Below are 225418 nucleotides of genomic sequence, written 5' to 3'. Positions count from 1 at the left end.
TTGGGGCGCATTCGCCTGCTGAAAGCACGTCAGCGCGTTGATGTGTTAACGAATTGGGCGCAAAGTTGCACCAGTAGATCCGGGCGGGGCACCAGCGCCGCGCAAGCCCGAGGGGACCACAAATGGACAGAATTCGCATCCGCGGAGGCAACCGCCTGAATGGCGAGATCCACATCTCGGGCGCCAAGAACGCCGCCCTGCCTCTCATGATCGCGAGCCTATTGACAGATGACACGCTGACCTTGCGCAACGTGCCGCGTTTGGCCGACGTCACCCTGCTCATGCGCATCCTCGGCAATCACGGCGTCGACATAAGCGTTGACGGCAAGCGCGCCGGCACAAACGGCATCCAGGGCGACACGATGCATCTCACCGCCCGCACCATCGTCGACACCACGGCGCCCTATGAGATGGTCTCGCGGATGCGGGCAAGCTTCTGGGTGCTGGGGCCGCTGCTCGCCCGTTGCGGCGAGGCGCGCGTGTCCCTGCCGGGCGGCTGCGCCATCGGCACCCGGCCGGTCGATATGCATATCCAGGCCCTCCAGGCGCTCGGCGCCGAAGTGGAGATCGATAAGGGCTACATCGTGGCCAAGGCCAAGAAGGGGCTCAAGGGCGACCGGATCACCTTCGAGAAGGTGTCGGTCGGAGCCACCCACGCGGCGCTGATGAGCGCGGTGCTCGCCCATGGAGAGACCGTCATCGAGAATGCGGCGCGCGAGCCCGAGATCGGCGACGTGGCAGACTGCCTCATCAAGATGGGCGCTCTCATCGAGGGCCTAGGCACCTCCACCTTGCGCGTGCAGGGGAGGGACCGGCTTCATGGCGCCACCCATGAAGTGCTGCCGGACCGTATCGAGACCGGCACCTATGCCATGGCGGTGGCTATGGCCGGAGGCGACGTCCATCTGCTTGGCGCACGCGCCGACTTGGTCGGCAACGTGATCAATGTCATGGAGCAGGCCGGTGTCTCCATGAGCCCGACCAACCAGGGCCTCAGGGTTTCGCGCAATGGCGCCGGGCTCAAGCCGGTCAGCGTGACAACCGAGCCTTATCCCGGCTTCCCGACCGATCTCCAGGCCCAGTTCATGGCCTTGATGACCCGTGCCGAGGGAACCGCCACCATAACGGAAACGATCTTCGAAAACCGCTTCATGCACGTGCAGGAACTCGCCCGCCTCGGCGCCGACATTCGGCTGCGGGGCGATAGTGCCGAAGTGCATGGCGTCACCCGGCTGCGTGGCGCCGAGGTTATGGCCACGGACCTTCGGGCATCCGTATCGCTGGTGATCGCCGGCCTTGTGGCGGAGGGCGATACGATGGTGCACCGGGTCTATCATCTCGACCGCGGCTTCGAGCGGCTGGAAAAGAAGCTCGGCGCCTGCGGGGCCGAGATCGAGCGCCTCGCGTCTTAGTTGGCGGGCGGTGAGACAAGCTCCCGTTCCGGCATACCCGCACCGATCGCCTGTGTGCTGGCGATCGTGATCAGGGATGGCAAGGCGCTGCTCGTGCGAAGGGCCAATTCGCCTGACCAGGGCAGATGGGGCTTCCCCGGCGGCAAGATCGATGCAGGCGAGACCGTGCTTGCCGCCGCCATGCGCGAGCTTGCCGAGGAGACCTCCGTGATTGCCGAAGCGATCGAGCCCCTGACCGTGCTCGATGTGTTCGAGCGCCGGGATCCGGAAAACCCGACCTCACCGCTCAAGCGGCACTTCATCCTGATTGCCGTGCGCTGTGCATGGCGGGCTGGCGAGCCACGCGCGGGCGATGATGCACTCGAAGCCGCTTGGTGGCCGCTCGACGAGATCGGTAAGCTGGACACGAGCCGCGACGTGGCGCGCGTGGCCTTCATGGCTGCGGCGCGACCGGGGCAACTAGGGTATGACCAGCTCGCTTCGAAAACGGCCCAGGGGCCACGCCCTTAGCGCAGCTGCGAAAGCAGCTCCGCGGTGGGGTAGCCGTCTGCCGGCAGGCCGAGCTTCAATTGCACGTCCTTCACGGCGGCACGGGTCTTGGCGCCGATGATCCCGTCGATCTTGCCGACATCGTACCCGCGCTGCACCAGCGCCTGCTGCAGCTGCCGTCCTTCCGCGAGGCCCAGGGCTGCCGGCGCATCGCCGCGGGTCAGCGGCGGCGCACCCGCCAGACGGGTCGCGAAGTAGCCGGCAGTCAGCGAATAGATCAGCGACTCGTTCCACTCCGTATAGACGCGGAAATTGTCATAGGCCAGAAAGGCCGGCCCTCTCCGCCCCATGGGCAGCACCAGCGAGGCCTGCAGGCTATCCGCGGGCAGCGACGCATTGCCGATCGGCTTGACCCCCCATTTCACCCATTGCGAGCGCGGGTGGCTGACATGCAGGTCGCTTTCGTGCCAAGGCATGTTGCCGGGAACCCGAACCTCCTGCAGCCAGGGCTGATTGGCTTTCCAACCCAGCGCGTTCAGGTAGTTCGCGGTCGAACCGATCACATCGGGTACGCTGTTGATGAGATCGCGCCGCCCGTCACCGTCATAATCCACGGCATATTTGAGATAGGTAGAGGCGAGGAACTGCGTCTGGCCCATCTCGCCGGCCCAAGGTCCCCGCATTTGCTCAGGCTTGAGGTCGCCGCGTTCGATGATTTTCAGGGCGGCCAGCAGTTCCTCCCGAAACTTCTCGGGCCGCCGGCAGTCATAGGCAAGAGTGGCCAGCGACCGCAGGGTCTGCTTATTGCCCAGATTGCCACCGAAATCCGTCTCCAAGCCCCAGAAGGCCACGATCACCGGGCCGGGAACCCCGAATTCCCTCTGCGCCCGGTCGAAATAGGCCTTGTACTTGCCGAGCAGCTGTTTGCCGCGATCCATGCGGTTCTTCGAGACCAGCCGGTCTACGAACGTGATGAAGCTCTGCGCGAAGACTGATTGCCCGCGGTCGGAGTTTATGACGCTCTGATCGAAGGTGATGCCGTCCAACGCAGACGAAACGACCTGTGGGCTGACGCCCTGAGCCACGGCTTCCTGTTTGAACTGCCTGAGCCAGCTATCGAAGCTGCCGGTATTCTGGCAGGCAGCCCAAGACTCACCGGTCGCAATGGCGGTTGCCAAATACGCCGCAACCCAAATCACGCTTTTCCGCATTTCCCCTACCGAAACTTCCACGCAGCCGTTGCTCACTGTGCTGCGCAACTCGTCAAGGTCAAGCGCCTATGCCTGACAATTTCGCGATTATTGTGGCCGTTGGGCGGTGTCAGCGGAAGAGGCCTCGTCGTTCTCGTCCAACTCGGCAAGCCGGGCGAGCTGTTGCTGAATGGTGAACGGCAACGTCTTCTCTGCCGCCTCACGCCATTCCGACTGCAGGCGCTGTCCGATCTTGCGCAGGGCAAGTCGGCCGACTTCGGGAACCTGAACTTCCATCTGACTGTCCTTTGGCTGACGATCACGGGCTGACCTGCTGGACGGCGTAGACGGCCCGTTCCGCCTCTTTCGAGGCGCCATGGCTATTCTCCTTCGAATGGACAACCAGGAATACGAACAATTGGTTCTATTTTCGTCAGCAACGCTTAACTATTGCCTAACCAACCGTAAACACACCCAAGCACTCCCGGCGCCCGCCCGCCACCGCGACGCGAGCGAACCTACAGAAGTTGGTGCAAATACCGGGCCAGCTTTGCCGGAGATCAGGCGCTGGAAGAGATCGGGAAGAACTGATAAAGCCAGGTTTCGGTCAAAGCATCGCCACCGGCCTTGCTCCTGAGATAGAGGCGGATGTCCACCGGCTCGCCGCCCTCCGCCTTGACATTGAAGAATGCGCGGAAGCGACCGGGATTATTGGCCAGAGGATAGGCGTCGAATAGGCCGAGCTCGCCACGTGACAGATTGACGACAGCGTCGATCTCGCCACGCTGATAGCGCTTAAGGTCGCCCCCTTCGAAGTCCACCACGAACTTGGTGACACCCGGGGGCCGCGGCTGACCGGGAATGCCGCCGATACCAGAAAATGTGTCCACCGCCCGGCCCAGGCCGGCGGAGAAGGGCTCGTCTGCCACCCAGTGCAGCCGGTATGAGAAGTCAAGCGGGGTTCCGGGCACCGCCGGCTGCCGCGGCACCCAATAGGCGACGATGTTGTCGTGGATCTCGTCTTCCGTCGGGATCTCCACCAGCTGAACCTCGCCTTCGCCCCAGCCCCCTTTCGGCTCCACCCACACCGAGGGCCGCTTGTCATAGAAGACGCCGTCGTCCTGGTAGTGATCGAAGTTGCGGTCGCGCTGCAGCAGGCCGAAGCCGCGCGGATCCTTGTCGAGGAAGCTGTTCGTCATGACCCGCCGTGGATTGTTCAGCGGCCGCCAAATACGCTCGCCCGTGCCGGTCCACATGGCCAGTCCATCGGAGTCGTGAATTTCCGGCCGCCACTCGACCGCCTGGCGGCGATCGTTCTCGCCATACCAGAACATGCTGGTCAGCGGCGCCACGCCGAGCCGCTTGATCGGCTTACGCGGGTGGAGCGAGGCATCGATATCCATGATCACGCCACCATCCTTCTGGCAATTCATGCGAAAGGCGCCGGCGATGCTGGGTCCATCCATCAGGGCATAGATGATGATGCGATCGGGCGTGCCGCCACTCTCGAGCCAAAAGCCGGTGAAGCGCGGAAATTCCTCGGGCGTCGGCAAGGCCGTGTCGATGGCCACCCCACGCGCCGACAGTCCGTACTGGTCGAGCGCGCCGGACGAGCGGAAGTAAGCGGCGCCGAGGAAGGCGAGCCAGTCCGTTTTCTGGGAGGGGGCCATCACCCGGAACCCGGCGAAGCCGATATCATCCGGCAGCTTGCGGGCGACATGGTCGTCCGGCATGTCGAAATAGGACTTGCGGTAGTGGATCTCGCGTGCTTGCCCGTTCTCGACAACGGCTATGGAGCACGGCTCCTGAAAATACCGCCCGAGATGGAACAACTGAACCGGCGGAGCATCGTCCCGGCTGCTGAACAGGCTTGCGTCACGCCGGAAAACGATCTTCTGGAACGCGTCATAGTCGATCCGTTCGAGGATCTCGCTGAATTGCGATCTGGGATCTTGCCAGGGCGAGGCGGCGAGCCTGCGCGCCTGGTCCTTCAGGTCGTCGAAGGAAAACGGCTTCGGCGTACCAAGAAACGGGCCATCTGCGGCGGCTTGTCCGGGACGGGGGGCCAAGGCTGTAAAGCCGAGGACACCAGCTAGGAAACCGGCAAGGACTTCACGGCGGTTTGCACTCATCTTGGCTCACACCTGGATATAAGGCGGCCGCTAATGATCAGCGGCCTATCGTGGGGATACGGATCAAGCCACCGCTGATGGAACAGTTGCTGGGCAAAAACAAGGCGGCGCGATCTCGACCGCACCGCCTTCAGCGCAATGGCCAGGAGCGAACTCGTCCTCTGGGCCGGGGGAGCATGTCTCCCGGCCCACGGGCGAAGCTGCTATTGCTGCTGTGTGCCCCCTGGCGTAGTCGTGCCCTCGGGCGTTGTGGTCGTGCCGCCTGGCGTTGTCGTGCCGCCTGGCGTTGTCGTGCCTTCTGGCGTTGTCGTGCCTTCGGGCGTGGTCGTGCCACCCGCGGGCGGCGTTGTGGCCGGCGGAGTTGTCTCGGGTTGGGTGGCTGGCGGCGTCGGCGACGTGTTCTCGGCCGGTGGCGTGGCAGGCTCGGTTGTGGTGGCGGGCGCCTGCGCCTCGGACTCCGGCTCCGTCAGTCCCGAAAACAGACCAGCTGCCCAAGCAATCAGCAGCAAGGCCACCACAGCTACGATCACCCAGATAGCAGTGGTTGTGCTGCTCCTACGAGGTTCCGTCGGCGTCATCTTCAGACTCCTCAGTCAGTTAGGCTCCGCGGAGTGATTACCGTGAAAGCGGTTATTTCTAGCACAGCTGCTCAGCAAAGCAGGAGAGTGAACCCATAATTCGCTAAGATTTTGTCAAAACAGTATCTGACCGGCCATGACGGCCAGCACCACGAACACAAGGCAGATGATTAGGAACACGAAGAACAGGATTTTGGCGACGGAACTCGCCGCCGAGGCGACGCCGGAGAAGCCGAGTGCGCCGGCGATCAGCGATATTACGAAGAAGATGAGAGCCCATTTCAGCATTTATCAGTCTCCACAACCCGCGCAACATGCCCGGCGCCGGATGCGCCGAGCCCCGCACGGTCAGGACGGACGGATAAAGCCGGCCGGTCGCGAAATGTTCCCGCCGAACCGAGGAAAAGCGGCGGGTCAGGACCCTGATGCGACGGGATGGCAGGCCGACGCCGCCTTAGGCAAGACACTCATCCGAGGCGCAGCTGCGACGGATCGGGGGCCTTCTTCATCTGGATGAGAGCATCGGGCCGGATATGCTGCCGCTCGATCTCCTGCCTGAGATAATGCTCCGTGATCTGGCCGCTTTCCACGCATTCCCGCAGGAGGCCGAAGAAGAACCGCTCCTGGTTGGGATCGGGATGTCGCTTGTAGCGGCCCGGCAGGGTGATGCCATTGCTGCCCAGCAGCTTTGCCAGCCAGTCCAGCTTGATGCGGTTGGTGAAATCGATGGGCAGTCCGGTTTTCCACGGCTGGGTCTTGCGTTTCGTATTGTGCAAAAGCCGGGTCTTGGCGGTGAGCCGGTCGAAGTCGTTCCACTCCGGCTCCAGCGCGCCGATCGTCTCGCGCGGCTCATAGGCGAGGATGATCCAATCCTCGTAATCCCGCTCGCTGCGGAACAGGGCAGCGAAATTCTCTTCCAGGTTCCAATGGCGCAGCTTCGCGCAATCCAGCAGCATGACGCTGCTGGCCATGTAATCGGGGCGCCCGTTGTGCCCTGGCCGGGGCCGGGCAAAGATCGCCTTGCCCTGCATGTCCCGCTGCAACAGCTCGTTGATGTCGCCGACTGCGAAAATATCGGGGTCCATGACCACGGCCCGGCCCTGATATCCCATCAGCTGCGGCGGCAGAAAGCGTAATGGCGTGAAGGACTGCAGATCGTCATTCACCCAGACCCGTTGGGTGCCTGCGCGAAGAAAGCTTTTGCCCTCATATGACTTGAACAGCGGATAATCCTCTTGCGTGATGATCCGCACGTCGAAGGCGTCAGGCGATTTCGAATTCCGCCGCAAGGAATGGGCCGCGACCAGCGCGCCAACCATCTGCTTGGCGTTGGTGTGGATGAAAACCGTGTTCTTCATTGCGACTTCCCGTTCCCGCCGCCCCGACTTCTGCATCTTCTGAGAGCAATAGAGCAAGAGCCACACGAGGATCAAGATCTGCGCGCGAGGCGTTGAGTGTCCAGCCACCGTTGCAATATCGTGACACCCCGCTGCATAGAACTGCCCAAATTCCACCTTAAAATCGAGATTTCAGAGCCCTAAAGAGGCGCAAAGGGCAGGCGAGCTTTGTAATATGGTTGACCAACAAAGACAGATATCCGTTTCCGTACTGATGACGGCGCGGGACGTGAGTGAGTTTATTGCCGAGTCTCTTCAGAGCATCCTCCGTCAGACTCATCAAGATTTCGAATTTCTTGTAGTTGATGATCAGTCTACTGATCAGACGGCTGACGTTATTCGTCGAATTGCCGCCGAGGATGATCGTGTCGTCCTGCTCTGCAGCTCGAAGCAGGGAAGGATCCCCGCCCTCAACACAGCGCTGGCCGCGGCGCGCGGCCAATACGTGGCCATAATGGATGCGGACGACTTGGCCGACCCGAGCCGGTTGGCGCTACAGAAGGCCTATCTGGACGAGCATCCAAATGTGGTCGCGGTAGGCTCTGCCCTGACCTATATCGGCCCCGACGAAACCGCGCCCATCAGCTTGTCTGGCCGCAAGGTCACGATCAAACCGGAGCAGCCGCGCACCATGCTAGGAGGCTGGAACGCCAGGCCGCTCGCCATCGTGCATTCCACCGCGATGATGCGGCGGGAGGCCGTAATCGCCGCCGGTGGCTACAGGCCGGCACTAATCCACCAAGAGGACACCGACCTCTTCCTCCGTCTCGAGGAGATGGGAGAGGTTCGTAACTTGCCGCAAATTCTCCATTATTATCGGCAGCACAGTGCAAATACGGGCCGTAGGCATCTTGTCGCACAATGTGCGGCGTGGCGGTTGGCGCTCGCGTTGGCTGAGCGGCGACGGAGCGGCCAGACAGACCCTGCGTTCTTCCACGGTCGGGCCGCAGTTTGGACGCATCTCGCACTCCGAGCACCTGGGGCAGCTCTTCGTCTGGCGTTGTGGGTGACGGTGGAGGTCATGCGGCGGATGCGAAAGCGCCGACGCTTGTTTCAGATGTTGAACCGCTGCAGCCGGGTGGAGGCTGAGCTGGCCCGTGAAGGCTTGGCATGAGCGAGGTCGTGTCGAAGTAGAAACCTCAACCCATCGCGTCACCCATCGCGTCCCGTTTACACCGGCATAATTCCTGCTGTCAGAGGGCGTTTCGGCGGTTGGACGAGAGGGCCAGTCTCTATCGAAATTAGACAGGTAGGCAATGAAAACAACTTATAGGGGAATTTGGGATTGGGTCTTCTTTGAATGGCCGCTCCCCTGGCCACGGCTGCGACGCTTGGCCTCCCATCTCGGCTTTCTCGCCATTGACGCAAAACTCAGAGCGGTACCCTGCCGTGATGCGGCTGAACTCTGGAAAGCTTTGCCCGAAATGTCGGGCCAGCTGCCGCCGGAAGAAGGTACCGATCCGGTATTGCTAGCTTTCGGCGATCCGCTGTTCGTTCGCCGCTTCGCGCCTGCACTCATCGCCTCGGTGGCGCGGAACAGTCCATCGACCCACGTGCACCTCCACGTCTTCGGCACGAACGGGCATGGCTTGCCTGAGATTCTTCCGGATCACGATCGTGTTTCCGTGACGTGGGAAAGTTGCGATCACGACGCGATGGGGACGCCGCAACGGATCCGGTTTTACCAATCCATGCGCTTTGTGCGCTTGGCGCAGCTGTTGGAGCGGAGCCGTCGGGCGTTCTTGGCCGTCGATATCGACAGCTTGGTGCAGCAGGACCTCAACCGGTACGATCATCTGTGGAATGGGGTGGACGTCGGGCTCATTCCTCGGTTCGAGCTTCTTGATCCCGGGAAGCGCATTCTCGCAGCTGCGGTTTTCGCTGCACCGACTCCCGCCGGCCGTCGGTTTTTCCAACGGGTTTCGGCCCGTCTGCTTCCTCACTTGCTCGGCGCTCCCTACACCGAGAAGCTCGACCAGAGGTGTCTCTATCTGACGCTCCATCATGACAGCACCGGCGTTCGGGTCGCTCCGCTGCCAATGAGCCTTGCCGCTATCTCGCCCGAGGATGCGATCATTTTGTCTTTCCGTGGCGAGCGGAAGGATAATCACCCCGGCTTGCCGGAAACCGAACGCTCCATCACCGCTGCCTGACTGTGGGGATGCGGCAACAGTGCCATGCAAACCGTTGAACCTGCCTGGCGGCAGCGCGTGCTTGCATTATGATTGAGTGCTCAGGGGCCACCCTGCATTTGCAGCTTCGGCAGGCTGTCATCTCGAAGGCGGGCGATGGAAGGAGTATTCAGACCTTCGGTGCTGGCCGCAATCGCCACCGCCATCGGGATCGGTTTTGCGCCGATACCCGCCTCGAGTTCCGGGCAGGAGCAGAGGCTGAAAACCATTCTGATCGGCACGGGCGGCGTCACCGGCGTCTACTACCCGGTGAGCGGTGCCATCTGCCGCCTGATCAACGAGAGACGTCACGATAATAGGTTGTTCTGCATAGCCGAGACCACGAGCGGCACGGTGGCCAATGTCGAGGGGCTTGATCGCGGGGAACTGCAGTTTGCCATCGTGCAGGGAGACATTGCCGCGCGCGCCTATGCAGGCAGAAGCGATCGGGGCCAACAGCCCGAAGGGCACTTGCGCACGGTGATCGGCCTCTATCCCGAGGTCGTGACCATCATTGCCCGTCGCAGTGCAGGGATTCGCGGTCTTGCAGATTTGCGGGGCAAGCGCGTCGGAATAGGCACAGCGGGCTCCGGCTCGCTCGCCACCTGGGAGATTCTCGAGGCGGCGCTCGGCTGGACGCGGGAGGATATCGAGGCCGTGGAACTCCAGTCGGCCGATCAGGCGCAGGCCCTCTGCGAGGACGAGATCGACGCCTATGTCTGGTTTGCCGGACACCCCTCCGCCAGCACCGAGGAGGCGCTGACCGGCTGCGATGCCCATTTGGTGGACGTGGCCGGGCCGGCGGTTGACGCCATCCTGAAGGCGCATCCGGAATATCGTAAGCTGACGATTCCCGCCAAGACCTATGTCGACCAGGAAAACAGGGTCGCGAGCTTCGGCATTATGGCCGCGCTTGCCACATCGGCCGAAATGGATGAGACGGTGGTGCGTGCCGTCGCCAAGGTGCTTCTGGACAATATCGAACGTTTCGCCGGGCTGCATCCGGCTCTTCATCATGTGACCACAACGAAACTGGCCCATGATATCGAGACGCCGCCGCTTCACCCTGGCGCGGCGGCCGCGTTCGCTGCGGCAGGCCTTTCCCCGTAAGCACGCGCGGCGCTTCGCGGGGAGGGGGATTCCCATCCGGCGGCAACACCGCTACCCTGGCCGGCTCCGAACGAACCGGGATGTTGGACCGATGGCTGATGATCAGCATGAGCTTGGCACAGCAGATGAACGCGCCCTGCTGCGGGCGATGCTCGATGCCGCGGTGAAGGCTGCCGATCCGCGCGCCGTGATCTCCACCCATCTTCCCAAGGCACCGGCGGGTCGCACGGTGGTGGTCGGCGCCGGCAAGGCGGCCGCAGCGATGGCCCAGGCGCTCGAGGATCACTGGCGCGGGCCTCTCGAAGGGCTGGTGATCACGCGATATGGCCATGGACTGCCCACCCGTTCGATCGAGGTGGTCGAGGCCGCACATCCGGTGCCAGATGCTGCAGGGCACCGGGCCGCGCAGCGGATCCTGAGCCTGGCCGCCGGCCTTGGCGAGGACGACCTCCTGATCTGTCTGATTTCCGGCGGCGGCTCGGCGCTGATGGCGTTACCCGCCGATGGCATCACCCTGGAGGACAAGCAGGCGGTCAACCGTGCGCTGCTCGCCTCCGGCGCGACCATCACCGAAATGAACTGCGTACGCAAGCACCTCTCCGCCATCAAGGGCGGCAGGCTCGCCCAGGCGGCCTGGCCGGCGCCGTGCGTTTCGCTGCTGATATCCGATGTTCCGGCTGATGACCCGTCCATGGTGGCATCCGGCCCGGGGCTCGCCGATGTCACAACCCGGGCCGAGGCGCTGGCGGTGCTCGCGAAATACCGCATCGAGGCACCGGAGTCCGTCCTGCGTTGGCTGCGGAATCCGGCCTCGGAAACGCCGAAGCCCGGTGATCCCCAGCTCGAGCGCAGCAAGGCCCGGATCATCGCCGCGCCCAGCATGTCGCTGGCGGCCGCGCGCACGGTGGCGGAGGCTGCGGGTTATACCGTGGTCGATCTGGGCGACCGCGTGGAGGGCGAAGCTCGGGACGTTGCCTTTGCCCATGCGGATTTCGTCCGCGAGCTGGCGGCCGGCCGGGTCCCCGTTCGCCCGCCCGCCGTGATCCTGTCCGGGGGCGAGACCACCGTCGCGCTCGGAGGCGCAGGCGGTGGCGGCCGGGGCGGGCGCAACGCCGAATATGCGCTTGCCTTGGCCATCGGCCTGGATGGCCTGCCCGGCACTGCGGCAATCGCTTGCGACACCGACGGCATCGACGGCAGCGAAGACAACGCGGGGGCGATCGCCACCCCCGATACCTTGAGCCGCGCTCGCCTGCTCGGCCTCGACCCCCGAGCCGCGCTCGATGCGCACGATTCCTACAGCTTCTTCGCGGCGCTAGGCGACCTCGTCGTCACCGGCCCCACCCACACCAACGTCAACGACTTCCGGGCGGTGCTGATTAAGGGCTAAAGCATGATCCCGAAAAGTAGAGACTGGTTTTCGGCAAAGATCATGCTCAAACAAACCGACCTCACCCTTCGTCCGCCAACACCCGCTGGCGCTGCTCGCCCAGGCCGTCAATGCCGAGGGTCATCACGTCTCCCGCCCTGAGGTACCGCGGCGGCTTCTTGCCCATGCCCACGCCGGGAGGCGTGCCTGTGGCGATGATGTCGCCCGGCATCAGGGTCAAGAACTTGGACGTATAGGCCACGATCTCCTCCACCCCGAAGATCATGGTGGCGGTGTTGCCGGTCTGCATCCGCTCGCCATTGACGTCGAGCCAAAGATTGAGGTTCTGCGGGTCGGGCACCTCATCGGCGGTCACCAGCCAGGGCCCGATCGGCCCGAAGGTGTCGCAGGACTTGCCCTTCATCCATTGGCCCTGCCGCTCCAGCTGGTATTCCCGCTCGGAGATGTCGTTGACCACGCAGTAGCCGGCTACGTAGTTCAGAGCCTGGCCCTCCTTCACATATTTCGCCTGCTTGCCGATGATGACGCCAAGCTCGACCTCCCAGTCGCTCTTTACTGAGCCGCGCGGCAGGATGACGTCGTCATAGGGACCGTTGACGCAGTTCAAGTGCTTCGTGAACAGGATCGGCTCCGAGGGCGGCGTGGCCCCGGTTTCCGCCGCATGGTCCGCATAGTTCAGGCCGATGGCCAGGAACTTCTGCGAGCCGGCGATGCACGGGCCGATGCGCTCCTCGGTCTTTACGATCGGCAGCCCCTCCGGATCCTGCTCGAGGATGCGGTCGAGGTTCTTCGGGTGGAACGTGCCCGGATTGATATCGTCGACGAAATCCACCAGCTGGCGGAGCCGCCCTTCCGCATCGATCACGCCCGCGCGCTCCTTACCCTTCTCCCCATAACGAACCAGCTTCATCAATTCCTCCGGTTTAAGATTATCTGTGCTCGTCAGCGCCCGCCGACGATGATGACATGCAGCCGGCGCGGCCCATGGGCGCCGAGCTGAAGCGTCTGCTCGATATCCGCGGTGCGCGATGGGCCGGTGATGAAGTTGACCGTGCGCGGCATGACGCCCCTGCCATTCAGATAGCGCAGCCGCTGCCAGATATCCTCGTATGTTCCGACGATGCGGTCGGCCTCGACCACGACGATATGGTTCTCGGGCAGGAAATTCAGGGTCACCGGGTTGGCGGGGCCTGAGAGCATGGCGAGGGTGCCCGTCTCGGCGACCGCCCCGAAGGCGCGGGCCAAGGTCGTTTCGTCGGCCGGTTCCGCCGGGCCTTCCAGCCGGGTGAGCGAGGGCATGCGATACCAGGGCAGGGCGCGCAGGTAACCGTCCTTGCCCATGCGGAACCGCGGCTCGAGATTGTGCGAGCGCAGGAAGGCGGCAACCGCATCCGGCACCTCCTCCAGCCGCGCCACGTCGGTGAACGAGCCGTCCGCGCTCAAGAGCATCTCCCGGAACAGCTGCACGCGCTTCTGGTCCGGCAGCTGCCCCCGCTGCGGAACGAGATTGCGCGGCGCGTGCGCAAGGCGATCGTTGACGGCGGCGATGCGCTCCGCTTCCTCGCCGGAGACGGCCAGGGACCGGCGGACCGCGCCGAGAACCGCCGAGCGATTGCGGATCGCGTCAGCCATGACGGCGGCGCTCCTTCCACAGCTCATGGAAAGTCTTCCCCTCGGGCGCCGGAAAATCGCGATAGCGTGTCCAGCCGGAGGCCAATGGCAGGCGTCGGAAGCCCCCGCGACGCCCGGCCAACAGCCGCAACGCTCGCGCGGCCACCGAGGCCAACCGGCGGTAGATGTTCGGCCGCGTGGCGGCCCACGCCCACAGGTTCAAGCCCTTGCGGTAGGAGAGGGGCGTGAGGTGGCGCTCATATTCCCGCTCCCGCCAGTGCCGCATCATCTTCGGCAGCGGAATGCGCATGGGGCAGACCTCTTCGCACCGCCCGCAGAAGGTGGAGGCATTGGGTAGGGGGCCCGCCTCTTCCACCCCCACCAGCGATGGCGTGAGCACCGCGCCCATGGGTCCGGAATAGACCCAGCCATAGGCATGACCGCCGACCGCCTGATAGACCGGGCAATGGTTGAGGCAGGCGCCGCAGCGGATGCACCGCAGCATATCCTCGAACACGGTGCCGAGCAGGGCCGAGCGGCCGTTGTCCAGCAGCACCACGTGGTATTCCTCCGGTCCGTCCGGATCCTCCGCTCGGCGCGGACCCGTGGAGAAGGTGGTGTAGGAGGAAAACTCCTGGCCCGTCGCCGAACGGGCGAGCAGGCGCAGGATGGTGGAGACGTCCTCCAGTGTGGGGACGATCTTCTCGATGGAGGTGACGACGATATGCACCTTCGGCAGCGACTGGGTGAGATCGCCATTGCCCTCGTTGGTGACGATGACCGACGATCCCGTTTCCGCGACCAGGAAGTTGGCGCCGGTAATGCCGATATCAGCCTCGAAATATTTCTGCCGCAGCATCGCCCGCGCTTCGGCCACCAGCTCCGGCGCCTCGCTGATCATCCGGTCCGGCGGCAATGTCGTGTGGACGCGGCGGAAATCGGCCTCCACCTGGTCGCGGGTCAGATGCACCGCCGGCGCGATGATGTGGCTCGGCGTCTCCCCGCGCAGCTGGATGATGTATTCGCCGAGATCGGTCTCCACCGGCGTGATCCCCGCCGCCTGCAACGCGTCGTTGAGCCCGATTTCCTCGCTGACCATGGACTTGCCCTTGGTCACCAGCCGGGCACCACGATCTTTGCACAGGTCGATGATGATGCGCCGGGCGTCTTCCGCTGTGGGCGCCCAGTGCACATGTCCGCCGCTCTCGTGCACCTTGCGCTCGTAGGCCTCGAGATAGAGATCGAGATGGGCCAGGGCATGCTTCTTGATGGCGACCCCTTCCTCGCGCAGGGCGTCGAACTCCGGCAGCCGGTCGCGGGCGCGGGCGCGCTTCTGCACGAAGCCCGTCGGCACGTTCAACAGCGCGCGCTGCAGCTTTTCGTCATGCAGTGCCCTGGCGGCATTGTCCTTGAATGCGTGGGAGGTAGGCTGCATGGCTATGTGGCCGGCTCCTTCGCGCTGCTGGGCTTTTCGCCGATGGCCGGGGCGGACAGTTCCTGCGCCAGCACCTCGGCCACATGCCGCACAGCGATCGGGGCGCCACGCCGCTTGAGCTTGCCGGCCATATTCATCAGGCAGCCGAGATCGCCGGCCAGCAGCAGGTCGGCTCGCGTGGCTTCGATATTCGCCGCCTTCTTCTCCACCATGTCATTGGAGATGTCGGGATACTTCACGCAGAAGGTGCCGCCGAACCCGCAGCACACCTCCGAATCGCGCATCTCGACCAGCTCGAGCCCGCGCACCGTCTGCAACAGCTGCCGCGGTTCCCGATGGATTCCGAGCTCGCGCAGGCCCGAGCACGAGTCGTGATAGGTCACCCGGCCCTCGAAGGCTGAAGGCACCGCTTCAACGCCCATGACATGGGTGAGGAAGGACACGAGCTCCCAGCTCTTCTCGGCCAGTGCCTCCGCGGCCTGCCGTTCGGCTGTGCCGGCCGCGAACAGCGAAGGATAATGCTTGTGCAGCATTCCGGCGCAGGAGCCGGACGGCACGACCACGTAGTCATAGGGGGCGAACAGCTCGATCACCTGCCGGGCGATGGCACGCGTATCGGCGCGGTCGCCGGAGTTGTAGGCCGGCTGCCCGCAGCAGGTCTGAGCCGCTGGCGCATCCACCTCGCATCCCGACCATTCCAGCAGCTTGACGGCGGCAAAGCCGACCGATGGCCTGAATAGATCGATGAGGCAGGTCACGAACAGACCGACATGTGGCGGACGAGCGACCATCAAAACTCCTGAATTCTCAACCGGGCGCGCAGACTATACCGTTGGGGCCGAGAACGCACCAATGTATAAGGGTGCGATGAGGGAGCAAGGCGCGTGACCATCGGAAGGGTACAGACGATCTGGCGCTATCCCGTCAGTTCGCTCGGCGGGGAAAGCCTGGATGAAGCAGAGCTCGACGCAACCGGCGTCGTGGGCGACCGCCTGTGGGGCATCGTCGATGCCGAAACCGGCGCGATCGCCAAGCCCGAAGCAGAGAAGCGCTGGCGGGTGACCCCGGAAGTGCTCGCGCGCCTCTCCGCCTCCGAGATCGAGGTGCAGATCCCCGGGGGCGACTGGATGCGCGCCCGCTCCGATGCCGCCGAACACGCCCTGGCCGACCATTTCGGCTTCCCCGTCAAGCTCAAGCGGCATGGACCGGCTTTCGCCTCGCCCGACACGGTCGAGCCGCGCTATAGGCGTTCGCCCATCCATCTCATCACCAGCGCGTCTCTCGAAGCGCTCAAGTCCATTCTCCCCGACAGCGTGATCGACCCGCGGCGCTTCCGGCCCAACCTGGTGATCACCCTGCCCGACGATGCGCCCGGCTTTGCGGAAGGCAAGTGGATGCGAAGGGAAATCCGGATCGGTCCCGTCAGGCTCTATGTGAACGAGCCTTGCGACCGCTGCGCCTTCACCATGCTCGGCCAGCGCGACATTCCCTTCGACAAGGCGGTCCTGCCCGCCATATCCGCCATGAACGGCAAGAGCTTCGGCATCTATTGCGCGGTGCTCGAAGGCGGCCGCATCGCGGCAGGCGACCCGGTGGAGGTGATTTAAATCAAGGTGCCGCACGTTCGTGATATGGGCCCGGCGGGCCTGCTGACAACCGGGAAGGCGCTGCGATGAGCGGCCTTGCCATGCCGGCACCGGACCGCAATGTCCTGGCCCGCCGCGCCGAGATCGTCCGCCGCCTGCGCGCCATCGTACCCGGCGAGGGGGTGATCGACAGCGCGGACGAGCTGCGCGTATTCGAAAGCGATGGACTGACCGCCTACCGCCAACTGCCGCTCGTGGCCGTGCTGCCGAGCACGACGGCCCAGGTCTCCGCCATCCTGAAGTACTGCCACGAGGAGGGTATTCGCGTGGTGCCCCGCGGCGCCGGCACCTCGCTCTCCGGCGGGGCCCTGCCCTTGGCCGATGCGGTGCTGTTGGTCATGGCCAAGTTCAACCGGATCCTGGAAGTGGATGTCGCCAACCGCTGCATCATCACCCAGCCGGGTGTTACCAACCTGGCCCTTAGCGAGGCGGTCAAGCCGCTGGGCTTCTACTATGCGCCGGATCCCTCAAGCCAGATCGCCTGCACCATCGGCGGCAATGTGGCGGAGAATTCCGGCGGCGTGCACTGCCTGAAATACGGTCTCACCACCAATAACGTGCTCGGCGTCGAACTCGTGCTGATCGGGGGCGAGGTGGTGCGGGTCGGCGGCAAGCATCTCGATGCGGGTGGGCTCGACCTGCTCGGCGTGATCGTCGGCTCCGAGGGCCTGCTGGGTGTTGTGACGGAAGTGACGGTGCGGGTCTTGCCGTTGCCGGAAACGGCGCGGGCGGTGCTGGTCGGTTTTCCCACCAGCGAGCAGGCGGGCCAGTGCGTGGCCGATATCATCGGCCGCGGCATCATTCCCGCCGGCATCGAGATGATGGACAAGCCCGCCATCCACGCGGCCGAAGCCTTCATCGGCGCTGGCTACCCTCTGGATGTGGAGGCCCTGCTGATCATCGAGCTTGATGGGCCGGAGGCTGAGGTCTCGCACCTGATCGAGGTTGTGAGCGAGATCGCCGAGGCAAACGGCGCCACCACCATGCGCGCCAGCACGACGGAAGCCGAGCGGTTGGCCTTCTGGGCCGGTCGCAAGGCGGCGTTTCCGGCGGTGGGGCGGATTTCGCCGGACTATTACTGCATGGACGGCACTATTCCCCGCCATCGGCTGCCGCAGGTGCTGCAGCGCATGAGCGAATTGTCCAGTCACTACGGCCTGCGGGTGGCCAACGTGTTCCATGCAGGCGACGGCAACCTGCACCCGCTCATCCTCTATGATGCAAACGTGCCGGACGAGCTGGAGCGGGCGGAGGCCTTCGGTGCGGATATTCTGCGCCTATGTGTTGAAGTGGGCGGCGTACTCACCGGCGAGCATGGGGTCGGCGTCGAGAAGCGAGACCTCATGCCCGAGATGTTCGACGACCACGATCTTGACCACCAGCAGCGCCTCAAATGCGCCTTCGATCCGCAAGGCCTGCTCAATCCCGGCAAGGTGTTTCCGGTGCTGCATGCCTGCGCCGAGCTCGGCCGCATGCATGTGCGGCAGGGGCAGCTGCCCTTTCCCGACATCCCGCGGTTCTAGAGCATGATCCCGAAAAGTAGGCACCGGTTTTCGGACAAAATCATGCTCGAGAGAAAAGCATAAAAGACATGCCCTCGACCTTGAAACCGGCAAGCCTGGCCGAGCTGAAGGACGCGGTCGCCTGGGCCGTCTCCGCCAAGGCTCCGCTGGAAATCATCGGCTCAGGGACCAAGCGTCGGATCGGCCGCCCGGTCGAGGCGGCCTGGCTGCTCGACGTGAGCGCTATGGCGGGAATCACCCTCTACGAGCCGGAGGAACTGATCATCCGGGCGCATGCCGGCACGCCGCTCGACGAGCTCAAGGCCGTGCTCCAAGCCCATGGCCAGCAGCTGGCCTTCGATCCGCCGGACCTCTCGTTGCTCTTGGGCAGCCAAGGAGATCCCGGCCACAATGCCAGCGGCACGCTCGGCGGCATGGTGGCGAGCAATCTTGCCGGCCCGGCCAGGATCAAGATGGGCGGAGTGCGCGACCACGTGCTAGGGTTCAAGGCGGTTTCGGGTCGCGGCGAGGCCTTCAAGGGTGGAGGCCGGGTGGTGAAGAACGTGACCGGCTATGATCTCCCTAAGCTGATGGCGGGCTCGTGGGGAACTCTGGCCGTCCTCGCCGAAGTGACCCTGAAGGTGCTGCCGCGCCCGGAAGCAGAGGCAACCCTGGCCATTCCGGGCCTTGCCGATGACGAGGGCGTAGCCTGTCTGGCGCGCGGCCTTGGCAGCCCCTGCGAGGTGGCGGGTGCGGCCCATGTCCCGGCCGATCTGGCGCAGGCTTTTCCGCTGGCCATGCGCGGCGGCCTCAGCGAACCGCTCACCGTCTTGCGGCTTGAGGGCTTCCGCCCCTCTGTCGACTACCGCCTGCGCAAGCTGCGCGACCGGGTGGCCCGCGGCAGGCCGTCGCTCGTCTTGGGGGCTGACGACTCGGCCGACCTCTGGCGTGAGATCCGTGACTGCAGCCTGCTGGCGGGGGCGCCGGAACGGGCGGTGTGGCGGATCTCGGTGGCCCCCAGCAACGGGCCAGCCGTCCTGGCCCGGCTGCGGCAGTCGGCCGGTGCGCGCGGCTTTTACGATTGGGGCGGCGGGCTTATCTGGTGCGATGTCCCCGCGGCTCCCGACGCGCAAGCGCGCGCCGTGCGCGCCGCGGTGGCAGGCAAGGGTCATGCGACGCTGATTCGGGCGCCGCGCGAGATCCGGGCCGCGCTCGACGTGTTCGACCCGCTCTCGCCGGGTGTTGCAGCGCTCACCGCGCGCATCAAGGCGAGCTTCGATCCATACGGCATTCTCAATCCCGGCCGAATGTATAGAATCGAGTAAAGATGCAGACGAATTTCACAGAAGCCCAGCGCGCCGACCCGAAGATCGCCGAAGCGGAAGCGATCCTGCGCTCATGCGTGCATTGCGGCTTCTGCACCGCCACCTGCCCCACCTATGTTTTGCTGGGCGATGAGCTCGACAGCCCGCGCGGCCGCATCTACCTCATCAAGCAGATGCTGGAGGAGGACAAGCCGGCGACACCCGAGGTGGCTAAGCACATCGACCGCTGCCTGTCCTGTCTCGCCTGCACCACCACCTGTCCTTCGGGCGTGGACTACATGCACCTGATCGACCAGGCGCGTGTGCGCGTGGAGCAGACCTACCGCCGGCCGGCGCCGGAACGCTTCCTGCGCGCGCTGGTGGCGCACCTGCTGCCGGAGCCGAAGCGCATGCGCACGGCGCTGAAGCTTGCGCGCTTCGCCAAGCCGCTGGCGCCGCTGCTGGAGGTGGCGCGGCCGCTGCGGCCGGCGGCGGCCATGCTGCGCCTCGCGCCGTCGCGATTGCCCGCGGCCCAACCGGTTGAAGCCTCACCGGCAACCCAGTACCGCGGCCGGGTGGCGGTGCTCACCGGCTGCGCACAGGGCGTGCTCGCGCCTTCGATCAACGCGGCGACCTTCCGCCTGCTCCAGCGTATGGGCTTTGTACCGGTGGTGCCGGAGGGCCAAGGCTGCTGCGGCGCGCTCACCCACCACATGGGCCGCGAGGACGATGCCCTTCAACGGGCGCGCCGCAACATCGACAGCTACATGGCCGAGATCGAGGGGGAGGGGCTTGAGGCCATCATCATCAATGCCTCGGGCTGCGGCACCACGGTCAAGGACTACGGCCACATGCTGGCGCGCGACCCGCGCTATGCGGCCAAGGCGGCCAAGATCTCGTCCCTCACGAAGGACATCACCGAGTTCGTCGCCGTTCATGGCCTGCCGCCGGGCGAGACGCCGCTGAAGGCGCGCGTTGCCTATCACGCCGCCTGCTCCATGCAGCACGGCCAGAAGATCCGGACCGAACCGAAGGCGCTGCTGATGCAAGCGGGGTTCGAGGTGGTGGAACCAGCAGAAGCCCATCTCTGCTGCGGCTCAGCCGGCACCTACAACATCCTGCAGCCCGAAATCGCGAGCAAGCTGCGCGACCGCAAGCTCAAGCATCTGGCCCGCATCCGCCCCGACGTGATCGCCACCGGCAATATCGGATGCATGACGCAGCTAGCCTCCGGCACCGAGATTCCCCTGGTGCACACGGTGGAGCTGCTCGACTGGGCGACGGGCGGCCCCCGGCCCGCCGCCATGGTGCGGTAGAGCATGATCCCGAGAAGTGGATGCCGGTTCTCGGAAAAGATCATGCTCCAGCAAAGGATTGGAACGGGATGACGATTCGGAGATAAGTCATCCCGATCTAGCATTCTTGCCGCTGTGGCGTTGATCCGGTAGAACCCGCCCGCAAGGCGAATAAGCTTCGACAGCAGGCGATTTTCTCGATGACAAAGCCGGAGAAGGCACCAGTGCCCAAGGCACACAGGCCCAAGGCACGGGTTGCAAAAGGCTTCCGCGATGTGGAGGCCCAGGAGATCCGTGCACTCAAGCGCATGCTGGCCACCATTGAGCAGGTCTATGAGCTCTATGGCTTCGACCCGGTGGAAACGCCGACCATCGAATATACCGATGCGCTCGGCAAATTCCTGCCCGATCAGGATCGGCCCAATGAAGGCGTTTTCTCCTTCCAGGACGATGACGAGCAGTGGTTGTCCCTGCGCTATGACCTGACCGCGCCGCTGGCTCGCTACGTGGCCGAGAATTACGACCGCCTGCCCAAGCCCTATCGCAGCTACCGCGCCGGCTGGGTCTACCGCAACGAGAAGCCGGGGCCAGGCCGGTTCCGGCAGTTCATGCAGTTCGATGCGGACACGGTAGGCACCGACAACCCCGCGGCGGATGCGGAAATCTGCATGCTGGCGGCCGACACGCTGGAGAAGCTTGGCATCCCGCGCGGCGCCTATGTGATCCGGGTGAACAACCGCAAGGTGCTCGACGGCGTGATGGAGGCTATCGGGCTCGGCGGCGACGAGAATGCCGGCCGGAGGCTCACGGTCTTGCGGGCGATCGATAAGCTCGACAAGATCGGCATCGAAGGGGTGCGTGATCTGCTCGGCAAGGGCCGCATGGACCCGAGCGGCGACTTCACCCCGGGCGCCGGGCTGGACCCGGCGGCAAGCGACAGCATCTTGGCCTTTGTCAATGCAACGTCGGGGGCCACCAATGCCGCGACGGTCGAGAACCTGCGCCAAGTGCTCGCCAACAATCCGGTGACGGCTGAAGGGCTCGAGGAGCTTTCCGCGATTGCCGCTCATGTGGATGAATCCGGCTACGGCGACCGGGTGCGGATCGATCCCTCCGTTGTGCGCGGCCTCGAATACTACACCGGCTTCGTCGTGGAGGCCGAACTCACCTTCGACATGCGCAACGAAGACGGTGAACTCGTCCGCTTCGGCTCGGTCGGCGGCGGCGGGCGCTATGACGGCCTGGTCGAGCGTTTCCGCGGCGAGAAGGTGCCGGCCACCGGCTTCTCCATCGGGGTCTCCCGGCTGTATGCCGCGCTCAAGCATCTCGGCCAAATCGAGGAGGACACAGTCGCAGCCCCCGTCGTGGTGCTGGTCATGGACAAGGGCCGCGTCGGCGATTACCAGGCCATGGTCCGCGAGCTGCGCGACGCCGGCATCCGCGCGGAGATGTATCTCGGCACATCGGGCATGAAGGCGCAGATGAAATATGCCGATCGCCGGGGAGCTGCCTGCGCGGTCATCCAGGGCAGCGACGAGCTTGCCGCCGGCGAGGTGCAGATCAAGGACCTCATCGCCGGTGCGGAGGCTTCCCGCGCCATCGAGAACCGCGACGAGTGGCGCGAGGCGCGTCCCGCCCAGGTGACGGTGAAGCGGGGCGAGCTGGTGACGGCGGTGCGCGATATCCTGGGGCGCTACACACCGTGACCAGCAACGACATTCCCGGCAGATCGCCCGTGGAGCGGGCGCGGCTGGAGGCCCAAAATCAGCCCATGCTCGCCTTGCTGGTCGAGGCGGGCTTCGCTCAGATCGAGCCCGACATCCTGCAGCCGGCCGACCTGTTCCTCGACCGCTCCGGCGAAGACATACGCACCCGCACCTTCGTGTTCACCGATCCGGGCGGACGCGAGTTGTGCCTCAGGCCCGACCTCACCGTACCCACCTGCCGCTACCATCTGGAGACCGCAACTGACGTGGCGGCGGAAGCGCGCTACTGCTATTGCGGCCCGGTATTCCGCCACCAGCCGCTCGGCGCCGACCCCATGCACCCCCGCGAATTCGTGCAGGTGGGCATGGAATGGTTCGGCGACACCGATGCACCCGCCGCGGAGGCCCAAGTCTTCGCGCTCGTGGTCAGGGCGCTCGAAGCGGCCGGCTTGAGCCGCTACCGGGTGAAGCTGGGCGACCTCGGCCTGTTCACGTCGCTGCTTGACAGCATCGACATGCCGCAGCGCTGGCGACAAAGGCTCAACCATCAGTTCTGGCGGCCCCGCGCCTTCCGCGAGCTGCTGGACACCCTGGCCGGGCGCCGGCCCCGCGCGCGGTCAGAGACCGAAGATCTCCTGTCGCGCTTGAGCCACGCCAGCGAGGAGCGCACTGTGGCCCTCATCGAGGAGGTGCTGGAGCTCGAAGGCATTCCCCTGGTGGGCGGCCGCTCCATCGCCGAAATCGCCAGGCGCCTGCACGAGCGCGCCCGTGACCGCGAGGAAAAGCCGCTGCCGGCCGAAGCGGTCGCGCTGATCGAAAGCTATCTCGATATCACCGGATCCCCGGACGAAGCCGCTGCCGCCATGCGCGACATCGCGACCCAAGCGGGAGCACGCTTCACCGAAGCCCTGCAGCGGTTCGAGCAGCGCTTTGCCCATACGCGAAAGGCGGGGCTGGACATCGACACCCAGCGCTTCTCCGGCGTCTTCGGCCGCCATCTCGAATATTATTCCGGCTTCGTGTTCCAGGTGGAGGTGGAAAGCCCCACCGGTTGGATTCCCTTGGCTGGCGGCGGCCGCTACGATGGCCTGCTGTCCGCCCTCGGCAGTCCCAAGCAGGTGCCGGCCGTGGGCTCGGCCATCCACACCCAGCGGCTCACGATCGCGCTGGAGGCTCAGGGATGAGCCGGCCGCTGACCATAGCATTGCCCTCCAAGGGCCGGCTCATGGAGCAGGCCGCCGCCATGTTCGAGACGGCGGGCTTCACCCTCGACCGCACCGGGGCAGGGCGCGGCTATCAGGGCAAGCTCAACGGTATCGACGGGGTGGACGACATCGAGATCGCCTATCTCTCGGCCACCGAGATCGCCCACCTGCTGCGCGAGGGCAAGCTCGATCTCGGCATCACCGGCGAAGACCTGCTGCACGAGTACATCCCGAACATGGCCGATGCCATCGATATCCAACGGCGGCTGGGCTTCGGCCGGGCGGACGTCGTCGTGGCCGTCCCGGAATGCTGGCTCGACGTGGCCACCATGAGCGATCTCGACGAAGTGGCGCTCGCCTATCACGCCCGGCATGGCCGGCGGCTCCGGGTGGCAACCAAATATGGGAACCTCACCCGCCGCTTCTTCGCCGAGCACGGGGTGCGCGGCTATCGCATCGTGGAAAGCCTGGGGGCGACGGAAGGCGCGCCCGCCGCCGGCACCGCGGAGGTGATCGTCGATATCACGTCCACCGGCGCCACCCTCGAAGCCAACCATCTGAAGATCCTGGACGACGGCGTGCTCCTGCGCTCGGAAGCGGTCATCGCCGTGCACCTGAACGCTATGAGTGACCCGCGCCTACACGCCATCCTGACAAAATTGGGATAAAACCGGGCCTCACGAGATAGTGCAAAGCCCGTCGCGTCGGAACTGTGGCGCGCCGAGCGGCTTCAGTGATTGAATGGCTCCGGACTTCAGGAGAGCGCCATGATCACTCATCGCCACGCCACTCTCGCCTTCGCTTTCGCTCTTGCACTGCTGCCCGCCGGGCTTGCCGAGGCCCATCACGGCTGGAGCAGCTATGACGCCAATACGGTGCTGCGCTTCGAGGCGCCGATCCAAGAGGTGAGCTATCAAAGCCCGCACGGCCTCCTCGTCGTCGAACATGATGGCAAGCGATGGGAAGTCGTCCTGGCACCCCCCTCGCGCATGCAGGCGCGCGGGCTGCCGCGCGAGGATCTCACCGTGGGGAAAACGGTGATCATCGAGGGCTATCCCAGCCGGCGTGATGAAGGCGAACTGCGCGCCGAGCGCATCACCGTCGACGGCCGAACCGTCGAGCTGCGCTAGACGCCGGCCATCCGATGGAAGGACATGGCAGCGCGCCCAACTGGGCCGTGGCATTGGAGTCCACCGCGTTCGCGCATGCGATCCGCGATTCGCTCTGGTATTATCCCGCCGCCAATCTCGGCCATATCCTGGGGCTTGTCCTGCTGGCCGGTTCCATCATCGTGCTCGACCTGAGGCTGCTGGGCTTCGTCCGTTCGATCGATGCCGCAGCCCTGTCGCGGCTCGTGACGCCTCTGGCCATAGCGGGCTTCATCATCCAGCTCATATCCGGAAGCCTGCTGTTCGCGGCCGACGCCCGTGCCATCGCCGGCAATGCGGTGTTCTGGATCAAGATGATCCTGCTCGGCCTCGCCATCCTCAATGCCGGCCTGTTCCGCAGGCTGTGGAATGCGCGCCTGCCGGATTGGGAGAGGAAGGCGCCGGCGCTGGCCCGCGCCCAGGCTGTCCTGTCGATCGGCCTGTGGATTGGCGTGGCCGCTGCCGGCCGGCTGATCGCCTATTTCTGAACCGCGAAGGAAAAGGCCGCCCGGATCGCTCCGGACGGCCTCATTTCCCCTGCGCGCGTTCTGTCGGCCGGATCAGAAGTCCATGCCGCCCATCCCGCCCATGCCGCCCGGCATGCCGGCCGGCGCCGCCGGCTCCTTCGGACGCTCGGCCACCATGGCCTCGGTGGTGATCAGCAGGCTGGCGATGGAGGCCGCATCCTGCAGAGCAACGCGGACCACCTTCGTCGGGTCGATGATGCCGCGCTCAACCAGATCGGTGAACTCCTCATTCTGCGCATCGAAGCCGAAGTTGCCGTCCTTCTCCAGCACCTTGCCGACCACGACCGAACCCTCGGCGCCGGCATTGTCGGCGATCTGACGAATCGGGGCTTCCAGCGCCTTGGCGACGATGTTGATGCCCGCCCGCACATCCGGGTTGTCGCTGGTGAGCTTGCCGACCGCGGTCTTCGCCCGCAGCAGGGCCACGCCGCCACCGGGAACGATGCCTTCCTCAACCGCCGCGCGGGTGGCGTTGAGCGCGTCGTCGACGCGGTCCTTCTTCTCCTTCACCTCGACCTCGGTCGCGCCGCCGACGCGGATCACCGCAACACCGCCGGCGAGCTTCGCCAGCCGCTCCTGCAGCTTCTCGCGGTCATAGTCGGAGGTGGTCTCCTCGATCTGCTGGCGGATCTGGCCGCAGCGAGCCTCGATGTCCGAGCGCTGGCCGGCGCCATCGACGATCGTGGTCTCGTCCTTGCCGATGCGCACCCGCTTGGCCCGGCCCAGCATATCGATGGTCACGTTCTCCAGCTTGATGCCGAGATCTTCGGAGATGACCTGGCCGGCGGTGAGGATAGCCATATCCTCCAGCATCGCCTTGCGCCGGTCGCCGAAGCCCGGAGCCTTCACCGCGGCCACCTTGAGGCCGCCACGCAGCTTGTTCACCACCAGCGTCGCCAGGGCCTCACCCTCGACGTCCTCGGAGATGATGAGCAGCGGCTTGCCCGTCTGCACCACCTGCTCGAGTACCGGCAGCATGGACTGCAGGTTGGACAGCTTCTTCTCGTGCAGGAGGATGTAGGGATCCTCGAGCTCCGCCACCATCTTCTCGGCATTGGTGACGAAATAGGGCGAGAGATAGCCGCGATCGAACTGCATGCCCTCGACCACGTCGAGCTCGGTATCGGCGGTCTTGGCCTCTTCGACGGTGATCACGCCGTCATTGCCGACCTTCTGCATCGCCTCCGCGATCATATCGCCGATGGTCCTGTCGCCATTGGCGGAAATCGTGCCGACCTGGCTGATCTCGTTGGAGGAGGAAACCTTGCGCGAGCGGGCCTTCAGATCCTCGATTGCTGCGGCCACGGCGAGGTCGATGCCGCGCTTCAAGTCCATCGGGTTCATGCCGGCGGCCACCGCCTTGGCGCCTTCCCGCACGATGGCTTGGGCCAGCACGGTTGCGGTCGTCGTGCCGTCACCCGCGAGATCGTTGGTCTTGGATGCGACCTCGCGCACCATCTGGGCGCCCATGTTCTCGAACTTGTCCTCAAGTTCGATCTCCTTGGCCACCGTCACGCCGTCCTTGGTGACGCGCGGCGCGCCAAACGACTTGTCGAGCACCACGTTGCGGCCTTTCGGCCCCAAGGTCACCTTGACCGCATTGGCCAGGGTGTCGACGCCGCGGATCATCCGCTCGCGGGCGTCAGTGGAAAAACGCACGTCTTTCGCTGCCATGTGAACCTCTTGTCAATTTGCCAAGACGCGATGTCGCGCCGGAATCCATCGTAAGCGTGCGGGCTCAGCCCTCGATCACGCCCATGATGTCGCTTTCCTTCATGATCAGCAGCTCTTGTCCGTCGATCTTGACCTCGGTGCCCGACCACTTGCCGAACAGCACCTTGTCGCCGGTCTTCACGTCAAGCGGGGTGACCTTGCCGTCTTCGCCGCGGGCGCCAGGGCCGACCGCGATGACTTCGCCCTGCTGCGGCTTCTCCTGCGCCGTGTCAGGAATGATGATGCCGCCGGGCGTTTTGGCGACCTCTTCGATGCGCCGCACGACGACGCGATCATGCAATGGGCGGAAAGACATAGTCCGAAGCTCCCTGACTTGCTGACCCCTGACGGGGCACGAATTCGCGGATCTGCAACCATCACCGCAGAGCCTGCCAGCGTCCTGTTGATGGTCTTGGGTTGGCACTCTTACAGGTCGAGTGCTAATGGCAGGCTAGATAGGTGCACCACGCCCACGGAGTCAAGAGGAAGGTGGGATGGATGGCCAGCGGTGAGCCATGCCCCCGATCGGCTGCCATATGCAAGATCCGGTAAGCCCCTCTGAACGTCAAGACTGGGCTTACCGGCACAAGTCTGCAGAGGTGATCAGGTCACGCGAAGGTAAAATCGCTATAGGCCTTGTGCAGCTCCGCCCGCATGTCCGGATCAGCAATACCGTCGACGGGCAGATTGTGCGAGTGCTCGAATTCCCGGATCGCGGCAAGGGTCGCGCGGCCGAACTTGCCGTCGACGTCGAGCTTGACCTCCGCCGTCTCGTTGATCTTGTTGAGCTCCGTCTGCAGCTGAACGATATGGTCCCCGCGTTCGCCAGGACCCCAGAGATCCTTCACCTGGGCAACCTGGTCGTCAAGTCCGCCCAAGGCCTCGCCGGCCTTCTCGAAATAGTATTTCCGATTGGCAAAGCCATTGACGCCGCCGTTGATTTTGCGGGTGATGCCGATGAAGTCGTTCTGATCCGCAAGGCCGTTCAGGTCCCGATCCTTCCAGTATTCGAGCGCGATCTTCACCGAGATTGCCGGCTCCGCCGCCTTCTGCGGATGGCCTACGAGGTCCTCTCCGATCTTCTCGCCAAACCGCGCATAGTTGTTGCGGCCAGTGAGCATGAAGATGCCGCGCCCCTTGAAGGCCACCCCGTCGCCGGGCTCGGTATTGCCAAGGTCCAGCCGCCCTTCATAGGCACTGCCCGAAGCATACTCTTCCGTCGCCTTGAACCCGTCTGACTCATGCGCCGCCTGCGCCAGGAAATGCGCAATTCTCAGAGGCGTGGTAACACCATACGCGTCACCCTTGTCGCGCAAGACGTCGACCACGGCCTCCAGGACCGCGTCCTTGCCGCGCGGTGCGATGGTCTTGAGTTGATCCAATGTGAGAGAAACCATCCCGATCTCCTACTGAACAATCAAATGCGCTCTTGATATTCAGGGGGATGGGCGGCTCTGCGGCCAAAACGCGGATCTGCAGGGGCGGTCCGAGCTTCGTGCGATTTGCCCTGTCGACTTGTCCTCTGATAGGATAATCAGGGTTCGGCGCCGCAGCTTGCGCAGCGCCAATATCCGACACTGGAGAATAATCATGTCCGAAGCCTATGCGGTGAATGCGGCTTGGGAGCCCACGCCGAATAACCTGCAGTCCTATTGGATGCCCTTCACCAGCAATCGCGCGTTCAAGCAGAGCCCGCGGATGATCTCGCGCGCCAAGGACATGTTCTACTACTCAACCGACGGCCGTGCGATCATGGACGGCACCGCAGGGCTGTGGTGCTCCAACGCCGGCCATTGCCGCACTCCCATCGTGGAGGCGATCCAGCGGCAGGCCGCCGAACTCGACTATGCCCCCAACTTCCAGTTTGGTCACCCGAAGGCCTTCGAGGCCGCCTCGCGGATCGCCACCCTCGCGCCGGGCGACCTCAACTATGTGTTCTTCTGCAACTCGGGTTCCGAGGCCGCCGATACCGCCCTCAAGATCGCGCTCGCCTACCACAATGTGCGCGGCCAGGGGCAGCGGACGCGGCTGATCGGCCGGGAGCGCGGCTACCACGGCGTCGGCTTCGGCGGCATCAGCGTCGGCGGCATCGTCAACAACCGCAAGTTCTTCGGCTCGCTGCTCTCCGGCGTCGACCATCTCCCGCACACCTACAATCGCGCAGAGCAGGCCTATTCCCGGGGCGAGCCCGCTTGGGGCGCCCATCTCGCCGACGACCTCGAACGCATCGTCGCGCTACATGATGCCTCGACCGTTGCCGCGGTCATCGTGGAGCCCATGGCCGGCTCGACCGGCGTGCTGCCGCCGCCCCAGGGCTATCTCCAGCGCCTGCGCGAGATCTGCGACAAGCACGGCATCCTGTTGATCTTCGACGAGGTGATCACGGGCTTCGGCCGTCTCGGCTATGCCTTCGCGGCGGAACGCTATGGCGTGGTGCCCGACATCATCACCTTCGCCAAGGGCGTCACCTCGGGTGCTATCCCCATGGGCGGCGCCATCGTGCGCGACCACGTCTATGAGGCCTTCATGACCGGTCCGGAGAACGCGATAGAGCTGTTCCACGGCTATACCTATACGGGCCACCCTGTGGCCGCCGCGGCCGCCCTCGCCAGCCTCGACGTCTATCGCGACGAGGGTCTGTTCGAGCGCGCCCGCTCGCTCGAAACCGCCTGGGCGGATGCCGCGCACGGCCTGAAGGGCTTGCCCCACGTGACCGATATCCGCACCATAGGGCTTGTCGCCGGGATCGACCTCGAGCCCCACAAGGACGGCATCGGCAAGCGCGGCTACCAGGCCATGAACCGTGCCTTCCACGAACAGGACATGATGATCCGCATCACGGCCGACACGATCGCGCTGTCGCCGCCGCTGATCATCACCGAAGCGCAGATCAGCCAAATTTTCGACAAGCTGGCAAAGCTGTTGAAGTCGCTGGACTGAACTTGGCCTTGGACCCTTCCCGCAAGCGGGCGCGCCGCGGCGGGTTGGGCCGTCACTCCCGGATTAACGAATGGCCGCTATTCTCGACGGCATCTCGCCTCTAGCGGGACGGCACAGCCTTTGGCTGTGCGACATATGGGGCGTGGTGCACAACGGTGTCGCCGCGTACCCTGAGGCAGTCCATGCCCTGCAGAGCTTCCGCCGGCAGGGCGGCATCGTGGTGCTGATCACCAATGCGCCCCGGCCGTTCGAGCCGGTAATCGCACAGCTCGACCGTCTTGGCGTGCCCCGCGATGCCTATGACCGTGTACTCGCCTCGGGCGACGTCATGCGCCGCCTGGTCGTCGAGCACGGGCATCCGGCGGTGCATTTCTTGGGGCCCGCACGCGACCATGGACTGATCGCCGGCCTCGACATCGCCGAGGTGGGCATTGACGAAGCCGAGATCGTCTTGTGCACGGGTCTGATGAACGACCTCACCGAGACGCCGCAAGATTATGTTCCCATGCTCGAGCGCATGGCCGCTCGCGGGCAGATCCTCTATTGCGCAAACCCGGACAAGGTGGTGCAGAAGGGCGACCGTCTGCTCTACTGTGCCGGCGCCCTGGCGGAGCTCTACGACCAGCTCGGGGGAAAAGTGGTGTTCACGGGCAAGCCGGACGTTCTGATCTATCATGACGCGCTGGAGATGGCGGCCGAGATCGCCGGCCGGCCTGTCGGCAAGGGCGAAGCCCTCGCCATCGGTGACGGCATGGAAACGGATATGCTTGGCGCCGCCCTCAACGGCATCGACGCGGTCTTCGTGGCTGGTGGCATTCATGCCCACGAGCTGGAGGAGCTGCATCAGGGCCATCCGGAGGCATTGGCGCCACTGCTCAACAGGCTTGACGAAATCGCTCCCGGTTTGCGCCTCGAGGGGATTATCGCAAACCTGCGCTGGTGATGTGGTTTTTCCGCATTGCAGCACGATGGTCCTGTCTATAAAGTCCGGCCGCGCCCGCGCTTTCCGCAACGGCCCTCCCGGAACGTCCACAGGTCGACCTCATGACGGCAATCCAGTCCTACAGCATTGACGATCTGAAGGTCGGCATGACCGCCACTGTGAAAAAGCTGGTAGATGACAACGCGATAAAAGCGTTTGCTGATGTCTCAGGTGATTTCAACCCGGTGCATCTGGACGAGAATTTCGCCGCCACTACCCGGTTTGGAACCCGCATCGCCCATGGCATGCTGTCGGCCAGCCTGATTTCCACGGCGATCGGCATGCACCTGCCCGGTCAGGGAACCATCTATCTGTCCCAGACGCTGAGCTTTCGCGCGCCTGTGCATTGCGGAGACGAGGTGACCGCCACGGTCGAAATCACTGAGATCGACCCGCGCCGCAGGCGCGTGACGCTGGCCTGCGTGGTGCGGGTTGGTGATACCGTGGTGGTCGACGGAGAGGCCAGAGTGCTGGCGCCGGCCGCACCCTCAGTGTCCTGACGAGAGCCTATGGTCACCCTTCATGGCAATACTCCCGTGCCCGTCTCCTGCCGCGGGGCGGTCGTGGCCATCGGCAATTACGATGGCGTGCATCGCGGCCATCAGGCGTTGCTGGCCACCGCTCGGGAAGAAGCCCAACGCTGCGGTGCGCCGTTCGGCGTGCTCACCTTCGAGCCCCATCCGCGTACCTTCTTCCGCCCGGAACAGCCGGTGTTCCGGATCACGCCCGCCGAGCTGAAAACTAAGCTTCTGCACGGCTGTGGCGCCGATTTCGTATCGATCCTGTCCTTCGATCGCACGCTCGCCTCGCAGGAGGCCGAGGCCTTCGTCCGCGACGTGCTTGTCCGCCGACATGGCGCCGTCCATGTGGTGACAGGCTATGACTTCCACTTCGGCAAGGGCCGCAAGGGCTCGCCGGACCTCATGCGCCGCCTGGGCGAGGAGCTCGGATTCGGTGTGACGGTCGTGGAGCAGGTCACGGATGACAGCGGCGTTGCGCCCTTTGCCTCCAGCGCCATCCGCCACGAGCTGCGCCATGGCGATGTGGCGGTCGCCGCCGAACAGCTCGGCTACCGCTGGACGGTGCTGGCCAAAGTGGTGCCGGGCGACCAGCGCGGCCGCTCCCTCGGCTTTCCCACCATCAATATAAAGCTGGAGGAAGGCTGCGAGCCGGGGGAGGGGATCTACGCGGTACGCGTGCGGCGGGGGCAAACTGTCTGGCGCGGAGCGGGCTATATTGGCAAGCGCCCCACCTTCGGCAAGAATGATGTCGCCCTTGAAGTCTATCTGCTGGACTTCTCGGGCGACCTCTATGGCGAGCAGGTGGCCATCGAGTTCATCGACTATATCAGGCCGGACCGTGCCTTCAGCGACGCAGCTTCTCTGACCGCGCAGATGGAAAGGGACGTCGCGGAGATCGACGCGGTGCTCGCGCGTATCGAGGCGAACGATTCCGTAGCCCGCTTCCCTCTGGGCCGGCTGCAAGTGGAAGGCAGGCTGTAGGTCTGCCGGCGTGTCGCCTCTCTCGTCATTGCCGCGCTTGACGCGGCAATGCAGGGGCCAAGCGGGAAGGCGCGTGCCCTGTGGCCTGGATGCCGGCTCAGCGCCTAGGCGCGGCCGGCATGACGGAACCAGTTACTCCATCACTGGCTTGGCCCCGGCGATCGCGTGCCGCGGGGGCTGTCCCAGCTCAGACACCATCCGTATCCGGATCGAGCAGCCGATGCAGATGCACGATGAAGTAGCGCATCTGAGCGTTGTCGACCGTGGCCTGCGCCTTGCCTGCCCAGGCCTTCTTCGCCTCCGCGAAGTTCGGGTAGATGCCGACGATGTCAAGTTCGTCGAGGTTCTTGAACCGGGTGCTGTCGAGGCTCTCGAGTTCACCCCCGAATACCAAATGAAGAAGCTGCTTGTCCTGAGCCGGGGAAGGTGTGCTCACGGGATCTCTCCTGAAGTGTCCTGCCGTTGGCGCTACCCTGAAAACTGCGGCAGCCGGTCCATGAACTGCCGGTGCAGCGCCGGACCGGACGCCACCACGCCCGCGTGACGGGTGCGCACCTGGTTATATAGGGGAACCGCTCCGGACAGGGTGGTGACGATCCCGCCCGCTTCAGCCACCACCAGATGCGCACCGGCAATGTCCCAGTCCGACGTCTCGCCGAGCGCGAAGCTTGCGTCGAAAACGCCGGCGGCCACCAGGCACAGGCGCAGCGCGATCGACTTGCGCATGTCGAGCTGCATCCTCGGCCAGGCCTGCCCGGCCCAGCGCTTGGCGACGAAGGCGCTTTCCCTGGCCAATATGCGGGCGCCGTCGATGTCAGCGCAATCGGACACCACGATCCTGCTGCCGTTCAGGGTGGCGCCGCGATCCCGCGCGGCAAGATAAAGATGATCCGCCGGCGGGCAGTAGATCGCGGCAGCCACGGGCCTGCCGGCGTCCACCAATGCGGTTGCGATGCACCAGTCGTTAAGCCCCGACATATAGGAGCGCGTTCCATCGATCGGGTCGACGATCCAGACCCGCTCATGCCGGAGCCTCGCCTTGTCGTCGGCCGTTTCTTCCGACAGCCAGCCGTAATCGGGCCGCGCATCCAGCAGCCGGGTCCTGAGCAGCCGGTCCACCGCCAAGTCGGCGTCGGTCACGGGCGTGCCGTCGCCCTTGTTCCAGGTCTCGATGCCCTTGGCGCGCAAGTCCATCGCCAGGGCGCCGGCTTCGCGGACCGCCTCGGTCAAAACCTGAAGATCAGCGTCCGGCAATCGTCATGCCCTCGATGCGGACCGATGGCGTGTCGATGCCACCGCGATACTCGATGTCATCGGCCACCGCGAGGCTGCGGAACATGCTCCTGAGGTTGCCGGCTATGGTGATCTCCGCCACCGGATAGGTGATCTCGCCGCGCTCGATCCAGAAGCCCGCAGCGCCCAGACTGTAGTCGCCCGTCACCAGGTTCACGCCGCTGCCCATCAGCTCCGTCACCCACAGGCCGTCATCGATATCGGCGATGAGCTCGGCACGAGAACGGCTGCCGGGCCGCAGGGTGACATTGGTGGGCGAAGGCGAGGGCGGCGAGCTTGCGCCGCGCGCCGCGTGCCCGGTGGAGGTGAGCCCGAGCTTGCGGGCCGACCGGGTGTCGAGAATCCAGGTCTTAAGGACGCCGCCTGACACCAGCTCGCGCGGCGCGCCCGCCAAGCCCTCGCCGTCGAACGGACGGGAGCGCAGGCCGCGCGGCTTTCTCGGGTCGTCCACGATGACGATGTCATCGGGCAGGATCGGCGTGCCCATGGCATCGATCAGGAAGCTCGTGCCGCGGGCGATGGAGGAGCCGTTGATGGCCGAGAGCAGGGCCCCGACGAGGCTGCGGGCGATGCGCGGCTCATAGACCACGATCCCCTTGCGCGAGCCGACCTTGCGCGGCTTGAGACGTCGCACCGCGCGCTCGGCCGCCACACGGCCGATCTCGTCCGGGCTGCGCAGATCGGCCAAATGCACCGCGGACGACGACTCGTAATCGCGCTCCATGCCAGTGCCTTCACCGGCCACCACCGAGCAGTAGACGCTGAACCCCGAGCGCCGGTAGCTGCCCGCGAAGCCGTTGGAGGTGACCAGCGCCAGGCCTGCGATGCTGTGCGATGCGCCCGCCCCGTCGGAATTGGTAACGCCGGGCACGGCAAGGGCCACATCTTCCGCCTCGCGCGCGAGGGCCTCGATGTCCGCCGCTGAAGGAGCAGTGCCGTCGAACAGATCGAGATCGGCCAGGTGCTTTGCGTATGCCCCCGTGTCGGGAAGTCTCGACATTGGATCGGGCGGGCTCACGCGTGCCATGGCCACCGCGCGCTCGGCGAGGGTCTGCAACGTGGGATCGGAAAAATCATTGGTGGAGACGATGGCTTGGGACTCGCCGACGAACACCCGCAGGCCCAGGTCCTGACCTTCGGATCGGTCGAGCTGGTCGAGCTTGCCCAGGCGAACGTCCACCGAGGTGGATTGCGCTTCGACGATGACCGCGTCTGCCGCGTCGGCGCCGAAGCGTTTCGCGTGCTGGACGATACGGTCCGCAATATCGAGGAGGTGGTTGGTGTCCGTCTCTGCCATGAGCTTCAAATCCGCATAAAAATGCTGTCGGCCGCCAGGCCCAGGAAAATGATCAGCCCGAAATCGCGGTTGGAGCGGAACAGAAGCAAGCACCGCGCGGGATCATCTATGTCGAGCGTCGAGATCTGCCAGACCGCGTGCGCCAAGGCAAGCAACCATGCTGTGAGGAAGATCGTCCCGGCCCCGGCCGCCAGCCCCGCTACAGCCAGACCTGCCAGCGCCAGCCCGTAGAAGAGAACGAGCCAGCGCCGAGTCGACCTCCCGAGCTTCAAGGCCGTCGACTTGACGCCGATCAGCGCGTCGTCCTCCTTGTCCTGATGGGCGTAGATCGTGTCATAGCCGAGGGTCCACGCTATGCCGGCGACATAGAGAATGACCGCTGGCCAGCCGAGGCGCCCGTGCAACGCCGCCCAGCCGAGCAGGGCGCCCCAGTTGAAGGTGAGCCCGAGCACCATCTGCGGCCAGTAGGTCACCCGCTTCATGAAGGGATAGGCGGCCACCAAGAGCAGAGATGCGCAGCCGAGCAGGATGGCGAAACCGTTGAACTGCAAGAGCACCGACAGGCCGATCACGCACAGCACCACCATGAACGCCACGGCTTGGCGCACGCTGACTTGCCCGCTCGGGATGGGCCGCGAGCGCGTGCGGGCAACCTTCGCGTCGATGTCCCGGTCGACAATGTCGTTATAGGTGCAGCCGGCGCCGCGCATGGCCAGGGCACCGATGGCGAACAGCACCAGCAGCAATATGCTCGGCAGCCCGCCACCCACGGCGATCTGCGCAAGCGCCACCGACCACCAGCAGGGCAGCAGCAGCAGCCAGGTGCCGATCGGCCGGTCGAGCCGCGCCAGCCGGAAATAGGGCCGCAGCGCCATGGGCGCGTAGCGGTCCACCCAATTGCGCCTCACCGCGTCCGCGACGGAGCCAGGTTGCGAGTGGTCGATGCTCATATCCGGCATTTAGCGTGCGAGTCCGGCGAAGGCAAAGGGGTCACCGGCTCAACAGGTGGTTTCAACCCGAAATCGCCGCAAGACCAAGCCAGTAGAAAAAAACGGCCAGACTCAAGCCGAGCAGGCTGAGCAACGTGAGCACGATCCCGGCGAACCGCAGCGGCACGATATGGCGCTGGCCCGCAACGCCTCCCGCGTGAAGCACCCGGCCGAGCACCAGCACGATCCCGAGCAGGTGCACCAGCAACTTGGGTGCGCCGATCACTTCGAGGATGACCAGCAAGATGAGCGCGAGGGGCACATATTCTGCGAAATTGGCTTGGGCACGGATCACCCGCTCGAAATCCTCATCACCCGCTGCCCCGAACATCACCCCATGCTGACGGCGCAGATACATGACGCGCCCGCACAACACCAGGAACAACAGCCCCAGCAAGGCGGCATAAGGCGGTGCGGCGGTCAGCATCAGCGCGCGCATCACGACTTCTCCTGTTTGACAAGGTCCCGCGCCGGAGCGGCGCTTGTGTCAACCGCCCCAATAGGCGTTGGTCTTGAACACTGGATCGACGCTCTCGTTCCAGGCGCCGTAGTAGCGGTCCAGCAGGTCCTCGGCCGCAGTCCGCCCCGTCTCCACCACGTCCTGGATGGCGTCGAGGTAGCGGGCCTCCGTATTGCCGAACCCGTCCTGGCGGTCGCGGTTGATCAGGCCTTCCCGGGCGATGGCCATCACTTCGCGCGCGATGTCCTGCACCTTGTAGCGCCGGAACCGGGTCTGCAGCGCCGTCTTGGGCACGGCATCGCGCAGATCCTGCCGCTCATCCGCCGACCAGCCTTTGACCACGTCCCAGGCCGCATCCAGCGCGGTCTGATCATAAAGCAGGCCCACCCACAGGGCCGGCAACGCGCACAGTCTCGACCATGGGCCGCTGTCGGCGCCGCGCATCTCCAGATAGCGCTTGAGCCGCACCTCCGGGAAGATCGTGGTCACATGGTCCGACCAGTCCTGCATGGTGGCACGCTCGCCGGGCAGCTGTGGGAGCTTGCCCGCGATGAAGTCGCGGAAGGACGCGCCGCTCACATCGACATAGGCGCCGTTGCGATAGACGAAATACATCGGCACATCGAGCGCGTAATTGACATAGCGCTCGAAATCGAACCCGCTCTCGAACACGAAGGGCAGGAGACCGGTGCGGTCCGGGTCGGTATCGCGCCAGACCTCAGAGCGGAAACTGAGAAAGCCATTGGGCTTGCCCTCGGTGAAAGGAGAATTGGCGAAAATAGCCGTGGCGATCGGCTGGAGTGCCAGGCTGGTGCGTAGCTTCTGGCGCATGTCCGCTTCGCTGGAATAGTCGAGATTGACCTGCACGGTGCACGAGCGGAACATCATGTCGAGACCGTGGCGACCAACCTTCGGCATGTAGGCGCGCATGATCTTGTAGCGGCCTTTCGGCATCATCGGCGTCTCTTCGAGCGTCCATTTCGGCGAGAAGCCGAGGCCGAGGAAATTGATGCCGAGATCATCACCGACCGCATGGACCTGCTCCAAGTGCACGCCGACCTCTTCGCAGGTCTGATGCAGGTGGGCGACGGCGGCGCCGGAAAGCTCGAGCTGACCGCCCGGCTCGAGCGACACGGTGGCCCCGGTGTTCGGCTCCTTCAGGCCGATAATGTTGTCGCGCTCCATCACCGGCAGCCAGTGAAAGCGCTCGTGCAGGCCTTCCAGGAGCGCCCGGATGCCGCGCGGCCCCTCATAGGGGACGGGCCGCAGCCCGTCCGGGTGAAAGCCGAACTTCTCGTGCTCTGTCCCGATCCGCCAGGTCTCCGGCGGCTTGCAGCCAGCCTCGAACCAGGCAACGAGCTGGTCCTTCCGCTCCACCGGAACCCGGCTATCAGGACTATCGATGACTTGCGAACTCACGGGCGATCGGGCTCCGGCTGAGGATGAGACTCTGAATATAGGACGGCAAACCGAAAAGGCTTGCTCTAGACAGGTCCGCGGGCGAGGGCAAGCAGACTGCGGGCGGGATCATCGCCAGTCTCCGCAAGCCGCCTGCACCAGCGTCAGCGCGGCAATGGCTGCGGTATCAGCACGCATCACACGTGGGCCTAGGGAAATGGCGGTCACGTCGGGATGAGCGCGCAATCGCTGCTGCTCCTGGGCCGAGAAGCCGCCTTCCGGCCCGACCAGGACCGCCAATGGCGGAACGGGACCCCCGGGGCCGGCCAGCCCCTGCAGCGCGGCCAACGAATTGCCGAGGGGGGCGGCCTCGTCGCAATAGATCAGCCGGCGCGAGGAGTCCCACGTATCCAGAACATCGCTGAGATCTTGTGGCTCCACTACCTCGGGTACGGCGAGGAGATTGCATTGCTCCGCCGCCTCCACCGCATTGGCGCGCAGGCGGTCGAGATTGACCCGACGGGCGACGGTGTGCGCGGTGAGCACCGGCGCCAGTCGAGCAGCCCCGAGCTCGGTGGCCTTCTGGGCCATGTAATCGAGGCGCGCATGCTTCAGCGGCGCGAACAGGTAATGGATGTCGGGCAGCCCTTCCTGACGGCGCAGCTGCCGCCGCGCCTCGAGCTTCCCGCGCTTGCGGCTGAGCTCGGCGACGGCTGACAACCATTCCCCGTCACGCCCATTGAACAGGCGCACGCTATCGCCCGATCCCAAGCGGAGGACCGAGGCGAGGTAATGAACCTGATCGGCGAGAAGCTCCACCATCGCACCGGCGGCAAGCGGCGCGTCCACGTACAGCCGAGGCGATCGCCGCAGGTCAACTGACACGGATTGGATCCACGGAAAGGCTATTCAGCTGCGATGAGGGCCGGACCCGTCCGTGTTCGCGACAGGCTTTCCGTCACATGCTCGGCAAGAGCAAGCTGTGGTCCGCCCTGCATGCCCGGGGCGCGTACCAGTGCAATCTGGAACTCGCCCAGCCGCGGAAACCCATCCGCTTCAGTCAGCACCCGCATGCCGGGACGAACGAGGAATTCCGGAATGGCGGCAACCGCAAGCCCCGACGTCACCGCGGCGGAGATCGCCACGCTGTTCGAGCTGGCATAGGCGATGCGGTATGGCCGGTGCCAATCAGAGAGCGCGTCCGTCGCCATCTGTCGCCACGAGCAGTTTGGCGTCGAGACCGCCAGCGGCACCACCTTCTGGTGATGCACGTCGTGCCTGGCGGAGGTGGCCCAAACCAGGGGCTCGCTGCGCAGCACCTCGCCCGCGAACGAATTAGGCTGACAGGTGATGATGGACATGTCGAGCCTGCCGCTCATGGTATTCTGCGTGAGCTGGCCGCTGGCCTGGCATTCGACTTCCACCTGGACCAGCGGGTGGGTCCGCGAGAATCGCGCCAGGATCTCCGGCAGCAGGCAGTCCGCATAGTCATCCGGTGTCCCCAGCCGTACGATGCCCTGAAGCTCCGGCTGGCTGATCGCGGTCAGCGCCTCGGCCGACAGGCGTATGATCCGCCGGGCGTAATCCAGCAATTGCTCGCCGTCGCGGGTGACCATGTTCTTTCGCCCGTCGCGAACGAACAGCGGGCGGCCGACAAGATCCTCCAGCCGCTTCATCTGCATGCTGACGGCGGATTGGGTACGCCCCACCTCCTCGGCGGCGCCGGCGAAAGAGCCCGTTTCGACAATGGCGATAAACGTCTTCAGCAGATCCAGATCGAGTGTGGCTTCCATGGCTCAAGCTTCACTTCAAAACCCTTGAAGAGACATATTAGATTAATTCGATTGATGTATCAATCAGAAATCATCATTCTCTTCGTATGAAAACCATCTGAGGCCGCCCGCGAACCGCGGGAGTGACGGTGCGGTTCCAGCCGTGCCGCTGGAGGATTTGTGCCATGATGCAGTGTGAGATCGAAAGGACCGCCCAGCCGTCGAACCCGGTCTATGCCAGGCTGGCCAAGACCGCCCTGACGCTCTTTCGCAATTGGTCTGCGCGGCGGAAGGTCAGGTCCCTCGTACAGCTCGAAGACGCCACCCTGCGGGATATCGGATTGACCCGTGGCGATGTCCTCTGGGCATCCAGCTTGCCGGTCCGAGAAAATCCGATTCGGGCTCTCAGCGAGGTGAGCAAGCGCCGCTACAGATGAAGTCGAACTTTCGGCTGCGGAAGTAGGATTGTTTCCCGAGGAAATAATGGCGGCATCTTGGCGAGAAGAGCCTATTTCTGGACCAAATAGTTAGGGGTCGGCTCCGGGTTCTCCTGCGGCAAATAAAAATCAACGATATGCCGCGGGCAGGTCATCTTGGGGAAAATATACCGCCTAACTTGCCGGCTAACGTCCCAACGCTACGAGGGAGGGCTGTAGCAAGGAAGGACCAAGACATGAAAGCCCAAGATATTGAAAGCAACCCCAAGACAGCAAAGCAGTGGCCGAGCCTAAGCGTTCTCTTGGCCAACTGGCGGGCCCGACAAGGCTTGAAGGACCTGCTGGCGGCAGACGACTGGCTGCTGAAGGACATCGGCCTGACGCGGAACGAGGTCGCGTGGGCCATGCGGTTGCCGCTTTCGGTCAATGCGGGCGAAGAGCTTAACCGCATCGCCAAGCGCGGCAGGGCCTGGCGGCCGACCGGGCGCACAAACAGGCGCCGCGACGGTGAAGCTGGGGTTGCCCCGGAGCAAACGGGCAAGGAGGCGGCGAAAACACACCAGGCCTCCTCGGGGCCAGCCGCGGGCAGCGTGCCAGTCCATGCGAACGCGCCGGCGCCCGCGCAGGCACCGGTCGCCCCAGCTCAGCGCACGGCCGCCCGGTATCCGCGGAAACAAGTTCCGTGTTGAGATTGAGCCAATCGAGACTGACCGCTGGCGGGGCAGGGGCTGACGGCATGCCGCCGAGGATTCACCCGGTCCCGCCAACGGTGATCGCGTTCAGCCGTATGGTCGGCTGTCCGACCCCGACCGGCACCCACTGACCTTGCTTGCCGCAAGTCCCGATGCCGGGATCGAGCTTCATGTCATTGCCGACCATGGCAATTCTCGTCAGGGCATCGGGGCCGTTGCCGATCAGGGTTGCGCCTTTTATGGGTCGCCCCACTTTCCCGTTCTCGATGTGGTAGGCTTCGGTACACGAGAACACGAACTTGCCGCTGGTGATGTCCACCTGGCCACCGCCGAACGAGACGGCATAAAGCCCCTTCTTGACCGAGGCGATGATCTCGTCCGGAGCATGCCCGCCATTCAACATGTAGGTGTTGGTCATCCGTGGCATCGGCATATGCGCGTGAGACTGCCGCCGGCCATTGCCCGTAGGCGCGACGCCCATAAGCCGGGCGTTCAGGCGGTCCTGCATATAGCCTTTGAGGATGCCGTCCTCGATAAGAACGTTGTAGCCCGAGGGCGTACCCTCGTCATCGATCGTGAGGGAGCCCCGCCGCTGCCCGATGGTCCCGTCATCGACCACGGTCACGCCCGGCGCGGCAACCCGCTGGCCGATAAGCCCTGCAAAGGCGCTGGTTTGCTTGCGGTTGAAATCGCCCTCCAGCCCGTGGCCAACCGCCTCATGCAGAAGAATTCCGGGCCAGCCCGGGGCAAGAACCACGTCCATTTCGCCGGCAGGAGCAGGGCCAGCCTCCAGATTGATCAGGCTCTGCCGCAAAGCCTTGTCCACGGCGCCGCGCCAGTCCGCTTCGCCGATGAATGCGCCGTAGCCGCTGCGGCCGCCAAAGCCGTAGGTGCCGGTCTCGCGGCGGTCACCCTCCCGGCAGACGATCGACAGATGCAGGGCCACCAGCGGGCGCACATCGCGACTGGTCGAGCCGTCCGGCCGGATGATCTCGACCACCTGCCAGTCGCCGCTCAGCGAGGCCGTGACCTGCGCCACCCTCGAATCGAGGGCACGGGCATGGGCGTCGATCGCCTCCAACAGCTTGACCTTCTCGGAGAAGGAGACTTCCTCCACCGGATTGTCGGGGCTGTAAAGCTGCCGGTTGGTACCGGGCGGAGCGGCGGCGATGATGCCCCCGGCGCCTCGCCGCACCTGGCTTACCGCTTCGGCTGCACGCCGTAGAGCGGCCTCGGAAAGCTCTGAGGAATGGGCAAGGCCGGTGGTCTCGCCGGAGACGGCGCGCAACCCGAAGCCTTGGCCGGTATCGAAGTTGGCCGTGCGCAGCACGCCATCGTCGAACACCAGCGTTTCATGCTGGTTATATTCGAGGAAGAGCTCGCCGTCGTCGGCACCGGCCAAGGCGCCGGCGAGGATGCGCTCGGTCCTGGCCCGGTCGAGGTCGGTGCGCGAGAAGAACAGGTTCTGCGTGTCAATCGGCAAGATCAAATCTCCTTAAAGCGCGGGCCGCCGGCAAGCGCACCGCGAGCCCAAGAATATGGGAGCACGCATGAGCGAATACAGGACCATGCCGCCCATTTTCGTGCCAAGGAGGTGCCGTGCACGTGGCAGGATCAGGACGACTGCTTCTCGAGTTCCGCGAGCGCGGCGGTGAAGCCCTTCAGGGAGATGTCGAGGCCGATGCCCATCCCCGGTGCAGCATAGATGATGAAATTGGCCTTCGACCCTTTCTTGAGCTTTTCCAGCGTCTCGGGCGTGGCCTCGGCGAAAGCCATGCACAGCTGGGGGATGCACTGGGTGAATGGCACCCGGCCGACCGCGTTGCCATCGATTTCGAGCGCGACGCCCGTGGGCAGATAGACCCCGATCGGCACCAGGATGCGCATCATGGTGATCATGTTGTCACCCTGGGGCTGGCGCACCAGCACGAGCGTCATCCCGACATTCTGCTGCTCGGTGCTGCGGGCCACCTGAATCATGCCGCACTGCCGGATGACTTGCGCCGCGCCGGTGGTCGACCCGGCGGCGTCGCTCTTGCCGCTACTAGCGGTCTGTGCCGGCTTTTTCTCGGCATTGTCCGCACCGCCATGCGCCGCCGCCGGATTGGCGAAATCGCCACACTGGATCTCCCACTCACCGTGCTTGGCAACCAGCTGTGGCTTCGGCCCCGCCTGCTGGGCCGGCTGGCCGGGCTGGGTCGCTTGCGCCTGTGCACCGCCCGCTCGTGGACCGAACTGCGGCGTCTGCGGCGCCTGTTGGGCGCCGGCCGGCACCGCTGCGGCAAGCAGCGCCAAGCCGGTGGCGACGATACCAGCGGCGCGACGCGCATGATCGAGAATCGGTGAAGTGATCAAGTCCTACTCCCAGATTAAAGGTCTGCCGAACGGAAGCAATATCCCATGCCTACACTGGCCTCCCGCGCAGGCGCCCACGGCGGCGACCTCGACCGCGGCTGGCCCGCCGCGGCGGCGGATGAATCCATGTGGTCGCGAACCTGTCATGCCCTTTCGCCGCCCGATGCCCGCCAAAGTCAAGGCAAATCTACGCCAGCTTTTACTGCGGCGAAAGCTGGTGTCAAAAGGTCGCAACCGCCCCGCCGCCCCGATTCTGTTTGGTTCTTCATTCCCGGAGCCACGCGAGCAGCCGTTGATCCGAGAGGAATGAGGCAAAATTCCGGTCATGGACACGACCGCCTCGAGCCCGATTCGCCGCGGTGGCCGGGATCGCCTGTCAGAGCGGCTCGCTGCGCGAAAATATGACGCGCCGGTCCTCATTGCGGTGCGCGGCTGATTGTGATTGAGAACCATTCCAAGAGGGCGGCACTGTCCTCTTTGCTTTGTCGGCGACAAAAGGGATATACCCAGGCGGAGGGGGATAGGTCGATCCTTCTCCAGATTTCGGGGAAATAGCTGCGGCTCGGGTCTGCGACCGGGCTGCCGGCATGAAGGAGTTGGCGGACGATGCGGTTGAGGATGGCATGGGGGCTGCTGGCGGGAGCGGCTCTGGGCGTGGGTTTTGGGGGAGCGACGCCGGCGTTCGCTGCTGGGCTCGGCCAGCCCTTCGACTGGCAGCTGGGCTTCCAGGAAGCGGCGACCCAGATCATGGACAATATCCATATCTTCCACAACCAGATCATGCTGCCTCTGATCACGGCCATCGTGGCACTCGTCCTCGTGCTGCTCGTCCTGGTCATGGTGCGGTTCAACGCCAAGGCCAACCCGATACCGTCGAAGACCACGCACAATTCGCTGATCGAGGTGATCTGGACCGTGGTGCCGGTCCTCATCCTCGTGATCATCGCGATTCCCTCCTTCCGCCTCCTCTATTTCGAACGGACCATTCCCGATGGCGACATGACCCTGAAGGCCATCGGCAATCAGTGGTATTGGTCATACGAATACCCTGACCAGGACAACCTCAGCTTCGATTCGCTGCTGCTCGATGGCGATGCGCTTCAGGCCCGGCGCCAGGTCGATCCCAGCGCTCCACGCCTATTGTCGGTGGACAACCCGGTCGTGTTGCCGGTGAACAAGACGGTTCGGCTGATCGTCACGGCCAATGACGTCATCCATAGTTGGACCATCCCCTCCTTCGGGCCGAAGATCGACGCCATTCCGGGGCGCTTGAACGAGGCTTGGTTCAGGGCGGAAAGGGAGGGCATCTTCTACGGGCAATGTTCGGAACTCTGCGGCCAGGGCCACGCCTATATGCCCATAGAGGTCCGCGTTGTGTCTGAAGCGCGATTCGATGCCTGGCTGAACCAGGCCAAGGCGGAAGGTGTGGACAAGGCAAATGCCGCGCTGATCGCGGAAATGGCGGCACAGTCGCAGAAGCTGGCGGAGGCGAAGGCCGCGGCGGACTGAGACCGAGGCTTGTGGGCCAGCCACTCGGGGGCTTGCCTCCGGCGCGATCAAAAACGGGATTATCGGGTGCCGTCCCTCTCGTGCGGCACGGCAACTCGCAAAGAGTAGAATCAGAGGTCGACCTATGGCTAACGCGGCAGCGCATGCGGATCACGCAGATCATCCGACGGGGTGGCGCCGGTACGTCTATTCGACGAACCACAAAGACATTGGCACCATGTATCTGATCTTCGCGATCATCGCGGGGACCATCGGCGGCCTGCTGTCCGTCGCCATGCGCATGGAGCTGGAAGAGCCGGGCATCCAGATCTTCCATGGACTCGCCTCGATGATCTTCGCCGTGGACTCGAGTGCTGCCGTCGACATGGGCAAGCACGTCTATAACGTGTTCGTGACGGCCCACGGCCTGATCATGATCTTCTTCATGGTCATGCCGGCCATGATCGGCGGCTTCGCCAACTGGTTCGTGCCTCTGATGATCGGCGCGCCCGACATGGCCTTCCCGCGCATGAACAACGTGTCGTTCTGGCTCTTGCCGCCGGCCTTCGCTCTGTTGCTGATCTCCATGTTCGTCGGCGGGCCTCCCGGCATGTACGGCAATGGCGGTGGCTGGACCATGTACGCGCCCTTCTCGACCACGGGCCAGCCCGGTCCGGCCGTGGACTTCGGCATCTTGGCCCTGCACATCGCCGGTGCCTCGTCGATCCTGGGCGCGATCAACTTCATCACCACCATTTTCAACATGCGCGCGCCGGGCATGACCATCCACAAGATGCCGCTGTTCGTGTGGTCGGTGTTGGTGACCGCATTCCTGCTCCTGCTGTCGCTGCCGGTCCTCGCAGGCGCCATCACCATGCTGCTCACCGACCGCAATTTCGGCACCTCGTTTTTCGAGGCGTCCGCCGGCGGCGATCCCGTGCTGTTCCAGCACCTGTTCTGGTTCTTCGGCCATCCTGAGGTCTACATCCTCATCCTGCCCGGCTTCGGCATGATCAGCCATATCGTGTCGACCTTCTCGAAGAAGCCGGTGTTCGGCTACCTCGGCATGGCCTACGCCATGGTTGCCATCGGGCTCATCGGCTTCGTGGTGTGGGCGCACCACATGTATACGGTGGGCCTCGACGTCGACACCCAAGCCTATTTCGTGGCCGCGACCATGATCATCGCGGTGCCGACCGGCGTTAAGATCTTCTCGTGGATCGCCACCATGTGGGGCGGGTCCATCGAGTTCAAGACGCCCATGGTGTGGGCGATCGGCTTCATCTTCCTGTTCACCATCGGCGGCGTGACCGGCGTGGTCCTCGCCAATTCCGGCGTCGACCACTCGCTCCACGACACCTATTACGTGGTGGCCCATTTCCACTACGTGCTGTCGCTGGGCGCGGTCTTCGCGATCTTCGCGGGCTGGTACTACTGGTTCCCGAAGATGTTCGGCTACATGTACAACGAGGGCATCGCGAAAGCCCATTTCTGGATCACCTTCATCGGCGTGAACATGATCTTCTTCCCGCAGCACTTCCTCGGGCTCGCGGGCATGCCGCGCCGCTACATCGACTACCCCGACGCCTATGCGGGTTGGAACCTGATCTCCTCGATCGGCTCCTATGTCTCGCTGCTCGGGCTGGTGGTCTTCTTCATCGGGATGGCCGAGGCCTTCGCGCGCAAGCGGCGGGCGGCGGACAATCCCTGGGGCGCAGGCGCCACGACGCTCGAATGGACCCTGCCGTCGCCGCCGCCGTTCCACCAGTTCAACACGCTGCCTGTGATCAAGTAAGGCGCCGCGGGCTGGGAGATCATCTGGGTCCGGAGGAGTGATCCTCCGGACCGTTGAGAGTTGAGGCAATGAGCCGAATGAGCACCGATATCAGTGAGGCGAGGCTAGCCCACCCCGACGTGTCATCGGGCGCGGGTGCCGTTGCGGCCGATATCGAGGATTACGTCGCGCTGCTGAAGCCGCGGGTGATGTCGCTCGTGCTCTTTACCGCCTTTGTCGGGCTGATGGTGGCGCCGGGGCACATCCATCCCTGGATAGGGCTCGTCGCGCTGGTCTGCATCGGCCTGGGTGCCGGCGCCGCGGGCGCCTTGAACATGTGGTATGACGCCGACATCGACGGCCGCATGCGGCGCACCGCTGCCCGTCCGATTCCGCGCGGGAAGATCCAGCCCGGAGAGGCGTTGGGCTTCGGCACGGTGCTCGCCATAGGCTCGGTGATGATGATGGGCACCCTCGTCAATTGGACGGCCGCCGCGCTGCTGGCCCTGACCATCGCCTTCTATGTCTTCATCTACACCATGTGGCTGAAGCGCCGCTCTCCGCAGAACATCGTGATCGGCGGCGCCGCTGGGGCGTTCCCGCCCATGGTGGGCTGGGCCGCCGTCACCGGCACCGTGAGCCTGGAAAGCGTCGCGCTCTTCCTGATGATCTTCATGTGGACCCCGCCGCACTTCTGGGCGCTGGCGCTGTTCCGCTCCGAGGACTATGCGCGGGCGGGTGTGCCCATGCTCCCGGTGGTGGCCGGCGCCGATGAGACCCGCAGGCAGATCCTGATCTACACCGCGCTGCTCGTGCCGGTGACACTGCTGCCTTGGGCCTTGGGCTTTGCCGGTGCGGTCTATCTTGCGATGGCGGCGGTGCTCGGCGCGCTGTTCCTGGGATGTGCGCTCGACGTCTTCCGGCGCCGCGAGGGTGAATTGGCCGAGCGCGCCGCCAAGCGGATGTTTGCCTATTCCGTGCTGTATCTTTTCCTGCTGTTCGCGGGGTTGCTGGCGGAGAGCCTGTTGCGGCTGGCGCCGGGCACCCCGGGATGGCTGTAGCGGTGAGGGATATGGAACCGGACGATGAGGGCCGCACCCTTACCCCTGAGGAGCGCCGCCGCCGGCGCCGGCGCAATCTCGCCTTGGCGTGGTTTCTCGTGCTGCTGGTCGTCCTGTTCTTCGTTACGACGTTGGTGCGGCTTGGCGGTAATGTCGCCAATCGTCCGCTCTAGGATGTGCAATGACCGGGTCCAGTGATCGCAATCGGACGACGCTTCTTCGCAGCAATGGCGGCATTGCCGCGCTGTGCATCGCCGTGGTCGTGGCCATGGTCGGCCTGTCCTATGCGGCGGTGCCGCTCTACCAGCTGTTCTGCCAGGTGACCGGCTATGGCGGTGCCACCAAGCGCGCCGACGCGGCTCCAGCCAGCGCGTCCGACAGGACCATCAAGGTGCGATTCGACGCCAATGTCGCACCCGACATGCCATGGCGGTTCGAGCCGGTCGAGCGCGAGATCGAGGTCAAGCTGGGCGAGCAAAAGCTCACCTACTACCGCGCCACAAACTTGACGGACAGGCCCGTGGTCGGCATGGCGACTTACAACGTGACCCCGGGACAGACGGGTTATTACTTCAACAAGATCTCCTGCTTCTGCTTTAATGAGCAGGTGCTGCAGCCCGGCGAGACCGTGGATATGCCTGTTCTGTTCTTCGTCGATCCGGAATTGGCGGAGGACGAGGACACGGCCAATGTGCACACGATCACCCTGTCCTACACGTTTTTCAGGAAGGAGCCGGCCGCGAAGAGCGCTGCGGCGGCTGCCGAAGGTGCGAAGCGGAACGAATCCCAATCCGGAAAGGCCGATGCTGGCCGATCGCAGGCCGCACCGAACGAGCCGAACGACATGACGAAACGGGGCGGAGCGCCGGTGGGTGGTGCTCCCGTGAACACTGGAGCTGAGGGACATGGCTGATAGCCACGCCAAGAATCATCCATACCACCTGGTCAATCCCAGTCCGTGGCCGGCACTGGGCTCGCTGGCTGCCTTCGTCATGGCGGTCGGCGCCGTGCTGTGGTTCCACGGCTCGGCCCCGTGGATCATGATCATCGGCGGGGTGGCCGTTGTCTACACCATGGGCATGTGGTGGCGCGACGTGATCCGCGAAGGCCATCAAGGTGATCACACGCCGGTGGTCCAGCTGCACCTGCGCTATGGAATGCTGCTGTTCATCGCCTCCGAGGTCATGTTCTTCGTGGCCTGGTTCTGGGCTTTCTTCGATGCCAGCCTGTTCCCCCACGAGGCGATCCAGGCCGCCCGTGTCGAGGCCACCGGCGGCGTGTGGCCGCCCAAGGGCGTCGAGGTGTTCGATCCCTGGCACCTGCCGCTGATCAACACCTTGATCCTGCTCACTTCGGGCACCACCGTCACCTGGGCGCATCACGCGCTGCTGCACAACGACCGCAACGGCTTGAAATGGGGGCTGATCTGCACCATCGCCCTGGGCCTCTTGTTCACCGCCGTGCAGGCTTATGAATACAGCCACGCCCATTTCGCCTTCAGCCGCTTCAACAACGGCAACATCTATGGCTCGACCTTCTTCATGGCCACGGGCTTCCACGGCTTTCACGTCATCGTCGGGACGATCTTCCTGATCGTGATCCTGCTGCGGGCGCTCAAGGGCGATTTCACGCCGCGCGCCCATTTCGGGTTCGAGGCTGCCGCCTGGTACTGGCACTTCGTCGACGTGGTCTGGCTGTTCCTGTTCGCCGCGATCTATATCTGGGGATCGCACGGCGCCTACTGACACCCCGGCGGAACGGCCGGTCTCACCGGCCGTTCCGCGCGGCCTTTCAAGAGCTTATCGGTCTTTGTTGACTCTGGAGAAAAACGCTTACCATCCGCCACTTAATCCGGTCGCGACAGGGCTGCGCGCCCGTTGCCCGAGATGCGGCCAAGGCCGGCTGTTCCAAGGATATCTCGGGCTTGCCAAGCAATGCCCAGCCTGCGGACTGAATTACGATTTCGCCGATGCCGGCGACGGGCCTGCTGTATTCATCATTCTCATCGCCGGTTTCGTCGTGGTCGGCGCGGCCCTGTTCACCGAGGTCGCCTATCAGCCGCCCTATTGGGTGCACGCCATACTCTGGCTGCCGCTGATTCTGGCTTTGACGCTCGGCCTGCTGCGGCCCGTTAAAGGCATTCTGATCAACCAGCAGTTCCACGCGGGAGCGCAGGAAGGACGCCTCGGCGGCGGAGACGAGGCGGCTTGAACAAGCCTCATCCCAGGCTGGTTTTAGGGGAGTGACATGAGCGTGTCGGACCGGTGGCGCCTGCGCAAGCTATGGCCCGTGACGGTCGCCAGCATTGTCTGCTTCGCCGTGCTCATGGCGCTGGGCTTTTGGCAGCTGCAGCGGCGTGAATGGAAGCACGACCTCATCGCTCGCATCGATGCGGCCTTGGCGGCCGAGCCGGTGGAGCTGACCTCCATTATCGGCAGCGGGCACCCTTGGCCGCAGGATTTCACCAAGGTGCGTGCCACCGGCAGCTTCGGCCGAGCCGAGCGGCATCTCTTCACCACCTTCGACGGGGCGCCGGGCTGGCGCGTGATCTCGCCCTTCATGCTCGCCAACGGGCAGGCTGTGCTTGTGGACCGAGGCTTTGCGCCCCAGAGCGTCAAAAACACCGTGCAGCACCTGCCGGAGGGGGAGGTGACGATCACCGGCGTGGTGAGGCTGCACGACGAGGGCAAAGGCCTGTTCACGCCCGAGAACAGGCCGGCGCAGGACCAGTGGTACTGGTGGGATCTGCCGGCGCTCGCCAAGTCCCTGGCCGATACCACCGCCGGCTACGATATGCTGCCGCTGGTCATTCAGTTTCTGCCGGGGCAGCGCAAGCAGGGCTGGCCCATGGCAATACCGGCGCGGCCCGACCTGTCGGACCGGCACCTCGGCTATGCCATCACCTGGTTCGGCCTGGCAGCTTGCCTCCTGGCGGTTTACGCAGCTTTCGTGCGATCTGTGCTGCGGGCCGGCTCGCCGCCATGAATGTCGACAGAGAGCACCGGCTTGTCTATGTCTACCTCGCCCAACAGCCTCTAAGGATATCTTGAGCGTGCGCTATATCTCGACCCGCGGCCGGGCGCCGACTCTCAGCTTCGCCAATGTCGTGGCAACCGGGCTTGCCAGCGACGGTGGGCTCTACGTGCCCGAGAGCTGGCCGCAGATCGGCCTCGACGAACTGCAGGCTCTGCAGGGCCGCACCTATGCGGAGGTGGCTCTCGCGGTTCTGAGTCAGTTTATCGATGAAAGCGTGCCGCCGTCGGCGTTGGCGGCTTGCATCGACGAGGCCTACCGGGATTTCGGCCACGAGCTGGTGGCCCCGCTGGTGCAGTATGGACCGGACCAGTGGCTGCTCGAGCTGTGGCACGGGCCGACGCTGGCCTTCAAGGATGTGGCCATGCGGCTGCTGGCCCGCTTGATGGAGGCGATTCTCAGGGACCGCGGCGGTCATGCGACGATTGTCGGCGCGACATCGGGTGACACGGGCAGCGCCGCCATCGATGCGTTCCGGGGCCTTGCCGCCGCCGATGTGTTCATCCTCTATCCCCATGGGCGGGTCAGCGACGTGCAGCGGCGGCAGATGACGACAGTGCCCGACGCCAATGTGCACACGGTTGCGGTTGACGGCACTTTCGACGACTGCCAGGCCCTGGTGAAGGCCATGTTCGCCGACGCGGCGTTCAACCAGCGCATGCACCTTTCCGGCGTCAATTCGATCAACTGGGCCCGCATCATGGCCCAGACGGTCTACTACTTCACTGCGGCCCTTGCCCTGGGTGCTCCCGAACGACGGATCAGCTTCGCCGTGCCGACCGGCAATTTCGGCGACATCTTTGCGGGCTACGTGGCAAAGTGCATGGGCCTGCCGGTCGGCGATCTCGTGATCGCCACCAACGTCAACGACATCCTCGACCGGACGCTGAAGAGCGGCCGTTACGCCATGCAGGGCGTGGTTTCCACCTCCAGCCCCAGCATGGACATCGAGATTTCCAGCAATTTCGAGCGCCTGCTGTTCGAAGCGGTCGGGCGCGATCCGGAGAAGGTGCGGCGGCTGATGGAGGGCCTCAAGCAATCGCGTGCCTTCACCCTCGAAGAACAGGCGCTCGGCCATGTCCGGGGCGTATTTGCCTCCGCGCGCGCCGATGAGGCCGAGACCCGGGGGATGATCGCCTCGATATTCGCCAGAACCGGGCTGCTCGTGGATCCCCACACCGCGGTGGGCCTGGTCGCAGCCGCGACGGTGCAGCGGCGGCACCCCGGGCCGATGGTGGTGCTGTCGACCGCCCATCCCGCCAAATTCCCGGAAGCAGTGGCCGCCGCCACCGGCGTCAAGCCGCGGCTGCCGGCGCGCCTGGCAGACCTTCTCGACCGCCCGGAGCGGATCAACCGGTTGCCCAACGACCTCACGGCGGTTGAGGATTTCATCGCACGGCATGCGCGTGCGCAGCGGATGCCGCAGGGGAACACATGAGCGTCAGAACGACCGTCGTCGACAATGGGGTGACCGTGGTCACCCATGACATGCCGCACCTCAAGACCGTCTCGCTCGGCATATGGGTGAAGGCCGGCGCCCGCAACGAGCGGCTCGAGGAGAACGGCATCGCCCACCTCCTGGAGCACATGGCCTTCAAGGGCACCAAGCGGCGCAGCGCGCGTCAGATCGCCGAGGAGATCGAGGCGGCCGGCGGCGAGATGAACGCGGCCACCGGTATGGAGAACACGGCCTATTACGTGCGTGTGCTCAAGGAAGACGTGCCGCTGGCCCTCGACATCCTCTCGGACATCCTGATCGAGCCCGTTTTCGCCGAGTCGGAGCTGGAACGCGAACGGGAGGTGATTCTCGAGGAAATCGCCGCGGCCGAAGACACGCCCGACGACCTCGTGTTCGAGCTGCTGCACGATGCCGCCTTTGCCGACCAGCCCCTGGGCCGGCCGATTCTCGGCACTGCCGAGCGGGTGGCCCGTTTCGCGCCCAGCGATATCTCAGGCTTTCGCGATCGCCATTATGCGGCCGACCGCACGGTCGTTTCTGCAGCCGGGGCGATCGATCACGACGCGCTCGTGGAGCAGGTGAGGCGGGCCTTGTCGCCGCTGCGCCGCACCAGTGCGCCCGACTGGCCGCGGGCGGCCTTTACCGGCGGCATGCGCACTGCTGCAAAGCCGCTGGGCCAGGTCCACCTGGCGCTTGCCTTCCCAACCATCGGCTATCGCGACGACGCCATCTACACCCTGCAGGTTTTGTCCAACGTGCTGGGCGGGGGCATGTCGTCACGCTTGTTCCAGGAGGTGCGGGAGGCGCGCGGCCTGTGCTACTCCATCTTCTCCTTCGTGTCGGCCTTCGACGATGTCGGCCTGCTCGGGGTCTATGCGGCAACCGGCGCGCGCCGCATCGCCACGCTGACCGATGTTGTCGCCCAAGAGCTCATGGGCATTGCCGATGCGGTCACCGAGGAGGAGGTCGCCCGCTCGCGCGCGCAACTCAAGGCCTCCCTGGTCTCTGCCCTGGAGAGCTCGTCTGCGCGGGCCGACCAGATCGCCCGACAGCAGATGGTCTTCGGCCGCATACCGGAGGTGGAGGAGCTGGTCGCGAAGATCGAGGCCGTGGACCGCGAGGGGGTCAGCGCGCTCGCCCGGCGCCTGTTCCACGGTGTCAGGCCTGCCGTCAGTGCGGTCGGTTCATTGGAAAACCTTGCAGCCTATGACAATATCGCTGCAAAATTTAAATAGGGCCACGAAAGCGCCGACTCAAAACAGCATGTCTTTCCTTCGCAGTGTGACGCTGAGCGATGCCGGTCCGATGGTGCGGGGCGCCGGCGTGGTGCTGCGCGTTCCGCAGATGTCGGACTATGAGGAATGGGCCGCCCTGCGCGAGGCCAGTCGGTCGTTCCTGGTGCCTTGGGAGCCGACATGGCCGGCGGACGACTTGACCCGCAGCGCTTTCCGCCGGCGGCTGCGGCGCTACTGGCGCGATGTGCGGGAAGACCAGTCCTACCCCTTTTTCGTGTACCGCTTGCCCGACGAGGTGCTGGTCGGCGGCTTGACTTTGAGCAATATCCGGCGCGGAGTAGCGCAGACCTGCTCGTTGGGCTATTGGGTCGGGCAGCCCTATGCAAGGCGCGGCTATATGTCCGCGGCGGTACGTGCTGTCATTCCGTTCGTGTTCGACACGCTGAGGCTGCATCGGCTCGAAGCGGCATGCCTGCCGACCAACGAGGCCTCGATCCGGCTGCTCCGGAGCTGCGGCTTCACCGAAGAAGGCTACGCGCGAGGCTATTTGCAGATCAACGGTGTCTGGCGGGATCATCTGTGTTTTGCGATACTCAGCACTGATTCCCGGCCTTGACCAGAATTGTGTTCGTTGCGGGCAGGATGAGCCCGCCTGATGCGTGCAGCAGGTGCAACCTGCCCACAAGCTTTCGGCCTGAGTTGGCGTAACGGTCGGTGATTGGGGTTGTGCCGGCCTCGATGCGAGAGTACCAAGACACACCAAGAGTTTATGCAAGTTGCTTGAGCGCCTGTTTGCAGTAGGGATGGGACTGTCCCGCTTGCGACGCGCTCCAGGTAGGAGACCGAGCGGCTCAATGTGGCTGCGTGCACCATTCCTTCTGGTCGTGCTCGGCTGGATCTTCACGATGGCGACGGTGGCTGACGCACGAGATGTGGTCGCCACCAACTTCAATGCGCCGAGCGTCGACCTGACCGGAGTGATCGAATACCTGAATACGCCGGACCGAGAGATCGTCGTGCCCGTGCCGGGAGGCGATGGCGAGCGCGAAACGGCGATGACGGTGACCGCCAAGGGGCCTGGCGAGAATCATCATTTCGCGGCCTTCACGCTCTACAACGAGGAGCCGCTTCCGCGGGATTTCGTGCTGGTGGCCCGCTGGCCGGGCTATGTGGGGTCGGGCATCCTATGGCCTAAATTCGGCGCCGCGCAGGTTCTCAACATGCAGGCTGCCCCAGGGCTGCAGCCGCAAAGGCTCAGCCAGCCGCATGCCGACACATACGCGCTGCGCCTCAGTCCCGGCGAGACGGTCACCTATGTGGCCGAGCTGACCGGGGCGCACCTGCCCAACCTCACGCTCTGGCAGCGCGCCGCTTACGACAAGCAGCAGCAGCAGCTCTCTTTCTTCAGGGGCGTCGTGCTGGGCATCGCCACCCTGACGGCCGTGTTCATGCTGTGCCTGTTCGTCATCAGGATGCAGTGGGCATTCCCGGCGGCGGCGCTGTTTGCTTTTGCCTCGGTTGCCTTCATTGCCCTCGAGTTCGGCTATCTGCCGACGGTGGCCGCGGTGCTTCCCAATGTGGCCGGCCTCGAGGTGAGGATACGAGGCGTCGTCGAGGCGCTGATGGCCGCAGGCGCCTTGGCCTGCCTGCTCACGTTTCTCGATCTCACCCGCCGCGCGCCGGCTCTGGGCTATGCCGTTCTCGGCACTTTCGTCGGAAGCCTGATTTTGGCTGTCGTGGCGTGGTTCTCGCCTGCCGTGGGCACCGGCCTTGCGCGCATATTGCTGCTTATCACCGCGATAGGCGGGCTCGCCGCCATCATCGTATTCTGGCGCCGCGGCATGATCCGCGCTCAAGCCTCCCTCGTGAGCTGGTGCTTCCTGCTGCTTTGGACCATCTGCTCATTTGCGGCCGCGCTTGGCTGGATCGATATCGAGATGGTGGGCCCGATCCTGGCCTGGGGGCTGGTCCTGGTGCTGCTCACCATGGCTTTCACCCTGACCCAGTTCGCCTTCAATCAAGGCGTCATCAACAGCCGCTTCTTCGAGGATAGCGGCCGGCGTGGCCTCGCTCTGGCTGGGGCCGAGCAGATCGTGTGGGACTGGAACGAAGATACGGGGTCCCTTTTTGTCGGGCCGGAGCTCGAAAGGGTTCTGGGCCACGCCAAGGGCCGCATAGATCGAGGAGGGTTGAAGGGATGGCTTGAGCTCATCCATCCCGCCGACCGCGGCGCCTATGTCGGCGCGATCGAAAGCGCCGTGCAGCGCGGTCGCGGCACGTTCTCGCAGGACTTCCGCCTGCGGCGCGGCGATGGGACCTATCGCTGGTTCCAGCTGCGGGCACGCTCCTTGCCTGGCGACCTGGGCCGGGCGGTGCGGTGCATCGGCACACTGTCGGACGTCACCGGCAGCAAGCGTTCAGAGGAGCAGCTTCTCTCGGACGCGGTTCGCGACCGCATCACGGGTCTGCCGAACCAGGCTCTGTTCATGGACAGGCTCGAGCGCGCGATGCGCCGCGCCGACCTGGCGGGCAACGGGGGCATCTACCTGATGCTCGTCGATCTCGACCGGTTCCGGACGGTCAACGACAGCCTTGGCTTTGCGGTGGGCGACAGCCTGCTGCTCACCATTGCCAGGCGGCTCACCTCCCTCGTTGGATCGACTGACACGTTAGCCCGGCTGCATGGCGACCGCTTCGGGATCATCCTCGATACCGAGCAGTCGGGCGTGGCGCTCGAGGCTTATCTCGACAGCTTGCGCAAGCTGGTTGCCCGCCCGGTGCCGCTCAGGCCGCAGGAAGTGTTCCTCACCGCATCCATCGGCGTCGCGCGCTATCTGCTCGACAAGAGCCGCCCGGAGCAACTGCTCAAGGACGCGGAAATCGCCCTCTATGAAGCCAAGCGGCAGGGGAAGGATTCCCTCGTCACCTTCTCGCCGGAGATGCGCAACAGCCAGCCGGTGCTGCTCGACCTGGAAGCAGGCCTGCGCCAGGCACTGGATCGCAACCAGATCGAAGTGGCCTACCAACCCGTCATGCGCCTGCACGACCGCGCCCTGGCGGGGTTCGAGGCACTGGTGCGGTGGCGCCACGAGAAATACGGCGTGCTGGAGCCGGATGCGTTCGTCAAGTTGGCCGAAGATCTCGGGCTGATGAACGAACTCGGCCGCTATGTCCTGTCCCAGGCGGCGCGCCAGCTCGGCATCTGGCAACGGGCATACCGGTCCGAGGAGCCGCTGTTTGTCACCGTCAACGTGTCCTCCCGCGAGCTGATCAACCGCGACCTCATCGACGAGGTGAAAACCGTGCTCTCGCGCGAGGACCTGGTGCCAGGCACCCTCAAGCTGGAGCTGACCGAGACGGTTCTCATGGAGAACCCGGAACTTTCGGTCAAGATCTTGCAGCGGCTGCAGCAGATGGGCGTGGGCATCGCCTGCGACGACTTCGGCACGGGCTATTCGGCCCTGGCGCATCTCAGGCGCCTGCCCTTCGATACCATAAAGATCGACCGCTGCTTCCTCGAGGGAGAAGCGGACGATGAAGCCGCCCAGATCATTCTCGAGTCGATCGTGCTGCTGGCCCATGACCTCGGCATGGATACGGTGGTCGAGGGCATCGAAACCGTCGATCAGGCGGATCGGCTGCGCGAGATCGGCTGCGATTTCGGCCAAGGCTTTCTCTTCGGCGAGCCGATGAGTGCCAGGCAGGTGATGGAGGTGTTCGGGGGCAGCCGCTCGATCGCTGCCAAGGCCGGGCGGGGAGCCCGTTCCGCTTCCCTCTGGCAGCGCTTGATCAAACGCGGCGAGGAGCCTGAGGATCGCGGCGAGGCAAGGCGCGAGCCGGCACGCGTGCCGGAAGCCCGCTCCATGCCAGAGCCCGCCAGAGCGGCGCCGGCGTCTCAGCTCGAGAAGGGGGAAGCCGCGCCCGCCGAAGGGCTGCTGGCCGCGCAGGCTGTGGATGCACCGGTTCCGGGCGAGGCCGAACGGCAGCCGACGCAGCCGGTCTCTGCCGCTGCGCCGCAACTGGCTGCAGCCGCGCAGCAACCGGCCGCAAAACTGTCAGCTGCGGCAACCGGTGCCGGTGTGCCGCCGGCTGGGCCGCCCGCATCCGGCCCAGGCCCCAGCCGCACGGTCCCCGCCGGAATGCCGGTCAGGCCGGGAATGCCGCCTGTCCGTCCTGCTGCGGTGCCACCTGCCGGGACGAATGGCGGGGCGCCGCCGGGCAGGCAAACGGCTGCCGCGCAAACGCCAATGGCAACCGGAACCGGTATCCGTCCGGACGTGACGCCGGCCGCCGCCGCCCCCCGCTTCGGCGCTGCAGTCGCACCACCTGCGGCAGGGCAGGGGCCGGCCGCAGCAGGGCCAGTCGAGTCGCCGCTGCGTAGACTGGGCGGGCCATTGCCTCCGACCGGGCAACCGTCCATTGGTGTGGGCTCGTCGCGCAGCGAGTCGGGCCGCCACAAGATTATGACGGCCATCGATCTTTCGGGCCCGACACAGCCAGCACCGGAGCACGCGGGCGCCCGTGACCAGAGGCGTGCAGGCTTTGCCATCGGCTTGCGCGAACAGCCGATTGACCCGGCATCCCGTACCGGTGACCACCGCGCACGGGAAGCTTCTCCAGAAGCTGCAGGCGGCTCCCCGCCACCGGCTGACGCCGCGCAGCCCGGGCCCTCCGGCGCCGCCGTGCCTGAGAGGCCCACTGCAGCACCGCCACCGGCGCCAGTGCAGCCAGCGGCGCGGCCGGCCGCGGCCTTGAGCTCGAGAGAGCCCTCGACGGGAGCCTCGCCGCAGCGGCCAGTCCCGCCGGTTCCACCCTCGCCTCCGGCAATTGCGCCGCCAGCCCCCACGAGACTCAATGCGGCCGCGGGCGGCGGCGAGGTCGGGCAAGACTCATCCACCAAGTCGGATCAGCCGGAGCAAGGGCCGCCCAAGACCGCACGAGCGGCCGAGCCCAAAACGGAAGCTGCCGCTGGATCGAAAGCCGAGCCAGCCGAGGTAGAGCAGCGCGCCGTGCCCGGCGAGCAGAGCCTCGGCCGCGAAAGCGAGCCGACGACGAGCACGGGCAAGGGCGCGGCGGCCAAGCCGGCAAAGAAGTCCGAGCCGGAAGCGGCTGCGCAGCTGGCCGAGGCCGCAAGCGCTCCGGTGCCATCTGCTGCCGGGGATCAGCAGACCGATTCCACCTCTGATGGGGCAGCCAAAAAGCGCTCCAGATCACGTGCGGCAACCGGACCGTCCCTTGACGAGGGCGAGCCCGTTCCTGGCTCATCCGCCGAGCCCGCCGCACCGAACGACAAGGCGCCGCGCGACAAGACGCAAGGCGACAGGTCACGGAGCGGCAAGTCACAAGGCGACAAGCCACAAAGTGACAAATCACAAGGTGACAAGCCAAAAGGCGAGACGTCACTAAGTGATAAGAAGGACGACAAGGCAGAGGGCGACAAGCCATCCAGCGTCTCGGTGTCCGACGTTCCGACGCCGGCGGCTCCTGCACCCGCCGCGGCAGACGTCGATGGGGCTGGGGATGGCCAACGCGGCGCGATGATGGCAAAGGCCATCGGCGAGTTGAGGGCGGTGGGCGAGCAGCCGGCCCAGCAACAGATCAGCGTGGTATCTGAAGAACCAGCCCCGGCATCACAGGCGGCCACCAGCCCTGATCCGGAGCAGTCCGACATCGCGCAGAACGACGATGCGCCTGAGCGCAAACCAGCGCCGGCCAAGGAGCAGGCAGCCGAAAGCGACGCCGATCGAGCGCAGTCCGGACGGCAGCAGAGGGAGGCTTTGTCGGCCGCTGCGCGCTCACTGGACAATGCGGCAGAACCTGTTTCGACAGCATCTGCCCCGAACACCCAAGCACAAGCCTCTGCGAAGTCGCAGGCCAAGGCGGCTGAGGAGGCCGCTGCGCCGCCGGAAGGACGTCCGGACGCGACGCCTCCCCCAATCTCCAAGCTGGTGGATCAAGCTGCCGTCGCGGCGGTGGTCACGGTCGCCGAGACCGTGGCCGGCGTGGCCAAGGCGGTCCAGTCGGCGGCCCGGTCCAAGGAAGGAGCCGGTACGTCTTCCGGATCCGCAGGCGTTGCCGATAGCACGCCGCTGGTGGGCATCAAGCAGGCTGCCCCGCAGAACAAGCCGGCCGAGACCGATGGTCAGGAAGGCCAGCCAGTACCTTCACCGACGGCGGAACTGTCGAGCCCGCCGCCTCCGCCCCCTCCACCCCCGGCGCGGCGGGCGGCCGCCACGGAGGGAACGGCGGAGAAGCTGGTGGCAGAGCCGCCGGGCGAGAGCAATGCTATGGCAAACGGCCCCGTCGCCGGCGCGCCGCTGCGCGACCGGCCGCCGCCGCCACTGAAGCGTCTGCTCAGGCGCCAGAAGCCGCCGGCAAAGCCGCCGAGCTGAGGCGTGAACGGCTTGGCAGCGCGTTCCCGGTCGCCCTGGATCACCGGCTCAAGGCCGGTGATGAAATCAGGTTTGAAAAGGAAACATCATGCCCCGGCTTGACCGGGCGTCCAGGGCCTGAACAAAAAAGCTTTCTTTGGACTCCAGCTTCCGGATCGCAGCCGGGCGATGACGCGGATGGTTGACGCTGCCTTGACCCTGGCGTCCAGGATCAAGCGTGGCCGATATCGAGGGAAAGCAGCCGCGGGTCGACGCCGATCTTGTGCATGGCCCAATCATATTTGCTGGCGAGATCCGACGCGAAGAGCAGCTCCTCGTCCGGTTCGCAGTGGAGCCAGCCGTTCTGGTAGATCTCCCGTTCGAGCTGGCCGGGGCCCCAGCCGGCATAGCCGAGCGCGAACATGGCGCGACGGGGCCCACGCCCCTGCGCAATGGCGCGCAGCACGTCCAGCGTGGCGGTGAGCCCGATGCCTTCATCGATGGGCAAGGTACAATCGCTGGCAAAATAGTCGGAGGTGTGCAGCACGAAGCCACGCCCGCTTTCCACCGGCCCGCCGAACTGCACCGGCTTGCTGCGGATCTCGGGCGATAGGCTTATGCGCTCGCCTGCCGGAAGCACGTTCACCCGCTCCAGCAGGTCGGGAAACGTTATGTGATCGGCGGGCTTGTTGACCACGATGCCCATCGCGCCTTCGGCAGAATGGGCGCAAACATAGACGACGGAGCGTGCGAAACGGTCATCGCCGATGCTCGGCATGGCGATTAACATCTTGCCGTCGAGATACTCGTCCGACTTCATGAAACCACCTCCAGAACACCACCTAAGATATAGCGAATTCGCCCCAGCGAAAAGACTTTGGCCGGCGATTGGATCCCTTGACACAATCGTGACTTCGCCTTTCTTCATAGCGCGGCAGAATTCGCATAAGGATTGGCCGCGTCGAAAGAGGATCCTGGGCACCGCATGCAACGGGGCATGGTAAGCAGAAGATGGGCACTTGCCGCGGCGTTCGCCGCAGCCAGCATACCATGCGCGGCATCGGCCGGTTGGGCTGGGCAGCCCATGCTGCAGCCGGCGGCAGCCGCCGGATCGGCTCACAGCACCGTCCGCCTCATCGTGAAGGATCAACCGGAACGCGACGGGCGCTTGCTGGCTGGCGTCGAGATCAAGCTGCGTCCCGGTTGGAAGACATACTGGCGCACGCCGGGTGAATCCGGCATTCCGCCGAGCTTCGACTGGTCCAACTCGGATAATGTCGAAGCCGCCGAGGTCCGCTGGCCGGCGCCGCAGCGCTTCAACGACCACGGTGAGACGATCTTCGGCTACCGCGACGAGGTGATCTTTCCGGTTGCGGTCAGGCCCAAGCGGGCAGGCGAGCCGGTGAGGCTCTCGCTCGCGCTGTTTTACGCGGTCTGCAGGGACGTGTGCGTGCCGGTTCGGGCGGAAGTCACGGTCAAGACCGATCAGACGCAGGCCGATCCAGCCGATATCGTCGCTCTGGAGCGCTTCGAGGCGAAGGTGCCGGCTGGAAAGGCCGACGGGCTCGACATCCGTTCCGTTTCCGTGCGCCGGACAGGTCGGGCAGTCGCGCTCGACATTGCGGTAGCGGCGGCCGACTCGGCAACCCCGGTCGACATCTTCGTTGAAAGCGAACAGGCTGGCTTGGGCTTCGGCGCGCCGACCTTGGCACGGGACGAACAGGATCTGCACGTCTACGAGGTGCCGGTCGACGGCGCCATGGCGGACGGGGCTCCGAACCGGCTCGGCCGCGTGACGCTCACGCTCGTCCAGGGCGAGAAAGCCCTCACGCGGACAGTGCACCTCGATTAGCGTTGCACGGCGCTGGGCCGCCTGTGCTATGGAAGACGCCGCTTTTTCATTTCGGGGTAGAGAACATGACCATTCAGGTGGGCGACCGTTTGCCGGAAGCAACTTTCACCGCCGTGACGGGAGACGGCGTCAAGAAATTCACCACCGACGAGATTTTCGCCGGCCGCAAGGTGGTGCTGTTTGCCGTGCCCGGTGCCTTCACGCCGACCTGCCATCTCAAGCATCTGCCCGGCTTCATTCGGCACGCCGGCGACATAAAGGCCAAGGGCGTCGATACCATTGCCTGCGTGGCCGTCAACGACGCCTTCGTACTGGACGCGTGGGCCAAGACCACAGGCTCGGAAGGCAAGATCCAGTTTCTGGCCGACGGCAATGCCGATTTCACAAGGAAGCTCGGCCTCGAGCTCGATGGCTCCGGCTTCGGCCTGGGCATCCGCTCGAAGCGCTATGCCATGGTCGTTGATAACGGCGTGGTGAAGGCGCTTCATGTGGAGAAGCAGCCGGGCGAGGCGACCGAGAGCGGGGCAGAAGCGATCCTGTCCGTGCTGTAAGCTGACGCGCTAAGTTACGCCAGCAGCTTGTACATGATGGTGGTGGCCTCCAGACGGCCGTCGATCGCATGCCTGCTGAAATTAGGGATGACCCCGACGGTTCTGTAACCCAGGCCGGCATAAAGCGGCTCGCCATGGTCGCCTGTGCGGGTATCGAGCGTGAGCAGGCTGCGGCCCAGGCGGCACGCCACCCCTTCGAGCTCCGCCATCAAGGCCCTGGCGATGCCCTGGCGGCGGAAAGCAGGGTGCACCAGCAGCTTGCGCACTTCGGCCCGATGCGGCTGATTGGGTGACGTATCATGGTCGAGCTGCACGGATCCCGCGATTGCATCCCCATGTTGGGCCGCCAGCAACGCCATGCCGCCCCTGCGCATGGCCGGCAGGACCTTTCCGCGCCAGAACGCTTCGCTGTCTTCCAGGCTGAACGGCAGCACGAAGCTGACACTGGCCCCCGCATGCACACAGGCATGCAGCAGCGCGGCGAAGTCCGAGAGACGGCGTGCAAGATCATCGGCCGAGAATTCACTGATGACGATCCCACGTGCGTCACTGTCCATTGTCACGACTCCGATTTGGCATGAGGCAATTGCCGATGGTCCTGCAGCACTCGCAAGAGGGAGCAGACGAGGAAGCCGCTGATGCATGGGCCCCTCGATCCAAGCGCGGCAGTTCCCACTTTACAGCCGCTGCCCTGTGGCTCCAAATCCGGTCATGGATACTGACCTAACTGCCTGGCTGCTTTCGGTTGCCGGCTTTGCCGCCTCCATGAGCGGATCACCCGGCCCGAACAACACCATGGTTGCCGCATCGGGCGCCAATTTCGGCTTCTCCCGGACCATACCGCATATCCTGGGGGTCACGATCGGCTTTCCCGTCATGATCATGGCTGTGGCGCTCGGCGCGGGCGACCTATTCAGGGCCTATCCGCTCATTCACGATCTGCTCAAATGGATCGGCGCGGCCTACCTCCTGTGGCTGGCCTACAAGATCGGCACCGCACGCCCGGCGATCGGAACCGCCGAACTCCGCGATGGCAGCGTCCGTGCCGCGTCCCGCCCGCTGTCTTTCCTCCAGGCCGCTCTGTTCCAGTGGGTCAATCCGAAGGCCTGGGTTGTCTCCCTGAGCGCGATCGCCACCTTCACCAGCGCAGACGGTCCCGCGATCACCCTGCAGGCGTTCGTGCTGGCCCTCATTTTCTGCCTCGTCACCGTACCCAGCCTCGCCTTCTGGACCTTGACTGGCATCGGTGCCGCGCGCCTCCTGAAGACCGCCCGGGCCTTCCGCATCTTCAACCTGAGCCTCGCGGCATTGCTGATCATCTCGCTGGTGCCCCAGGTGATAGGACACTGACCGGACGGCCCCTAAACCGTGGAGGAGGGCGGGGGAGGCTCGGCCGGCTTGCGGCGGTAGGGGGCAAGGGCCGCGCGCGCCAGCGCATCCGCACGCTCATTCTCCGGATGGCCGGCATGTCCCTTCACCCAGTGCCAGGTCACCGTATGGCGCGCCAACGCATCCGCCAGGCGCTGCCACAGCTCCGCGTTTTTGACCGGCTTGCCGTCGGCGGTTCGCCAGCCATTGGCGCGCCAGCGATGAATCCACTTCATGATCCCGTCGCGGACGTAGTTGGAGTCGGTGTAGAGGTCGACGGCGCAAGGCCGCTTCAGCGCGGAAAGCCCCTCGATCGCGGCGGTGAGCTCCATGCGGTTGTTCGTGGTCTCGGGCTCGCCGCCCGACAGCTCCTTCTCCACATTGCCATAGCGCAAGACCACACCCCAGCCACCCGGCCCGGGATTGCCGGAGCAGGCGCCGTCCGTGAACATCTCAACCCGGGAAGCGGACATAGAGAGGTGAGCGGAGCCCTACTGCGCCGCGGCCTGGCGCAGCTCGCGCGGCAGCTTGAAGGAGACGTTCTCCTTGCGCGTCTCGATGGTTTCCAGGGCCACCTCGAAACGCTCACGGAAGGCCGCGACAACCTCTTCGACCAGTACCTCCGGGGCCGAAGCGCCTGCGGTGATGCCGAGGGTGCGGACGCCCCCGACTTTTGACCAGTCGATCTCGTGGGCCCGCTGCACCAGCATGGAACGCGCGCAGCCGCTCTTCTTGGCAACCTCGACGAGGCGCTGGGAATTGGAGCTGTTCGGAGCGCCCACCACCAGCAGCATATCGCAGCGGGGCGCCATTTCCTTCACCACCTCCTGGCGGTTGGTGGTCGCATAGCAGATATCGGCCTTGTGCGGCCCCACGATATTGGGGAAGCGGCGGTGCAGGATCTCGACGATCTCCCTCGTGTCGTCCACCGACAGGGTCGTCTGGGTGATATAGGCAAGTTTGCTGGAATCACGCGGCTCGAAGCTTTCCGCCTCCTCCGGCGTTTCCACCAGAATGATGGCACCTTCCGGCAGTTGGCCCATGGTGCCGATCACCTCGGGATGGCCCGCATGTCCGATCATGACGATCTGCAGCCCGCGCTCGTGGTGCCGTTCGGCCTCCATATGCACCTTCGACACCAGCGGACAAGTGGCGTCGAGATAGAAGAGATTGCGTTGCCGCGCCGCCGCCGGCACGGACTTCGGCACCCCATGAGCCGAGAAGATCACTGGACGGTCGCCGTCCGGCAGCTCGTCCAACTCTTCAATGAAGATCGCGCCCTTGCGCTCGAGATCCTCCACCACATAGCGATTGTGCACGATCTCGTGACGCACATAGACCGGCGCGCCGTAGCGCTCGAGCGCGAGCTCGACGATTTCGATGGCGCGGACGACGCCGGCGCAGAAGCCGCGAGGCGCACCCATCAGGATGGTCAGCGACGGTTTTTCGGACACGGACATCGGCACGGGTCTCCGCGGCTAAAGTGTCAGGCCATATAGGGGAGGTGGCCTGCGAAATGTCAAGGTTGCGCGACCTCGGGCCCCATGCGACGCGGCCGGTCATGGTTACCCGAGTCCATGGGCGATGATCTTGCGCATGATGCTCGGCAGGGCCTCGCCCGCCAGAGCCGAGCTGGCGACCCACCGGTAGCTTTCATCGGGCGGAGGCTGGGTCTCCTTGGCCTCTCCATGCCAGACCTCCATGATCAGATGGAAATGGGTGAAGGTGTGCTCCACGCGGCCGGCCACCGGGCGCCAGGGTCCATTCATCGGAGCGTGCTGCGTCGGGACGGCGGAAGGCTTGGCCGCCCAGGGCGTCGATGGCACCTCCAGCATGCCGCCCAGCAGACCGCGCTCTGCCCTGCGCCGCAGCAGCACCGCCCCATCCGCCCTCGTCACCAGGAATGCCGTTCCGTGCCGAACCGGCCGGGACAGCTTCTCGCGCTTGCGGGGCAGGGTCTCAGCAATGCCGAGCGCTCGCGCCTTGCAGGGCGCGCTCCAGGGGCAGATCAAGCAATTCGCCTTGCGTGGCGCGCAAATGGTCGCGCCGAGATCCATCAGCGCCTGGGCGAAATCGCCGGGCCGCCGCGCAGGCACGAGACCGGAAGCAAGCCCCTTCAGCGCGGGTTTGGCATCGGGCAAGGGTGTCTCGATGGCAAACAGCCGGGCCATCACCCGCTCCACATTGCCATCAACCGCGACATGGGGCTGGTCGAAGGCGATGGCGGCGATCGCACCGGCCGTGTACTCGCCGATGCCGGGCAAAGATTTCAGAACCGCGAATTCGTCCGGAAATCTGCCGCCATGGTGCCGGGCGACGATGCCGGCGCATTTGTGCAGGTTGCGCGCCCGGGCGTAGTAGCCCAGGCCTGCCCAGGCCTTGAGCACATCCTCGAGCGGCGCGGCCGCCAGGTCCGTCACCGTGGGCCATCGCAAAAGGAACTTGCGGAAATAATCCCGCACCGCCGCAACTGTTGTCTGCTGCAGCATGATCTCGCTGAGCCAGACCTTGTAGGGATCCGGCTTCGTGCCGGCGGGCGCCCGCCACGGCAGGTCGCGGCGATGGCGGTCATACCAGGCGAGCAGTGCCGCGCTCAGCTGGTCGGCAGAGGCCGGGCGGTCGGGGAGCACCCCAGCACCGGCCTCCGAGCCGGCCTGTGCGGCAAAACCCTCCTTTGCGCCGCTGGCCACTTGACGCCTCACGCTCTATAGTCCTTCTGCATGGCTCCGTTCGCGCATAGCGCCGCTCGCCGGCATTGAGCATGGCAAAGCCGCTTTGGCAACATGTCGAGGCTTTAACGGCCAAGGTATTCGCCCATCACGGATTCGCCTATGGCGAAATCCTGTCGCGCTGGCCTGAAATTGCCGGACCGGCGCTGGCGGGTTACACGCTGCCGGAACGAATCCGCTGGCCGCGGGTGCGCAAGCCAGCGGATGGGCCAGAGGGAAAGGCGGGAGACCGCAAGCAGGGCGGTACCCTTATTCTGCGGGTCGCTCCGGGGCATGCGCTCACCCTGCAGCACGAGTTGCCGCGGCTGATCGAGCGCGTCAACAGCTATTACGGTTACGGCGCCATCGCCAAGATCAAGCTCACGCAGGACCCGAGCCTGCCTCTCGGCGAGGGCACACCCGAGCCGCCGCCCATCCCGCGCGACCAGCAACGGTTCGTCGAGGAAAGCGTGGCCCCCATCCGGGACGCCCGGCTGCGGCAAGCACTCGAACGGCTTGGCCGAGGGATCTTGCGCCGGCGCCAGAATGCTGCCACGAAACCGTGATTTCCGCTTTGGCGGCCGCGGCGCCAGTTTCCTGCGCATGAGATCGATGCGGCAGGCGCCTTGCCTGGCCGAATCGTGGCAAGCTGCAATGAACTGGGGTGAAGCTATGAAAACAGATCGTCGGTCCGTGGTCGTTGCAGGCACCATGGCCGGACTGGCCTTGTTGACCGGGAGCGCCCTGAATGTCGCGTCTGCGCGTGCAGACGTCTCGACCGAAGCCCTCGCGCAGCCAGGGCCGCTCGGCGACGTGGTGCTGGGGGCGGAGGACGCGCCCGTCACCATTGTCGAATACGCCTCGCTGACCTGCCCCCACTGTGCCGCGTTTGCGACGCAGACATTCCCGCAGCTCAAGGAGAAGTATATCGATAGGGGCAAGGTGAAGTTCATCTTCCGCGAGATGCCTTTCGACGACCTCGCGCTCGCGGCCGCCATGGTGGCCCGCTGTGCGCCGAAGGACAAGTTCATTCCCATGGTCGAGGTTCTGTTCGAGCAGCAGCAGCAATGGGCCACCCAGAATGCCCGGGAGGAGCTGTTCAAGATCGCCCGGCTGAGCGGCATGACCCAGGCACAGTTCGATGCCTGCCTCAAGAACGAAGAGATCGCCAAGGGCATCATCGACGCGAGCCAGCGCGCCACCAAGGAATTCGGCGTGAATTCGACGCCGACCTTCTTCATCAACGGGAAGATGGTGAAGGGCAATCAGAGCTTCGCGGAGATGGAAGCGCTGATCAAGGAGGCCCTGCCTAGCTGATGCGCCCAGGCACGGCCATAACAGCCTCTAGGCCATGAAGTTCTCCCGGCTCAGACTGGTCGGTTTCAAGTCCTTCGTCGAGCCGACGGAACTGATGATCGAGCCTGGGCTCACCGGCGTGGTCGGGCCCAATGGCTGCGGCAAGTCGAATCTGCTGGAAGCGCTACGCTGGGTCATGGGCGAGAACTCGCACAAGAACATGCGTGCCTCCGGCATGGACGACGTGATCTTCTCCGGCACCACGAAGCGGCCGCCGCGCAATATGGCCGAGGTGACCCTCACCCTCGATAACGGTGAACGCCGGGCACCGATCGTCTTCAATGACACCGATACCATCGAGGTGAGCCGCCGGATCGAGCGGCAGGCGGGCTCCACTTACCTGGTGAATGGGCGCGAGGTCCGCGCGCGCGACGTGCAGCTGCTGTTTGCTGATGCATCGACCGGCGCCCGCTCGCCCGCCCTGGTCCGCCAGGGTCAGGTCAGCGAGCTGATCAACGCCCGGCCGGAGCAGCGCCGGCGCATCCTCGAGGAGGCGGCGGGCATCACCGGCCTTTATACGCGCCGCCATGAGGCCGAGCTTCGGTTGAATGGGGCCGAGGCCAATCTCACCCGGCTGGATGATGTCATCGGCCAGCTCGAGACGCAGTTCGCCGCGTTGAAGCGGCAGGCACGGCAGGCACAGCGCTACAGGCTTCTCTCCGCCGAGATCCGCAGGCTCGAGGCGGCCATGCTCTACCGCGCCTGGGCCGACGCGAGCAACGCCGCCCGTGAGGAGGAGAGCCGGCTGCGGCAAGCGCTCACCGCCCTGGGCGAGGCAACCCGCGCCCATGCGGCGGCCGAACGGGAACGCAATGAGGCGGAGGTCGCCCTGCCTCAGCTCCGGGAGGCGGTGACCGTGCGTGCCGCGGTGGTGCAGCGGCTGCGGCATGAGCAGGGCGAGCTCAAGGCGGAAGAGACCCTGGCCGAAACCCGCCACAAGGAGCTGAAGGGTCAGCTTCAGCAAATCGAGCAGGACCTCGGCCGCGAGCAGGACCTGGTTGCCGACAGCGACGCCGTGCTCGGCCGGCTCACGTCGGAAGAAGCCGCCTTGCGTAGCGATGAGGGCAGTGACGATAGGGCCCGCGCCGACGCGCAAGCTGCGCTCAAATCCGCCGCCGAACGCATGGCGAAGGCCCAGGAGGCGGCGGACCAGGGAGCCGCCCGGCATTCGGAAATCATAGCCCGGCGGGGGGCGCTCGAGCGGAATTTGGCCGACCTCAACGCGCGCGCGGCGCGTCTGGTACGCGAGCATGGCGAGGCCTCGGCCAGTCTGGCCCAGCTCCAGCGCGACGACGACGAGGCCGCACGGTTCGAAGCATTGAAGGAGGAGCACGCGGCGCTGCTTCTGAAAATAGAGGCTGCCGAGCAAGCCTTGCGAGGGCTGGAGGAGGCGATCCGCGGCACCCGCGGCCAGGAGGCCGCCCAACGGTCGAGCTACGAGCAGGCGCGCCGCAGAGCCGATACCCTGTCTACGGAGGTGAGGACGCTCACCAAGCTGCTCAAGGTGAGCGACGACGAGCTGTGGCCGCCCATGCTCGATGCGGTCAAGGTGGAGACGGGTTTCGAGCAGGCAGTTGCCGCGGCCTTCGGCGAGGATCTCGATGCCGCGGCGGATACGGCTGCGCCGGTCCATTGGGCGTCGCTTCCGCCGTTTGAGGACTGCCCGGGATTGCCGGCGGGCGCACAGCCGCTGGCGAACCATGTGGAAGCCCCGGCCGCCATGGCGCGCAGCCTTGCTGCCATCGGCGTGGTTGCGGCGAGCGATGGGTCGCGCCTGCAACCGTTGCTGAGACCGGGGCAAAGCCTCGTCTCCCGGCAGGGCGACCTCTGGCGGTGGGACGGCTATACCAGCCTCGCCAGCGCACCCTCGCCAGCTGCCGTCCGGCTGGCTGAACGCAATCGGCTCGCCAGCCTGACCACCGAGGCCGAGCAGGCGGAGCGTGAGGCAAACGCCAGCCGCACAGCCCTCGACCGCGCCCGGGCGGAACTCGAAGCCCTGCAGACGCGCGAGCAATCGGCACGGGAAGAGCTACGCACGGCGCAGCGCCTGGCCGATGGCAAGCGTGACGAGGTCGCGGCCCTCGAACGGCGCATGGCCGAGCGCAGTGCCAAGCTCGACGCTTTGCAGCAACTGGTCGCCAAACTGGCCGGCGAGCGCGACGAAGTGGCCGCAAGCCAAGCCCGTGCAGCGGGCGAACTGGAGCAGCTGGAACGCCCCGATACCCTGAAAGCCGAGCTTGATCAGCTCCGCGCGGCGCTCGCCGATGCGCGCGCCGAACATGCGGAGGCGCGCACCAGGCACGACGGACTGGAACGGGAAGCACGCTTGCGGGTCGAGCGCCTGCAGAGCCTGACCCGCGAGCGCGAGGCATGGCAGGCGCGCACGGCCAAGGCCGCCGCGCAGATCGAGATCCTGGAGGGCCGTGCCACCAAGGCGCGCCAGTCGCTGGCCGAACTCGCCACGGTGCCTGCCCGCATCGAAGAGCGCCGCCGCAAGCTCATGACCGTCCTGAGTGACGCGGAAGCGCAGGAGAGGACGGCGCGATCGGCTTTGGACGCGGGCGAGAACGGCCTGCGAGAGGCGGAAAGGACCTTCCGCGCTGCGGCTGAAATCCTTGCCGCGGCCCGGGAAGAACATGCCCGCAGCCAGGCGAAGCTGGATGCGGGCCGCGCGCGTGTCGAAGAATGCGCCGAGCGCATTGCGGATGCGCTCGGCACGGCGCCTGAAGGCGCGCTGCGCGCCGCCGGCGTCGAGACCGCTGACGAACTGCCCGACCCCAGGCAGATCGGCGACAGATTGGCGCAGCTGAAAGGCGATCGCGAACGCCTCGGCGGGGTCAACCTGCGGGCCGAGGAGGAGGCGCAAGCGGTCGAAGCTCAGCTGAAGACGCTGGTGGCAGAGCGGGACGACGTCATCGAGGCCATCAACAAGCTTCGCCAGGGCATCCAGAGCCTCAATCGGGAAGGGCGCCAGCGGCTGTTGGATGCCTTCGACGTGGTGAACGCCAAATTCCAGGATCTGTTCGCCACATTGTTCGGCGGCGGCCAGGCCGAGCTACGGCTGGTCGAATCCGACGATCCGCTCGAGGCGGGCCTCGAGATCATGGCCAATCCGCCAGGCAAGCGGCCACAGGTGCTGTCGCTGCTGTCAGGGGGCGAGCAGGCGCTTACCGCCATCGCGCTGATCTTCGCCGTCTTTTTGACCAACCCCTCACCCATTTGCGTGATGGACGAGGTGGATGCCCCGCTGGACGACGCCAATGTCGAGCGCTTTTGCAACCTGCTCGATGCCATGCTGACCAGAGCCGACACCCGTTTCCTGGTGATAACCCACCACCCCGTGACCATGGCAAGGATGCACCGGCTGTTCGGGGTTACCATGGTGGAGCGTGGCGTCAGTCAGCTTGTCTCGGTTGACCTTGACGCGGCAGAGGCCATGCGCGAGGTCGGATAATGCCATCGGGCCAGCGCGTTAGACCAACAAAGCGAATCGAAATGCGAGGAAGGATCGGCCGCCCGGGCCGAGCCCGCCCGTTCTCCGGTTTTGTTCCCATTGACGATGCCTGATTTGCGGGGTGGCATGGCGGAACGATGTCCGGCTCCGGGCAATGTCGAGAGACCAATCTTCGGACCGGTGCTTATATCCAAGCATTTCAGCCACTTGCCGCCTATCCGGCTGTGCTTGACAGGGTGGGGTGCCGTCTCTATCTTGCGCGCGACTTTCCGGGGGGCGGACAATCCCTCGCGGAGTCATCGAGAGGTCTGTGGTGGCCGATGAACCTAAGGATCGTGGGTCCGGTGGGTCCAGCGACTTCACGGAACGTCTCGAACGTGCGCGGGCATCCATTCGGGCTCGGGAACAGACGCCAGGCCGCCGAAGAAGCGCTTACGACTTCGGGCTTCGCGTGGCCACCGAAATGGCGGTGGCCGTCGCGGTAGGGTTCGCTTGCGGCTGGTACCTGGACAAGTGGCTGGGAACCACCCCCTGGATGTTGCTGCTGTTTCTGCCGCTCGGCGCGGCTGCCGGCATCATGAATGTGATGCGCGCGGCGCGGGTCGAGGCGGAACGACAGCAGGCAGAGTTGCTGCGCAAGGATTTTGAGGATCAGGATCGGGGCGGAGGTAATAGGCCGGCCCCTGATTGAGCAGGACAGGAGCTGGCTGGTGGCTGCGCAGGAAGCTGGTGGTGGGCTGACGGAACACGCCGCAACGAATCCGACCGAGGCCGGGGGCCTGCACATCGATCCTATGCACCAGTTCGAGATCTCCTCGCTCGCCAAGATCTCGCTGGGCGACATCAATGCCGATTTCACCAATTCCAGCCTGTGGATGGTGATCACGGTCGTGGTGGCGAGCCTGTTGATGCTTGCGCCGGCCGCCCGCCTTGTCCCGGGTCGCCTGCAGTCGGTCGCGGAGATCGCCTACGAGTTCGTGGCCAACATGATGCGCAGCACGGTGGGCGAGGGCGGTCGGCCGTTCTTCCCTTTCATCTTCACGCTGTTCATCTTCATTTTGGTCGCGAACATGCTGGGGATGATCCCCTATTCGTTCACGGTCACCAGCCACCTGAGCGTCACCTTCGCCTTGGCGATTACCGTCTTCATCGTTGCCACCCTGGTCGGCTTTGCCAAGCATGGCGTCGGCTATCTCAAGCTCTTCGTTCCGTCCGGCGTGCCCGTCGTGCTGCTGCCGCTGCTGGTGGTCATCGAGGTGATCTCCTACTTCACCCGGCCGATCAGCCTCTCGGTCCGACTTTTCGCCAACATGCTGGCGGGCCACACCATGCTGAAGGTGTTCGGCGCCTTCGTCGTCGGCATGGGCGTGCTCGCTGGGTGGGTGCCGCTCTTGGTGATGGTCGGCATCACCGGTCTCGAAATCCTGGTGGCTTTCCTGCAGGCCTATGTGTTTGCGGTGCTCACCTGCATCTACCTGAACGACGCCATCAATATGCATCACTAACCAGAGTCTGAGGAGTTTCTCAAATGGACGCGGAAGCAGCAAAGTTCATCGGCGCCGGCCTGGCCTCGATCGCCCTGGTCGGGGCGGGCCTCGGCATCGGCATGATCTTCGGCAACTATCTGCAGGGTGCCCTGCGCAATCCGGCCGCGGCGCCCGGGCAGTTCGCCAACCTGCTTCTGGGCTTTGCCCTGGCGGAAGCCACCGGCCTGTTCGGCCTCGTGGTCGCGCTGATCATCCTGTTCGTGTTCTGATGCGCTGGCCCGCCGGGCGCGGGCTGATGACCGGCCGGACGGGGGGCGAGCTGGCCTCCTCGCCCCGGCCGCATGGAATGCAGGTCTGGCGGCCATTTCTTTACCCCGGCCGTCCCAAGCCAGGGCGTGACGATGCCACAGTTCGAATTCGAGACAGTTCCGCCTCAGATCATCTGGTTGGTGATCACCTTCGTTGCGCTCTATTTCATCATGTCCTGGTTTGCGCTGCCGAAGGTGGGCGGTGTGATCGAGCAGCGTACGAACCGGATTGCCGGTGACCTCGATGAGGCCGATCGCCTGCGGCGTGATGCGGAACGCAGCAGCGAGGTCTATCAGACCTCGCTGGCGGAGGCACGGGCCAGGGCCCACACCATTCACCAGGAAACCCGCGACGCCACCAGCAGCGAGCTGGAGACGATTCGCCGTGCGGTTGAGGCGGAACTCGAAGAGAAGCTGAGCGCGGCGGAAGCCCGCATTGCCCAAACCCGCGACAAGGCCCTGGCCGAGATCAAGGACGTCGCCATTGATACGGCCGGCGCCATCGTCGAGCGGTTGACCGCCCAGACCGTGGACCGTTCTGTGCTCGCAGCCGCCGTCGAGAGCGGACGGAGGACCTGATCCATGCTGACCACCCCGGAATTCTGGGTCCTCATTTCCTTCATTCTGTTTCTGGCGCTGCTGGCCTATGTCGGCGTGCATCGGCGCGTGATCGAAACACTGGACAAGCGTGCGGCCAATATCCGCGAGGAATTGGCGCAGGCGCAGCGCCTGCGGGAAGAGGCGCAGGCCATGCTGGCTGAGGCCCAGCGCAAGCAGCGCGAGGCCGAGAAGGAGGCAGCCGACATCGTGGCGCTGGCTCGTGAGGATGCGAAGGTTCTGGCCGAGGAGATGCGCCGGAAGCTCGACGAGCTGCTGGAGCGCCGGCGGGCGCTTGCGGAGACGAAGATCAAGCAGGCGGAGGATCAGGCGCTGAAGGACGTCCGTGCGGTTGCAGCGGATCTCGCTATATCCGCCGCCACTCAGGTCATCGCGGACACGGTGAAGGGTCCCAAGGCCGCCCAGCTCGTGGACGACAGCATAGCCTCGCTACCCGGCAAGCTGCACTGAGCAGCGCGGCAGCAGCGCGGCAGGATTTGTATGAAAAGGGCGCCTCAGTGGGCGCCCTTTCTTTTCGAGCTGTTGCCTCGCGGCGCCTACTCCGCCGCGTCGAGCTGCGGCAGAGGCTTGCGCCAGCGCAAGACGGGCTGGCGCGCCGCCCGTGTCTCGTCCAGCCGCCCGACCGGTGTCAGGTAGGGCGCGCCGGTGAAGCGCGCCGTGTCGCCTGACTTCGCCGCTTCCACCAGCTTGCGCAGGGTGGCGATGAACTGATCAAGGCTCGCGCGCGACTCCGATTCCGTCGGCTCGATCAGCATCGCCCCATGCACCACCAGCGGGAAATACACGGTCATCGGGTGGAAGCCTTCGTCGATCATGGCCTTGGCGAAGTCGAGGGTCGTAACGCCGGTGCCCTTTAGGAAACTGTCGTCGAACAGCACCTCGTGCATAGTGGGACGCTTGCCGAAAGGCAGGCTCATCAGGTCTTCGAGCCCGGCCTTCACGTAATTGGCGTTCAGCACTGCATCTTCCGAGGCGCGGCGCAGGCCGTCGCTGCCATGGCTCATCATGTAGCTCAGCGCACGCACGAACATGCCCATCTGGCCGTGAAAGGCGGTCATCCGCCCAAAGGCCTGACCGGCGGAGGGATCGCTCTCTGTCTCGACCAGTCGGAAGCCGTTCTCGCCGTGTACGACGAAAGGCAGGGGAGCAAAGGGCGCCAGCGCCGCCGAAAGCACCACCGGTCCGGCACCTGGGCCGCCGCCGCCATGGGGTGTGGAGAAGGTCTTGTGGAGATTGATGTGCATGGCATCAACCCCGAGATCCCCTGGCCGTGCTTTCCCGACAATTGCATTGAAGTTCGCACCATCGCAGTAGAAGAAGGCGCCGGCCTCGTGCACCGCATCGGCAATGGCGATCACATCCCGCTCGAACAGCCCACAAGTATTGGGGTTGGTGAGCATGATCGCCGCCACTTCAGGGCTGAGGCGACGTTTGACCTCCTCGGGATCTACCGTGCCGTCGGCACGCGCCGGCACCGACTGGACGGAATAGCCGAGATAGGTCGCCGTGGCCGGATTGGTCCCGTGTGCCGATTCAGGCACCAGCACCACGGAGCGCTTCTCGCCGCGCGCATCCAGCGCCGCCCGTATGGCCATCATGCCGCACAGCTCGCCATGGGCGCCGGCCTTGGGGCTCAGGGCCACGGCCGGCATGCCGGTCATGGTCTTGAGCCAATGGGCGAGCGTATCGATCAGCTCGAGCGCGCCCTGAACCGTGCTCTCCGGCTGCAGCGGATGGATGTCGCCAAAGCCCGGCAGCCTTGCCATCCGCTCGTTCAGGCGCGGATTGTGCTTCATAGTGCACGAGCCGAGCGGATAGATGCCGAGGTCGATCGCATAATTGCGGCGCGAGAGACGCACATAGTGCCGCATCGCCTCGGGCTCGGAGAGCCCGGCTAGCCCGATTGCGTTCTTCCGCGCTAATCCACCCAGGCGGTTCAGCGGCTGATCCGGCAGATCGATATCGACCCCGCATTTCTCGGGCCCGCCGATCTCGAACAGCAACGGTTCGTTGATCTCCAGCCCGCGGTTGCCGGTAAAGGTCGTGATCTGGTCCGCGGCCGCGGCCCCGCCGCTTGCCGGCGTGGTGGGGCGGCCTTCCCGATTCATCATGCGAGCACCTCCCGCAGTGCGGCCTTGTATGCCGCGCGGTCCTCATCCGTGTTCACCTCCGTCGCCGCCACGATGATCCTGTCGGCGAGCGCTGCCTCCTGGGGCACCAGGCGCGACGCCGGCACGCCCCCCAGGACCCCGCGCTCGGCGAGGCCAGCCACCACTTCGGCGCCTGGCCTGGGCGTACGAATGGTGAATTCGTTGAAGAAGCGCGAGGTGAGCACCTCGACGCCTTTGACCTCGGCAAGCGCGTCCGCGAGCAGACAGGCATTGTGGTGGTTGAGAGCGGCCAGCCTGCGAAGGCCCACGTCGCCGAGCAGGGCGAGGTGGATGGTGAAGGCAAGGCAGCATAGGCCCGAATTGGTGCAGATATTGCTGGTGGCCTTCTCGCGGCGGATATGCTGCTCGCGGGTCGACAAGGTGAGCACGAACCCGCGCCGGCCCGCCGCATCGACCGTCTCGCCACATAGACGGCCCGGCATCTGCCGCAGGAACTTCTCCCGGGTGGCGAACAGACCGAGATAGGGTCCGCCGAAATTCAGGCCCACACCGAGCGATTGGCCCTCGGCCACCACGATATCAGCGCCCATCTCGCCCGGCGGCTTCAGCGCGCCGAGCGATACGACCTCGGTGACCACCGCAACCAGCAGAGCGCCTTTGGCATGGGCTGCTTCGGCAATCGGGGCAAGGTCGATGATCTCGCCGAACACATTGGGGGTCTGCACCACCACGCAGGCGGTGTTGTCGTCAATGCGCGAGGAGAGTTCATGCACATCATCGACACCACAGGGCAGGTTGACGACGGCCGAGCCACCGAAATGGCTGAGGTTCTCCACCACCGCGCGATACTGCGGATGCAGGCCGCCCGACAGCACGGCCTTGTCACGCCGGGTCACACGCTCGGCCATGAGCACAGCCTCGCCGCACCCGGTCGAGCCGTCATACATGGAGGCGTTCGCCACCTCCATACCCGTGAGCAGCGCCACCTGGGTTTGGAATTCGAACAGATATTGCAGGGTGCCCTGCGAGATCTCCGGCTGGTACGGCGTGTAGGAGGTCAGGAATTCCGAACGCTGGATCAGGTGGTCGACGCTGGCCGGGATGTGGTGCTTATACGCGCCGGCACCGACGAAGAACGGCACCTGGCTTGCCGCCACGTTTTTCGCGGCCATCCGCCCCAGGATGCGCTCGACCTCCATCTCGCTTGCACGCCGCGGCAGGTCGAGCAGGCCGTCGATGCGGCCCCGGGCCGGGACATCGGTGTAGAGATCATCGATCGAGGAGACGCCGATCGCGGCCAGCATGGCCTGGCGGTCCTCGACATTCAGCGGCAGGTACCGCATCAGTGCTGCTCCTCGACGAAGGCCTTGTATCCCTCGCTATCCATCAGGTCATCGAGCTCGGCAGCGGCCGACAGCTTGAGCTTGAAGAACCAGCCTTTGCCCTCAGGGTCCTGGTTGATCAGGGCGGGCTCGCTCTCCAGCGCCGAGTTCACCTCCACCACTTCCCCCGACAGGGGTGCATAGACGTCGCTTGCGGCCTTCACCGATTCGACCACGGCGGCTTCGCCGTTCTGGTTGAGCCCCTTGCCCACCACCGGCAGCTCGACGAACACCACGTCGCCGAGCTGCTCCTGCGCATATTGGGTGATGCCGACCGTGGCGATGTCGCCCTCGACCCGAACCCATTCATGTTCTTTGGTATATTTCACGATGCTCATTATCGATCCTCGGACGTTGCGCTCAGCGCCTCACATAGCGATGGGGAACGAAGGGCAGGCGCACGACTTCCGCCGCAAGCGGCTTGTCGCGCACGATGATGGTCAGCGCCGTGCCCGGCTGGGCATAGGCAAACGCCACATAGGCCAGCGCGATGGGCAGCCCCAGGCTCGGACTGAAGCCGCCGGAGGTCACCTCGCCGATGCGGGTGCCATCGGGGGTCTCGACCGCCGCGCCGTGGCGGGCAGGGGCCCTGCCGTCCAGCTTCAGCCCCACCAGCCGGCGCGAGGGTTTGTTCGCCAGCTCGCGGGCAATCCGCGCAAAGCCGGGAAACCCGCCGCGCTCGCGCCTTCGCTTGCCGATCGACCAGACGAGGCCCGCTTCCACCGGGCTGGTGGTCTCGTCGATATCTTGGCCATAGAGGCACAGCCCGGCCTCGAGCCGCAGGCTGTCGCGTGCGCCGAGACCTGCCGGCTTCACCCGCGCGTCCCGTAAAAGGCTTTCGGCGAAGGCCGTCGCGATCGCGGCCGGCACCGAGAGCTCGAATCCGTCCTCGCCGGTATAGCCGGAGCGGCTGACCAGGACATCGCCCTCGATGCCGTCATGGCCGGTGAAGCGCGCATCCAGCGCCGTCATGAAGCTCAGCATGTCGATGTCGTTGATATAGGGCGCCAGCACGGCTGCAGCCTCCGGCCCCTGCAGCGCGAGCAGCGCGCGGTCTTCGATCGGGGTGAGACGGACAATGCCGTCCAGCGCCGTCGCGATGTGGACGAAATCCACCGCCTTGCGCGAGGCATTCACCACCAGGAACAGCCGCTCAAGTCCGTTGTGCGCCGCTGCCCGCGTCACCATGAGGTCGTCGATGATGCCGCCGTCATCGGTGGTGAGCTGCGTATAGCGGATATGGCCTTCATCCAGGCTCGCGATATCGCCCGGAACCAGCCGCTCGAAGGCCTCCGCCACCTCGAAGGGTGCGGTGAGCCATGCCTGCCCCATATGGGACACATCGAACAGCCCGGCATGAGCGCGCGTCCAGAGATGTTCCGCAATGATGCCGGTCGGATACTGCACCGGCAGGGCATAGCCGGCAAACGGCACCATGCGACCGCCCAGCCGCTGATGCAGCGCGAATAAGGGTGTTTGCAGGAGCTGAGCTGAGGGTTCGATCTGGGCCATGCAATCTCTCGCTGTATCTACAGAGGTACGGCGCCGGACATTGCCCGGCCCTGCCCCCTCTGTCTCGATACCTGAGAGATTTCGCCCAAACCGCTTACCACCGTCGTAACGGCGAGCGTCTGAGCTTACCCCATCGGTGAGCGGCCGTTGAAGCTGCCGCTGCTTTCCAGAGTTGCTGATGCCTCAACGGTCCTTTTGCCTGAGAGTTTCCGGGGCGGTTGCTCCTTCGGCGCCGGCGAAGCCGGTCTCTCCCGCTGAGGCAGGCATTTCACACAAGGTGCAGCTGCACCTTGCATGCATGTCGCACCAGAAGCACGACATGTCGTATTGAAGTTGGCGGGCAGGGTAGCAGCGACAGGAGTCCTGTCAAGGGCCCTGAGGTGCGATCCTGGAATCGTGTTCTCAGACCGAGGCCAGCTCGGCCCGCAGCTGCTGCCGCATGATGTCGATGGGCACCATGGTCGCGCCACGGTCCAGGTGCCAGAAGGTCCAGCCATTGCATGCCTCGACCCCCTGCACGTGAGCGCCGATCTTATGGATCGAGCCGGTTGCGTCCTTGGAGACCAGAGTGCCGTCGGCCCTGACCTTGGCGGCATGGCGGCGGGCCGGATCGAATAGGGTGGTGCCCGGCGCGATCAGGCCGCGCTCGACCAGCGCTCCGAACGGAATGCGCGGCTCCGCCCGGCGGCCCGTGGAAACCCGCACCACCTCGGGCTCCGCTGTCTTGACCTCGGCGATGCGCTTGTGCGCAGCCTCGGCATAGCGCGCATCCTGCTCTATTCCGATGAAGCTGCGCCCCAAGCGCTTGGCCACCACCCCGGTGGTGCCGGTTCCGAAGAACGGATCGAGGATTACGTCGCCCGGATTGCTCGAGGCGAGAATCACTCGGTGCAGCAACGCTTCTGGCTTCTGGGTCGGGTGCAGCTTCGCGCCATCCTCATCCTTCAGGCGTTCGCTGCCATTGCAGATCGGCAGCAGCCAGTCCGAGCGCATCTGCAGGTCGTCATTCAGCGCCTTCATGGCTTCGTAGTTAAAGGTGTAACGCTTCTGGTCCGCGCTCTTTGCGGCCCAGATCAGCGTCTCGTGCGCGTTGGTGAAGCGCTTGCCGCGGAAGTTGGGCATCGGGTTGGCCTTGCGCCAGACGATGTCATTGAGCACCCAGAACCCCATGTCCTGCAGCGCGGTGCCGATGCGGAAGACGTTGTGATAGCTGCCGATCACCCACAGGGTCGCCGTGTCCTTCATGATCCGGCGGCACTGCCCCAGCCAAGCCTTGGTGAAGGCATCGTACTGCTCGAAGCCGCCGAAGCGGTCCCATTCCGCGTCGACCCCGTTCACGCGGGAATTATCGGGGCGCAGGAGTTCGCCCCTGAGCTGCAAATTGTAAGGCGGATCGGCAAAAATGAGGTCGACCGACTTGTCCGGAAGCTGCGCCAAATGATCCAGGCAGTCGCCGACGAGAACTTGGTTTATGAACGAACGGCGACGTGCCTCGGCGATAATGCCCATCTCAGAACCCTATACTCACAAACTGGGTTCGCAGAGACTGGCCCTATGCCTGTAAAATTTGATTTAACCCGAGCTGCACCTTCTTCCTTGCAACCAACTGGTATGCTTACCAATTTCCTAATCCGCCGCAGCCGCTCGCTGTCTGGTCAGACGTGGTAGCTGTCGCTGTGGCTCAGCAGATGGTCGTGTGAGGTTTCGCCCGGAGGCGCGTCGGCGGTGGTCGGAAGACGAGAGTGGTGACCGTCCAGAAGCCCATGTTTTATGATGTAGTTGACCACGGTTTCGAGATTTGCGAGCCGCTGACGATCATCAAGAAGCACCGTGCTGATATCATCTGTCTTTTGATGGAGCTCGTCATGGACCTGCTGGATTTGATTGCCGTACTCGTCGATCACCTGCTTATCGTGTGCAAGGACATCATTTATCGTGTTGATAGCGTCATTTTGCTGGCCATCAACAGACGTATTGCTCCCAGTATCTTTATCACTGCTACCAAAAGGCCACCAACCCATCACTTACTCCTACCGCTACGAGCATGCCGCCTTGGATGCCCCTGAGTTAGCTCAATCGATTTTACTACATGTGATAGCATAAGGAACGATATGCAACTTAAGATAGTAAAATGTGGTTGAAGATTGGAAATGGCGGCTTGCGCGAGCGCGTTTAGCTCCGTCGATCGGCGTCGAAGGGTTCAGCCCAGATCCAGCGTCGTCTGGATCGACACCAATTCAGGTTCGAGAACGGCACGGACGGAAACGAAGCGGCGGCGGTGTTGCGGCGTCGGGCCAAGGCGGGCGAGAGCGGCGCGGTGCTCAGGCGTGCCATAGCCCTTGTGGCGTTCAAATCCGTAGCCGGGCCACTCCAGGCCGAGCGCATCCATAATTCGGTCCCGGGTCACCTTGGCGATGATGGATGCCGCCGCGATGGAGAGGCACAAAGCATCGCCATCGACGATCGCAGATGCCTCGCAGGGCAGCTTGGGGCAGAACTTGCCATCCACAAGGACATGGGCCGGCGGCGTCGCCAGCTTGGCGCAGGCCTCGGCCATGGCCCACAGGGTCGCGAAATGAAGGTTGTCGCGCTCGATCCGCTCGACATCCGCGATGCCGACGGCCCAGCAAGCCCGCGCGGTGATCTCATCATAGAGCGCTTCGCGCCGCTGCGGCGTCAGCTTTTTGGAATCATCGATGCCCTCAGGGATATCGGCCGGATCGAGAATGACGGCGGCGGCCACCACCGGTCCGGCCCAAGGGCCACGTCCAGCTTCATCTATGCCGGCGACCGGAGCGAGCCCCCGCGCCAGCGCCGCACGCTCGCGCTCGAAGCTGATCGTAACGACGGGCGACTCATGCTCCAGCATTCCGCATGTTTCGCAAAGGGGAGGGCGCGGCGCAAGAGCACAAGGCGTCGGGTTGAATGCCAGCCAGCAGCTATCCCCAGCAGAATGAAGGCGGCCAGCCTCAGCCGGCGGTGTTCACGCTGCACTTCGCTGCCGCTCCGAGCCAGATCACCATACGCAACGAGCCCGGCCCTGCCCCCCGGAACGATCAAAGCCCCTGATATCAGGACCTTACTGCAGATTTCCGAATCAAGTCAGATGAATGCGTCTTCGAAGCCTCGCAGCCGACAATTCCCGACGGCACAGCGCCACCGTTAGAACGCCACCGTTAGAACAAGGTCAGCTGGTCACCCGCCTGGGGCGGTCGGGAGAACTGGCTCGTGTCCATCTTCTGCCTCTCTTGGTTTAAGCCAAGCTTGGTGCAGGCGATCTCGAACCGCCGGCCAATGGTCCAGGCATACGGGCCCGATCCCTTCTGGCGAAGGCCCCAGGTCGAGTCGTAATCCTTGCCGTTGCGCATCCCGCGGATGAGAGACATGACCCGCCCCGCCTTGTCGGGCATCTCGCTTTCCAGCCATTCCTGGAAAATGCTGCTGATCTCCCGTGGCAATCGCAGCAGCACATAGCCCGCATGCACAGCACCTGCCGCGGCGGCTGCGGCGAGAATGGCCTCGATCTCGTGGTCGTTCACGGAAGGGATCACCGGCGCCACCATAACGGTGGTGGAAACGCCGGCTGCGCTGAGAACCTCCAGTGCCTCGAGCCTCTTGCGCGGGGTCGATGCCCGAGGCTCCATGCTGCGCGACAGCTTCGCATCGAGGCTGGTGACCGAGATCGCCACCCTGACCAGATTGCGCGCGGCCATCGGCTGCAGGATATCGAGATCCCGCAGCACCAGGGCCGATTTCGTGACAATGCCCACGGGATGGTTGAACTCGGCGAGCACTTCCAGGATCTGCCGCGTGATCCTATACTGACGCTCGACCGGCTGATAGGGATCCGTATTCGCGCCCAGCGCGATCATTTTCGGAACGTAACGCGGATCCGAGAGCTCGCGCCTGAGGAGTTCGGCCGCGTTCGTCTTCGCAAACAGCTTCGTCTCGAAATCGAGACCAGGGGAAAGTCCCCAATAGGCGTGGGTTGGCCTGGCATAGCAATAGGCACAGCCATGTTCGCAGCCCTGATAGGGGTTTATCGACTGATCGAAGGAGATATCCGGGCTGTCATTGCGGGTGATGATGCTCTTTGGCTTCTCCTCGATGACCGAGGTGCGTAGTTTCGGTAGTTCCTCGAAGGCCTGCCAACCATCATCGGCGAATAGCCGGGACAGCCGCTCGAACCGGCCTGATTCGTTCGACCGGGCACCGCGCCCGCGGGTCTGCCCGGGGAGGGCTGTTCCCACAAAATCATCGCTTTCACGATGCCTATGGTCGAAGATCGTTGCCATGTTCCGATCCTACGTGAAGGGTCGGAACAAATCAAGAACAAAGCGTGTGTTTACAGCGTGAGCTGATAGGTGGCTGGGACGTATCTGTATCCCTGGTCCATTTTCTCCACATACCCGATCGCCGGGAATGGCATGTGATAGCCGGTGAACGGCACCCGGTCCGCGGCGATCATGTCGAAGATCTTGCGGCGGGTCGCCGCGGCGGCTTCCTTGTCCATATCGAACCGGACGTGCCAATCGGGCCGCTGCAGCGAGGCCACATAATGATTGGCAGTATCGGCCGCCAGCACCAGTCTCTGACCGTTGCTCTCGATATTGAAGGCCATGTGGCCGGGCGTGTGCCCGAAGGCTTCAATCGCCGTGATGCCGGAAACCACGGAATCCCCGCCCTTGACGAATGTCGTCTTCTCTTTCAGGGGAACGACATTCTTCTGGACGAGGGCGGCGCCATTCGCGGTAGATCCTGAAGCGCGGTCCGGTGACGTCCAGAAATCGAATTCCGTCTCACCCATGACATAGCGGGCGTTGGGGAAGACCGGCTCACCGTTCTCCATCAGCCCGCCGATATGATCGCCATGGAAATGGGTGATCACCACGATGTCGACATCGCCGGGCGAGATGCCCGAGCCCACCAAGGCTTGCGCGAAATTGCCGGCCTCCGGACGGCGCTCAGCCCCGTTGCCGGTATCGAAAACGATGACCTCGCGGCCAGTGTTGACCACGACGGGCGTGTAGCCGTTGCGCATCTGATCGGCCGGCAGGAAATTCTGCTCCACGAGCTCTTTCACTTGCTCTGCCCCCACATTCGCGCCAAAGGTCGGATGGGGGCCCGGCGCAACGACGGAGCCATCAGACACGGTCGTGATCTCGAAGGCGCCCAGCTTTACGCGGTTGACGGTCGGTGTGGCGATTCCCCTCTGCTGGGCCGCCGCGCCGGCCGGCACCACCCCGCCGGCGAACGCAAACTGGCCAGCAACAAGAACAGCCGATCCGGCCATAGCGGTGCGGCGAGTGACGGTAAAGCTGCTCGACATGCGATCCTCCCTGAATGCCCGCGCCAGAATAACGGCTTTACGGCGGGCCGGCCCAGGGGCTCACGCACAAGTGAATCGAGACGAGGTTTTCGCGGCGGCGCCTATTTGCGGCGCAAATGCTCATCCAGCCGCGGCATGATCTCCACGAAATTGCACGGCATGTGCCGGTAGTCGAGCTGGTCCTTGAGGATGCCGTCCCAGGCGTCCTTGCATGCACCTGGGGAGCCCGGCAGACAGAAGACATAGGTGCCGTTGGCGACCCCGGCTGTGGCGCGCGATTGCACGGTGGACGTGCCGATCTTCTGGAACGAGATCATGTGGAAGGCGACCGAGAAGCCGTCGATCTCCTTGTCGAACAGAGGTTTCAGGGCTTCCGGCGTGACGTCCCGGCCGGTCAGGCCCGTGCCGCCGGTGGTGATCACCGCGTCCACGTCAGGTGCAGCAACCCAGGCCCGCACCTGCTCCCGGATAAGCTCAACCTCGTCGCGCACGATGGCGCGGTCCGCCAAGATATGCCCCGCCTCGGTGATACGGTCTGCGAGGATCTGTCCCGACCGGTCCTGTGCCAGATCGCGCGTGTCCGACACCGTCAGCACCGCGATGCGGACCGGGAGAAACGACCGCTCAGCTTCGGCCATGGAACACCCCGCTTTCCCGCATAGCCTGGTCGAGCGTCAGAAGATCGCGCCACCCCAGTCGCTTGTGCTCCGGTTGCCGCAGCAGATAGGCTGGGTGAAGCGTGGGCAGTGTCCGGTAGGTCTTGCCTCCGGGGCTCGTATAATCGGTCCACTTGCCGCGCAGCCGCATGATGCCCTGCGTGCTGTTCAAAAGTCGCGCCGCTGAAGTCGAGCCGAGACAAATCAGAAAGACCGGATCGACCAGCTCGATCGCCCGCTCGATGAACGGCATGCACATCAGCGTCTCCGCCTCCGTGGGCTTGCGGTTGCCGGGCGGCCGCCAAAAGATGCAATTGGAGATGAACACCGAGGCCAGAGGGTCCTCCGCATGGCGGGACAGGCCGATGGCCGCCAGCATGCGGTCGAGCAGCTGCCCAGACACGCCGACGAACGGCTTGCCCTGCAAGTCCTCGTCGCGCCCTGGGGCCTCGCCGACCAGCATAACGCGCGCCGCCGGGTTCCCATCGGAAAAGACGAGACTGGTGGCGGTGCGTTGCAGCGGGCAGGCTTCGAAATGCCGCAGCATCTCGCGCAGCTCCGCCAGACTGCCGCAACGCCGCGCCGCACTTCGTGCATCTTCCACGGCCTGGTCCGACGGCACCGCCGCCGCCCTCGGCGCCGCAGCCGCCCGGTCAGGGATCCGGGCATCGGTCTCGTCATCGAAGACCGGCTGAAAGCGGCGGGCGGAATCCTGCGCCGGGGCTGGCAGCTCCATCTCTTGCCGCGGCTCGGCTGCAGCGGAAGCGACCCGGCCCGGCTTGGCCGCTTGCGAGAGCGCAAAGCGGTCGATCGGGTGGTCGGCGATCGCCTCGTCCACCCCCATCTCCGCATACCAGCGCAAGAGCGCCGCACGCGACAAAGCAACACACTCGTTCAAAGACACTTTTTCGCCTGTAACAGTGTTTCCCAGCCTGCGGGATGTCTACTATAACGGCATGGGACCTTGTTCCGGGGGTAACGGCCCGGACAGCATGGTCCTGGGCAGATTAGCCCATCTTCCAGATAAGACCGATACCGTAAATCACCATGGGAGTGGCTGGGTTGAGTGAGGCGGACGTCGCGGCGATGCGCGAATGCATGGAATATGACGTGGTCATCGTAGGGGCGGGGCCAGCTGGTCTCGGCGCCGCGATCCGGCTGAAACAGCTCGCCGAGGCCGCTGGAACCGAGATTTCCGTCTGCGTGCTCGAAAAGGGGTCCGAGGTGGGCGCTCACATCCTCTCGGGTGCCGTCATCGATCCGGTCGCGCTGAACGAGCTTATTCCGGACTGGAAGGAAAAAGGCGCGCCGCTCAACGTGCCGGTGACCGAGGACCGCTTCTACATGCTCGGGCCCGCCGGCAGCATGCGCCTGCCCAATTTCGCCATGCCCAAGCTCATGGATAACCACGGCAACTACGCCGCTTCTCTCGGCAATCTCTGCCGCTGGCTCGCCACCCAGGCGGAAGGCATGGGGGTCGAGATCTATCCGGGTTTCGCCTGCTCTGACCTGGTCTATCGCGATGACGGCTCGGTCAAAGGGGTGGTGGCCGGCGTGATGGGCATCGGTCGCGACGGCAAACCCAAGCCGGACTTCCAGCCTGGCATGGAGTTGCACGGCAAATATGTGCTGATCGGCGAAGGCGCACGCGGATCGCTCGCCAAGGTGCTCATCAACAAGTTTCAGCTTTCCGCCGGACGCGAGCCGCAGAAGTTCGGCCTCGGCATGAAGGAGCTGTGGGAAATACGTCCGGACATGCATCGCCAAGGCCAGGTGACGCATACCATGGGCTGGCCGCTGGACAATGCGACCGGCGGCGGCAGCTTCATGTATCACCTCGAAGACAACCTCGTGTCGATCGGCTTTGTGGTGCACCTCAACTACAGCAATCCTTATCTCTACCCGTTCGGCGAGTTCCAACGCTTCAAGCACCATCCGCTGATCCAGCCGGTGCTGGAGGGCGGACGCCGCATCGCCTATGGCGCCCGGGCCATCACCGAGGGCGGGCTGCAGTCTGTCCCGAAACTGACCTTCCCGGGCGGGGTGCTGATCGGCTGCTCGGCGGGCTTCGTCAACGTGCCCCGCATCAAGGGTAGCCACAACGCCATGAAGACCGGCATGCTGGCCGCCGAAAGCGCCTTCGATGCCATCCAGGCGGGCCGCGAGGGCGACGAACTCGTGGATTACGAGCAGCGCTACCGCGACTCCTGGGTCTATCAGGACCTCCGCAAGGTGCGTAACGTGAAGCCGCTGTGGTCGAAGCTCGGTCTCGTGGGCGGCCTCGCATTGGGTGGCCTCGACATGTGGACGAACGAGCTGCTCGGCGTCTCCTTGTTCGGCACTCTGCGGCACGGCAAGGCCGATCACGAGACGCTCGTCCCGGCGGCGCAGGCCAAGCGGATCGAATATCCCAAGCCCGACGGGGCGATTTCCTTCGATCGCCTTACCGACCTGGCCTTCTCCGCCACCAACCACGAGGAGGACCAGCCCTGTCATCTCCAGCTCAAGGACCCCTCCATCCCCATCGACTACACGCTGCCGAAATTCGATGAGCCGGCCCAGCGCTACTGCCCGGCCGGGGTCTATGAAGTCGTCAGGGATAGCGACGAGAAGCCGCGCTTCCAGATCAATGCGCAGAACTGCGTTCACTGCAAAACCTGCGACATCAAGGATCCCCCGCAGAACATCAATTGGGTCACGCCGGAAGGGGGAGGAGGCCCGAATTACCCCAATATGTGAGTTACGGGCCCTTGCTAGCGATAACGTAACGGCCGACGCCTAGATTAGGCATGGGGCTCACGGAGATATGCGGGACAATTACGCCACATTGTTGTACGATCACAGTGGCTGCTGCTTTGGGATACGGGAGGAGAGCCGCCAGCCATCGCTCTCGCCAGCAAGCCCATTTTAGGTAACCTTGCCAGAACGGGGTGCGGCGGCGTTTGCGCGCTTGTGCGTCTATCCCGGCAGGATGCAGTGAACCCCGAGGAGATCAGGTGGAATGAGACGCGCCAAGCAGGCTTTATTCGGAACCGCCATGGCCTTGAGCATGGCCGCCGCAGCGGTTCTCGCGCCAGCGCTCGGTGATGCCCGCGAGCTTCGGTCGCTTTCGGGAAGCTATTTGGCCGGGCAATTCGCTTCGCAGACCCGCGACGTGGACCAGGCGGCGCGCTATTTCGCCGATGCGCTGGAACAGGATCCGAACAATTCTCTGCTGCTGGAACGGGCGTTCGTCGCAGAATTGGGCGCCGGCAACATCATGCGCGCCGAGGTTCTGGCGAAGCGGCTGGTGGCGATCAACTCGCGGCACCGGCTGGCCCATATCGTGCTGGGGGTCTCTGACATGCGGCGCGGCGCCCAGGCCGAGGCGCGCAAGCATTTCGAGCAGGCGGCCTACACGCCTATAGGCGAGTTGACGAGCGGCCTTCTGACCGCGTGGAGCTATGCCGCCCAGCGTGACTTGCTGAAGGCCACCAAGGCGCTGAACATCCTGGACCGTAACGAATCCTTCGGGATCTACAAGACGTTCCACGAGGCGCTGATTGCCGATCTGCTCGGCGTCAAGGCCAAAGCCGAGACGCTTTACAAGAAGGCTTATGACGAATCGTCGAATTCGCTGCGGATCGTGCAGGCCTATGGCAATTTTCTTGAGCGGCAGGGGAATGTTGAGAGGGCAAGGGATATCTACGAGACCTTCCTCACGGTGTCTCCCGACCACCCGGTGGTCGCGCAAACCCTGGCCCGCATCGGCCATGGCCAGCCCGCACCCTTCATCGGCGATGCCACGGACGGCGCTGCGGAGGCCCTGTTCGGCTTGGCGAGCGCGCTGACGGACGAATCGGGCATCGATCTGGCTCTGACCTATGCGCGGCTCACATTGAGCCTCAAGCCGAGCTTACCGGCCGTGCAGACCCTGCTCGGGGACATCTTCGAGAACATGAAGCAGTATCGGGCGGCGATCGCGGCTTACGAAAAGGTGCAGTTCGGCTCGGCGCTGCGGCCCAACGCGGATATCCGCATCGCCATAAACCTGAGCGAGCTCGATCAGAAGGACGAAGCGCGCGCGCATCTGGAGCGGTTGATCAAGCGCGATCCGAAGAACTACGAGGCGCTGGTGACCCTCGGCACGATCCTGCGCAGCCAGTCCAAGTTCGCGGAGGCGGCCACCTACTACACCAAGGCCTTGGATACCGTGGGCGAACTCACCCAGCGGAACTGGTCCGTGCTGTACTTCCGCGGTATTTCCTATGAGCGCTCGAAGCAGTGGGACAAGGCGGAGGCGGATTTCCTCAAGGCGCTGGAGCTCGAACCCGATCAGCCCCTCGTGCTCAATTATCTAGGCTATTCCTGGCTGGAGCAGGACCGCAACCTCGATGAAGCCATGAAGATGATCGAGAAGGCGGTCGAGCAGCGGCCCAACGACGGCTTTATTATCGACAGCCTCGGCTGGGCTTACTACAAGCGGGGCGATTATGCGCGGGCCGTCGAGGAGCTGGAGCGCGCGGTCGAGCTGCAACCCAACGACGCGGCGATCAACGATCACTTGGGTGACGCCTATTGGCGGGTGGGCCGAAAGCTGGAAGCCAAGTTCCAGTGGCAGCATGCCAAAGACAGCCAGCCCGAGCCGGATCTCTTGAAATCGATCGAGGCGAAACTCGCCAACGGCTTGCCCGACGCGGCGCCAGCACCCGAGGTGGCCACCCCGAATTCCGAGAAGCGGTCCTAGCGCGCTAGGGTTCTGCATGAGCACGGGAATGCTTGCGCCGTCAGGCACAGGAGCCGACGCCGACCATGAAGTCGCCTGCGCCAAGCTCAACCTGACGCTGCACGTGGTCGGCCGGCGCGACGACGGCTATCACTTGCTGGAGAGCCTCGTCGCCTTCACCCGCGAGGGGGATGTGCTTCGGTTCGCGCCGGCCGAAACCCTGTCGCTTTGCATAGAAGGCCCATTCTCCGCCGGGCTGGAGAATGACGATAGCAATCTCGTGGTGCGGGCGGCCAAGGCGCTGGGATTCCGTCACGGAGCGATCACGCTGGACAAGCGTCTGCCGGTGGCGTCCGGGATCGGCGGTGGATCGGCCGATGCGGCTGCGGCGCTGCGTGGGCTCATCCGCCGCCACGGGATTCGAATCGATCCTGGCAGCCTCGACCGGACGGCGCTGAGCCTCGGCGCCGATGTCCCCGTCTGCCTCCGCTCCAGGACCTGCTTCATGAGCGGCATCGGTGAGCACATTCGGGAGGCTCCGCCGCTGCCGGCGTTGGGCGTGGTGCTGGCTAACCCAAAGGTGGAAGTCTCGACCGCCGCGGTCTTCCGTGCTCTCGGGCTGCAGCCGGGCCAAAGCGCCGGGGCGGCTCACCCCCCGCTGCCGGACCGGTGGCAGGATGCCATCCATGTCGCGGACTTCATCCGCAGCTGCCGCAACGACTTGGAGCCGCCCGCCCGCACGATCGCCCCTGTCATCGGTATGGTGCTCGACCGGCTGGAGCGGGAGCACGGCTGTCTCGTGGCCCGGATGTCGGGGAGTGGCGCCACCTGCTTCGGCCTGTTCCCGAGCGAGGCGGAGGGACGAGAGGCAGCGGAGCGCATTCGACGCGCCAAGCCACATTGGTGGGTTCTGGCCAGCGGCGTGCAATAGGGCAGTAGTGTATGGGATGAGCTTGGCCGGCCAAAAGTGTGCGGCCAAGCAAGAGCTTAGAACGCACGCTCGATGCTGAACTCGACCGCCAGTTCCAAGGCGTGCTTGTGTGGCCCCGACGGAAAGATGGCCAGGGCTTCCGCGGCGATGGCACCATAATGCCGTGCACGCTCAATGGTGTCCGCAATGGCGCCGTGCTTCTCGACCAGCGAGATGGCCGTGCTGAGGTCTTCTTCGGCCTGCACGCCCTCCTGGAGGGTGCGCTGCCAGAACGCGCGCTCCGCGCTGTCGCCGCGGCGATAAGCCAGCACCACCGGCAGCGTGATCTTGCCTTCGCGAAAATCATCGCCGACCCGCTTGCCGAGCACCGCCTGCTTGCCCGAATAATCCAAGGCATCATCGATCAACTGGAAGGCAAGGCCGAGATTGCGCCCGAACGCCTGCAGCGCCTGCTGCTCGGCCCGTGGCCGCTCGGCAATGGCCGCGCCGACCTCGGCCGCCGACGAGAACAGGGCGGCTGTCTTGGCGTTGATGATGCGCAAATAGGCATCCTCCGTGGTCGAGGTGTCCTTTTGCGCCGCGAGCTGCAGCACTTCGCCCTCTGCGATGATGGCGGCGGCATTGGACAGGATTCGCAGAGCATCGAGCGACTTGGTCTCGACCATCATCTTGAAGGCTTGGCCCAGCAGATAATCTCCGACCAGCACGCTCGCCTGGTTGCCCCAGATCATCCGTGCAGCCTGCTTGCCTCGGCGCAACTCGCTCTCGTCCACCACATCGTCGTGCAGCAGCGTTGCGGTGTGCATGAACTCCACCGCCGCCGCCAGCTTGATGTGATGATCGCCGCGATAGCCGCACATCTGGGCAGCGGCGATCGTCAACATGGGCCGCAGACGCTTGCCGCCGCTATCGATCAGGTGGCGGGCGAGCTCCGGGATCATGTCCACGTCGGAATGGGCCCGCGCGAGGATCGCCTCGTTGACGCGCGCCATGTCGGCATCCACAAGGGCAAGCAGGGGATCAAGCTTGGCCGACCCGCTGTGACGGCTGTCGAAAGCGATGACCTGTCCCACGGAACCTCCTGTTTCGACTGGGCAAGGAGAGGCATGAACGCCGTTTGCCTCGGATCAAGTCCGCTTCACCCTGGTTCGTTGCGCGATCGAGTTGCGCGCTGGTGTCGAACTTGACCCGCACGAAAGCCATGCCGGTTTCTTACGTCCTGCGCTAGCATAAAATCGACGCGGGGCGACGTTCCCGGCGGGCGGTTGTGAGATGGCCGTAAGGTGATGCGGAGATGCCGATGCGTGAAGTGTTGAAGTCCAACGACATGGTCGCCCTGTCCTATGCCACGGCTCTGTTGCGGGATGCCGGCATCACGCATGTGATCTTCGATGCCAATATGAGCGTGGTCGAGGGAAGCCTTGGGATTCTGCCACGCCGGCTGATGGTCGACGACGATGAGGCGGACGCTGCCGTGGCGCTGCTTGCCGATGCGGGGCTTGTCCGTTGAGCGAGACCGGCGCCATCTCCACGGATGTAACCGAGGACCGCTTTCTGAACGGGCGGATCGTGCTGCGTCAGCCCAGAAAGGGATATCGCGCCGGCATCGATGCGGTGTTCCTGGCGGCGGCCATACCCTGCCGGCCGGGCGAGAGTGCCTTCGAAGCAGGGATGGGGGCCGGCGCGGCATCCTTGTGCTTGGCCGCACGCGTGCCCGGCGCGAGGGTGACGGGAATCGAGCGAAACGAGGTTTACGCCGCCCTCGCGCGGCAGAATATCGCCGGCAACGGCATGGGCGATCGCGTGCGCCTGCTGGACGGCGATGTTCGGGATCTCACCCGCAACCCCCAAGGGACCTTTCCGCCGGTCGCTTCCTTCGATCACGTGTTCGCCAACCCGCCTTATCATAAGCGGGAGGATATAACGGCCTCTCCCTCGGATCCGAAGGCCGAGGCTCACAGCATGGCTGGCGCCGAACTCGAAACTTGGGTGAAGATGCTGGCGGCCATGGCTCGCCCGCGCGGCACCATAACCCTCGTGCAACGGCCCGAGGCCCTTCCTCGGCTGCTGCAGGCGCTGGAGGGTCGAGCAGGGGATATCCGTATCGCGCCATTGTTCCCACGGCCGCATGAGGCGGCGTCTCTCATCATCCTTCAGGCCGTCAAGGGCAGCCGCGCCGCGATGCGGCTGCTGCCCGGCATGGTGCTGCATGGACCGGCCCACGGCTTCACCGACGCGGCCGAGGCCGTGCTGCGGCACGGCGCGGCCTTTCCGCTCCGGTGAGGGCGCACATTGGTCAATATCCCGTGTGCCGGAGGACCTGAGGCTTGCAAGGGTTGAGGCTTCCTTCTAAGTCGTGAGAGCAATGAGCCTTCTGCCCGCCTCACTTCGCGACCGCTTCGCCGCCTGGAAGGTACGGGCGTTCGACCGCAAGCCCATCATTCCGGTGGTGCGGCTGTCCGGCACGATCGGCATTGGCGGCTTGAGGCGATCGAGCCTCACGCTCACCAGCGTCGGCCCGATGCTCGAGCGCGCCTTCAGGATCAAGAAGGCGGCGGCCGTCGCTCTCCTCGTCAATTCACCCGGCGGGACGGCCGTGCAGGCCGGGCTGATCTTCCAGCGCCTGCGCATGCTGGCCGAGAAGCACGACCGCAAGGTCTACGTCTTCGTGGAGGACGTCGCCGCTTCCGGGGGCTATTACGTTGCTTTGGCCGGCGATGAAATCTATGCAGACGCAAGCTCGATCGTCGGTTCGATCGGCGTTGTCTCGGCCGGCTTCGGCTTCGTCGGGGCGCTCCAGAAGCTCGGCATCGAACGCCGTGTCTATACGGCCGGTGCGGACAAGGCGATCCTCGACCCGTTCCAGCCGGAGAAGCCAGAGGACGTGGAGCATCTCAAATCAATCCAGAAGGATATTCACGAAAGCTTCAAGGATGTGGTGCGGAATCGTCGCGGAGAGCGGCTGAAGGCTCCTGACGACGAGCTGTTCACCGGCCGTTTCTGGTCTGGTAGCAAGGCGCTGGAGCTTGGCTTGATCGACGGTTTGGGCGAGATGCACGCCATATTGGCCGAGAAGCTCGGCGCCGAGCCGGAGCTCCGCGTGATCGGCCCGCGTGAGAGCTGGCTCGTCAGGCGTTTCGGTAGGATACCTGGACTGCACGGAACGCGCATCGCTCCGCAGGATTTTACCGCAGTGATGGCGCAGGACATCATCGCCGCCATCGAAGACCGTGCCTTGTGGTCACGGTTCGGACTATAGTGGCGGGGGCCGCAAACGCGTATGGCGCTCTCGCGCGAGGCTCGCAAGGCAAGCCAGTCTGGAGGGAAAGGAATGATCCGATCCGTTGTCTTTGTCATCATCACCACGCTCGCGCTGATTATGTTCCGGCGCGTCATGGTGGAAGCGCAGAAGCTCGCCCAGCGGGCGCAGAGGCGTGTTTCTCCGCGCGATGGACGTGACGCGACGGACCCTCGTCGCTTGCCCACGCTGCGGCGCGATCCGGCCACGGGCGTCTACCGTGTTTCGGAAGATCGCCTGTAGACCAGGGGCCCCGGGCCGATCGTAACCATCGGCCGCAAAACCAGCTTCCCCTTTGGCCATTGGCGCACTAGTGTGCGGCGCAATCTGGCCGGCTAACCGGCCGCCCGCTCACTGAACGGCAGACCATGAGCCCTCAGCGCAACTCGACCGATCGGGCCACGGCGCTCAAGCCCGGCACCGCCTTCCAGGATCTATTGCTCACGCTCCAGCTGTTCTGGGCCAAGCAGGGCTGCGTGATCCTGCAGCCCTACGACATGGAGGTGGGCGCCGGCACGTTTCACCCCGCCACCACCCTGCGGGCGCTCGGCCCCAAGCCGTGGCGCGCAGCCTATGTGCAGCCCTCGCGCCGGCCGAAGGACGGCCGCTATGGCGAAAACCCCAACCGGCTTCAGCACTACTACCAGTTCCAGGTCATCATGAAGCCGTCGCCGCCGGATTTCCAGGAGCTCTATCTGCAGAGCCTCTATGCGATCGGCATCGACCCCAAGAACCACGACATCCGCTTCGTCGAGGACGACTGGGAGAGCCCAACCCTCGGCGCGTGGGGTCTCGGCTGGGAGGTGTGGTGCGACGGCATGGAGGTTTCGCAGTTCACCTATTTCCAGCAGGTGGGCGGCTATGACTGCATGCCGGTTTCCGGCGAGCTCACCTACGGGCTCGAGCGGCTGGCCATGTATGTGCAGGGCGTCGACAATGTCTATGACCTCAATTTCAACGGCCAGGCCGGAGACATGCGCATCACCTATGGCGACGTGTTCAAGCAGGCCGAGCAGGAATATTCCCGCTACAATTTCGAGCATGCCGACACGGAGATGCTGTTCCGGCACTTCTCCGATGCGGAGAAGGAATGTGCGAGCCTTCTGGCCGCGGGCGAACGCGACGGCCGCCACGAGATGGCGCTGCCGGCCTATGACCAGTGCATCAAAGCCTCTCACATCTTCAATCTGCTGGACGCCCGCGGCGTCATCTCGGTGACCGATCGGCAGAGCTACATCCTGAGGGTGCGCGAGCTCGCCAAGGCCTGCGCCGGCGCGTGGCTCAAGACCGCCGGAGGCGGCGCCGACGTGATGCCGGCGCCGGCTGCTGCGGAGGCCGTCCATGCCTGAGCTGCTGGTCGAGCTGTTTTCGGAAGAGATTCCCGCCCGCATGCAGCGGCAGGCGTCAGAGGACCTGCGCAAGCTCGTCACCGACGCGCTGGTGGAGCAGGGGCTGCTTTACGAGGGCGCCAAGGGCATGGCTACCCCGCGACGGCTGTCGCTGGTGGTGCATGGCCTGATCGGCCGCCAGCCGGACCGACGAGAGGAGCGAAAGGGCCCGCGGGTGGACGCGCCGCAGAAGGCGATCGATGGCTTCCTCGCCGCCGCCGGCGTGACGCTGGAGCAATGCGTGGTTCAGGAGGACCGCAAGGGCGCCTTCTACGTGGCCCGGATAGAGAAGCCCGGCCGCCCCTCGGAAGAGATCATCGCCGAGGTGATGCCGGCGGTCATCGCCAGGTTTCCCTGGCCGAAATCCATGCGCTGGGGTTCGGGCAGCTTGCGTTGGGTGCGCCCGCTGCACTCGATCATCTGCAGCTTCGATGGCGAGGCTGTGCCGTTTGCAATCGACGGCGTGACCGTGGGGCGTACAACCCGTGGCCATCGCTTCATGGCGCCGGAATCCTTCGATGTGCGCCGGCAGGAGGATTACGAGCGCGAGCTCAAGCGTCACAAGGTGATCATCGATCCCGAGGAGCGGCAGGACGTGATCCGCAACGCGGCCCGCAATCTCGCTTTCGCTCAGGGGCTCACCCTGATCGAGGACGAGGCGCTGGTCGCCGAGAATGCCGGCCTGACGGAGTGGCCGGTGGTGCTCATGGGCTCGTTCGATCCAAGCTTTCTCGACGTGCCGCCGGAGGTGATCATCACCTCCATCAAGGCGCACCAGAAATGTTTCGCCCTGCGCGATGGCAATGGCCGGCTCGCCAATCGCTTTCTGCTGGTGGCGAACCTTGAGGCCGAGGATGGCGGCCACCGGATCATCGAGGGCAACAACAAGGTCATCGCCGCGCGGCTGTCCGACGCCAAGTTCTTTTGGGACCAGGACCGCAAGATGCCGCTGGAGGAAATGGCCGCCAGGCTCGAAGGGGTGCGCTTCCACGAGAAGCTCGGCACCATGGCGGACAAGGTCCGGCGCATCGCGGCACTTGCCGGGGAAGTCGCCCAGCTTGTTGGCGCTGATACCGGCAAGGCCAGGGAGGCTGCGCGGCTGGCCAAGGCCGATCTTGTCTCCGGCATGGTCGGCGAATTCCCGGAGCTGCAGGGGCTGATGGGCCGCTACTACGCCCTCGACCAGGGGCTCGGTCAGGAGGTGGCCGAGGCGATCGGCGCCCACTACAAGCCGCAGGGTCCCTCGGATGCGATTCCACCTGCCAAGGTGGCGCAGGCGGTTGCCATTGCCGACAAGCTCGACACTCTGGTTGGCTTCTGGGCCATCAACGAGAAGCCAACGGGATCCAAGGACCCCTATGCGCTCAGGCGTGCTGCCCTGGGCATCATCCGCATGGTGCTGGAAGGCGGCCTGCGGTTGCCGCTCAGCAAACTCATCACAAAGCACCAGACCCACTTCGCCGGCGCGCCGGAAGGACTAAGCTCCGATCTCCTCTCCTTCTTCGCCGATCGCCTGAAGGTGCATTTGCGCGAGCAGGGCGCCCGCCACGACTTGATCGACGCGGTGTTCTCGCTCGGCGGCCAGGACGATCTGTGGCTGATCGTGCGGCGGGTCGAGGCGCTGGGCAGGTTCCTTGCCACGGACGACGGGGCGAGCCTCTTGGCGGGCGTCAAGCGTGCCGGCAATATCCTGCGCATCGAAGAGGGCAGGGACGGCCGATCCTACACCGGCGCCCCCGATGAGAGCCTGCTGCGGCAACCAGAGGAGAAGGCCTTGGCATCAGCCATTGCCAAGGCCGAGGACGAGGCTGGCCGGGCCGTCAAGGCAGAGGACTTCGAAGGCGCCATGCGGGCGCTGGCGGCACTGCGCGCCCCGGTCGATGCCTTCTTCGACCGGGTGACCGTCAATGCGGACGACCTCGCCCTGCGCGAGAACCGCCTCAAGCTGCTCAGCCGGATCCGCCAATCAACCCAGCAGGTTGCGGACTTTTCCCGAATCGAAAGCTGAACGCCGCCAGCTACTAAACATCGAAATGGGCATGGGCCTTCGCCAGGATGTCACCCAGCTCACGGGTGAGCTGCTCGGCATCCAAATGGAATTCTCTCGCCAGCGGCTCAGCCAATCCTGGCCTCAGATCGTCCGACAAGACCAGATGCGCAGAATTGTCGAAAATCGTTGTATGCGTGCGGACCACGTCGTTGAATCGGTTCGCAAGCTCGCGCAGGGTTGCTTCTGCTTCGCTGCCGTTGCCGGCGAGGTCGGCCTTGCCGAGATCGGCGCGAAAGAGAACATCCGCCACATGCCGCAAGGCGTTCATACGGGCTTCATCGGCCGTGTCGAGATGGTGAATAACGGCCGATCGCCAGCCTTCGCTGCCACGGTCGATCTTCGCCAGCGCCTCACTGAGCTGCTTGCTGGCGTTGATGGCCGCGTCTTCCAGGTTCGTGTATAGCTCGTGACGAGCATCTCCGTTCTCACTGAAGATCGCAAATTTTGGAAGCTGACCGAGATCATGGTCACGGATCTGGTCAATAGCTCCCACCTGGCGGTCAAGCGCTCTGTCCTCGGCGGCCCACGCCTTTAGATCGGCCCGTACCTGATCCAGCGTATTGACTTGATATTTCGTCCCAAACGCTTCCTTGAAGTCGTTCTCACTCATCCGGCCGAGAGTCTCGACCGGATTGCTCATCTTCTGCTCAGGGCCGAACGTCTGATTGAAGTCGTGATCGCTCAGCTGGCTGAGGCTTTCGACCGGGTTGTTCGCCTCCTGGTGGGGGGCGGGCACCTCATGGGCTCTATGATCGTTCGTGGACGCGAGATTCTCGACGGAGCGACCAGCCCCAGGCTCCGAGCGAAGCGACGCGGTGGATCCGTAGCCGCTGGATGAATCGAGGCTCTCGGCCGCCGGATGGCCGGCGAGTGCCTCGAACTTCTGTTTCAGCCTTGCGACCATGCCCGTTGCAGTGGCCGGCTTTTGCAGCTCAGGGTCTTCCAGAGGCCGATCTATGATTTTGAAATTGTTCTCTACTGTCTGGCTCGCAGCCGGGTTGCTCGTTTCATAGCTTGGCGGCTGTCTCAGATTGTGGTCGATCGGCGGGCCAATTCTGTCGGGATTGCCCCCGAGGCCTTCGAAAAATGCTTTGCGGGCTTGGACCAAGGACCCCCCGCTCGGTTTGATGCCAGGAGCGAGCTCCGATTCGAGAATGGTGGTCTCTGCGACCCTTTGCGGAGCACCGAACGGGCTCGACAGCGCCGCGGGTGAAAAAGTTGGCTCCCCAAAAGGCTCGGCTATGAGCCTACTTTCAATGGATTCCAGCGCTGCAACTTCGGATGCGACAGGGAGGGGCCCTTCAGGCGGTGACATGGAGCAAACTCTTCACAAAATTGACGAAGGTAACGGCTGGCTACAATAGCAAAGCCGAAATTACAACTTAAAGTTGTTATCGGGAAGATGCTTTTCAAGATGGCCAAGCGCGCGCCGGTGCCGCGGAACTTGACCGACTGCCCCGCATTATGGCTTTTCGCGAAGTCGTATGGCGCGTCCGGTGCCAACCCGCGCGACGGCAGGCCTCCTGCCGCGCCCCAAGGAAGGTGTGCAGATGAATCCGTCGGTCTCCAGCAGGTGGGTCTATAGTTTCGGAGACGGCCGTGCCGAAGGTACGGCCGGCATGAGGGACCTGCTCGGCGGCAAAGGCGCCAACCTGGCGGAAATGAGCAATCTCGGGCTGCCCGTCCCCCCCGGCTTCACCATAACCACCGAAGTTTGCACCTATTACTACCAGAATCAAAAGCGCTACCCCGAGGGCCTTGAGGCACAAGTCGAGCAAGCCCTGGCGCATGTGGGCCAGCTGGTGGACGCGACCTTCGGCGATGCCGCACGGCCGCTGCTGGTCTCGGTGCGCTCTGGCGCCCGCGCCTCCATGCCGGGCATGATGGACACCGTGCTCAATCTCGGCCTCAACGACGAGACGGTGGAAGGTCTCGCCACCCGTTCCGGCGACCGGCGCTTCGCCTTCGACAGCTATCGCCGGTTCATCCAGATGTATTCGGATGTGGTGCTGGGGGTTGATCACTCCCGCTTCGAGGATGTGCTCGAAAGCTTCAAGGAGGAACAGGGCTATACGCTCGACACCGAGATCTCGGCCGAACAGTGGCAGCGCATCATCAGCCGCTATAAGGCGATTGTGCGCGAGGAGCTTGGCGAACCCTTCCCGCAGGATGTCAAGGCCCAGCTCTGGGGAGCCATCGGTGCGGTGTTCGGCTCCTGGATGACGCCACGCGCCGTCACCTACCGCCAGCTCAACCAAATCCCCGAGGCCTGGGGCACGGCGGTGAACGTCCAGGCCATGGTATTCGGCAATATGGGCGAGACCAGCGCCACCGGCGTCGCTTTCACCCGCAACCCGTCCACGGGCGCGAAGGAGCTCTATGGCGAGTTCCTGGTCAATGCCCAGGGCGAGGACGTGGTCGCCGGCATCCGCACGCCGCAGAACATCACCGAGGCTGCGCGCATCGAGGCGGGCTCCAACGAGCCGTCGTTGGAGACGCTGATGCCTGCCGTGTTCGCCGAGCTGAGAACCATCTACGAGACGCTGGAGCAGCACTATCGGGACATGCAGGACATCGAGTTCACCATCCAGGACGGCAAGCTCTGGATGCTGCAGACCCGCTCCGGCAAGCGCACCGCCAAGGCGGCCTTGAAGATTGCCGTCGATATGGTGGAAGAAGGGCTGATCACACCCGAAGAGTCGGTGTTGCGGGTCGAGCCGCAGTCCCTCGATCAGCTGCTGCATCCCACACTCGATCCGCAGGCCAAGCGCGACGTGCTGGGCACAGGCCTGCCCGCGTCACCGGGTGCCGCCAGCGGCGAGATCGTGTTCGATGCGGACGAGGCGCAGCGGCTGAAGGCTCAGGGCCACAAGCTCATCCTGGTGCGGGTGGAGACGAGCCCCGAAGACATCCATGGCATGCATGCCGCCGAGGGTATCCTGACCACCCGCGGCGGCATGACCAGCCATGCGGCGGTCGTGGCCCGCGGCATGGGCAAGCCATGCGTCTCCGGGGCCGGCGGCATCCGTGTCGATTATGCCAGGGGCCAGCTGATCGCCGGCGACGTGGTGCTTCACCGCGGCGACGTCATCACCATCGATGGCGCTACCGGTCAGGTCATGCGCGGCCATGTCGCCACGGTGAAGCCGCAGCTCTCCGGCGATTTCGCCAAGCTGATGAGCTGGGCCGACGGCATCCGCCGCCTCAAGGTGCGCACCAATGCCGACACGCCGGCCGATGCACGCGCCGCCCGGGAATTCGGAGCGGAGGGCATCGGTCTGTGCCGCACCGAGCACATGTTCTTCGATGAGGATCGCATCGTTGCCATGCGCGAGATGATCCTGGCCGGCGACGAACAGGGCCGGCGCGCCGCCCTGGCCAAAATCCTGCCAATGCAGCGGGCCGACTTCATCGAGCTGTTCGAGATCATGTCCGGCCTGCCGGTTACTATCCGGCTGCTCGATCCCCCGCTGCACGAGTTTCTGCCTCATGCCGATGAGGAGATCGCGGAGGTCGCCGAAGCCACCGGCAAGAGCGTGGACGTGATCAGGGCCCGGGTCGCGGAGCTGCACGAGTTCAACCCCATGCTCGGCCACCGTGGGGTCCGGCTGGCCATCACCTATCCCGAAATTGCCGAGATGCAGGCGCGCGCCATTTTCGAGGCGGCGATCGAAGCGGCCGAACGCACCGGCAAGCCGGTCATCCCGGAGGTGATGGTGCCGCTGGTCGCGCTCAAGGCGGAGCTGGACATGGTGCGTGACCGAATCGTGCAGGTGGCCGAACAGGTCCAGGCGGAAAAGGGCCGCAAGATCGACTATCTCATCGGCACCATGATCGAGCTGCCGCGCGCCGCCTTGCGCGCCGCCGAGATCGCCGAAACGGCCGAGTTCTTCTCCTTCGGCACCAACGACCTGACGCAGACGACCTTCGGCATCAGCCGCGATGACTCCGCCCGCTTCCTCTCCGACTACACGGGGAAAGGCATCATCGAGGTCGATCCCTTCGTCAGCATCGACCGCGACGGCGTCGGCGAGCTCGTCCGCATCGCCGCGGAGCGGGGGCGCAAGGCTCGGCCGGATATCAAGCTCGGCATCTGCGGTGAGCATGGCGGCGATCCGGCTTCGGTGCGATTCTGCGACGAGATCGCCCTCGACTATGTCTCCTGCTCACCGTTCCGCGTGCCGATCGCCCGCTTGGCGGCGGCCCAGGCCAGCGTCACCTCCGATCGGAAAAATCCTTAACAAATTATTGCTAAAATGCTGGCGCGAAGCACAAATCTCGTGCTAGCTTCCCTTTGCGCCGATGAGGTGACCCCGCGCCGTCAGGGGCGGTGGGTCGGCGTTTAGACATTCTTATGGTTAACGTTTCGGAAATGGTTAACCCGTAGCTTAGAGGGGCACGGCGGTTGGGGGTTTACACGAGCGGGGAATTTCGCGGGTGAATTGGCTTCGACGCAAAAACTCAGACAGCCATCATCATTTCCTGTCCGGCGACGATCTCGCCGATGACCCCTTCGCGACGCTCGAGGCGCGGCCACACGAAAAGCGCCTGGACCAAGTGACGCCTTATATCCTGGCCGGCCTGGTCCTGGTCGCCGGGGTAGGCTTCTTGAGCCAATATCTCGGGCAGGATGCTGCGGCACGGGGATCGATGCCCACCGCCTGGGAAGATATCGGCAAGATCCCACGCACGGTGGTCGCCAAGTCGTCCCTGATGCGCACCAATGTCAGCGATCCCGACAAGGCCGGCTTTCCGCTCGTCGGTGACCAGGCGTCAAGCCGGTCCTCCAAGTCCGATTTCATCATCACCCTCGCCAGCCTGCCCAATCCTGAAGATCGCCTGTCGCCGGCCGAGACTCTGATCTTCTCGCCACCGATCGCGAAGCTCGAGCAGCGTTACCGCGATGCGCAGGTTGAAAAGCGCAAGATCCTCAATGCCCGCAAGGAACGCGCAGCCGAGGAGAGTTGCCTTGCCGTGGCCATCTATTTCGAGGCGCGCTCCGAATCGGAGCTTGGGCAGAAGGCCATCGCCAAGGTCATCATGAACCGGGTGAAGAACCCGGCCTTTCCCAAGACGATCTGCGGCGTCGTCTATCAGAACGCCAACAAGGGCAGCAATTGCCAGTTTTCCTTCGCCTGCGACGGCAACCCCGACCAGCCGAAGCCTGGCTTGGCTTGGGAAACCGCCAAGCGCGTCGCCGCCGACGCCATGGCCGGCGACTTCTGGATCAATGAGATCAAGGGCGCGACCCATTACCATGCCGACTACGTGAATCCGCGATGGTCGGGCATGCTCAAGCGCCTCGGCAAGATCGGTCGCCACATCTTCTATACCAAGGGCTGAGTCCAGCAGCGAACTCGGGTCTGGCGACGCAAACTGAAGGCTTCCAAAGCCCATGGGGCTTTCCCCCCAGCGGCGAACCGGCTATCGATCGTCCCACAAGTGGGATCAATGCGGTTTAGCCAATGTCGCACAACACCTTCGGCCATCTGTTCCGGATGACCACCTTCGGCGAAAGCCACGGGCCCGCTATCGGCTGCGTGGTCGACGGCTGCCCGCCGGGTATCCGGCTTGATGCCGCCGACATCCAGCGCGATCTCGACCGGCGCAAACCGGGCCAGTCGCGCTTCACCACCCAGAGGCGCGAGGCGGACGAGGTGCGCATCCTCTCCGGCGTGTTCGAGGATGACCGCACCGGGGGCCAGGTCACCACTGGCACGCCCATTGCGCTGCTGATCGAGAACACCGATCAGCGCTCCAGGGACTATGCCGAGATCCGCGATAAGTATCGCCCCGGCCATGCGGATTTCACCTATCAGATGAAGTATGGCGTGCGCGACTATCGCGGGGGAGGGCGCTCGTCGGCCCGAGAGACGGCCGCGCGGGTGGCGGCCGGCGCGGTCGCCCGCAAGGTGCTTGCCGGTGCCACGATCCGCGCCGCGCTGGTGCAGATGGGCCCCCACAAGGTCGACAGATCTCGCTGGGATTGGGACGAGGTCGAGCGCAACCCCTTCTTCTGTCCGGACGCAAGCGCGGCGGCGCAGTGGGCGGATTATCTCGACAGTGTCCGCAAGGCCGGCTCGTCCACCGGCGCGGTGATCGAAGTGGTGGCGGCGGGCGTAATGCCGGGGCTGGGCGCGCCGATCTATGGCAAGCTCGACCAGGACCTTGCCTCGGCCATGATGAGCATCAACGCGGTGAAAGGCGTGGAGATCGGGGATGGCTTCGCCGCCGCGGCCTTGTCCGGCGAGGAGAACGCCGACGAAATGTACCGGAACCGCAACCAAACCGCCTTCCGGTCCAATCACGCCGGCGGCATTCTGGGCGGCATCTCGACCGGGCAGGACATCATCGTGCGGTTCGCAGTGAAGCCGACTTCATCGATACTGAGCCCGCGGCATACGGTCACGCGCGAGGGCGAGGAGACGGACATCGTCACCAAGGGCCGCCATGACCCCTGCGTCGGCATTCGCGCAGTCCCGGTCGGCGAGGCCATGATGGCTCTTGTGCTTGCCGATCACCTGCTGCGCCACCGCGCCCAGGTCGGCTGACGGGCAGCGCCTACTTCAGGGTTTCGAGCACCGAGCTCGCGCCGGCGCCGCCGTCGCGCAGGGTCGACCTGAGCATCCAGATCGCCTTCTCATGGGCTTCAAGGCGGTCGTCCAGCATGCTGCCGGTGGCCGTGTCGCCCGCGTCCTCGATCAACGGCCGGATGTCCCGCATGGTCCGGACCACCGTCTCGTTATCGCCGATGAGCTGCGACAGCATGTCTTGTGCGGAGGGCACGCCGCGCTCGTCCGCAATGGCAGACAGCTCGGCGAAATCGGCCGGCGTGGCCGGCACGTAATGGCCCAGCGCCCTGATCCGCTCCGCGATCACGTCGACCGCTTCCCAGATGTCGCGATATTGCTCTTCCAGCAACAGGTGCAACTCGCGGAAGTTCTGCCCCTCGATGTTCCAGTGGAAGCCGTGAGTCTTCTGGTAGAGCTTGAAGCTGTCGGCGAGCACGCGGGCCAAGCCGTGGGCCAGCTTCTTCCGTTCCTCGGGGGAGAGTGTGTTGTCGTTGCGCATGAGGAGGCTCCTGCTGATGAAGCCGCGCCAGCTTACCCTTGGCCGATTGTCGAACAATGACGCTGTGCGGCCACGATGAATTCCTTGTTGCCGTCGCCACCGGTGATCGGCGACGGGGTCACGCCCAGCACATGCCAGTCGCGGCTTTCGAGAAAGAGCCGGATGCGTTCGCAGGTTCCGGCATGCAGTGTCGCATCCCGCACGATGCCGCCCTTGCCCAGCCCCTGCGGGCCAACCTCGAACTGCGGTTTGATGAGCGCAACCAGGTCGGCGTCTCCGGCCGCGAGGGCGAGGGCAGCCGGTAGCGCCAGGGTCAGGCTGATGAAGCTGACATCGCAGACGATCAGTTGCGGCATCTCCGGAATGATGGAAGGATCGAGATCGCGGGCATTCAGACCTTCGAACGCGATGACCCGTGGATCGCTCGCGATAATCGGATGGAGCTGGCCATGGCCCACATCGACCGCATAGACCCTTGCCGCGCCGCGCTCGAGCAGCACGTGGGTGAAGCCGCCGGTCGATGCCCCGATGTCCAGCGCGATGCGGCCGGCAACCGGGATGGCGAAATGATCGAGCCCATGCGCAAGCTTCAGGGCAGCGCGTGAGACATAGGCCAGCGACGGGTCACCGGTCAGCGTGATCTGCGCGTTATCGGAGACCATCGCCCCGGGCTTGCGGGCCACCTGGCCATCCACCTGCACGAGCCCACGCGCGATCGCTTCCTTGGCCCGCGCCCGGCTCGCCACCAGCCCGCGGGAAAACAGCAGGTGGTCGAGGCGGCATTTGCCGGCCATGTATCCGATTCCTCCGCCGGCTGGCGCATCACTCCACGTCGAGCGGCATGCTGCCCGCAATGGTTCCATCACCCTTGAGCGTTATGCGCTCGATGCGCGCTTCGGCGGCTTTGAGCAGCGCCTCGCAGTGCTTCTTGAGCGCGTCGCCGCGGGTATAGATGGCGATCGACTCCTCGAGATCGACCCGTCCGCTTTCCAGCCGGTCGACGATGGACTCGAGCTCCTTCAGCGCGGCCTCGAAGCTGAGCCCGGACGTATCGAGCAGGGCACTGCCGCTCTCGTCATTCATTCCGGCCATGCAACTCTCCTTACAGCTCTGCCGCGCGCATCAGCGTCTGCACGTGACAGCCCACCGAGCTCGCCAGCGCCCGCAGATCATAGCCGCCTTCGAGCAGCGAGACGACCCGCCCCTCACAGTGCTTGTCGGCGAGCTCGAGCAGACGCAAGGTGATCCAGATGAAGTCCTCTTCCGTAAGCTGCAGACTTCCCAGCGGGTCGTCGCGATGGGCATCGAACCCGGCGGACATCACGATCAGATCCGGCTCGAACGCGTCGAGTGCGGGCAGCACCACCGACATCATGGCCTCGCGGAACTGGGCCGAGCCGTCGCCCGCGCGCAGCGGAGCGTTCACGATGTTTCCGACCCCCGTCTCGGAAATCTCGCCGGTGCCGGGGAATAGCGGCATCTGGTGGGTCGAGCCGTAGAACAGGTCGCGGTCAGACCAGAAGATGTCCTGGGTGCCGTTGCCGTGATGCACGTCGAAATCGATCACCGCCACCCGGTCGGCATTGTGCGCCTCCCGCGCATGCAGCGCGGCTATGGCGGCGTTATTGAACAGGCAGAAGCCCATGGCCTTGTCCTGCTCCGCATGATGGCCAGGCGGACGGACGGCGCAGAACACGTTGGCGGCTTCGCCATGGAACACCGCATCCACCGCGCGGGTGGCGGCGCCAACGCCGCGCAGGGCCGCTTCCAGGCTCTTGGGGGACATCCAGGTATCCGCATCCAGCGCCCACAGATCCTCCGCCGGCACCGCCTGCTCTATTCGCGCCACATAGCCCTCGTCATGGGCAAGCAGCACCGAGCGCCTCAGGCCGCGCGGCGCCTCCAGCCGCTCCAGCGCCTCGAAATGCGGCGCCGCCAGAATCTGATTGATGGCGCGCAGCCGGTCGGGACGCTCGGGGTGTCCACGGGGAACGAGATGCTCCAGGCAGACCGGGTGGGTGATGAGCAGCGTCGTCACCAGACAGCCGCCTCGACAACCGAGCGCCCGCCTTCAGTGACGCGCCGCTTCAGCGCGCCCGATTCGGTCAGGACGTGCTCGGCGAAGAACCGGGCCACCGGCACGTGATCGTTACCGTTTGCGCGATCGGCAATGGCCCCCTTGGCCAGCCAAGACCCGCCGGCCGTCAGGCCGAACAGGCGCAGATAGGGAGTTGCAGACGCCAGGGCTTCGTCATTGTTGCGGGTCAAGGCCTCGAGCATCCAGGCGGTCGCGTGTTCGAGATCCGCGATGGCCTCTTCCAGGCGGTCGGCAGTTGAACCGAAGGCCGGATCGTTCACCGCGCGAGCCTGACCGGCGATGTCCCGGAACTGCCTGATCAAGTCCGCGACCACTGCGCCTTCGCCCATGGGCAGCTTGCGGCCGACCAGGTCGATCGCCTGCACGCCGTTGGTGCCCTCGTAAATGGGGGTGATGCGCGCATCGCGGTAATGCTGGGCCGCTCCGGTCTCTTCGATGAAGCCCATACCCCCATGCACCTGCACGCCGGTTGACGCCACGTCCACGCCCATATCCGTGGAGAACGCCTTGGCCACCGGCGTGAGCATCTGGCCGATCGCATCCCAGCGCGCGCGCTCCTCCGCCGTTTCGGCATAGCGGGCCATGTCGAAGGCAAAAGCCGTGGCAAAGCAGATAGCGCGGGACGCCTGCACCTTGGCGCGCATGTCGAGCAGCATGCGCTTGACGTCCGGATGCTCGATGATCGGCACCATCTCCGTGCTTCCAGGGCGACGGCCTTGGCGGCGTTCCTGGGCATAGGCCAGCGCCTGCTGGAAAGCGCGCTCGCCAACCGCCACGCCCTGCATGCCCACATGCAGGCGGGCCGAATTCATCATGGTGAACATGCAGTTGAGCCCGCGGTTCTCGGTCCCGACCAGCCAGCCGACGGCGTCCTCATAGGAGAGGACGCAGGTCGGGCTCGCATGGATGCCGAGCTTGTGCTCGAGGCCGACGCAGCTCACCCCGTTGCGCGCCCCCAGCGAACCATCGGGATTCACCAGCACTTTCGGCACCAGGAACATGGAGATGCCGCGGGTGCCTTCCGGCGCGTCCGGAAGCCGGGCAAGGACTAGGTGGATGATGTTCTCGGCGAGGTCGTGGTCGCCATAGGTGATGAAAACCTTGGTGCCGTTGAGGCGGTATGTGCCATCGCCTTGCGGTTCCGCGCGGGTCTTGATGGCGGCAAGATCGGTGCCCGCCTGCGGCTCCGTCAGGTTCATGGTGCCGGTCCACTCGCCGGTGGCCAGCTTCGGCAGATAGATCCGCTTGAGATCGTCGCTGCCATGCTTCTCGAGCGCCTCGGTCGCGCCTTGGGTGAGCAGCGGGCACAAGCCAAAGGCGAGGGCAGCCGTGTTCCACAGCTCCTGTGTGGCCAGCGACAGGGAGAGCGGCAGGCCCTGGCCACCCCATTCCTTTGGCGAGGGCAGGGCGCCCCAGCCGGACTCGATCCACTGGCTGTAGGTCTCCTTCCATCCCGGCGCCGTCACCACCGTTCCGTCATCCCTGCGCTTGGCGCCGTTCTCATCCCCCACCACATTCAGCGGTGCCACCAGTTCAGCGGAAAACCGGCCGGCCTCCTCCAGGATCTGGTCGAGCAGATCGCCCGACAGGTCCTCGATCAGCCCTTGGTCCACCAGCGAGCGAAAGCCTGTGACGGGGCCGAGCGCGTGTTTGAGATCATCGACCTGAGGGGCATAGGGCATGATGGCTCGTGTTCCTGTGGCTTGACCATGGCCGAGCGGCGCGCCATAGCAACCGCTCAAGATGTGCCTGCGAATTTAAGATGCTGAGCCCGATCGTCAATCACTCACACGGCCAAAACCGATCCTTTGCCGCGAGCTTCGGCGGGAGCGAGCACCGGCCATGATGGTGATCGACCGCGACATCGCTCGGGCAGCCGACATTCTCAGGCAGGGCGGCACCGTCGCATTTCCGACCGAAACTGTCTACGGGCTGGGCGCGGACGCGAGCTCGGACCGGGCGGTGGCCAAGATTTTCGCCGCCAAGCAGCGGCCGCAGTTCAATCCGCTCATTGTCCATGTGCCCGATCTCGCGGCGGCCGAGACGCTCGGCAGATTCGACGAGACTGCGCGCAAGCTTGCGGTGGCCTTCTGGCCAGGACCCCTCACCATCGTGGTGCCGCGGCGGGAGGGTTGCCCCATATCCATGCTTGCCTCTGCGGGATTGCCATCCATCGCCATAAGAGTGCCGAGGCACCCGACCGCCCAGGCCCTGCTCAGGGAATCAGGCCTGCCGCTCGCCGCACCCAGTGCCAACCGCTCCGGCCGCATAAGCCCCACGGCGCCGGAGCACGTCGCGAAAAGCCTGGGCGAGGCGGTGGACATGATCCTCACCGGCGGTATTTGCGAGGTGGGGCTGGAGTCAACCATCGTCTCTTGCCTCGGCGATGGCCCAGGCCTGCTGCGGCCTGGGGGTGTGCCGCGGGAGGCAATCGAGGCGATCCTCGGGCAGCCACTGGCGCAGGCGGCGCCAGATCCCGAGCGGCCCCAGGCGCCCGGCCAGCTCGTGAGCCACTATGCGCCGCGGGCCAGGCTGCGCCTCGATGCGGTAAAGCCGGCCGCGAGCGAGGCCTGGCTCAGCTTCGGCGAACATGAAGTCGCGGCCAGCCCCATTACACGCAACCTCTCACCATCCGGTGACCTTGTGGAGGCGGCAGCCAACCTGTTCCGCTATCTTCATGAGTTGGATGCCTCCGGTGTTGAGGTGATCGCGGTTGCGCCGGTTCCACGAAACGGACTCGGCGAAGCCATCAACGACCGGTTGCGCCGAGCCGCCGCACCACGTCAGGCGGCCCAATCAGAAGGCTAGCCTATGTCCTTGCTGCCGCCCTCTCCGGAAACCCTCGCCCGCTTCGCTGCAATCGTGGACGGGGCGAATGCCTTGCGCGGAGAGGCCGAACAGGCCCCCTTCCTCACCGAATGGCGCGACCTCTATCAGGGGCGCACCCCCATGGTGCTGCTGCCCGGCTCGACGGACGAAGTCGCGGCGATCCTGGCGCTCGCCAACGAGACCCGCACGGCCATTGTGCCCCAAAGCGGCAACACCGGACTGGTCGGTGGCCAGATCCCGAATGAAGGTGGCACCGAAATCGTGCTGTCGCTGAAGCGGATGAACCGTATCCGCGACATCGATCCGATCGACAACTCCATGATCGCCGAGGCCGGCTGCATCCTCAGTGACGTCCAGGCAGCGGCCCACGCGGTCGACCGGATGTTCCCCCTGAGCTTGGCGGCGGAAGGTAGCTGCCGGATCGGCGGCAATATCTCCTCCAATGCAGGCGGCATCAACGTGCTGGCCTATGGCAATACCCGCCAGCTGGTGCTCGGGCTGGAGGTCGTCCTCGCCGACGGCCGGATTTGGAACGGGCTCCGCCGCCTGAAGAAGGACAATACGGGTTATGACCTGAAGCAGCTGTTCATCGGTGCCGAGGGTACCCTAGGCGTCGTCACCGCAGCCGTGCTCAAGCTGCTTCCGAAGCCGACCGACCACGCGACAGCGATCATCGCGGTGGTAAGCCCTCGGCACGCGGTGGAGCTGCTCAACCTGATGCAACAGTCCACGGCTGGCCGGCTGACCGCCTTCGAGCTCATCCCCCGTATCGGCCTCGAATTCACCATGCGCCATGCAGACGTGGTGGACCCTTTCGCGACGACCTATCCTTGGTATGTGCTGGCCGAGCTCAGCGGCGGCGAACCGGCGGGCACCCTGGACGCCATGATGATGAAGAGCCTGGAAGCGGGGATGACGGCTGGCCTCGTGCAAGATGCCGTGCCGGCAAGCTCCGAGGCGCAGCGCAACCTGTTCTGGCGCATGCGCGAGGCCTTGTCCGAAGTGCAGAAGCACGAGGGCGGTTCGATCAAGCACGACGTGTCGGTACCGGTCGCGCGGATACCGGCCTTTCTCGACGAAGCGATGGCAGCGGTCGAACGGCTCGTGCCAGGCTCGCGTCCGGTACCGTTCGGCCACCTCGGCGACGGGAATATCCATTTCAACGTGTCGCAGCCGGTCGGCGCGGACAAGGCGGCTTATCTCGCCCGCTGGAGCGAGATGAACGACATTGTTCATGGCATCGTTCTTGCTCATGGCGGGTCGATCAGCGCCGAGCATGGAATCGGCCGGTTGAAGCGTTCCAAAATGGCTGACATCAAGAGCCCGGTGGAACTGGCCATGATGCAAGGGCTCAAGCGCCTGTTCGACCCGAACGGCATTCTCAATCCGGGCAAGCTCTTGCCGTAGATCCCGAGGCGCATTGCGGGACAGGCGATTCCGATTACGAGACGGACGTCCCGTTCTGGACAGACAAGAACCTGTTTTGAGCCAGCAGCCGATCCGGCGGGTTTGCGAGAACGATGTCATTAACCCGTCATTTTCCGGGCGCTGCGACGAGAGGCTCGATTTGCGCCTGCTGGCATGAGCCTTGCTTACTGGTTAACGACGAGGCGGGGCATTAACCTTCAGATTGATTAAAAATCGAAAGATCCCGTCGCGGTGCTACTATGAATTCTCGCGGAGTTTCGAAGGAGTGGCCATGGAAAAGCCGCCGTCAGATATGAGCCACAGCTTCGAGGAAGATACGAGGCATCGGGCGCTGCGCTATATTCTCGACGCCTGGGAAGAGGCGGTGAACGATGGCGTGGACCCGGACAATCTCGCGACGGCCGCCCTGTTTGCGGCGCTCAGCGACCTGGTTGCGGTCTACGGGGAAGAAAGCGTCGCCACCATGGCGGAGGGCTTGAGCGACCGCATCCGGTTCGGCGAGTTCACCATGAACCGCACCACCCAATGACGGCGGCAAAGCGCATCAGAAGCTGATTTGCCACAGGCTGCGGGCCAGCACGAAGCCGCCAAATCCGGCGATCAACCCGCCGGACACGGCGTTCACGATGCGCAGGGCCCGGCTCGACAGCCGATCGCGAAAGTGGCTGACGATCGCTGACAGCACGATCCACCACAGCAGGCTACCGCCCATGACCGCCAACACCAGAGCGGTCGCATGAGCATAGCTTTCATCTTCGGACACAAGGCCGCTGGCCGAGCTGAAGATGAAGATGAACCCCATCAGGGTGGCCGGATTGGTGATGGTGAGCAGCAGCGTGGTACCCAACGTCGCCACATGGTTGCCGAGATCGGGACGTGCCGGCATGGCGGCGTCCAGATTGTCGACCGAGAGCTGGGCCGGCGCCACCATGGTGCGGACACCGAGCACCAGCAGCACGACCCCGCCGAAGGCCGCGATCGCTCGATCATAATGCTCGATGAAGTCGGACACGGCGGTCAGGCCGAAGGCGGCGATCAGCGCGAAGCAGCCATCGCCGAGCACCGCGCCGCTGCCGGTGCTGACGCCCGAGCGGAAACCGCGCCGCAGGGCAGCGTTGATCACCATGACGTTGATCGGCCCGATCGGTGCGGCAACGGCTATTCCGATACCGATGCCGCTCAGAATGAGTGCCCAATCCATCGCGTTGCCAGTTCGGGGACTCCGATGACGAACACGGGGTCGACCGAATCGCTGATCCGGTAACCTGCATGCCTTTGACTCTGGAGAGGCCAGCCAGGCGTGCCCCTGGCCCGCCGACGCTCAGACTGAGATCACCACGCGCCCACGTACCTTACCGGCCACGATGTCTTCCGCAAGCCGTGGGACATCGCGCAGCTGCGCGATGCTGGTGGCCGCATCGAGCTTGGCCAGATCGAGGTCCTCGGCCAGCCGCTCCCACGCCCTCCGCCGCCGCGGCTGCGGGCACTGCACGCTGTCCACCCCTGCCAAGGTCACGCCGCGGAGAATGAAGGGCGCCACACTTGTCGGCAGGTCCATGCCCTGAGCCAGTCCGCAGGCGGCCACCGCGCCCCCATACTGGATCTGCGACAGCACGTTGGCGAGGACCTTGGAGCCCACCACGTCGACCGCCCCGGCCCACCGGGCCTTCCCCAGCGGCTTGGGCGTGCCGTTGAGCTCGTCGCGGTGGACGATCGATGATGCGCCAAGACCTTTAAGATAGGCTTCTTCCTCCGGCCGCCCGGTGGCGGCCGCGACGCTGTAGCCAAGTTTCGACAGGAGCGCGATGGCAATGGAGCCCACACCGCCCGATGCGCCGGTGACCAGCACCTCGCCCCGGTCGGGCGTGATGCCGCAATGCTCGAGTGCCATGACGCACAGCATGGCCGTATAGCCTGCGGTGCCAATGGCCATGGCCTGGGCAGTCGAAAAGCGTTGCGGTAGCGGCACCAGCCATTTGCCGGGAACCCGTGCACGGCCGGCATAGCCGCCATGGTGGTTTTCGCCGACCCCCCAGCCATTCAGCACGACCTTGTCGCCGGGCTTGAACTCCGCATGGCTCGATGAGAGCACCGTACCCGAGAAATCGATGCCCGGGATCAGTGGAAAAGTACGGATAATCGGCCCCTTACCGGTAACGGCTAATCCGTCTTTGTAATTGATGGTCGAATGCTCCACCGCGACGGTCACATCCCCGTCCATGAGCTGCGAGTCGTCGATCTGGCGGAACTCGACGATCTGCCGGTCGTCCTTCTTGTCGACCATCAGTGCTGTGAATCTTTCGCTCATGGGCAGGTGACCTCCTGTCAAACACGCGTCTCGAACTGATTTGAAGGCAAGCTAGCACGCGGCATGCGTCGCTGTCCGCGAGGGCCGGCACCGGCAGAGGCATAAATGCACCTTTTATTAACGTAAAGTGCGTGCCGCTGTGCTCCGCATGCCGAGGAAGCAGCAAAATGTTATACACTCGGGGGGTCAGATTGATACAGGGCCCCACGGGGCACACATTCGGGGCTGAGCCTCCACGGGATGGAGTAGCGGGGAATGAAGCCTGCAAGCGCAGCTGGACCGGAGCGACGCGCCGGTTGGTCTGTCGCGTCCGGCGTGCTCGGTATCATTGTGATGCTCTTGACGACCATGCCGGCTGCGGCCGACGCGGTCGAGCCCTATCAAGGTGCAAGCCAGGCGGCGCCCAAGGGCGACCGGCCGACCATGCAAGCGCCCGGCGCGCCGCGCGAGGACTTGGCGTTGCCGCCGGTTCACTACGGAGAGGAAGGCCTGCCGCCGCCGGTTGCGGAAACCCGGCGCGCCATGATCGAGGCGGCGACCACCGGCGAGATAGAACAGCTGGCCGCGGTGTTTGCGGCGCGCAACGAGGTGATGCCGCAACTCCAGAACCAGCCGGTGCGTGATCCCGTCGCCTACTGGCGCAGCATTTCCATCGACGGCACTGGACGGGACATCCTGGCAGAGGTGCTGAAGGTCCTGCGCTCGGGCTATGTGCATGTGAATGTCGGCCAGCCCGATGAGACCTATGTCTGGCCCTATCACAGCGTTTACCCCATTGACAGGCTCGACCCCCAGCAGCAAGTCGAGCTTTACGCGCTTATGCGCCCGCAGGAGGTGCGGGAAATGGACCCGGCAGAAGGCTATACGGGCTACCGCATCGGCATCGCGCCGAACGGCTCGGTGCGCTATTTCAAGCTGGCGGATTAGGGATAGCGGGCGCTAAGGCCTCGGCGCAAGCGCCTCCTGGAAGCGCACGGGCTGGCCAATGCCCCGCTCGACCAAAAGCTCATCCTCCCACATCACCCGGATGCCGCGCACGATGGTGCCCACGGGCCAGCCGGTAACTGTGTGGCCGGCGAAGGGTGTCCAGCCGCAGCGGCTGCGGATCCGATCGTCGGTAATGGTGCGGCGGGCCTTGAGGTCCACCACGGTGATGTCGGCATCATAGCCGATGGCGAGCCGCCCCTTGTTGGCAATGCCATAGACCCGCTGCGGTCCATGGGCAGTGAGGTCGACGAAACGCTCGATCGTGAGGTGCCCGGCATTGACATGGTTCAACATGACCGGAACCAGCGTCTGCACCCCCGGCATGCCCGAGGGTGAAGCAGGATAGGGCTTCGCCTTTTCCTCGACGGTGTGGGGGGCGTGGTCGGAACCCAGCGTGTCGCCCGCGCCTTGGGCGAGCCAGCGCCAAATACCCTCGAGCTCGGCACGGTCGCGCAGAGGCGGGTTCATCTGTGCCTTGGTGCCCAGCCGCTCGTATGCCTCCGGCAGGGCGAGCGTGAGATGCTGGGGCGTGACCTCTGCGGTCGCCACGTCCCGGTGCTGGGCGAGGAGCGCCATCTCGCGCGCGGTGGTCACATGCAGCACGTGGATGCGCTTGCCCGTAAGCTGGGCGAGTCGCACCAGGCGCTTCGTCCCCAGCACCGCCGCTTCCACGTCGCGCCATTCGCTGTGGCTGGCTGGATCACCCTCCCGGCGCAGGCTCTTGCGCGCATTCAGCCGGTACTCGTCCTCCGAATGGAAGGCGACGCGCCGGCTGACCGTCCGCAGCACCGCTTCCACCCCGGCATCGTCCTCGATCAACAGGTCACCGGTTGAGGCGCCCATGAACAGCTTCACCCCGCAACAGCCCGGCAACTGCTCGAGGCGGCCGAGATCGTCTGTATTCTCTCGCGTCGCGCCGATATAGAAAGCGAAATCGCAATAGGCCCGGTTCGAGGCGCGGGCGACCTTGTCGGCCAGGGCCTCGGCCGTTGTCGTCGACGGCTTGGTGTTGGGCATTTCGAAAAAGGCGGTGACCCCGCCCATGACGGCGGAAAGGCTGCCCGACTGCAGGTCCTCCTTATGTTCCGCGCCGGGCTCGCGCAGATGCACATGCGGATCGATCACCCCCGGGAGCACATGCAGCCCGGTGCAATCGATGACCTCGGCGGCAGCACGCGCATCGAGCGGGCCAATCGCCGCGATGCGCCCATCGCGCAAGCCCACGTCGCGCGGGTAGGCGCCATCCTGATTGACCACCGTCCCGCCCTTCAGAAGGGTATCGAACCGTTCCGGCATATGCTCATGCTCTCCTTGCAGCCCGGCCACGGCTTACGTAAATGTGTTGCGCCAGGCAAGCTGCTTGCACGTCCAATTTTCGAGCATCCGGTGGTCCATGACCTCAGCCAAGCTGACCGAACTCACCGATCGCGCCGTCATCCGCCTCTCAGGCGGCGATACCCGCAAGCTGCTGCAGAAGCTGCTGACCGTCGATTTCGACGATGTCTCGCCGGAGCGGGCCGGCTATGGCGCCCTGCTCACGCCGCAGGGCAAGATCATGTTCGACTTCTTCGTGGCGCAGGTGGGCGATGCCTATCTCTTCGATTGCGCCGCAGCCCAGAAGGACGACCTCATCAAGCGGCTGATCTTCTATCGCCTGCGCGCTCAGATGGAGATCACCAATATTTCCGCCGATCATAAGGTCCTGGCCGTGTGGGACGGCCAGGTGCCTGGAATCGGTGGCGAAGCGGGAGCCTGCATGACGCGCGAGGGCGGCGTCCTCTTCCGCGATCCGCGGGTAGCCGAGGCCGGGTTCCGCGCCATCTTGCCGCGCGGTGCGACCCTTTCCGGTCTCGATGCTACGCCCGCAACTGAGGCTGATTATCACGCCTTCCGGATTGGCTGCGGCCTTGCGGACACAATGGCCGATCTGGGCTCAGGTGAGCTGTTCCCGCACGAGGCCAATTTCGACCAGTTCCATGGGGTGGACTTTGCCAAGGGCTGCTATGTGGGCCAAGAGGTGGTCTCGCGCATGGAACATCGCGGCACCGGCGCTCGCAAGCGCATCGTTCCCGTGAGGGCCAAAGACGGCGTGCTCGCGACCGGCGATCAGATCACGGCAGACGGAAAGGCCATCGGCCAGGTGCTCTCGTCTGCGGGACAGGTGGCGCTCGCCCTGGTGCGCCTCGACCGCGCCGAGGATGCCTCAGCCAAGGGTATCCGCATCGAGGTGGACGGCCGCCCCATTCAGCTGATCAAGCCAGCCTGGGCCACGTTTGCCGTGCCCACAGCGAGCATCGCCGCATGAGCTGGTCCAGCGCCGTTGTGTCGGAGGTCGACGGCTTGGGCCGCTGCGGCTGGCCCGGCACCGACCCGCTTTACGTGGCCTATCACGATACCGAATGGGGCGTGCCTGAGTGGGACGACCGCGCGCTGTTCGAGAAGCTCATCCTGGACGGCTTCCAGGCTGGCCTCTCTTGGATCACCATCCTACGCCGCCGCGACACTTTCCGCACGGCCTTCGACGGGTTCGAGCCCGAGCGCATCGCCCGCTATGATGACGCCAAACGTGCAGCACTGATGGCCGATCCCGGCATCATCCGCAACAAAGCGAAGATCGATGCCACCATCACCAATGCGCAAGCCTATCTGGCCATCCAGAGCCAACAGGGCTTCTCCAATTATCTGTGGAATTTCGTCGACGGCCGGCCCATCCAGAGCCGGTTCCGCGAGCGCGGCGAGATCCCGGCGGAGACACCCTTGAGCCGCACGATCTCGAAGGATCTCATGAAGCGCGGCTTCCGCTTCGTCGGACCCACCATCGTCTATGCCTTCATGCAGGCGGTGGGCATGGTCAACGACCATGTGGTCGACTGCCATCGCCATGCGGCCTGCGCTGCGCTGGCCGAGCGGCCGCGCCCCTGACATGCCGCCCCGCAAGGAGACCGAGCCGCGCGCCTGGCAGCGCATGCTCTCGGGCCGACGGCTCGATCTCTTGAACCCTTCGCCGCTGGACATCGAGATCGGCGACATCGCTCATGGGCTTGCGCGCGTTGCCCGCTGGAACGGCCAGACCCGCGGGGCGCACGCTTTCTCGGTGGCGCAGCATTGCGTCATCGTGGAGAGGCTTGCCAGCGAGCTCGACCCAGGCCTTGACCGGCCCTGGCGGCTCGCCGCCCTGTTGCATGATGCCCCGGAATATGTCATCGGCGATATGATCAGCCCGTTCAAGGCAGCGCTGGGCCTCGATTACCGGGCATTCGAGGCCCGGCTGCTGGCGGCCATCCACCTGCGTTTCGCGCTGCCGTCCACTCTCCCGGAGACCACAAGGCAGCTGATCAAGCGCGCCGACACGATCTCCGCCTATGCGGAAGCGACCGAGCTTGCCGGCTTCGACCTCATCGAGGCCGCGCGCTACTTCGGCCGGCCCCAGGGCAAGGGAGCGCTGGCGCTGCGCAGGATCCTTCCCCTCGAACCTCTGGCCGCGGAGGACGCGGCCGCGCTATATTTGGACCGGTTTCAGAAGCTGTATCAGTGAGGCTTGCGGGTCATGCCGAGGATCATCGTTTCGCCGCTGAGTGCCGTGGAAACCGCGGCCGCAGCCTATAAGCCGAGCCATGTGGTGACCCTGCTTGGCCCGACCGCCGAGCCGGTCGTGGTCGGGGGCGTTCCGGCGACCAACCACCTGCGCCTGACCTTTAACGATATTGCCATAGCCATGGAGGGGCTGGTCTGCCCGACTGCCGATCACGCCCAGAGTCTGATCTCGTTCATCCAAGCCTGGCCGCGCCAGCACCCCATTCTGATCCACTGCTGGGCGGGCATCAGCCGCTCCACGGCGGCGGCCTATGCGGCGCTCTGCGCCCATTTGCCGGAGGAAAACGAGATGAGCCTGGCCAAGCGGCTGCGTGAGGCTTCACCCACGGCAACGCCCAACCGTCTCATCGTTGCATTGGCCGACGACATTCTCGGGCGCGGCGGACGCATGGTCGATGCGGTTGACCACATCGGCCGCGGCCGGGAAGCTCCCCAAGGGGAGGTGTTCCTGCTCGATGTGAACGCTGCCGAGATGGCGGCATCCTGATGACCTGTCCTGCTGTGCGTGTCGCGAGTGATTAACCTTCTTCGTGTAGATCTATTCCTATGCACGCAATAATTGAGCTGCAGAGGAAAGCACTATGGGACTTATTGACTTTCTCAAAAAGGAATTGGCAGGCGGTGCGGCCGCCCGGACGACTTCCCCAGACGCGGTCAAGAATACACTCCAGCAGCATGGATTGAACCCGGCCGGCGTGAATGTCAATGTGGACGGCGACAAGGTGACCTTGTCGGGAACTGCGCCGACCACGGAAGATGCTGAGAAGATGGCGTTGACTGTTGGCAATACCTTGGGGGTTTCCAAGGTTGACAATCAGATCACGCCGAACAACGCTACTCCTCCTTCGACGTTCTATACGGTCAAGGCGGGCGATACGCTGTGGAAGATCGCCGAAATGCATTTCGGGCCGGGCCAGGGCGCGCGATATACAGAGATCGTCAAGGCGAACACTCCGCCGATCAGGAATCCAGATCTCATTCAGCCGGGCTGGGTGCTCAGGCTGCCGGCAACTTCGTGAGTGCGCTGATCAACGTTGGTCGAGTGGCTTGCCCCAGCGGCTGAACCGGATGGGACGCAGCGGCGCGAGATCGAGGAAAGGCTGCCGCTGCGAGACGAGGTCGGCGACCAATCGTCCGGTGACCGCCGCCAGGGTGACGCCGAGATGCCCATGGCCGAAGGCATAGATAACGCGCGGATCGGCTGGTGAAGGGCCGATGACCGGTAGACTGTCGGGCATGGAGGGCCGGAAGCCCATCCATTCGTCTGTCGCACGGCCCGCTTTGGGTATGAAGCGGGCGACGCCCGCCCGAATGGCTTCGGTGCGCGCCTCGCGCATGGGAAGGGCGAGCCCGCCGAGCTCGACCGTGCCCGCAGCGCGCAGGCCGTCCGCCATGGGCACCATATAGAAGCCCTGTTCGGCAAAGCACACCGGGCGGCTGATGAGGTCGCCCGCTTCCGGAAACAGCACGTGGTAGCCCCGCTCCGTATCGAGCAGGATGTCGTCGCCCATAATGCCGGCAAGGGCACTTGACCAGGCGCCCGCCGCCACGACCACGGTCTGCGCTGGGTGCGACATGTGACCGAACTCGGCGAGGAGGCCCGCGCTCGTAGGCGTCAACCCCCGGACCTCGCCTTTCAGGAATGTGCCACCGCGCTTAAGGAAGCTCTGCGCAAAGGCGAACGCGACGTCCCTGGGGCTGCTCAGATGATGAGCATCGCGGAAATAGAGGCCGCGGTGGTAGAGCGGGGCCACGTTCGGCTCGAGATCCCGGATCGCCGCCTTGTCCACTACGTCAAACCTCACCCCGTGCCGGCGATGAAGCGCGATATAGTCTTCTTCCTCCCGATATTCCTGCTCCGACTTGTAGAGATAGAGCGAGCCGCCCCGCCGCAGCATCTGCGCCGTTCCAGCCTCGGCATGCAGAGGTGCGAACGCCGCCTCGGCGTGGCCGAGCAGGCGTTCGAGAACAGTGGCGATCCGCTCCACCTCGCGCGGGCTGGAGCAGCTGACGAAGCCGCGCAACCATGGCGCAAGATGGGGCATGTACCGCCAGATGATCGCGAGCGGGCCGAAAGGATTGGCCAACATACCCGGCACGCGCCACACAATTCCCGGCAGGGCGACCGGGGTCACGGCGTAGGTCGCGATGGTGCAGGCATTCCCGTAGGAACAGGCATGGCGATAGGACGACCCGGGCAGGGGCGGGTCCCGGTCGACGATGGTGACCCGATGGCCGAGACGCTGCAGCCAGAGGGCGGAGCACAGCCCCACGAATCCGCTACCGATCACCAGAACGTCGCGCGCCTGGCCGGGTGAAACGGGCTCGGGAGCCATAAGGGAGTCGTCGTATGCCATACCGATCTGCCGGAGCCCGAGTGGCGAAGAGGTGGGGCGGGAGCGCGATACTGAACCGCACCGCCCGCCGCCATGCAACCGGAAAACCGAGTGTGCGGGTTCGTTAGAGCGACATTGACAGTTCGGTATTGCTGGGCCCGACCGGGTAGCCCCAGCGCCCCCTGGCCGCAAAAAAGACTTCTATTACTCCGCCGCTTCCGACCCAGGCAGGCGGTAGTCGGCAAAGCGCTGGCGCAACGTCAGCTTGGAGATTTTGCCTGTGGCGGTGTGCGGGATCTCGTCCACGAACGCCACGTCGTCGGGTAGCCACCACTTCACGACCTTGTCCTTGAGGAAATTCAACATCTCCTCCTTGCGCAGATCCGCACCCGGCTTCTTGACGATGATGAGCAGCGGCCGCTCGTCCCATTTCGGATGGGGCACGCCGATCACGGCTGCTTCCGCCACCGCCGGATGGCCCATGGCCGCATTTTCCAGATCGATGGACGAGATCCACTCGCCGCCCGACTTGATCACGTCCTTCGCGCGGTCGGTGATCTGCATGTAGCCCCATTGGTCGATGGTGGCCACGTCGCCAGTATCGAAATAACCATCCTCGTCCAGGATCTGCCCGCCCTCGCCCTTGTAATAGGCGCGCGCGACAGAGGGCCCGCGCACCACCAGGTGGCCGAAGGTCTTGCCGTCATTGGGCAGGATATTGCCCTCATCGTCCTTGATTTCCATCTCGACCCCGAAAAACGGCCGGCCCTGCTTCAGCTGCAGCGGCCACCACCGATCGTGGTCGAAATCGGCGGTTGCGCCGGAGCGATTGGCGAGCGAGCCGATGGGGCTCATCTCGGTCATGCCCCAGGCGTGCACGACCCGCGTGCCGTATTTCTGCTCGAACGTCACCATCATCGCTTCGGGGCAGGCAGAGCCACCAATCAGCGCCCGTTCGAGATAAGGCAGCTTCAGCTCCGGATGCTGCTCCAGATATTGCAACAGCATCAGCCACACGGTGGGCACGCCGGCGGTGAAGGTCACGCGCTCGCCGTCCAGCAGCTCATAGATCGATTGGCCGTCCATCTTCGGGCCTGGCAGCACCAGCTTGGCGCCCGCCATCGGCCCTGAGAAGATCAGCGACCAGGCATTGGCGTGGAACATGGGCACGACCGGCATGACCGTATCGCGCGAGCTCAGGGCAAGCGCGTCGGCCCCGCACAGCGCCATGGCGTGCAGCATGTGCGAGCGGTGGGAATAAACAACGCCCTTCGGATTGCCGGTGGTACCGGAGGTATAGCAGATACCGCAGGCGCTCTGTTCGTCGAGTTTGGGCCAGGCAAAGCTCTCGTCGCCCTCGGCGATGAGCTCCTCATAGCAGATCGCGTTGCGCAGCTTGGTTGCCGGCATATGCGCCCGGTCGGTCATGATGACGAAGGACTTGACGGTGGGGATGCGGTCCTGCAGCGCCTCCATCTGCTCGACAAAGGTCAAATCGAGGAAGAGACACTGGTCCCCGGCGTGGTTGATGATGTATTCGAGCTGATCGGCGAACAGGCGCGGGTTGAGGGTGTGCACCACCGCCCCCAGCCCCATCAGCCCATACCAGATCTCCATGTGGCGGTAACCGTTCCATGCCATGGTGGCGATGACGTCGCCCGCCTTGAGCCCCAGCTTCCTCTGGGCCACGTCAGCCAGCGCCCGGGACCGGCGTGCGCAGTCCGCGTAGGTATACCGATGGATGGCACCTTCCACGGTGCGCGAGACGATCTCGCGCGTGCCATGGTACCGATTTGCATGATCCAGAATTCGGTGAACCAGCAGCGGCCAGTCCTGCATCAATCCCAGCATCTCAGTCTTTGTCCTCCACACGGCGCGACCGTACACGCCCTCTGTTCTGGAGGTGACTTTAGTGCATCAGGGGGAAGGCAGGAAACCCGCTTTTACCGGGTTCAGATCAGAAGCATACGTCCCGCCAGCAGGCCAAAACCTGCTGAGAACCCGCATCATCACAGAGATTGCCATAGCCAATGCCGTGGCCGTCATCCGGAATGGCGGCAGCGGTCTCTGGTGATGCCGGCTCATCTCCAGGCGCGGTGCCGCTCGTCTCTTGCCCGTCTGTGGTTTGTGCGTCCGCGCGACTGTTCTCCCATGGGCGCCAGAGCATCAGGGCGGTTGCGGCTGTCGCGATCGCCCCAACACCAGCTCCCACTGCCAGGGCAGGCTTGATCCAGCTTGGCCGGGCCGCCACTGACACCATGGACCAATTATCGAGCCCGTCAACGGACACCTCGAGATCACCCTGTCCGGACGGTACGTGGATGCTTCTTATCGGAGGCGTTCCAAAACTCGTAGGTATCCACGCTTCGTACTGGGATGGCCTCACAAAACCTTCATCCATTGGCTATGACCCATGCTTGGAGTTGGCTGTCGCCCGCACGCTTCGTGCGGGCGACCCGCTGCACTTGAGATCAGCAGCAATGAAGTGAGTCTGAATTGCTCAGAAGGTAATTGCCGGCGGGATCAACCTGTGCCTGATGCTCCGCGATCTCCTGGCCTGGATGCATAACATCGATCAAGCCAGAGCTGCGATCGCGGTGGCCATCATCGGCCGACGTGGTCGTGCTCGCATGGTGGTCTCCATGCGCGCTGGTCCACCAATCGAATAGCTTGGCGCCGAGAATGCCGGTCCCGACACCGCCTGCGAAAGCGGCACCGGCAACGGGCCAACCCCAGGTGCTCATGAAGCTCTTGTCAGCCACAGGTTGCACTACGGGGGTTACGCTGCTGTGGAGGTCGTTCGGAAGCGACTGTGTACGTGAAAGCGGCATTATCAAAACTCCTACACCAGGCACTGATAGCTGAGGCGCCCCCGCCGCCTGCAAATACCGTAGTTACAGATTTATGCAACTTAAAATTGAATAGGAGCCACTTCCAACCTATGCGACGGTCCAAAGATGCGACGGGTCGTCGGCGGCACTGCCTGAAATGTCACCCTGCGGATGATCGCTTGCCGTTGCTGGCTCATCCACATGGGACAAAATATATTTCGCCGAAATAATCCCGCTGAGAGTCCCCGCACCCAGGCCGCCGACCAGCCCCGCTCCCGCGGCCATGCCAGTGACGAGGCTCGACTGCTTGATGTCGTGGATCTTTTCATTCAGAAGCCCGAACGTATGCTCCATCTGCTCGTCCATCTGGCTGGAGAATGTCTTGAACATCTCCGAATAGTGCGATTGCAGCTGGGCTGACTGTGAATGGGCGGGCTCGCGGGCGAGAGACCCCGGGGGTGGTGGCGCTGGCTCGATATGTGAGCTCCCCGTCAGATCCAAGGGCTTCGCGCCCTTGGGTGTCCTGAGCCCGAGCGCGTTCAGAGTTCCTTTGACAATACTGGGCATGTCTTAGCCTCCTTGCCATCTGCACTGAGCGCACGGCCGTAGATGGCGGCATCTGGCAACCGAGCGAGCCGGCATCCAGACGGAAACACGATTTTGATTGCGCGCGCAGCGAGCATAGTCGCCCGCGGCAGCCGCGGGCGACATCCAGGCCTTTAAGACCTAGTGGTACCAATCCATGTGGATCGGGCTAGCCTGCTGCGCGTCTACGGACGCCACCTGAGCAGCACCGGCCAGGTGAACTGGCGGGGTGCTGTCAACGTCATGGCTGCCGACGTCGTGGCTGCTGTGGCTGTGATTGCTCCACCTGTCGTAGAGCACCTTGCCGCCCACGCCCAATCCCACGCCGGCGGCCATCAGGCCCATGCCCGCCAATGGTACGAAAATAGCCTTGGCTACGGCCATACTACTCACACTCCTGTCAAAACCAGCGCCAGACCTATTCCAGCGCGGAGCGCTTGTTCGTAGTAGGTTTGCGGTGGCTTGTACAATTTAAAGTTGCATTTCTAACAACTTAATCTGACCAGAGGCGGCGGGCGCACTGCATCGAGCGCGACCGTGCGGGGTCGAACTCTCGCCCTCGGTTCAGGGCCCGAAAGCGCGACTCAAACGACTGAGATGTCCGGCGCTTCCGGATTCTTCATGCCGACGATGTGGTATCCGGCATCCACATGCACGATTTCGCCGGTAACCGCGGCGCCGAGGTTGGAAAGCAGGAACACCGCGGAATCGCCGACCTCTTCGATGGTGACCGTGCGACGCAGGGGTGAGTTGTATTCGTTCCACTTCAGGATGTAGCGGAAATCACCGATGCCAGAGGCGGCCAGGGTCTTGATCGGGCCAGCCGAGATCGCATTGACCCTGATGTTGCGGCTGCCGAGATCGGCGGCAAGGTAGCGCACGCTGGCTTCCAGAGCGGCCTTGGCCACGCCCATCACGTTGTAGTGCGGCATCCATTTCTCTGCGCCGTAATAGGTGAGCGTTAGCATGGCGCCGCCGCCATTCATCAGCTTCTCCGCACGCTGGGCAGCTGCCGTGAACGAGTAGCAGGAGATGTTCAGGGTCTTGGCGAAATTGTCCGGGGTGGTGTCGATATAGCGGCCGGTGAGCTGGTCCTTGTCTGAAAAGGCGACGCAATGGACCAGGAAGTCGAGCCCGCCCCATTGCTGCTCGATGGCCCGAAAGGTCGAATCCAGAGAGGCGCCATCGTTCACGTCGCAAGGCACCACCATGGTGGAGCCCAGCTGCTGTGCCAGCGGCTCGACCCGCTTCTTAAAGGCTTCACCCTGATAGGACAGTGCAATCTCGGCACCATGACGCGCGCAAGCCTGCGCGATGCCCCAGGCGATCGAGCGGTTGTTCGCAACCCCCATGATCAGCCCGCGTTTGCCCGCCATGAGCGCCTTCGGCTCGGTCATACTGCCCTCGAAACGGAAACGAAAACCCCTACCCACCCGCAATGTGCGGGCATCCTACACAAATCCCATGAGGGGTCCAGGGAAATGGCGCAAAAGCGAGGCCCCGGCACAGGCGCCCGTGCTTACGCAGCGTCCCGAGCAATTCGGACGTACACAGGTGGTCTCGTGCTAGCCCACTACGCTCCAGGAGCCGTCAGCCAGCTGGCAGGCGGTGCCGCGGATGACCTCGCGCCGGCCATTCACGAACATGGTGTGGGTGAAGTCGCGGCATAGCTCGGGGCCTCTACGATAGGAATCATAGGGCACCACTTCGCCGTAATAGCCGCGCGGATCATCCCAGCGCTGCGGGCGGCCCGAGTCGAAGGCGGCCTCCGCTGCATAATAGGCACGCGCCTGCGCCTGGGCGTCGAGCGAATAGCCGACCTGGTTGCCAAGGATGGCGCCCAATGCCGCGCCCACCACCGTGGCGCCGGTGCCCCCGACCGCGCTGCCGATCAGCCCGCCCGCCACGCCTCCGACCACGGTTCCCGCGGCCTGGTTGCCACCCCATGCCTGCGGCTGATAGGGATTCGGTCCCGCACATCCGGCGAGCGCAATGGCGCCAGCAAGCGTGATCGGCACGATTGTCATCTTGATCATCGGGTTCCCCTGAGACACAAAAACGTCGGAGCCATTCGCAAAAGCGCAGGTGAGCCCCCTTGTTCCTCTGTCCCAACCAAATGTGCCAAGACTATGGCTGTGAACTGAGCTACAGCAGATCCGCCACCTTGGTTCAGGTTCGGAGGCATTGAGATGTCCAGTGAAGCAAACACCGCCTCCACCGGGAATCCGGCGGATTTCACCGAGCGGGACGACCCTTTCGCCCTCTTCGATGCCTGGATGGCGGAGGCCGCGGCCAGCGAGCCCAGCGACCCCAACGCCATGAGCTTGGCGACCGTTGGGGAGGACGGCTTGCCGAATGTACGCATGGTGCTACTGAAGGGCGCCGATTCGCGCGGCTTCGTCTTCTACACCAACCTGGAGAGCCAGAAGGGGCAGGAGCTGGCGGCGAACCGGAAGGCGGCGCTCTGCTTCCATTGGAAGTCGCTGCGACGCCAGGTGCGCGTGCGCGGCAGAGTCGAGCCAGTCAGTGCGGCGGAGGCCGACGCCTACTATGCCTCGCGCCCGCGCGATAGCCGGATCGGCGCTTGGGCCTCGCAGCAGTCGCGGCCGCTTGAAAGCCGGTTTGCCCTGGAAAAGGCCGTGGCCAAATATGCCGCCAAGTATGCCATCGGCGATGTGCCGCGGCCGCACTACTGGTCGGGCTTTCGCGTCATCCCCATATCCATCGAATTCTGGCAGGATCGGCCATTCAGGTTGCATGAGCGCATCCGCTTCGACCGAAGTGACGAGGCAAGCGCCTGGAGCAAGTCGCGCCTGTATCCTTGAAGGACTGGAGCACAATGGTCGTGAACACGGATACCGAGCGCAAGACAATCATTCTGACGGGCGCCAGCCGCGGCATCGGGCACGCGACCGTGAAGCGCTTCTCCAGCGCCGGCTGGCGGGTGATCACGTGCTCGCGGCACGCCTTCCCCGAGAATTGCCCCTGGGATGCCGGGCCTGAGGATCACATTCAGGTCGACCTCGCCCGGCCGGATGATGTCGACCGGGCGATCGCGGAGATGCGCGAGCGGCTTAAGGCCAATGGCAGCCAGCTCCACGCGCTGGTCAACAATGCGGCGATCTCGCCCAAAGGCCCGGGTGGCGCCCGTCTCGGCGCAATCGACATGGGCATCGAGGACTGGAAAACCGTTTTTCAGGTCAATCTCTTCGCGCCGATCATGCTAGGCCGCGGTCTGATGGAGGAGCTCAAGGCGGCCAAGGGCGCGATCGTGAACGTCACCTCCATTGCCGGAAGCCGGGTGCATCCTTTCGCCGGTGCGGCTTACGCCACATCCAAGGCCGCCCTGTTCGCGCTGACGAGGGAGATGGCCCATGACTTCGGGCCATTGGGCATTCGCGTGAACGCCATCTCGCCCGGCGAGATCGACACGTCCATTCTCTCGCCCGGCACGGAGAAGCTGATCGAGGACATTCCGATGCGCCGGCTGGGCAGGCCGGAAGAGGTGGCCAAGGCCATCTATTTCCTCTGCACCGACGCATCCAGCTATGTGAACGGGGCCGAGCTGCACATCAATGGCGGCCAGCATGTCTAGAGGCCGTTAGAGATTGCGCATGCGATAGGTCACGCGGGGTAGAATTCCGCATCGAGCCCCAGCGGGCCGTTGCGCGCGACCTTGCCCAGGTGGATCAAATGCTCCACATGGGCGAGCGCCGACATGGCAGCGGCTGGGTGCAGCTTGGGATCGACTGAACTGTAGACCTTCTTCACCACGTCCATCACTTTGCGGTCGCCCGCCTCGATGCGCGCAAGGATTGCCTGCTCGCGCATCTGCCGATGGGCGATGAAGGCGCGCACGAAGGGGCGCGGGTCTTTCTTCTCCGGCCCATGCCCCGGCCAATAGATCTCGTCGTCCCGATCCAGCAGCAGGCGTAAGGACGCCATATAATCGGCCATATTGCCGTCCGGCGGGGCGATCACGCTGGTCGACCACGCCATCACGTGGTCTGCAGAGAACAGTGCCTTCTCCTCGGGCAAGGCGAAGGCCATGTGGTTGGACGTGTGGCCCGGCGTGAACACCGCCTGCAGGTGCCAGCCTTTGCCGTCGATCACCTCGCCATGGCGGATGCGCTGGTCCGGCAGGAAGTCCGTATCGCCCGAGGCATCGAGCTGCACGCTGCCTGAGGCGACCGCCTCGCCGACGCGGCCCGCGCCATGGGGGCCGAAGGCCACGGTCGGCGCCCCGGTCGCCGCCTTGAGCCGCGCGGCCAGCGGCGAGTGGTCGCGATGTGTATGGCTGACCACGATGTGGCTCACGGTCTCCCCGTCGAGCGCTCGCATGAGGGCCGCGAAATGCTCGTCATCATCCGGGCCGGGATCGATGACGGCAACCGTGCCGCGGCCGACGATATAGGTGTTGGTGCCCTTATAGGTGAAAGCGCTCGGATTGGGCGCCACCAGCCGGCGAATGAGGGGGGATACCTGCTGCGCCGCGCCCGGGGTGAACTCCATCTCATGCTCGAAGGGAATATCGACCATCGCCGTCTCCTTTGCGCGTGAGGGGTAGCAGCCGCGGGCGCCGGCGTAAAGTAGAGGTCAAAGCAGCTTTTCCAGCTCGTGCCGCAGGATCTTGCCGGTCGTGGAGCGGGGGAAGTCGGCAAAGGCGATGAAGCGCACCTCCTTCGGCCGCTTGTAGCCGGCAAGCGCACGGCGGCAGAGGGTTTCGATCTCCTGTTCCGTCAGATCTTCGCTGTGCCGGGCCACAAAGGCCACCGGCACCTCGCCCCAGCGCGCATCGCGCTTGCGCACCACCACCGCATCCGCCACCCGCGCATCCGACAAGAGCACCCGCTCGATCTCTGCCGGGTAGATGTTCTCGCCGCCGGACTTGATCATGTATTTGGCGCGATCGACGAAATCATAGGTGCCGTCCGGATTCTTGCGAAACAGGTCGCCCATGCGGAACCAGCCATTCGCGAAGTCGCGGGCATTGGTCTCCTCCGCGTTCCAGTAGCCGCTGAACACGGTGGCACCGCGAATGGCCACCTCGCCGGGCTCGCCGTCCGGCACCGGGTTGCCGTCGGGATCAACCAGCATGACATCGCAGAGCGAACTGAGCCGCTTGGAGAGCGTCTTCGGCACCTCGCCAGCCGGCAGCACGGCGCCGCTGCCCGGCGGCAGCCCGGTTTCGGTCGCACCGAAACTATTGAGATAGGGCGCGCGCATCAGCCGGGTCAGCTCGGTGATGAGCTGCAGGGGCACGAGATCGGCCATGGCGCCGCAGACCTTCACGCCTTTCGGCATGGTGCCTTCGCGGCGCATGAACTCGACCACCGGCTCGATCGAGCCGGGCATGAGCAACAGCCAGCCCAGCTTGTAGCGGGCGACCGCATCCACGATACGCCGGGCATCGAAGCCATCGACGATGATGACCGGAGCGCCCGCCATGAGCGCCGCGAGGGTCTGATCGGTCGAGCCCATGTGGAACAGCGGCGCCCAGGCCACGAACCCGTCCTCGGATGTGATATCCAGGTCGATGGCCAACACCATCATGCGGGCGATCTCGGCGCGATGGCTGATCAGGGCGCCCTTGGGCAGGCCGGTGGTGCCGCTAGTATAGAGGATCACCAGCCCGTCTTCCGGGTCAACCTCCGGGTCGCCCGCGGCGGCGATGTCCGCAGGGCTCGGCGTGCCCGCCAGGAGCTGCTCATAGTCCGCATCGATATTGATCACCGGCAGGTCGAGGCCGAGCTGCGCGAGCGTGTCCGCATAGCGGGCCGAAACCAGAACCAGCTTGGGCTCGACCAGGGTAATGCAGTGCCGCAGCTCGCCTGCAGCAAGGCGCCAGTTCTGGCAGGCGACGATGAGGCCGTTGCGCGCCGCCGCCAGTTCGAGCTCCACATATTCTAGGCGGTTCTCGGACAGGATCGCCACCCGATCGCCCCGCTTGAGACCGTGGTTCGAAAGCACATGGGCAAGTCGCAGCACGCGATCGTTGAGCGCGGCATAGGTCAGTTGCCCGCCCACATGCTCCACCGCCAGTGCTTCGGGTTGCCGGCGCGCGCGCGCGCGGAACATCTCGTAGACCGTGAGGCGGCCGGCGCGCCAAGTCTTGCCGGCCGCGGTCGCGCTCCAAGACGGCATTTGCGGCATAGCGTCAGCTCTCCCGTGCGTTTCCTCGACTAGGCCGCTTCCGGCACCCGCAGAGCCTCGTGATATTCGGCAATGAGCCGGGCGCACAGCTCTGCCGCCGGCGGAACGTCATGGATCGACCCGATACCCTGGCCCGCTGACCACAGGGTCTTCCACGCCTTTGCCTCGCCTTCGGTGCCGAAATCGAGCTTGGCGGGGCTCGCCATGGCCGCCTCGTCGATGCCGTGGGCCAGCAGGCTGTTCCTCAGGAAATTGCCGTGAACGCCGCTGACCGCCGGCGTATAGACGATGTCGTTGGCGCGGCCCTCCACAATCATCTGCTTGTGGCCGAGCGGCGCGGTGCTTTCCTGGGTGGCGATGAAGCGCGTGCCGATATAGGCGAGGTCGGCCCCGAGCAGGCGGGCGGCAGCTACCTGCCGGCCGGTGGATATGCAGCCGCCCAGGATGATGGTGCCCTCGAACATGGCGCGCAGCTCCGGGATGAAGGCGAACGGGCTCAGCGTGCCCGCATGCCCGCCGGCACCCGCGCAGACGGCGATCAGGCCGTCAACACCTGCGGCGGCCGCCTTTTCCGCATGCCTGAGGCTAATCACGTCATGGAAGATGATGCCGCCATAGGAATGGATCGCCTCCACCACCTCGTTGGCTGCGCCGAGCGAAGTAATCACCAGCGGCACCTTGTGCTTCACCGTGAGCTCGAGATCTGCCTGGAGCCGGGGATTGGTGCGATGGACCACCAGGTTGACCCCGTACGGGGCGGCATGCGGCGCATCGGCCAGGCGCGAGCCGATCTCCTCGAGCCAGGCCTCATAGCCCTCGCTGGTGCGCTGGTTGAGCGCCGGAAACGTGCCGATCAGGCCCGACTGGCAGGTCGCGACCACCAGGTCGGGGCCGGAGGTCAGGAACATGGGCGCGGCGATGATCGGTGCCTTGAGGCGGCCTTCCAGGGCGTGCGGCAGCGGCATGAAGTCTGTCCTTCTCAAGATCACATCCGGAAAACGCCATAATGGGGCCGATCGATCTCGGCGTTAAGGGCCGCGCTGAGGGCAAGGCCAAGGGCGTTACGCGTGTCCACCGGATCGAGAATGCCGTCATCCCAGATTTCGGAGGTGGAGTAGTAAGCGCTGGATTGACGCCGATACTCCTCCAGGATCGGCTCGCGAATGGCAGCCACCTGCTCGGGCGTGAGCGTCTGGCCGTGCCGCTGCAGCTGGCGAATCTTGATGTCGGCCAGCACGTTGGCCGCCTGCTCGGCCCCCATGACCGAGATCTGGTGCTGCGGCCAGGCGAACAGGAACCGCGAATCGAAGGCGCGGCCGGCCATGCCGTAATTGCCGGCGCCAAACGAGCCGTTCACCATCACGGTGATCTTCGGCACCTCGGAGCCGGCCACCGCCATTATCATCTTGGCACCATCCTTGGTGATGCCGCGGTGCTCGTAATCGCGGCCAACCATGTAGCCGGTGATGTTCTGCAGGAAGATCATTGGCACGCAGTGCTGGTTGCACAGCTGCATGAAATGGGCGGCCTTGAGCGAGCTATCATTGAACAGCACACCGTTATTGGCGAGGATGCCCACCTGGTAGCCCCAGATGTGCGCATAGCCGCACACCAGCGTGGTGCCATAGGCCGGCTGATATTCGTGGAAGCGGCTGCCATCGACGATGCGCGCGATGACCTCGCGCATGTCGAACTGCACCTTGATGTCGCGCGGAACGATGCCATAGAGCTCCTCCGGGTCGTAATAGGGCGGCGCGGGCGGGAGCCGCTCGATGCGGAGCTTGTCCGGCCGCCGGAACTGGGCGACGATATCGCGCGCGATCGCAATCGCCTGCTGCTCCGTATCGGCGGGGTAATCGGCGGTGCCCGAGATGCGGGTATGGACATCGGCCCCGCCCAGCTCGTCCACCGTGACCTCTTCGCCGGTCGCCGCCTTCACCAGGGGCGGGCCTCCTAGGAAAATGGCTCCTGTGCCCCGAACGATGACGTTGTACTCGCTCAAAGCGGGGATATAGGCGCCGCCGGCCGTGCAATGGCCGAGCACGATCGCCACTTGCGGGATGCGCCGCTTCGAGAGGATGGCCTGGTTGCGGAACAGGCGGCCGGCATAATACTTGTCGGCGAACAGGTCGGCCTGCAGCGGCAGGAAGCCGCCGGCGCTGTCGCAGAGATGCACGACCGGCAGTCGATTCTCGATGGCGATGTCCAGCGCCCGCACCATCTTCTTGATGGTCAGGGGGTACCACGCGCCCCCTTTAACGCTGGCATCATCCGCGTGAATCATCACCTCGCGGCCGGCGATGATGCCGATGCCAATGACATTGCCCGCGCCCGGTACCTCGCCGTCATACTCCATATTGGCGGCAAGGGTCGAGAGCTCCAGGAACGGCGTGTCCGGATCGAGCAGCAGGTTGAGCCGGTCGCGCACGAACAGCTTGTTTTGGCGGGTGAGCCGGTCGATGTCGCGCGCCGGCCGCTCGAAACGCGCCTTGTTCTGGCGGGTGCGGAGCTCGGCCGCGAGCCCCCGGTTGTGGGCCATGTTGGCGCGGAACTCCTCGGAGGATGTATCGATACGCGATTCGATGCGCATGAGAGTTTAGCCTTCGCTGGCAGGGGCAAGGGTGACGAGAGGGGCCGAGCGGTCGAAAGTGCGGCCCGGGCTCACATGCACGAGGTCAATGGTGGCATCCCGCGGCGCCTTGATGGCGGTCTCGAGCTTCATGCTCTCGATGACCACCAGCGTCTCTCCGCGCGCAACCTCATGGCCTGGCTCGACCAGGACGGAGATGACCGTGCCCGGCATGGGCGCAACAATGATGTCGTCGAGCGATGCGCCGGAATGGGCGGCATAGCGGGCAATGGGGTCGACCCAGCGCAGACTTCGCGTGACCCCGTCTACATGCACATGCACGACGTCGCCATCCACCGCAGCAAGGGCCGGCACCGATACGCGCCCCACCGTGAGCCGATCACGGCCGCAGCCATCCGAAGCAAGCGCGACGGGGATGCGCTCCTGGTCAAGCAACAGGCGATAGCCGCAAGCGTCACGGCCCAGCCACAGCTCGTATTCCTGACCATCGAGAACGAACAGATGCTTCATCAATTTCTCCAGGCGCCCATGGCCGCTTGCAATTCGGGAATGGCATCCGCGGCGTCCCGTACTGGCCGCATGCTGAGCGCCGCGGCAGCAAGCAGGCGACGCAGGGTTTCATCAGGCAGGGCGGCCGGCTCGGCGAGCGCCGGATTGGCATCGAGGAAACCGGTATGCACATCGCCTGCCTTGAACGCCGGATCGCTATTGAGCCGGCGCAGGAACTCCACATTCGTCTCGCAGCCGAGCAGGGCGAAGTCGCGCAGGGCGGCATCTGCCCGGGCGATCGCCTCGGCGCGGTTGGGGCCATGGACGATCAGCTTCGCGAGCATCGGGTCGAACGCCGAGGTGACCGGCTGGCCCTCGCGAATGCCGCTGTCGACGCGGATGCCTTCCCCCTCAGGCAAGCCCAGCCGCAACACCTTGCCCGTGGTTGGCGTGAAGCCGCGCGCCGGGCTCTCCGCATAGATGCGGTACTCGATGGCGTGGCCGCGGGTCGCGATCTGCTCCTGGATGAAGGGCAGGGCGTGGCCGGCCGCCACCTTGAGCTGCTCGGCCACCAGGTCGACGCCGGTGACCATCTCGGTGACGGGGTGCTCGACCTGCAGCCGCGTGTTCATCTCCAGGAAGAAGAACTCGCCATTGCCGTAGATGAATTCGACCGTGCCGGCATTGCGGTAGCCTGCCGCCCGGGCGATGCCCGCCGCCGTCTCGCAGATCACCTCTCGCAGCTGGGCCGTGAGCGCCGGGGAGGGGGTCTCCTCCACGATCTTCTGGAAGCGACGCTGCACCGAGCACTCGCGCTCGAACAGATGCACGACATTCCCGTGGCCATCCCCCAGCACCTGCACCTCAATGTGGCGCGGGTTCTCCACATAGCGCTCCACATAGAGGCGGCCGTCACCGAAATAGCGCTGGCCTTCGCTGCGGGCGCGCTCGATCTCCTCGTCGAGAACCGAGAGGTCACGCACGATGCGCATGCCCTTGCCGCCGCCACCGGCGGAGGGCTTGATCAGCAGAGGCGCGCCCACCCTCCGCGCCCGCTCCACGAAAGTTGCGGGATCATCGTCCTCGATCGCCGAGGGTGCCACGGGAAAGCCGTGCTTCTCGACGAAGGCGCGGGCACGCACCTTGTCGCCCATCAGCTCGATGGCTTCGGGCGTCGGCCCCACGAAGGTGAGGCCGGCGGCGGCCACAGCCCTGGCAAAGCCGGCATTCTCCGACAGGAAGCCATAGCCGGGGTGAATGGCCTCTGCCCCGCTCTCGCGCGCGGCCGCAATGATCTGCTCGCCATCGAGATAGGCGGCGACCGGTGTGGTGCCGGTAATCTCGACCGCACGATCCGCCAACGCGACGGCCGGACTAAGGCGGTCAGCCGGGTGATAGACGACCACGCTCTCGATGCCGAGCTTGCGTAAGGTGTTGGCGATGCGCACGGCAATCTCGCCGCGATTGGCGATGAGAACGCGCGAGAATGGCTTTGTCATGGGATGCTCGGGATTGACCTTCTTGAGGAAAGTGGGCCGGGTGGCGTCGCCCCCCGGCCGCAATCATTTGCTCACTCGTTCGGCGAATAGTCCGTGAAGTCGACCAGGGTCTTGAACGTCTGGGTCGCCGGGTCGAGCTGGTAGATCTTGAGCGCCGTGCCGGAGAGCTGCTTCTCGTTGTCGAAGCTGATCGGCGCGGTAAGGCCGCCGGTATCGAAATCCTTGATCTTGCGCAGCTGCTCGATGGTGCAGGCGCGGGTCAGCTCCTTGCCGCAGCCTTCCATCGCCTTGGCCAGCACCTTCAGGCCCACATAGGTGATGTAGGAATAACGGTTGATGGCGCCGACCTCGTCTGGGCTGAGATACTTCTCGGCAAGCTTGTGGAAGGCATCGGTCGCCTCGTCATTGAGGGCGACATAGTCGGCCACCAGATAGGGATAGCCAGCGGGGGCGGCGAGCTTGACGGAAGGCGGCATGTCTTCGCTCCACACCGCAGCCACCTGCAGGTCCATGCCGAGCTTGCGCGCTTCGCTGAGCACATTGGCCGCGCCCGCGATGATCGCGCCATTGGCGAGCACGTTGACGCCGGCTGCCCGCATCTGCACCACCTCGGCGGAGAAATTGGTGGTGCCGCGCTTGTATTTGAGACGGATGCCGTCCTTGACGCCGAGCTCCTTGATCGCGCGGTCATAGCCCTGTTCGACCGTCACCCCGAAGTCGTCATCCTGGCGGATCAGGCCATAGACGGCGTTCTCCGGCTCCAGGTTCTCGTGGATATATTTGAGCTGGCCGAAAAAGGCGTCCTGATAGCGGGCGCCGATGGTGAAGACCGGAGGCCGCACCGGATCGTAGATCAGCTCGCTCGGCGCGGTGGTCACCACGGTCGGCAGGTTGTTTTCTTCGATCAGCGGCATCATGGCCAGGACATTGGCGGTGCCTGACGTGCCGTTGAGCGCGAAGATGCCGTCCACCTCGATCAGCTTCTTCAGCGCCTGGAAGGACCGGGCCGGGACATAACCATCATCCTCCGTGGCGATCACGATCTTGCGGCCGTTGACGCCGCCGGCCTCGTTGATCTCGGTGGCGGCGAGCTTCGAGCCCACCGAAACGGCCCGGCCGATGAACGAGGCAGGGCCAGTCAGGATATTGACGTCGCCGATCTTGATCTCGGTATCGGTGACGCCAGGATCTTGCGCGTGTGCGCTTGAGGCCATCAGAAGGGCAGCAAGGCCCAGAACCAGTGATTTCATACGCATGTGTTCCTCCCAATCTTCCCATCTCGTGTGGGTGATATCGTCAGTAGGCGAGGGGCCAATTGCTCCAGTAGCGGCGGATGTCTCTCCAGAAGCCGATGAGGCCATCGGGCTTGAAGCGCAAGAAAGCGACGATCACCACGCCATAGGCGATGCCGCGGATCTCGTAGACGTAAGCGGTGTAGGTGGTGGACGACGGGTCCCCGAAGGTGGCGAAGGCGATGCGGATCGCTTCCGGCAGAAACGACAGGAAGAGCGCGCCGAGAATGGCGCCGGCGATCGAGCCGAGCCCGCCCAGGATGATCATGGCCAGGGCCTCGATCGACAGGATGAGGCCGAACACGTCGATATTGACGAAGCGGATGTGCAGAGACATCAGCGCGCCGGCAATGCCCACCAGAAACGACGAGATCATGAAGGCAAGTAGCTTGTAGCGGACGAGGTCGATGCCCATCACTCGCGCGGCAATGTCATGGTCGCGAATGGCCATCCATGCGCGGCCGATGCGGGTGCGCGACAGGTTGAGGGCCACCAGCACCACGGCGATGGTGATTGCCAGGGCGAAGTAGTAGAAGGGCCTGTCCCTCGAGAGGTCGAACCCCAGGGCCGTGATCTTCGGCAGGAACACGCCGTTGGGGCCGTGGGTGATCTCCTCCGCATAGAGGATCACGTGATTGACGATGAAGGCGAAGGCGAGGGTGGTGATCGCGAGATAGAGGCCCTTGAGCCGCAGCGAGGGGATGCCCACCAGCAGGCTGATCAGGGCTGAAAGCACACCCGCCGCCGGAATGCTGGCCCAAATCGGCCAGCCGTGGTCGGCAAGCAGCAGAGCGTTGGTATAGGCGCCGATGGCCAGGAAGCCCGATTGGCCGATGGAGATGAGGCCGGTGGTGCCGACCAGCAGATTGAGGCCGACAGCGCCGATCACCGCGATCATGGCGCCCGCGGCGAGCGAGAGGCCGTAATTGCCGACGAAGAGAGGCAGTGCGATGAGTACGGCGAGCAGCACCGCCACCCAGGCCCAGGTGACGGCGCTGTCGCTGAGTGTCACCAGCTCGGCATAGCTCTCCTTGAAGTGACCGGTGCGCATCGGTTCAGACCCTCTCGATTTCCCGCTCGCCGAACAGGCCGTAGGGCCTGATCATCAGCACCAGCACGATGACTACGAAGCCGGCGATCTCGCGTAGGCCCTGGCCGAGATAGCCTTGCGCCATGTTCTCGATGACGCCGATGACGAGGCCGCCGATGGCCGCGCCGATCACGCTGTCGAGCCCGCCCAGGATCACCGCCGGAAACGATTTCAATCCCTGGAACCAGAGGTCGGGGCCGAGCTTGAAATTGGCGGCAAACAGAATGCCGGCCACTGCGGCAATGGCGGAGGAGAGCGACCAGGCCAGGGCATGGACGCGGGCCACCCCGATGCCCATGAGCATCGCCGCCTTCTCGTTGGCGGCGACCGCGCGCATGGCGATGCCCATGCGGCTGCGGTGGAGGAAGAACCAGGCGGCCGCCACCAGCACCGCCAGGGCGCCGAGCGCATAGAGCTGGGCGGGGTAGAACGGAATGTCGCCGATGAACACCACATTCGTCGAAAGTCCGGCTGGGAAGTCGAACGGGTCCGGCCCCCAGATCATGATGGTGACGCCGCGGATGATCACGGCAAGCCCGATGGTCACCATGACGATGGCGAAGATCGGCTCGCCCAGCATCGGCCGGATGAAGATGCGCTCGAGCACCAGGCCCAGCACCATCGCGATCGGTACCGTGACCGCCACCAGCGGGAAGAACGAGAGATTGAGACTGGCCGCGATCGAGAAGGCGATATAGGCGGTGAGCATCACCAGCTCGCCTTGGGCGAAATTGACGACGCCCGTGGCCTTGTAGATGAGGGCAAAGCCCATGGCGATCATGCCGTAGGCGGCACCTGAAACGAGCCCCGTGGCGAGCAGCAGCAGGAAGAAGTCCATCAGGCCGCACTCCCGTAGATCGCCACGATCTCCTCGCGGAACTTCTGCTCGATCACCCGGCGGCGCACCTTCATGGTGGCGGTGAGCTCGCCATCGTCATGGTCGAGCTCCTTGGTGAGCAGCACGAACTTGCGGATGTTCTCGACGCGGGCGAAGCGGGCATTCACCTTGTCGACCTCCCCCTGGATCAGGTCGCGCACCTCCGGGTTCTCCGCCAGGGTGCGGTAGGTCGTGTAGGCAATGCCGCGCGACTGGGCCCACTGGCCCACCGTCTCGTAGTCGATCTGGATCAGCGCCGAGACGAAATGGCGACCATCGCCCAGCAGGATCGCCTCGCGGATATAGAGGCTGTCCTTCAGCGCATTCTCGATCAGCGACGGGGTGATGTTCTTGCCGCCTGACGTGATGAGGATATCCTTCTTGCGGTCGATGACCCGAACTTCACCATTGTCCTCGATCTCGACCACGTCGCCCGTATGCAGCCAGCCATCCTCCAGCGCCTTTGCCGTGGCGGCGGCATCGAACAGGTAGCCCTTGAACACCGAAGGCCCGCGCAAGAGGAGCTCGCCGTCCGGCGCGAGCGTCTGTTCCAGCCCATCGATGACGAGGCCGGAGCAGCCCGCGCGGGTGAAGCCTGGTCGCTGCATGTGGCTTACGCCGCCCGTCTCGGTCATGCCGTAGATCTGGTAGACCGGCACGCCAAGGGTCCAGAAGAACAGCAGCACCTCCGGCGAGACCGTGGCGCCGCCGCAGAAACCGCAGCGCACGCAATCGAGCCCCACGAAACGCTGCAGAGCGCGGAAACAGATGAGGTAGAGCAGGCGATAGACCAGGCCGTCGCGGGCGTTCGCGAAGGCGCCGCCATTGGCCTGCCGCCGCTCGGCGATGGGTCGGCCCAGCCGCATGGCTGCATCGAAAACCCGCCGCTGCAGCGGGGTTGTGTCCTTCACCCGAAACAGGATGCGCTGCTGCATCTTCTCCCAGATGCGCGGCACGCCGAGGAAGCCGAGTGGCGCGATCTCGCGCAGGTTTTCGACCACCGTATCGACCGACTCCGCGAAATTCACCGTTGCGCCGGACAGGAGATGCATGCACAGCGAGAACGACCGTTCGGCGACGTGGCAGAGGGGCAGATAGCAGACAACCGAGTAAGTCTCGGCCGTGAGCCCCGCTGTGTCGACGACCCGGGCGGCCGAATAGAGCATGTTGCGATGGGACAGCATCGCCCCCTTGGGCATGCCGGTGGTGCCGGACGTGTAGACGATGATCGCCGTGTCTTCCGGCTTGCCGGCGGCGAGCAGCGCGTCGACTGCGGCGCCATGGGCCGCTTCCGATTTTTGCCCGAGCGCGATCAGGTCGGCGAAGGACATGAGATTGCTGCGGTCGTAATTCCGCATGCCCCGCATGTCCACGCAGATGAGCATTTCGAGATCCGGCAGGCCGCCCTCGAACCGGCTCGCATCGATCACCTTGTCCGCCTGCTCCTGGTCACCGCACACCACCAGCTTCACCCGGGCATGGCGCAGGATGTATTGCAGCTCGGGCCAGGGATTGGTGGGATAGATGCCGAGACCCGCACCGCCCAGCATCTGCGCGGCAAGGTCCGCATAGTACCATTCCGGCGTGTTCTCGCTGGCGATGGCCAGCCGGTCGCCGGGACGGAAGCCGAGCGCATAGAGGCCAATCGCGGTGAGCCGCACATCGCGGAAATAGTCGCCCCAGGTGGTGCGCCGCCAGATGCCGCGCACCTTCTCGCGCAGAGCAAGCGCGGACGGATGCGCCTTCGCGCGGGCAGCCAAGACCTGCGGCAGGGTGAGCGCCTCGAGCTGTTTGACGTCGAGTGCGGTCATGCAGCCGACCTCCGCCCGAGATAGGCAGCGATGACGGCCGGGTCGGCGGAGACCTCTGCCGGCGTGCCCTCGGCGATCTTCTCGCCATAATTCATCACGAACACCCGGTCGGAAATGTCCATGACGATGCCCATGTCGTGCTCGACCATAAGCACGGTCACCCCGAGCTCCTCCTTGAGGTCGAGGATCAGCCGGGCGATGTCCTCGCGCTCCTCCTGGTTCATGCCGGACACCATCTCGTCCAGCAGCAGGAGCCGCGGGTTCACGGCGAGGGCGCGCCCAAGCTCCACCCGCTTCTGCATGCCATAGGACAGGGTCCCCACTGGCAGGTCCCGAATATCCTCGATCTCCAGGAACTCGATGATCTCCTCGACCCGCTCGCGTGCACGGATCTCCTCATGCCGTGCCCGGCCATAGAAGATGGCAGCGGAAAAGGGATCGGTGCGCAGATGCGCATGCATGCCCACCAGCAGATTGTTCGCCACCGTCTCGTGCTTGAATACGGCCAGGTTCTGGAAGGTGCGTGCAAGGCCGCGCTTGGCCAGCGTGTAGGTTGGCGCTCTGGTGATGTCCTTGCCATCGAAAATCACCCGGCCGGAGGTGGGCCGTAGCACCGCGCTGATCAGGTTGAACACGGTGGTCTTGCCGGCGCCATTGGGCCCGATGAGCGAGCAGATCGATCCTTGCGGCACGGCAAAGCTCACGTCCGACACCGCCCGCAGGCCGCCAAAGGTCTTGGAAAGGTCCACCACTTCGAGAAGCGGCGGGGCGGTTTCCGTGGAGGCTGCCGCGAGTCCCGAGGCGTTGAACATGCGCGTCACGACAGCCACCTCTTGCGGCGCTTGTAGTGCTTCACCTCGCGCATGGACTTGCGTTGCCCCGACGAGGCGAAGCCCAGGTAGAACTCCTGCACATCCGCGTTGCTGCTCAGCCGCTCGGCCGGCCCGTCGAGCACGATGCGGCCGTTCTCCATGATGTAGCCGTAGCTCGCGACCGATAGGGCGAGCTGAGCATTCTGCTCGACCAGCAGCACGGTCAGTCCGTGCTCGCGGTTGAGACGGATAATGGTGTCGAAGATCCCGTCCACCACTTGCGGCGCAAGGCCGAGACTCGGCTCGTCCAGCATCAGGATCTCTGGCTTGGCCATGAGAGCACGACCCACTGCCACCATCTGCTGCTCGCCGCCGGATAGGTAGCCAGCGATTTGCGTGCGCCGCTCCTTGACCCGGGGAAACAGGGCATAAACCTGCTCCAGCGCCTCCGCATTCTGGGCTGCGCTGCGGGTATAGCCGCCCATCAGCAGGTTCTCCTCCACCGTGAGCGTCGGAAACAGGGCGCGGCCTTCCGGCACCTGCACCAGCCCGGCCCGCACGATCTCGTCTGCGGAGCGGCCACCGATGCGCTCGCCCCGATAGTGGATATTGCCGCCGACGATCTCGCCTTCCTCCCGGTCGAGAATGCCGGAGATGGCCTTGAGCACTGTGGATTTGCCAGCCCCGTTTGAGCCGAGCAGGGCAACGATCGACCCTTCCGGCACGCTCAGGGACACATCGCGCACCGCCTCGATCGCGCGGTCATAGAGCACCTGCACATTGGTCAATGAGAGAACCGGGCTCATGCCTCGCTCTCCACCGGGACAGAGGCGGCGGCCACACTCTGGGCCAGTCGTTCGGCCACGTTTTCGAGCCGGGCTGCGGTGGCCTCCAGGCGATTGGCCGCTTTATCCGCCGCAATGCCCCCGAACAGCACCAGGCAGAGCTGATCGGCGATGGCCTCGGCATCGAGCGATCCAGATCCGCAGACATATCTCCAGGTGTGATGTTCGATCGTGCCGTAGATCAGGTCGCGGATGAGCGGCAGCGACAGACCGGGCTTGAGGTCGCCATCGGCGAAGCCCTCGCGCAGGATGGCTACAGCCAGATGCGTATAGCGCCGGTTGAGCTCGTGCAGCGCCGAGCTGTCATAGTCGCCGCCGGTGCGCACCTCGCGGAAAAACACTCGGCACAAGGCCGGATGAGCCTGGATGAAGGCGAGGTGCCGCCAGATCACATAGCGCAGCCGGCTTTCGGTGCCCTTGATGCCGGCGAGATGCTCCTCGTAATTGGCCAGCATGTTCTCATACCAGCGGCTCAGCACTTGAAGCATCAAGTCACGCTTGTTGCTGAAATACTTATAGATGGTGCCTTCCACCACGCCGGCACGCGCCGCGATCTCGGCCATGGAGGCATTCTCGTAGCCGCGCTCGCTGAACACCGCCGTGGCCGCGGCCAGAATGTCCCGCTCCCGCCGCTCCCGCGGCAGCCGATTGACGACGCGGCGGGTCTGCGGGCTCATGCGGCTGCCTTCCCGCACATTCTTGTGCGACCATCCCGGTTGAATTTCGCACATTTTTGTGCGAGAGTGCGGTCATGAAACGGGACCGGTTCATCTCGTCCATTCGTCGCCACTGTCGCAAGAACGGTATGGCCTTCGCGGTCGGCACCGTTGCTGGCAAGGGTAGCCACGGCAAGGTGCGTGTCAGCGACAGGGCGACAATCGTAAAGGATGGGGAGCTCTCGCCGGTGTACCGCCGAATTGTGCTTCGTCAACTCGGCTTGCCCGAAGACCTCGATTGAGGAGTGACTGACATGCTCTATGGGTTCCCCGCAATCCTCACCCCTGAGGAGGAAACTATCATCGTTCGCTTCCGCGACTTGCCGGAGGCAATCACCGAAGGCGCCACGCGCGCCGAGGCAATGGCAGCGGCAGTTGACTGCCTGGATGTGGCACTTCTGTTTCGTGCGCGGGAGGAAGAACCGATCCCGGAGCCGTCGCCCAAGGCGCGCGGCGAGGTCGTCGTCGCACCCTCCCCAGCTGTTGCAGCCAAGCTCATCTTGCGCCAGGCCTTTGTCGAGAGCGGGCTCAGCCAGTCGGAACTTGCCCGCCGCATCGGTGTCGGAGAAACGGAAGTGCGACGGATGCTCGATCCCGACCACGCCACCAAGATCGATCGACTCGACAGGGCATTGCGCGTGCTGGGCCGGCGTCTTGTGGTGGATGTGCAGGCGGCTTGAGAGGGGCCAATTTTCAATCATGCGGCCGCCTCGCCGGCATAGGGAGAGCCGTGCAGCGGCCCGCCCGGCTCGAGCCAGGCGGCCGGGACCGGCACAGGCATGTCCAAGAGCATCTGCGCAAACGCCTTGCCCTGCGGATCATGCCGCAGCGAGGCAATGCCGCCGCCATCGAGCGCGTTGTGCATGAGGAAATTGAAGCCAACCAAGCCGGGGAGGGGGAAGCGCTCGACCGGACCTTTCACAAGATGGGCGAAATAGCCGGCGACCGCCCGCGGGGTGACCGCCTCGGCAATCACGGCCAAGAAAGCGGGCCGGCGCGCCAGGATGCCGATATTGGCGAAATCGCCCTTGTCGCCGCTGCGGCCATAGGCTAGCGCGATCAGCGGCAGCTTGACCCGCGGGCCTTCCGGAACGGGGGCAGGGGCCGGTGCGGCAAGGTCTGACTGCGGACCGTCCGCGACGGCGTCTCCGTTCGGAATGACGGTCTCGACCGTTTGCTCCTCGCCGTTCACGACAACGCGAGGCGTGAGCCAGGTTTTATCCACCAGGCAGGAATAGAGCCGCACCACCGGCGAAACCTTGGGCCGCCCCGCCGCAAATCCGGTGATACCCTGGGCCATGGCGGTGGCGCTGGGCAGAAACTCGCGGGAGAAGATCTCGCAGGCCGCCTTGTCGTCGTGATGCACCGCCGCCTTGAGGATCACCTCGCGCGAGCGGGCGCCCCGGCCATGGGGCCCGTAGGTGTCCTCCGCCCCCAGCACCTCCACCGATACACGGCGGAAATCACTGAGGCCGCGTGCCGCCATGAGACGGCGGCTTCGCGTCAGGACCGCCTCGGCGGTACGCCGCGCCTTCGCCACCGCATCGCGTCCGCCGATCATCAGCGTGCCAACTGCCTTGAAGCCGTCCGGCGCGGTGATGCTGGCCTTGTAGTGCCGGGTGGGCGCGCGGCCGCGGGCACCGGTCACCTGGACCCGGTTTGATCCCACCTGCGTGAGATGAACGTCGCGCCAGTCGGCCACCACGTCGGGTAGGATGTAGGCGGCCGGGTCGCCAATCTCATACACGATCTGCTCGGCCACCGTTTCCGGTGTCACCTTCCCGCCGGTGCCCGAAGGCTTCGTCACCACGAAAGTGCCGTCAGCGCTGCACTCCACGATGGGCAGGCCCATATCGTCCCAGCCCTCGACCTCCTGCCAGTCTGTGGCAAGGCCGCCTGTGGCCTGGGCACCGCATTCGACGATATGGCCGGCGAGGCTGCCCATGGACAGGCGGTCATAATCGGTCGGCCCCCAGCCGAAGGCATGGATCATCGGCCCCAGCACCAGGGCGCTGTCCGTGCAGCGTCCGGTGATCACCACATCCGCACCCGCCGCCAGCACCGCCGCAATGGGGAAGGCGCCGAGATAGGCATTGGCGCTCCACGGCTTGGCCGGCAGGGGAGCACCCGTAAACATCTCGGTCACGCCTTCATCGCGCAGCCGGTCCATCACCGGGGTGACATCGTCGCCCAGCACCACGCCGATATTGAGCGACACGCCCGCCGCCTCGAACTTGGCCGCCAGGGCATCCCTGCAGCCGAGAGGATTGACCCCGCCTGCATTCACCACAACACGAATGCCGCGTTCGGCAAGCTCCGGTCCGAGAGCGCCGATCGCCTGCACGAAATCAGGCACGAAGCCGCCTGCCGGATCCTTGGCCCGGGCGCGCGCCAGCAGCGACATGGTGATCTCGGCGAGGTAGTCCACCACCAGCACGTCGATCTGCCCGGAGCGCACGAGCTGGGCCGGCCCCTCGCCGGTGTCGCCCCAGAAGCCGCCGCCGCAGCCGATGCGCAGGATCTTGTCTCGACGCGCGTTCATGTCAGCGCCCCGTCCAGTTCGGTGGGCGCTTCTCCTGGAAGGCGCGCATGCCCTCGCGGGCATCCTCCGTGCGCGCCATCATCGGCAGCATCAGCTGAGCGAATTCCAGCGCCTCGCGCATGCTCATGTCCTGCATGGCATGGAAGCCCATCTTACCCAGGCGAATGGCGGTGGGTGAGCGCCCGGCGATGCGGTTGATGAGATCATCCACCGCTGGATCAAGCTCGGCAGCGGCCACCACCTTGTTGACGAGGCCTGCCTCCAGCGCCTCGGCGGCGGTGAGCGCGTCCCCCGTGATACACAGCTCCATCAGCCGCCGTCGCGAGAGCGTGCGCATGAGATAGGGCAGGATCATCATCGGGAAAAGCCCGATCTTCGATTCCGGCGTGCCGAAGGTGGCATGGTCGGCGGCAATGGCGAGATCGCAGGCGCAGAGCAGGCCGAGCCCGCCGGCCAAGGCATGGCCGTTCACCCGGGCGATGATGGGCAGGCTACAGTCCTCGACCAGCTTGAACAGATCGACCACATAGTTGCGAGGATTGGCGGGGTCGACCACGAAGGGAATGCCCTCAGCGGTCGGGTTGAGATCGCCGCCCGCGCAGAACGCCTTGTCACCAGCCCCGGTGAGCACGACCGCGCGGACGCCATCGGTACCTTGCGCTTCGGTGACTCCGCGCCCGATGGTGCGAATGACCGCCTCATTGATGGCGTTGCGCCGCTCGGGCCGGTTGATGGTGATCCACAGCGCGGGGCCGCGGCGCTCAACGAGAACTGGGTCGGACATGGCTACCACGGGATGAGAAGTTCTGTGACTGTGCTTGATGAGTTCGACTCATCAAATCGCTTTGACATAGAGCCTCATACGCTGGAGGAAATCTCGAACCTCCGCGTGTTGAGAGGAAAGTTGAAGCCCGGCGGCCGCGGGCGCTCACACCCAGCTTTTCTGGCCTCCGCGGCTCTCGGCCTTTATGAACATTTGCCTGTTTCCTCCTCGGTTGGCCCCTCCGGTGCTCTTGTTGCAGCGCCCGATACGTTGACTTGGCCCCGCTTATCCGCTTAAGTGAATTGGCCTCATTAATTGACATCCGCGGCTGGGTGTCAATCCCAAAAACGTCGAGGTGACGGGAACAGAGTTCGGGGGAGCACGGGGTGGAAACGACGGAAACGCCACAGTTCGGATTGAGCGACGAGGAACTCGCCGCCTATGAGTCCGTGTTCAGGAGCGATCTCTTCGCCGGCCGAACGGTCCTCATCACCGGGGGCGGGTCCGGCCTCGGCAAGGCAGCGGCCTGGCTATTCGGGCGCCTCGGTGCGACCGTTATCATCGCTGGCCGCAGACTGGATCGGCTCGAAGCGGCTGCCGCCCCGATGAAGGCGAATGGCCTGCGGGTAGAATGCTGCGTGGCGAATATCCGTGAGCGCGAGTCGGTCCAGGCCCTGTTCGACGAGGCAGCGATCCGGGTGGGGTTGCCGCACATCCTCATCAACAATGCCGGCGGCCAGTTTCCGCAAGCAGCCATCGATTACTCGGTCAAAGGCTGGAACGCGGTCATCGACACCAACCTGAACGGCACCTGGGGCATGATGCAGACCGCGGCACGGCGCTGGCGGGATGCCGACCTCCCAGGCTCGATCGTGAATATCGTCACGGTTGTGGAGCGCGGCATGCCGGGTGTCGCGCATACCTGCGCCGCCCGTGCCGGCGTCATCGGCATCTCGAAATCGGTCGCCGTGGAATGGATCCCCTACGGCATCCGAGTGAACTGCGTGGCCCCCGGCGCGATCATGACCGAGGGCCACGTGGTCTATTCCGACGAAGCGCGCGAGAGCTACAAGCGCTCCAACCCCATGCTGCGCTTCGGTGATGCGTTCGACGTGGCGGAGGCCTGCGCTTACCTCGCCGGCCCCTCGGGCAAGTTCATCACCGGCGAGACGCTTACCGTCGATGGCGGCGGCCGGCTTTGGGGCGAGTTCTGGGCGATCCCCAAGCCCGACTACTTCAAGTAGGCGATCCGCGGCGCAGCGGGCATCAGCGGCGGATCAGCCGGGTTGCGGAGAAGGGCAGGGAGCGAATGCGGATGCCGGTCCCGGCGAAGATGGCGTTGGCCACCGCCGGCGCTGTGGTCGGCACCGCCGCCTCGCCGACCCCCGTGGGCGGTGCGTCCGACTGCACGATATGCACATCCACCGGCGGCATCTCGCCCATGCGCAACGGCTGCAGATCCCGCATCGTGCTCTGCGGAACGCGGCCCCCCACCAGCGTGATGCCGCCACGCAAAGCGAGATTGAGGCCGAAGCCCACACCGCTTTCGATCTGCGCCCGGACAATCTCGGGGTTGACCACCGTTCCGCAATCGACCGCGCAGCTTACCCGGGTCACGCGGAGGCTGCCTTCCGAGGGAAAGTCCACCTCGGCAATCATGGCCACATAGGTTCCGCGGGTTCGGTGCAGCGCAACGCCGCGATAGCGCCCATTTCGCACCGGCCCATCCCAGCGCGTGCGCGCGGCAACCAGATCGAGCACTCGGAGGTACCGCGGGTCGCGCGTTAGAATGCGCCGGCGATAGGCCACCGGGTCTTCCCGGGCAGTATAGGCCAGATCGTCGATGAAGCTCTCGATCACATAGGCGCAATGGCCATGGGCGCCGGAGCGCATTGGCAGCACGGGGATCGGGCATTCGGCACCGCGGAATTCGACCCGCAGGTCCGGAATGGCATAAGGCAGCTCGGTGCAGGCCTTGAACGTCTCGCGCCAACGGCTTTCCTCGCCTGATCCCAGGTTGGGCAGGTCATGAACGGTTTGGCCGACCACACTGTGATGCCAGGCCTGGATGCCGCCCTTGCGGTCCAGGGCCGCGGTGACCCGATGCAGGTACATCGGCCGGTAATAGCCGCCCTGGATGTCGTCTTCCCGGGTCCAGAGCAGCTTGAGCGGCTGCGACAGGCGGAGCGCCTTCACGATATGCGCCGCTTCCACCGCCACATGACCGTCGCACGCGGCGCGGCGCCCGAACGACCCGCCGGCATAGACGGTGATCACCTCCACGCATTGCGCATCCAGCCCAAGAACGCCAGCCACGCTGGCCTGGTCAATTTCCGGAACCTGCGAGCCGATCCACAGCTTTGCATGCTCGCCCTCGGGTTGAAGGACGGCGCAAACCGGCTCCATTGGACAGTGCTGCGCGAAGGGAAAAAGGAAATCCGCCTGGATCGTCATCTGGGCGGCTTTGGTGTGGGACTTCACATCGCCTTCATCGTGAATTGCCGTGCCGCCCTGCTCCAGTAGCTGGGCGTAATAGCGCGCGACGTCCGGACCGCTGCGGGTCTCTGCTTCCGTCTCATCCCACGCGATCGAAAGCAGCGATCGAGCCTTGATCGCAGACCAAGTGTTCTGGGCAACCACCGCCACGCCCGACGGAATCGGCACCACGTCCACCACGCCGTCGACCGTCCGGGCGCGGTGGTCGTCGTAGTGGGCGATCTTCGCGCCGAACCTTGGCGGCCGGGCGACGACGGCGACCAGCATATCCTCCAACCGCAGGTCAGCCGCATACATCGCCGTGCCGCTGGTCTTCGGCTTGGTGTCGAGCCGCCGGAACCGGCGGCCAATATGGCGATAGCGGGCCGGCCGCTTGAGCTCGACCGTGACCGGCAATTCGAGTGCGCTCGCCGCGGCGGCAAGCTCGCCGAAACTGCTCGTGAGCCCATCGGGCGACACCACCTTGCCTTCGCTGACGGTAATATAGCCCTTGGGAACCTTCCAGCGCCGGGCAGCTGCAGAAACGAGGAGGGCCCGGACGATGGCCCCCGCATGGCGGTATTGCAGGTAGCTGTTGGCAAGCGATGTCGACGCGATGGTCACCTGCTGGCCACCGATGAGCAGATTGCCGTAAAGCATTGGATCCACAGGCGCAAACTGGGTTCTGATCTGCTCGTGCCGGGCATCCATCTCCTCGGCGACCAGTGTTGCCAAGGCGGTCTCGATCCCTTGGCCCATCTCGAGATGCTTGACGATGACCGTGATCCCATCATCCGGCGACAGCGCGATGAACGGGTTGGGATGCAGCAGGATGTGCTCTCCGCTGGCGGGATGGGCCCGGACGGCCGGGACCCAGCCGCCAATGATCAAGGCCCCAGCAGCGCCTCCGGCCATTTTGATGAAGGCCCGGCGGTCATACCGTTGGACGGCGGGAAAGCGAGCGTCCCTACCAGACACGGCCATGCTCATCGCTTGATGATATTGGCCGCATGGTGGACGGCCCGCCGGATGCCGAGGTAAGCGGTGCAACGGCAGATGCTGCCGTCGAACGCCTGGTCGATCTCGCGATCGCTGGGCTGTACATTCGTCGTCAGAAGCGCGATCGCCGTGATGATCTGGCCGCTTTGGCAGTAGCCGCACTCGGACAGATCGGCCTCGCGCCAAGCCTTGAGCACGCCGTCGGCCACCGCGCCCGAAATACCTTCTATGGTGACGATGCTCGCATGCCCCAATCGGGCGATGCGCAGCTGGCAGGAGCGGCGCGGACGGCTACCGACGAGCACGGTGCAAGCCCCGCAATCACCCGTGCCGCAGCCATACTTGGTCCCGGTGAGCCCTAGCACGTCGCGGAGGATCCACAGAAGGGGCGTGTCCGGCTCGGCCTCTACCCTATGGACGGTGCCATTTACTCGTATGGAAAAACGCATGTACCACCCGGAGTCCGACATCCCCACAACATCGTTGGCTTAAGGCCAGGGTGGCGCGTGAGCAGCCACGCGTATCCGGGGAACGCAGATACATCCTATTTGGATATGGGCGGATATTATACAACTTTCACGGATCTAGGCGAGAGGTTTCCTCGATAGCGATGCCGAATCCGGTCAGACCCACATAGTGACGGGAGGTGGTGGCGAGGAGATTGATGGATGTCACCCCGAGATCCCTTAGGATTTGCGCCCCAAGACCGACGTCTCGCCAGGCCTGCTCGCGCGCGGCATCGCTGTTGGCCGGCTTGCCGTCATCGTCCTGCTCGCGGCGATAAACCGCAGCCGGAACCCCCGCCGCGCCCTCGCGCAGATACACCAGAACGCCGCGTCCCTCGCGACGGAACCTCTGGTAAACCGCGGTCAACACCTCGCGCTGGCCGAAAATATCGTCGAGAACGTCTTCCCTGTGAAGGCGGGTTGGAACATTCCGCCCCCCGGATACGTCCCCGAAGATCACCGCCAAATGCTGCACGGCGTCGAATGGTGTCGAGTAGGCGATCGCCCGGGCCGGCCCGATGGGTGTCTCGATGACCAGGTCGGCGGTGCGCTCCACCAGTCGCTCGCGGGCCTGGCGATAGGCGATCAGGTCATTCACGGAAATGATTTTGAGCCCATACTCGCGGGCGAAGCGCAGCACATCCGGCCCGCGCTTGACCGTACCGTCGTCATTGACCAGCTCGGCAATCACCCCAACCGGCGGCAGGCCGGCAAGCCGCGCGAGATCGACCGCCGCTTCCGTATGGCCGGAGCGCATGAGTACGCCGCCGCTCTTGGCGATCAGCGGAAACACGTGCCCCGGGCGGACGAAATCCTCCGCGCCGGCATTGCTGTTGGCGAGGGCCCGTACCGTGTTGCAGCGCTCTTCTGCGGAAATGCCCGTGGTGAGGCCCGGGCGGTAATCTACAGAAACCGTGAAGGCAGTGCCCATAGGGGCGTCGTTATGCGACACCATAGGGTCGAGCCGCAGCCGCCGCGCCTCTTCCGCGGTGATCGGAGTGCAGATGATGCCGCTGGTGTGCCGAATCATGAACGCGAGCTGCTCGGCCGTGGCGCGCGACGCAGCCATGATCAGGTCGCCCTCGTTCTCCCGGTCGGCGTCGTCCACCACGACTACCATCTGGCCAGCCTTGATCGCCTCGACCGCCTGGTCGACGGGGTCGAGAGCCATGTTTTGCTCACTCATACGGTCGAATTCCTGCAAAGCGAAAGGAGCGGGGCGCTATTCGCCCCGCTCCTTAACCCGCATCACGCCTGGCGGCAAGATCAGCCGGCCTTGCTGAACAGCTCCTCGACATATTCCCAGTTGATGAGGTTGTCCACGAAGGCCTCGAGGTATTTGGGCCGGGCATTGCGGTAGTCGATGTAGTAGGAGTGCTCCCATACGTCGACCCCGAGGATCGGCACACCGCCATGCACCAGCGGGTTCTCTCCGTTCGGCGTCTTCATGATCTCCAGCTTGCCATTCTTCACCGCGAGCCAGGCCCAGCCGGAACCGAATTGCGTAGCGCCGGCATTGAGGAAGTCGGCGCGGAACTTGTCATAGCCGCCGAGATCGCTGTCGACGGCCTTCTGCAGTGCGCCGGGCAGGTTCTTACCGCCGCCGCCCTTCTTCATCCATTTCCAGAAGTGGATATGGTTGTAGTGCTGGCCGGCATTGTTGAACAGGCCCTGATTCTTGCCATAGGAGCCCTTTACGATCTCCTCCAGAGACTTGCCTTCCAGTCCCGACCCCTCGAGCAGCTTGTTGCCGTTGTCCACATAGGCCTTGTGGTGCTTGTCGTGGTGGAACTCCAGCGTCTCCGCCGACATGTAAGGCGTCAGGGCGTCATAGGCGTAGGGCAATGGGGGAAGTTCAAAAGCCATGAAACAAGCCTCCTCGGACAGTTATCTTGGGGACGGCACTGCCGGGAGCAGCGCCGCGAGACCGGCATCGACACTAGCGCATAAACCGGACGAAAGGGAATATCCGAGCAGGCGAAGATGATCCCTTCTCGTGCACATCATCGGCCATGAGCCACCGCGTCAAAGCGCCGTCATCTTGCGGCCCAAGTCGTAAGAATGCTGGAGGTCGTTGGTTGCGGTTCATGACAGTGGGGGTGCATGAGACGACCAGGTGTTTGGCTGGCGTTAATGCTTGCCACCGTATGCCCGGCAGGTGCGGCGGCCCTGCCGGAGGATGTTCCCGAACGGCCGGAGGTTCTCCGCGAGGTCAGCGAGGTTGCCGAGGCCACGATCGTGCTCGCGCGCGAAACGGCAGTGGCGCCGGCCCTGCATCACCGCCTGCGCGAGGATGCCAAGGAGATAGTGAAGGCGTTCCTCGCCGAAGCCGAGGCCGAGCACCGTGAGGTGCGCCGGACGGATCCAGACAGCGTCCCGCCGACCTTCAGCCTGCTGGTCGAGCATCAGCCCTCGCTCGTGTCGCGGGATCTGGTCAGCCTCCTGATTTCCTCGGAAGTGTTCACCGGTGGCGCTCATGCGGATTTCCGGCTCGAAGGCATCATCTATGATCTCCGTCGCAAGGTGTTCGTGGAGCCTGAGGATATTCTCGCCGGCGGCTACGGCTGGCCGAATAACGAACGGCTGCTTAAGGAGCTCGTCGCTACCAAGCTCAGGGCGCAGAAGCGCGCACGTCTTAGGGATGAATATGATGCTGAACGGGACGAAGCCTGGCTGAAGGGGCTGACGCTGCCATTGGAAGCGGTTACGCTCGTGCCTTCGACCGAGCCGGGCAGGATCGGCGGCCTGGCCTTCCATTTCGCCCCCTATGTAGCGGGACCGTACGCGGAAGGCAGTTACCGGGTCGATGTGGCGGCCCGCGAACTCGCGCCGATGCTGGCGCCGGCCTGGCGAGCCGCGTTTGCCGGCGAGCCCATCTCGCTCGTTCACGTGCGCGGCTCCGCCATTGGCGAGCCGGCCTTCGTGCTCATTGCCGAACCTCAGCCGGACAGCGTGGTCGGCAGTTCGATCAGGATAGCCGGGGAAGCGCCGGCCTATGTCCTGGCCGGCGGCTCGCTCAAGGCCACCATCAGCCGGTCCGACGGCGGCCTCCTGGCGGAGGGGAAGCTGGCGGCCGACCGCAAGCGCCGTCCGAGCGGCACGGCCCTGGGCATGGTGCCATTCGCGGGGCAGCTCGAGGTTACCCAGGGCGAGGGCGCAGCGCTCATCCGCATCGGGAATTACAGCGGCCCCACCTTCTCCGTGACCATTCACCGGAAATGACCGCTTGCCCGATTACGCTTTCCCTGAATGGCCAAGAGCAATAGCCTCCTCTCAGATGGTCAGTGAAAATGGGAGGAGCGCGTGGAGCTGCACGGCATTCATCATCTGACGGCGGTGACCGCGAACGCCCCCGGCAATCTTGCGTTCTACACGCGCATCCTTGGCATGCGGCTGGTGAAGAAGACGGTCAATCAGGACGACGTCAGCGCCTACCACCTGTTCTACGGTGATGGCATCGCCTCCCCGGGAAGCGACATCACCTTTTTCGATTTCCGCACCAAGCCGGCGCGCCACGGGGTGAACAGCATCTCCCGCACGGCGCTGAGGGTCGCAGGCGAGGAGAGCCTGCTCTGGTGGGCGCAGTGGTTCACCGAGCACCAGGTGCCCCATGGCGAGATCCGTCCGCTCGGCGGCAGGCAGACACTGGATTTTGAGGATCCGGAGGGCACGCGCCTGCGATTGGTGGACGACGGCGGCGAGGGTGCAGCTCACCCCTGGGCCGAAAGCCCCGTGCCCACCGCGCACCAGATCCGCGGTCTCGGGCCGATCACCCTGAGCGTGCCCGATCTCGTGCCGACCGAACGCGTGCTGACCGAAGTTCTGAACATGCGGCCTGCCGGGGCCTACACCACGCCGAATGTGGAGGGCTCGACCACCCACGTGTTCAAGATGGGCCCGGGCGGCGCAGCTGCCGAACTGCACGTGGCGGTGGAGCTGAACACACCACGCATGCACCCGGGCGCTGGCGGCGTCCACCATGTGGCGTTCCGCATGCCCGATGAGGCCTACATGGACTGGGCGCGTCGGCTGGAGACCGTAAGATTGCCATCGAGCGGCCCCATAGATCGCTTCTATTTCCGCAGCCTCTATTTTCGCGAGCCCAACGGTATCCTGTTCGAGCTGGCGACCGACGGACCCGGCTTCACCGCCGACGAGTCGGTCGAGGAGCTCGGAACGCACCTGTCGCTGCCACCTTTCCTCGAGCACCGGCGGGCGGAAATCGAGGCCAATCTCAAGCCGCTGTGAATGGTTCCGGCCCGACGAATATGGGGCCTGGCAAGCAGGTTAGGACGGGATCCTGATTCAGAAGATCATACGGCTCTGCTCACTTCAGCAGCTCGCCGGAAATGATCATCTTGCGCACCTCGGTCGTGCCAGCGCCGATCTCTAGCAGCTTTGAGGATCGATAGAGCCGGTTGATTTCCGATTCCCAGATATAGCCGGACCCACCATGGATCTGCACCGCTTCCGAAAGCACGCGACCCATGGTCTCGGCCGCATACATGACCGAAGCGGCGGTCAGTGCATGGATCTGACCACGGCCGCCGCCACCGATTTCCAGGTTGTTGGCTTCCGACAGCACGCGATACGTGAAGGTGCGGATCGTCTCGGTCCAGACATACATGTCGGCGATCTTGGACTGGACCATCTGGAACTCGGCGATCGGCCGGCCAAACTGCTTCCGGGTCTTGGCGTATTCGATGGAAAGCTCCAGCGCCCGCTCGCACACCCCGAGACAGATCGGGGCGATCATCGCCCGCTCGAGATCGAGACCGCTCATCACCACCGACACACCCCGGTTCTCACCCCCCACCATGTTCTCCGCCGGAACGCGGCAGTCCTCGAACACCAGTTCGGCCGTCTGGCTGCCGCGGAAGCCCATCTTGATGAGCTTCTGCGCCACCCTGAAACCGGGAAAGTCCTTCTCCACAACGAAAGCGGAAATGCCCTTGGGGCCAAGATCCGGTGCCGTCTTGGCATAGACCAGCAGCACGTCGGCGACCGGCCCGTTGGTAATATAGATCTTGGATCCGTTCAGCAGGTAGTGATCGCCCTCGCGCCGGGCGGTGGTGCGCATGGAACCCAGCGCGTCGGAGCCCGCGCCTGGCTCCGTCAGGCCCAGCGCACCGATCTTGGTTCCCTGGCACAGACCGGGCAGATACTTGCGGCGGATGGATTCGTTGGCATTGCGGTAGATGTTGTTGAGGCAGAGGTTCTCGTGCGCAACCCAGGACAGGGCCAGCGCATGGTTCCAGCGCGAAAACGCCTGCAGGACAAGCCCGCTGGTGAACAGATCCGAGCCGGAGCCGCCATGTTCCGGATCGACCGTGATCCCGAAGAACCCGGCCGCGCCGATCTTCGGGAAGATGTCTTCCGGCCACCACTCCTCGTTATCCATACGCTCCGACAGCGGATAGAGCTCGTTGCGGGCGAAGCGGTCCGCCGCATCCAGGATCTCCTGCTGCTCCGGGCTGAGGTCGAAGGCATAGTGCGCGTTGTGCAACGAGGCGGCGGGGGCCTGTCCACCCATGAATGTCTCCTCCAAAGGCAGTGCCGTCTTGGCGCGGTGGCAAGACATTAATGAACTCAATTCATCATGTCCACTCGCCTCGTGCCCAGGATCACCCGGCTGGGCACGTGAAGCTCCGAGGTCGCACCGCAATGGCTGACGCTATGGACGGCACGATTTTCCCAGATTTCGGCGACCATCCTCTTGACAAACCGAGCCACGTGCCGTCCGTTCTGTCGAGCACGCATAACCCATGCGGACACAATGAGTGAAGTTTTCCAACGCCGGCAAATCTTCCGGCTGTCGCGCGAACGGCGGGTGGCCGACATCATGGAGGCTGCCAAAGCCGTGTTCCTCGAGCACGGCTATGATGCAGCGCTCATCTCCGAGATCGCGGCGCGCGCCGATGTGGTGGAAGGCACCATCTACCGCTATTTCGAAAACAAGCGCGACCTCATGATCAAGGTGGTCGAACGCTGGTATGACGAGATGCTGGCGGATTTCGATGAGCAGCTGAAAGGCATAACCGGCACCTGGAATCGGCTGCGCTTCATGATTTGGAAGCACCTCTCGTCGATCAGCAAGGAGCCGGCTCTGTGCCGGCTCGTCTTCCAGGAGTTGCGCCCCGGGCCGGAATATCGTTCCACCACGGTGTTCGAGCTGAACCGCGAATATACGCGGCGCACCCTGGAGATCGTCGAAGCTGCCATGGAGAGCGGCGAGTTCCGCAAGGACGTGCCCCTGCGCATCGTGCGTGACATGATCTTCGGCTGCGTCGAGCATCATACCTGGGCCTTTCTGCGCGGGCATGGCACGATCAATGCCGATGAAGCCGCGGACGCGATCACCGAGATCATCTATCGCGGGCTTGCTGTGCAGCCAAAGGCGATGGCTCAGCCGAGCCTGAACGAGGTCATCATGGAGCGTCTCGAGCGGGTGACGGCGCGGCTGGAGGCGCTGGAGGCCGGGAGATGCGGGAGCGCAAACTAGCTCACCGCTTGGGCGTGGCCGCGCCGGCCGGCGGCGCGGCAAGCGGCTGCAAGCCCACGGTGTCCTCGCCATGATGGAACGCAATGCCCATCCTGAAGCTGTTCGCGATACGCTCAGCGCGCATGATAAACGCCGGCGCGAGCTCCGCCGGAACATGCGCTTCGACCGTTGACCGGAAGTGGAACAGCCAGCGCAGAAAATGCTCGTCGCGCAGGCGCCCGAGCATGAGATGCTTGGCAAGCGGCCGGCCTTGGTAGCGCTTGGTGCCAAGCAGAAGCGACGACCAGAAATTGGTGATGATCTCGAGATGCGCCGGCCACTCGTCCGGTGCGATCTTGCCGTGGAAGATCGGCCCGATCAGAGGATCGGCGCCCACCCGCTCGTAAAAGGCATGGATCACGCGCGCAATGAGCGCTTCGTTCATTGCAGCTCTGGTATGAAGCGGTTCCAACGTCATCGCTCCTGTTATTCCCATGGCCGATGAGCAGGCTCGGCCCGCTATATGATGCGTCAAGTTCGGCGGTCAACGCGGCGAAACGCGGGGCCAAGGGAGAATGACGGCTTCTGCCATGCTCACGGCTCGTATAGAAGGCGCTGATGAACCGAGGCTTCGATCAGGATCCCACATGACCCGCCCAGAGAAGCTCGACCTAGATGATCTCGCCAGTCGGGTTATTGCCGGCGAGCGCGCAGCCCTGGGCCGCGCCATCACCCTGGTGGAAAGCCGTCGCCCAGATCACGAGCGTGCTGCCCAGGAACTCCTCCTGAAACTGTTGCCGCATTCCGGCAAAGCCTATCGCGTCGGCATCACCGGCGTGCCCGGTGTGGGCAAGAGCACCACGATCGACACGCTCGGCCGCAACCTGACGGCCAGGGGGCACAAGGTGGCCGTGCTGGCGGTGGATCCCAGCAGCCAGCGCACCGGCGGATCGATCCTCGGCGACAAGACCCGTATGGCGGGTTTGGCCATGGACCCCAATGCCTTCATCCGCCCGTCGCCCGCGGCCGGCACCCTCGGCGGCGTCGCCCGCCGCACGCGGGAAAGCATGGTGGTTTGCGAGGCCGCCGGCTTCGACGTCGTCCTGGTCGAAACCGTCGGCATCGGCCAGTCGGAGACCGCGGTTGCCGACATGGTCGACTTCTTTCTTGTGCTGCTGTTGCCGGGCGCCGGCGACGACTTGCAGGGCATCAAGAAGGGCGTGATCGAGCTTGCAGACATGCTGGCGGTGAACAAGGCCGACGGCGACAACGCCGCGCGCGCCCGCCGGGCCATCTCCGATTACCGCGCTGCCCTGCAGATCCTCGTGCCACCCGGCGCGGCGTGGACCCCGCCCGTCCTGGCCATTTCGGGACTCAACAATATCGGCCTCGATGAGATGTGGGCCGAGGTCGAGCGCCATCGCGCCCTGTCCGAGAAGAGCGGGGCACTGGGTGCGCGCCGGAACGAGCAGCAGATCAAATGGCTCTGGTCCATGCTGGAGGAGGGCATGATTCAGCGGCTGAAGAGCGATCCGCGGGTCAAGGCTCGGCTCCCGGTCCTGGAAGCGGACTTGCGCCAAGGCCGCACAACCGCGACGCTTGCAGCAACCGAGATCCTCAAGCTGTTGGGGATTTAGACCGATTTTCCCGCGCAAGGCAGCACGGAGCAGCCGGCAGGGATCTTGCAAGTCGCTCGACAGGAGGACTGTGATGCCTAGTTTTTCCCGACGCGGGATGATCGCGGCCGCTGGTTCGGCCTTGGCCGGTTTGGCGCTGCCCGCATCCGCAGCTGGTGCAGGTAACCGGGAAGCCGTCGGCCCGGTCATGGACGCAAGCGCCCTCGACCTCAAGCCGGACAGCCCCGATGATCAGAGCGCGGTCATGCAGGCGGCCATCGACAAGGCGTCGGACCGCAACGCCGTTCTGATGCTGCCCGCCGGTCGCTATCGGGTGGCGGGATTGAAGGTGACCCGCCCCGTGTCCATCGTCTGCACGCCGGGCGGCGCCCGGCTCGAGCGCAACGGCAATGGCCCTGTTCTAACCCTGTCCGGTAAGAGCATCTACTTGCGCAACCTCACCCTCGACGGTGGCGATGCGGCGTCCCAGGATCCTGTGCTGCGGGCCGAGGCCGTGACGGATCTGTGCCTCGACCGGCTGACGGTGACCCGCTCTCGTGGGGGCGGCATCTCGCTCTTGCGCTGCGCCGGCACGGTCTCCGAATGCGCGATCACGGAGGTAGCGGAAACCGCCCTGTTCGCGCTGGATTCAACCGGGCTCGAGATCTTCCGCAACACCATCAGCGCCATCGGCAACAATGGCATCCAGGTCTGGCGCAGCACGGTCGGCGAGGACGGGACCAAGGTCTCGGAAAACCGCATCAGCGCCGTGCGGGCCGACAATGGCGGCTCCGGCCAGAACGGCAATGGCATCAACATCTTCCGTGCCGGCTCCGTATCGGTCAGCGGCAACCGCATCACCGACTGCGCCTTCAGCGCCGTGCGCGTAAATGCCGGTTCGAATGCACAAATCATCGGTAATTCCTGCGAGAGGCTTGGCGAGGTCGCGCTTTATGCCGAGTTCGGCTTCCAGGGCGCGGTAATCAGCAACAATCTCGTGGACAATGCCGCCCTTGGCGTCTCCATCACCAACTTCAATCACGACGGGCGGTTGGCGGTCTGCTCGGGCAACCTCATCCGCAACCTGTTCACCCGGACGGAGGGCGAATCACGGGGCGTGGGCATCGCCATCGAGGCCGATGCGGCAATCACTGGGAATGTGATCGAAAAAGCCCCGCGCGCCGGTATCATGGTGGGCTGGGGCCGCTATCAGCGCAACGTCGCGGTCACCGGAAACATGGTGCGCGACGCGCTCTGGGGCATAGCCGCGTCCGTGGCGCCTGGCGCTGGCCGGGTACTGATCGCCCAGAACCTGCTCGCAGATTGCTCGGAAGCGGCGATCATCGGCCATCAGAACGGGCGCGGCGTCACCGCCGATCTCGCCAAGGCGGCGGCAGCCGACGTGCCCGTGAACCTCACCGTCTCGGGCAATTCCGCCTAAACTAAATCACGGCGCGGCGCGGATCTCGCCGACCATCTCGCCCTTGCGGCTGAGCACGGGCCGGGTGGCGAAGTTGGCGAGGCAGGCCTCCTCGTCAGCCGTCCATATGGGCAGTTTGCGGAGCAGCACCGCCATGGCTATGGTCGATCCGCACGGTGCCCCGTCCAGGCATTTCAATGCAATACCCAGACCCGCATGGGGCAGGCTGGCCACCAGGAACCCTTCCGCCCCGGACTTCACGAATACGCGCGGCACCGCGGTCATCAGGTCGGTATCGAAGCGGCCCGTGCCCGCGATCATATAGGGGTGGGCACGCGCCGCGGCGATGATTCGGGCTGCGGCGGCGGCACGTCCGGAGCCAATCCCTCGGCCCGTTGCCAGCCGGGCGAAGCCGAGCGCGGTGGCACGTAGGGGCAGGGCCCAGGTGGGCACCGAGCAACCATCGATGCCGCGTGGGGCTTGCGACGCCTGCACACCGCAAAACGCGCTCAGCGCCTGCTCGACGGCTTGCTGCACCGGATGATCCGGTCTCACATATCCGGCCAGGGGCATGCCGTTGTGGCGGGCATAAGCCAGCATGCCCGCATGTTTTCCCGAGCAGGGATTGTGGATCGGTCGTGGCACTTGGCCGGCTTTGATCATGGCATCCGCGGCCGGCTTGTAGATGGGCCAGTCGGCGCCGCACTCCAGCGCCGTTTCAGAGACACCCGCCTTGCTCAGCATTCGCGCGACGGCGCCGATCTGGCGCGGCTCGCCGTTGTGCGACGAGCACGCAAGAGCGATGTCGGCCTCGTCGAAACCGAAGGTGTCGGCCGCACCGCTTTCCAGCAACGGGATCGCCTGGAACGCCTTGACCGACGAGCGGGGGTAGTCCGGCTGGTCGATGTCGCCGCCGCTGAGCACGAGCTTGCCGTCGGCATCGGTCACTGCGAAGGCAACCAGGTGCCGGCTTTCCACCGCGTTGCCGCGGGTCACCTCTATCTCGATCGGATCGGGCATGGAGCTCGCATCTAATGTTGCGGTTCGACCCTTAGCGTCTCGGCGAGCCGATGCCAATCGGGTCCTTTGTCATTGCTCATCGCGGTTGCGTCGTCCGTGGAAAGCTGCATAGCTGAACACGGCAATCCGGGGGAATGAAAAGGGAAACGACTGGGGATGACGGGAACGAGCGTAGTCGTGATCGGCGGCGGACAGGCGGGCTATCAGGTCTGCGCGCAGCTGCGCAGTGAGGGGTTCGAGGGCGAAATTCATCTGGTTGCCGGGGAACCGGCAATTCCCTATCAGCGTCCGCCACTCTCCAAGGCGTATCTCCTCGGTAAGACGAGCGCCGCCGACCTGGTGTTTCGGCGCGAGGAATTCTATTCCGCCAACAGGATCGACCTGCATTTGGGTGTCACGGCCGAGGCCATCGATCGGAGCGCCCGCACCGTGCTGTTGTCCGACGGCGGGCGCCTGCCTTACGACTGGGTCGTGCTCGCCACCGGCGCCCGCAACCGGGCCCTGCCGGTGCCCGGTGCCGATCTCGGCAATATCCTCTATCTCCGCACAATTCAGGACACCGATTACCTGAAGGAGAGGCTCCACGAGGCCCGCTCCGTCGTGGTGGTCGGCGGTGGCTTCATCGGCCTCGAATTCGCCGCAGTGGCGAGCATGCTCGGCAAGGAGGTCGCGGTGGTCGAGATGATGCCGCGGCTGATGGCCCGCGCCGTACCGCCGGCCATTTCGACCTTCTTTGAGGAATTGCACCGGAGCCACGGTGTCTCGCTGCTTCTGGGCGATGGGGTGCGCGCCATTACCGGCGAGAACGGCATGGCAAAGCGTGTGGAGACCAGCAGCGGCCGCAGCCTGGCGGGAGACCTGGTGGTGGTCGGCGCCGGCGTGCTGCCCAATGACGATTTGGCGCGCGCGGCGGATTTGGCGGTGCGCGACGGCGTGCTGGTGGACATCACGCTACGCACGTCGGACCCCTCGATCTTCGCCGTGGGCGACTGCGCCCGTTTTCCGCTGCCCGGTGGCGGCGATCCGATCAGACTGGAGTCGGTCCAGAACGCCACCGATCAAGGCCGCCATGTAGCAAGGGTGATCGCCGGGCGTGACGGCGAGTATGAGGCGGTGCCCTGGTTCTGGAGTGACCAGTATGACATCAAGCTGCAGATCGCCGGCCTCTCCCAAGGCGCAGACCGCGCGGTGAGCCGGGGCGACGTGGCCGCCCGACGCTTTTCCGTATTTTCCTTCAAGGCTGGGCGGTTGATCGCGGTCGATTCCATCAACAGCCCCGGCGATCACATGGCCGCCCGCAAGCTGCTCGGGGCCGGCCTCTCCATCACCCCGGAACAGGCAGGCGATCCGGCCTTCGATTTGCGCGCAACAGCGAAGGCGGTGAGCGCATAGTCGAGGCTTCAGATTACGGCTTCGATGAGAAACGGACCGCGATTGGATAAGGCACCGGAGAACAGCTTGTCCAGCTCCTCTGCGGTCTCGGCCCGGGCCGCGTCCACCCCGAAGCTGCGGGCGAGCGAGAGCCAGTCGAGCGCCGGCTCGTCCAGGTTCAGCATGCGGCTGGCATTCCGCCCGAACGAATTGACGCCGACATTCTTCATCTCGTCCTGCAGGATCGCGTAAGCCCGATTGGAATAGACCACGGTCACGACGTCCAGGTTCTCCCGGGCCTGGGTCCATAGTCCCTGGATCGTGTACATGGCGCTGCCGTCCGCCTGAAGCCCCACCACCTTGCGGTCAGGGCAGGCAATCGCCGCGCCGGCGGCAAGCGGTGTGCCGATGCCGATGGCCCCGCCCATGAGCGGTAACACCTCGTGGGGCCGCGCGCCGGGGGCAAGGGCGTGGAATGCGCCACCCGAGGTGATGGATTCATCGCAGACGATGGCGTTCTCCGGCAAGAGCCGCGCGATGACGGTCGACACCGCATCCGCAGTGAGCCGGCCGGTGGGCATCGGCAGGTCGGGCGTGGTGAGGGATGGCGTTGCCACGGGTGCATCCGGGCGCACACCGAGCGCGTCGGCAAGATGCGCGAGCGTTGCCTCGAGATCCTCGCCGAGCGACGCCAACGTCACCACCTCGCATTCCTCCGGCAGCAAGGTGCTGGGTTTGCCCGGATAGGCGAAGAATCCGACCGGGGCGGTTGCCCCGCACAGCACAACCACGTCCAGATGGCTCAAGGCCGCGATCGCGGAATCAACCCGGTAGGGAATGGGCTTGGGGGCGACACGGCCAGCGCCGCCCTCGTTGCGGCCGGAGCGTTGCGCGAAGAGGTCGACCCCGAGGGCTTGGGTGATCCGCCCCGCCATCTGCAGGGCCTTGCCCCGGTTGGCCGCGCCGCCGATGAGCAGTGCGGCACGGCGGCCGGACCGCAGCGCAGTGACGGCCTGAGCTATCCGATCGGGCGGGGCCGGTCGCGGCGCTGGCATGGCCACCGGCACGATCTCCTCGGGCGCGATGCTGTTCCATGCGGCGTCTGCCGGCAGGATCATGGTGGCGATGCCAGGCGTGGTACACGCGGCGAGATAGGCTTGCTCGACCGTCTGGCGTACGTCTTCGGCCCGCACGGCGCGCCCCACCCAGTGGGACATGGGTCGCGCCAGGCTCTCGATGTCGCTGGTGAGCGGCGCGTCATGCTGCAGGTGATAGGTGGCATGATCGCCCACGATATTGACCATCGGGGTGCGGGCGCGCCGGGCGTTGTGGATATTGGCGAGCCCGTTGGCGAGCCCGGGTCCGAGATGCAGGAGCGTGGCCGCCGGCCTTTCGGCCATTCTGGCGTATCCGTCGGCAGCGCCGGTCACCACCCCTTCGAACAGGCCGAGCACGCAGCGCATTGCCGGCTTGCGGTCGAGCGCCGCCACGAAATGCATTTCCGAGGTGCCGGGATTGGCGAAGCAGACGTCTATGCCATTGGCCAGCAAGACGTCACAAAGGCGATCGGCACCGTTCATGAAGCCTCCCGCCGGCCTGCGTCCTGAATGGCCTGCCAGACACGCTGCGGCGTCGCCGGCATGTCGATATGGTCGATGCCAAAGGGGCGTAGGGCATCGACGATGGCATTGATGATGGTCTGCGGCGCGGCGATCGCGCCGGCCTGACCGGAGCCCTTGGCGCCGATCGGATTGGCAGCGGTCGGCACCTCGACGAAGCGGATGTCGAGCTCGGGCAGGTCTTCCCCCCGCGGCACCGCATAGTCGGTAAAGGTCGCGCTGATCAGCTGCCCCGACTCGGGATCATAGACCGAGTGCTCCATCAGTGCCTGGCCGATTCCCTGCGCCAGCCCACCATGCACCTGGCCCTCCGTGAGCAGCGGATTGAGCAGTCGCCCGAAATCATCCACTGCCACATAGCGCAGGAGAACGACTTGCCCGGTTTCCGGGTCGACCTCCACCTCAGCCACATGGCAGCCATTGGGGAAGGTGATCGTGTCACAGATATTCGCGCCATGACCTTCGAGAGGCTCCTCATCCCCCGACTGCGCAACCGCCCGGGCAATCGAGGGAAGATCGATGCTGCGGGCCGGGCCACCCGGTTGCGGCGCGCAGACGAAGGCGCCGTCCGTGTAGGTGACGTCCTCGGGCACGGCCTGCAGCAGCCGTGCGGCAATCGGACGGGCCTTGCGCAGCATGTCCTCTGCAGCCAGCAACAATGCGGTCCCGCCCATATGCAGCGAGCGCGCCCCACCATGGCCGCCGCCGCGTGGCACGCGCCGGGTGTCGCCCTGCACGAAATGGAAGGTGTCGAGCGGCAGGCCTAGGCGGTCCGCCACCAGCTGCACGAAGCTGGTTTCATGCCCCTGGCCGTTGGAATGGGTGCCTACCGCGAGCTCGATGGTCCCATCCGGCGCAAAACGAATCCAGGCCTCCTCGTTGGGCTGGCCCCGTGCCGTTTCCAGGAAGCACGCCACGCCGAGGCCGCGCAGGCAGCCGCGGGCCGCGCTTTGCGCCTTGCGCGCGGCAAAGCCCGCCTGGTCGGCGGCCGCGAGCACCCGATCGAGATTGTCCGCGAACCGGCCGCTGTCGATCACCGCGCCCATGGCATTGCGATACGGGAATTCGCGGATGAAGTTCCGCCGACGAAGATCGACCGGGTCCAGGCCGAGCCGGTGGGCGGCAACATCCAGGATGCGCTCGATGATGTAGTTGGCCTCGGGCTTGCCCGCGCCGCGATAGGCGTCGATCGGCGCCGTGTTGGTGAAGGCGCCGTGCACCTCCATGGCGATGGCGGGAATAGCATAGAGCCCGCCCATGGCCGGTGTTGGAGCGAGGGTGGAACTGCCCGGGCCACCCGATGAGACATAGGCCCCGAGATTGGCTATCGTCTCCACCCATAGCCCGAGGATACGGCCGTCCAGATCGAGGGCGAGCCGCACCCTGGTGAGGTTATCGCGGCCATGCACGCCGCTGGTGAACTCGTCCACCCGCTCCGCCGTCCAGCGGATCGGCCGCCGCAGCCGCTTGGCCGCCCAGAGCAGCAGCGCGTATTCGGGATAGGTCACGTTCTTCATCCCGAACCCGCCACCCACATCGGGAACCGTCAAATCGATCTGGTCATGGGGAACGCGGAACACCCCATCGGCCAGTTCCCGGCGGATCGAGTGGACGGAGGCGCCGCTCAAGGTCAGGAGATAGCGATCGGACGCCTCGTCCCACGCACCGACCGCTGTCCGCGGCTCGAGCGCTGCGGCTGCGATCCGATTGTTGACGAGCGAAAGCTCGACCACATGTGCGGCGCCGGCAAAGGCGGCGGCGGTCTTCTCGAAATCGCCGCGCTTGTAGTGGAAGGCCAGGTTGCCGGGCGCCTCGTCCCAGATCTGCGGCGCGCGGTCCTCCAGCGCCCTACGCGGGTCGACCACCGCGTCCAGGATATCGTAGTCGACGTCGACATGGTCCAACGCTTCGCGCGCCGCCTCGCGGCTATCCGCGACCACCAGGGCGACCGGGTCGCCCACATGGCGCGCCCGCTCGATGGCGAGGGGATAGCGCGGTGGCACGATCAGCGGCTCCTCGCTGCGTAAATCCATATAGCAGGGCAGGGGGCCGATACCGTCCGCCAGCAGGTCGCGCGCGGTGAACACCCCACGCACACCCGGCACATCTTCAGCCGCCTCGGTGGCGATGGAAACGATCCGGGCATGGGCATGCGGCGAGCGCAGCACGGCCGCAAACAGCTGACCTGCAAGGGGAAGATCGTCCACATAGCGGCCCTTGCCGGTAACAAACCGCTCGTCCTCTACGCGGCGCAGTGAACGAGGATCATCCGCAGCCGTGATCATGCTGTTCTTGTCTTCTCCGCCGCCCTGTCTGGCATCCATCCTCGATACCCCGCTGCTGTTGCCAGCCATCAACCTGCCTGCTCTATCGCACGGCTGCCTACGCGCCGCCTAGCACCTTCGAAATGGCCCGAGCGGTTTCCATCACGATCGGCGCGAAGGCTTGCCGTGCCTGATCCATGGACCATCGTGGCGTCGCCAAGGCGACGTTGACGGCCGCGACCACCTGTCCGTGATGATCCCGCACCGGGGCTGCAACGGAAATGTCCCCGAGATAGGTTTCCTGGTCGCTGAAGGCATAGCCCCGTTGCCGGATGAGTTCCAGATCCGCGAGGATGGAGTCGAGGTCGGTGACGGTATAGGGCGTACGGGCCTGGCGCGGTGCCCCCTCCAGAACGGCGACCGCCCGTTCCTGCGGCATGAAGGCCAGCATTGCCCGTCCCGGCGCCGTGCAGAACGCGGGCAGCCGGGTTCCCAAAACCAGTCCGACGCTGATGACGTTGCGGCTGGGGAACCGCGAGACGTAGATGACGTCCGAGCCGTCCAACTCGGTGAGATTGACGGTCTCGTCGGTGCGCTTATGGGCGTCGAGCAGATAGGGAAAGGACTGCTCGACGAGATGGTCGTTGCGCAGATAGGCATAGCCGAAGTCGAGGACCTTGGCGGAGAGGGAGTACCGCCTGGTCGCACCGTCCTGTCTGACATAGCCGAGCATCTTCAACGTATAGAGAAACCGCTGACAGGCACTGACCCCAAGGCCGGTGAGCTTGGCAATTTCGGTGAGGCTCAGGGGATTTGGCGCGTTGTAGAAGGCCCGCAGCACCCGCAGGCCCTTATCCACGCCCGACACGAACAGCCTGGGATCTGCCTCGAGCGCGCCCCTTGCCGGCGATGCGCGACGGGCAGCCTCTTGGGCCCGGTTCTTCGCTGCGACCATCGTTCCCTTGTCTCCTCACGTGATCCGGAATCCGACTTGACAGAGTCGATCGGCAGGATGATCGTGGTTGATAAGATTTATCAAATACCAATAAGGATGACCGTCATTTCCGGCAAGGCACAAGGCTCGGGCGCCGTCGGACAGAAAGTCGCTGTCATAGGCGCCGGCATTATTGGCGTGTCATGCGCGTTTGCGCTGCAAAGGCGTGGCATGCAGGTCACTCTCATTGACCGGCTGGATCCGGGCGAAGCGTGCTCCTACGGCAATGCCGGCGTGATCGCAACAAGCTCCTGCTTGCCCCTGATCATGCCGGGTGCGATCCGCAACGCGCCGAAATGGCTCTTGTTCAAAGACGGCCCCCTGGCGATCGACTGGCGCCACCTGCCACAGACCGCGCGCTGGATGGCGAGCGCGGTGCGCTACACCGCGCCGGCGTATGTGGAGAACACCTCGCGCGCCTTACGGGCGCTGCACGGGGGCGCAGTCGAGGATCATTTTGCCCAGGCGCGGGAGGCTGCGTGCGAAGATGTGCTGCAGCGCGCGCCCTATCTCCACGTCTACGAGACTGAAACGGACTACCGCGGCGATCGCAAGGCCTGGGAAATGCGCAGGGCCTTGGGCATCGCGTTCGAGGAGCTGGATGCTGCGCAGTTGCGCGAGGTTGAGCCCGCGCTGGCGCCGATCTTCGTGCGTGGCGTCCGCATCGAGGGGCACGCGATCGCCAGAAATCCGGGCAGGCTGGTGAAGGCGCTTGCCGCGGCCTTTGCGGCAAGGCAGGGCAGGGTTGTGCGCAGCGAGGTGAGGGCAATCCGCCCGACTGCCGGCGGGGTCATGCTGGTGACCAGCGAGGGCGAGATCGAAGCGGACCAGGTGGTGATTGCGGCGGGAGCTTGGTCGGCGGCGCTGGCCGCAACGCTTGGTCACGATTTTCCGCTGGTGGCCGAACGCGGCTACCACGTCGGCTTCGCCAATCCTGGGGTCGCGCTCAATCATGCCGTCATGTTTGCCGAGCGCAAGATGGTGGGCACCAGCATGGAACAGGGCCTTCGCATCGCTGGAACCGCCGAATTCAGCACGGTCGACCGGCCGCCGACCCCCGCCCGGGCGGAGGCGATCGAGCGTGCGGCCCCCCGCCTGTTCAACGGCTTGAACACCGCTGAGCCCACCCGCTGGATGGGCGCGCGCCCCAGCCTGCCCGATACCTTGCCCGTGATCGGCCGTTCTCACCGCGAGCCGCGGTTGTGCTTCGCGTTCGGGCACGGCCATACCGGCCTGACGGCAAGCGCAACCACCGCAAGGCTGATCGCCTCCATTATGGCCGGCGATCAGCCGCACATCGACATCACCCCGTTCCGCACCGATCGCTTCCCGAGCCGCAGAAATGGCCGGCAGCCTTCTGGGGCAAGCCTCCGCGCACCCGCGGAACCCGCGGCCACATAGTTTGCCAGCCTGAGCACTCCCTAGTTATGCGGTTTGTCCTTGCAAGCTGGCCGGAGTCTGCGCTACGCTGATAACAATAATAATTATTGAAATTCAATAAAGGGAGGCCGTGGCTGAATGGAGGCGTCTCTCCTGTATGAGCGTCAGGGGCCCATTCTCAATCTGACGCTGAACCGGCCCCGGCGGCTCAATGCTTTGGACCATGAGCTGCGCCAGGCCATCGCCAGCGCCATCGAGAACGCCGATGCCGACCCCGGCGTCCGCGTCGTTAGCCTGACGGGCAATGGTACCCGCGCCTTCTCTGCCGGACAGGACCTGCACGAGAGTGCCGCCCTCAAGCCATCTGACGGCCCCGCTTGGATGGCCGGCTGGGTGCGCTATTTCTCGGCCTTCGCCCGGGTAACCAAGCCACTGGTCATGGCGGTGAACGGCGTTGCCGCGGGAGGGGGTCTCGAGACCGCGCTACTCGGCGACATCCGCATCGCATCGAGGAACGCCCGCTTCCTTATGGCTGAGGCTGATATCGGCCTGCCGGCCATCGTCGGCCAGCATCTTCTCGGCATCCATCTCGGCCTGTCCCGCACAACCGAGCTGGTGCTCACCGCGCGCACCCTGACGGCGGACGAGGCCTGCGAGATCGGGCTCGTCCACCGGGTGGTCGAGGAAGGCGATCTGCCGGTCGCGGCCGCTGAGCAAGCGTGCGAATTGGCGGATAAGCCGCCCACGGCCATGCAGCTGACGGTCGGGCGTTTTCGCGAGGTGCTGCTGCCCGCCCTCCTGGACGCGGAACAGGCCTCCGCCCGCTACCAAAGTGAGGCCGTGGCCACCGGTGAACCGCAACAAGCCATGCAGGCCTTTTTTACCCGCCGCCAAGAGCGGCAGCCGGCTGACGCGTGAACGCAAGAGGACATCCGAACATGCCGCAATTCATCAAGATCGACCAGGACGGTGACGTTGCCACCATAACCCTGAACCGGCCGGAGGTGCTGAATGCCTGGCACAGCGCGATGCGCAAGGAGCTCGCGGCCGTCCTCAAGGAGCAGGACGGGGATGACAAGATCCGCGCGATCGTCCTGACCGGCGCCGGTGACCGCGCCTTCTCGGCTGGGCAAGACCTCGGCGAGGCCAAGACATTCAGCAGCGAGCGCGCTGCCGAGTGGATTGAAGAATGGCGCGAGCTTTACGGCACCATGCGCTCGCTTACGAAGCCGATCATCGCTGCCCTCAACGGCGTCGCCGCTGGATCGGCCTTTCAGGTTGCGCTGCTATGCGACGTGCGCGTGGGTCATGCGGGCAGCCGTATGGGCCAGCCGGAGATCAACTCCGGCATTCCCAGCACCCTCGGCCCCTGGCTCATGAAGGAGATGCTCGGCATCTCGCGCACGATCGAGCTGACCCTGACCGGCCGCATCATGGACGGCGAGGAATGCCACCGCATCGGTCTCATCCATTACCTCGTGCCTCAGGATCAGGTGATGGCCAAGGCCATGGAAGTGGGGCGCCTACTTGCCTCCAAGCCGCCGATCGCCATGCGCCTCAATAAGAGGCGGTTCGCGGAAGTGACTGCTGCTGGCTTCGAGGACGCGCTGCAAGCCGGAGCACGGATCCAGAAGGAAGCCTATGGCACCGGCGAGCCGCAGCGTATGATGGAGGCCTTCTTCGCCCGCACCGCTGAAAAGCGCAAGGCAGGAGGCGTGCACGCATGAACCTGCTCGAGGCCGAAGGCAAGGCGCTCATCGCCCGGCACGGCATAGCGGTGCCGCGCGGCGCCTTGTGGCCCGAGCTGCCGGAAACGGAAGGCGCGCTTGTGGTGAAGGCGCAGGTACCGACGGGCAGACGCGGCAAGGCTGGCGGCATCCGCTTTGCTGCCGGTCATCAGCAGGCTGAAAGCGCCGCCAAAGCTCTACTTGGCATGGAGATCGGGGGGCATCGCGCCAACGCCGTCTATGTAGAGGAGAGGCTCGAGATCCTGCACGAGCATTATCTCGCCGTCGCCCTCGACCGCGATCGCCGTTGCCACCTCATCATCGCCTCGCCCAAAGGCGGCATGGACATCGAGGAGGTGGACGAGCACCACATCCTGCGTCTGCCCATTGACCCGCTGCTCGGCCTGCGTAGCTTCCATGCCGATTGCGTCGCTCGGTTTTTGACGGAAGACGGGCATGACCAGACACCGCTTTCCGAGCTCGTCGCTAGCCTCTATCGCGCGGTGGTCGCGGTGGACGCCGAGCTGATCGAAATCAATCCGCTCGCGGTCACGCCCGGCGGCCTGGTTGCGGCGGATGCCAAGGTCATCCTCGATGACAATGCCCGTTTCCGGCATCCGGAGTGGCCCGACAGCACGGACCGCACCGACCGCAGTACCTTCGAGCGCGCCGCCGCCACGGCCGGCGCGGTAGGGGTGGAGGTCGACCCTGAGGGCGACACGGTTGCCGTGGTCAGCGGAGCGGGGCTGATGATGGCCACACTCGACCTGCTGGCAGATGCGGGGCTCAAGGTACGCGCCGTGATCGATCTCGGCGGCACGGTCCTGTCCGGCGCGGATGGCCTGCAGCAGGTCTTGTCCGCAGTCGCGCCGCTCAACCCCCGGGTGACGTTCCTGAACGCCTTCATGCAGACCGCCTTCTGCGATGTGTTTGCCGAAGGTCTGGCCGGAGCTCACGCGTCGGCGCCGCTGCCGGGCCGGATCGTGGTGCGCCTCAAGGGCCGCCGCGCGGACGTTGGCCGGGCACGCCTGCAGCCGCTTGGCTTCGAGATCCATGAAGACCTGGAGCCGGCCATCGCCGCCCTGGTCCCCGGCCGAAGGACTTGAGCGATGGCGATCCTGGTCGGGCGAAACTCACGTATCATCATCCAAGGCATCACCGGCGGCGTGGGCCGGAACCTGGCCAGCCGCTTCCTCGATGAGGGAAGCCCGCTCGTTGCCGGCGTATCCCCGCGCAATCCCGGCGGCGAGGTGGCGGGGCTTCCGGTCTATGCCTCCTGCTACGAGGCCGTGGCCAAGGCGGGAGCCACCGCATCCTTCATCTCCGTGCCGGCCCCGCGCATGCTGGATGCGGCGCTCGAGGCCGTCGATGCCGGCATCGGGACCATCGTCGCCTATGCCGAGGGTGTGCCGATGCTGGATGCGCTGCGCATGGCCGCTTATGCCAGGGCCCGGGGCGCCCGGCTGATCGGCCCCAACGCCGCCGGCTGCATCAGCCCGGGCGAGGCCAACCTCTCGGATCTGAACGCGGCGCTGCTGCGCCGCGGCCGTATCGGCGTCGTCTCGAAGAGCGGCACGCTCACCTATGAGGTGATCGCTGACCTCAATCGCCGCGGCCTTGGGCAGAGCACCGTCGTCTGCCTCGGCGGCGATCCGGTCATCGGCACGAGCCATCGCGACGTGCTGGAATTGTTCGAACGTGATGACGAGACGGATGCGATCATCCTGATCGGCGAAATCGGTGGCCGCTCCGAGCTCGATGCGGCAGAGTTCATCAAGACCGCGGGCAAGCCGGTGATCGCCTATATCGCCGGCCGCCATGCGCCGCCGGGCAAGCGGATGGGACATGCCGGCGCGCTCATGGGGGCGCCGGATGAGAACGTGCCTGGCAAGCAGGCTGCCTTGCGCGCCGCCGGCGCTTGGGTGGTCGACAGCCTTTTTGACATCGGGGCCGCCGCGCACCGGATCCTGTCCGGCCGCGAAGCAGAGAAGCCCCGGGTGAAGGTGTGAATGGGAGCATTCGTTATCAGGAAAGGGGTGGGACATATGACAAAGTCTCTGTTCTCGACCACGCGCCGCGACCTCCTTGCCGGAGCGGCTGGGATGACTGCGCTGAGCGCAATTGGCATGAGCTGGGGTTCGGCAAGAGCCGCCGAAAGCCTAGTGGTGGCTGACCCTGGGGGGCCGTTCAAGGAGGGCTATGGCGCGGCGTTCTACCGCCCATACCAGGAACAGACAGGCGTCGAGATCGTCAACATCGCCCGCGAGCACCAGCCGACCAGCCAAGTCCGCGCCATTGTCGAAACCAAGAACTACAGCTGGGACGTGGTCACCATCACGCTTGGCGACCAGGTGATGCTGAGCAGCCTCGGCATGCTGGAGAAGCTCGACTGGTCCGACCAGAACATGAAGGACATCATGCCGGAAGCCCGGCGCGACGACTGGATGGGCGTCGATGTCTACGCCACCGTGCTTAGCTACAACAGCGCGACTTTCGGCAACAAGGTGCCGCAGTCCTGGGCTGACTTCTGGGACGTGAAGGGGTTCCCCGGCCGCCGGTCGCTGCGGCGCAGCCCGATCGACACCCTGGAGATCGCGCTTCTGGCCGACGGGGTCGATCCGAAGGAGCTCTATCCCATCGATTATGACCGTGCTTTCCGGATGCTGGACAAGATCCGTCCCGACATCGCCGTGTGGTGGACAGGGGGCGCCCAGACCAGCCAGATGCTCGAATCCGGCGAGGTTGACCTGATCGCCACCTGGAACGGCCGTGCGCAGACGGTGATCGATGCCGGCAAGCCCGTCGGCATAGGCTGGAACCAGGGGCTCTACTCCATCGAGGGCTGGGCGATCCCGAAAGGCAATCCCAAAGCTGCACTGGGCATGCCGTTCATTGCCTTCTGCGCCGATCCCAAGCGCCAGGCGGAATACACCAAGACCCTGGCCTATGGGCCCACGAATCCCAAGGCTTACGATTACATCCCACCGGAGCGTGCGAAATATCTGCCGACGGCGCCCGAGCATATACAAAAGCTGATCCTGGCCAACCAGGACTGGTGGGGCCAGCACAAGGGCGAGGCTGAGCAGAAGTTCAACGAATGGCTGTTGTCTTGATCCGCAATTGCGGGCCGGTGATGACCCACGGCCGGCCCGGCCACGTCGGCTGCCTTGCGGAGAGCTGCCATGAGCCCAACAGCCACAGGTGAGCAGCCGCATGCGGTGAAGCTTGCCGCCAGGGATCTGCGCAAGCGCTTCGGCAACTTTGTCGCCCTTGCCGGGCCGAGCATCGACCTGCGCGAGGGCGAGTTTCTGACCCTGCTCGGTCCGTCCGGCTCCGGCAAGACGACGCTGCTGCTGACCATCGCCGGCCTGGTCGAGCCGGATGAAGGCGAGATCCGTATCGATGGGCAGCCGGCGACATATCTGCCCCCGCATATGCGCGATATCGGCATGGTCTTCCAGAACTATGCCCTGTTCCCGCATCTCACCGTATTTGAGAACATCGCGTTTCCCCTGCGGATGCGCCGCCGCCCCGGGGCCGAGATCGACAAAGCGGTCAACCGGGTGCTGGAGGTGATCCGCCTGCCCGAGCTGGGCAGCCGCTACCCCCGCGAGCTCTCGGGTGGCCAGCAGCAGCGGGTAGCCCTGGCGCGTGCCCTCGTCTACGAGCCTTCGATCGTGCTGATGGATGAGCCGCTCGGCGCGCTCGACAAGAAGCTGCGCGAGCAGCTGCAGCTGGAGATAAAGCGGTTGCACCGCGACCTCCGGCTGTCCGTTCTCTATGTGACCCATGACCAGGAGGAGGCGCTGGTCATGTCCGACCGCATCTGCCTCATGCGCGACGGCCGCATCGAGCAGATCGGCACACCCGACGAGCTCTACTTCCGGCCGCGCAGTCTGTTCACGGCGGATTTCCTGGGGGAATCGAACCTGCTGCCCGGCCAGCTGCTCAGCCGCAACGGCGCTTATGGCGAAGTGGAGCTGGCCGGCGGCGGGAGGGCAGAAGGCATCATCTCGGATGGAGGGCTCGCCCCCGGCGACAGGATCAGGCTAATGATCCGGCCCGAAGCGCTGCGGATGGCGGACGGCGATATTGCGACAAACAGCCTACGCGCGCAGTTCCGGGAGGTGATCCTCAGCGGCAGCACCAGCAAGTGGTTTTTTCGCGGTCCAACAGACGAGGCGGTGGTCGCCCACGTTCTCACCGAGCGTCACGGGACCGCACCGGTGCAGGGCGCCGAGGTCACGTTGAGCTGGGAACGCGAGGCCTGCGTGGTGCTGCGCGATGGCTGAGATGGCCTTGCCTCAGACGGCCCATAGCCCGAGGCCCCGCCGCTGGCTGAAGGTTTGGCCGCTACTGCCGGCCATGCTGTTTCTCGGTGCAGCCTTCGTCTATCCCGTGCTGCTCTTGCTCGCCACCAGCATCGTCGACCGCACCGGCGCACTTACGCCTGAGCATTACGTCCGCCTGTTCGACTCCACCGTCGTCGTCCGGGTGCTCATCATCACCTTCGAGCTTGCCGCTTGGACCACCCTGATCGCGGTCGTCGCGGGTTATCCCGTCGCTTACCTGCTCGCCACCCTCAAGCCCAACCAGCGCAATCTGCTCGTCATCTTCGTACTCATGCCGTTCTGGACGAGCTTTCTCGTGCGCACCTTCGCCTGGATCGTGCTGCTCGGCCGCAACGGGGCCCTCAACCAGCTCTTGAGCCTGCTTGGCATCACCGATCCGCCGAGCTTCATCTACAATTTCACCGGCGTGATGATCGGCATGGTGCACGCGCTGATGCCGCTCTGTGTACTGACCATGCTGTCAGTCATGGAGAATATCGACCGCAACCTGACCCGCGCGGCCGGCACTCTCGGCGCGCGGCCGGGCGCTGCGTTCTGGCGTATCTATTTCCCGCTGTCGCTGCCCGGGGTTGCTGCCGGCGCGCTCCTGGTGTTCATCACCGCGCTTGGTTTCTTCATTACGCCCGCACTGCTCGGCAGCGAACGGCAGACCGTGATCGTTCAGCTCGTCATCTTCCAGATCAAGGAAATGCTGAACTGGGGTTTTGCTGGGGCAATCGCGGTGCTGCTGCTCGTCGTGGCCCTGGTCATCTTCTATCTCTATGACCGGCTGGTTGGCCTTTCGACCCTCTCTGGCGGGAGCGCGCGCACAGCCAGCGTCGCGCGGCCCGGTTTGCTGGGTCGAGTAGGCGGCATCCTGGGTCACGGCGTGATCGTAGCCCTTGCAGCCGTCACCGATGCGGTGTCGCGCGCGATCGATTACGTGACTCCGCCCCGCGCAGACCGGCGCCCGCGGCGCACGGGGCGAGCGCTGCTTTGGACCGTCGCCATGGCGGTGATCCTGTTCCTGGCGTTGCCGGCACTGTTCGTGGTGCCGGTCTCGTTCACTGAAGCGAGCTTCCTGAGCTGGCCGCCCGTCGGCTTCTCCCTCGAATGGTACGAAAGCGTTCTCGAGAACCCGCTGTGGATCGGCGCCGCCTGGCGGTCGCTGGTCGTGGCGACCAGCGCGGCGGCCTTAAGCCTGCTGATCGGGGTGCCGGCCGCCTTCTATCTGGCACGTCAGGCTCGCCTCGGGGGCACCGCGTTGCTGGCCTTCCTGATCTCGCCCATTATCATGCCGCACATCATTATCGCGGTTGCCCTGTTCTATGTCTTTGCCCGGATTGGCTTGGTGGGCACGACGCTGGGCCTGATCATCGGCCACACCGTGCTGGCCATGCCGTATGTGGTGGTCACCGTCATCGCGGTGCTCAAGAACTACGACCAGCGTCTCGACCAAGCCGCCTATACTCTGGGCGCCAGCAAGGCGCGCGCCTTCTATCACGTCACCCTGCCGCTCATCCGCGCCGGCCTGATCGCCGCCTTCATGTTCGCCTTCATCGTCTCCTTCGACGAGCTGACCATAGCGCTGTTCGTCACCAGCGGCCAGGTCACCACACTCCCGAAGCAGATGTGGGACGATGCCCTGCTGCGCGTCAGCCCGGCGCTCGCCGCTGTCGCGACGGGCATTCTCGTGTTCATGACTGCCTTGATCCTGCTCTCGGAATATCTACGGCGCCGAGGAGTCGGTCGGTCGTAGAAGCTTGCCAAAAGCAATCGGTTAAGCATCGTGATGTCGCGTCATAGAATTTAATGTTAATTGTCGAGAGTGCCGGAATAGGCAATTTACTGTGACGAATACTTCCGATTGCAAGCTCAGCATGACAAAGTTTTCTTACCGTTCAGGTACAGCCGGTTCAGGGCTGATGCTTCAACGGGAGAACCGAAATGCTGACACGTCTCACTGCTTTGGCGGGTATTGCTTTGGCAGCTTCGCTGGCGTCCGCGCCAGCCCATGCGCTCACGATGAAGGAATGCAGTGCGAAATACCAGGCCGCCAAGAGCGCAGGTACGCTCGGCGGGCTGAAGTGGAATGACTTCCGCAAGCAGCAGTGCAGCGCCAGCGCGGCCGAGGATGAGACCGTTCCCGCGCCAACCGAGGCGCAATACAGCCAGGAGCCACCGGCGCCTGCTGCGCCTGCGCCGCAGGGTATCGGCTTCCCCACGAGCATCTCGCCGAAATACGCATCGGAATCGCCCGGCAAGGCCCGCATGCACACATGCCTCGACAGCTACTACGCGGCCAAGGACGCCAACGCGCTTAACGGGCTCAAGTGGATTCAGAAGGGCGGTGGCTATTACAGCCATTGCAACGCGCAGCTCAAGGGCTCGTCCTGAGCGTTTAAGCAGCGTTTAGCCGTTCGCAAAATGGCTGGCTTGCCTCCAGGCGGGCCAGCCGTGTTTCGTCGCGAGCGCTACGAGGGGTTTGCGATGGGAACGATGCTGTGCGCCACGCGATTGAATCCTCAGGCATGACATTGCTGATGATCGCGTGGCTGAGACATGAACTCGACGACTGCGAGCCCGTCTGAAACCCATCATAATTCGATCGGAATACGGCCAGAGACCCTTCAGCTTGGGCCCAATGGCTGGATGCCGAACAATCCGCGCCTGCCGGTACTGATCTACCGCGGTGCTGTGAAGAGCCTTGATGTCACCGATCCGGCTGCAACTTTAGAGGACCTGTTCCGCCGGACCGGGTGGTCGCCGCAGTGGCGGAGCGGCATCTATTCTTTTCACCACTATCACTCCACCGCCCATGAGGCGCTGGGTTTCGCCCGCGGGACGGCACGACTGGTACTCGGCGGCCCGGGTGGGCGTGAGGTAAGGGTCAATGCTGGCGACGCCGCTGTGCTTCCGGCGGGCACTGGACATTGCCGGCTTGAAGCAAGCGAGGACTTCCTTGTTGTGGGCGCGTATCCGCCCGGCCAGGACTGGGACATATGCTGCGATGCCGCCAGGCCGGAAATCCTGACCCGCATCGCCCAGGTGCCGCTGCCCAGCACCGATCCCGTGCTGGGCGCGGACGGGCCGCTGACCTCCCTCTGGCGGCCGGCTTAGCAACGTCCGCGGGTAGAACTTGGCTGGGGCGCCAGGATTCGAACCTGGGATCACGGGACCAAAACCCGTTGCCTTACCGCTTGGCCACGCCCCAAGACGGGCCGGACCATAATCATTCTGATCGATCAGCGCAATCGCCCGAACACCGATTTCAGCAGGACGTGACAGACGGGTTGCGGACGCCTGGACGCGGCGCTATATAGCCCGCAGTCGGAGTGTAGCGCAGCCTGGTAGCGCACCTCGTTCGGGACGAGGGGGTCGCGTGTTCGAATCACGCCACTCCGACCATCCTAACGCTTGACTTACTGGCGTTCGTTACCCGCCCTCGGCAGTCGTCAGGATTTCCGCGCCGCTTTCGGTGATCAGCACCGTCGCGCTCAGCCCGACCCCGCCACGGCCGGGGATGCGGATTGCAGGAACCGCGTGCAAGACCATCCCAGGCTGCAGTTTCGTCGTCTGACCGTAGCCAAGGCTGAGAATGCCGCCCTCGCCCCAGTCGGGCGCAAAGGCGATGCCGACCGAATAGCCCGTGCGCTTGCGGTAATATTCCAGCAGCCCATTGTCTTCGATCGCTTTCACGCAGGCCTTGTGGCAGTCCTCCGCCGTCACCCCGGGCCGCATGGTGGCAATCGTCGCGTCACGAGCCTTGGCACAGGTGTCGGCGACCTTCTGAAGGTCGTCCGGTAAACGGCCGACGGCAACCGTGTGCATCAGAACCGCGTGGTAGCGCTTCACCGCCGCGGCATGCTCGAACAGCACGGGCTCGCCCTCCCGGATCTCTCGATCGGTCCAGGTCGCGTGTATGTTGCCGCTGCGTGGACCGGAGGCGACGAACGGCTCCATGCCCAGAAACTCGGAACCCTCGCGCACCATCGTATCGAAGATCGTCGCCGCCACGTCACGCTCGCGTATGCCGGGACGGATCTGTGCGATCGCCGCCTTCGCAGCCAGATTGACAATGCGTGCCGCATCGCGGATCGCGTCGATCTCGCGAGGGCTCTTGATGATGCGGAGAGCAGAGAGGAGACTGTCCACCGTCGCAGTCTCGCCCGGATTGAGCGCTGTGAGCAATCGTTCATACTGGAACGGTGTGAGGAACCATGAGCGGGTATCAAACCCGACCTTGTTGAGCGGTCCGGCCGATTTCATGATCTTCGCCGTGACTTCGATCGGATCGATATTGTCGGGATAGCCCTCGATCCGGTCACGATCCAAATAGGTCAGTTCCTCGGCATTGATGACCTCGGACTCCCGCATGATCAGGATCGGTTCCGCCCTCCGCGGAAAGACGAGCGCCTGGTAGGTGTAATAGCCGGGGGTGGCATGGCCCGTGAGGTAGCAGACGCTTTCAGGCCCGGTGACCAGACACATGTCGATGCCGGCCTTGTCGAGCGCCTCGCGAAACCGGGATTGCCGCCAGGCGTATTCTTCTCGGGGAAACACAGGTGCCATAATCAGCTCCACTCGATGACGGGAATATTGATCCGGGCGGGAAGGGGGTTCGGGCTGTTCGCCAGATTGGCGAGATAGGGAAGGTCTGCGCGCGCCCTGGCAATCTCAGCGCTGTCTATGGCCGTTACGGCCACACCCACGCTGTCCTGGATGCGAGCGATTTCATGTCCACGAGGGCTGAACAGCGCACTCTCGCCGAACATCTCCAACCCGCCCTGCAGCCCGACGGCGTTCGAGACACCGAGATAGAGCGTATTCTCGAGCGCGCGGACCGGATAGTAGAGGTTGTAGCGGTGACGCTCCTCGCCGACCGCAAAGGCGGCGGGGCATGCGATGACATCGGCGCCGGCAAGCGCGAGAGCACGCATGTGCTCGGGAAAGCCGGCATCGAAACAGATCGACAGGCCGATGCGCGTGCCGGCCAGGTTGACCAGGACGGGACCTCCTCCGGCAACGAAGGCCTCCGCCTCCGTGCCCCAGAGATGGGCCTTGCGATAGACATGGATGATGTCCCCGTCAGGAGCGATGACGAGCGCTGCGTTCGCAACGCCACCGTCAACCTCTATCGCACCACCGACGATCACCGCGACCCGGCGCTCGGCCGATGCGCGCGTGAGCCGCTTGCAAGGGTCGTCATCAGGCTTGAGCACATGGGCTGCGGGGTTGGCCTTGATGGCAGCCGGGTCGTAGCCACACAGGAAAAGCTCGGGAAGAACGACGATGTCGGCGCCCGCTTCGGCCGCCGTCGAGATCAGCGCAATCGCCTGTTCGACATTCCTGTCGATTTGTCCGGGGAAGCTTGGAGCCTGTGCGACGGCCAACGTCTTCATGCGACGCCTCCAACGCCCGCGAGCCATTGCCGCGCCATCGACTCATAGGCATCGACGCCGCGCTCCAGCGCTGCAACCGTGATGTGCTCGTCACGTGCATGCATGACGTCGGGGCTTCCGGGCCCGCATACGACCGCCGGAATGCCAGCAGCACGGAACGAACTCATGTCACAGTTCACCACGAGCCCGGAAAGCGCTGTCGGGAGGCCGATCTCGGCGAGGCCAGCCTGACAGGCGATCACAAAGGGATGGTCAGGCAGCGTTTCGGATGGTCCGCCGGTACTCGGTGCAAGGTCGACGATACGCGCGGTGTAACCCTCCGTGCTGGACTCGAAGGCCTCGAGCCAGGTCTTGAACTGCGCGATGACGGCGTCTTCCGTCTCGCCGGGCACGAGACGCCGGTCAAAGGTGACGCGGCAGCGATTGGGCACCATATTGGGCGCCTCGCCCCCCTGAATGAGTACCGGCACGATCGTCGGGCTGCCGACGAGAGGGTGGGCCTTTGCCTGAACCTTCTCCCGCAAGCCATCCAGGCTGGACAGCAGCTTACTCGCGCCCTCGATGGCATTGACGCCATGTTGCGGCAGGGCCGCGTGAGACGCGCGGCCGATGATCTCGATCACTGGCCGAAGGCTGCCCTTGTGTGCCGCCATCAGGCGCAGATCGGTGGGCTCGCCGACAATGACGGCATCCGGCCGCTGCTGGACTTGTTCGAGGAAGCGCTTGGCGCCACGGCTGTGCGCCTCCTCGTCGGCAACCGCCGTGAGCTGAACGGCCCCTGAGAACGTATCACGGCGAGCAGCAAAACGCGCGAGCGCGATGGCCATCGCGGCGAGGCTGCCCTTGGAATCTGCGGCGCCGCGGCCCCAGATGACGCCATCAATCAGGGTGGCGGAAAAGGGATCGTGAGTCCAATCATTGCCGGTCGGCACGACATCCGTGTGGGTGTTGAACATGATCGACCGCCCGGGCTTCGTGGCGCGCACCTCGGCAAAGAGGTTGGCCCGGCCGGGCGCAAATTCGTCGATCGACCACGCGATACCGCGATCGCCCAGCCAGCCGCCGAGCATGCGGGCCGCCTCGATCTCGTTGCCGGGCGGATTCCTGGTGTCGATTCTTACCAGTCTCTGTAACAGCTCAGCCACGTCACTCATGCAAATTCTCTCACCAAGGTCAGACGGTCCATGTCCACCGTTACGCCCGTGCCCGGACCGCTCGGCACCATCATCGATCCATTCCGGATGTCGAGGCCGGTCGCGACATCGGCGATCACGTGTTGAAAGCCCCAAAGCTCGTAGGCTTGGGCATCGATAGATGCTGCAAGATGTGCGGTGATGCTGCTGCCGAGGCGCCCCTGATCCATCTGGCCGATGCAAACCTTGAGCCCGGCCTCCCGTGCCCGGTGCGTGAGATGCATCAAGTTGGCGATTGTGCCCGCTTTCTCCAGCTTCAGATGCACCCCGTCGATCGCTTCGAGGCGCGACAGCCGCTCGATATCCGCGGCCGTTCTGATCGATTCATCGCCGATGATCGGAATGTCCGTCGATTCTAGCACCCTTCTCAGCGCTTCATCATCCCCGGACGGGGTCGGCTGTTCGGCCCAGGCGATGTCGCTGGCACCAATCGCGCGCAAGACGAAAATCGCCTTCTCGGCGTCCCAGCCCCCATTCGCATCGATCGCCAGGGCGACCTCCTTGCCGACCGTTTCGCGCAGGGCTCGAAGGATGTCGATATCAGCCTCGGCGCTGGGCCGTCCGACACGCACCTTCAGGCGTCGAAAGCCTTGTTCCACCGCCGCCTGCGCGCGCGACACCGCGTCGTCGAGTGCGCAGAAGCCGATCTGGGCATGCGTCGCGATGGCGTCCGGCGGGGAGGCGCCGAGGAACTGGCAGAGCGGCTGACCGGCTTCCCGGGCAAGCGCGTCATGCACGGCGCTATCGGCGAGCGCCTTGACGAGCGGCTTGCATGAAAGCGCTGCAATGCGCTGCGGAGCGTCGGCAAGTCGACATCCCAGCAGCGCGCCGACAACCGCTTCTTCCGTCTCGCGCAGAACGGTTGCTGTGCCCGCCCCAGTGGCATAGGCACCATTGCCACGGACTTCTGCCATGCCAAACTCGCCGGTGGACGTCTCCACCCGAAGAAAGACCTCCTCAAGCGCCGCCTCGGACGCGGATGCATGCTTCAGACCCACCCGCAACGGAAGGTCCGCCCGGTAGAGCCGCACTGCCGAGATATTGCTCATGCCGTCACGTTGATCCGGGCAAGCCGCGTTACGGTTTCAACGATGCGTTCCAGCGCGCCTTCCCACGCCTTCTCGTCCTGCGCGAAACAGATCCGGAAATGTCCTTCCCCGCGCGGACCGAACTGATAGCCGGGATTCACCACGAGGCCGGCCTGGGTCTTGAGTGCGAGCGCAAGCTTCTGGTCGGGAAGGCCGGCGGTGCTGTGCACAAAGAGATAGGCGGTGCCGCGCGCCGGGATCACCTCAAGGAGATTGGTCTTGGCGAAGCGCTCGATCGCCATGTTGCGGAGGTTCTCATATTCGCCGATCCGCTTGGCCACATAGTCCTGATCGTCGGCAAGCCAGCGCTTGAGAACGTGCTGAGCATAGGCAGGCGCCCGCAGCGCGGAGACGCTGAGCACATCTTCCATTCGCTCGATAAGACCGCTGGGCGCCAGTGCCACGCCGAGCCGATAGCCGCTCAGCGATTCCGTCTTGGAGGGGCCGAGCAGGGTGACGGTGCGCTCTGCCATGCCCTCGATCGCCGCCAGGTGATGGAACTTCGTGTCACCATAGACGAGCCGGCAGTAGAGTTGGTCGACCAGCACGGGCACGTTGTAGGTTTTCGCAAGCCTGGCGATGGTCTCGATCGAGTGCTTGCTGTGTACCGCGCCGGTTGGATTGTTCGGGTTCGAGAACACGAGGAGGGCCGGGCGCCTTCTCATGGCCGCCTCGAGGGTCTCGACATCGAGCATCGCCAGCCCGGTGCTGTCTCGAATGAGAGGGACATGCGTCACGGTCGCGCCGAGGTAATGGAGCATCCGCTCGGTCGAGAGATATTCCGGGTCGGCAAGGATCACATGGTCGCCCTGCTCGACGATGGACGACAAGGCGGTATAGAGACCCGCCTGTGTCCCGGGCGTGAGAATGACATTCTCTACCTTTGCCGTGAGCCCGAGTGTCTTTCCGAGATTGTCGGCCACCGCCTGGCGGACGGACACGTCGCCGGCATAGGGTGTGTAGGTCATCCCCTCGCCGCTGGCTGCGCGTTGGAACATCTCAAGCGCCCAGGGCGGCGGCGGGAACCGATGTGTATCGGCACAGGTAAGGTCGAGAAGCTTGCCATCGTACTTGGCGCGCTCAAGCTCGCGCTCGGCAGCGCGAAGGGATTGGCCGAGCTTGGGCTGCCATCCAGGCATCGAGAGTTTTTCGATCCTCCCTGGGATTTTGCCGAAGACGTCTGAAGTCGTCACTTGGTTCTCCTGGTTGCCATCGTCTCAAGATGGGTGGCTTCCTCGGATTCAGGCCGAGGTCGCACCGTCAGGCTCCGCTGCAAATAGTCGATGCCGCGCTGCACGTGCTCGCGCATCAACCTGCTGGCGCCGGCTGCGTCTCGGGCAGCACACAGCCGGACGATTTCGCGATGCTCGGCGAGCGTGGTTTTCGACCGTTCCATATCGCCCTGATAGATGGCGACATACCGGTCGCTTTGATCGCGCAGCCGCTGAACGATCTGGTACGACGTCCTGTAGCCGGATTGAGCGTACAGGCGATTATGGAATTGCCGATCGAGCTCCAGGAGTTGCGGGAAGGCGCCTTTCGACAGCGCCTGCTGCTGCCGCTCCACCAGGATTTCGAGCTCGCGAATGGTGTCATCGGCGAGGCGTGCGACGGCCATCTCAGTCAGCATTGGCTCCATGACGGCCCGGGCGGCATAAACGTCCTCGGCATCTTCAAGCGACAACGGTGCAACCGTGGCGCCGGCATGCGGGCGGCCGACCACCAAGCCGTCTGCCTGCAGTCTCACCAAGGCCTGCCGCAGCGGCACACGGCTGATCCCCAGCCGCGCCGCGAGTTCCTCCTGGTCGAGACGCTCTTCGGGCTGCAGCGTGTTCGACTGGATCCAGCGTCTCAGCTGGAGATAGGCCCAATCCGCCTTCGTGCGGTAACCTTCTGTTTCGGAAGACAGATCTGTTCTGATGAATGGGTCGGAAGTCTTGGCCATCAGTCCGATATCTGCTTTAGAAATTGGGCGGTCCGTTCGTGCCTCGGGTTGGTGAAGAGATCCTCCGTCGGGCCCTGTTCGACGATCCTTCCATGCTCCATGAAGACCAGCCGATCCGCGGCCTTGCGCGCGAAGTTCATCTCGTGGGTGACGATCGTGACGGTCATGCCGTCCTGGACGAGGTTCAGCATCACATCGAGCACTTCCTTCGTGAGTTCGGGATCGAGGGCCGAGGTCGGCTCGTCGAAGAGCATGAGCTTCGGATCCATTGCGAGCGCTCGCGCAATAGCCACGCGCTGCGCCTGGCCGCCGGACAGTTCGCCGGGATAGCTGTGGACCTTCTGACTGAGCCCCACCTTCTCCAGCAGCTCACGCGCACGATTCTCGGCTTGGCTACGGGGCGTGTCGCGAACCAGACGCGGCGCCAGCGTGATGTTGTCCAGGACAGTGAGATGCGGGAACAGATTGAAGGACTGGAAGAGCATCCCGATCTCGCCCTGAAGCGCGTTGCGTGACGCCTTGTCGGCCGCAACTCGCTTGCCGTCGAAGCTAATGCTGCCACCATCCACGTCCTCCAGGCCGGCAATACAGCGCAGCAGCGTCGACTTGCCCGAACCCGAGGAGCCGACGATCACGACGGCTTCGCCGTTCGCCTGCTCGAAGCTGATGTCGTTCAGGACTCTGACCGGGCCATAGGACTTGTGTACGTTTTCGACTTCGAGGATGGGCATTTCGGTCACGTGCTTGGTCGTCGCGCGTCACCCGTCGTCAGGGAGGCAGGCGTTTCCAGACCATTGGACCCGGGTGTATTCGGACGCTTGCGGCGGGAAACATCCATGTATCTTTCGAGCCAGCGCTGACCGAATGTGAACAGGGTTGTCAGGATCAGGTACCAAATTCCGGCGGCGAGAAGCGTGTTGACGTAGTCGAAATTCGCGCTTGCGATGCGCTGTGCGCGTAGGAGAAGATCCTGCACGGCGATGACCGAAGCCAGCGCTGATGTCTTCAGCATCCCGATGAACTGGTTGCCAGTCGGCGGGATAATGAGCCGCATCGCCTGCGGCAGAATGATGTGCCGCATGATCTGTGCGTCGCGCAATCCGAGAACGCGGGCGGCGCTGCGCTGCCCCTTATCGACCGAGCCGATGCCGGCCCGAATGATCTCGGCCATGTAGGCGGCTTCGTTGAGCGTCAGGGCAATCACCGCCGAGGTGAAGGCGGAGAAGCGCAATCCCATCTGTGGCAACGCGTTGAAGATGAAAATCAGCTGCAGTAGGACGGGCGTGCCACGAAACAGCCAGATATAGAGGTCCGTCGGCGCCTGCAGAATGCGAATGCCCGAGGTCTTGATAAGGGCAAGGACGAGTCCGCCGATAATACCCAGGATCATCGAGAGCAGCGTCAACGCCAGTGTGATGCCCGCGCCAATGACGAAATTGATTGAGAAGAAGTATTCCAGGAAGGCTGGCACGAGTGTCCTCCTCGCTACCTCGGACGAAAGCTGCAGGGCGACGTGGCCGCCCTGCAGAGCGACCTCGACTTACTTTTTCGCGAAGTAGTTCACCTCGGCCGGAAGGTTGTATTTCTGCAGCAAGCGCTCGTATTCGCCTTCCTCGACGAAGATTTTCATCGCCTCGTTGAGGGCACGCTGCATGTCTTCATCGCCCTTGCGGGTGCCGATCCCGATCTGTGTGCCGAGATCGAAGGTCGCGGCAACCTGAAACTCGCCGGGGCGCTCCTTGTTGAGATAGGCGGCGCCCGGAATCGACGTGTCGAAGGCATCGGCGCGGCCACTGTGAACAGCAAGCAGGGCGTCCTGGTTGGTCGGGAATGTCATGATGCTCATCGGCTTCATCCCCTTGGCCTCGAGCTGCTTGTTGAAGTCGACCATGTAGCGCTCGCCGATCGCCCCGCGGGTAACGGCAACGTTCAGACCGGACAGATCATCCGGGAGGGTGGAAATGTTCTTGGGATTGCCCTGCGGAACGACGATCGCCTCGCCGATCACCATGTAGCGGACGAAGTCGATCTGCTCCTCGCGCTCCGGCTTGATGTACATGGCGGAGTTGATGACGTCGATGCGGCCGCCGCGCAAGGCTGGCACGAGGCCGTCGAAATCGATGTCGAGGATGTCAGTCTTAAGCCCCATGTAGCCGGCCAGCGTCTCGATCATCTCGATGTCGAAACCAGTGACGTTGCCGGTGCCCGGGTCCTTGTACTCAAAGGGCGGAAAGCTTGCCGCCGTCCCGTAGGTCAGCGTTCCCTTCTCGACCAATTCGCTCGGCGGAGCGACGCGAGGCTCAGTGTTTTGGGCTGCGGAAGGACCCACCAGTGCTAGCGCAAAAAGCACGGCAACTAAAAATGTCTGTTTCATCGCTTTCCCCTTTTTTGTTTGGATCCAAAATCCATTATTTTGTATTTTGTAGGAGGCGTGTTCGGGGCTTGTCAATCTCGAAAGACCGGTTGCAGCGACGGATGGCGCCTACGTGAGAGCGCCGGCCGAGCTATTTCACCGGGAGGGACGGCAGTCCGATTCAGACGGCGCACATCGATGGGCTTCCGAACGAGCGGCACATGGTGATGTTCGCCTTTGTCGAAGATGAAGAGCCGCAACAGAACCAGGATCTCGTCGGCCCCTTTGAGCAACTCGGCGAGATCGCCGCCCGAACCCATGAGCATTCCCGGCGGGGGCGGCGGCCAGTCGGGTTTCGAGCGGCTGATCTGGGACGAGAAGGCTGTCTTCGGGCCCAGTCCCACCTGGGGCGACTGGCGCGATGGCCCCGAACGTCACGCCCGAGATCCGCACGCTGCTGGAGCGGCTGAAGCGCGAGCTCATCAGCCGGCTGGCGACGTTCGGCAAGTCCTCCGACCGCTATGGCCTGATCCATGCCGACATGCGGCTGGCCAATCTGCTTATCGATGATGGTATGACCCGCCTCATTGACTTCGACGACTGCGGGTTCGGCTGGTTCCTCTACGATTTTGCGGCGGGCGTTTCCTTCATCGAAGACCATCCACAGGTGCCGGCGCTGAAGGCGGCTTGGGTGAAAGGCTATCGTTCGTGTGCGGCTGCTTTCGGAGGAGGAGGCGCGCGAGATCGACACCTTTCTCATGCTTCGGCGCACGGCCTTGCTGGCCTGGATCGGCTCGCATGCCGAGGTCGACATTGCCCGCGAACTTGCGCCGACCTTTGCCGAAGGCACAGTACAGCTGGCAGAGGCTTATCTGCGCGAACGCCCGTAGATGTCGATCCGTCTTCGGCTAGTGCCAAGCGCGCTTAGCTGATTGCACCTGGAGCCGCGTGGACAAACAGGACGACCCCCAGCCTTCGACGCCGCGCGGTGCCCTCTTAAAACCAAAATTGCCTGCTCTTCATCTGCGCAAGATTCTGCTGCCCGCACCGGCCCTCGCGGGGTATGCTTGCCCCTGAATGGATCGGGCAGTCCGGCGAGAGCCACTGTCCCTGGCGAATGAGGCAAATGCTGAGCGAGATCAGGCGACATCCGGAAAGCGTGTTGGAGCCGTCCGGGCTCTCGCCCGGCTATGAAGCCGAGCGGCTCGCGGCGCTCAGGCGCTATGACTTTTCGGATGCGGTAATCGACCTGGTGCTTAACCGCATTGTCTCAATGGCAAGCCGCCTGGCGAAGACGCCCATTGGGTTCATTAGCCTCGTCGATGCCGACCGGGTCTGGTTCAAGGCGCAGCATGGGTTTGAGCTTGATCAGATCGAGCGCAGACCGGGCCTGTGCGCCACGGCCATTCTCACAAGCAAGCCCCACATCATCGTTGATGCGCGCGCCGATGCCCGCGCGATGGCGCATCCGCTGGTGGCAGGAACCGTCGGCATGCGCTTCTATGCTGGCATTCCCCTTGTCACCAGCGATGGCTACCGCGTGGGCACCCTTACCGTTGCCGACCGGGTGGCGCGACAGCTCAACGAGCCGGAGGTCGGTCTGCTCCAAGATCTTGCAGCGCTCGCGATAAATCAGCTCGAACTCCGTCAAAGCCAGAGCCGGGCGGTGGCGCAGATTTCGGAGGTGATGGCCGAAAAGGAACGGGCTCTAGAGCGAGCCGAGCTGATGAAGCAGGAAACCGATCACCGTATCATGAACAGTCTGCAGCTCGTCTCCAGCCTGCTGCTGCTGCAGAGCCGGTCGGTCAGCAGCGAGGAAGCCGCGGAGCATTTGCGCAGCGCCTCAAGCCGAGTGTCCACCGTAGCCCAGGTCCACCGCCATTTCTATCTCGATGCCTCCGTTCAGAACGTGCCGTGCGTGACCTATCTCCGCAACCTGTGCGCGGGTCTCTCGCAGATGCTTCGCTTGTCTGATCTCACTGTCGAGGGTGAGGACATCGAGATCCCTGCAAAGCAGATCGTGCCGATCGGCCTCATCGTGAATGAGTTCGTGACCAATGCCGCCAAATACGGCGAAGGTCGCATTACCGTGTCGCTACAGCGCCTCGCCGACACTGGCTTCATGCTCTCGGTCGTTGACCAGGGGCCCGGCCTTGCCCAGGGGTTTGATCCCCGCAGGAAGAGCGGCCTCGGTATGAAGGTCGTCCGCGTTCTGGCACAGCAGCTCGGCGGCCGGTTGTCTGTTGGCCCCGGCGAGGATGGCCGCGGTGCACGCTTTTCGATAACCGTCGCAGAGTAGCGCGATCCTGACCGGACGCCGCCCACGCGCCAGCTTCCGTTGGCTATCTGCGACCTCCGGTTAGGCTTCCCAGAATGCCGCGCATCAAGGCCCTGCCGATCTGGGTGCCGACCTGGCTTGCCACGTTCCGTACGATCCGATCCGTAATTGTCTCGAGCGTCCGGCTCGCCCCGCTTGACGAGACTTGCCTCTGTTGCTTGGCCGCGGCCACCTCTGCAGCCGCGGCTGCAGCGGCGTCCGCCTTCTCCTGGGCGCGCTTGGTCAAGATCTCGTAGGCAGATTCCCGGTCAACGGCCTGTTCATAGATGCCATAGACGGGGCTTTTGGTGATCAGAGCCCGGCGCTCGTCAGGAGTGATCGGCCCAAGCCGAGAGGAGGGTGGCCGGATCAGGGTCTTCTGCACCATCGAGGGCACGCCCTTGTCCTCCAGCATCGACGTGAGCGCCTCGCCCGTGCCGAGCTGCATGATCGCCGTTTCGGTATCGATCTGCGGATTCTGCCGGAAGGTGGAAGCAGCAGCCTTGACCGCCTTCTGCTCGCGGGGGGTATAGGCGCGCAGTGCGTGCTGCACGCGATTGCCGAGCTGGGCTAGCACGGTATCGGGAATATCGAGCGGATTCTGGGTAATGAAATAGATGCCTACGCCCTTGGAGCGGATCAGCCGCACCACCTGCTCGACCTTCTGGAGCAGCGCGGGCGGTGCCTCGTCAAAGAGCAGATGCGCCTCGTCGAAGAAGAAGACGAGCCTGGGCTTGTCGGGATCGCCGACCTCCGGAAGCTGCTCGAACAGCTCCGACATGAGTGATAGCAGGAAGGTCGAATAGAGCGCCGGCGCCTGCATCAGCTTGTCGGCGGCAAGAATGCTAATATAGCCCCGACCATCGGGCGTGGTGCGCATGAGGTCTGAGATCGACAACGCGGGCTCGCCGAAGAAGTTGTCTGCCCCCTGCTCATCGAGCACCAGCAGCCGACGCTGGATCGCCCCGATGGTAGCCGGCGCGATATTGCCGAAATCGGTTCGGAGTTCGCTGGCGCGGCCGGCCAGATCGGAGAGCATCGCCCTCAGGTCCTTCATGTCCAGGAGTGCCATGCCCTCTTGGTCGGCAATGCGGAACGCGATGTTGAGTGCGCCCTCCTGCGCCTCCGTGAGGCTCATCAGCCGGGACAGCAGTAGCGGTCCCATTTCAGTGATGGTGGTGCGCACCGGGTGGCCCTGCTCGCCATAGAGATCCCAAAAGATGGTGGGGAAGGCCTCGAAGCCGAAATCGTCCATGCCGACCTGCTTGGCGCGCGCGATAATGGCATCATTCGGCCCGCCCGCGGCGGCTATGCCCGAAAGGTCGCCCTTGACGTCAGCAGCGAAGACAGGAACTCCGGCCTTGGAGAAGCCCTCTGCCATGATCTGGAGCGTGACGGTCTTTCCGGTACCGGTAGCACCGGTGATCAACCCGTGACGGTTGCCAAAGCGCAGCAGAAGCTCCTCGGGCTTTACGCTCCGTCCTATGAAAACAGCGTCAGCATTCGCCATTTGCCTTGCCCTTGTGCTAGCCAAATCATTGTCTCGGCCGTCTCTGAACGTGCTACAAAACCGTGCAAGGAGCAACGCTGGCCGCGAGAGGGTGCCGAGAATGAGACAAGTGAGATCGCTTGGCAACACAGCGAGATATGGAGAGCGTAGATGGATGAGCTGATCGATGCGGTTTCCATGCGGTTGGGCATCGATCGGGCGGTAGCGGAACGCGCGATCGGCGTTGTGCTCGGCCTGGTCAAGCAGCACGGAGATGCCGACAAGGTGCAGCAGATGTTCGATCAACTGCCCGGTGCTGATGCTATGGCAGCGCAATATGGCGAACGAAGCGGCGGGCTGTTTGGGGCGTTCTCGTCCGTGGCCGGCCCGGTGGTCGCCCTATCGAAGCTGAAGGCAGCCGGCTTGAGCGCGGAGCAGAGCAAGGAGCTTGGCAGACAGGTCTTGGCGCACGCTAAGGCCAAATGTGGCGAGCCTCTGGTCAAGGACGTTGCGCGATCGATCCCAGGAATGTCTGCCTTTGTATGATCCTATCACACCCATTTACGAACACCCGCAATGTGGTCTTAAATCGACACGGGGAAAAAACAAAGGCGGGGACATGGGGCGCTCAATCGCGAGCATGGATGGCGTCGACCAGGCGCGCCTGGAACGGTTGAACCAGGCTGGGATCAGAAGCCATAGACTTCTGCTGAGCAGGGCGAAGGATCGCAGGGGGCGGCGCCAGTTGGCGGCCGAGACGGGCATATGCGAGGCGCTCATTCTGCGCTGGGCCAACATGGCCGACCTGATGCGCATCCGCGGCATCGGACAGGATTATTCAGAATTGCTTCAGGCGGGTGGAGTTGAAACTGTCAAGGATCTGCGCAACCGCAACCCCGGCAGACTGGCAGCCGCTCTCAGTGCGGTCAACGCGCAGCAGCGCCTGGTGCGCGAAGCCCCCGGGGAGAAGCGCGTGGCAAACTGGATCGCCCAGGCAAAGCAACTTCCTATCGTCATCACGCATTGACTGAGGGCTTGGTTCCGCGTGGCAGACATGCGGGCGCGGCGAAGGCGTACAGCTGACGCACCGGCAGCGTGATCGGGGCTTGCTGTGTTCTGGGAGCATTGTATAACCCACCGGTCAAATCCTATCGACCGTGGCGAACAGCAAGGCAGCGCCGATGTCCGGTTCCTTCGATCAGCCCGATTTTCCTACCCCGACACGGGATGACTGGCTCAGGCGCGTAGAGGCAACGCTCAAAGGCGCCGACTACGACAAACGGCTGGTCTGGCGAACCGACGACGGCATTGCGGTCGATCCCCTGGGGGGGCCGTGGACCAAGGTACGGCCGGAATGGCCAGGACTGCCTCCCTTCACCCGCGGCGCCTCTCCAATTCAGCCGTTGCCAAGACCATGGACTGTCGCTCAACCCATTATGGATCCATCGCCGGAGCGAGCGAATAGGGCCTTGTTGGAGGCACTGGCCAATGGTGTCGATTCGGTGGATCTCATGATCGCGGAGGATCCGCACGCACCCGGTATTGGCGTTTGGCGGGCCGAAGATCTCGCGATCGTCTTGAAGGACGTGGTCATCGGCGCGGTTCCCGTGCGGCTGAACGCTGGAATACGCGCTCTCGAGCTTGCGGAATGGCTCATCGACCTCTGGTCTGCTGGCGCTGTCGACAAGGCAGAGCGGCGCGGCGCCTTCGGTATAGATCCGCTCGGCTGCCTGGCGCGACGGGGAAGCCTGCCGGGCACCGTCAATGATCACTTGGGTCCGGCGGCTAGGCTTGCAGCGGCGGTACGCGGTTACGCGGATGTGCAGGTGATGAACGCGGACACGCGCCCCTATCATGCCGCCGGCGCTACTGAAGGACAGGAATTGGCGATCGCCTTGGCAACCGGTGTTGCTTACCTGCGCGGCCTTACAACCGCGGGCCTTAGCCTTGAACAGGCAGTTGCGGTGATCGGCTTTACCCTGGTCAGTGACGCCGATGTGATCACCAGCATAGCCAAGCTCCGTGCTTTTCGCAGGCTTTGGGCCAACGTGACCGAAGCTTGCGGCTTGGCTGCCAAGCCGCCGCGGCTGGCCGTGGAGACCGCGGCCCGCATGATCACGCGCCGCGATCCCTGGGTGAATATGCTGCGGGGCACTGCAGCCGCCTTCGCGGCGGGGATTGCTGGCGCCGAGCTGATCACGGTCGCGCCCTACAACGCCGCACTTGGTCTGCCGGACGATTTCGCCCGCCGGATCGCGCGCAACGTGCAGCTAATCCTGCAGGAAGAGTCGGGGATAGGCCGCGTGGCGGATCCGGCCGGCGGCGCCTGGGCTATTGAGCGCCTTACCGATCAGCTGGCCGAAAAGGGCTGGGCGCTTTTTCAGGAAATCGAGGCCAGGGGTGGCATGGCGGTAGCCCTTCTTAGTGGACACGTGCAGACCATGGTCCATGCGGCTGCCGTGGCGCGCACCCGGGACTATGCCCGGCGCAAGCGCCTGGTCACCGGCGTGTCTGCATTCCCCAAGCTCGATGAAGCCGCAGCGCAGGTGGCGGAGACGAGCGGGCAACCGGCCTTTGAACCCGGCGCCCCACGGTTTGAAGGCGAAACCAAGGTGGATCCGCTGCAGCCGCGGCCGCTTGCCGCCGAGTTCGAAGCTCTGCGGGACCAGGGCGATGCCATTGCGGCAGACACGGGCCAGCGGCCACAGATTTTTCTGGCCAATCTCGGCCGATTGGCCGACTTCAATACGCGCACCACATGGGCCCGCAATCTGTTCGAGGCGGGCGGAATTGCCGCTTTGCCTGGGCGCGGCTGTGATAATCCGCAGGATGTAGCACGGGAATTTCAGGAGAGCGGTGCGAAACTCGCCATCATCTGCTCGAGCGACGCGATTTACGAGACGATGGCCGCCCCGACTGCGAAGGCGCTCAAAAATGCTGGTGCGTGCGCCGTTTATTTGGCCGGGCGCCCGGGAGATGCAGAACAGACCTTGAAAGATCCCGGTTTGCACGGCTTCTTCTTCGAAGGGGCAGACGTTCTTGCGGGCCTCCGTGACGTGTACGATATTCTGAGTAAGAGCGCCTGAGCCCTGAACTCGATTTGCCGGAAATCCAGAAGAGTTGAGGCAATGACAGAGATCCCGGATTTCACCACCGTGCCGCTGAAGACGGAGCTTGCCGCCTCGGCTGAGCTGTGGCGTGCGGCGGCCGACGCAGCAGCAGGGCAGGCGGGGCTCGAGGACCACGTCTGGACGACGGCGGAAGGATTGGCGCTCAAACCAGCCTATGGCGCGGAGGACATTCACGGATTCGACTTCATCAAGGGCTTGCCTGGCATACCGCCCTTCCTGCGCGGCCCTTACCCCACCATGTACGTGACGCGGCCCTGGACCGTCCGCCAATATGCGGGCTTCTCGACCGCTGAAGAATCGAATGCCTTTTACAGGCGCAATCTGGCAGCCGGTCAAAAAGGGCTGTCCATCGCCTTCGATCTTGCCACCCACCGCGGATATGACTCGGACCACCCACGGGTTGCCGGCGATGTCGGCATGGCCGGGGTGGCGATCGACTCCATTCTCGATATGCGCACCCTTTTCGACGGCATACCGCTCGACGAGATGAGCGTGTCCATGACCATGAACGGCGCCGTGCTGCCGGTGCTGGCGCTCTATATCGTTGCCGCCGAAGAGCAGGGAGTGCCGCCGGAAAGGCTGTCGGGGACCATCCAGAACGACATTCTCAAGGAGTTCATGGTCCGCAACACCTATATCTATCCGCCCAAGCCCTCTATGCGGATCATCTCCGATATCTTCGCCTATACCTCGCAGAAGATGCCGAAGTTCAACTCGATCTCGATCTCTGGCTATCACATGCAGGAGGCAGGGGCGACGGCGGATCTGGAACTGGCCTACACCCTGGCCGACGGCATCGAATATGTGCGCGCCGGGCTCAATGCGGGCCTTGATGTCGACAGCTTCGCCCCGCGGCTCTCCTTCTTCTGGGCCATTGGCATGAACTTCTTCATGGAAGTGGCCAAGATGCGCGCTGCCCGCGTGCTTTGGGCCAAGCTGATGAAGCAGTTCAACCCCAGGGATGAACGGTCGCTCTCGCTGAGGACCCATTGCCAGACATCGGGCTGGTCTCTGACCGCTCAGGATGTTTTCAACAACGTGACCCGCACGTGCATCGAAGCCATGGCGGCCGTTCACGGCGGCACCCAGTCGCTCCATACCAACGCCCTCGACGAGGCGCTTGCCTTGCCCACCGACTTCTCGGCACGGATTGCGCGCAACACCCAGCTGTTCCTGATCCAGGAGGCCGGCACCACCAAGTTTATCGACCCATGGGGCGGCAGCTATTTCGTGGAGCGGCTGACCCACGATCTTGCCGAAAAGGCGCTCACTCACATTGCTGAGGTGGAAGAGCTGGGCGGCATGGCCCGGGCAATCGAAGCGGGCGTGCCGAAGCTACGCATCGAGGAAGCGGCGGCCCGCACACAAGCTCGCATCGATACCGGGGCCCAGACCGTGGTCGGCGTCAACAAATACAAGGTCGAGGAGGACCTTGCGGTCGAGATCCTGAAGGTCGACAACTCCGCCGTGCGCGCCCGGCAGCTTGAAAAACTGGCGCGACTGAGGGCCGAACGGGACGATGCGGAAACCCAAGCGGCGTTGGAACGGCTAACCGCGGTGGCGGCCGGAGAGGGCAATCTCTTAGCAGCGGCAGTGGACGCTGCCCGTGCCAAGGCAACGGTCGGTGAGATCTCGGCTGCCATGGAGCGGGTCTTCGGCCGGCATGTCGCCGAGATCAGAGCCATTCAGGGCGTCTATCGCAGGGAGGCTCAGGCCATGTCCAGTTCAGTCGACAAGGCGCGCGCCAAGGTCGACGCTTTCGAGGAAGCGGATGGCCGGCGGCCACGCATTCTGGTCGCCAAGGTCGGCCAGGATGGCCACGACCGCGGACAAAAGGTCATCGCATCGGCCTTTGCCGACCTCGGCTTCGACGTCGATATTGGACCGTTGTTTGCAACGCCGGAAGAGGTTGCGCGGCAGGCAGTAGAGAATGATGTGCACATCGTGGGCGTGTCTTCGCTCGCGGGCGGGCACCTGACCCTTGTTCCCGCACTGAAGCGCGCGCTAGAGGAGTTAGGCCGGCCGGACATCATGATCGTGGTGGGCGGTGTTATCCCACCCCAGGATTATGACGAACTGAAAGCGTCCGGAGCTTCGGCGATTTTCCCGCCCGGCACCAATATCGCTGATGCTGCGACCGATCTGATCCATACCCTGCGTCGGCGGCTGGGCTACGCCCAAGCGGCAGAATAGCATTTCAAAGCCGCTGTCATCCATTCCCGAATAGCAAAAAGCCCTGCATGCGCGCAGGGCTTTCCACTAAAAACGACATGTCTGTTATCTGCCAGCAGCGACGCCCGCTTCCCGTCTCCAGCGCCGCCGATGGTTATTGCGGCTGGGTTGAGCCGCAGAATAACCCTCAAGCCGACTGCCACGACAAGGAGGAAGCGCCGGCCAGGATTACTTGCTGGCCCGGCGACGTTTCTTTTGCCCGAGGCCCATCTTCTTGGCCAGATCCGACCGCGCTGCCGCATAGTTGGGCGCTACCATCGGATAATCGGCAGGCAAACCCCACTTCTCCCGGTACTGCTCGGGCGTCATATTGTACTGCGTACGAAGATGCCGCTTCAGCGACTTGAACTTCTTCCCGTCCTCGAGACAGACGATGTAGTCCGGCGTAACCGAACGGCGCAACGGCACAGCAGGCTTCAATTCTGCGACCTGCTTCTCCTCGGTTTCCAAGGTGCCGGTCAGGGCCCGATAAACGTCCTTGATCAGACCGGGGAGGGATTCCGAGGGAACTGCGTTATTGGCTACATAGGCAGCGACAATTTCAGCCGTCAGTTCTGCAAGCTCACCAATGTCCGTAGCCGGTCCACTATTTACCGATGCTTCCATTACTCTCTAAAGCTCCTTAGCCAACATGTTCTATTCTGGTTCGTGACAGCACGCTTTGTGGCATTCGTGTTTTCACCAGATCAGCAGCAAAACTGCCGCAATCGACATTCTCAGCCACTGATGTGTTTATCAGCGCGCAGCGAGCCTTCGACCGCTAGGTCTAAGAACCTGATTCGTTGCTCCGAAACTGTGTGCAACGATAAAAGCTTATTGCAGAGTTCCGTATTCTGTTCAAGCAATACAAAACAGACTGCGACAGATTTTCTACGTGTCCAGATTTTCTGAACCCTTGGGAATGTGTTTCGCGTATCGCTTTTCGAATGGGTATCCGTCTAACCTATGCGTCTCCTTATGGTAGCGCCCAGACAGCTGGTCAACACCGGCGCCTTCCCACGGCTTTACACCCGCCCAGTAGGCGGCGCGCGCGAGGAGATGTGCGGAAATTGGAGCGGTGAGGACGAAGAATAGAACGCCGACGGCAGCGCGAATGGTGATCTCGAGATTGCCGAAATGAACGGTGCTGGCAAGGAACAGGAACCCGAGGCCCAAGGTGCCCGCCTTGCTGGCCGCATGCATTCGCGCATAGACATCGGGAAAGCGCAAAATGCCAACCGCAGCACTGAGGCAGAGGAAGCTGCCCAGGACGATGCACACAACTTGCAACATAGCGATGATGACGTGGGCGAGCTCAGTCATCATGATTGCTGATTCCCCTCCACGGTATCCGACGGGCCGGTATGCTCCTCTTGAGTTTCACGCGAAGCCCCCAACGGATTTAGTCGGCGGAACATCACGTAGCGTGCAAAGGCAACCGTGCTCAGAAACCCCACGAGACCAAGGGAGATCGCCACGTCCACGAACGCGCCAGCATGATTCTTGATGGCCAGCAGCAGAATGAAGGCCGTGGCGACGACCGTCAGCAGGTCGAGAGCCACCACACGGTCCGGTAGCGTCGGGCCTCTGATAAGCCGGATGAAGATTAGCGCGAATGCGAGCAGCAGCGCGGCAAAGCCGATGGACAGGGACAACGAGACGATGCCGCCAATGTTCACGCTCATCGCAGCGCCTCCCGTACCTTCTGCTCGAAACCCGTAGCAATGTCCCGCCGCAAGCTTTCGACATCGGGGGCATCCAAAGCGTGAATATACAAAGTACTCCGATCGTCGGAGACATCCACGCTGAGTGTCCCGGGCGTCAAGGTAATCAGATTTGCCAGCAGCGTGATCTCACGGTCTGATTTCACACTCAGCGGCAATGCGACGAAGCCGGTCTCATACCGGGGAGAGGGCGACCAAACCAGTTTCACCACGGTCCAAGTCGATTTGGTGAGCTCCACGATGAAGGTCAACAGCAGGCGCACGACGGAAATCGTGCGGCCGAAATAGCGCTCGGTCGGGAACTGCTCACGTACAAGCCAAAGGGCGCCTGCGCCGAGCAGGAGGCCAAACAGAAAATTGGCGACTGTGAAGGTAGCTGTCACCGCCACCCACACCAGCGCCAATATCAAGTTGAGTGGCAGAAGCCGGTTGTTCATGGAGCTACTCCGAAAACAGCTTTGATATAAGGCGCGTAATCGGACAGGCCATGAGCCGCGGCCTCCGCAAATAGGTAGAGACGATCGGGCAGCAAACCCAGCAGCACTGCGCTGCTCGCCAGAAGAAGGACTGGAAAGATCGTGGCAAAGCGCGGCGGAGGCGAAGGTTGTAGTTCCTCCTCTGGGCGCTGAACCTGTGGCTGCCAAAACATGGCGGAAAATGCCCGGGCAATCGCGATGGTCGTCAAGAAACCTCCGATGAGCACAGTCGCCACACCCCAACCCAGCCCCTGGGCCAGGCTTTCTCGCACCAGCATGAACTTCGGCCAAAAGCCGGAGAATGGGGGCAGCCCGGCAACCGCAAAGCCGAAGCAGAGGAACAGAATAGCGAGAAGCGCGGGAGCCTCAGCCCAGTGAACGGGCGCGAAAGCATCGCCGCCACGTGCTCTGCCAGCAGCGAGACCGGACAAGAGATAAAGGCCCGCCATCACCAGCATCGATTGGACCATATAGAACATGCCGGCGGCCCGCGCGGCCTCGGTACCCAACCCGAAACCAAGCAGCATGTAGCCGATGCCGCCAATCACCAAATAGTCCAGCATGGGGCGCAGGCGCGACTGAGCGACAGCGCCGGCCGCGCCAAGCAGGATGGTAAGCCCGGCAACACCAGTGACGATCTTGGCGGCGAAGGCCTCGTCGCCGGCGAAGACTGCAGTGAAAACGCGATAGATGCCATATACGCCAACCTTCGTGAGCAGCCCCGCAAAGAGCGCCGAAACCACAAATTTCGGTGTGTGATAGGAGGCAGGCAACCAGAAGAACAGCGGGAAGGCTGCGGCCTTCGTGCCCAAGGCGACGAGATAAAGGGTAGCAATCACTGCGATGAGGCCGCGGCTGGGATAGGCCGCCGCCTTGCCGACCAGGTCTGCAAAATTCAGCGTGCCCATAGCGCCATAAAGCAGTCCCGTGGCAATCAGGAAGATGGTCGTCGCCACCAGATTGAGGAAGGCGTATTTCACGCCGCCATCAAGCTGAACTGCCCTGCCGCCGAGGATGATCAGTCCGAATGAGGAGATCAGCAGGATTTCCAGCCAGACATAAAGATTGAAAATATCGCCCGTGAGAAACGCGCCATTCATGCCGGCGACCAGAACCAGCAGCATGGGAAAGAAGCCGAAGCGGGTCGAGGGCTGATCGATCTCGCCGAAGGCGTACACGCCGCAGGCTAGGGCGACGAGGGCGCTGGTGAATGCCAGCACGGCACCTAACATGTCCACAGTGAAGCTGATGCCGAACGGCGGCAGCCAATTGCCCATGGTGAGGGATAGCACACCGTGATGGTAAACCTCGCTCAGCAGGCCAAGATTGAGAGCGACCTGCACGACCAGCACTAAGAGCGCCGGCCAGCGCTGGAGTGCAACATTGCCCCTAAACACAATCAGCAATGCTCCGGCCAGCAAGGGAAAAATCGCCGGTGCAATGGCAAGCCAGGCCACCGGAGCTGTGGCAGCCTCATTCATCGGTCTGCTCGCGGAAGGGCTGGGCAACGGGCTCGGCGAGGCGCATCTCGTCGGAATCGTCGGTGCCAAGATCCTGGTACGCTCGGTAGCTCAGCACCAGCACATAGGCGAATAGGGAAAAGCTGATCACGATGGCGGTGAGGATGAGGGCTTGCGGCAAAGGGTTGGCGATGTCGGCCGGAGGGGCTTTCGCGTCGACCGGCACAATGGGTGGAACCGTGCCGAGGATACGGCCTGCCGTGAAAATCAGCAGGTTCGTGGCATTGCCCAAGGTGACGACCCCCAAAAGCAGCCGCACCAAGCTGCGCGACAGCAACAGATAAACGGAGGCACCGAACAGGCCCGCAACCGTGACTGAGAGCAGCACTTCCATCTCAGTCGAAATCTCCCTCTTCCAGCGCAAACGCGATGCTGCTGATCGCCCCGACCACCACCAGGTATACGCCGATGTCGAAGAGCAATGGCGTGGAAAGGTAGACGGTGGTGATCGCGGACAAATAAACTGGCCACCAAAGCCCGGTGAGGTAGGGCAGGTTGAGAGGAAACGATAAAAGACCGGCGCCGCCGGCCAGGAACACGCCAGCCCCAGCAATGGCGATGGGATGAACGACCAGCGCCTGTCTTGCCGATTGCACGCCGCAAGCGATGCCATAAAGAGCGAGAGCCGAAGCGGCGATGAGGCCGCCGATAAACCCGCCACCCGCCTCGTTGTGGCCACGCAGGAGCACGAAGACAGAGAACAGTGCCATTAGCCCTGTCAGAATAGGCACGATGGTGCGTAGAATTACTGTACGCATGATCGCGTCCTCTCGCTGTCCTGATCTTCGCCCAATGCGGCGGCTCGGTTCCTCATCCTGATCAAAGCCAGGGCCGCCAATCCCGCCATCAGGACCACGGTGATCTCGCCAAGAGTGTCGAGACCGCGGAAGTCCACGAGGATCACATTGACGATATTGCGCCCGTGCGCTTCGGGAACGCTGTGCGTAGCAAAAAAGGCGGAAAGCCGGAGGTCCAGCGGCTGCTGGGTGAGCGCGACGAGAGTGCTACCCAATCCGGCGGCCGCGACCAGCGCAATGCCGCCATGCACGAGCCGGTCGCTGATCTCGCGGCGGTCGCCCACGTCCAGCCGCAACCGCGTCATCACCAGGGTGAGGATGGCCACCGAGAGGATCTCGACCATGAACTGGGTGAAGGCGAGGTCTGGCGCACCATAGATGAGGAACAAGAGCGCTACCGCAACGCCTTGCACGCCCAGCGCCACGATGGCGTTCAGCCGGCTCCTGACGAAAACCACTGCGCATGCACCGGCCAAAGCCAGCAGCATGATGGCGATACCATTTAGGTTTTGGAAAGCCTGTTCGACCTCGATCAGCGGCATCTTGATCGGAAGCCCGAGGGCAAGAGCCGGTAGCACGAGCGCTGCCGTGACCATGAGCAGGATCATCAGCATGTAAACCCGCAACAGGCCCGGCTGGATAATCCGAAGGGCGAACCGGCAAGACCGCACAAGTCCCGAGAGCGCCGCGTCATAGACCCGGTCCATGGTCCAGCCAAGGGTGGCAAGCACCGAGCCGATGGCCGCCCGCAAGCGGGATAGGAGCGCAAAGGCGCCGACTCCCAACGCCAATGTGCCGATGCTCATCAATAGTGGCGTACTGAACCCGTGCCAAAGAGCAAGATCCAGGGAAACGTGACGGCCCAGAATGGCGCCCACCATTCCGGCGGCAAACAGGTTGCCGAATGCGGTCACAAGCGCGCCGGCGCAGAGGCCGAGAAGAGCCAGTACCATTGGGCCGAGTAGCAGGCCAAGTGAGGGCTCGTGGGGCCTCTCCGGAGTGGGCGCCATCGCTCCCGTGAAGGGCAGCCATACCACTGCGAGGGCCGCAGCCACCATGAGAGCGTTGCCAGCAATCGCAGTAGTCACGACTAGGCCGGACTCGGTGACGCCGTAAATTGCCTCCTTTGCGATGAAGCCGACCAGTGGCGGCAGCCCGGACATGGACAGGGCGGCAATGATCGCGGCCGTAAAGGTCAACGGCATGGCATGGCGAAGGCCGGCCAGGGCGGTGATGTCGCGGGTGCCGGTCTCGTGGTCGACAATACCGGCAACCATGAAGAGGGCGCCCTTGAACAAAGCATGGGCGATGAGATAGAGCACGGCCGCTTCGACCGCCTTTTCCACGCCGAGGCCCAAAAGCATCACAAGCAGCCCGAGCGAGCCCACGGTCGTATAGGCAAGGATCAGCTTCAGGTCAGTCTGGCGAAGCGAAAGGACAGCACCGACCAGCAATGTCGCCCCGCCGAACACCGTGAGCGCACCGCTCCACAGCTCGGTCCCGCCGAGCGCAGGCGTCAACCGCATCAGCAAATAGACGCCAGCCTTGACCATGGTTGCGGAATGCAAATAAGCGCTGACCGGTGTCGGCGCCTCCATGGCGTTGGGCAACCAGAAATGGAACGGCACCTGGGCGGATTTGGTAAAGGCGCCAACCAGAACGAGGCACAGCATCATCGGGTAAAGCGGGTGCGCGCGCAGGGCATCTCCCTGCAGGTTCAGGGCCGAAAGGTCCCACCCACCCGTCGCGAGACTCATCGCGATCAGCCCGGCCAACAGGGCGAGGCCGCCGCCCCCGGTCACCACGAGCGCCTGTATGGCCGCACGGCGCGATGCGAACCGGGCATGATCGAACCCGATCAGCAGAAATGAAGTGATCGACGTGAGTTCCCAAAAGACAAAAAAGGCAACGATATTGTCGGCCAACACCAGGCCGAGCATCGAGCCCATGAACATCAGCAGAACGGCGAGAAAGCCGCCGCGCCGGGGATGGCCGCCGAGATAGGCGCCTGCATAAATGACGATGAAGGCGCCGATGCCGGTGATGAGCAACGCAAAGACGAGACTGAGGCCATCCAGCCGGAAGGACAGGGCGACGTCCAATTGCGGCAGCCAGTCCAACGACTGAGAGACTGCGCTTCCCGCTGATATCGTGGTGAGGAAGCTCGCGAAATACCAAAGCAGAACAAAGGGAAGCAGAGCCAGGAGCCATCCGGCGGCTGGCTGCGCATATCGTGAGACCAGAGGAGCGATGCCCGCCAAAAGGAAGCACGATAGAATGGCGGGCAACATGACGCTCGTCTCAGCCTCGTTTCATAGCCAACCTGTGCTCGCCAATGTGATCGCAGCGGCGGCTCGGCTACCGCCGCGCCAGACCCTGAGCTTGCGAGCAATCGAGATAATCCTGGCCTTATATCGAATGGCACCGACCGCGCCAACGCCAAACGGCATACCGTAGGCCAAAATCGAGCAGCAGCTTGCAACGGACCGCAAGATATGGGAGGCAAGAGGGCCTGTCACACGGCAAGGCAAGCTCCGATCCCCTTGGGGACCAGCTCGCCGAGGCTCATCCCAGTACTGAACCGGGCTCCATGAAGGTCTATCCCACGCTTGCCGATCTCGCCGCCGACCAAGGACGGGAAATCGGGGTCAGCGACTGGCTCGAGATCACGCAGGAGCGGATCAACCGCTTTGCGGACGCAACCGACGATCATCAGTGGATCCATGTGGATCCGGAGCGGACCCGCGCCGAACTGGACATGGAACCGATCGCCCACGGCTACCTGACCTTGTCGCTCATCCCGCATTTCACAAGCCGGATCTTCACGGTCCGGTCCGTGAAGCGGCTGATCAATCTCGGGGCCAACCGCGTCCGCTTTACCGGGGTGGTCCCCGTGAATACCAGGTTGCGCGGCAGGGTGACGCTGACCAAGGCAGTGCTCAGCAGCCGCTCGCTCAGAACGGTGTCCGAGTTCGTCGTGGAGCGCGAAGGCGTGGCGAAACCGGTGGCGATCGCCGAACTCCTCACCATATTCTACGAGTAAGCCGATCAAGCAGAACCCATCCGCCCGCTTTGGCCGAGAGGTTGAGCCATGCCCGAAGAAAAGCAACCGAAAGTCAGGAAGTCCGAGGAGGAATGGCGCGCCGAGCTGACCCCGGAGCAATTCGCCGTCACCCGCGCCTGTGGGACCGAGCCACCCTTCAGCCACCCCTATAACTTCGAGAAGCGCGAAGGGGTCTATACCTGCGTCTGCTGCGGCGCCCCCTTGTTCGACTCCCATACGAAATACGAGTCTGGCTCCGGCTGGCCCAGTTTTTTCAAGCCGATACGTGAAGATGCTGTAGCGGAACATGAGGACAGATCGCATTTCATGGTGCGCACCGAGGTGCAATGCGCCAATTGCGGCGCCCATCTCGGCCATGTCTTTCCGGATGGCCCCCAGCCCACCGGACTGCGATATTGCATGAACGGCACCGCGCTGAAGCTGGAGCCGGAGGACAAATAGGCCGGCGCCCGGCCAAAAACTTGTCCCCGGACCGTCCCGCTGACCCTATAACCTGATGCCATGGGCGGAAGACCGCCGAATTCACTGTCCAAAGATCGATTGTGAGATCCGGGCCTCGCGCCTCGCGCGAGGGTTGTAGCCCCGGTTTTCAATTGGAATTTAGGAATGCTGGAATCGATGCTGGAATTTGATGTAGAGCCCACCGCCCCCAGACACGGGCATGTGACGATCCATCACGGGATCAGGCTGGACGACCCCTATCACTGGCTGCGGGCAGCCAATTGGCAAGAGGTCATGCGCAATCCCAAGGCGCTCGACCCGGAGATCAGGACCTATCTCGAAGCGGAAAACGCGCGCACGAAAGCAGCCCTTGCCCACACCGCGGATCTGCAGGCGGAACTCTACCGCGAGCTGCGCGGCCGCATCAAGGAGGACGATTCGGGAGTGCCCGTTCCCGACGGACCCTTCGCCTATTTCTTTCGCTACGAGGAAGGCGCCGAGCATCCGGCCTATTGCCGTGAGCCCCGTGACGGCGGCCCGGTCGAGGTGCTGGTCGACGGCCAGGCATTGGGCGCGCGGCACGTCTATTTTCGCTTCGGCACGGTTGTCCATAGCCCAGATCACCGGCGGGTCGCCTATGCGACCGACGACACGGGTGGCGAATATTTCACGATCCGCGTCCGAGACCTAGCGACCGGGGCCGACCTGGAGGACGTGATACCCAGCACGGCAGGGGACTTGGCCTGGGCAGCCGACGGCGAGACCCTGTTCTACGTGTGGATCGACGACCGCCATCGCCCCCGCCGGGTCTACGCCCACAGGCTCGGCACGGCCATCGCGGAAGACGTCCTGCTCTACGAGGAGAAGGACGTCGGGTTCTTCGTTGGCCTGGGGACCACGCAGAGCCGCCGCTACATCATCATCAAATGCAACGATCACCAGACATCGGAGATCCGTCTGATCGACGCGCACGCGCCCTCAGCACCGCCTGTCCTGATCGAGCCGCGACAGGTGGGGCACGAATATTCGGTGGACCACCACGAGGACCAGCTGGTGATCCTGACCAATGCGGACGGCGCCGAGGACTTCAAGATCATGGCGGCGCCCGTCGCCGCGCCGCAGCGCCGAAACTGGCGGGAAATCGTGCCGCACCAGCTGGGCCGCTTCATCCTGGCCAGCCGGTGCTTCGAGCGCCACCTGGTGCGGCTGGAACGGGAGAACGGACTGCCGCGCATCGTCATCCGCGATTGGGCAACCGCCGTGGAACACGACATCCGTTTCGATGAAGAGGCCTATGCGCTCAGGCTCGGCGACACCCTCGAATACGAGACGACCATTCTCCGCTTCACCTATTCATCGATGACGACGCCGAACCAGACCTTCGACTACGACATGGCCGCGCGGCAAAGAGACCTGCGCAAGACACAGGAGGTGCCAAGCGGACATGATCCGAGGCGCTATGTGACGCGCCGGCTGATGGCGCCCGCGCCGGACGGCGAACTGGTGCCCGTCTCCGTGGTCCATGCGAGGGACCTGCCGCTCGATGGCACGGCACCCTGCCTGCTGCACGGATACGGTGCCTACGGACTGACCATGCCAGCCATATTCGACACGAACAGGCTGTCGCTGGTGGACCGGGGCTTCGTCTACGCGATTGCCCATGTCCGCGGCGGCAAGGACAAGGGCTACGGCTGGTATCGCGCCGGCAAGCACCTCAACAAGATGAACACGTTCAGCGACTTCATCGCGGTGGCCGAGCACCTGGCCAGCGAAGGCTATACCAGCCGCGGAAACATCATTGCCATGGGCGGCAGCGCGGGAGGCATGCTGGCGGGGGCAGTGGCCAATATGGCGCCGAAGCTGTTCCGCGGCATCATTGCCCAGGTGCCCTTCGTGGACGTGCTGAACACCATGCTGGATGCGGATCTGCCGCTGACCCCGCCGGAATGGCCGGAATGGGGCAACCCCATCGCCAGCGAGGAAGACTTCCGCTACATCCTGTCCTATAGTCCCTATGAGAACGTGCGGGCCCAGGACTACCCGCACATCTTTGCATTGGCCGGCCTGACGGATCCGCGCGTGACCTATTGGGAGCCGGCGAAATGGGTGGCGCGGCTACGGGCGAACAGGACGAACAACAACCTGCTCCTGCTGCGCACCCATATGGAAGCAGGCCACGTCGGTGCCGCGGGACGTTTCGACCATCTCAAAGAAGTCGCGTTGATCTATGCCTTCGCTTGCAGCATAACAGCGCGAGCGAGCAGCCGACCCAGTGGAGAGAGATATGAGCCAAGCCCTGCGTAGCAATCAGGCGGGAGCCAAGCCGGCAGGCGGTGATCTCGACAAGGTCCCGTTCGATTGGCAGGACCCTCTTGGCCTCGAATTCCTCCTGAGCGAGGAAGAACGGATGATCCGCGACAGTGTCCGCAGCTATGCGGACGCCAAGCTGATGCCGCGGATCCAATCCGCCTTCCGGGACGAACGGTTCGACCGCGAGGTCGTGAACGAACTGGGCGAACTGGGCCTGCTCGGCATCATGATCCCCGAGGAATATGGCGGAGCGGGCCTTGGCTATGTGGCCTACGGCCTGGCCGCGCGGGAGATCGAGCGGGTCGACTCGGGCTATCGCTCGACCATGAGCGTGCAGAACTCGCTGGTGATGCACCCGATCCACGCCTATGGCACCGAGGAGCACCGCCGCAAATATCTGCCGAAGCTTGCGTCGGGGGAATTCATCGGCTGCTTCGGCCTGACCGAGCCCGATGCCGGTTCCGATCCTGGCGGCATGAAGACGCGTGCCCGCCGCGACGGCGATCGGTTCGTGCTCAACGGCACCAAGATGTGGATCTCCAACGCGCCGGTGGCCGACGTGGCCGTCGTCTGGGCGAAGCTGGAGGATGAGGGCATCCGCGGCTTCATCGTCGAGCGGGGCACCAAGGGCTTCTCGACCCCGACCATCGAAGGAAAGTTCTCGCTCAGAGCATCGATCACCGGCGAGATCGTGCTCGAGGATTGCGCGATCCCGGCCAGCAACCTGTTGCCCAATGCCAAGGGCCTGTCGGGGCCGTTCGGCTGTCTGAACAAGGCGCGCTACGGCATCGCCTGGGGAGCCATGGGCGCTGCCGAGTTCTGCTGGCATGCCGCCCGCCAGTACACGCTCGACCGCAAGCAGTTCGGCAGGCCGCTGGCGGCCAACCAGCTGATCCAGAAGAAGCTCGCCGACATGCAGACCGAGATCACCCTCGGCCTGCACGCCGCGCTGGCGCTCGGCCGGGCTCTCGAAGCCGGGCGCGCCGCGCCGCCGGCAATTTCCCTGCTGAAGCGCAACAACTGCGGCAAGGCCCTGGATATCGCACGCATGGCGCGCGACATGCACGGGGGCAACGGCATCTCCGACGAGTTCCATGTCATCCGTCACCTGGTCAATCTGGAGACGGTGAACACGTACGAGGGCACGCATGATGTCCATGCGCTGATCCTCGGCCGCGCCCAGACCGGGATCCAGGCCTTCCAGTAGGCGGCAAGGCACAGCCTCGCTGCAAAGGGCTGCTTTGCAGCAAGGCTTGGGACTTGTGCTCGTCCGCTAACCAATTCATAAGGATTCCGAGAGGCTGTCGACTGATTCGTTGAGCGGGACTTGCCGTGGGTTTGGAACCAACACATGACACGTTCAGGGCTCAGCTGGTGATGACCGAACAACGGCAGCTCTATGATTACTGGGCCGCGCGTGCCGGGGATCGCCTGCCTGGCCGCCGGGACATCAATCCGGCCGATTTCCCAAAGCTTCTCCCCGGCATCAGCCTGATCGACGTGATGGCGACGGACCAGCGGTTCCGGGTCCGGCTTGCCGGCACCCGGCTGCGCGAGATCTACGAGCGCGAGATCACCGGGCTTTATCTTGACGAACTGGACTGGGGCGACCGCCGGGACTATTGGGTGTCGGCCTATGAGCGGGTGGTCGGCACCGGGCGGCCGGCACAGGGCGTGGTGCGGGGACCGCGCGCCTCCAAGGAGCATCTGGTGCAGTTCTGGCTGCGCCTGCCGCTGTCCTCCGACGCGCGGCGGATCGACATGATCCTCTGTCACGATGCCTTCGTGCCCGCCATGGATCTGAGCACCTCGCAGGACCAGCTGGGTGGCGGAGTGGGGAAGGTTCTCGCCTTCACGCAAAGTCCCTAGCCCCACCCGGCCGCCTTACGGCGTCCACCCTTCCCCGGATCGGGGAGGGATGGCAAGCGCGGGGCGGGGGCTTTCCGGCTTGGCCCCTGGATTGCCGCGTCAAGCGCGGCAATGACGAAATGGTTGATGCTGAAGGCGTATCCCTCCCCGGACCGGGGAGGGATGGCAAGGGCGAAACGCGTCGGGGTGGGGCGGGCTCACACTGCGCACGCTCTATCTTCTCTCGTTAAAGTCGTCATGCGCCGGCTTGACCGGCGCATCCAGAGCCAAGCGCATCGGCGGGGCCTTTGTTTCCGGCCTCGACCCCACCCGGCCGCCTTGCGGCGTCCACCCTCCCGGACCGGGGAGGGATGGCAAGCGTGGGGCGGGGGCTTTCCGCCTTGGCCCCTGGATTGCCGCGTCAAGCGCGGCAATGACGGAGGTGGTTGATGCTGAAGGCGTATCCCTCCCCACGGCGCGGGAAGGGTCGGCGCGCGAAGCGCGTCGGGGTGGGGCGGGCTCATACTGGGCACGCTCTATCTTCTCTCGTTAAAGCCGTCATGCGCCGGCTTGACCGGCGCATCCAGAGCTAAGCGCAGCGGCGGGGCCTTTGTTTCCGGCCTCGACCCCACCCGGCCGCCTTGCGGCGTCCACCCTCCCCGGACCGGGGAGGGATGGCAAGCGCGGGGCGGGGGCTTTCCGGCTTGGCCCCTGGATTGCCGCGTCAAGCGCGGCAATGACGAAATGGTTGATGCTGAAGGCGTATCCCTCCCCGGATCGGGGAGGGATGGCGCGGGGAGGGCTCTCGCTTGCCGTTGCTAGAGATATTCAACGCGCATGATGAGACGAGCGACCCAGCGTGGGACCACGTCATAATGGATGTCGCCGTCGGCCGCAAAGGGCACCAGGATGAACTGGCCGACCCCGCTCGGGATCAGACGGCGCAGGAGAACCGTCGCATCGTCGACCGCCACCAGGGCGTCGCAGGAGCGGATGGCCGCGAGATCCGGCCCCTCGAGCCGATTGCCGATGAGGATCGCCCCGCGTGGATAAGGCCCGATCTGCTCCTGTACCCGCACCGCCACCGGCCGGACAGCGGGCACGTCGAGCTTGAACGGCTCGTGCCAGCAAGACTCGAGGCGAAGCTGCCCGTTCCGCCCGAGCTCCCCCAGCAGCTCGACGGTGCCGCGCGTCTCGGCGCTGCCGATGAGCTCCGCCGGCGCCACCCCGAAAACCTTCGCGAAACGCTCGAGCCAGTCGGTCGAGACGGAAACGGTGCCGGTCTCGAGCCGATGTATGGTCTGTGGCGTGGTTGCAAGACGTTCAGCCAGGACTTTGAGCGTCCAACCGTGCAGACGGCGCAACTCTCGTATCCGGGTCTTCATCTTTTAAAGCACCCCGCTGCGTATTTGGTCGGCGCCCATTCGACCTCAACTTATCCCCGGACGTATTCGATTGGGTAATAATTGAGTCGTTAAGGTTACGCATCACGTCAAGGAGATATCTCCAGTAATCGGCCTAAGGAATATTGGAGATGACGGGGCGAGGGTCGAGAAATGGTCTGTATGCAAAGCTTTTGCGTAGGGGAAAGATGCAGAATTGGTCAAGTAATACGCACGCTCGATGAGCGGGGACGCAGCGCGTATGTTCGCCGGCCACGGACGGACTGCTCGGAGATGATTTCACTCTATGGCTCCATCATGCTGGTGGTCTGCGGAGCATACGGCGTGCGCCAGTCAGAGCTGGCCGCGGCCACGCGATCCCGCGCGGACATCGCGAGAGCGCGGCAGATCGCCATGTACCTCGCTCATGTCTCCTGCGGCTTGACGCTGACCGAGGTCGGCCGCCTGTTCGGGCGCGACCGCACCACGGCAGCCCATGCCTGCCGTCAAATCGAAGATGAGCGTGACGATCCCACTGTCGATCTCGCGCTGAGCGCCTTGGACAGCACTCTGAGATACTGGCGGTCGTCCGACTGGCAGTCACCAGCGGCGTGAGGCGTGAAATGGGGGCAAGCGAGATCAAGATCACCCGGGATGCGGAACGTTGCTTTCCCAAACTGGCCATCGGTCACCGGCTGGTCTGGCGGCACGAGGGCCAGAGCGGGCAATGGCACCTCACGGGCGGAGACGGTGCGGAGCGCAGCGGGACGGTCGACGACGACATCGTCAAGGCGTGGCTCACCCGCGATTGGGTTGCCCGGCGCGAAAGGGATGTGATGGAACTGACGACCGCCGGCCGCGCCTGGCTGAAGCGGCGGCGGACCGGCGGACCGAACCCCTACCGGGCACAGCATCAGTGCCTTTACGAGCAGAAGGTGCGCCATGGCGCCCGCTGGGAGCGGGTCACCGTCAATGCGGGGGAAAATCCGCTCAGCTGGCTCGCCCGCCGCAAGGATGCGAACGGCAATCCCCTGATCACGGCGGAACAGCTTGCAGCCGGGGAAAGGCTGCACCGTGACTATACCCTTGCCGCGATGATCCCGCGGGTCACCACCCAATGGGACCCCAGCCGCATCGCGCATGCGGGGCAGGGCGGTGCGAAAGGCAGCGCTGACCTGCAGGACTCGGTCATTGCGGCGCGCGCACGGCTCAATGCGGCGCTCGAAGCAACCGGACCCGAGCTCGGCAAGGTTCTGCTCCAGATATGCTGTCTGGCAAACGGCTTGGAAGCGGCCGAACGCATGTTCGGCTGGCCGCCGCGATCGGCGAAGGTGGTGCTGCAGATCGCCCTGACCCAGCTTGCCCGGCACTACGGCCTCATCGGCGCGGTAAGCGGGCCGCCGCGGGCGCGCGCGGTCCGCAGCTGGCGCCTGGAGGGCCTGCGGCCCGGGCTATGACCGCGAGCTCAGGATAGCGCCGCCTGGGCGTCGGCCCGGATCCGGCCGACCATGGCGGAAAACCCGTTGGCGCGCTGCGGCGTGAGATGCTCGTCGAGGCCAAGGCGCGAGAACACGACCTGCGGATCGACCGCGAGGATGGAGCGGGCCGTGCGGCCGGAATAGAGCATGAACAGCACCGCAATCAGGCCCTTCACGATATGGGCATCGCTGTCGCCCTGAAACGTCAGCACCGGATTGCCGGGCTCGGCCGGCGCGATGCTGGTATGGAGCCAGACCTGGCTGGCACACCCGCGCACCTTGTTTTCCGGGACGCGCAGATGCTCGTTGAGCGGCGGCAGGTCGCGCCCCAGCTCGATGAGGTAGCGATAGCGCTCCTCCCAGTCGTCGAGCAGCTCGAAATCCTCGATCAGGCGCGCGATGGCAGCATCCTGGGGCGCGGCGGCCGTGGCCGTATGGGCAAGGGCTTCACTCATACCGCGGACATAGTCCCTTTGCCGGCGAAGGACAAGCACCAGGGAGCCCAGGACTGTCGGAGGATCGCTCAGCCCGCCGGGGTTGCCGGCCCGTGCCAGGGCACCAGCAGGTCGCCTTCCGTGAGCGTGTCCGACGGATCCTCGAGCCGATCGCGCGGCTTGGCGGGCGGCTTCGGGGCCACGAGATCACCCGGCTGGCCGACGCTGCTCTGCTCGCGCCGCTGCAAGGGCGGCTGTGTCTGCCAGGAACCGTTGAGCCAGTCATAGCCGAGGCCGGCGATATAGAGGAACTTGCGTTGGAACGTGGTCCACAGCTCGTGGCCGATGGCGCAGACCACGGGCTGGCGGCTGCAGATCCCCGAGACATCATAGGCTGCCGAGACGGCCGCGTCCACGAACTGCCCGGTCGAGACGCCACTCTCGGGGCTAGCACGTTGTGTGGCGGCGCGATCGTCACCGATCGGCAAGATCATGATGATCACAACCAGAATCACCACGATGCGGAACAAGGACATCACCCACTCACCTCGACTTCTGTAAAGCTTGCCTGGCCGGACCGTGCCCGGTATGGAGGCCTCGCAAGCTGCTCGACAGCCGAATTCACCCACGTAAAGCCATGACGCAGCTGGATCTTGCCATGCATTCGATACAAACGTAGCAATGCGTCGTTGCCTTATCGTGAAATGAGCGAAGACAATTTCGATAAAGTTGTCGAAGCTGCTACCCCTTACGCGCGAGGCCCCGGCTTTCGCCTGTTAAGGTTCAAACTTCTTTAAGGCGCCCCGTGCAGACTTTTGGGGCGGGAAGGCGGCAGCATCCCAGTGAGTAGCATATCGGTGAGATGAGTACGACCTTCAGAGACCGGCAGCAAGGCGCGGCAACAGCCTGCGGCGGGCGCGGCCGTGCGGCCCGGCCGATGCACCCGGTGACCTGTCGGCCGGACCGGGACGAGCATGGACGCGGGCCGTGAAGGACGTGCTCGACGAGACGCCCCCGGTCATCTCGACCCGCGGGGCAATCACCTTGGGCCTGGCCGCGGCGGCGGCCCTGGCGATCTGCTACAACGCGCTGATCGGGCAGACGGCGCGCCACCCGGCGCCGCTGGGCGATGGCTGGTCCGACGCACCGGCCGCGCGGCCGAGCGAGAAACGGGCAAAGCCAGCAGCCGTCGGCAAGACGCCGACGAAGCAGAACAGCTCAGTCCCTGTGAGCGAAGACCTGCGACGGCTGCAGTCGCAGCTCGCTCACCTCGGCTACTACAAGGGCGCGATCGACGGCAGGCAAGGCGATGGCCTACGGGCGGCGATCACCGCTTATCAGACGGATCGCGGGCTGGAGCCGAGCGGATCGGCAACCCCCGCGCTGCGGGAACAGGTTGCGACAGACCTCGCCTTTCTGAACGCAAGCCGGTTCGGCGCGACACAACCTTCGCGAAATGTCGAGGGCGAGGCTCCATCCGAGGCGATGGCTCCGGCCGCGAACAAGGCCAGCGTCGAGCCGGCAGCAACGGCGAGCGTGAACGCCGGCCGGACCGATCCCACCCGGGAACAGGTGGCTCGGGTGCAAAAAGGGCTGGCGGAGCTCGGCTATCAGCCCGGACCGGCGGACGGTCTCATCGGCGCGCAGACCCGCGAGGCGATCATGCAGTTCCAGCGCGACCGCGAGCTGCCGGTGACCGGCCGCGTGGACGAGGCCTTGCTGAAAGAGCTGAGCAAGGTGACCGGGCTTTCCAGCCTCAACGAGGCCTAAGCGCAACATCAGCAGCCGCTTGCGTCCTTGCCGCGTCTGACAGGGGAAGGTTTGTGCCATGTGGCCCTGGAGGCCGGCTCGGCGCCGAGGCGCGGCCGGCAGGACGGTCAAGGACGTCAGCCATTGGGGCCGAGCGAAGGACGAAGGTGCGACCTGCTTTCCCTCCCTCCCCCGCGCCGCGGGGGAGGGATTGGCTTTCGCCGTCTCAAAATAACCCCTCTTTTGCCTTTCCTCCCGCCTCCGCGGAGGGATTGGCCGGAGGGACTGGCTCGTTAACACAGCATACAGAGTTGCAGGCACATCCTGCCGGAAAAGAACGGCTTCCCGTCAGGGAAACAAAACGCCGCCCATCCCGTTATAGGCATGCCGGCGATGGTGGCGAGGAGAATTTCTGCCTGGCCACCGCACGCGAAGGGGACTTATTAGCCGATCGTTAACCATACATCCTGCAGTTTTTGACCGGTAGGCGAAGGCCTGCTTGCGTCGACACCGGAAGGATTGAGCCCATGTCGAACGTGCTCGCATTGCCGCAGTGGCGATCGCCCAAGCTTTCGCGGCTGCCTACCGATCCACCGTGCAAAATCATCATCTTCCCAGGGGTGCGGATCGAATGGATGCGCGAGGTGGAAGACCGTGATAGCGCGCCGTCCTCGGATAAGGAACGGAAACAGGGCTGAATGGCCGCATAACCTCCTGGAGCGCTTCCGCTCTTCTTCGAATCGCGGAACCACTCTAAGGTTTTGCCTGGTCGCATTTTCTTCACGCGAACCGGCATCTATTTCGCTCGAAAATGCTCTAGACCCGCGCCAAACGCACCCTGACTTCAAGAATGGGCATGGGTCGGATGACAGGACGATGCTGCCAGCACTTGAGCCACCCGCTCGCGATAGGCCGGATCAGGCAAAAAGGCCCGCAGCAGCACCACCCCCCTCTCCGTGGGAGTTTTGAGGAGCACCGTGTCATCGCTCTTTGCCGCCTCGGCAGCGGCCGCCGCTTCCTCCTCAGCCTCGCTGCCAATGACCTTCTCGATGTCGAGTGTCGGCTTTTCCAGCTCAAGCCGGAACCTCAGATTACTGACGCCGGCCTGCTCATCGTTCAGGGTATAGATATTGTCGCCCTGCACGGTGTAGAGGCTGATCGACCAGTAGAACTCCGGAATATGCGCGTCGATGCTCAACGCCCCGTGCCTGAGGTCGTAAGGACAGACGGCGTAGACGAGATCGGGATTGGCCTCGCGCAGCACGTTGCCCACGATCTCTTCATCCAAGACGGTCATGGCGTTGACGGGGGTGACGGCGAAGGCGCGCTCCATGGCGCTGGTCATGCTGACCGCCGGACTGAACAATACGGCCCCGAGATGGGTGGCGAGGGCCAGAAGCAGCACCGCCGCGCCCCAGAAGAAGATGCGTCCCATCAGCACGACCTCCGCTCGATCGTCGGCACCGGGACGCTGGCCGGATCATTCCGATAGGCGGCGGGTGCATCGGTAATGGTGAGGATCAGCCTGAACGGACCCCCGCGGCCCAAGGGGAGCCAATTGCCGGGATAGGGGGTTTCCGAAGCGGTGATACGGAAGGAGCCATCCGGCTCGCGCACGATGTTTTCCGAATTGAAGCTATGCCGGTCGGCAGCATTGGCGATGAGCCTGCGGTCCTCCTCATAGGCCGCGATGCTCCACCACCGGCCGCCCAGCGGCGCGCCGGTGAGCACATAGGTGCAGGACTGATCGAGCGGGGCGCCCTCGCTATCCTGTTCGGCTCTGAGCTCCAAAGCCTCGAAAGGCATGAGGCCGAGCTTGCCGAAGGCGGCGAAGTGGGCGCGGGTATAGGGGTCCGCATCGGCGCTGGCCATGTGCGGCCACATCGCCCAAGGGCCCGCCCTCTCGACGATGGGTGAGAAACCCCGGGTGACCGCCACATCCACCGTGAAATAGCCCACGGCGAGGCCGAGAACGACGAACGCGACGAAGTTCAGCAGGATCCGGACGGTGTAGCGGGTGCGGCTCATGACAAAAGCATGCTAGCGGTTCTGGAATCGGCCTTGGAAGACGTTGCCGCGCGCGGGCGGCAGCACCACCGGCGGCGGCGGTGGCGGGGCCGCCCTCTGCTGCTGCCGGCCACCAAACAGCCCGCCGAAAATCCGCTGGAACACGTTCGTGGGCTGTGGCCGCGGAGCGGCCTCCTGCACGGGCGGCAGCATCTGCCGCTGCTGCCTAGCACCGGACGTGCGCGGCTGTACGGCGGCCACCGCCGACCCGCCACGCTTCGACGTGCGCGACCCCGAGGCGACCACGGGCGGCAACTTCTGCCCCTGGCTCTCGCGGCGCGCGACATAGGCCGCATAGCTGTTGTCGAGCGGAATGCCCGGGAGCGGCGCGGCGACCTGCGTTTCCAGGGCCTTGTCCATGAACATCTTCCAGGCGGTCGCCGGGATCGAGCCGCCGGTGACCTTGTCCATCGGCGAGTAATCGTCATTGCCGAACCACACGCCGGTGACATATTGCGCGGTGAACCCCATGAACCACGCGTCGCGATAGTCCTGGGTGGTGCCCGTCTTGCCGGCCTGAGGCGTGAAGCCCAGCTGCGCGCGACGGCCTGTTCCCTGAGTGATCACCTGGTTGAGCATGTAGTTCAGGTCGGCCACGTTGACCGGATCGAACACCTGCGGGGCAGGGGGTGCATCCTTCGCGCGGCTGTAGAGCAGATCGCCATTGGGCCGCCGGATCTCGAGCACGGTATACGGCGTCACCGCCTTTCCGCCATTGGCGAAGGTGGCATAGGCGGTGGTGAGCTCCATCACCGTGACCTCGTTGGTGCCGAGCGGCAGGGACGCCACCGACAGGATCGGCGACGTGATGCCGGCTTTCTGTGCCACCTCGATGATCGGCTTGCGGCCGATCTTCAGCGAGATCTGCACGGGGATGGTGTTGAGGGAGTGACGCAGCGCATAGGCCAGGGTGGTGCGGCCCGTATATTTGCGCGTGTAGTTCTTCGGCGTCCACCCGCCGATCGAGACCGGCGTGTCATAGACGATCGTGTCCGGATGGAACCCTGCCCTCAACGCCGCCAGGTAGACGAGAGGCTTGAACGAGGAGCCCGGCTGCCGACGAGCGTCCGTGGCACGGTTGAACTGGCTCTGCTCATAATCGCGCCCGCCGACAATCGCCTTCACCGCCCCGTCCGGGCGCATGGCGACCAGCGCGCCTTCGTTGGCACGGAGCTTCTGGCCCTCCGTCGCGAGCACGTCGTTGATCGTCTTCTGGGCGTGCTTCTGCAGCGCGATGTCGATGGTCGTCCGGACCTCGATCACGTATTCGCCGGTGAGATTATGCTCCTGGAGGATCCGCAACGTCTGCGAATAGGCATAATCGAGGAAGTAGTCCGGCGCGAAGAAGCTCGGCGGCTTCGTGCTCTCGGCGGGGGCGCGCCGCGCGGCGAAAAGCTCGCCTTGGCTGATATAGCCCGCGTCCAGCATGCGATGCAGCACCACATTGGCCCGCGCCCTGGCCGCTTCGGGATGCACATGCGGCGCATAGGTGCTGGGTGCCTTGAACAGCCCGGCGAGCATCGCCGCCTCCGGCAGGTTCACGTCCCGGATCGACTTGCCGAAATAGAACTGGGCCGCTGCCTCCACCCCATAGGTGCCGCCGCCGAGATAGGAGCGGTCGAGATAGAGCTTCAGGATCTCGGGCTTGGTCAGGCGGGTCTCGATCCACAGGGCCAGAAAGGCCTCGTTGATCTTGCGGCGAAAGGTGCGCTCGGGGCTGAGGAAGAGGTTCTTGGCCAGCTGCTGCGTCAGCGTGGAGCCGCCTTGAACCACGTCATTGGCGCGCAGGTTGCTGATGAGCGCGCGCATGGTGCCGAGCACGTCGACGCCCACATGGGTAAAGAAGCGCGCGTCCTCGGTGGCCAGCACCGCCTTGATCACGTGTGGCGGGATCTCTTCCAGCGCGATATTGTCGTCCTGCCGGACGCCGCGGCGGCCGATGAACTGGCCGGAGGCGTCGGTGAAGGTGACCGCATATTCACGGCCGCGGTTCCAGATGTCGCCTGTGCCGGTGAATGGGGGCAGCGCGTAGTAGAGAATGCCGAGGGCGGCGATCAGACCCAGGGTCAGCGCGTCCGATCCGACCTCGAAGAAGGCGCGCGGCAGGCCGGAGACCTTGAGGGGCGACAAGCGCGCCGCATAATTGTCCCACATCCGCCCGACCCGCTCTCCAAACTCGTAGAGAGCCGAGCCCACCCAGGACTCGAGCGTGAAGAAGAACCGGTAGATCACATTGTCTGAACGAGGCTTCGACACGTGCAAGGGCTCTCGATCGGCTTTGTGGGCCTTGAATGCATCAGCAAGCAACCGGCCGTCCGCTTCGCGGGCAACCCAAGCGCGGTCGCTTGCCTGAGATAAGCGCCAATTGCGGCAATATACGACAACCCGGCTAAAGAATACATAACCAAGACGCTGGTCCGAAAAACGCGAGGGACGTCAATCGGATCCGCACAGCTCTTGCAGTTTTGCTCACGATCACGCCATGGCAACATAAACTCACGCTGTTCGTAAATTTCTATTGACAGCGCGCCGCTGTTTGTGTAAAATTTGCCATAATCCGATCACTGCGGGCGAGGGAAAGGCCGACGCGGCATTCGCGTTGGTGATCGTTCCTGCATTTGCCCGGCACCGGTCATTCCGTGAGCGCCGCCGTCGCGATTGCGACAGCCTCCAGACACAGCCCCATATCCGTCGAGGACGACCAGCGATGGCCAGTTCGGTCAAGGTAGACTGGGCGGCGCTCAGGGCTGCCTACGAGGCCAACAAGGAACCGGTCGAGGCGCTCGCCCACCGGTTCGGCATATCCGTCTCCTCGCTCTACCACCGCGCCGTGCGCGAGGCTTGGCCGGGGCGGATGCCGGCACGGCGCCGCGGGAGCGGGCCGCCGCCGGCGCCGATCACGCCGGGCGCGCCAGTCAAGCGGAACCGCCGCAAGGCAATGACCGTGCCGCAGATCCGGGCCCGCATGCTGGAGGTGCTGACCAACCAGCTCGAGCAGCTTGCGGCCATAAACGACCGACATCCGAACGACAGCGCGTTGAGCGAGCGGTCGGCGCGCGCCATGGCCACCATCGTGAACGCCATCGACAAGCTGATCGACCTTGAACTCAAGGGGGGAGGCAAGCCGGAGGAGCCGAACCCTGAACGAGACGAGAAGGTACTACATATCCTGCGCGCGGAGCTTGCGGAACGGTTGGGCCTCCTTGGCCCCCTCTGAGCGACTGGCCCGGCTCGGCCGGCTTGGGCTGGGCGAACTCACGGAGATGCAGAGGGACTGGGCGCTGCGCGCCCGCAAGGATCAACTTCCGCCGGATCTTACGGATTTCGACGAGACCTGGACCGTGTGGCTGCTGATGGGCGGCCGCGGCGCCGGCAAGACCCGAACGGGCGCGGAATGGATCAAGGCGCAAGCGCGGGGGGATCTATGCTTCTGCTGCGCGCCGGTGCGCCGGATCGCCCTGGTGGGCCAGACCCTGAACGACGTGCGCGCGGTGATGGTCGAGGGAGACTCCGGGCTGCTTGCCGTCCACGATCGCCGGAGCCGCCCGGACTACGAGCCTTCCAAGCGCACGATCACCTGGGCCAACGGCGCCATCGCGCAGCTCTTCTCGGCCGAGGAGCCGGACGCCCTGCGCGGCCCGCAATTCGAGGTGGCCTGGTGCGACGAGATCGCCAAGTGGCGCAATGCCGAAGAGACCTGGGACATGCTGCAGTTCGGCCTGCGCCTGGGCGCGAGACCCCGGATCGTGGCCACCACCACACCGAAGCCGGTGCCGCTGCTCAAGCGGCTGCTGGCGGATGCGGGCACGCGGGTCTCCCGCGCCAGGACCCGGGACAACGCGGCCAACCTGGCGCCCACCTTCATCGCGGCGGTCGAAGGAAAATACGGCGGCACCAGGCTCGGCCGCCAGGAGCTCGACGGCGAGCTGATCGAGGATGATCCCGACGCGCTGTTCAAACGCGCCGACATCGAGGCGGGACGGCTGGCCGCAGCCCCGGACCTGGTCCGGGTCGTTGTCGCCGTCGACCCGCCGGCCACCGGCTCGGCCAGGGCCAATGCCTGCGGCATCGTCTGCGCCGGGATCGGCGGCGACGGGCGCGGCTACGTTCTGCACGACGGCTCGCTGGACGGCGCAGCACCCGGCCGCTGGGCAAAGCGCGCCATCGAGCTGTTGCACTCGTTCGAGGCGGACCGGTTGGTGGCGGAAGTCAATCAAGGGGGCGACATGGTCGAAGCGGTATTGCGCGAGGTGGACCCGGCGATCCCGTTTCGCGCGGTGCGGGCGAGCCGGGGCAAGCAGGTTCGCGCGGAACCGGTCGCAGCGCTCTACGAGCAGGGGCGGATATCGCATGTGGGGACCTTTCCCGAGCTCGAGGACGAGCTGGTGAGCTTCGCGCAGTTGGTGGCGAGCGCCGGGCGCAGCCCCGACCGGGCGGACGCCCTGGTCTGGGCCTTCACCGACCTGATGCTCGGCCGCCAGCGGGCGCCGCGCATCCGCGCGGTTTGATCAATTCAGCAGGGGACAGCATGGGCATCCTGGAACGATTGAAGTGGCGGGCCACCAGGCCGGTTTCACCGGCAGCGACCGCGCCCGAGGAAAAGCGCAGCGCGACGGGTCCGCTCATCGCCCTGCACATGCAGGGGCAGCCGGTATGGACCCCCCGGAATTATGCGAGCCTCGCGCGCGAAGGCTATGCGCATAACGCGGTGGGCTATCGCTGCGTGAGGATGATCGCCGAAGCCGCGGCCGCCGTGCCCTGGCTGCTCTACGACGGAAACGCCGAGGTCAACCGCCATCCGCTGCTCGACTTGCTGACGAGCCCCAATCCGGTCAGCAGCGGTGCCGACCTGTTCGAAGCCTTCTACGGCTACCTGCAGACCGCCGGCAACAGCTATCTCGAGGTGGTCGCCGTCGGCGGCCGCCCGCGCGAGCTGCACGTGCTGCGGCCGGACCGCATGCGGGTCATTCCCGGCAGCGACGGCTGGCCCGAAGCTTATGCCTATACGGTGGACGGGCAGACTGTCCGCTTCACCCAGCCGGCGCGCGGACAGAAGCCGATCCTGCACCTGAAGCTGTTCAATCCCACCAACGAGCACTACGGCCTGAGCCCGTTCGAGGCGGCCGCGCACAGCGTGGACGTGCATACCGCCGCGGGCGCCTGGAACAAGAGCCTGCTGGACAACGCGGCGCGCCCTTCCGGCGCGCTCGTCTATGCCGGCCAGGACGGCGCCGGCAACCTTTCGGAAGAGCAGTTCGCTAGGCTGAAGCAGGAGCTGGAGACCTCATTCCAGGGCACGGCCAATGCCGGACGGCCCCTGGTGCTGGAAGGCGGGCTCGACTGGAAGAGCATGAGCCTGAGCCCGCGCGACATGGACTTCATCGAGGCCAAGAACACGGCTGCCCGCGAGATCGCGCTGGCCTTCGGCGTGCCGCCGATGCTGCTGGCCATTCCCGGCGACAACACCTTCGCCAACTACGCCGAGGCGAACCGCACCTTCTGGCGCCAGACGGTGCTGCCCCTGGTGGGGCGTACGGCACGGGCCTTGAGCCAGTGGCTGGCGCCCAGCTTCGGCGAGGACCTGCGGCTCTGGTACGATGCCGACCAGATCGAGGCGCTGGCCACCGAGCGCGAGGCGCTGTGGTCGCGCATCAACGCCGCGACGTTCCTTTCGGACGACGAGAAGCGGGCCGCTGTCGGCTATGGGCCGCGCCAGGCGAGCAGGCCGTCCGAATAACCGCGGGCGGTCGGTGCTGCCAGCTTCTGGGCAGGCCCCCTCTTCGATTTTCCACAGGACATCATCCATGAATTTCGAAGCCTCGCTTCGCGTCGAGGGCTATGCGAGCCTGTTCGGCCGCCCGGACAGCGCCGGCGACGTGGTGATGGCCGGCGCCTTCGCCGCAAGCCTCGCCCGCCGGCCGCCGGCCGCGGTGAAGATGCTGTTCCAGCACGACCCGGCGCAGCCCATCGGCATCTGGACCGATATCCGCGAGGACCGCCATGGGCTGAAAGCGAGCGGCATGCTGGCGGCGGGCGTCGCGCGGGCGGAGGACATTGCCCGGCTGATCCGCCTCGGCGCGCTCGACGGCCTGTCCATCGGCTTCCGCACGGTGCGCGCCGCCCGCGACCGCGCGACCGGGTTGCGGCTGCTGAGGGCGGTGGATCTCTGGGAGATCTCGATCGTCACCTTTCCGCTGCTGAGCGAGGCCCGGATCATGGGGCAGCGGCAGCCTGCTCCAGTGCCGCTTCCCATGACCACCGCGGCGGCCATCCGCGCCGCGGCCCGATCCTTCCTGACCTGATCATCTGCCAAGCGAGGACAACCATGATGCGAGATCTGGACCACGGACCGTTCGAGACCAAGGTCGCCATACCGCCATCGGCGGATATCGCGGCCGCTTTCAACGGCTTCATGCAGGCCTTCGAGAGCTTCAAGGAGGCCAATGACGAACGCCTCGCGCAACTGGAGCGGCGCATGACGGCCGACGCCGTGACCAGCGAGAAGGTGCAGCGGATCAACGGCGCGCTGGACGAGCAGAAGCAGCGGCTGGACGAGCTGGTGCTCAAGGCCGCCCGGCCACGCCTGGGCGCGAGCACTGCGGAGGACGGCCTGCCTGACGCCCGCGCGGCGGAGCACAAGGCCGCCTTCCACGCCTATGTCCGGAAGGGCGAGACCACCGGCCTCGCCGGGCTGGAGGCGAAGGCGCTCTCGGTCGGTTCAGGGCCGGATGGCGGCTATCTCGTGCCCGAGGAGACCGAGACCGAGATCGGCCGGCTCATGGCCGAGATCTCGCCGATCCGCGCCATCGCCAGCGTGCGGCAAGTCTCCGGCGCGCTTTACAAGAAGCCCTTCGTGACGACCGGCGCCGCCGCGGGCTGGGTGGCCGAGACCGGCACCCGCAACCAGACCACCTCGCCCACGCTCGCCTCGCTCGAATTCCCCACCATGGAGCTCTATGCGATGCCGGCGGCAACCCAGACCCTGCTCGATGACTCAGCCGTCAATATCGACCAGTGGATCGCCGAGGAAGTGCGCACCGTGTTCGCCGAGCAGGAAGGAACGGCCTTCGTGACCGGCGACGGCAGCAACAAGCCGAGGGGCTTCCTGGATTATGCCAAGGTCGCGAATGGCGGATGGAGCTGGGGCAATCTCGGCTATCTCGCCACCGGCGCCGCGGGCGATTTCGCCGGCACCGATCCGGCCGACGTGCTGGTCGACCTGGTCTATGCCCTCAAGGCGGGCTACCGGCAGAATGCCCACTGGGTCATGAACCGCAAGACTCAGGCGGCGATCCGCAAGATCAAGGATCTGGACGGCAACTATATCTGGCAGCCCGCCCTGCAGGCGGGCACCCCGGCAAGCCTGCTCGGCTTCCCCGTCGCGGAGGCGGAGGCGATGCCCGACATGGCCACGGACAGCTTCTCCGTAGGCTTCGGCGACTTCCGCCGCGGCTACCTGATCGTCGACCGGTTGGGGCTACGGGTGCTGCGCGATCCCTATTCGGCGAAGCCCTACGTGCTGTTCTACACGACCAAGCGGGTCGGCGGCGGCGTGCAGGATTTCGACGCGATCAAGCTCATCAAATTCGGCACGTCCTGATCCCCGCCTCCCCCTCGACAGGGGCGTGCCGAATGTGGGGCGCGGCCAGCGGGAGACCGTTTGCCGCGCCCCCTCCATGAATTTGAGAGCACGTTGTCGGAGACGACCCATGATGTCGGTTCCCAATTCACCGCCGGCGGTCGAACCGGTGAGCCTCGAGCAAGCGCGTGGCCATCTCCGCGTGGATGGCGCGTTCGAGGACGAGCTGATTGCCGCGCTGATCACCTCTGCCCGCATCCACCTGGAAATCGCCACCCGGCGTATATTCATCACCCAGGGCTGGTCGGTGTTCCTGGACGACTGGCCCAAGGACGGCATCATCACGCTGCCCATCCGGCCGGTTCAGACGGTCGACCGGGTCCTCGTCTACGGCGACGACGGCGAACCCGAGCTCGTCGACCCCGCGATCTATGTGGCCGATACGGGCGTGTTGCCTCGGCTGAAGCCGCGCACCGGCAAACAATGGCCGCGCCCGGAACGGGCCTTCCGCGGCATCGAAATCGAGGTTACCGCCGGCTATGGTGACGAGCCGGAAACGGTGCCCGCGACCCTGCGCCAGGCGATCCTGCAGCTCGTCGCCCACTGGTACGAGAACCGCGAGCCGGTGGGCCTCGGCGACCAGCCCTTCGAGCTGCCGGCCATGATCAAGGCGCTGATCGCCCCGTACCGGGTGCTGGCGCTGTGACCCGCATCGGCAAGCTGCGCCATCGGCTCAGGCTGGAGCGGCCCGTCCGCGTGAGCGACGGTACCGGCGGCGCCGAGGTGACTTGGCAGCCGGTGGCAGCGGTCTGGGCGGCGGTGGAACCGGTGCGCTTCGAGAACGGCGTGAAGGCGGAGAAGATCTCGGCGGCAGTGACGCACCGGATCACCATCCGCTACCGGGACGACGTGTCCACCGACATGCGGTTGATCGCCGGCACCAGGATCTTTGAAATCGACAGCGTGCGGGATGATGCCGAGCGGCGGCGACACCTCACCTGTCTCGTGCGGGAAAGGCTCACCCCATGAAGATCGAACTGCGTATAGCCGGCCGCGAGCGGCTCGCAGCGCGCCTCGCCGAGGTTCTGGCCAGGATCAAGGCAGCGGCGGCAGCGAAAAACGAGGAGGGCAGGCGATGAGCACTGTCGCCGCCCTGGCGCTGCAAAAGGCGCTGTTCAGCCATCTGAGCGCCAATGCGGGGGTGACCGATCTCATCGGTCCCGACGGGATCGCCGATGACGTGGAGGAGCGCCGGCCGTTCCCCTATGTCACCATAGGCGAGATCCGCACCAGCGACTGGAGCACCCAAAACCGCCGCGGCCACGAGCACCACGTAACCATCCACGTGTGGTCACGGGCGGCCGGCCGCCGCGAGATCCAGACCATCATGGGCGCGATCGACGAAGCGCTCGACGGCCCACTGCCGGCCCTGACCGGTCACAGGCTCATCAACCTGCGCCCCGTCTTCTGGCACGCCCTGCGCGACCCGGATGGCGTGACCTATCACGGGGTCGTCCGGCTGCGCGCCGTGACCGAGCCGCTGGCCCAGGACGCCTGACACGCAGCCTCACTGAACGGATGCATAGGAGAGGACCATGACGGCTCAACGCGGCCGCGATCTGCTGCTCAAGGTGGATCAGGACGGCAATGGTGCATTCCTGACCATCGCCGGCCTGCGCACCCATTCGATCGGGCTCAATGCCCGCACGGTCGACACCACCAATGCGGACTCGGTGAACCAGTGGCGGGAGCTGCTGGCCGGCGCCGGGGTGAAATCAGCCAGCATACGGGGCGCCGGCATCTTCCGGGACGAAAGCTCGGACGCGATCGCCCGTTCTTATTTCTTCGCCGACACGATCCGCGACTGGCAGGTGATCGTGCCCGATTTCGGCACGATCGAGGGCAAGTTCCAGATGACCGCCCTGGACTATGCCGGTCAACACGATGGCGAGCTGAGCTTCGAACTGGCGCTCGAATCCGCCGGCCCGCTCACCTTTACAGCGGCATGAGCGGCACGATGGTCAACCGACACCGGGGCGAGGTCGAGGCGGTGCTCGACGGCCGGCCGTACCGGCTATGCCTGACCCTGGGGGCACTCGCCGAGCTCGAATCCGCCTATGGCGGCATCGACCTGATGCAGCTCGCCCAGCGGTTCGACGGCGGCCGGCTGCAGGCGACCGATGTGATCAGGATCATCGGGGCGGGCCTGCGCGGTGGCGGCGCAGAAGTCGACGATGCGACAGTGGCGCGGATGACCATGGAGGGTGGCGCCGCCGGATTTGTGAGGCTGGCGGCAGCGCTGCTGCAGGCAACGTTCGGAGCCGATGATGGTGCCTGACAACCGGGCCACATCAGGGTTCCCCTGGCGGCGATTGATGGCCTTGGGGCTGGGCGTGCTCAAGCTGCATCCCGCCAGCTTCTGGTCCATGACCCCGCGCGAGCTCGGCGCGGCCCTCGAAGGCGCCGGCGTGCTGCCGCGGGGCGCAGACGCCCTCGACCGCGCCACGCTCGACCGCCTGATCCAGCGCTATCCAGACCAAGGAGCTGATCATGGCAGAGGAGATTGAGGGGTTAAACGTCTCGATCGCGCTCGATTCGACCCAGTTCAGGAAGGACCTAGAGGAGGTGGGGCGGCTCACCGCCGGCTTCGAGCGTTCCATGGCGCGGGTCTTCACCAATGCGGCAATCAGCGGCCGCAAGCTGGATGACGTGCTGCGCTCGCTCATCCTGTCCCTGTCGCGGCAGACCCTGACGGCGGCGCTACGGCCGCTGACCCAGGGGATCGGCACCGCGCTCACCAGCGCGATCAGCGGCCTCACCGCCAATGCGCGCGGCAATGTGTTCACGGGCGGGGTGCTCAAACCCTTCGCCGATGGCGGGGTGGTGAACGGCCCGACCCTGTTTCCCCTGCGCGGCGGCACGGGGCTCATGGGCGAGGCGGGGCCGGAAGCCATCCTGCCGCTCGCCCGCGGCGCAGACGGCCGCCTCGGCGTGCGCAGCGACGGGGCGGGCGCCCGGCCGATCCACATCACCTTCAACGTAACCACCCCGGACGTCGCCGGCTTCCGCCGCTCGCAATCGGAGATCGGCGCCATACTGGCGAGAGCCATGGCCCGGGGCCAGCGCAATCTGTGACAGCCGAGAGCAGCCATGACCTTTCATGAGGTGCGGTTTCCCACCAGCATCGCCTTCGGCTCGTCGGGCGGGCCCGAGCGGCGCACCGATGTGGTGACGCTCGCCTCGGGCGGCGAGGAGCGCAACGGCCGCTGGGCCCATTCCAGACGCCGCTACAATGCCGGTTATGGGGTGCGCTCGCTGGACGACCTGCACGCAGTGCTCGCCTTCTTCGAGGCACGCGGCGGCCGCCTCTACGGTTTCCGCTTCAAGGACCATGCGGATTTCAAATCCTGCGCGCCCAGCGGCAATATCGCGCCGACTGATCAGCAGCTCGGCACCGGCGATGGCACCCAAACCATTTTCCAGCTGGTGAAGCACTATGCATCGGGCCCTGTGAGCTACATCAGGCCCATTGCCAAGCCGGCGGCGGGCACGGTGCGGGCGGCGGTTGCCGGCATCGAGCAGAGCCTGGGTGTGGACTTCACCGTTGACGTGACAACCGGCCTCGTGACCTTTGCGGCGGCACCCGTGGCCGGTGCGGCCGTGACCGCGGGCTTTGCCTTCGATGTGCCGGTGCGCTTCGATACCGACATGCTGGACATCAACCTGACCGCCTTCCAGGCCGGCGAAATCCCCAACATCCCGCTGGTGGAGGTGCGGACATGAAAGCCTTGAGCCCGGATCTGCAGGCCCATCTCGGCAGCGGCGCCACGACGCTGGCCTGGTGCTGGAAGATCACCCGCCATGACGGCGTGGTGATGGGCTTCACCGACCATGATCTGGACCTGGTGGTGGCTGGGGTCACCTACCAGGCCGGTACCGGCTTCACCGCGGGCGAGATCGCGTCCGGCCTGGGGCTTGCCGTGGACACCATGCAGGCAGAAGCGGCCTTGAGCGCGGACGCGATCACCGAAGAGGATATCGCCGCCGGCCGCTATGATGACGCGCAAGTGGAAATCCTGCGGGTGAACTGGCGCGATCCCACCCAGTGGGTGCTCATGCGCAAGGGCAATCTCGGCGAGGTGAGCCGCAGCGGCAAAGCCTTCACCGCCGAGATCCGCGGCCTGGCCCATCGGCTCAATCAGCCCCGCGGGAGGCTCTATCAGTTCACCTGCGACGCGGTGCTGGGGGACGAGCGCTGCCGCTTCTCGCTCGATACGGAAGGGTTTCGCGGCTTCGGCAGCGTGGCCGCCGTGCAGGCGAACCGCAGGCTGGATGCCGGCGGCCTCGCCAATTTCCCCGGCCGCTGGTTCGAGCGCGGGCGCCTCGTGTGGACCACGGGTGCGAATGTGGGAACTGTGTCCGAGGTCAAGACGCACCGGCTGGAAGCGGGCGCGGTGTTCCTGGAACTGTGGCAGGCGCCTGCCGGCACCATCGCCCTTGACGACCAGTTCATGGTCGAAGCCGGTTGCGACAAGCGCTTCGCCACCTGCCGGGCGAAATTCGCCAATGCCGCCAATTTCCGCGGCTTTCCGCATATGCCGACCAATGACTTCGTCATGGCCTATCCCAATCCCGGCGATGCCAATCTCGACGGCGGCGGCAATTTCTCCGGCGAGTGAGGCAGTCATCGCCGCGGCGCGGGCCTGGCTCGGCACGCCCTACCGCCACCAGGCGAGCCTCAAAGGGATTGGCTGCGACTGCATCGGCCTTGTCCGCGGTGTCTGGCGCGATCTCGGTGGCCAGCCGCCGGTGGCGCTGCCCGCCTATGCGCCGGACTGGGCCGAGACCGGCGGCCGCGAACTGCTGCTCGACGGCCTGGCACGGCACCTCGCATCCGTGCCCGTGGATGAATGCCGGGCTGCCGCCGTGGTGGCGTTCCGTTGGCGCGAGGGCGCCGTCGCCAAACACGCCGGCATTCTCACCGCATCTGACCGAATGATCCACATCCACCAAGGCATCACGGTCAGCGAGGTGCATTTGAACCCCTGGTGGCGCAAGCGCCTGGCCGGGGCTTATCTCTACACATTGTGAGGGGCATATGGCGTCGA

General features: G+C 64.6%; 221 protein-coding genes, 2 tRNA genes and 1 riboswitch (1 of these 224 cut by a window edge). Of the genes, 118 read left to right on the top strand and 105 right to left on the bottom strand.

Annotated features, from left to right (window positions below; translation table 11 throughout):
* The first annotated feature begins 122 nt into the window (after positions 1-122).
* Both murA and E4P09_RS13635 read left to right on the top strand, forming a co-directional pair.
* Positions 123-1412 carry a UDP-N-acetylglucosamine 1-carboxyvinyltransferase gene (gene murA, locus E4P09_RS13640; RefSeq protein WP_137390117.1) on the top strand — a complete coding sequence of 430 codons (1290 nt, stop codon included), beginning with the start codon at positions 123-125 and terminating at the stop codon, positions 1410-1412.
* Positions 1413-1466: 54 nt separating this feature from the next.
* Positions 1467-1922, top strand: coding sequence for an NUDIX hydrolase (locus E4P09_RS13635; protein ID WP_239025170.1), 456 nt, complete (start codon positions 1467-1469; stop codon positions 1920-1922).
* On the opposite strand, the gene E4P09_RS13630 is transcribed toward E4P09_RS13635, so the two are convergent.
* The 5 genes from E4P09_RS13630 to E4P09_RS13605 form a co-directional block, all read right to left on the bottom strand.
* On the bottom strand, positions 1919-3100 hold the full coding sequence (locus tag E4P09_RS13630; RefSeq protein WP_239025169.1) for a lytic murein transglycosylase: 1182 nt from the start codon (positions 3098-3100) through the stop codon (positions 1919-1921). The genes E4P09_RS13635 and E4P09_RS13630 overlap by 4 nt on opposite strands.
* 99 nt (positions 3101-3199) lie before the next feature.
* The gene (locus E4P09_RS13625; RefSeq protein WP_137390115.1) at positions 3200-3388 is read right to left on the bottom strand and encodes a hypothetical protein; all 189 of its coding nucleotides are present in this window, start codon (positions 3386-3388) and stop codon (positions 3200-3202) included.
* A 263-nt stretch (positions 3389-3651) separates the two neighbouring features.
* Entirely contained in the window at positions 3652-5223 is a 1572-nt protein-coding gene (locus tag E4P09_RS13620) for an OpgD/OpgG family glucan biosynthesis protein (protein WP_137390114.1), read from the bottom strand.
* Positions 5224-5915: 692 nt separating this feature from the next.
* Positions 5916-6089: a DUF1328 domain-containing protein gene (locus E4P09_RS13610; protein WP_137390112.1), complete on the bottom strand. Its 174-nt coding sequence runs from the start codon at positions 6087-6089 to the stop codon at positions 5916-5918.
* Between the two features lie 179 nt (positions 6090-6268).
* Positions 6269-7159, bottom strand: coding sequence for a glycosyltransferase family protein (locus E4P09_RS13605; RefSeq protein WP_137390111.1), 891 nt, complete (start codon positions 7157-7159; stop codon positions 6269-6271).
* Positions 7160-7373: 214 nt separating this feature from the next.
* Between E4P09_RS13605 and E4P09_RS13600 the strand changes: the two genes are divergently transcribed.
* The 4 genes from E4P09_RS13600 to E4P09_RS13585 all read left to right on the top strand — a co-directional run bounded on the left by E4P09_RS13600 (position 7374) and on the right by E4P09_RS13585 (position 11869).
* Positions 7374-8312: a glycosyltransferase family 2 protein gene (locus E4P09_RS13600; protein WP_137390110.1), complete on the top strand. Its 939-nt coding sequence runs from the start codon at positions 7374-7376 to the stop codon at positions 8310-8312.
* A gap of 217 nt (positions 8313-8529) precedes the next feature.
* Entirely contained in the window at positions 8530-9351 is an 822-nt protein-coding gene (locus E4P09_RS13595; RefSeq protein ID WP_137390109.1) for a hypothetical protein, read from the top strand.
* 135 nt (positions 9352-9486) lie between these two features.
* Entirely contained in the window at positions 9487-10479 is a 993-nt protein-coding gene (locus E4P09_RS13590; RefSeq protein WP_137390108.1) for a TAXI family TRAP transporter solute-binding subunit, read from the top strand.
* A 91-nt stretch (positions 10480-10570) separates the two neighbouring features.
* Positions 10571-11869, top strand: a complete 1299-nt coding sequence (locus E4P09_RS13585; protein WP_137390107.1) for a glycerate kinase type-2 family protein — start codon at positions 10571-10573, stop codon at positions 11867-11869.
* A gap of 61 nt (positions 11870-11930) precedes the next feature.
* Here the strand turns inward: E4P09_RS13585 and E4P09_RS13580 are convergent, their stop codons facing one another.
* Genes E4P09_RS13580 through E4P09_RS13565 form a run of 4 tightly spaced genes read right to left on the bottom strand, consistent with a single transcriptional unit; the run spans position 11931 to position 15706 of the window.
* On the bottom strand, positions 11931-12779 hold the full coding sequence (locus E4P09_RS13580) for a fumarylacetoacetate hydrolase family protein (protein ID WP_137390106.1): 849 nt from the start codon (positions 12777-12779) through the stop codon (positions 11931-11933).
* Positions 12780-12811: 32 nt separating this feature from the next.
* A complete protein-coding gene (locus E4P09_RS13575; RefSeq protein WP_137390105.1) occupies positions 12812-13501 on the bottom strand; it encodes a LutC/YkgG family protein in 690 nt (229 codons plus the stop codon).
* A complete protein-coding gene (locus E4P09_RS13570) occupies positions 13494-14915 on the bottom strand; it encodes a LutB/LldF family L-lactate oxidation iron-sulfur protein (protein ID WP_137390104.1) in 1422 nt (473 codons plus the stop codon). Before E4P09_RS13570 ends, E4P09_RS13575 begins: the two co-directional genes overlap by 8 nt.
* A 2-nt stretch (positions 14916-14917) precedes the next feature.
* Complete coding sequence (locus E4P09_RS13565) at positions 14918-15706, bottom strand: (Fe-S)-binding protein (protein ID WP_137390103.1); 789 nt, start codon at positions 15704-15706, stop codon at positions 14918-14920.
* Positions 15707-15799: 93 nt separating this feature from the next.
* On the opposite strand from E4P09_RS13565, the gene E4P09_RS13560 reads away from it, so the two are divergent.
* The 9 genes from E4P09_RS13560 (at position 15800) to E4P09_RS13520 (ending at position 25209) form a co-directional block, all read left to right on the top strand.
* Complete coding sequence (locus E4P09_RS13560; RefSeq protein ID WP_137390102.1) at positions 15800-16522, top strand: MOSC domain-containing protein; 723 nt, start codon at positions 15800-15802, stop codon at positions 16520-16522.
* A 65-nt stretch (positions 16523-16587) separates the two neighbouring features.
* Positions 16588-18084: an FAD-linked oxidase C-terminal domain-containing protein gene (locus E4P09_RS13555; RefSeq protein WP_137390101.1), complete on the top strand. Its 1497-nt coding sequence runs from the start codon at positions 16588-16590 to the stop codon at positions 18082-18084.
* Positions 18085-18152: 68 nt separating this feature from the next.
* Positions 18153-19388, top strand: a complete 1236-nt coding sequence (gene glcE, locus E4P09_RS13550) for a glycolate oxidase subunit GlcE (RefSeq protein WP_137390100.1) — start codon at positions 18153-18155, stop codon at positions 19386-19388.
* A gap of 2 nt (positions 19389-19390) precedes the next feature.
* A complete protein-coding gene (gene glcF / locus E4P09_RS13545) occupies positions 19391-20683 on the top strand; it encodes a glycolate oxidase subunit GlcF (RefSeq protein ID WP_137390099.1) in 1293 nt (430 codons plus the stop codon).
* Positions 20684-20862: 179 nt separating this feature from the next.
* The gene (gene hisS, locus E4P09_RS13540; RefSeq protein WP_137390098.1) at positions 20863-22368 is read left to right on the top strand and encodes a histidine--tRNA ligase; all 1506 of its coding nucleotides are present in this window, start codon (positions 20863-20865) and stop codon (positions 22366-22368) included.
* Positions 22365-23552 carry an ATP phosphoribosyltransferase regulatory subunit gene (locus E4P09_RS13535; RefSeq protein ID WP_137390097.1) on the top strand — a complete coding sequence of 396 codons (1188 nt, stop codon included), beginning with the start codon at positions 22365-22367 and terminating at the stop codon, positions 23550-23552. The genes hisS and E4P09_RS13535 overlap by 4 nt, the downstream gene beginning before the upstream one ends.
* Positions 23549-24241 (top strand): ATP phosphoribosyltransferase, encoded by a 693-nt coding sequence (gene hisG, locus E4P09_RS13530; RefSeq protein ID WP_137390096.1) that lies wholly within the window; start codon positions 23549-23551, stop codon positions 24239-24241. The genes E4P09_RS13535 and hisG overlap by 4 nt, the downstream gene beginning before the upstream one ends.
* A 99-nt stretch (positions 24242-24340) precedes the next feature.
* Positions 24341-24703: a DUF6152 family protein gene (locus E4P09_RS13525; RefSeq protein WP_170984412.1), complete on the top strand. Its 363-nt coding sequence runs from the start codon at positions 24341-24343 to the stop codon at positions 24701-24703.
* Positions 24704-24717: 14 nt separating this feature from the next.
* The gene (locus E4P09_RS13520; RefSeq protein ID WP_205042104.1) at positions 24718-25209 is read left to right on the top strand and encodes a DUF6644 family protein; all 492 of its coding nucleotides are present in this window, start codon (positions 24718-24720) and stop codon (positions 25207-25209) included.
* 72 nt (positions 25210-25281) lie between these two features.
* Here E4P09_RS13520 and groL read toward each other — a convergent pair whose 3' ends face one another.
* The 3 genes from groL to E4P09_RS13505 all read right to left on the bottom strand — a co-directional run bounded on the left by groL (position 25282) and on the right by E4P09_RS13505 (position 28358).
* Positions 25282-26922 (bottom strand): chaperonin GroEL, encoded by a 1641-nt coding sequence (gene groL / locus E4P09_RS13515; RefSeq protein ID WP_137390095.1) that lies wholly within the window; start codon positions 26920-26922, stop codon positions 25282-25284.
* Positions 26923-26986: 64 nt separating this feature from the next.
* Complete coding sequence (gene groES / locus E4P09_RS13510; protein WP_137390094.1) at positions 26987-27277, bottom strand: co-chaperone GroES; 291 nt, start codon at positions 27275-27277, stop codon at positions 26987-26989.
* 292 nt (positions 27278-27569) lie between these two features.
* A complete protein-coding gene (locus E4P09_RS13505) occupies positions 27570-28358 on the bottom strand; it encodes a peptidoglycan-binding protein (protein WP_137390093.1) in 789 nt (262 codons plus the stop codon).
* Between the two features lie 193 nt (positions 28359-28551).
* Between E4P09_RS13505 and aptA the strand changes: the two genes are divergently transcribed.
* From aptA to E4P09_RS13485, 4 genes are all read left to right on the top strand, one after another.
* Positions 28552-29901 carry an omega-aminotransferase AptA gene (gene aptA, locus E4P09_RS13500; protein ID WP_137390092.1) on the top strand — a complete coding sequence of 450 codons (1350 nt, stop codon included), beginning with the start codon at positions 28552-28554 and terminating at the stop codon, positions 29899-29901.
* Between the two features lie 70 nt (positions 29902-29971).
* Entirely contained in the window at positions 29972-30844 is an 873-nt protein-coding gene (locus tag E4P09_RS13495) for a TIGR01459 family HAD-type hydrolase (protein ID WP_137390091.1), read from the top strand.
* A 101-nt stretch (positions 30845-30945) separates the two neighbouring features.
* Positions 30946-31383, top strand: a complete 438-nt coding sequence (locus tag E4P09_RS13490; RefSeq protein WP_137390090.1) for a MaoC family dehydratase — start codon at positions 30946-30948, stop codon at positions 31381-31383.
* A gap of 9 nt (positions 31384-31392) precedes the next feature.
* Positions 31393-32385: a bifunctional riboflavin kinase/FAD synthetase gene (locus E4P09_RS13485; protein ID WP_137390089.1), complete on the top strand. Its 993-nt coding sequence runs from the start codon at positions 31393-31395 to the stop codon at positions 32383-32385.
* Positions 32386-32572: 187 nt separating this feature from the next.
* On the opposite strand, the gene E4P09_RS13480 is transcribed toward E4P09_RS13485, so the two are convergent.
* From E4P09_RS13480 to E4P09_RS13445, 8 genes are all read right to left on the bottom strand, one after another.
* Complete coding sequence (locus tag E4P09_RS13480; RefSeq protein WP_137390088.1) at positions 32573-32821, bottom strand: DUF4170 domain-containing protein; 249 nt, start codon at positions 32819-32821, stop codon at positions 32573-32575.
* Positions 32822-32853: 32 nt separating this feature from the next.
* On the bottom strand, positions 32854-33639 hold the full coding sequence (locus tag E4P09_RS13475; protein ID WP_239025168.1) for an inositol monophosphatase family protein: 786 nt from the start codon (positions 33637-33639) through the stop codon (positions 32854-32856).
* Positions 33626-34975 carry a TldD/PmbA family protein gene (locus E4P09_RS13470; protein WP_137390087.1) on the bottom strand — a complete coding sequence of 450 codons (1350 nt, stop codon included), beginning with the start codon at positions 34973-34975 and terminating at the stop codon, positions 33626-33628. The genes E4P09_RS13475 and E4P09_RS13470 overlap by 14 nt, the downstream gene beginning before the upstream one ends.
* Before the next feature lie 5 nt (positions 34976-34980).
* Complete coding sequence (ubiA, locus tag E4P09_RS13465) at positions 34981-35925, bottom strand: 4-hydroxybenzoate octaprenyltransferase (protein ID WP_137390322.1); 945 nt, start codon at positions 35923-35925, stop codon at positions 34981-34983.
* A gap of 61 nt (positions 35926-35986) precedes the next feature.
* A complete protein-coding gene (locus E4P09_RS13460; protein WP_205042103.1) occupies positions 35987-36403 on the bottom strand; it encodes an MAPEG family protein in 417 nt (138 codons plus the stop codon).
* Between the two features lie 48 nt (positions 36404-36451).
* Positions 36452-37843, bottom strand: coding sequence for a glutamate--cysteine ligase (locus E4P09_RS13455; RefSeq protein WP_239025166.1), 1392 nt, complete (start codon positions 37841-37843; stop codon positions 36452-36454).
* Between the two features lie 108 nt (positions 37844-37951).
* Positions 37952-38707: a 16S rRNA (uracil(1498)-N(3))-methyltransferase gene (locus E4P09_RS13450; RefSeq protein ID WP_275406465.1), complete on the bottom strand. Its 756-nt coding sequence runs from the start codon at positions 38705-38707 to the stop codon at positions 37952-37954.
* Between the two features lie 20 nt (positions 38708-38727).
* Positions 38728-39615, bottom strand: a complete 888-nt coding sequence (locus E4P09_RS13445) for a LysR substrate-binding domain-containing protein (RefSeq protein ID WP_137390086.1) — start codon at positions 39613-39615, stop codon at positions 38728-38730.
* Between the two features lie 164 nt (positions 39616-39779).
* On the opposite strand from E4P09_RS13445, the gene E4P09_RS13440 reads away from it, so the two are divergent.
* A complete protein-coding gene (locus tag E4P09_RS13440; protein ID WP_137390085.1) occupies positions 39780-40031 on the top strand; it encodes a DUF1127 domain-containing protein in 252 nt (83 codons plus the stop codon).
* A 236-nt stretch (positions 40032-40267) separates the two neighbouring features.
* A complete protein-coding gene (locus tag E4P09_RS13435; protein ID WP_205042102.1) occupies positions 40268-40720 on the top strand; it encodes a DUF1127 domain-containing protein in 453 nt (150 codons plus the stop codon).
* Positions 40721-40781: 61 nt separating this feature from the next.
* On the opposite strand, the gene tldD is transcribed toward E4P09_RS13435, so the two are convergent.
* Both tldD and E4P09_RS13425 read right to left on the bottom strand, forming a co-directional pair.
* Complete coding sequence (gene tldD, locus E4P09_RS13430; RefSeq protein WP_137390083.1) at positions 40782-42206, bottom strand: metalloprotease TldD; 1425 nt, start codon at positions 42204-42206, stop codon at positions 40782-40784.
* 131 nt (positions 42207-42337) lie between these two features.
* Complete coding sequence (locus E4P09_RS13425) at positions 42338-43078, bottom strand: invasion associated locus B family protein (RefSeq protein ID WP_137390082.1); 741 nt, start codon at positions 43076-43078, stop codon at positions 42338-42340.
* A gap of 618 nt (positions 43079-43696) precedes the next feature.
* Between E4P09_RS13425 and coxB the strand changes: the two genes are divergently transcribed.
* The 12 genes from coxB (at position 43697) to E4P09_RS13365 (ending at position 59520) form a co-directional block, all read left to right on the top strand.
* Positions 43697-44587, top strand: coding sequence for a cytochrome c oxidase subunit II (coxB, locus tag E4P09_RS13420; protein ID WP_205042118.1), 891 nt, complete (start codon positions 43697-43699; stop codon positions 44585-44587).
* A gap of 124 nt (positions 44588-44711) precedes the next feature.
* Positions 44712-46361 carry a cytochrome c oxidase subunit I gene (gene ctaD / locus E4P09_RS13415; protein WP_137390080.1) on the top strand — a complete coding sequence of 550 codons (1650 nt, stop codon included), beginning with the start codon at positions 44712-44714 and terminating at the stop codon, positions 46359-46361.
* 68 nt (positions 46362-46429) lie between these two features.
* Complete coding sequence (locus tag E4P09_RS13410; protein WP_137390079.1) at positions 46430-47401, top strand: heme o synthase; 972 nt, start codon at positions 46430-46432, stop codon at positions 47399-47401.
* An 11-nt stretch (positions 47402-47412) separates the two neighbouring features.
* Complete coding sequence (locus E4P09_RS13405; protein ID WP_239025165.1) at positions 47413-47574, top strand: hypothetical protein; 162 nt, start codon at positions 47413-47415, stop codon at positions 47572-47574.
* Between the two features lie 8 nt (positions 47575-47582).
* Positions 47583-48314, top strand: coding sequence for a cytochrome c oxidase assembly protein (locus E4P09_RS13400; protein ID WP_137390077.1), 732 nt, complete (start codon positions 47583-47585; stop codon positions 48312-48314).
* Positions 48307-49146, top strand: coding sequence for a cytochrome c oxidase subunit 3 (locus tag E4P09_RS13395; protein WP_137390076.1), 840 nt, complete (start codon positions 48307-48309; stop codon positions 49144-49146). Before E4P09_RS13400 ends, E4P09_RS13395 begins: the two co-directional genes overlap by 8 nt.
* Positions 49147-49219: 73 nt before the next feature.
* Complete coding sequence (locus E4P09_RS13390; protein WP_137390318.1) at positions 49220-49612, top strand: DUF983 domain-containing protein; 393 nt, start codon at positions 49220-49222, stop codon at positions 49610-49612.
* A 36-nt stretch (positions 49613-49648) separates the two neighbouring features.
* Positions 49649-50386 (top strand): SURF1 family protein, encoded by a 738-nt coding sequence (locus E4P09_RS13385; RefSeq protein ID WP_137390075.1) that lies wholly within the window; start codon positions 49649-49651, stop codon positions 50384-50386.
* Positions 50387-50453: 67 nt separating this feature from the next.
* Positions 50454-51872 carry a threonine synthase gene (gene thrC, locus E4P09_RS13380; protein ID WP_137390317.1) on the top strand — a complete coding sequence of 473 codons (1419 nt, stop codon included), beginning with the start codon at positions 50454-50456 and terminating at the stop codon, positions 51870-51872.
* Complete coding sequence (locus E4P09_RS13375; protein WP_137390074.1) at positions 51869-53128, top strand: M16 family metallopeptidase; 1260 nt, start codon at positions 51869-51871, stop codon at positions 53126-53128. The genes thrC and E4P09_RS13375 overlap by 4 nt, the downstream gene beginning before the upstream one ends.
* A gap of 28 nt (positions 53129-53156) precedes the next feature.
* Positions 53157-53744, top strand: a complete 588-nt coding sequence (locus tag E4P09_RS13370) for a GNAT family N-acetyltransferase (protein ID WP_137390073.1) — start codon at positions 53157-53159, stop codon at positions 53742-53744.
* Between the two features lie 238 nt (positions 53745-53982).
* Positions 53983-59520 carry an EAL domain-containing protein gene (locus tag E4P09_RS13365; protein WP_170984409.1) on the top strand — a complete coding sequence of 1846 codons (5538 nt, stop codon included), beginning with the start codon at positions 53983-53985 and terminating at the stop codon, positions 59518-59520.
* A gap of 211 nt (positions 59521-59731) precedes the next feature.
* Here E4P09_RS13365 and E4P09_RS13360 read toward each other — a convergent pair whose 3' ends face one another.
* The gene (locus tag E4P09_RS13360; protein ID WP_137390071.1) at positions 59732-60319 is read right to left on the bottom strand and encodes a YqgE/AlgH family protein; all 588 of its coding nucleotides are present in this window, start codon (positions 60317-60319) and stop codon (positions 59732-59734) included.
* Between the two features lie 264 nt (positions 60320-60583).
* On the opposite strand from E4P09_RS13360, the gene E4P09_RS13355 reads away from it, so the two are divergent.
* Together E4P09_RS13355 and E4P09_RS13350 are read left to right on the top strand one after the other, a co-directional pair.
* Positions 60584-61351 (top strand): protein-disulfide reductase DsbD domain-containing protein, encoded by a 768-nt coding sequence (locus E4P09_RS13355; RefSeq protein WP_170984408.1) that lies wholly within the window; start codon positions 60584-60586, stop codon positions 61349-61351.
* Between the two features lie 65 nt (positions 61352-61416).
* Positions 61417-61902, top strand: coding sequence for a peroxiredoxin (locus E4P09_RS13350; RefSeq protein WP_137390069.1), 486 nt, complete (start codon positions 61417-61419; stop codon positions 61900-61902).
* A gap of 14 nt (positions 61903-61916) precedes the next feature.
* Here the strand turns inward: E4P09_RS13350 and E4P09_RS13345 are convergent, their stop codons facing one another.
* Positions 61917-62459 (bottom strand): GNAT family N-acetyltransferase, encoded by a 543-nt coding sequence (locus tag E4P09_RS13345; protein ID WP_137390068.1) that lies wholly within the window; start codon positions 62457-62459, stop codon positions 61917-61919.
* A 154-nt stretch (positions 62460-62613) separates the two neighbouring features.
* Here E4P09_RS13345 and E4P09_RS13340 point away from each other — a divergent pair, with 154 nt between their 5' ends.
* The gene (locus tag E4P09_RS13340) at positions 62614-63252 is read left to right on the top strand and encodes a LysE family translocator (RefSeq protein WP_137390067.1); all 639 of its coding nucleotides are present in this window, start codon (positions 62614-62616) and stop codon (positions 63250-63252) included.
* 11 nt (positions 63253-63263) lie between these two features.
* Here E4P09_RS13340 and rnhA read toward each other — a convergent pair whose 3' ends face one another.
* The 3 genes from rnhA to mutY form a co-directional block, all read right to left on the bottom strand.
* The gene (gene rnhA, locus E4P09_RS13335) at positions 63264-63722 is read right to left on the bottom strand and encodes a ribonuclease HI (RefSeq protein ID WP_239025164.1); all 459 of its coding nucleotides are present in this window, start codon (positions 63720-63722) and stop codon (positions 63264-63266) included.
* 39 nt (positions 63723-63761) lie between these two features.
* Positions 63762-64730 (bottom strand): 4-hydroxy-3-methylbut-2-enyl diphosphate reductase, encoded by a 969-nt coding sequence (ispH, locus tag E4P09_RS13330; protein WP_137390065.1) that lies wholly within the window; start codon positions 64728-64730, stop codon positions 63762-63764.
* Positions 64731-64835: 105 nt separating this feature from the next.
* Positions 64836-65900 carry an A/G-specific adenine glycosylase gene (gene mutY / locus E4P09_RS13325; protein ID WP_137390316.1) on the bottom strand — a complete coding sequence of 355 codons (1065 nt, stop codon included), beginning with the start codon at positions 65898-65900 and terminating at the stop codon, positions 64836-64838.
* A 131-nt stretch (positions 65901-66031) separates the two neighbouring features.
* Here mutY and E4P09_RS13320 point away from each other — a divergent pair, with 131 nt between their 5' ends.
* The 8 genes from E4P09_RS13320 to E4P09_RS13285 all read left to right on the top strand — a co-directional run bounded on the left by E4P09_RS13320 (position 66032) and on the right by E4P09_RS13285 (position 73651).
* Positions 66032-66544 (top strand): DUF721 domain-containing protein, encoded by a 513-nt coding sequence (locus tag E4P09_RS13320; protein ID WP_137390064.1) that lies wholly within the window; start codon positions 66032-66034, stop codon positions 66542-66544.
* Positions 66545-66650: 106 nt separating this feature from the next.
* Positions 66651-67295: a DsbA family protein gene (locus E4P09_RS13315; protein ID WP_137390063.1), complete on the top strand. Its 645-nt coding sequence runs from the start codon at positions 66651-66653 to the stop codon at positions 67293-67295.
* A gap of 34 nt (positions 67296-67329) precedes the next feature.
* The gene (gene smc / locus E4P09_RS13310) at positions 67330-70788 is read left to right on the top strand and encodes a chromosome segregation protein SMC (RefSeq protein ID WP_137390062.1); all 3459 of its coding nucleotides are present in this window, start codon (positions 67330-67332) and stop codon (positions 70786-70788) included.
* 451 nt (positions 70789-71239) lie between these two features.
* Positions 71240-71479 (top strand): AtpZ/AtpI family protein, encoded by a 240-nt coding sequence (locus E4P09_RS26200; RefSeq protein WP_205042101.1) that lies wholly within the window; start codon positions 71240-71242, stop codon positions 71477-71479.
* A gap of 103 nt (positions 71480-71582) precedes the next feature.
* On the top strand, positions 71583-72293 hold the full coding sequence (locus E4P09_RS13300) for a F0F1 ATP synthase subunit A (RefSeq protein ID WP_205042117.1): 711 nt from the start codon (positions 71583-71585) through the stop codon (positions 72291-72293).
* A 23-nt stretch (positions 72294-72316) separates the two neighbouring features.
* On the top strand, positions 72317-72544 hold the full coding sequence (locus tag E4P09_RS13295; protein ID WP_137390060.1) for a F0F1 ATP synthase subunit C: 228 nt from the start codon (positions 72317-72319) through the stop codon (positions 72542-72544).
* Positions 72545-72676: 132 nt separating this feature from the next.
* Positions 72677-73162, top strand: coding sequence for a F0F1 ATP synthase subunit B family protein (locus tag E4P09_RS13290; protein ID WP_170984407.1), 486 nt, complete (start codon positions 72677-72679; stop codon positions 73160-73162).
* A 3-nt stretch (positions 73163-73165) separates the two neighbouring features.
* A complete protein-coding gene (locus E4P09_RS13285; protein ID WP_137390058.1) occupies positions 73166-73651 on the top strand; it encodes a F0F1 ATP synthase subunit B family protein in 486 nt (161 codons plus the stop codon).
* 86 nt (positions 73652-73737) lie between these two features.
* Here E4P09_RS13285 and gcvPB read toward each other — a convergent pair whose 3' ends face one another.
* From gcvPB to E4P09_RS13230, 11 genes are all read right to left on the bottom strand, one after another.
* On the bottom strand, positions 73738-75312 hold the full coding sequence (gcvPB, locus tag E4P09_RS13280) for an aminomethyl-transferring glycine dehydrogenase subunit GcvPB (protein WP_137390057.1): 1575 nt from the start codon (positions 75310-75312) through the stop codon (positions 73738-73740).
* Complete coding sequence (gene gcvPA / locus E4P09_RS13275; RefSeq protein WP_137390056.1) at positions 75309-76655, bottom strand: aminomethyl-transferring glycine dehydrogenase subunit GcvPA; 1347 nt, start codon at positions 76653-76655, stop codon at positions 75309-75311. Before gcvPA ends, gcvPB begins: the two co-directional genes overlap by 4 nt.
* The gene (gene gcvH / locus E4P09_RS13270; protein WP_137390055.1) at positions 76655-77032 is read right to left on the bottom strand and encodes a glycine cleavage system protein GcvH; all 378 of its coding nucleotides are present in this window, start codon (positions 77030-77032) and stop codon (positions 76655-76657) included. The genes gcvPA and gcvH overlap by 1 nt, the downstream gene beginning before the upstream one ends.
* 22 nt (positions 77033-77054) lie before the next feature.
* Entirely contained in the window at positions 77055-78206 is a 1152-nt protein-coding gene (gene gcvT, locus E4P09_RS13265) for a glycine cleavage system aminomethyltransferase GcvT (RefSeq protein WP_137390054.1), read from the bottom strand.
* 177 nt (positions 78207-78383) lie between these two features.
* A riboswitch (glycine riboswitch) is annotated at positions 78384-78470 on the bottom strand.
* A gap of 138 nt (positions 78471-78608) precedes the next feature.
* Entirely contained in the window at positions 78609-79715 is a 1107-nt protein-coding gene (locus E4P09_RS13260) for a site-specific DNA-methyltransferase (RefSeq protein ID WP_137390053.1), read from the bottom strand.
* A 146-nt stretch (positions 79716-79861) separates the two neighbouring features.
* Positions 79862-80227, bottom strand: a complete 366-nt coding sequence (locus E4P09_RS13255; RefSeq protein WP_137390052.1) for a hypothetical protein — start codon at positions 80225-80227, stop codon at positions 79862-79864.
* A 179-nt stretch (positions 80228-80406) separates the two neighbouring features.
* Positions 80407-81075 carry a ribonuclease HII gene (gene rnhB, locus E4P09_RS13250; protein ID WP_137390051.1) on the bottom strand — a complete coding sequence of 223 codons (669 nt, stop codon included), beginning with the start codon at positions 81073-81075 and terminating at the stop codon, positions 80407-80409.
* Positions 81076-81382: 307 nt separating this feature from the next.
* Positions 81383-82501 (bottom strand): PA0069 family radical SAM protein, encoded by a 1119-nt coding sequence (locus E4P09_RS13245; RefSeq protein WP_137390050.1) that lies wholly within the window; start codon positions 82499-82501, stop codon positions 81383-81385.
* A 50-nt stretch (positions 82502-82551) separates the two neighbouring features.
* Positions 82552-83535, bottom strand: a complete 984-nt coding sequence (locus E4P09_RS13240) for an MBL fold metallo-hydrolase (protein ID WP_137390049.1) — start codon at positions 83533-83535, stop codon at positions 82552-82554.
* Between the two features lie 101 nt (positions 83536-83636).
* Entirely contained in the window at positions 83637-84173 is a 537-nt protein-coding gene (gene moaB / locus E4P09_RS13235; RefSeq protein ID WP_137390048.1) for a molybdenum cofactor biosynthesis protein B, read from the bottom strand.
* A complete protein-coding gene (locus tag E4P09_RS13230; RefSeq protein WP_239025163.1) occupies positions 84160-85095 on the bottom strand; it encodes a uracil-DNA glycosylase in 936 nt (311 codons plus the stop codon). The genes moaB and E4P09_RS13230 overlap by 14 nt, the downstream gene beginning before the upstream one ends.
* A 194-nt stretch (positions 85096-85289) precedes the next feature.
* On the opposite strand from E4P09_RS13230, the gene E4P09_RS13225 reads away from it, so the two are divergent.
* The 3 genes from E4P09_RS13225 (at position 85290) to E4P09_RS13215 (ending at position 89827) form a co-directional block, all read left to right on the top strand.
* Entirely contained in the window at positions 85290-86930 is a 1641-nt protein-coding gene (locus E4P09_RS13225; protein WP_170984439.1) for an electron transfer flavoprotein-ubiquinone oxidoreductase, read from the top strand.
* A gap of 262 nt (positions 86931-87192) precedes the next feature.
* A complete protein-coding gene (locus E4P09_RS13220) occupies positions 87193-88917 on the top strand; it encodes a tetratricopeptide repeat protein (protein WP_137390046.1) in 1725 nt (574 codons plus the stop codon).
* Between the two features lie 28 nt (positions 88918-88945).
* Complete coding sequence (locus E4P09_RS13215; RefSeq protein WP_205042100.1) at positions 88946-89827, top strand: 4-(cytidine 5'-diphospho)-2-C-methyl-D-erythritol kinase; 882 nt, start codon at positions 88946-88948, stop codon at positions 89825-89827.
* A gap of 56 nt (positions 89828-89883) precedes the next feature.
* Here the strand turns inward: E4P09_RS13215 and E4P09_RS13210 are convergent, their stop codons facing one another.
* Positions 89884-90900, bottom strand: coding sequence for a polyprenyl synthetase family protein (locus E4P09_RS13210; RefSeq protein ID WP_239025162.1), 1017 nt, complete (start codon positions 90898-90900; stop codon positions 89884-89886).
* Between the two features lie 227 nt (positions 90901-91127).
* Here E4P09_RS13210 and E4P09_RS13205 point away from each other — a divergent pair, with 227 nt between their 5' ends.
* From E4P09_RS13205 to glyS, 6 genes are all read left to right on the top strand, one after another.
* Positions 91128-91337 carry a putative signal transducing protein gene (locus E4P09_RS13205; RefSeq protein WP_137390044.1) on the top strand — a complete coding sequence of 70 codons (210 nt, stop codon included), beginning with the start codon at positions 91128-91130 and terminating at the stop codon, positions 91335-91337.
* A complete protein-coding gene (locus E4P09_RS13200) occupies positions 91334-92110 on the top strand; it encodes a tRNA1(Val) (adenine(37)-N6)-methyltransferase (RefSeq protein ID WP_137390043.1) in 777 nt (258 codons plus the stop codon). The genes E4P09_RS13205 and E4P09_RS13200 overlap by 4 nt, the downstream gene beginning before the upstream one ends.
* An 82-nt stretch (positions 92111-92192) precedes the next feature.
* Positions 92193-93086 carry a S49 family peptidase gene (locus tag E4P09_RS13195; RefSeq protein ID WP_137390042.1) on the top strand — a complete coding sequence of 298 codons (894 nt, stop codon included), beginning with the start codon at positions 92193-92195 and terminating at the stop codon, positions 93084-93086.
* A 72-nt stretch (positions 93087-93158) separates the two neighbouring features.
* Positions 93159-93368, top strand: coding sequence for a hypothetical protein (locus tag E4P09_RS13190; protein ID WP_137390041.1), 210 nt, complete (start codon positions 93159-93161; stop codon positions 93366-93368).
* 125 nt (positions 93369-93493) lie between these two features.
* Positions 93494-94474: a glycine--tRNA ligase subunit alpha gene (locus E4P09_RS13185; protein ID WP_137390040.1), complete on the top strand. Its 981-nt coding sequence runs from the start codon at positions 93494-93496 to the stop codon at positions 94472-94474.
* Positions 94467-96521 (top strand): glycine--tRNA ligase subunit beta, encoded by a 2055-nt coding sequence (gene glyS, locus E4P09_RS13180; protein ID WP_137390039.1) that lies wholly within the window; start codon positions 94467-94469, stop codon positions 96519-96521. The genes E4P09_RS13185 and glyS overlap by 8 nt, the downstream gene beginning before the upstream one ends.
* Positions 96522-96534: 13 nt before the next feature.
* Here glyS and E4P09_RS13175 read toward each other — a convergent pair whose 3' ends face one another.
* Positions 96535-97878, bottom strand: a complete 1344-nt coding sequence (locus E4P09_RS13175) for a hypothetical protein (protein WP_137390038.1) — start codon at positions 97876-97878, stop codon at positions 96535-96537.
* Between the two features lie 235 nt (positions 97879-98113).
* Here E4P09_RS13175 and ppdK point away from each other — a divergent pair, with 235 nt between their 5' ends.
* The 3 genes from ppdK to aroC all read left to right on the top strand — a co-directional run bounded on the left by ppdK (position 98114) and on the right by aroC (position 103114).
* Positions 98114-100804, top strand: a complete 2691-nt coding sequence (ppdK, locus tag E4P09_RS13170) for a pyruvate, phosphate dikinase (protein WP_170984406.1) — start codon at positions 98114-98116, stop codon at positions 100802-100804.
* A 196-nt stretch (positions 100805-101000) separates the two neighbouring features.
* Entirely contained in the window at positions 101001-101906 is a 906-nt protein-coding gene (locus E4P09_RS13165) for a cell wall hydrolase (protein WP_137390036.1), read from the top strand.
* A gap of 122 nt (positions 101907-102028) precedes the next feature.
* Entirely contained in the window at positions 102029-103114 is a 1086-nt protein-coding gene (gene aroC / locus E4P09_RS13160; protein ID WP_137390035.1) for a chorismate synthase, read from the top strand.
* Between the two features lie 10 nt (positions 103115-103124).
* Here the strand turns inward: aroC and E4P09_RS13155 are convergent, their stop codons facing one another.
* Genes E4P09_RS13155 through E4P09_RS13135 form a run of 5 tightly spaced genes read right to left on the bottom strand, consistent with a single transcriptional unit; the run spans position 103125 to position 107414 of the window.
* Positions 103125-103634 (bottom strand): Dps family protein, encoded by a 510-nt coding sequence (locus tag E4P09_RS13155; RefSeq protein WP_137390034.1) that lies wholly within the window; start codon positions 103632-103634, stop codon positions 103125-103127.
* Positions 103635-103666: 32 nt separating this feature from the next.
* Positions 103667-104428, bottom strand: coding sequence for a TlyA family RNA methyltransferase (locus tag E4P09_RS13150; RefSeq protein ID WP_137390033.1), 762 nt, complete (start codon positions 104426-104428; stop codon positions 103667-103669).
* A gap of 28 nt (positions 104429-104456) precedes the next feature.
* Positions 104457-104726: an exodeoxyribonuclease VII small subunit gene (locus E4P09_RS13145; protein WP_239025161.1), complete on the bottom strand. Its 270-nt coding sequence runs from the start codon at positions 104724-104726 to the stop codon at positions 104457-104459.
* 10 nt (positions 104727-104736) lie between these two features.
* Positions 104737-105672: a histone deacetylase family protein gene (locus E4P09_RS13140; protein ID WP_137390032.1), complete on the bottom strand. Its 936-nt coding sequence runs from the start codon at positions 105670-105672 to the stop codon at positions 104737-104739.
* On the bottom strand, positions 105669-107414 hold the full coding sequence (locus tag E4P09_RS13135) for an acyl-CoA dehydrogenase family protein (RefSeq protein ID WP_137390031.1): 1746 nt from the start codon (positions 107412-107414) through the stop codon (positions 105669-105671). Before E4P09_RS13135 ends, E4P09_RS13140 begins: the two co-directional genes overlap by 4 nt.
* 160 nt (positions 107415-107574) lie before the next feature.
* Here E4P09_RS13135 and E4P09_RS13130 point away from each other — a divergent pair, with 160 nt between their 5' ends.
* The 3 genes from E4P09_RS13130 to E4P09_RS13120 all read left to right on the top strand — a co-directional run bounded on the left by E4P09_RS13130 (position 107575) and on the right by E4P09_RS13120 (position 110518).
* Positions 107575-108540 carry an L-threonylcarbamoyladenylate synthase gene (locus E4P09_RS13130; protein WP_137390030.1) on the top strand — a complete coding sequence of 322 codons (966 nt, stop codon included), beginning with the start codon at positions 107575-107577 and terminating at the stop codon, positions 108538-108540.
* A 3-nt stretch (positions 108541-108543) separates the two neighbouring features.
* A complete protein-coding gene (locus tag E4P09_RS13125) occupies positions 108544-109968 on the top strand; it encodes an FAD-binding oxidoreductase (protein WP_137390029.1) in 1425 nt (474 codons plus the stop codon).
* A gap of 292 nt (positions 109969-110260) precedes the next feature.
* Positions 110261-110518 carry a hypothetical protein gene (locus E4P09_RS13120; RefSeq protein WP_137390028.1) on the top strand — a complete coding sequence of 86 codons (258 nt, stop codon included), beginning with the start codon at positions 110261-110263 and terminating at the stop codon, positions 110516-110518.
* Between the two features lie 15 nt (positions 110519-110533).
* Here the strand turns inward: E4P09_RS13120 and E4P09_RS13115 are convergent, their stop codons facing one another.
* The gene (locus E4P09_RS13115; RefSeq protein WP_137390027.1) at positions 110534-111190 is read right to left on the bottom strand and encodes a LysE family translocator; all 657 of its coding nucleotides are present in this window, start codon (positions 111188-111190) and stop codon (positions 110534-110536) included.
* A 120-nt stretch (positions 111191-111310) separates the two neighbouring features.
* A complete protein-coding gene (acuI, locus tag E4P09_RS13110; protein ID WP_137390026.1) occupies positions 111311-112297 on the bottom strand; it encodes an acrylyl-CoA reductase (NADPH) in 987 nt (328 codons plus the stop codon).
* A 255-nt stretch (positions 112298-112552) separates the two neighbouring features.
* Between acuI and E4P09_RS13105 the strand changes: the two genes are divergently transcribed.
* On the top strand, positions 112553-113224 hold the full coding sequence (locus tag E4P09_RS13105; RefSeq protein ID WP_137390025.1) for a hypothetical protein: 672 nt from the start codon (positions 112553-112555) through the stop codon (positions 113222-113224).
* Positions 113225-113236: 12 nt separating this feature from the next.
* On the opposite strand, the gene E4P09_RS13100 is transcribed toward E4P09_RS13105, so the two are convergent.
* Entirely contained in the window at positions 113237-114580 is a 1344-nt protein-coding gene (locus E4P09_RS13100) for a dihydroorotase (RefSeq protein ID WP_137390024.1), read from the bottom strand.
* Between the two features lie 97 nt (positions 114581-114677).
* On the opposite strand from E4P09_RS13100, the gene ygfZ reads away from it, so the two are divergent.
* From ygfZ to E4P09_RS13075, 5 genes are all read left to right on the top strand, one after another.
* On the top strand, positions 114678-115589 hold the full coding sequence (ygfZ, locus tag E4P09_RS13095) for a CAF17-like 4Fe-4S cluster assembly/insertion protein YgfZ (protein ID WP_137390023.1): 912 nt from the start codon (positions 114678-114680) through the stop codon (positions 115587-115589).
* A complete protein-coding gene (locus E4P09_RS13090; RefSeq protein ID WP_137390022.1) occupies positions 115586-116206 on the top strand; it encodes a DNA-3-methyladenine glycosylase I in 621 nt (206 codons plus the stop codon). Before ygfZ ends, E4P09_RS13090 begins: the two co-directional genes overlap by 4 nt.
* A gap of 1 nt (position 116207) precedes the next feature.
* The gene (locus E4P09_RS13085; protein ID WP_137390021.1) at positions 116208-116819 is read left to right on the top strand and encodes an HD domain-containing protein; all 612 of its coding nucleotides are present in this window, start codon (positions 116208-116210) and stop codon (positions 116817-116819) included.
* Positions 116820-116831: 12 nt separating this feature from the next.
* Complete coding sequence (locus E4P09_RS13080; protein ID WP_137390020.1) at positions 116832-117365, top strand: tyrosine phosphatase family protein; 534 nt, start codon at positions 116832-116834, stop codon at positions 117363-117365.
* Positions 117366-117459: 94 nt separating this feature from the next.
* Positions 117460-117897: a BON domain-containing protein gene (locus E4P09_RS13075; protein WP_137390019.1), complete on the top strand. Its 438-nt coding sequence runs from the start codon at positions 117460-117462 to the stop codon at positions 117895-117897.
* Positions 117898-117906: 9 nt separating this feature from the next.
* Here E4P09_RS13075 and E4P09_RS13070 read toward each other — a convergent pair whose 3' ends face one another.
* The 6 genes from E4P09_RS13070 to E4P09_RS13045 form a co-directional block, all read right to left on the bottom strand.
* Positions 117907-119235 carry an NAD(P)/FAD-dependent oxidoreductase gene (locus E4P09_RS13070; protein WP_239025160.1) on the bottom strand — a complete coding sequence of 443 codons (1329 nt, stop codon included), beginning with the start codon at positions 119233-119235 and terminating at the stop codon, positions 117907-117909.
* Positions 119236-119418: 183 nt separating this feature from the next.
* Positions 119419-121065 (bottom strand): long-chain-fatty-acid--CoA ligase, encoded by a 1647-nt coding sequence (locus E4P09_RS13065; protein ID WP_137390018.1) that lies wholly within the window; start codon positions 121063-121065, stop codon positions 119419-119421.
* Between the two features lie 1088 nt (positions 121066-122153).
* Positions 122154-122435, bottom strand: coding sequence for a hypothetical protein (locus E4P09_RS13060; protein ID WP_137390017.1), 282 nt, complete (start codon positions 122433-122435; stop codon positions 122154-122156).
* Positions 122436-122771: 336 nt separating this feature from the next.
* Positions 122772-123023, bottom strand: a complete 252-nt coding sequence (locus E4P09_RS13055; protein ID WP_170984405.1) for a hypothetical protein — start codon at positions 123021-123023, stop codon at positions 122772-122774.
* Between the two features lie 191 nt (positions 123024-123214).
* A complete protein-coding gene (fabI, locus tag E4P09_RS13050; protein ID WP_137390015.1) occupies positions 123215-124027 on the bottom strand; it encodes an enoyl-ACP reductase FabI in 813 nt (270 codons plus the stop codon).
* Between the two features lie 168 nt (positions 124028-124195).
* Complete coding sequence (locus E4P09_RS13045) at positions 124196-124666, bottom strand: YMGG-like glycine zipper-containing protein (protein WP_137390014.1); 471 nt, start codon at positions 124664-124666, stop codon at positions 124196-124198.
* 153 nt (positions 124667-124819) lie between these two features.
* Here E4P09_RS13045 and pdxH point away from each other — a divergent pair, with 153 nt between their 5' ends.
* On the top strand, positions 124820-125455 hold the full coding sequence (pdxH, locus tag E4P09_RS13040) for a pyridoxamine 5'-phosphate oxidase (protein ID WP_137390013.1): 636 nt from the start codon (positions 124820-124822) through the stop codon (positions 125453-125455).
* Between the two features lie 14 nt (positions 125456-125469).
* Positions 125470-126225 (top strand): SDR family NAD(P)-dependent oxidoreductase, encoded by a 756-nt coding sequence (locus E4P09_RS13035; protein WP_137390012.1) that lies wholly within the window; start codon positions 125470-125472, stop codon positions 126223-126225.
* Positions 126226-126254: 29 nt separating this feature from the next.
* On the opposite strand, the gene E4P09_RS13030 is transcribed toward E4P09_RS13035, so the two are convergent.
* The 13 genes from E4P09_RS13030 to E4P09_RS12970 form a co-directional block, all read right to left on the bottom strand.
* The gene (locus E4P09_RS13030) at positions 126255-127169 is read right to left on the bottom strand and encodes an MBL fold metallo-hydrolase (RefSeq protein WP_137390011.1); all 915 of its coding nucleotides are present in this window, start codon (positions 127167-127169) and stop codon (positions 126255-126257) included.
* A gap of 57 nt (positions 127170-127226) precedes the next feature.
* Positions 127227-128783 (bottom strand): class I adenylate-forming enzyme family protein, encoded by a 1557-nt coding sequence (locus E4P09_RS13025; RefSeq protein WP_239025159.1) that lies wholly within the window; start codon positions 128781-128783, stop codon positions 127227-127229.
* A gap of 29 nt (positions 128784-128812) precedes the next feature.
* Entirely contained in the window at positions 128813-129748 is a 936-nt protein-coding gene (locus E4P09_RS13020) for an NAD(P)H-dependent flavin oxidoreductase (protein ID WP_137390010.1), read from the bottom strand.
* Positions 129749-129768: 20 nt separating this feature from the next.
* On the bottom strand, positions 129769-131373 hold the full coding sequence (locus E4P09_RS13015; RefSeq protein ID WP_137390009.1) for an acyl-CoA carboxylase subunit beta: 1605 nt from the start codon (positions 131371-131373) through the stop codon (positions 129769-129771).
* A gap of 6 nt (positions 131374-131379) precedes the next feature.
* Positions 131380-131883 (bottom strand): acyl-CoA carboxylase biotin carboxyl carrier protein subunit, encoded by a 504-nt coding sequence (locus tag E4P09_RS13010; protein ID WP_137390008.1) that lies wholly within the window; start codon positions 131881-131883, stop codon positions 131380-131382.
* Complete coding sequence (locus tag E4P09_RS13005) at positions 131883-133361, bottom strand: acetyl-CoA carboxylase biotin carboxylase subunit (RefSeq protein ID WP_137390007.1); 1479 nt, start codon at positions 133359-133361, stop codon at positions 131883-131885. The genes E4P09_RS13010 and E4P09_RS13005 overlap by 1 nt, the downstream gene beginning before the upstream one ends.
* Positions 133362-133432: 71 nt before the next feature.
* Complete coding sequence (locus E4P09_RS13000) at positions 133433-134617, bottom strand: ABC transporter substrate-binding protein (protein WP_170984404.1); 1185 nt, start codon at positions 134615-134617, stop codon at positions 133433-133435.
* Positions 134618-134657: 40 nt separating this feature from the next.
* Positions 134658-135704 (bottom strand): branched-chain amino acid ABC transporter permease, encoded by a 1047-nt coding sequence (locus E4P09_RS12995; RefSeq protein ID WP_137390005.1) that lies wholly within the window; start codon positions 135702-135704, stop codon positions 134658-134660.
* 4 nt (positions 135705-135708) lie between these two features.
* Positions 135709-136581, bottom strand: coding sequence for a branched-chain amino acid ABC transporter permease (locus E4P09_RS12990; RefSeq protein ID WP_137390004.1), 873 nt, complete (start codon positions 136579-136581; stop codon positions 135709-135711).
* Positions 136581-138431: an AMP-dependent synthetase/ligase gene (locus E4P09_RS12985; protein WP_137390003.1), complete on the bottom strand. Its 1851-nt coding sequence runs from the start codon at positions 138429-138431 to the stop codon at positions 136581-136583. The genes E4P09_RS12990 and E4P09_RS12985 overlap by 1 nt, the downstream gene beginning before the upstream one ends.
* Positions 138428-139243, bottom strand: a complete 816-nt coding sequence (locus E4P09_RS12980; protein ID WP_137390309.1) for an ABC transporter ATP-binding protein — start codon at positions 139241-139243, stop codon at positions 138428-138430. The genes E4P09_RS12985 and E4P09_RS12980 overlap by 4 nt, the downstream gene beginning before the upstream one ends.
* Positions 139244-139248: 5 nt before the next feature.
* Positions 139249-140049, bottom strand: a complete 801-nt coding sequence (locus E4P09_RS12975) for an ABC transporter ATP-binding protein (protein WP_137390002.1) — start codon at positions 140047-140049, stop codon at positions 139249-139251.
* A complete protein-coding gene (locus E4P09_RS12970; RefSeq protein WP_170984403.1) occupies positions 140046-140765 on the bottom strand; it encodes a TetR/AcrR family transcriptional regulator in 720 nt (239 codons plus the stop codon). The genes E4P09_RS12975 and E4P09_RS12970 overlap by 4 nt, the downstream gene beginning before the upstream one ends.
* A gap of 74 nt (positions 140766-140839) precedes the next feature.
* On the opposite strand from E4P09_RS12970, the gene E4P09_RS12965 reads away from it, so the two are divergent.
* Together E4P09_RS12965 and E4P09_RS12960 are read left to right on the top strand one after the other, a co-directional pair.
* Positions 140840-141046, top strand: coding sequence for a hypothetical protein (locus tag E4P09_RS12965; protein ID WP_137390000.1), 207 nt, complete (start codon positions 140840-140842; stop codon positions 141044-141046).
* A 12-nt stretch (positions 141047-141058) separates the two neighbouring features.
* Positions 141059-141484, top strand: a complete 426-nt coding sequence (locus E4P09_RS12960) for a helix-turn-helix domain-containing protein (RefSeq protein WP_137389999.1) — start codon at positions 141059-141061, stop codon at positions 141482-141484.
* A 17-nt stretch (positions 141485-141501) separates the two neighbouring features.
* On the opposite strand, the gene E4P09_RS12955 is transcribed toward E4P09_RS12960, so the two are convergent.
* Positions 141502-143346, bottom strand: a complete 1845-nt coding sequence (locus tag E4P09_RS12955) for an acyclic terpene utilization AtuA family protein (protein ID WP_137389998.1) — start codon at positions 143344-143346, stop codon at positions 141502-141504.
* A gap of 1 nt (position 143347) precedes the next feature.
* A complete protein-coding gene (locus E4P09_RS12950; protein WP_137389997.1) occupies positions 143348-144130 on the bottom strand; it encodes an enoyl-CoA hydratase-related protein in 783 nt (260 codons plus the stop codon).
* A gap of 365 nt (positions 144131-144495) precedes the next feature.
* Here E4P09_RS12950 and E4P09_RS12945 point away from each other — a divergent pair, with 365 nt between their 5' ends.
* Entirely contained in the window at positions 144496-145353 is an 858-nt protein-coding gene (locus E4P09_RS12945) for an SDR family oxidoreductase (RefSeq protein WP_137389996.1), read from the top strand.
* 22 nt (positions 145354-145375) lie between these two features.
* Here E4P09_RS12945 and E4P09_RS12940 read toward each other — a convergent pair whose 3' ends face one another.
* From E4P09_RS12940 to E4P09_RS12925, 4 genes are all read right to left on the bottom strand, one after another.
* Positions 145376-147562, bottom strand: coding sequence for a xanthine dehydrogenase family protein molybdopterin-binding subunit (locus E4P09_RS12940; RefSeq protein ID WP_170984402.1), 2187 nt, complete (start codon positions 147560-147562; stop codon positions 145376-145378).
* An 8-nt stretch (positions 147563-147570) separates the two neighbouring features.
* On the bottom strand, positions 147571-148053 hold the full coding sequence (locus E4P09_RS12935) for a (2Fe-2S)-binding protein (protein ID WP_239025158.1): 483 nt from the start codon (positions 148051-148053) through the stop codon (positions 147571-147573).
* A 106-nt stretch (positions 148054-148159) separates the two neighbouring features.
* Positions 148160-149275, bottom strand: a complete 1116-nt coding sequence (gene ribB / locus E4P09_RS12930) for a 3,4-dihydroxy-2-butanone-4-phosphate synthase (RefSeq protein WP_137389994.1) — start codon at positions 149273-149275, stop codon at positions 148160-148162.
* Between the two features lie 80 nt (positions 149276-149355).
* Complete coding sequence (locus E4P09_RS12925; RefSeq protein ID WP_137389993.1) at positions 149356-149955, bottom strand: superoxide dismutase; 600 nt, start codon at positions 149953-149955, stop codon at positions 149356-149358.
* Positions 149956-150222: 267 nt separating this feature from the next.
* Here E4P09_RS12925 and E4P09_RS12920 point away from each other — a divergent pair, with 267 nt between their 5' ends.
* Together E4P09_RS12920 and E4P09_RS12915 are read left to right on the top strand one after the other, a co-directional pair.
* Positions 150223-151311, top strand: coding sequence for a DUF3298 and DUF4163 domain-containing protein (locus E4P09_RS12920; protein WP_137389992.1), 1089 nt, complete (start codon positions 150223-150225; stop codon positions 151309-151311).
* Positions 151312-151392: 81 nt separating this feature from the next.
* On the top strand, positions 151393-152337 hold the full coding sequence (locus E4P09_RS12915) for a ring-cleaving dioxygenase (RefSeq protein ID WP_137389991.1): 945 nt from the start codon (positions 151393-151395) through the stop codon (positions 152335-152337).
* 79 nt (positions 152338-152416) lie between these two features.
* On the opposite strand, the gene E4P09_RS12910 is transcribed toward E4P09_RS12915, so the two are convergent.
* The gene (locus tag E4P09_RS12910) at positions 152417-153622 is read right to left on the bottom strand and encodes an acyl-CoA dehydrogenase family protein (protein WP_137389990.1); all 1206 of its coding nucleotides are present in this window, start codon (positions 153620-153622) and stop codon (positions 152417-152419) included.
* A 243-nt stretch (positions 153623-153865) separates the two neighbouring features.
* Here E4P09_RS12910 and E4P09_RS12905 point away from each other — a divergent pair, with 243 nt between their 5' ends.
* Complete coding sequence (locus tag E4P09_RS12905) at positions 153866-154591, top strand: TetR/AcrR family transcriptional regulator (RefSeq protein WP_137389989.1); 726 nt, start codon at positions 153866-153868, stop codon at positions 154589-154591.
* Between the two features lies 1 nt (position 154592).
* Here E4P09_RS12905 and E4P09_RS12900 read toward each other — a convergent pair whose 3' ends face one another.
* Entirely contained in the window at positions 154593-155015 is a 423-nt protein-coding gene (locus tag E4P09_RS12900) for a group III truncated hemoglobin (RefSeq protein WP_239025157.1), read from the bottom strand.
* 202 nt (positions 155016-155217) lie between these two features.
* Here E4P09_RS12900 and meaB point away from each other — a divergent pair, with 202 nt between their 5' ends.
* Together meaB and E4P09_RS12890 are read left to right on the top strand one after the other, a co-directional pair.
* The gene (meaB, locus tag E4P09_RS12895) at positions 155218-156207 is read left to right on the top strand and encodes a methylmalonyl Co-A mutase-associated GTPase MeaB (RefSeq protein WP_137389987.1); all 990 of its coding nucleotides are present in this window, start codon (positions 155218-155220) and stop codon (positions 156205-156207) included.
* Between the two features lie 73 nt (positions 156208-156280).
* Positions 156281-157627: a TIGR03808 family TAT-translocated repetitive protein gene (locus tag E4P09_RS12890; RefSeq protein WP_137389986.1), complete on the top strand. Its 1347-nt coding sequence runs from the start codon at positions 156281-156283 to the stop codon at positions 157625-157627.
* 6 nt (positions 157628-157633) lie between these two features.
* Here the strand turns inward: E4P09_RS12890 and E4P09_RS12885 are convergent, their stop codons facing one another.
* Positions 157634-158626 carry an asparaginase gene (locus E4P09_RS12885; protein WP_137389985.1) on the bottom strand — a complete coding sequence of 331 codons (993 nt, stop codon included), beginning with the start codon at positions 158624-158626 and terminating at the stop codon, positions 157634-157636.
* Between the two features lie 156 nt (positions 158627-158782).
* Between E4P09_RS12885 and E4P09_RS12880 the strand changes: the two genes are divergently transcribed.
* A complete protein-coding gene (locus E4P09_RS12880) occupies positions 158783-160018 on the top strand; it encodes an NAD(P)/FAD-dependent oxidoreductase (protein WP_137389984.1) in 1236 nt (411 codons plus the stop codon).
* A gap of 8 nt (positions 160019-160026) precedes the next feature.
* On the opposite strand, the gene E4P09_RS12875 is transcribed toward E4P09_RS12880, so the two are convergent.
* From E4P09_RS12875 to E4P09_RS12865, 3 genes are read right to left on the bottom strand one after another with little or no spacing between them, the layout of a single operon-like run.
* The gene (locus E4P09_RS12875) at positions 160027-161577 is read right to left on the bottom strand and encodes an acetolactate synthase large subunit (protein ID WP_137389983.1); all 1551 of its coding nucleotides are present in this window, start codon (positions 161575-161577) and stop codon (positions 160027-160029) included.
* Positions 161574-163940 (bottom strand): xanthine dehydrogenase family protein molybdopterin-binding subunit, encoded by a 2367-nt coding sequence (locus E4P09_RS12870; protein ID WP_205042098.1) that lies wholly within the window; start codon positions 163938-163940, stop codon positions 161574-161576. Before E4P09_RS12870 ends, E4P09_RS12875 begins: the two co-directional genes overlap by 4 nt.
* A 58-nt stretch (positions 163941-163998) precedes the next feature.
* Positions 163999-164835, bottom strand: a complete 837-nt coding sequence (locus tag E4P09_RS12865) for an IclR family transcriptional regulator (protein ID WP_137389982.1) — start codon at positions 164833-164835, stop codon at positions 163999-164001.
* A 57-nt stretch (positions 164836-164892) separates the two neighbouring features.
* Between E4P09_RS12865 and E4P09_RS12860 the strand changes: the two genes are divergently transcribed.
* The 10 genes from E4P09_RS12860 (at position 164893) to E4P09_RS12815 (ending at position 175432) form a co-directional block, all read left to right on the top strand.
* Positions 164893-166275: an FAD-dependent oxidoreductase gene (locus tag E4P09_RS12860; protein ID WP_137389981.1), complete on the top strand. Its 1383-nt coding sequence runs from the start codon at positions 164893-164895 to the stop codon at positions 166273-166275.
* Between the two features lie 117 nt (positions 166276-166392).
* A complete protein-coding gene (locus E4P09_RS12855; RefSeq protein ID WP_137389980.1) occupies positions 166393-167172 on the top strand; it encodes an enoyl-CoA hydratase/isomerase family protein in 780 nt (259 codons plus the stop codon).
* Positions 167173-167192: 20 nt separating this feature from the next.
* Positions 167193-167981 (top strand): enoyl-CoA hydratase/isomerase family protein, encoded by a 789-nt coding sequence (locus E4P09_RS12850; RefSeq protein ID WP_137389979.1) that lies wholly within the window; start codon positions 167193-167195, stop codon positions 167979-167981.
* The gene (locus tag E4P09_RS12845; RefSeq protein ID WP_137389978.1) at positions 167978-169087 is read left to right on the top strand and encodes an ATP-grasp domain-containing protein; all 1110 of its coding nucleotides are present in this window, start codon (positions 167978-167980) and stop codon (positions 169085-169087) included. The genes E4P09_RS12850 and E4P09_RS12845 overlap by 4 nt, the downstream gene beginning before the upstream one ends.
* A gap of 3 nt (positions 169088-169090) precedes the next feature.
* On the top strand, positions 169091-169990 hold the full coding sequence (locus E4P09_RS12840; protein ID WP_137389977.1) for a succinate--CoA ligase subunit alpha: 900 nt from the start codon (positions 169091-169093) through the stop codon (positions 169988-169990).
* Positions 169991-170083: 93 nt separating this feature from the next.
* Positions 170084-171094, top strand: a complete 1011-nt coding sequence (locus E4P09_RS12835) for an ABC transporter substrate-binding protein (RefSeq protein ID WP_239025156.1) — start codon at positions 170084-170086, stop codon at positions 171092-171094.
* A 69-nt stretch (positions 171095-171163) separates the two neighbouring features.
* Entirely contained in the window at positions 171164-172273 is a 1110-nt protein-coding gene (locus tag E4P09_RS12830; RefSeq protein ID WP_137389975.1) for an ABC transporter ATP-binding protein, read from the top strand.
* On the top strand, positions 172266-174071 hold the full coding sequence (locus E4P09_RS12825) for an ABC transporter permease subunit (RefSeq protein WP_137389974.1): 1806 nt from the start codon (positions 172266-172268) through the stop codon (positions 174069-174071). The genes E4P09_RS12830 and E4P09_RS12825 overlap by 8 nt, the downstream gene beginning before the upstream one ends.
* 188 nt (positions 174072-174259) lie before the next feature.
* Positions 174260-174709 carry a hypothetical protein gene (locus tag E4P09_RS12820; protein WP_137389973.1) on the top strand — a complete coding sequence of 150 codons (450 nt, stop codon included), beginning with the start codon at positions 174260-174262 and terminating at the stop codon, positions 174707-174709.
* Positions 174710-174925: 216 nt separating this feature from the next.
* A complete protein-coding gene (locus E4P09_RS12815) occupies positions 174926-175432 on the top strand; it encodes a cupin (RefSeq protein WP_428977712.1) in 507 nt (168 codons plus the stop codon).
* Positions 175433-175452: 20 nt separating this feature from the next.
* Here E4P09_RS12815 and E4P09_RS12810 read toward each other — a convergent pair.
* Positions 175453-175526 (bottom strand) — tRNA-Gln (locus tag E4P09_RS12810).
* Positions 175527-175643: 117 nt separating this feature from the next.
* Between E4P09_RS12810 and E4P09_RS12805 the strand changes: the two genes are divergently transcribed.
* Positions 175644-175720 (top strand) — tRNA-Pro (locus E4P09_RS12805).
* A gap of 27 nt (positions 175721-175747) precedes the next feature.
* Here E4P09_RS12805 and E4P09_RS12800 read toward each other — a convergent pair.
* The 10 genes from E4P09_RS12800 to E4P09_RS12755 form a co-directional block, all read right to left on the bottom strand.
* Entirely contained in the window at positions 175748-176884 is a 1137-nt protein-coding gene (locus tag E4P09_RS12800) for a M24 family metallopeptidase (protein WP_137389972.1), read from the bottom strand.
* 2 nt (positions 176885-176886) lie between these two features.
* On the bottom strand, positions 176887-177714 hold the full coding sequence (locus E4P09_RS12795) for a carbon-nitrogen hydrolase family protein (protein ID WP_170984400.1): 828 nt from the start codon (positions 177712-177714) through the stop codon (positions 176887-176889).
* Positions 177711-178868, bottom strand: a complete 1158-nt coding sequence (locus E4P09_RS12790) for a M20 family metallopeptidase (protein WP_137389970.1) — start codon at positions 178866-178868, stop codon at positions 177711-177713. Before E4P09_RS12790 ends, E4P09_RS12795 begins: the two co-directional genes overlap by 4 nt.
* The gene (locus E4P09_RS12785) at positions 178865-179956 is read right to left on the bottom strand and encodes a mandelate racemase/muconate lactonizing enzyme family protein (RefSeq protein WP_137389969.1); all 1092 of its coding nucleotides are present in this window, start codon (positions 179954-179956) and stop codon (positions 178865-178867) included. Before E4P09_RS12785 ends, E4P09_RS12790 begins: the two co-directional genes overlap by 4 nt.
* Positions 179953-181188: a pyridoxal phosphate-dependent aminotransferase gene (locus tag E4P09_RS12780; RefSeq protein WP_205042097.1), complete on the bottom strand. Its 1236-nt coding sequence runs from the start codon at positions 181186-181188 to the stop codon at positions 179953-179955. Before E4P09_RS12780 ends, E4P09_RS12785 begins: the two co-directional genes overlap by 4 nt.
* Positions 181185-181940 carry a GntR family transcriptional regulator gene (locus E4P09_RS12775; protein ID WP_137389968.1) on the bottom strand — a complete coding sequence of 252 codons (756 nt, stop codon included), beginning with the start codon at positions 181938-181940 and terminating at the stop codon, positions 181185-181187. Before E4P09_RS12775 ends, E4P09_RS12780 begins: the two co-directional genes overlap by 4 nt.
* Positions 181940-182671 (bottom strand): amino acid ABC transporter ATP-binding protein, encoded by a 732-nt coding sequence (locus E4P09_RS12770; protein WP_137390304.1) that lies wholly within the window; start codon positions 182669-182671, stop codon positions 181940-181942. Before E4P09_RS12770 ends, E4P09_RS12775 begins: the two co-directional genes overlap by 1 nt.
* Before the next feature lie 5 nt (positions 182672-182676).
* Positions 182677-183411 (bottom strand): amino acid ABC transporter permease, encoded by a 735-nt coding sequence (locus E4P09_RS12765; RefSeq protein ID WP_239025155.1) that lies wholly within the window; start codon positions 183409-183411, stop codon positions 182677-182679.
* A gap of 69 nt (positions 183412-183480) precedes the next feature.
* Positions 183481-184389: an ABC transporter substrate-binding protein gene (locus E4P09_RS12760; RefSeq protein ID WP_205042096.1), complete on the bottom strand. Its 909-nt coding sequence runs from the start codon at positions 184387-184389 to the stop codon at positions 183481-183483.
* Entirely contained in the window at positions 184386-184613 is a 228-nt protein-coding gene (locus E4P09_RS12755; RefSeq protein ID WP_137389967.1) for a hypothetical protein, read from the bottom strand. Before E4P09_RS12755 ends, E4P09_RS12760 begins: the two co-directional genes overlap by 4 nt.
* 101 nt (positions 184614-184714) lie before the next feature.
* Between E4P09_RS12755 and E4P09_RS12750 the strand changes: the two genes are divergently transcribed.
* Positions 184715-185221 (top strand): phosphotransferase enzyme family protein, encoded by a 507-nt coding sequence (locus tag E4P09_RS12750; protein ID WP_137389966.1) that lies wholly within the window; start codon positions 184715-184717, stop codon positions 185219-185221.
* Positions 185222-185419: 198 nt separating this feature from the next.
* The gene (locus tag E4P09_RS12745; protein ID WP_170984399.1) at positions 185420-186592 is read left to right on the top strand and encodes a sensor histidine kinase; all 1173 of its coding nucleotides are present in this window, start codon (positions 185420-185422) and stop codon (positions 186590-186592) included.
* A 43-nt stretch (positions 186593-186635) separates the two neighbouring features.
* Here E4P09_RS12745 and E4P09_RS12740 read toward each other — a convergent pair whose 3' ends face one another.
* On the bottom strand, positions 186636-188120 hold the full coding sequence (locus tag E4P09_RS12740) for a helicase HerA-like C-terminal domain-containing protein (protein ID WP_137389964.1): 1485 nt from the start codon (positions 188118-188120) through the stop codon (positions 186636-186638).
* A 150-nt stretch (positions 188121-188270) separates the two neighbouring features.
* Between E4P09_RS12740 and E4P09_RS12735 the strand changes: the two genes are divergently transcribed.
* The 4 genes from E4P09_RS12735 to scpA all read left to right on the top strand — a co-directional run bounded on the left by E4P09_RS12735 (position 188271) and on the right by scpA (position 193423).
* Positions 188271-188645 (top strand): DUF2267 domain-containing protein, encoded by a 375-nt coding sequence (locus tag E4P09_RS12735; RefSeq protein WP_137389963.1) that lies wholly within the window; start codon positions 188271-188273, stop codon positions 188643-188645.
* 94 nt (positions 188646-188739) lie between these two features.
* Complete coding sequence (locus E4P09_RS12730) at positions 188740-189126, top strand: DUF4332 domain-containing protein (protein WP_239025154.1); 387 nt, start codon at positions 188740-188742, stop codon at positions 189124-189126.
* A 154-nt stretch (positions 189127-189280) separates the two neighbouring features.
* Complete coding sequence (locus E4P09_RS12725) at positions 189281-191185, top strand: methylmalonyl-CoA mutase family protein (protein WP_137389962.1); 1905 nt, start codon at positions 189281-189283, stop codon at positions 191183-191185.
* Positions 191186-191227: 42 nt separating this feature from the next.
* Positions 191228-193423, top strand: coding sequence for a methylmalonyl-CoA mutase (gene scpA, locus E4P09_RS12720; protein ID WP_137389961.1), 2196 nt, complete (start codon positions 191228-191230; stop codon positions 193421-193423).
* Between the two features lie 207 nt (positions 193424-193630).
* Here the strand turns inward: scpA and E4P09_RS12715 are convergent, their stop codons facing one another.
* From E4P09_RS12715 to E4P09_RS12680, 8 genes are all read right to left on the bottom strand, one after another.
* A complete protein-coding gene (locus tag E4P09_RS12715; RefSeq protein ID WP_137389960.1) occupies positions 193631-194068 on the bottom strand; it encodes a Ros/MucR family transcriptional regulator in 438 nt (145 codons plus the stop codon).
* Positions 194069-194332: 264 nt separating this feature from the next.
* The gene (mnhG, locus tag E4P09_RS12710) at positions 194333-194764 is read right to left on the bottom strand and encodes a monovalent cation/H(+) antiporter subunit G (protein ID WP_137390300.1); all 432 of its coding nucleotides are present in this window, start codon (positions 194762-194764) and stop codon (positions 194333-194335) included.
* The gene (locus E4P09_RS12705) at positions 194764-195126 is read right to left on the bottom strand and encodes an MrpF/PhaF family protein (RefSeq protein ID WP_137389959.1); all 363 of its coding nucleotides are present in this window, start codon (positions 195124-195126) and stop codon (positions 194764-194766) included. Before E4P09_RS12705 ends, mnhG begins: the two co-directional genes overlap by 1 nt.
* Positions 195123-195602 (bottom strand): Na+/H+ antiporter subunit E, encoded by a 480-nt coding sequence (locus E4P09_RS12700; protein WP_137389958.1) that lies wholly within the window; start codon positions 195600-195602, stop codon positions 195123-195125. Before E4P09_RS12700 ends, E4P09_RS12705 begins: the two co-directional genes overlap by 4 nt.
* The gene (locus E4P09_RS12695; RefSeq protein ID WP_170984398.1) at positions 195599-197098 is read right to left on the bottom strand and encodes a proton-conducting transporter transmembrane domain-containing protein; all 1500 of its coding nucleotides are present in this window, start codon (positions 197096-197098) and stop codon (positions 195599-195601) included. The genes E4P09_RS12700 and E4P09_RS12695 overlap by 4 nt, the downstream gene beginning before the upstream one ends.
* A gap of 16 nt (positions 197099-197114) precedes the next feature.
* Positions 197115-197495, bottom strand: coding sequence for a Na+/H+ antiporter subunit C (locus tag E4P09_RS12690; RefSeq protein ID WP_137389956.1), 381 nt, complete (start codon positions 197493-197495; stop codon positions 197115-197117).
* 1 nt (position 197496) lies between these two features.
* Positions 197497-197919, bottom strand: coding sequence for an MnhB domain-containing protein (locus E4P09_RS12685; protein ID WP_137389955.1), 423 nt, complete (start codon positions 197917-197919; stop codon positions 197497-197499).
* The gene (locus E4P09_RS12680) at positions 197907-200249 is read right to left on the bottom strand and encodes a putative monovalent cation/H+ antiporter subunit A (protein WP_137389954.1); all 2343 of its coding nucleotides are present in this window, start codon (positions 200247-200249) and stop codon (positions 197907-197909) included. The genes E4P09_RS12685 and E4P09_RS12680 overlap by 13 nt, the downstream gene beginning before the upstream one ends.
* Positions 200250-200548: 299 nt before the next feature.
* Between E4P09_RS12680 and E4P09_RS12675 the strand changes: the two genes are divergently transcribed.
* The 5 genes from E4P09_RS12675 to E4P09_RS12655 all read left to right on the top strand — a co-directional run bounded on the left by E4P09_RS12675 (position 200549) and on the right by E4P09_RS12655 (position 205642).
* Entirely contained in the window at positions 200549-201001 is a 453-nt protein-coding gene (locus E4P09_RS12675) for a MaoC family dehydratase (RefSeq protein WP_137389953.1), read from the top strand.
* 48 nt (positions 201002-201049) lie between these two features.
* Positions 201050-201463 (top strand): peptide-methionine (R)-S-oxide reductase MsrB, encoded by a 414-nt coding sequence (gene msrB, locus E4P09_RS12670; protein ID WP_137389952.1) that lies wholly within the window; start codon positions 201050-201052, stop codon positions 201461-201463.
* A gap of 177 nt (positions 201464-201640) precedes the next feature.
* The gene (locus E4P09_RS12665) at positions 201641-203767 is read left to right on the top strand and encodes a S9 family peptidase (protein WP_137389951.1); all 2127 of its coding nucleotides are present in this window, start codon (positions 201641-201643) and stop codon (positions 203765-203767) included.
* A complete protein-coding gene (locus tag E4P09_RS12660; RefSeq protein WP_137389950.1) occupies positions 203748-204980 on the top strand; it encodes an acyl-CoA dehydrogenase in 1233 nt (410 codons plus the stop codon). Before E4P09_RS12665 ends, E4P09_RS12660 begins: the two co-directional genes overlap by 20 nt.
* Before the next feature lie 170 nt (positions 204981-205150).
* The gene (locus E4P09_RS12655; RefSeq protein ID WP_137389949.1) at positions 205151-205642 is read left to right on the top strand and encodes a PAS domain-containing protein; all 492 of its coding nucleotides are present in this window, start codon (positions 205151-205153) and stop codon (positions 205640-205642) included.
* Between the two features lie 797 nt (positions 205643-206439).
* Here E4P09_RS12655 and E4P09_RS12650 read toward each other — a convergent pair.
* Positions 206440-207006: a helix-turn-helix domain-containing protein gene (locus E4P09_RS12650; RefSeq protein WP_137389948.1), complete on the bottom strand. Its 567-nt coding sequence runs from the start codon at positions 207004-207006 to the stop codon at positions 206440-206442.
* A 291-nt stretch (positions 207007-207297) separates the two neighbouring features.
* Here E4P09_RS12650 and E4P09_RS12645 point away from each other — a divergent pair, with 291 nt between their 5' ends.
* Positions 207298-207618, top strand: coding sequence for a helix-turn-helix domain-containing protein (locus tag E4P09_RS12645; RefSeq protein WP_137389947.1), 321 nt, complete (start codon positions 207298-207300; stop codon positions 207616-207618).
* Between the two features lie 8 nt (positions 207619-207626).
* On the top strand, positions 207627-208460 hold the full coding sequence (locus tag E4P09_RS12640; protein WP_239025153.1) for a DUF6456 domain-containing protein: 834 nt from the start codon (positions 207627-207629) through the stop codon (positions 208458-208460).
* A gap of 8 nt (positions 208461-208468) precedes the next feature.
* Here E4P09_RS12640 and E4P09_RS12635 read toward each other — a convergent pair whose 3' ends face one another.
* Together E4P09_RS12635 and E4P09_RS12630 are read right to left on the bottom strand one after the other, a co-directional pair.
* Positions 208469-208936 (bottom strand): SufE family protein, encoded by a 468-nt coding sequence (locus tag E4P09_RS12635; RefSeq protein WP_137389946.1) that lies wholly within the window; start codon positions 208934-208936, stop codon positions 208469-208471.
* A gap of 68 nt (positions 208937-209004) precedes the next feature.
* Entirely contained in the window at positions 209005-209451 is a 447-nt protein-coding gene (locus E4P09_RS12630; protein WP_137389945.1) for a DUF5330 domain-containing protein, read from the bottom strand.
* Between the two features lie 451 nt (positions 209452-209902).
* Here E4P09_RS12630 and E4P09_RS12625 point away from each other — a divergent pair, with 451 nt between their 5' ends.
* Positions 209903-210685 (top strand): peptidoglycan-binding domain-containing protein, encoded by a 783-nt coding sequence (locus E4P09_RS12625; protein ID WP_137389944.1) that lies wholly within the window; start codon positions 209903-209905, stop codon positions 210683-210685.
* A gap of 506 nt (positions 210686-211191) precedes the next feature.
* The gene (locus E4P09_RS25920) at positions 211192-211362 is read left to right on the top strand and encodes a PDDEXK family nuclease (protein WP_170984397.1); all 171 of its coding nucleotides are present in this window, start codon (positions 211192-211194) and stop codon (positions 211360-211362) included.
* Positions 211363-211508: 146 nt separating this feature from the next.
* Here E4P09_RS25920 and E4P09_RS12620 read toward each other — a convergent pair whose 3' ends face one another.
* Genes E4P09_RS12620 through E4P09_RS12610 form a run of 3 tightly spaced genes read right to left on the bottom strand, consistent with a single transcriptional unit; the run spans position 211509 to position 214987 of the window.
* Entirely contained in the window at positions 211509-212099 is a 591-nt protein-coding gene (locus tag E4P09_RS12620) for a DUF1254 domain-containing protein (RefSeq protein WP_137389943.1), read from the bottom strand.
* Positions 212099-212692, bottom strand: coding sequence for a DUF1214 domain-containing protein (locus E4P09_RS12615; RefSeq protein ID WP_137389942.1), 594 nt, complete (start codon positions 212690-212692; stop codon positions 212099-212101). The genes E4P09_RS12620 and E4P09_RS12615 overlap by 1 nt, the downstream gene beginning before the upstream one ends.
* Positions 212693-212704: 12 nt before the next feature.
* Positions 212705-214987, bottom strand: a complete 2283-nt coding sequence (locus E4P09_RS12610; RefSeq protein ID WP_137389941.1) for a transglycosylase domain-containing protein — start codon at positions 214985-214987, stop codon at positions 212705-212707.
* Positions 214988-215438: 451 nt separating this feature from the next.
* Between E4P09_RS12610 and E4P09_RS12605 the strand changes: the two genes are divergently transcribed.
* From E4P09_RS12605 to E4P09_RS12530, 16 genes are all read left to right on the top strand, one after another.
* Positions 215439-215948: a hypothetical protein gene (locus E4P09_RS12605; RefSeq protein WP_137389940.1), complete on the top strand. Its 510-nt coding sequence runs from the start codon at positions 215439-215441 to the stop codon at positions 215946-215948.
* On the top strand, positions 215935-217239 hold the full coding sequence (locus E4P09_RS12600; protein ID WP_137389939.1) for a DNA-packaging protein: 1305 nt from the start codon (positions 215935-215937) through the stop codon (positions 217237-217239). Before E4P09_RS12605 ends, E4P09_RS12600 begins: the two co-directional genes overlap by 14 nt.
* 20 nt (positions 217240-217259) lie before the next feature.
* On the top strand, positions 217260-218468 hold the full coding sequence (locus E4P09_RS12595; protein ID WP_137389938.1) for a phage portal protein: 1209 nt from the start codon (positions 217260-217262) through the stop codon (positions 218466-218468).
* Between the two features lie 67 nt (positions 218469-218535).
* Entirely contained in the window at positions 218536-219033 is a 498-nt protein-coding gene (locus tag E4P09_RS12590; protein WP_137389937.1) for an HK97 family phage prohead protease, read from the top strand.
* A gap of 26 nt (positions 219034-219059) precedes the next feature.
* Positions 219060-220331, top strand: coding sequence for a phage major capsid protein (locus tag E4P09_RS12585; protein ID WP_428977711.1), 1272 nt, complete (start codon positions 219060-219062; stop codon positions 220329-220331).
* Between the two features lie 109 nt (positions 220332-220440).
* A complete protein-coding gene (locus E4P09_RS12580) occupies positions 220441-221016 on the top strand; it encodes a head-tail connector protein (RefSeq protein ID WP_170984396.1) in 576 nt (191 codons plus the stop codon).
* On the top strand, positions 221013-221339 hold the full coding sequence (locus E4P09_RS12575) for a phage head closure protein (RefSeq protein WP_170984395.1): 327 nt from the start codon (positions 221013-221015) through the stop codon (positions 221337-221339). The genes E4P09_RS12580 and E4P09_RS12575 overlap by 4 nt, the downstream gene beginning before the upstream one ends.
* 106 nt (positions 221340-221445) lie before the next feature.
* Entirely contained in the window at positions 221446-221868 is a 423-nt protein-coding gene (locus E4P09_RS12570) for a DUF3168 domain-containing protein (RefSeq protein ID WP_137389933.1), read from the top strand.
* A 37-nt stretch (positions 221869-221905) separates the two neighbouring features.
* The gene (locus E4P09_RS12565) at positions 221906-222319 is read left to right on the top strand and encodes a phage major tail protein, TP901-1 family (RefSeq protein ID WP_137389932.1); all 414 of its coding nucleotides are present in this window, start codon (positions 221906-221908) and stop codon (positions 222317-222319) included.
* A gap of 8 nt (positions 222320-222327) precedes the next feature.
* On the top strand, positions 222328-222648 hold the full coding sequence (locus tag E4P09_RS12560) for a gene transfer agent family protein (RefSeq protein WP_137389931.1): 321 nt from the start codon (positions 222328-222330) through the stop codon (positions 222646-222648).
* Complete coding sequence (locus tag E4P09_RS12555; RefSeq protein ID WP_338049005.1) at positions 222635-222877, top strand: rcc01693 family protein; 243 nt, start codon at positions 222635-222637, stop codon at positions 222875-222877. The genes E4P09_RS12560 and E4P09_RS12555 overlap by 14 nt, the downstream gene beginning before the upstream one ends.
* Entirely contained in the window at positions 222861-223445 is a 585-nt protein-coding gene (locus tag E4P09_RS12550) for a phage tail tape measure protein (protein ID WP_137389930.1), read from the top strand. The genes E4P09_RS12555 and E4P09_RS12550 overlap by 17 nt, the downstream gene beginning before the upstream one ends.
* Before the next feature lie 15 nt (positions 223446-223460).
* The gene (locus tag E4P09_RS12545; RefSeq protein WP_137389929.1) at positions 223461-224093 is read left to right on the top strand and encodes a DUF2460 domain-containing protein; all 633 of its coding nucleotides are present in this window, start codon (positions 223461-223463) and stop codon (positions 224091-224093) included.
* Positions 224090-224989, top strand: a complete 900-nt coding sequence (locus tag E4P09_RS12540) for a DUF2163 domain-containing protein (protein ID WP_137389928.1) — start codon at positions 224090-224092, stop codon at positions 224987-224989. Before E4P09_RS12545 ends, E4P09_RS12540 begins: the two co-directional genes overlap by 4 nt.
* Positions 224949-225401 carry an NlpC/P60 family protein gene (locus E4P09_RS12535; RefSeq protein ID WP_137389927.1) on the top strand — a complete coding sequence of 151 codons (453 nt, stop codon included), beginning with the start codon at positions 224949-224951 and terminating at the stop codon, positions 225399-225401. The genes E4P09_RS12540 and E4P09_RS12535 overlap by 41 nt, the downstream gene beginning before the upstream one ends.
* 7 nt (positions 225402-225408) lie before the next feature.
* Positions 225409-225418, top strand: the 5' portion of a protein-coding gene (locus E4P09_RS12530; protein ID WP_137389926.1) for a baseplate multidomain protein megatron. It continues 4493 nt past the right edge of the window; only the first 10 of its 4503 coding nucleotides appear in the window; the start codon lies at positions 225409-225411; its stop codon lies beyond the right edge, outside the window.

Source organism: Rhodoligotrophos defluvii (assembly GCF_005281615.1).
Taxonomy (GTDB): Bacteria; Pseudomonadota; Alphaproteobacteria; order Rhizobiales; family Im1; genus Rhodoligotrophos; species Rhodoligotrophos defluvii.
The sequence above is the reverse complement of the archived record's forward strand: the minus strand, read 5'-3'. Positions and strand labels throughout refer to the sequence as shown.

What these genes read in the sequence shown, in the direction of transcription:
- E4P09_RS12730 (WP_239025154.1), top strand. Translation starts at nt 188,740, where the DNA reads ATGGATGGCGTCGACCAGGCGCGCCTGGAACGGTTGAACCAGGCTGGG.
- E4P09_RS12885 (WP_137389985.1), bottom strand. Translation starts at nt 158,626, where the DNA reads ATGCCCGATCCGATCGAGATAGAGGTGACCCGCGGCAACGCGGTGGAA.
- E4P09_RS13125 (WP_137390029.1), top strand. Translation starts at nt 108,544, where the DNA reads ATGTCCTTGCTGCCGCCCTCTCCGGAAACCCTCGCCCGCTTCGCTGCA.
- ispH (WP_137390065.1), bottom strand. Translation starts at nt 64,730, where the DNA reads ATGTCCGTGTCCGAAAAACCGTCGCTGACCATCCTGATGGGTGCGCCT.
- aroC (WP_137390035.1), top strand. Translation starts at nt 102,029, where the DNA reads ATGTCGCACAACACCTTCGGCCATCTGTTCCGGATGACCACCTTCGGC.
- glyS (WP_137390039.1), top strand. Translation starts at nt 94,467, where the DNA reads ATGCCTGAGCTGCTGGTCGAGCTGTTTTCGGAAGAGATTCCCGCCCGC.
- E4P09_RS13625 (WP_137390115.1), bottom strand. Translation starts at nt 3,388, where the DNA reads ATGGAAGTTCAGGTTCCCGAAGTCGGCCGACTTGCCCTGCGCAAGATC.
- E4P09_RS13115 (WP_137390027.1), bottom strand. Translation starts at nt 111,190, where the DNA reads ATGGATTGGGCACTCATTCTGAGCGGCATCGGTATCGGAATAGCCGTT.
- E4P09_RS12985 (WP_137390003.1), bottom strand. Translation starts at nt 138,431, where the DNA reads ATGACCGCACTCGACGTCAAACAGCTCGAGGCGCTCACCCTGCCGCAG.
- E4P09_RS13045 (WP_137390014.1), bottom strand. Translation starts at nt 124,666, where the DNA reads ATGATCAAGATGACAATCGTGCCGATCACGCTTGCTGGCGCCATTGCG.
- ctaD (WP_137390080.1), top strand. Translation starts at nt 44,712, where the DNA reads ATGGCTAACGCGGCAGCGCATGCGGATCACGCAGATCATCCGACGGGG.
- E4P09_RS13155 (WP_137390034.1), bottom strand. Translation starts at nt 103,634, where the DNA reads ATGCGCAACGACAACACACTCTCCCCCGAGGAACGGAAGAAGCTGGCC.
- E4P09_RS13025 (WP_239025159.1), bottom strand. Translation starts at nt 128,783, where the DNA reads ATGCCGCAAATGCCGTCTTGGAGCGCGACCGCGGCCGGCAAGACTTGG.
- fabI (WP_137390015.1), bottom strand. Translation starts at nt 124,027, where the DNA reads ATGACCGAGCCGAAGGCGCTCATGGCGGGCAAACGCGGGCTGATCATG.
- ygfZ (WP_137390023.1), top strand. Translation starts at nt 114,678, where the DNA reads ATGACCTCAGCCAAGCTGACCGAACTCACCGATCGCGCCGTCATCCGC.
- ppdK (WP_170984406.1), top strand. Translation starts at nt 98,114, where the DNA reads ATGAATCCGTCGGTCTCCAGCAGGTGGGTCTATAGTTTCGGAGACGGC.
- coxB (WP_205042118.1), top strand. Translation starts at nt 43,697, where the DNA reads ATGGCATGGGGGCTGCTGGCGGGAGCGGCTCTGGGCGTGGGTTTTGGG.
- gcvT (WP_137390054.1), bottom strand. Translation starts at nt 78,206, where the DNA reads ATGGCCCAGATCGAACCCTCAGCTCAGCTCCTGCAAACACCCTTATTC.
- E4P09_RS13570 (WP_137390104.1), bottom strand. Translation starts at nt 14,915, where the DNA reads ATGCAGCCTACCTCCCACGCATTCAAGGACAATGCCGCCAGGGCACTG.
- acuI (WP_137390026.1), bottom strand. Translation starts at nt 112,297, where the DNA reads ATGAGCGAAAGATTCACAGCACTGATGGTCGACAAGAAGGACGACCGG.
- E4P09_RS12995 (WP_137390005.1), bottom strand. Translation starts at nt 135,704, where the DNA reads ATGCGCACCGGTCACTTCAAGGAGAGCTATGCCGAGCTGGTGACACTC.
- E4P09_RS13260 (WP_137390053.1), bottom strand. Translation starts at nt 79,715, where the DNA reads ATGGGCATTATCGCCGAGGCACGTCGCCGTTCGTTCATAAACCAAGTT.
- E4P09_RS12770 (WP_137390304.1), bottom strand. Translation starts at nt 182,671, where the DNA reads ATGCCCATCCTCGAAGTCGAAAACGTACACAAGTCCTATGGCCCGGTC.
- E4P09_RS12655 (WP_137389949.1), top strand. Translation starts at nt 205,151, where the DNA reads ATGACCGAACAACGGCAGCTCTATGATTACTGGGCCGCGCGTGCCGGG.
- E4P09_RS12980 (WP_137390309.1), bottom strand. Translation starts at nt 139,243, where the DNA reads ATGTTCAACGCCTCGGGACTCGCGGCAGCCTCCACGGAAACCGCCCCG.
- E4P09_RS12665 (WP_137389951.1), top strand. Translation starts at nt 201,641, where the DNA reads ATGCTGGAATTTGATGTAGAGCCCACCGCCCCCAGACACGGGCATGTG.
- smc (WP_137390062.1), top strand. Translation starts at nt 67,330, where the DNA reads ATGAAGTTCTCCCGGCTCAGACTGGTCGGTTTCAAGTCCTTCGTCGAG.
- E4P09_RS12840 (WP_137389977.1), top strand. Translation starts at nt 169,091, where the DNA reads ATGGCGATCCTGGTCGGGCGAAACTCACGTATCATCATCCAAGGCATC.
- E4P09_RS13255 (WP_137390052.1), bottom strand. Translation starts at nt 80,227, where the DNA reads ATGGGTTGGTGGCCTTTTGGTAGCAGTGATAAAGATACTGGGAGCAAT.
- E4P09_RS13520 (WP_205042104.1), top strand. Translation starts at nt 24,718, where the DNA reads ATGGAAGGACATGGCAGCGCGCCCAACTGGGCCGTGGCATTGGAGTCC.
- meaB (WP_137389987.1), top strand. Translation starts at nt 155,218, where the DNA reads ATGACCCGCCCAGAGAAGCTCGACCTAGATGATCTCGCCAGTCGGGTT.
- E4P09_RS13010 (WP_137390008.1), bottom strand. Translation starts at nt 131,883, where the DNA reads ATGAAGCATCTGTTCGTTCTCGATGGTCAGGAATACGAGCTGTGGCTG.
- E4P09_RS12640 (WP_239025153.1), top strand. Translation starts at nt 207,627, where the DNA reads ATGGGGGCAAGCGAGATCAAGATCACCCGGGATGCGGAACGTTGCTTT.
- E4P09_RS13485 (WP_137390089.1), top strand. Translation starts at nt 31,393, where the DNA reads ATGGTCACCCTTCATGGCAATACTCCCGTGCCCGTCTCCTGCCGCGGG.
- E4P09_RS13375 (WP_137390074.1), top strand. Translation starts at nt 51,869, where the DNA reads ATGAGCGTCAGAACGACCGTCGTCGACAATGGGGTGACCGTGGTCACC.
- E4P09_RS12925 (WP_137389993.1), bottom strand. Translation starts at nt 149,955, where the DNA reads ATGGCTTTTGAACTTCCCCCATTGCCCTACGCCTATGACGCCCTGACG.
- murA (WP_137390117.1), top strand. Translation starts at nt 123, where the DNA reads ATGGACAGAATTCGCATCCGCGGAGGCAACCGCCTGAATGGCGAGATC.
- E4P09_RS13080 (WP_137390020.1), top strand. Translation starts at nt 116,832, where the DNA reads ATGCCGAGGATCATCGTTTCGCCGCTGAGTGCCGTGGAAACCGCGGCC.
- E4P09_RS12725 (WP_137389962.1), top strand. Translation starts at nt 189,281, where the DNA reads ATGTCCGGTTCCTTCGATCAGCCCGATTTTCCTACCCCGACACGGGAT.
- E4P09_RS12715 (WP_137389960.1), bottom strand. Translation starts at nt 194,068, where the DNA reads ATGGAAGCATCGGTAAATAGTGGACCGGCTACGGACATTGGTGAGCTT.
- E4P09_RS12540 (WP_137389928.1), top strand. Translation starts at nt 224,090, where the DNA reads ATGAAAGCCTTGAGCCCGGATCTGCAGGCCCATCTCGGCAGCGGCGCC.
- E4P09_RS12790 (WP_137389970.1), bottom strand. Translation starts at nt 178,868, where the DNA reads ATGAGTGACGTGGCTGAGCTGTTACAGAGACTGGTAAGAATCGACACC.
- E4P09_RS13100 (WP_137390024.1), bottom strand. Translation starts at nt 114,580, where the DNA reads ATGCCGGAACGGTTCGATACCCTTCTGAAGGGCGGGACGGTGGTCAAT.
- E4P09_RS12590 (WP_137389937.1), top strand. Translation starts at nt 218,536, where the DNA reads ATGAATTTCGAAGCCTCGCTTCGCGTCGAGGGCTATGCGAGCCTGTTC.
- E4P09_RS12860 (WP_137389981.1), top strand. Translation starts at nt 164,893, where the DNA reads ATGATCGTGGTTGATAAGATTTATCAAATACCAATAAGGATGACCGTC.
- ubiA (WP_137390322.1), bottom strand. Translation starts at nt 35,925, where the DNA reads ATGAGCATCGACCACTCGCAACCTGGCTCCGTCGCGGACGCGGTGAGG.
- E4P09_RS12795 (WP_170984400.1), bottom strand. Translation starts at nt 177,714, where the DNA reads ATGAAGACGTTGGCCGTCGCACAGGCTCCAAGCTTCCCCGGACAAATC.
- E4P09_RS12750 (WP_137389966.1), top strand. Translation starts at nt 184,715, where the DNA reads ATGGCCCCGAACGTCACGCCCGAGATCCGCACGCTGCTGGAGCGGCTG.
- E4P09_RS12920 (WP_137389992.1), top strand. Translation starts at nt 150,223, where the DNA reads ATGCTTGCCACCGTATGCCCGGCAGGTGCGGCGGCCCTGCCGGAGGAT.
- E4P09_RS12690 (WP_137389956.1), bottom strand. Translation starts at nt 197,495, where the DNA reads ATGGAAGTGCTGCTCTCAGTCACGGTTGCGGGCCTGTTCGGTGCCTCC.
- E4P09_RS12555 (WP_338049005.1), top strand. Translation starts at nt 222,635, where the DNA reads ATGATGGTGCCTGACAACCGGGCCACATCAGGGTTCCCCTGGCGGCGA.
- E4P09_RS13620 (WP_137390114.1), bottom strand. Translation starts at nt 5,223, where the DNA reads ATGAGTGCAAACCGCCGTGAAGTCCTTGCCGGTTTCCTAGCTGGTGTC.
- E4P09_RS13490 (WP_137390090.1), top strand. Translation starts at nt 30,946, where the DNA reads ATGACGGCAATCCAGTCCTACAGCATTGACGATCTGAAGGTCGGCATG.
- E4P09_RS13525 (WP_170984412.1), top strand. Translation starts at nt 24,341, where the DNA reads ATGATCACTCATCGCCACGCCACTCTCGCCTTCGCTTTCGCTCTTGCA.
- hisG (WP_137390096.1), top strand. Translation starts at nt 23,549, where the DNA reads ATGAGCCGGCCGCTGACCATAGCATTGCCCTCCAAGGGCCGGCTCATG.
- E4P09_RS13065 (WP_137390018.1), bottom strand. Translation starts at nt 121,065, where the DNA reads ATGCTGGGATTGATGCAGGACTGGCCGCTGCTGGTTCACCGAATTCTG.
- E4P09_RS12580 (WP_170984396.1), top strand. Translation starts at nt 220,441, where the DNA reads ATGATGTCGGTTCCCAATTCACCGCCGGCGGTCGAACCGGTGAGCCTC.
- E4P09_RS13195 (WP_137390042.1), top strand. Translation starts at nt 92,193, where the DNA reads ATGAGCCTTCTGCCCGCCTCACTTCGCGACCGCTTCGCCGCCTGGAAG.
- E4P09_RS12560 (WP_137389931.1), top strand. Translation starts at nt 222,328, where the DNA reads ATGGTCAACCGACACCGGGGCGAGGTCGAGGCGGTGCTCGACGGCCGG.
- pdxH (WP_137390013.1), top strand. Translation starts at nt 124,820, where the DNA reads ATGTCCAGTGAAGCAAACACCGCCTCCACCGGGAATCCGGCGGATTTC.
- E4P09_RS13395 (WP_137390076.1), top strand. Translation starts at nt 48,307, where the DNA reads ATGGCTGATAGCCACGCCAAGAATCATCCATACCACCTGGTCAATCCC.
- E4P09_RS13060 (WP_137390017.1), bottom strand. Translation starts at nt 122,435, where the DNA reads ATGTTCAAGACATTCTCCAGCCAGATGGACGAGCAGATGGAGCATACG.
- E4P09_RS13020 (WP_137390010.1), bottom strand. Translation starts at nt 129,748, where the DNA reads ATGCCGCTGCCGCACGCCCTGGAAGGCCGCCTCAAGGCACCGATCATC.
- E4P09_RS12880 (WP_137389984.1), top strand. Translation starts at nt 158,783, where the DNA reads ATGACGGGAACGAGCGTAGTCGTGATCGGCGGCGGACAGGCGGGCTAT.
- E4P09_RS12545 (WP_137389929.1), top strand. Translation starts at nt 223,461, where the DNA reads ATGACCTTTCATGAGGTGCGGTTTCCCACCAGCATCGCCTTCGGCTCG.
- E4P09_RS13575 (WP_137390105.1), bottom strand. Translation starts at nt 13,501, where the DNA reads ATGGCTGACGCGATCCGCAATCGCTCGGCGGTTCTCGGCGCGGTCCGC.
- E4P09_RS12620 (WP_137389943.1), bottom strand. Translation starts at nt 212,099, where the DNA reads ATGGGACGCATCTTCTTCTGGGGCGCGGCGGTGCTGCTTCTGGCCCTC.
- E4P09_RS13240 (WP_137390049.1), bottom strand. Translation starts at nt 83,535, where the DNA reads ATGTCGAGCAGCTTTACCGTCACTCGCCGCACCGCTATGGCCGGATCG.
- E4P09_RS13090 (WP_137390022.1), top strand. Translation starts at nt 115,586, where the DNA reads ATGAGCTGGTCCAGCGCCGTTGTGTCGGAGGTCGACGGCTTGGGCCGC.
- E4P09_RS12755 (WP_137389967.1), bottom strand. Translation starts at nt 184,613, where the DNA reads ATGGGTTCGGGCGGCGATCTCGCCGAGTTGCTCAAAGGGGCCGACGAG.
- E4P09_RS13190 (WP_137390041.1), top strand. Translation starts at nt 93,159, where the DNA reads ATGATCCGATCCGTTGTCTTTGTCATCATCACCACGCTCGCGCTGATT.
- mnhG (WP_137390300.1), bottom strand. Translation starts at nt 194,764, where the DNA reads ATGACTGAGCTCGCCCACGTCATCATCGCTATGTTGCAAGTTGTGTGC.
- E4P09_RS12855 (WP_137389980.1), top strand. Translation starts at nt 166,393, where the DNA reads ATGGAGGCGTCTCTCCTGTATGAGCGTCAGGGGCCCATTCTCAATCTG.
- E4P09_RS13175 (WP_137390038.1), bottom strand. Translation starts at nt 97,878, where the DNA reads ATGTCACCGCCTGAAGGGCCCCTCCCTGTCGCATCCGAAGTTGCAGCG.
- E4P09_RS13225 (WP_170984439.1), top strand. Translation starts at nt 85,290, where the DNA reads ATGGAATATGACGTGGTCATCGTAGGGGCGGGGCCAGCTGGTCTCGGC.
- E4P09_RS13005 (WP_137390007.1), bottom strand. Translation starts at nt 133,361, where the DNA reads ATGACAAAGCCATTCTCGCGCGTTCTCATCGCCAATCGCGGCGAGATT.
- E4P09_RS12910 (WP_137389990.1), bottom strand. Translation starts at nt 153,622, where the DNA reads ATGGGTGGACAGGCCCCCGCCGCCTCGTTGCACAACGCGCACTATGCC.
- E4P09_RS13505 (WP_137390093.1), bottom strand. Translation starts at nt 28,358, where the DNA reads ATGGTTTCTCTCACATTGGATCAACTCAAGACCATCGCACCGCGCGGC.
- E4P09_RS13445 (WP_137390086.1), bottom strand. Translation starts at nt 39,615, where the DNA reads ATGGAAGCCACACTCGATCTGGATCTGCTGAAGACGTTTATCGCCATT.
- E4P09_RS12735 (WP_137389963.1), top strand. Translation starts at nt 188,271, where the DNA reads ATGGATGAGCTGATCGATGCGGTTTCCATGCGGTTGGGCATCGATCGG.
- E4P09_RS12565 (WP_137389932.1), top strand. Translation starts at nt 221,906, where the DNA reads ATGACGGCTCAACGCGGCCGCGATCTGCTGCTCAAGGTGGATCAGGAC.
- E4P09_RS13245 (WP_137390050.1), bottom strand. Translation starts at nt 82,501, where the DNA reads ATGGCAACGATCTTCGACCATAGGCATCGTGAAAGCGATGATTTTGTG.
- E4P09_RS12680 (WP_137389954.1), bottom strand. Translation starts at nt 200,249, where the DNA reads ATGTTGCCCGCCATTCTATCGTGCTTCCTTTTGGCGGGCATCGCTCCT.
- E4P09_RS13215 (WP_205042100.1), top strand. Translation starts at nt 88,946, where the DNA reads ATGCTTGCGCCGTCAGGCACAGGAGCCGACGCCGACCATGAAGTCGCC.
- E4P09_RS12650 (WP_137389948.1), bottom strand. Translation starts at nt 207,006, where the DNA reads ATGAAGACCCGGATACGAGAGTTGCGCCGTCTGCACGGTTGGACGCTC.
- ribB (WP_137389994.1), bottom strand. Translation starts at nt 149,275, where the DNA reads ATGAGTGAGCAAAACATGGCTCTCGACCCCGTCGACCAGGCGGTCGAG.
- glcF (WP_137390099.1), top strand. Translation starts at nt 19,391, where the DNA reads ATGCAGACGAATTTCACAGAAGCCCAGCGCGCCGACCCGAAGATCGCC.
- E4P09_RS12595 (WP_137389938.1), top strand. Translation starts at nt 217,260, where the DNA reads ATGGGCATCCTGGAACGATTGAAGTGGCGGGCCACCAGGCCGGTTTCA.
- E4P09_RS13355 (WP_170984408.1), top strand. Translation starts at nt 60,584, where the DNA reads ATGCTGCAGCCGGCGGCAGCCGCCGGATCGGCTCACAGCACCGTCCGC.
- E4P09_RS13470 (WP_137390087.1), bottom strand. Translation starts at nt 34,975, where the DNA reads ATGGCAGAGACGGACACCAACCACCTCCTCGATATTGCGGACCGTATC.
- E4P09_RS13205 (WP_137390044.1), top strand. Translation starts at nt 91,128, where the DNA reads ATGCGTGAAGTGTTGAAGTCCAACGACATGGTCGCCCTGTCCTATGCC.
- E4P09_RS12905 (WP_137389989.1), top strand. Translation starts at nt 153,866, where the DNA reads ATGAGTGAAGTTTTCCAACGCCGGCAAATCTTCCGGCTGTCGCGCGAA.
- E4P09_RS12585 (WP_428977711.1), top strand. Translation starts at nt 219,060, where the DNA reads ATGCGAGATCTGGACCACGGACCGTTCGAGACCAAGGTCGCCATACCG.
- groL (WP_137390095.1), bottom strand. Translation starts at nt 26,922, where the DNA reads ATGGCAGCGAAAGACGTGCGTTTTTCCACTGACGCCCGCGAGCGGATG.
- E4P09_RS13350 (WP_137390069.1), top strand. Translation starts at nt 61,417, where the DNA reads ATGACCATTCAGGTGGGCGACCGTTTGCCGGAAGCAACTTTCACCGCC.
- glcE (WP_137390100.1), top strand. Translation starts at nt 18,153, where the DNA reads ATGCCCTCGACCTTGAAACCGGCAAGCCTGGCCGAGCTGAAGGACGCG.
- E4P09_RS12875 (WP_137389983.1), bottom strand. Translation starts at nt 161,577, where the DNA reads ATGAACGGTGCCGATCGCCTTTGTGACGTCTTGCTGGCCAATGGCATA.
- groES (WP_137390094.1), bottom strand. Translation starts at nt 27,277, where the DNA reads ATGTCTTTCCGCCCATTGCATGATCGCGTCGTCGTGCGGCGCATCGAA.
- E4P09_RS13300 (WP_205042117.1), top strand. Translation starts at nt 71,583, where the DNA reads ATGCACCAGTTCGAGATCTCCTCGCTCGCCAAGATCTCGCTGGGCGAC.
- E4P09_RS13185 (WP_137390040.1), top strand. Translation starts at nt 93,494, where the DNA reads ATGAGCCCTCAGCGCAACTCGACCGATCGGGCCACGGCGCTCAAGCCC.
- E4P09_RS25920 (WP_170984397.1), top strand. Translation starts at nt 211,192, where the DNA reads ATGTCGAACGTGCTCGCATTGCCGCAGTGGCGATCGCCCAAGCTTTCG.
- rnhB (WP_137390051.1), bottom strand. Translation starts at nt 81,075, where the DNA reads ATGCTGGAGCATGAGTCGCCCGTCGTTACGATCAGCTTCGAGCGCGAG.
- E4P09_RS13565 (WP_137390103.1), bottom strand. Translation starts at nt 15,706, where the DNA reads ATGGTCGCTCGTCCGCCACATGTCGGTCTGTTCGTGACCTGCCTCATC.
- E4P09_RS13120 (WP_137390028.1), top strand. Translation starts at nt 110,261, where the DNA reads ATGGAAAAGCCGCCGTCAGATATGAGCCACAGCTTCGAGGAAGATACG.
- E4P09_RS13370 (WP_137390073.1), top strand. Translation starts at nt 53,157, where the DNA reads ATGTCTTTCCTTCGCAGTGTGACGCTGAGCGATGCCGGTCCGATGGTG.
- E4P09_RS12850 (WP_137389979.1), top strand. Translation starts at nt 167,193, where the DNA reads ATGCCGCAATTCATCAAGATCGACCAGGACGGTGACGTTGCCACCATA.
- E4P09_RS13345 (WP_137390068.1), bottom strand. Translation starts at nt 62,459, where the DNA reads ATGGACAGTGACGCACGTGGGATCGTCATCAGTGAATTCTCGGCCGAT.
- E4P09_RS13440 (WP_137390085.1), top strand. Translation starts at nt 39,780, where the DNA reads ATGATGCAGTGTGAGATCGAAAGGACCGCCCAGCCGTCGAACCCGGTC.
- hisS (WP_137390098.1), top strand. Translation starts at nt 20,863, where the DNA reads ATGACAAAGCCGGAGAAGGCACCAGTGCCCAAGGCACACAGGCCCAAG.
- E4P09_RS13015 (WP_137390009.1), bottom strand. Translation starts at nt 131,373, where the DNA reads ATGCGCATCGAATCGCGTATCGATACATCCTCCGAGGAGTTCCGCGCC.
- scpA (WP_137389961.1), top strand. Translation starts at nt 191,228, where the DNA reads ATGACAGAGATCCCGGATTTCACCACCGTGCCGCTGAAGACGGAGCTT.
- E4P09_RS13405 (WP_239025165.1), top strand. Translation starts at nt 47,413, where the DNA reads ATGGAACCGGACGATGAGGGCCGCACCCTTACCCCTGAGGAGCGCCGC.
- E4P09_RS13410 (WP_137390079.1), top strand. Translation starts at nt 46,430, where the DNA reads ATGAGCCGAATGAGCACCGATATCAGTGAGGCGAGGCTAGCCCACCCC.
- E4P09_RS13585 (WP_137390107.1), top strand. Translation starts at nt 10,571, where the DNA reads ATGGCTGATGATCAGCATGAGCTTGGCACAGCAGATGAACGCGCCCTG.
- E4P09_RS12890 (WP_137389986.1), top strand. Translation starts at nt 156,281, where the DNA reads ATGCCTAGTTTTTCCCGACGCGGGATGATCGCGGCCGCTGGTTCGGCC.
- E4P09_RS13105 (WP_137390025.1), top strand. Translation starts at nt 112,553, where the DNA reads ATGAAGCCTGCAAGCGCAGCTGGACCGGAGCGACGCGCCGGTTGGTCT.
- E4P09_RS12570 (WP_137389933.1), top strand. Translation starts at nt 221,446, where the DNA reads ATGAGCACTGTCGCCGCCCTGGCGCTGCAAAAGGCGCTGTTCAGCCAT.
- aptA (WP_137390092.1), top strand. Translation starts at nt 28,552, where the DNA reads ATGTCCGAAGCCTATGCGGTGAATGCGGCTTGGGAGCCCACGCCGAAT.
- E4P09_RS13285 (WP_137390058.1), top strand. Translation starts at nt 73,166, where the DNA reads ATGCTGACCACCCCGGAATTCTGGGTCCTCATTTCCTTCATTCTGTTT.
- E4P09_RS13085 (WP_137390021.1), top strand. Translation starts at nt 116,208, where the DNA reads ATGCCGCCCCGCAAGGAGACCGAGCCGCGCGCCTGGCAGCGCATGCTC.
- E4P09_RS13460 (WP_205042103.1), bottom strand. Translation starts at nt 36,403, where the DNA reads ATGCGCGCGCTGATGCTGACCGCCGCACCGCCTTATGCCGCCTTGCTG.
- E4P09_RS12935 (WP_239025158.1), bottom strand. Translation starts at nt 148,053, where the DNA reads ATGTCGGACTCCGGGTGGTACATGCGTTTTTCCATACGAGTAAATGGC.
- E4P09_RS13130 (WP_137390030.1), top strand. Translation starts at nt 107,575, where the DNA reads ATGATGGTGATCGACCGCGACATCGCTCGGGCAGCCGACATTCTCAGG.
- E4P09_RS12800 (WP_137389972.1), bottom strand. Translation starts at nt 176,884, where the DNA reads ATGGCACCTGTGTTTCCCCGAGAAGAATACGCCTGGCGGCAATCCCGG.
- E4P09_RS12970 (WP_170984403.1), bottom strand. Translation starts at nt 140,765, where the DNA reads ATGAGCCCGCAGACCCGCCGCGTCGTCAATCGGCTGCCGCGGGAGCGG.
- moaB (WP_137390048.1), bottom strand. Translation starts at nt 84,173, where the DNA reads ATGGCCGAAGCTGAGCGGTCGTTTCTCCCGGTCCGCATCGCGGTGCTG.
- E4P09_RS13000 (WP_170984404.1), bottom strand. Translation starts at nt 134,617, where the DNA reads ATGCGTATGAAATCACTGGTTCTGGGCCTTGCTGCCCTTCTGATGGCC.
- E4P09_RS12645 (WP_137389947.1), top strand. Translation starts at nt 207,298, where the DNA reads ATGATTTCACTCTATGGCTCCATCATGCTGGTGGTCTGCGGAGCATAC.
- E4P09_RS13600 (WP_137390110.1), top strand. Translation starts at nt 7,374, where the DNA reads ATGGTTGACCAACAAAGACAGATATCCGTTTCCGTACTGATGACGGCG.
- E4P09_RS12675 (WP_137389953.1), top strand. Translation starts at nt 200,549, where the DNA reads ATGAAGGTCTATCCCACGCTTGCCGATCTCGCCGCCGACCAAGGACGG.
- E4P09_RS12615 (WP_137389942.1), bottom strand. Translation starts at nt 212,692, where the DNA reads ATGAGCCGCACCCGCTACACCGTCCGGATCCTGCTGAACTTCGTCGCG.
- E4P09_RS13495 (WP_137390091.1), top strand. Translation starts at nt 29,972, where the DNA reads ATGGCCGCTATTCTCGACGGCATCTCGCCTCTAGCGGGACGGCACAGC.
- E4P09_RS13315 (WP_137390063.1), top strand. Translation starts at nt 66,651, where the DNA reads ATGAAAACAGATCGTCGGTCCGTGGTCGTTGCAGGCACCATGGCCGGA.
- E4P09_RS12740 (WP_137389964.1), bottom strand. Translation starts at nt 188,120, where the DNA reads ATGGCGAATGCTGACGCTGTTTTCATAGGACGGAGCGTAAAGCCCGAG.
- E4P09_RS12965 (WP_137390000.1), top strand. Translation starts at nt 140,840, where the DNA reads ATGAAACGGGACCGGTTCATCTCGTCCATTCGTCGCCACTGTCGCAAG.
- gcvH (WP_137390055.1), bottom strand. Translation starts at nt 77,032, where the DNA reads ATGAGCATCGTGAAATATACCAAAGAACATGAATGGGTTCGGGTCGAG.
- E4P09_RS12705 (WP_137389959.1), bottom strand. Translation starts at nt 195,126, where the DNA reads ATGAGCGTGAACATTGGCGGCATCGTCTCGTTGTCCCTGTCCATCGGC.
- E4P09_RS12900 (WP_239025157.1), bottom strand. Translation starts at nt 155,015, where the DNA reads ATGAACGAAGCGCTCATTGCGCGCGTGATCCATGCCTTTTACGAGCGG.
- E4P09_RS12745 (WP_170984399.1), top strand. Translation starts at nt 185,420, where the DNA reads ATGCTGAGCGAGATCAGGCGACATCCGGAAAGCGTGTTGGAGCCGTCC.
- E4P09_RS12990 (WP_137390004.1), bottom strand. Translation starts at nt 136,581, where the DNA reads ATGGACTTCTTCCTGCTGCTGCTCGCCACGGGGCTCGTTTCAGGTGCC.
- E4P09_RS13295 (WP_137390060.1), top strand. Translation starts at nt 72,317, where the DNA reads ATGGACGCGGAAGCAGCAAAGTTCATCGGCGCCGGCCTGGCCTCGATC.
- E4P09_RS13360 (WP_137390071.1), bottom strand. Translation starts at nt 60,319, where the DNA reads ATGAAGTCGGACGAGTATCTCGACGGCAAGATGTTAATCGCCATGCCG.
- E4P09_RS13150 (WP_137390033.1), bottom strand. Translation starts at nt 104,428, where the DNA reads ATGGCCGGCAAATGCCGCCTCGACCACCTGCTGTTTTCCCGCGGGCTG.
- E4P09_RS12630 (WP_137389945.1), bottom strand. Translation starts at nt 209,451, where the DNA reads ATGTCCTTGTTCCGCATCGTGGTGATTCTGGTTGTGATCATCATGATC.
- E4P09_RS13605 (WP_137390111.1), bottom strand. Translation starts at nt 7,159, where the DNA reads ATGAAGAACACGGTTTTCATCCACACCAACGCCAAGCAGATGGTTGGC.
- E4P09_RS13290 (WP_170984407.1), top strand. Translation starts at nt 72,677, where the DNA reads ATGCCACAGTTCGAATTCGAGACAGTTCCGCCTCAGATCATCTGGTTG.
- E4P09_RS12960 (WP_137389999.1), top strand. Translation starts at nt 141,059, where the DNA reads ATGCTCTATGGGTTCCCCGCAATCCTCACCCCTGAGGAGGAAACTATC.
- E4P09_RS13220 (WP_137390046.1), top strand. Translation starts at nt 87,193, where the DNA reads ATGAGACGCGCCAAGCAGGCTTTATTCGGAACCGCCATGGCCTTGAGC.
- E4P09_RS13035 (WP_137390012.1), top strand. Translation starts at nt 125,470, where the DNA reads ATGGTCGTGAACACGGATACCGAGCGCAAGACAATCATTCTGACGGGC.
- E4P09_RS13145 (WP_239025161.1), bottom strand. Translation starts at nt 104,726, where the DNA reads ATGGCCGGAATGAATGACGAGAGCGGCAGTGCCCTGCTCGATACGTCC.
- E4P09_RS13590 (WP_137390108.1), top strand. Translation starts at nt 9,487, where the DNA reads ATGGAAGGAGTATTCAGACCTTCGGTGCTGGCCGCAATCGCCACCGCC.
- E4P09_RS13400 (WP_137390077.1), top strand. Translation starts at nt 47,583, where the DNA reads ATGACCGGGTCCAGTGATCGCAATCGGACGACGCTTCTTCGCAGCAAT.
- E4P09_RS13075 (WP_137390019.1), top strand. Translation starts at nt 117,460, where the DNA reads ATGGGACTTATTGACTTTCTCAAAAAGGAATTGGCAGGCGGTGCGGCC.
- E4P09_RS13320 (WP_137390064.1), top strand. Translation starts at nt 66,032, where the DNA reads ATGGCAAAGCCGCTTTGGCAACATGTCGAGGCTTTAACGGCCAAGGTA.
- msrB (WP_137389952.1), top strand. Translation starts at nt 201,050, where the DNA reads ATGCCCGAAGAAAAGCAACCGAAAGTCAGGAAGTCCGAGGAGGAATGG.
- E4P09_RS13610 (WP_137390112.1), bottom strand. Translation starts at nt 6,089, where the DNA reads ATGCTGAAATGGGCTCTCATCTTCTTCGTAATATCGCTGATCGCCGGC.
- E4P09_RS12535 (WP_137389927.1), top strand. Translation starts at nt 224,949, where the DNA reads ATGCCAATCTCGACGGCGGCGGCAATTTCTCCGGCGAGTGAGGCAGTC.
- E4P09_RS12830 (WP_137389975.1), top strand. Translation starts at nt 171,164, where the DNA reads ATGAGCCCAACAGCCACAGGTGAGCAGCCGCATGCGGTGAAGCTTGCC.
- E4P09_RS13070 (WP_239025160.1), bottom strand. Translation starts at nt 119,235, where the DNA reads ATGGCATACGACGACTCCCTTATGGCTCCCGAGCCCGTTTCACCCGGC.
- E4P09_RS13030 (WP_137390011.1), bottom strand. Translation starts at nt 127,169, where the DNA reads ATGGTCGATATTCCCTTCGAGCATGAGATGGAGTTCACCCCGGGCGCG.
- E4P09_RS12825 (WP_137389974.1), top strand. Translation starts at nt 172,266, where the DNA reads ATGGCTGAGATGGCCTTGCCTCAGACGGCCCATAGCCCGAGGCCCCGC.
- E4P09_RS12975 (WP_137390002.1), bottom strand. Translation starts at nt 140,049, where the DNA reads ATGAGCCCGGTTCTCTCATTGACCAATGTGCAGGTGCTCTATGACCGC.
- gcvPB (WP_137390057.1), bottom strand. Translation starts at nt 75,312, where the DNA reads ATGATGAATCGGGAAGGCCGCCCCACCACGCCGGCAAGCGGCGGGGCC.
- E4P09_RS12635 (WP_137389946.1), bottom strand. Translation starts at nt 208,936, where the DNA reads ATGAGTGAAGCCCTTGCCCATACGGCCACGGCCGCCGCGCCCCAGGAT.
- E4P09_RS13555 (WP_137390101.1), top strand. Translation starts at nt 16,588, where the DNA reads ATGAGCGGCCTTGCCATGCCGGCACCGGACCGCAATGTCCTGGCCCGC.
- E4P09_RS12775 (WP_137389968.1), bottom strand. Translation starts at nt 181,940, where the DNA reads ATGGCCAAGACTTCCGACCCATTCATCAGAACAGATCTGTCTTCCGAA.
- gcvPA (WP_137390056.1), bottom strand. Translation starts at nt 76,655, where the DNA reads ATGCGGTACCTGCCGCTGAATGTCGAGGACCGCCAGGCCATGCTGGCC.
- E4P09_RS12550 (WP_137389930.1), top strand. Translation starts at nt 222,861, where the DNA reads ATGGCAGAGGAGATTGAGGGGTTAAACGTCTCGATCGCGCTCGATTCG.
- E4P09_RS12605 (WP_137389940.1), top strand. Translation starts at nt 215,439, where the DNA reads ATGGCCAGTTCGGTCAAGGTAGACTGGGCGGCGCTCAGGGCTGCCTAC.
- E4P09_RS13580 (WP_137390106.1), bottom strand. Translation starts at nt 12,779, where the DNA reads ATGAAGCTGGTTCGTTATGGGGAGAAGGGTAAGGAGCGCGCGGGCGTG.
- E4P09_RS12950 (WP_137389997.1), bottom strand. Translation starts at nt 144,130, where the DNA reads ATGTCCGACCCAGTTCTCGTTGAGCGCCGCGGCCCCGCGCTGTGGATC.
- rnhA (WP_239025164.1), bottom strand. Translation starts at nt 63,722, where the DNA reads ATGTTCACGGACGGCGCCTGCTCCGGCAATCCCGGGCCGGGTGGCTGG.
- E4P09_RS12845 (WP_137389978.1), top strand. Translation starts at nt 167,978, where the DNA reads ATGAACCTGCTCGAGGCCGAAGGCAAGGCGCTCATCGCCCGGCACGGC.
- E4P09_RS12660 (WP_137389950.1), top strand. Translation starts at nt 203,748, where the DNA reads ATGAGCCAAGCCCTGCGTAGCAATCAGGCGGGAGCCAAGCCGGCAGGC.
- E4P09_RS13340 (WP_137390067.1), top strand. Translation starts at nt 62,614, where the DNA reads ATGGATACTGACCTAACTGCCTGGCTGCTTTCGGTTGCCGGCTTTGCC.
- E4P09_RS12820 (WP_137389973.1), top strand. Translation starts at nt 174,260, where the DNA reads ATGCTGACACGTCTCACTGCTTTGGCGGGTATTGCTTTGGCAGCTTCG.
- E4P09_RS12955 (WP_137389998.1), bottom strand. Translation starts at nt 143,346, where the DNA reads ATGAACGCGCGTCGAGACAAGATCCTGCGCATCGGCTGCGGCGGCGGC.
- E4P09_RS12865 (WP_137389982.1), bottom strand. Translation starts at nt 164,835, where the DNA reads ATGGTCGCAGCGAAGAACCGGGCCCAAGAGGCTGCCCGTCGCGCATCG.
- E4P09_RS13365 (WP_170984409.1), top strand. Translation starts at nt 53,983, where the DNA reads ATGTGGCTGCGTGCACCATTCCTTCTGGTCGTGCTCGGCTGGATCTTC.
- E4P09_RS12700 (WP_137389958.1), bottom strand. Translation starts at nt 195,602, where the DNA reads ATGAACAACCGGCTTCTGCCACTCAACTTGATATTGGCGCTGGTGTGG.
- E4P09_RS12870 (WP_205042098.1), bottom strand. Translation starts at nt 163,940, where the DNA reads ATGGATGCCAGACAGGGCGGCGGAGAAGACAAGAACAGCATGATCACG.
- E4P09_RS12835 (WP_239025156.1), top strand. Translation starts at nt 170,084, where the DNA reads ATGACTGCGCTGAGCGCAATTGGCATGAGCTGGGGTTCGGCAAGAGCC.
- E4P09_RS13135 (WP_137390031.1), bottom strand. Translation starts at nt 107,414, where the DNA reads ATGCCCTATGCCCCTCAGGTCGATGATCTCAAACACGCGCTCGGCCCC.
- E4P09_RS12685 (WP_137389955.1), bottom strand. Translation starts at nt 197,919, where the DNA reads ATGCGTACAGTAATTCTACGCACCATCGTGCCTATTCTGACAGGGCTA.
- E4P09_RS13385 (WP_137390075.1), top strand. Translation starts at nt 49,649, where the DNA reads ATGAGCGTGTCGGACCGGTGGCGCCTGCGCAAGCTATGGCCCGTGACG.
- E4P09_RS13435 (WP_205042102.1), top strand. Translation starts at nt 40,268, where the DNA reads ATGAAAGCCCAAGATATTGAAAGCAACCCCAAGACAGCAAAGCAGTGG.
- E4P09_RS12785 (WP_137389969.1), bottom strand. Translation starts at nt 179,956, where the DNA reads ATGAGCAATATCTCGGCAGTGCGGCTCTACCGGGCGGACCTTCCGTTG.